This is a genomic window from Wenxinia marina DSM 24838 (assembly GCF_000379485.1).
GTDB classification, from domain to species: Bacteria; Pseudomonadota; Alphaproteobacteria; order Rhodobacterales; family Rhodobacteraceae; genus Wenxinia; species Wenxinia marina.
In genome coordinates this window covers 109,772-289,214 of sequence record NZ_KB902288.1, presented here as the reverse complement: position 1 = coordinate 289,214, position 179,443 = coordinate 109,772, and the positions used below count along the sequence as shown (strand labels likewise).

192 protein-coding genes, 2 tRNA genes and 2 pseudogenes (1 of these 196 only partly in view) are annotated in these 179,443 nt (G+C 69.0%); 79 read left to right on the top strand and 117 right to left on the bottom strand.

Annotation, left to right across the window (positions count from 1 at the left end):
- Positions 1–137 precede the first annotated feature (137 nt).
- Together A37W_RS21525 and A37W_RS21520 are read left to right on the top strand one after the other, a co-directional pair.
- The gene (locus A37W_RS21525) at positions 138–890 is read left to right on the top strand and encodes an ABC transporter ATP-binding protein (protein ID WP_018303013.1); all 753 of its coding nucleotides are present in this window, start codon (positions 138–140) and stop codon (positions 888–890) included.
- Complete coding sequence (locus A37W_RS21520; protein ID WP_081617084.1) at positions 887–1,858, top strand: Gfo/Idh/MocA family protein; 972 nt, start codon at positions 887–889, stop codon at positions 1,856–1,858. Before A37W_RS21525 ends, A37W_RS21520 begins: the two co-directional genes overlap by 4 nt.
- 78 nt (positions 1,859–1,936) lie before the next feature.
- Here A37W_RS21520 and A37W_RS0110580 read toward each other — a convergent pair whose 3' ends face one another.
- On the bottom strand, positions 1,937–3,436 hold the full coding sequence (locus A37W_RS0110580) for a CoA-acylating methylmalonate-semialdehyde dehydrogenase (RefSeq protein WP_018303011.1): 1,500 nt from the start codon (positions 3,434–3,436) through the stop codon (positions 1,937–1,939).
- Here A37W_RS0110580 and A37W_RS0110575 point away from each other — a divergent pair.
- On the top strand, positions 3,414–4,427 hold the full coding sequence (locus A37W_RS0110575) for a LysR family transcriptional regulator (RefSeq protein ID WP_229665969.1): 1,014 nt from the start codon (positions 3,414–3,416) through the stop codon (positions 4,425–4,427). The two genes, A37W_RS0110580 and A37W_RS0110575, sit on opposite strands and share 23 nt — an antisense overlap.
- Positions 4,428–4,430: 3 nt before the next feature.
- Here A37W_RS0110575 and iolB read toward each other — a convergent pair whose 3' ends face one another.
- The 11 genes from iolB to A37W_RS0110520 all read right to left on the bottom strand — a co-directional run bounded on the left by iolB (position 4,431) and on the right by A37W_RS0110520 (position 16,812).
- A complete protein-coding gene (gene iolB, locus A37W_RS0110570) occupies positions 4,431–5,237 on the bottom strand; it encodes a 5-deoxy-glucuronate isomerase (RefSeq protein WP_018303009.1) in 807 nt (268 codons plus the stop codon).
- Positions 5,238–5,248: 11 nt separating this feature from the next.
- Positions 5,249–6,148: a myo-inosose-2 dehydratase gene (gene iolE, locus A37W_RS0110565; protein WP_018303008.1), complete on the bottom strand. Its 900-nt coding sequence runs from the start codon at positions 6,146–6,148 to the stop codon at positions 5,249–5,251.
- 12 nt (positions 6,149–6,160) lie between these two features.
- Positions 6,161–7,981 (bottom strand): 3D-(3,5/4)-trihydroxycyclohexane-1,2-dione acylhydrolase (decyclizing), encoded by a 1,821-nt coding sequence (gene iolD / locus A37W_RS0110560; protein ID WP_018303007.1) that lies wholly within the window; start codon positions 7,979–7,981, stop codon positions 6,161–6,163.
- Positions 7,978–9,885: a bifunctional 5-dehydro-2-deoxygluconokinase/5-dehydro-2-deoxyphosphogluconate aldolase gene (locus A37W_RS0110555; protein WP_018303006.1), complete on the bottom strand. Its 1,908-nt coding sequence runs from the start codon at positions 9,883–9,885 to the stop codon at positions 7,978–7,980. Before A37W_RS0110555 ends, iolD begins: the two co-directional genes overlap by 4 nt.
- Positions 9,882–10,871, bottom strand: coding sequence for an inositol 2-dehydrogenase (gene iolG / locus A37W_RS0110550; protein ID WP_018303005.1), 990 nt, complete (start codon positions 10,869–10,871; stop codon positions 9,882–9,884). The genes A37W_RS0110555 and iolG overlap by 4 nt, the downstream gene beginning before the upstream one ends.
- A gap of 149 nt (positions 10,872–11,020) precedes the next feature.
- Complete coding sequence (locus tag A37W_RS0110545) at positions 11,021–12,049, bottom strand: LacI family DNA-binding transcriptional regulator (RefSeq protein WP_018303004.1); 1,029 nt, start codon at positions 12,047–12,049, stop codon at positions 11,021–11,023.
- Between the two features lie 65 nt (positions 12,050–12,114).
- A complete protein-coding gene (locus A37W_RS0110540) occupies positions 12,115–12,894 on the bottom strand; it encodes a metallophosphoesterase (protein ID WP_018303003.1) in 780 nt (259 codons plus the stop codon).
- Positions 12,895–12,901: 7 nt separating this feature from the next.
- Positions 12,902–13,699, bottom strand: coding sequence for an ABC transporter permease (locus tag A37W_RS0110535; RefSeq protein WP_018303002.1), 798 nt, complete (start codon positions 13,697–13,699; stop codon positions 12,902–12,904).
- Complete coding sequence (locus A37W_RS0110530) at positions 13,696–14,580, bottom strand: ABC transporter permease (RefSeq protein ID WP_018303001.1); 885 nt, start codon at positions 14,578–14,580, stop codon at positions 13,696–13,698. The genes A37W_RS0110535 and A37W_RS0110530 overlap by 4 nt, the downstream gene beginning before the upstream one ends.
- A 56-nt stretch (positions 14,581–14,636) precedes the next feature.
- On the bottom strand, positions 14,637–15,767 hold the full coding sequence (locus A37W_RS0110525) for an ABC transporter substrate-binding protein (RefSeq protein ID WP_018303000.1): 1,131 nt from the start codon (positions 15,765–15,767) through the stop codon (positions 14,637–14,639).
- A 28-nt stretch (positions 15,768–15,795) separates the two neighbouring features.
- The gene (locus tag A37W_RS0110520; RefSeq protein ID WP_018302999.1) at positions 15,796–16,812 is read right to left on the bottom strand and encodes an ABC transporter ATP-binding protein; all 1,017 of its coding nucleotides are present in this window, start codon (positions 16,810–16,812) and stop codon (positions 15,796–15,798) included.
- Between the two features lie 134 nt (positions 16,813–16,946).
- Between A37W_RS0110520 and A37W_RS0110515 the strand changes: the two genes are divergently transcribed.
- Complete coding sequence (locus tag A37W_RS0110515; RefSeq protein ID WP_047772212.1) at positions 16,947–17,927, top strand: LacI family DNA-binding transcriptional regulator; 981 nt, start codon at positions 16,947–16,949, stop codon at positions 17,925–17,927.
- A gap of 2 nt (positions 17,928–17,929) precedes the next feature.
- Here the strand turns inward: A37W_RS0110515 and A37W_RS0110510 are convergent, their stop codons facing one another.
- From A37W_RS0110510 to A37W_RS0110495, 4 genes are all read right to left on the bottom strand, one after another.
- Positions 17,930–18,982 (bottom strand): ABC transporter ATP-binding protein, encoded by a 1,053-nt coding sequence (locus tag A37W_RS0110510; RefSeq protein WP_018302997.1) that lies wholly within the window; start codon positions 18,980–18,982, stop codon positions 17,930–17,932.
- The gene (locus A37W_RS21515; protein ID WP_018302996.1) at positions 18,979–21,183 is read right to left on the bottom strand and encodes an ABC transporter permease; all 2,205 of its coding nucleotides are present in this window, start codon (positions 21,181–21,183) and stop codon (positions 18,979–18,981) included. The genes A37W_RS0110510 and A37W_RS21515 overlap by 4 nt, the downstream gene beginning before the upstream one ends.
- A gap of 52 nt (positions 21,184–21,235) precedes the next feature.
- The gene (locus tag A37W_RS0110500; RefSeq protein WP_018302995.1) at positions 21,236–22,258 is read right to left on the bottom strand and encodes an ABC transporter substrate-binding protein; all 1,023 of its coding nucleotides are present in this window, start codon (positions 22,256–22,258) and stop codon (positions 21,236–21,238) included.
- 198 nt (positions 22,259–22,456) lie between these two features.
- A complete protein-coding gene (locus A37W_RS0110495; protein WP_018302994.1) occupies positions 22,457–23,239 on the bottom strand; it encodes a DeoR/GlpR family DNA-binding transcription regulator in 783 nt (260 codons plus the stop codon).
- A 136-nt stretch (positions 23,240–23,375) separates the two neighbouring features.
- On the opposite strand from A37W_RS0110495, the gene phnD reads away from it, so the two are divergent.
- Genes phnD through A37W_RS0110470 form a run of 5 tightly spaced genes read left to right on the top strand, consistent with a single transcriptional unit; the run spans position 23,376 to position 27,726 of the window.
- Positions 23,376–24,362: a phosphate/phosphite/phosphonate ABC transporter substrate-binding protein gene (phnD, locus tag A37W_RS0110490; RefSeq protein WP_018302993.1), complete on the top strand. Its 987-nt coding sequence runs from the start codon at positions 23,376–23,378 to the stop codon at positions 24,360–24,362.
- Between the two features lie 55 nt (positions 24,363–24,417).
- Positions 24,418–25,197 (top strand): phosphonate ABC transporter ATP-binding protein, encoded by a 780-nt coding sequence (gene phnC, locus A37W_RS0110485; protein ID WP_018302992.1) that lies wholly within the window; start codon positions 24,418–24,420, stop codon positions 25,195–25,197.
- Positions 25,194–25,994 (top strand): phosphonate ABC transporter, permease protein PhnE, encoded by an 801-nt coding sequence (gene phnE, locus A37W_RS0110480; RefSeq protein ID WP_018302991.1) that lies wholly within the window; start codon positions 25,194–25,196, stop codon positions 25,992–25,994. The genes phnC and phnE (A37W_RS0110480) overlap by 4 nt, the downstream gene beginning before the upstream one ends.
- Before the next feature lie 44 nt (positions 25,995–26,038).
- Positions 26,039–26,833: a phosphonate ABC transporter, permease protein PhnE gene (gene phnE, locus A37W_RS0110475; RefSeq protein WP_026198423.1), complete on the top strand. Its 795-nt coding sequence runs from the start codon at positions 26,039–26,041 to the stop codon at positions 26,831–26,833.
- Positions 26,830–27,726: an HAD-IIA family hydrolase gene (locus tag A37W_RS0110470; protein WP_018302989.1), complete on the top strand. Its 897-nt coding sequence runs from the start codon at positions 26,830–26,832 to the stop codon at positions 27,724–27,726. Before phnE (A37W_RS0110475) ends, A37W_RS0110470 begins: the two co-directional genes overlap by 4 nt.
- 238 nt (positions 27,727–27,964) lie before the next feature.
- Here A37W_RS0110470 and A37W_RS0110465 read toward each other — a convergent pair whose 3' ends face one another.
- Positions 27,965–28,672, bottom strand: coding sequence for a phytase (locus A37W_RS0110465; protein ID WP_169337576.1), 708 nt, complete (start codon positions 28,670–28,672; stop codon positions 27,965–27,967).
- Between the two features lie 67 nt (positions 28,673–28,739).
- On the bottom strand, positions 28,740–30,410 hold the full coding sequence (locus A37W_RS0110455; protein ID WP_018302986.1) for a Na/Pi cotransporter family protein: 1,671 nt from the start codon (positions 30,408–30,410) through the stop codon (positions 28,740–28,742).
- Between the two features lie 113 nt (positions 30,411–30,523).
- Between A37W_RS0110455 and A37W_RS0110450 the strand changes: the two genes are divergently transcribed.
- Entirely contained in the window at positions 30,524–31,552 is a 1,029-nt protein-coding gene (locus A37W_RS0110450) for a LacI family DNA-binding transcriptional regulator (RefSeq protein ID WP_018302985.1), read from the top strand.
- On the opposite strand, the gene A37W_RS0110445 is transcribed toward A37W_RS0110450, so the two are convergent.
- The 11 genes and pseudogenes from A37W_RS0110445 to A37W_RS0110395 all read right to left on the bottom strand — a co-directional run bounded on the left by A37W_RS0110445 (position 31,549) and on the right by A37W_RS0110395 (position 43,435).
- Entirely contained in the window at positions 31,549–33,129 is a 1,581-nt protein-coding gene (locus tag A37W_RS0110445) for a metallophosphoesterase family protein (protein ID WP_018302984.1), read from the bottom strand. The two genes, A37W_RS0110450 and A37W_RS0110445, sit on opposite strands and share 4 nt — an antisense overlap.
- Entirely contained in the window at positions 33,126–33,758 is a 633-nt protein-coding gene (locus A37W_RS0110440; protein ID WP_018302983.1) for a dual specificity protein phosphatase family protein, read from the bottom strand. The genes A37W_RS0110445 and A37W_RS0110440 overlap by 4 nt, the downstream gene beginning before the upstream one ends.
- Positions 33,755–34,597, bottom strand: a complete 843-nt coding sequence (locus tag A37W_RS0110435) for an inositol monophosphatase family protein (protein ID WP_018302982.1) — start codon at positions 34,595–34,597, stop codon at positions 33,755–33,757. Before A37W_RS0110435 ends, A37W_RS0110440 begins: the two co-directional genes overlap by 4 nt.
- A gap of 41 nt (positions 34,598–34,638) precedes the next feature.
- A complete protein-coding gene (locus A37W_RS0110430) occupies positions 34,639–35,511 on the bottom strand; it encodes an inositol monophosphatase family protein (protein WP_018302981.1) in 873 nt (290 codons plus the stop codon).
- Between the two features lie 59 nt (positions 35,512–35,570).
- Complete coding sequence (locus tag A37W_RS0110425; protein ID WP_211206629.1) at positions 35,571–36,671, bottom strand: ABC transporter substrate-binding protein; 1,101 nt, start codon at positions 36,669–36,671, stop codon at positions 35,571–35,573.
- A 66-nt stretch (positions 36,672–36,737) separates the two neighbouring features.
- Positions 36,738–37,853 (bottom strand): ABC transporter substrate-binding protein, encoded by a 1,116-nt coding sequence (locus A37W_RS0110420; protein ID WP_018302979.1) that lies wholly within the window; start codon positions 37,851–37,853, stop codon positions 36,738–36,740.
- A 59-nt stretch (positions 37,854–37,912) separates the two neighbouring features.
- Positions 37,913–39,016, bottom strand: a complete 1,104-nt coding sequence (locus A37W_RS0110415) for an ABC transporter substrate-binding protein (RefSeq protein ID WP_018302978.1) — start codon at positions 39,014–39,016, stop codon at positions 37,913–37,915.
- Between the two features lie 25 nt (positions 39,017–39,041).
- Positions 39,042–40,160, bottom strand: a complete 1,119-nt coding sequence (locus A37W_RS0110410) for an ABC transporter ATP-binding protein (RefSeq protein WP_018302977.1) — start codon at positions 40,158–40,160, stop codon at positions 39,042–39,044.
- A 1-nt stretch (position 40,161) separates the two neighbouring features.
- Entirely contained in the window at positions 40,162–41,985 is a 1,824-nt protein-coding gene (locus tag A37W_RS0110405) for an ABC transporter permease (RefSeq protein WP_018302976.1), read from the bottom strand.
- 566 nt (positions 41,986–42,551) lie between these two features.
- Positions 42,552–42,691: pseudogene (locus A37W_RS23230) on the bottom strand (IS6 family transposase); the annotation flags it as partial.
- Between the two features lie 36 nt (positions 42,692–42,727).
- Positions 42,728–43,435 carry an IS6 family transposase gene (locus A37W_RS0110395; protein ID WP_018302974.1) on the bottom strand — a complete coding sequence of 236 codons (708 nt, stop codon included), beginning with the start codon at positions 43,433–43,435 and terminating at the stop codon, positions 42,728–42,730.
- 501 nt (positions 43,436–43,936) lie between these two features.
- Between A37W_RS0110395 and A37W_RS23225 the strand changes: the two genes are divergently transcribed.
- The gene (locus A37W_RS23225; RefSeq protein WP_229665970.1) at positions 43,937–44,335 is read left to right on the top strand and encodes a hypothetical protein; all 399 of its coding nucleotides are present in this window, start codon (positions 43,937–43,939) and stop codon (positions 44,333–44,335) included.
- 158 nt (positions 44,336–44,493) lie between these two features.
- On the opposite strand, the gene A37W_RS0110390 is transcribed toward A37W_RS23225, so the two are convergent.
- A complete protein-coding gene (locus A37W_RS0110390) occupies positions 44,494–45,696 on the bottom strand; it encodes an aminopeptidase P family protein (protein ID WP_018302973.1) in 1,203 nt (400 codons plus the stop codon).
- A 268-nt stretch (positions 45,697–45,964) separates the two neighbouring features.
- Between A37W_RS0110390 and A37W_RS0110380 the strand changes: the two genes are divergently transcribed.
- Positions 45,965–46,714 carry a sulfite exporter TauE/SafE family protein gene (locus A37W_RS0110380; RefSeq protein ID WP_018302971.1) on the top strand — a complete coding sequence of 250 codons (750 nt, stop codon included), beginning with the start codon at positions 45,965–45,967 and terminating at the stop codon, positions 46,712–46,714.
- Between the two features lie 101 nt (positions 46,715–46,815).
- Here A37W_RS0110380 and A37W_RS24545 read toward each other — a convergent pair whose 3' ends face one another.
- Positions 46,816–46,938, bottom strand: coding sequence for a cupredoxin domain-containing protein (locus tag A37W_RS24545; protein WP_018302970.1), 123 nt, complete (start codon positions 46,936–46,938; stop codon positions 46,816–46,818).
- A 117-nt stretch (positions 46,939–47,055) separates the two neighbouring features.
- Here A37W_RS24545 and A37W_RS0110365 point away from each other — a divergent pair, with 117 nt between their 5' ends.
- Positions 47,056–48,012, top strand: coding sequence for a pentapeptide repeat-containing protein (locus tag A37W_RS0110365; RefSeq protein ID WP_018302968.1), 957 nt, complete (start codon positions 47,056–47,058; stop codon positions 48,010–48,012).
- 97 nt (positions 48,013–48,109) lie between these two features.
- Here the strand turns inward: A37W_RS0110365 and A37W_RS0110360 are convergent, their stop codons facing one another.
- Positions 48,110–48,544, bottom strand: coding sequence for a pseudoazurin (locus tag A37W_RS0110360; protein WP_018302967.1), 435 nt, complete (start codon positions 48,542–48,544; stop codon positions 48,110–48,112).
- A gap of 204 nt (positions 48,545–48,748) precedes the next feature.
- On the opposite strand from A37W_RS0110360, the gene nirK reads away from it, so the two are divergent.
- The 8 genes from nirK (at position 48,749) to A37W_RS0110320 (ending at position 55,403) form a co-directional block, all read left to right on the top strand.
- Positions 48,749–49,876 carry a copper-containing nitrite reductase gene (gene nirK, locus A37W_RS0110355; protein WP_018302966.1) on the top strand — a complete coding sequence of 376 codons (1,128 nt, stop codon included), beginning with the start codon at positions 48,749–48,751 and terminating at the stop codon, positions 49,874–49,876.
- 57 nt (positions 49,877–49,933) lie between these two features.
- Positions 49,934–50,725, top strand: a complete 792-nt coding sequence (locus A37W_RS21500; protein WP_018302965.1) for a formylglycine-generating enzyme family protein — start codon at positions 49,934–49,936, stop codon at positions 50,723–50,725.
- A 66-nt stretch (positions 50,726–50,791) separates the two neighbouring features.
- Positions 50,792–50,977 (top strand): periplasmic nitrate reductase, NapE protein, encoded by a 186-nt coding sequence (gene napE, locus A37W_RS0110345; RefSeq protein ID WP_229665971.1) that lies wholly within the window; start codon positions 50,792–50,794, stop codon positions 50,975–50,977.
- A gap of 109 nt (positions 50,978–51,086) precedes the next feature.
- Positions 51,087–51,476 carry a ferredoxin-type protein NapF gene (locus A37W_RS0110340; protein WP_018302963.1) on the top strand — a complete coding sequence of 130 codons (390 nt, stop codon included), beginning with the start codon at positions 51,087–51,089 and terminating at the stop codon, positions 51,474–51,476.
- Complete coding sequence (locus A37W_RS0110335; protein WP_018302962.1) at positions 51,469–51,726, top strand: chaperone NapD; 258 nt, start codon at positions 51,469–51,471, stop codon at positions 51,724–51,726. Before A37W_RS0110340 ends, A37W_RS0110335 begins: the two co-directional genes overlap by 8 nt.
- Positions 51,723–54,224 carry a periplasmic nitrate reductase subunit alpha gene (gene napA, locus A37W_RS0110330; protein WP_018302961.1) on the top strand — a complete coding sequence of 834 codons (2,502 nt, stop codon included), beginning with the start codon at positions 51,723–51,725 and terminating at the stop codon, positions 54,222–54,224. The genes A37W_RS0110335 and napA overlap by 4 nt, the downstream gene beginning before the upstream one ends.
- The gene (locus A37W_RS0110325; protein WP_018302960.1) at positions 54,197–54,676 is read left to right on the top strand and encodes a nitrate reductase cytochrome c-type subunit; all 480 of its coding nucleotides are present in this window, start codon (positions 54,197–54,199) and stop codon (positions 54,674–54,676) included. The genes napA and A37W_RS0110325 overlap by 28 nt, the downstream gene beginning before the upstream one ends.
- A 4-nt stretch (positions 54,677–54,680) precedes the next feature.
- A complete protein-coding gene (locus A37W_RS0110320; RefSeq protein ID WP_018302959.1) occupies positions 54,681–55,403 on the top strand; it encodes a NapC/NirT family cytochrome c in 723 nt (240 codons plus the stop codon).
- Between the two features lie 9 nt (positions 55,404–55,412).
- Here A37W_RS0110320 and A37W_RS0110315 read toward each other — a convergent pair whose 3' ends face one another.
- On the bottom strand, positions 55,413–56,612 hold the full coding sequence (locus A37W_RS0110315) for an NnrS family protein (RefSeq protein ID WP_018302958.1): 1,200 nt from the start codon (positions 56,610–56,612) through the stop codon (positions 55,413–55,415).
- A 116-nt stretch (positions 56,613–56,728) separates the two neighbouring features.
- Between A37W_RS0110315 and A37W_RS0110310 the strand changes: the two genes are divergently transcribed.
- Positions 56,729–57,424, top strand: a complete 696-nt coding sequence (locus tag A37W_RS0110310; protein ID WP_018302957.1) for a Crp/Fnr family transcriptional regulator — start codon at positions 56,729–56,731, stop codon at positions 57,422–57,424.
- Between the two features lie 6 nt (positions 57,425–57,430).
- On the opposite strand, the gene A37W_RS21495 is transcribed toward A37W_RS0110310, so the two are convergent.
- On the bottom strand, positions 57,431–57,694 hold the full coding sequence (locus A37W_RS21495; protein ID WP_018302956.1) for a hypothetical protein: 264 nt from the start codon (positions 57,692–57,694) through the stop codon (positions 57,431–57,433).
- Positions 57,695–57,844: 150 nt separating this feature from the next.
- On the opposite strand from A37W_RS21495, the gene A37W_RS0110300 reads away from it, so the two are divergent.
- A complete protein-coding gene (locus A37W_RS0110300) occupies positions 57,845–58,534 on the top strand; it encodes an NnrU family protein (protein ID WP_018302955.1) in 690 nt (229 codons plus the stop codon).
- Between the two features lie 23 nt (positions 58,535–58,557).
- Here the strand turns inward: A37W_RS0110300 and A37W_RS21490 are convergent, their stop codons facing one another.
- Positions 58,558–58,956 carry a group III truncated hemoglobin gene (locus A37W_RS21490; protein WP_229665972.1) on the bottom strand — a complete coding sequence of 133 codons (399 nt, stop codon included), beginning with the start codon at positions 58,954–58,956 and terminating at the stop codon, positions 58,558–58,560.
- Between the two features lie 154 nt (positions 58,957–59,110).
- On the opposite strand from A37W_RS21490, the gene A37W_RS0110290 reads away from it, so the two are divergent.
- From A37W_RS0110290 to copM, 3 genes are read left to right on the top strand one after another with little or no spacing between them, the layout of a single operon-like run.
- Positions 59,111–59,530, top strand: a complete 420-nt coding sequence (locus A37W_RS0110290) for an RrF2 family transcriptional regulator (RefSeq protein WP_018302953.1) — start codon at positions 59,111–59,113, stop codon at positions 59,528–59,530.
- An 11-nt stretch (positions 59,531–59,541) separates the two neighbouring features.
- Complete coding sequence (locus tag A37W_RS0110285; protein ID WP_018302952.1) at positions 59,542–59,835, top strand: DUF6522 family protein; 294 nt, start codon at positions 59,542–59,544, stop codon at positions 59,833–59,835.
- Between the two features lie 28 nt (positions 59,836–59,863).
- Positions 59,864–61,309, top strand: a complete 1,446-nt coding sequence (copM, locus tag A37W_RS0110280) for a CopM family metallochaperone (protein ID WP_018302951.1) — start codon at positions 59,864–59,866, stop codon at positions 61,307–61,309.
- Between the two features lie 44 nt (positions 61,310–61,353).
- Here copM and A37W_RS0110275 read toward each other — a convergent pair whose 3' ends face one another.
- Both A37W_RS0110275 and A37W_RS0110270 read right to left on the bottom strand, forming a co-directional pair.
- Positions 61,354–61,884 carry a DUF488 domain-containing protein gene (locus A37W_RS0110275; protein WP_018302950.1) on the bottom strand — a complete coding sequence of 177 codons (531 nt, stop codon included), beginning with the start codon at positions 61,882–61,884 and terminating at the stop codon, positions 61,354–61,356.
- Complete coding sequence (locus A37W_RS0110270) at positions 61,884–62,096, bottom strand: hypervirulence associated TUDOR domain-containing protein (RefSeq protein WP_018302949.1); 213 nt, start codon at positions 62,094–62,096, stop codon at positions 61,884–61,886. Before A37W_RS0110270 ends, A37W_RS0110275 begins: the two co-directional genes overlap by 1 nt.
- Positions 62,097–62,347: 251 nt before the next feature.
- Between A37W_RS0110270 and A37W_RS23220 the strand changes: the two genes are divergently transcribed.
- The 3 genes from A37W_RS23220 to A37W_RS0110260 all read left to right on the top strand — a co-directional run bounded on the left by A37W_RS23220 (position 62,348) and on the right by A37W_RS0110260 (position 64,622).
- A complete protein-coding gene (locus tag A37W_RS23220; RefSeq protein WP_081617080.1) occupies positions 62,348–62,815 on the top strand; it encodes a hypothetical protein in 468 nt (155 codons plus the stop codon).
- 69 nt (positions 62,816–62,884) lie between these two features.
- Positions 62,885–63,340, top strand: a complete 456-nt coding sequence (gene rnk / locus A37W_RS0110265; RefSeq protein WP_367834144.1) for a nucleoside diphosphate kinase regulator — start codon at positions 62,885–62,887, stop codon at positions 63,338–63,340.
- Positions 63,341–63,623: 283 nt separating this feature from the next.
- On the top strand, positions 63,624–64,622 hold the full coding sequence (locus A37W_RS0110260) for a mechanosensitive ion channel family protein (protein ID WP_156169180.1): 999 nt from the start codon (positions 63,624–63,626) through the stop codon (positions 64,620–64,622).
- Between the two features lie 111 nt (positions 64,623–64,733).
- Here A37W_RS0110260 and A37W_RS23720 read toward each other — a convergent pair whose 3' ends face one another.
- Positions 64,734–65,024, bottom strand: coding sequence for a hypothetical protein (locus A37W_RS23720; protein WP_156169177.1), 291 nt, complete (start codon positions 65,022–65,024; stop codon positions 64,734–64,736).
- Positions 65,025–65,207: 183 nt separating this feature from the next.
- A complete protein-coding gene (locus tag A37W_RS0110255) occupies positions 65,208–65,858 on the bottom strand; it encodes a 5-formyltetrahydrofolate cyclo-ligase (protein WP_018302946.1) in 651 nt (216 codons plus the stop codon).
- Positions 65,859–65,999: 141 nt separating this feature from the next.
- Here A37W_RS0110255 and A37W_RS0110250 point away from each other — a divergent pair, with 141 nt between their 5' ends.
- From A37W_RS0110250 to gdhA, 3 genes and pseudogenes are all read left to right on the top strand, one after another.
- Positions 66,000–66,515, top strand: coding sequence for a MarR family winged helix-turn-helix transcriptional regulator (locus A37W_RS0110250; protein WP_018302945.1), 516 nt, complete (start codon positions 66,000–66,002; stop codon positions 66,513–66,515).
- Positions 66,516–66,580: 65 nt separating this feature from the next.
- Positions 66,581–68,286, top strand: a pseudogene (locus A37W_RS21485) (bifunctional sulfate adenylyltransferase/adenylylsulfate kinase).
- Positions 68,287–68,922: 636 nt separating this feature from the next.
- Complete coding sequence (gene gdhA, locus A37W_RS23215) at positions 68,923–70,278, top strand: NADP-specific glutamate dehydrogenase (RefSeq protein ID WP_081617079.1); 1,356 nt, start codon at positions 68,923–68,925, stop codon at positions 70,276–70,278.
- A gap of 708 nt (positions 70,279–70,986) precedes the next feature.
- Here the strand turns inward: gdhA and A37W_RS0110235 are convergent.
- Positions 70,987–71,319: a trimeric intracellular cation channel family protein gene (locus A37W_RS0110235; protein WP_018302943.1), complete on the bottom strand. Its 333-nt coding sequence runs from the start codon at positions 71,317–71,319 to the stop codon at positions 70,987–70,989.
- 262 nt (positions 71,320–71,581) lie between these two features.
- Here A37W_RS0110235 and A37W_RS21480 point away from each other — a divergent pair, with 262 nt between their 5' ends.
- Both A37W_RS21480 and A37W_RS23210 read left to right on the top strand, forming a co-directional pair.
- Positions 71,582–71,986, top strand: a complete 405-nt coding sequence (locus tag A37W_RS21480; RefSeq protein ID WP_081617078.1) for a DUF1127 domain-containing protein — start codon at positions 71,582–71,584, stop codon at positions 71,984–71,986.
- Between the two features lie 691 nt (positions 71,987–72,677).
- Positions 72,678–72,968, top strand: coding sequence for a GreA/GreB family elongation factor (locus tag A37W_RS23210; RefSeq protein ID WP_081617077.1), 291 nt, complete (start codon positions 72,678–72,680; stop codon positions 72,966–72,968).
- 63 nt (positions 72,969–73,031) lie between these two features.
- Here the strand turns inward: A37W_RS23210 and istB are convergent, their stop codons facing one another.
- On the bottom strand, positions 73,032–73,760 hold the full coding sequence (gene istB / locus A37W_RS0110220) for an IS21-like element helper ATPase IstB (protein ID WP_026198414.1): 729 nt from the start codon (positions 73,758–73,760) through the stop codon (positions 73,032–73,034).
- Entirely contained in the window at positions 73,693–75,252 is a 1,560-nt protein-coding gene (gene istA, locus A37W_RS21470) for an IS21 family transposase (protein WP_018302939.1), read from the bottom strand. Before istA ends, istB begins: the two co-directional genes overlap by 68 nt.
- A gap of 575 nt (positions 75,253–75,827) precedes the next feature.
- On the opposite strand from istA, the gene A37W_RS0110210 reads away from it, so the two are divergent.
- From A37W_RS0110210 to A37W_RS0110190, 6 genes are all read left to right on the top strand, one after another.
- Positions 75,828–76,283, top strand: a complete 456-nt coding sequence (locus A37W_RS0110210; protein ID WP_018302938.1) for a MerR family transcriptional regulator — start codon at positions 75,828–75,830, stop codon at positions 76,281–76,283.
- Positions 76,280–78,778, top strand: coding sequence for a DNA methyltransferase (locus A37W_RS23205; RefSeq protein ID WP_081617076.1), 2,499 nt, complete (start codon positions 76,280–76,282; stop codon positions 78,776–78,778). Before A37W_RS0110210 ends, A37W_RS23205 begins: the two co-directional genes overlap by 4 nt.
- Positions 78,778–79,275, top strand: a complete 498-nt coding sequence (locus tag A37W_RS23200; protein WP_081617075.1) for a PIN domain-containing protein — start codon at positions 78,778–78,780, stop codon at positions 79,273–79,275. Before A37W_RS23205 ends, A37W_RS23200 begins: the two co-directional genes overlap by 1 nt.
- 376 nt (positions 79,276–79,651) lie before the next feature.
- Complete coding sequence (locus tag A37W_RS23715; protein ID WP_018302936.1) at positions 79,652–79,816, top strand: hypothetical protein; 165 nt, start codon at positions 79,652–79,654, stop codon at positions 79,814–79,816.
- Positions 79,809–80,774, top strand: coding sequence for a tyrosine-type recombinase/integrase (locus A37W_RS0110195; protein WP_018302935.1), 966 nt, complete (start codon positions 79,809–79,811; stop codon positions 80,772–80,774). The genes A37W_RS23715 and A37W_RS0110195 overlap by 8 nt, the downstream gene beginning before the upstream one ends.
- Before the next feature lie 701 nt (positions 80,775–81,475).
- A complete protein-coding gene (locus A37W_RS0110190) occupies positions 81,476–81,940 on the top strand; it encodes a hypothetical protein (protein ID WP_018302934.1) in 465 nt (154 codons plus the stop codon).
- Positions 81,941–81,997: 57 nt separating this feature from the next.
- On the opposite strand, the gene A37W_RS0110185 is transcribed toward A37W_RS0110190, so the two are convergent.
- Positions 81,998–82,249, bottom strand: a complete 252-nt coding sequence (locus tag A37W_RS0110185) for a helix-turn-helix domain-containing protein (protein WP_018302933.1) — start codon at positions 82,247–82,249, stop codon at positions 81,998–82,000.
- A gap of 250 nt (positions 82,250–82,499) precedes the next feature.
- Between A37W_RS0110185 and A37W_RS21465 the strand changes: the two genes are divergently transcribed.
- Entirely contained in the window at positions 82,500–83,111 is a 612-nt protein-coding gene (locus A37W_RS21465) for a hypothetical protein (RefSeq protein ID WP_169776495.1), read from the top strand.
- A gap of 53 nt (positions 83,112–83,164) precedes the next feature.
- On the opposite strand, the gene terL is transcribed toward A37W_RS21465, so the two are convergent.
- Genes terL through A37W_RS0110165 form a run of 3 tightly spaced genes read right to left on the bottom strand, consistent with a single transcriptional unit; the run spans position 83,165 to position 86,427 of the window.
- A complete protein-coding gene (gene terL, locus A37W_RS21460) occupies positions 83,165–84,658 on the bottom strand; it encodes a phage terminase large subunit (protein WP_018302931.1) in 1,494 nt (497 codons plus the stop codon).
- Positions 84,651–85,100 carry a DUF5681 domain-containing protein gene (locus tag A37W_RS23710; protein ID WP_018302930.1) on the bottom strand — a complete coding sequence of 150 codons (450 nt, stop codon included), beginning with the start codon at positions 85,098–85,100 and terminating at the stop codon, positions 84,651–84,653. The genes terL and A37W_RS23710 overlap by 8 nt, the downstream gene beginning before the upstream one ends.
- Positions 85,087–86,427 (bottom strand): site-specific DNA-methyltransferase, encoded by a 1,341-nt coding sequence (locus A37W_RS0110165; RefSeq protein WP_018302929.1) that lies wholly within the window; start codon positions 86,425–86,427, stop codon positions 85,087–85,089. The genes A37W_RS23710 and A37W_RS0110165 overlap by 14 nt, the downstream gene beginning before the upstream one ends.
- A 480-nt stretch (positions 86,428–86,907) precedes the next feature.
- Here A37W_RS0110165 and A37W_RS21450 point away from each other — a divergent pair, with 480 nt between their 5' ends.
- Genes A37W_RS21450 through A37W_RS0110150 form a run of 3 tightly spaced genes read left to right on the top strand, consistent with a single transcriptional unit; the run spans position 86,908 to position 89,236 of the window.
- Positions 86,908–87,168, top strand: a complete 261-nt coding sequence (locus tag A37W_RS21450) for a DUF3489 domain-containing protein (RefSeq protein WP_047772148.1) — start codon at positions 86,908–86,910, stop codon at positions 87,166–87,168.
- The gene (locus tag A37W_RS0110155; protein ID WP_018302927.1) at positions 87,165–87,566 is read left to right on the top strand and encodes a DUF2924 domain-containing protein; all 402 of its coding nucleotides are present in this window, start codon (positions 87,165–87,167) and stop codon (positions 87,564–87,566) included. Before A37W_RS21450 ends, A37W_RS0110155 begins: the two co-directional genes overlap by 4 nt.
- Complete coding sequence (locus tag A37W_RS0110150) at positions 87,563–89,236, top strand: recombinase family protein (RefSeq protein WP_018302926.1); 1,674 nt, start codon at positions 87,563–87,565, stop codon at positions 89,234–89,236. The genes A37W_RS0110155 and A37W_RS0110150 overlap by 4 nt, the downstream gene beginning before the upstream one ends.
- Positions 89,237–89,621: 385 nt before the next feature.
- On the opposite strand, the gene A37W_RS0110145 is transcribed toward A37W_RS0110150, so the two are convergent.
- Positions 89,622–89,711 (bottom strand) — tRNA-Ser (locus A37W_RS0110145).
- A 219-nt stretch (positions 89,712–89,930) separates the two neighbouring features.
- On the opposite strand from A37W_RS0110145, the gene A37W_RS0110140 reads away from it, so the two are divergent.
- The 7 genes from A37W_RS0110140 to A37W_RS0110110 all read left to right on the top strand — a co-directional run bounded on the left by A37W_RS0110140 (position 89,931) and on the right by A37W_RS0110110 (position 96,720).
- Positions 89,931–90,824 (top strand): SPOR domain-containing protein, encoded by an 894-nt coding sequence (locus A37W_RS0110140; RefSeq protein WP_047772211.1) that lies wholly within the window; start codon positions 89,931–89,933, stop codon positions 90,822–90,824.
- Positions 90,825–90,865: 41 nt separating this feature from the next.
- Entirely contained in the window at positions 90,866–92,104 is a 1,239-nt protein-coding gene (locus A37W_RS0110135) for a D-alanyl-D-alanine carboxypeptidase family protein (RefSeq protein WP_018302924.1), read from the top strand.
- Complete coding sequence (gene tmk / locus A37W_RS0110130; RefSeq protein ID WP_018302923.1) at positions 92,101–92,754, top strand: dTMP kinase; 654 nt, start codon at positions 92,101–92,103, stop codon at positions 92,752–92,754. Before A37W_RS0110135 ends, tmk begins: the two co-directional genes overlap by 4 nt.
- Positions 92,747–93,877, top strand: coding sequence for a DNA polymerase III subunit delta' (locus A37W_RS0110125; RefSeq protein WP_026198411.1), 1,131 nt, complete (start codon positions 92,747–92,749; stop codon positions 93,875–93,877). Before tmk ends, A37W_RS0110125 begins: the two co-directional genes overlap by 8 nt.
- Positions 93,878–93,888: 11 nt before the next feature.
- A complete protein-coding gene (locus tag A37W_RS0110120) occupies positions 93,889–94,695 on the top strand; it encodes a TatD family hydrolase (protein WP_018302921.1) in 807 nt (268 codons plus the stop codon).
- A 284-nt stretch (positions 94,696–94,979) separates the two neighbouring features.
- Entirely contained in the window at positions 94,980–95,777 is a 798-nt protein-coding gene (locus A37W_RS0110115; RefSeq protein ID WP_018302920.1) for an MBL fold metallo-hydrolase, read from the top strand.
- 13 nt (positions 95,778–95,790) lie between these two features.
- Complete coding sequence (locus tag A37W_RS0110110) at positions 95,791–96,720, top strand: AEC family transporter (protein ID WP_018302919.1); 930 nt, start codon at positions 95,791–95,793, stop codon at positions 96,718–96,720.
- Here A37W_RS0110110 and A37W_RS22810 read toward each other — a convergent pair.
- The 14 genes from A37W_RS22810 to A37W_RS0110040 form a co-directional block, all read right to left on the bottom strand.
- Positions 96,717–97,730: a Hint domain-containing protein gene (locus tag A37W_RS22810; protein WP_018302918.1), complete on the bottom strand. Its 1,014-nt coding sequence runs from the start codon at positions 97,728–97,730 to the stop codon at positions 96,717–96,719. The genes A37W_RS0110110 and A37W_RS22810 overlap by 4 nt on opposite strands.
- A gap of 121 nt (positions 97,731–97,851) precedes the next feature.
- Entirely contained in the window at positions 97,852–99,048 is a 1,197-nt protein-coding gene (locus A37W_RS0110100; RefSeq protein ID WP_018302917.1) for an ABC transporter permease, read from the bottom strand.
- A 4-nt stretch (positions 99,049–99,052) separates the two neighbouring features.
- Positions 99,053–100,810: an ABC transporter permease gene (locus A37W_RS0110095; RefSeq protein WP_018302916.1), complete on the bottom strand. Its 1,758-nt coding sequence runs from the start codon at positions 100,808–100,810 to the stop codon at positions 99,053–99,055.
- Positions 100,807–101,094, bottom strand: a complete 288-nt coding sequence (locus tag A37W_RS0110090; RefSeq protein ID WP_018302915.1) for a DUF1330 domain-containing protein — start codon at positions 101,092–101,094, stop codon at positions 100,807–100,809. The genes A37W_RS0110095 and A37W_RS0110090 overlap by 4 nt, the downstream gene beginning before the upstream one ends.
- Positions 101,095–101,179: 85 nt before the next feature.
- Positions 101,180–102,325 carry an extracellular solute-binding protein gene (locus tag A37W_RS0110085; protein ID WP_018302914.1) on the bottom strand — a complete coding sequence of 382 codons (1,146 nt, stop codon included), beginning with the start codon at positions 102,323–102,325 and terminating at the stop codon, positions 101,180–101,182.
- A gap of 78 nt (positions 102,326–102,403) precedes the next feature.
- Entirely contained in the window at positions 102,404–103,498 is a 1,095-nt protein-coding gene (locus A37W_RS0110080) for an ABC transporter ATP-binding protein (RefSeq protein WP_018302913.1), read from the bottom strand.
- Between the two features lie 186 nt (positions 103,499–103,684).
- The gene (locus A37W_RS0110075) at positions 103,685–104,491 is read right to left on the bottom strand and encodes a DODA-type extradiol aromatic ring-opening family dioxygenase (protein ID WP_018302912.1); all 807 of its coding nucleotides are present in this window, start codon (positions 104,489–104,491) and stop codon (positions 103,685–103,687) included.
- Between the two features lie 322 nt (positions 104,492–104,813).
- Positions 104,814–105,296 carry a GNAT family N-acetyltransferase gene (locus tag A37W_RS0110070; protein WP_018302911.1) on the bottom strand — a complete coding sequence of 161 codons (483 nt, stop codon included), beginning with the start codon at positions 105,294–105,296 and terminating at the stop codon, positions 104,814–104,816.
- A gap of 38 nt (positions 105,297–105,334) precedes the next feature.
- Positions 105,335–106,276: an ABC transporter substrate-binding protein gene (locus tag A37W_RS0110065; protein ID WP_018302910.1), complete on the bottom strand. Its 942-nt coding sequence runs from the start codon at positions 106,274–106,276 to the stop codon at positions 105,335–105,337.
- Positions 106,277–106,309: 33 nt separating this feature from the next.
- On the bottom strand, positions 106,310–107,203 hold the full coding sequence (locus A37W_RS0110060) for an ABC transporter permease (RefSeq protein ID WP_081617085.1): 894 nt from the start codon (positions 107,201–107,203) through the stop codon (positions 106,310–106,312).
- A 110-nt stretch (positions 107,204–107,313) separates the two neighbouring features.
- Entirely contained in the window at positions 107,314–108,840 is a 1,527-nt protein-coding gene (locus tag A37W_RS0110055; RefSeq protein ID WP_018302908.1) for a sugar ABC transporter ATP-binding protein, read from the bottom strand.
- 96 nt (positions 108,841–108,936) lie between these two features.
- Complete coding sequence (locus tag A37W_RS0110050) at positions 108,937–109,221, bottom strand: SH3 domain-containing protein (RefSeq protein ID WP_018302907.1); 285 nt, start codon at positions 109,219–109,221, stop codon at positions 108,937–108,939.
- Positions 109,222–109,339: 118 nt separating this feature from the next.
- A tRNA-Leu gene (locus A37W_RS0110045) sits at positions 109,340–109,426 on the bottom strand.
- Positions 109,427–109,618: 192 nt separating this feature from the next.
- Positions 109,619–110,098, bottom strand: a complete 480-nt coding sequence (locus A37W_RS0110040) for a DUF2306 domain-containing protein (protein ID WP_018302906.1) — start codon at positions 110,096–110,098, stop codon at positions 109,619–109,621.
- A gap of 88 nt (positions 110,099–110,186) precedes the next feature.
- Between A37W_RS0110040 and A37W_RS0110035 the strand changes: the two genes are divergently transcribed.
- The 10 genes from A37W_RS0110035 (at position 110,187) to A37W_RS0109990 (ending at position 119,018) form a co-directional block, all read left to right on the top strand.
- Positions 110,187–110,969, top strand: coding sequence for a LytTR family DNA-binding domain-containing protein (locus A37W_RS0110035; protein ID WP_018302905.1), 783 nt, complete (start codon positions 110,187–110,189; stop codon positions 110,967–110,969).
- The gene (lipB, locus tag A37W_RS0110030; protein ID WP_018302904.1) at positions 110,969–111,634 is read left to right on the top strand and encodes a lipoyl(octanoyl) transferase LipB; all 666 of its coding nucleotides are present in this window, start codon (positions 110,969–110,971) and stop codon (positions 111,632–111,634) included. The genes A37W_RS0110035 and lipB overlap by 1 nt, the downstream gene beginning before the upstream one ends.
- A 420-nt stretch (positions 111,635–112,054) precedes the next feature.
- Positions 112,055–113,098 (top strand): TRAP transporter substrate-binding protein, encoded by a 1,044-nt coding sequence (locus tag A37W_RS0110025; protein WP_018302903.1) that lies wholly within the window; start codon positions 112,055–112,057, stop codon positions 113,096–113,098.
- 55 nt (positions 113,099–113,153) lie between these two features.
- Positions 113,154–113,546: a type II toxin-antitoxin system VapC family toxin gene (locus tag A37W_RS0110020; protein WP_018302902.1), complete on the top strand. Its 393-nt coding sequence runs from the start codon at positions 113,154–113,156 to the stop codon at positions 113,544–113,546.
- Entirely contained in the window at positions 113,543–114,136 is a 594-nt protein-coding gene (locus A37W_RS0110015) for a TRAP transporter small permease (RefSeq protein WP_018302901.1), read from the top strand. Before A37W_RS0110020 ends, A37W_RS0110015 begins: the two co-directional genes overlap by 4 nt.
- Positions 114,133–115,443, top strand: a complete 1,311-nt coding sequence (locus A37W_RS0110010; RefSeq protein ID WP_018302900.1) for a TRAP transporter large permease — start codon at positions 114,133–114,135, stop codon at positions 115,441–115,443. The genes A37W_RS0110015 and A37W_RS0110010 overlap by 4 nt, the downstream gene beginning before the upstream one ends.
- Before the next feature lie 64 nt (positions 115,444–115,507).
- Positions 115,508–116,269: an SDR family NAD(P)-dependent oxidoreductase gene (locus tag A37W_RS0110005; protein ID WP_018302899.1), complete on the top strand. Its 762-nt coding sequence runs from the start codon at positions 115,508–115,510 to the stop codon at positions 116,267–116,269.
- A gap of 156 nt (positions 116,270–116,425) precedes the next feature.
- Positions 116,426–118,099, top strand: a complete 1,674-nt coding sequence (gene ctaD / locus A37W_RS0110000; RefSeq protein WP_018302898.1) for a cytochrome c oxidase subunit I — start codon at positions 116,426–116,428, stop codon at positions 118,097–118,099.
- A gap of 2 nt (positions 118,100–118,101) precedes the next feature.
- Positions 118,102–118,461 (top strand): hypothetical protein, encoded by a 360-nt coding sequence (locus tag A37W_RS21440; protein WP_018302897.1) that lies wholly within the window; start codon positions 118,102–118,104, stop codon positions 118,459–118,461.
- 38 nt (positions 118,462–118,499) lie between these two features.
- Positions 118,500–119,018, top strand: coding sequence for a copper chaperone PCu(A)C (locus A37W_RS0109990; RefSeq protein WP_018302896.1), 519 nt, complete (start codon positions 118,500–118,502; stop codon positions 119,016–119,018).
- Between the two features lie 419 nt (positions 119,019–119,437).
- Here the strand turns inward: A37W_RS0109990 and A37W_RS0109985 are convergent, their stop codons facing one another.
- Together A37W_RS0109985 and A37W_RS0109980 are read right to left on the bottom strand one after the other, a co-directional pair.
- Positions 119,438–119,743 carry a hypothetical protein gene (locus A37W_RS0109985; protein ID WP_018302895.1) on the bottom strand — a complete coding sequence of 102 codons (306 nt, stop codon included), beginning with the start codon at positions 119,741–119,743 and terminating at the stop codon, positions 119,438–119,440.
- 130 nt (positions 119,744–119,873) lie between these two features.
- The gene (locus tag A37W_RS0109980) at positions 119,874–121,766 is read right to left on the bottom strand and encodes a propionyl-CoA synthetase (RefSeq protein WP_018302894.1); all 1,893 of its coding nucleotides are present in this window, start codon (positions 121,764–121,766) and stop codon (positions 119,874–119,876) included.
- Positions 121,767–121,905: 139 nt separating this feature from the next.
- On the opposite strand from A37W_RS0109980, the gene A37W_RS0109975 reads away from it, so the two are divergent.
- The gene (locus tag A37W_RS0109975; protein ID WP_018302893.1) at positions 121,906–122,664 is read left to right on the top strand and encodes a glycosyltransferase family 25 protein; all 759 of its coding nucleotides are present in this window, start codon (positions 121,906–121,908) and stop codon (positions 122,662–122,664) included.
- Positions 122,665–122,836: 172 nt separating this feature from the next.
- Here A37W_RS0109975 and A37W_RS21435 read toward each other — a convergent pair whose 3' ends face one another.
- Positions 122,837–123,097 carry a hypothetical protein gene (locus tag A37W_RS21435; RefSeq protein WP_047772146.1) on the bottom strand — a complete coding sequence of 87 codons (261 nt, stop codon included), beginning with the start codon at positions 123,095–123,097 and terminating at the stop codon, positions 122,837–122,839.
- A 304-nt stretch (positions 123,098–123,401) separates the two neighbouring features.
- Between A37W_RS21435 and A37W_RS0109960 the strand changes: the two genes are divergently transcribed.
- Both A37W_RS0109960 and A37W_RS0109955 read left to right on the top strand, forming a co-directional pair.
- A complete protein-coding gene (locus A37W_RS0109960; RefSeq protein ID WP_026198407.1) occupies positions 123,402–123,644 on the top strand; it encodes a DUF4160 domain-containing protein in 243 nt (80 codons plus the stop codon).
- Positions 123,625–123,882: a DUF2442 domain-containing protein gene (locus tag A37W_RS0109955; RefSeq protein ID WP_018302889.1), complete on the top strand. Its 258-nt coding sequence runs from the start codon at positions 123,625–123,627 to the stop codon at positions 123,880–123,882. The genes A37W_RS0109960 and A37W_RS0109955 overlap by 20 nt, the downstream gene beginning before the upstream one ends.
- A 19-nt stretch (positions 123,883–123,901) precedes the next feature.
- On the opposite strand, the gene A37W_RS23195 is transcribed toward A37W_RS0109955, so the two are convergent.
- Together A37W_RS23195 and lepA are read right to left on the bottom strand one after the other, a co-directional pair.
- Positions 123,902–125,074, bottom strand: coding sequence for a helix-turn-helix domain-containing protein (locus tag A37W_RS23195; RefSeq protein WP_040753775.1), 1,173 nt, complete (start codon positions 125,072–125,074; stop codon positions 123,902–123,904).
- Between the two features lie 9 nt (positions 125,075–125,083).
- On the bottom strand, positions 125,084–126,883 hold the full coding sequence (gene lepA / locus A37W_RS0109950) for a translation elongation factor 4 (protein ID WP_018302888.1): 1,800 nt from the start codon (positions 126,881–126,883) through the stop codon (positions 125,084–125,086).
- 131 nt (positions 126,884–127,014) lie between these two features.
- On the opposite strand from lepA, the gene A37W_RS0109945 reads away from it, so the two are divergent.
- The 8 genes from A37W_RS0109945 (at position 127,015) to A37W_RS0109910 (ending at position 133,051) form a co-directional block, all read left to right on the top strand.
- Complete coding sequence (locus A37W_RS0109945) at positions 127,015–127,263, top strand: type II toxin-antitoxin system Phd/YefM family antitoxin (protein ID WP_018302887.1); 249 nt, start codon at positions 127,015–127,017, stop codon at positions 127,261–127,263.
- A complete protein-coding gene (locus A37W_RS0109940; RefSeq protein ID WP_018302886.1) occupies positions 127,260–127,643 on the top strand; it encodes a type II toxin-antitoxin system death-on-curing family toxin in 384 nt (127 codons plus the stop codon). The genes A37W_RS0109945 and A37W_RS0109940 overlap by 4 nt, the downstream gene beginning before the upstream one ends.
- A 142-nt stretch (positions 127,644–127,785) precedes the next feature.
- Positions 127,786–129,621 carry a membrane protein insertase YidC gene (gene yidC, locus A37W_RS0109935; RefSeq protein ID WP_018302885.1) on the top strand — a complete coding sequence of 612 codons (1,836 nt, stop codon included), beginning with the start codon at positions 127,786–127,788 and terminating at the stop codon, positions 129,619–129,621.
- Positions 129,618–130,268, top strand: coding sequence for a ribosome biogenesis GTP-binding protein YihA/YsxC (yihA, locus tag A37W_RS0109930; protein WP_018302884.1), 651 nt, complete (start codon positions 129,618–129,620; stop codon positions 130,266–130,268). The genes yidC and yihA overlap by 4 nt, the downstream gene beginning before the upstream one ends.
- Positions 130,269–130,313: 45 nt before the next feature.
- Positions 130,314–131,207, top strand: coding sequence for an acetylglutamate kinase (gene argB, locus A37W_RS0109925; protein WP_026198406.1), 894 nt, complete (start codon positions 130,314–130,316; stop codon positions 131,205–131,207).
- Positions 131,204–131,851, top strand: a complete 648-nt coding sequence (locus A37W_RS0109920) for a hypothetical protein (RefSeq protein ID WP_026198405.1) — start codon at positions 131,204–131,206, stop codon at positions 131,849–131,851. The genes argB and A37W_RS0109920 overlap by 4 nt, the downstream gene beginning before the upstream one ends.
- On the top strand, positions 131,848–132,348 hold the full coding sequence (locus A37W_RS0109915; RefSeq protein ID WP_018302881.1) for a SixA phosphatase family protein: 501 nt from the start codon (positions 131,848–131,850) through the stop codon (positions 132,346–132,348). Before A37W_RS0109920 ends, A37W_RS0109915 begins: the two co-directional genes overlap by 4 nt.
- A 115-nt stretch (positions 132,349–132,463) precedes the next feature.
- Positions 132,464–133,051 (top strand): NAD(P)H-dependent oxidoreductase, encoded by a 588-nt coding sequence (locus A37W_RS0109910; RefSeq protein ID WP_018302880.1) that lies wholly within the window; start codon positions 132,464–132,466, stop codon positions 133,049–133,051.
- 70 nt (positions 133,052–133,121) lie between these two features.
- Here the strand turns inward: A37W_RS0109910 and A37W_RS0109905 are convergent, their stop codons facing one another.
- From A37W_RS0109905 to A37W_RS22805, 20 genes are all read right to left on the bottom strand, one after another.
- Entirely contained in the window at positions 133,122–133,916 is a 795-nt protein-coding gene (locus tag A37W_RS0109905) for an amino acid ABC transporter ATP-binding protein (RefSeq protein ID WP_018302879.1), read from the bottom strand.
- 14 nt (positions 133,917–133,930) lie between these two features.
- Complete coding sequence (locus A37W_RS0109900; RefSeq protein ID WP_018302878.1) at positions 133,931–135,247, bottom strand: amino acid ABC transporter permease; 1,317 nt, start codon at positions 135,245–135,247, stop codon at positions 133,931–133,933.
- A 3-nt stretch (positions 135,248–135,250) separates the two neighbouring features.
- The gene (locus A37W_RS0109895; protein WP_018302877.1) at positions 135,251–136,798 is read right to left on the bottom strand and encodes an amino acid ABC transporter permease; all 1,548 of its coding nucleotides are present in this window, start codon (positions 136,796–136,798) and stop codon (positions 135,251–135,253) included.
- 171 nt (positions 136,799–136,969) lie between these two features.
- Positions 136,970–137,986, bottom strand: a complete 1,017-nt coding sequence (locus tag A37W_RS0109890) for an amino acid ABC transporter substrate-binding protein (protein WP_018302876.1) — start codon at positions 137,984–137,986, stop codon at positions 136,970–136,972.
- Positions 137,987–138,203: 217 nt separating this feature from the next.
- The gene (locus A37W_RS0109885; protein WP_040753805.1) at positions 138,204–138,926 is read right to left on the bottom strand and encodes an ATP12 family chaperone protein; all 723 of its coding nucleotides are present in this window, start codon (positions 138,924–138,926) and stop codon (positions 138,204–138,206) included.
- Entirely contained in the window at positions 138,923–139,600 is a 678-nt protein-coding gene (locus tag A37W_RS0109880) for an HAD-IA family hydrolase (RefSeq protein ID WP_018302874.1), read from the bottom strand. Before A37W_RS0109880 ends, A37W_RS0109885 begins: the two co-directional genes overlap by 4 nt.
- Positions 139,597–140,634, bottom strand: coding sequence for an RluA family pseudouridine synthase (locus A37W_RS0109875; protein ID WP_018302873.1), 1,038 nt, complete (start codon positions 140,632–140,634; stop codon positions 139,597–139,599). Before A37W_RS0109875 ends, A37W_RS0109880 begins: the two co-directional genes overlap by 4 nt.
- Positions 140,631–141,011, bottom strand: coding sequence for a fluoride efflux transporter CrcB (gene crcB / locus A37W_RS0109870; RefSeq protein WP_018302872.1), 381 nt, complete (start codon positions 141,009–141,011; stop codon positions 140,631–140,633). The genes A37W_RS0109875 and crcB overlap by 4 nt, the downstream gene beginning before the upstream one ends.
- Positions 141,012–141,315: 304 nt before the next feature.
- A complete protein-coding gene (locus A37W_RS0109865; protein ID WP_018302871.1) occupies positions 141,316–141,831 on the bottom strand; it encodes a hypothetical protein in 516 nt (171 codons plus the stop codon).
- Positions 141,828–143,150 (bottom strand): replication-associated recombination protein A, encoded by a 1,323-nt coding sequence (locus tag A37W_RS0109860; RefSeq protein WP_018302870.1) that lies wholly within the window; start codon positions 143,148–143,150, stop codon positions 141,828–141,830. The genes A37W_RS0109865 and A37W_RS0109860 overlap by 4 nt, the downstream gene beginning before the upstream one ends.
- A gap of 59 nt (positions 143,151–143,209) precedes the next feature.
- Positions 143,210–143,800 carry an acyl-homoserine-lactone synthase gene (locus A37W_RS0109855; protein WP_018302869.1) on the bottom strand — a complete coding sequence of 197 codons (591 nt, stop codon included), beginning with the start codon at positions 143,798–143,800 and terminating at the stop codon, positions 143,210–143,212.
- 84 nt (positions 143,801–143,884) lie between these two features.
- A complete protein-coding gene (locus A37W_RS0109850) occupies positions 143,885–144,493 on the bottom strand; it encodes an autoinducer binding domain-containing protein (RefSeq protein WP_018302868.1) in 609 nt (202 codons plus the stop codon).
- Between the two features lie 170 nt (positions 144,494–144,663).
- Positions 144,664–145,092, bottom strand: coding sequence for a 50S ribosomal protein L17 (gene rplQ / locus A37W_RS0109845; protein WP_026198404.1), 429 nt, complete (start codon positions 145,090–145,092; stop codon positions 144,664–144,666).
- A 246-nt stretch (positions 145,093–145,338) separates the two neighbouring features.
- Entirely contained in the window at positions 145,339–146,355 is a 1,017-nt protein-coding gene (locus A37W_RS0109840; RefSeq protein ID WP_018302866.1) for a DNA-directed RNA polymerase subunit alpha, read from the bottom strand.
- 116 nt (positions 146,356–146,471) lie between these two features.
- Positions 146,472–146,867 carry a 30S ribosomal protein S11 gene (rpsK, locus tag A37W_RS0109835; protein ID WP_018302865.1) on the bottom strand — a complete coding sequence of 132 codons (396 nt, stop codon included), beginning with the start codon at positions 146,865–146,867 and terminating at the stop codon, positions 146,472–146,474.
- A gap of 15 nt (positions 146,868–146,882) precedes the next feature.
- On the bottom strand, positions 146,883–147,251 hold the full coding sequence (gene rpsM, locus A37W_RS0109830) for a 30S ribosomal protein S13 (RefSeq protein ID WP_018302864.1): 369 nt from the start codon (positions 147,249–147,251) through the stop codon (positions 146,883–146,885).
- 239 nt (positions 147,252–147,490) lie between these two features.
- Positions 147,491–148,141 (bottom strand): adenylate kinase, encoded by a 651-nt coding sequence (locus A37W_RS0109825; RefSeq protein WP_018302863.1) that lies wholly within the window; start codon positions 148,139–148,141, stop codon positions 147,491–147,493.
- On the bottom strand, positions 148,138–149,484 hold the full coding sequence (gene secY / locus A37W_RS0109820) for a preprotein translocase subunit SecY (RefSeq protein WP_018302862.1): 1,347 nt from the start codon (positions 149,482–149,484) through the stop codon (positions 148,138–148,140). The genes A37W_RS0109825 and secY overlap by 4 nt, the downstream gene beginning before the upstream one ends.
- 128 nt (positions 149,485–149,612) lie before the next feature.
- Entirely contained in the window at positions 149,613–150,086 is a 474-nt protein-coding gene (gene rplO / locus A37W_RS0109815; protein ID WP_018302861.1) for a 50S ribosomal protein L15, read from the bottom strand.
- A gap of 130 nt (positions 150,087–150,216) precedes the next feature.
- Complete coding sequence (locus A37W_RS22805) at positions 150,217–151,035, bottom strand: NYN domain-containing protein (RefSeq protein WP_018302860.1); 819 nt, start codon at positions 151,033–151,035, stop codon at positions 150,217–150,219.
- Positions 151,036–151,292: 257 nt separating this feature from the next.
- Between A37W_RS22805 and A37W_RS0109800 the strand changes: the two genes are divergently transcribed.
- The gene (locus A37W_RS0109800; protein ID WP_018302858.1) at positions 151,293–151,706 is read left to right on the top strand and encodes a pyridoxamine 5'-phosphate oxidase family protein; all 414 of its coding nucleotides are present in this window, start codon (positions 151,293–151,295) and stop codon (positions 151,704–151,706) included.
- 74 nt (positions 151,707–151,780) lie between these two features.
- Here the strand turns inward: A37W_RS0109800 and rpmD are convergent, their stop codons facing one another.
- From rpmD to rpmC, 11 genes are all read right to left on the bottom strand, one after another.
- The gene (rpmD, locus tag A37W_RS0109795) at positions 151,781–151,966 is read right to left on the bottom strand and encodes a 50S ribosomal protein L30 (protein ID WP_018302857.1); all 186 of its coding nucleotides are present in this window, start codon (positions 151,964–151,966) and stop codon (positions 151,781–151,783) included.
- 4 nt (positions 151,967–151,970) lie between these two features.
- On the bottom strand, positions 151,971–152,546 hold the full coding sequence (rpsE, locus tag A37W_RS0109790; protein WP_018302856.1) for a 30S ribosomal protein S5: 576 nt from the start codon (positions 152,544–152,546) through the stop codon (positions 151,971–151,973).
- Positions 152,547–152,680: 134 nt separating this feature from the next.
- Positions 152,681–153,040, bottom strand: a complete 360-nt coding sequence (rplR, locus tag A37W_RS0109785) for a 50S ribosomal protein L18 (RefSeq protein ID WP_018302855.1) — start codon at positions 153,038–153,040, stop codon at positions 152,681–152,683.
- An 11-nt stretch (positions 153,041–153,051) separates the two neighbouring features.
- On the bottom strand, positions 153,052–153,585 hold the full coding sequence (gene rplF, locus A37W_RS0109780) for a 50S ribosomal protein L6 (protein WP_018302854.1): 534 nt from the start codon (positions 153,583–153,585) through the stop codon (positions 153,052–153,054).
- A gap of 10 nt (positions 153,586–153,595) precedes the next feature.
- The gene (rpsH, locus tag A37W_RS0109775) at positions 153,596–153,988 is read right to left on the bottom strand and encodes a 30S ribosomal protein S8 (RefSeq protein WP_018302853.1); all 393 of its coding nucleotides are present in this window, start codon (positions 153,986–153,988) and stop codon (positions 153,596–153,598) included.
- Between the two features lie 12 nt (positions 153,989–154,000).
- Positions 154,001–154,306 carry a 30S ribosomal protein S14 gene (gene rpsN / locus A37W_RS0109770; RefSeq protein ID WP_018302852.1) on the bottom strand — a complete coding sequence of 102 codons (306 nt, stop codon included), beginning with the start codon at positions 154,304–154,306 and terminating at the stop codon, positions 154,001–154,003.
- Between the two features lie 21 nt (positions 154,307–154,327).
- Positions 154,328–154,891 (bottom strand): 50S ribosomal protein L5, encoded by a 564-nt coding sequence (rplE, locus tag A37W_RS0109765; RefSeq protein WP_018302851.1) that lies wholly within the window; start codon positions 154,889–154,891, stop codon positions 154,328–154,330.
- Positions 154,891–155,196 (bottom strand): 50S ribosomal protein L24, encoded by a 306-nt coding sequence (gene rplX, locus A37W_RS0109760; protein WP_018302850.1) that lies wholly within the window; start codon positions 155,194–155,196, stop codon positions 154,891–154,893. Before rplX ends, rplE begins: the two co-directional genes overlap by 1 nt.
- A complete protein-coding gene (gene rplN, locus A37W_RS0109755) occupies positions 155,196–155,564 on the bottom strand; it encodes a 50S ribosomal protein L14 (protein ID WP_018302849.1) in 369 nt (122 codons plus the stop codon). Before rplN ends, rplX begins: the two co-directional genes overlap by 1 nt.
- Positions 155,565–155,636: 72 nt before the next feature.
- Positions 155,637–155,867 carry a 30S ribosomal protein S17 gene (gene rpsQ, locus A37W_RS0109750; protein ID WP_018302848.1) on the bottom strand — a complete coding sequence of 77 codons (231 nt, stop codon included), beginning with the start codon at positions 155,865–155,867 and terminating at the stop codon, positions 155,637–155,639.
- A gap of 3 nt (positions 155,868–155,870) precedes the next feature.
- Positions 155,871–156,086, bottom strand: coding sequence for a 50S ribosomal protein L29 (gene rpmC / locus A37W_RS0109745; protein WP_018302847.1), 216 nt, complete (start codon positions 156,084–156,086; stop codon positions 155,871–155,873).
- 239 nt (positions 156,087–156,325) lie between these two features.
- On the opposite strand from rpmC, the gene A37W_RS0109740 reads away from it, so the two are divergent.
- A complete protein-coding gene (locus A37W_RS0109740; protein ID WP_018302846.1) occupies positions 156,326–156,994 on the top strand; it encodes a lysozyme family protein in 669 nt (222 codons plus the stop codon).
- A 326-nt stretch (positions 156,995–157,320) separates the two neighbouring features.
- On the opposite strand, the gene A37W_RS0109735 is transcribed toward A37W_RS0109740, so the two are convergent.
- The 8 genes from A37W_RS0109735 to A37W_RS0109700 all read right to left on the bottom strand — a co-directional run bounded on the left by A37W_RS0109735 (position 157,321) and on the right by A37W_RS0109700 (position 164,621).
- Positions 157,321–158,403, bottom strand: a complete 1,083-nt coding sequence (locus A37W_RS0109735) for a Zn-dependent alcohol dehydrogenase (protein ID WP_018302845.1) — start codon at positions 158,401–158,403, stop codon at positions 157,321–157,323.
- Positions 158,404–158,500: 97 nt separating this feature from the next.
- Positions 158,501–159,826, bottom strand: a complete 1,326-nt coding sequence (locus A37W_RS0109730; RefSeq protein WP_018302844.1) for a lyase family protein — start codon at positions 159,824–159,826, stop codon at positions 158,501–158,503.
- Positions 159,823–160,530, bottom strand: a complete 708-nt coding sequence (locus A37W_RS0109725; RefSeq protein WP_018302843.1) for an alpha/beta fold hydrolase — start codon at positions 160,528–160,530, stop codon at positions 159,823–159,825. The genes A37W_RS0109730 and A37W_RS0109725 overlap by 4 nt, the downstream gene beginning before the upstream one ends.
- Entirely contained in the window at positions 160,530–161,330 is an 801-nt protein-coding gene (gene pcaD / locus A37W_RS0109720; protein WP_018302842.1) for a 3-oxoadipate enol-lactonase, read from the bottom strand. The genes A37W_RS0109725 and pcaD overlap by 1 nt, the downstream gene beginning before the upstream one ends.
- A 68-nt stretch (positions 161,331–161,398) precedes the next feature.
- Positions 161,399–161,722 (bottom strand): hypothetical protein, encoded by a 324-nt coding sequence (locus tag A37W_RS0109715; RefSeq protein WP_018302841.1) that lies wholly within the window; start codon positions 161,720–161,722, stop codon positions 161,399–161,401.
- 423 nt (positions 161,723–162,145) lie between these two features.
- Positions 162,146–163,117 (bottom strand): threonine ammonia-lyase, encoded by a 972-nt coding sequence (locus tag A37W_RS0109710; RefSeq protein ID WP_018302840.1) that lies wholly within the window; start codon positions 163,115–163,117, stop codon positions 162,146–162,148.
- On the bottom strand, positions 163,114–163,944 hold the full coding sequence (locus A37W_RS0109705; RefSeq protein ID WP_018302839.1) for an alpha/beta fold hydrolase: 831 nt from the start codon (positions 163,942–163,944) through the stop codon (positions 163,114–163,116). Before A37W_RS0109705 ends, A37W_RS0109710 begins: the two co-directional genes overlap by 4 nt.
- A complete protein-coding gene (locus tag A37W_RS0109700; RefSeq protein ID WP_018302838.1) occupies positions 163,944–164,621 on the bottom strand; it encodes a haloacid dehalogenase type II in 678 nt (225 codons plus the stop codon). Before A37W_RS0109700 ends, A37W_RS0109705 begins: the two co-directional genes overlap by 1 nt.
- A gap of 162 nt (positions 164,622–164,783) precedes the next feature.
- Between A37W_RS0109700 and A37W_RS0109695 the strand changes: the two genes are divergently transcribed.
- A complete protein-coding gene (locus tag A37W_RS0109695; RefSeq protein WP_018302837.1) occupies positions 164,784–165,218 on the top strand; it encodes an FKBP-type peptidyl-prolyl cis-trans isomerase in 435 nt (144 codons plus the stop codon).
- A gap of 986 nt (positions 165,219–166,204) precedes the next feature.
- Here the strand turns inward: A37W_RS0109695 and A37W_RS0109685 are convergent.
- The 5 genes from A37W_RS0109685 to fabA all read right to left on the bottom strand — a co-directional run bounded on the left by A37W_RS0109685 (position 166,205) and on the right by fabA (position 170,491).
- The gene (locus A37W_RS0109685) at positions 166,205–166,960 is read right to left on the bottom strand and encodes an enoyl-ACP reductase FabI (protein ID WP_373286028.1); all 756 of its coding nucleotides are present in this window, start codon (positions 166,958–166,960) and stop codon (positions 166,205–166,207) included.
- A gap of 41 nt (positions 166,961–167,001) precedes the next feature.
- The gene (gene fabB, locus A37W_RS0109680) at positions 167,002–168,228 is read right to left on the bottom strand and encodes a beta-ketoacyl-ACP synthase I (protein WP_018302834.1); all 1,227 of its coding nucleotides are present in this window, start codon (positions 168,226–168,228) and stop codon (positions 167,002–167,004) included.
- A gap of 62 nt (positions 168,229–168,290) precedes the next feature.
- Entirely contained in the window at positions 168,291–169,250 is a 960-nt protein-coding gene (locus tag A37W_RS0109675) for an NAD-dependent epimerase/dehydratase family protein (RefSeq protein WP_018302833.1), read from the bottom strand.
- Positions 169,251–169,305: 55 nt separating this feature from the next.
- Positions 169,306–169,977, bottom strand: coding sequence for a M50 family metallopeptidase (locus tag A37W_RS0109670; protein ID WP_018302832.1), 672 nt, complete (start codon positions 169,975–169,977; stop codon positions 169,306–169,308).
- A 4-nt stretch (positions 169,978–169,981) separates the two neighbouring features.
- The gene (fabA, locus tag A37W_RS0109665) at positions 169,982–170,491 is read right to left on the bottom strand and encodes a bifunctional 3-hydroxydecanoyl-ACP dehydratase/trans-2-decenoyl-ACP isomerase (protein ID WP_018302831.1); all 510 of its coding nucleotides are present in this window, start codon (positions 170,489–170,491) and stop codon (positions 169,982–169,984) included.
- Positions 170,492–170,636: 145 nt separating this feature from the next.
- On the opposite strand from fabA, the gene irr reads away from it, so the two are divergent.
- Positions 170,637–171,068 carry a Fur family transcriptional regulator Irr gene (irr, locus tag A37W_RS0109660; protein WP_018302830.1) on the top strand — a complete coding sequence of 144 codons (432 nt, stop codon included), beginning with the start codon at positions 170,637–170,639 and terminating at the stop codon, positions 171,066–171,068.
- A gap of 89 nt (positions 171,069–171,157) precedes the next feature.
- Here irr and A37W_RS0109655 read toward each other — a convergent pair whose 3' ends face one another.
- The 4 genes from A37W_RS0109655 to A37W_RS0109640 all read right to left on the bottom strand — a co-directional run bounded on the left by A37W_RS0109655 (position 171,158) and on the right by A37W_RS0109640 (position 175,297).
- Positions 171,158–172,177, bottom strand: coding sequence for a nucleotidyltransferase family protein (locus A37W_RS0109655; protein WP_018302829.1), 1,020 nt, complete (start codon positions 172,175–172,177; stop codon positions 171,158–171,160).
- Between the two features lie 149 nt (positions 172,178–172,326).
- Positions 172,327–174,009 (bottom strand): 30S ribosomal protein S1, encoded by a 1,683-nt coding sequence (rpsA, locus tag A37W_RS0109650; RefSeq protein ID WP_081617072.1) that lies wholly within the window; start codon positions 174,007–174,009, stop codon positions 172,327–172,329.
- A gap of 213 nt (positions 174,010–174,222) precedes the next feature.
- On the bottom strand, positions 174,223–174,876 hold the full coding sequence (locus A37W_RS0109645; RefSeq protein WP_018302827.1) for a chloramphenicol acetyltransferase: 654 nt from the start codon (positions 174,874–174,876) through the stop codon (positions 174,223–174,225).
- A 37-nt stretch (positions 174,877–174,913) separates the two neighbouring features.
- Positions 174,914–175,297 carry a VOC family protein gene (locus tag A37W_RS0109640; protein WP_018302826.1) on the bottom strand — a complete coding sequence of 128 codons (384 nt, stop codon included), beginning with the start codon at positions 175,295–175,297 and terminating at the stop codon, positions 174,914–174,916.
- Between the two features lie 76 nt (positions 175,298–175,373).
- On the opposite strand from A37W_RS0109640, the gene A37W_RS0109635 reads away from it, so the two are divergent.
- Genes A37W_RS0109635 through A37W_RS0109625 form a run of 3 tightly spaced genes read left to right on the top strand, consistent with a single transcriptional unit; the run spans position 175,374 to position 177,174 of the window.
- On the top strand, positions 175,374–175,760 hold the full coding sequence (locus tag A37W_RS0109635; RefSeq protein ID WP_018302825.1) for a DoxX family protein: 387 nt from the start codon (positions 175,374–175,376) through the stop codon (positions 175,758–175,760).
- A 60-nt stretch (positions 175,761–175,820) separates the two neighbouring features.
- Positions 175,821–176,468: a histidine phosphatase family protein gene (locus tag A37W_RS0109630; protein WP_018302824.1), complete on the top strand. Its 648-nt coding sequence runs from the start codon at positions 175,821–175,823 to the stop codon at positions 176,466–176,468.
- A gap of 7 nt (positions 176,469–176,475) precedes the next feature.
- A complete protein-coding gene (locus A37W_RS0109625) occupies positions 176,476–177,174 on the top strand; it encodes a ZIP family metal transporter (RefSeq protein ID WP_018302823.1) in 699 nt (232 codons plus the stop codon).
- Here A37W_RS0109625 and A37W_RS0109620 read toward each other — a convergent pair.
- The 3 genes in view from A37W_RS0109620 to aroA are tightly spaced (each overlapping or abutting the next) and all read right to left on the bottom strand, a layout consistent with a single transcriptional unit that may run on beyond the window.
- Complete coding sequence (locus A37W_RS0109620; RefSeq protein WP_018302822.1) at positions 177,171–177,779, bottom strand: (d)CMP kinase; 609 nt, start codon at positions 177,777–177,779, stop codon at positions 177,171–177,173. The two genes, A37W_RS0109625 and A37W_RS0109620, sit on opposite strands and share 4 nt — an antisense overlap.
- Positions 177,776–178,264 (bottom strand): hypothetical protein, encoded by a 489-nt coding sequence (locus tag A37W_RS21420; RefSeq protein ID WP_018302821.1) that lies wholly within the window; start codon positions 178,262–178,264, stop codon positions 177,776–177,778. The genes A37W_RS0109620 and A37W_RS21420 overlap by 4 nt, the downstream gene beginning before the upstream one ends.
- Positions 178,264–179,443, bottom strand: the 3' portion of a protein-coding gene (gene aroA, locus A37W_RS0109610) for a 3-phosphoshikimate 1-carboxyvinyltransferase (RefSeq protein WP_018302820.1). The gene runs 179 nt beyond the window's last position; the window shows 1,180 of its 1,359 coding nt (coding positions 180–1,359); its start codon lies beyond the right edge, outside the window; its stop codon occupies positions 178,264–178,266. The genes A37W_RS21420 and aroA overlap by 1 nt, the downstream gene beginning before the upstream one ends.

Sequence of the window (179,443 nt, the reverse complement as noted above, 5' to 3'; positions counted from 1 at the left end):
CCCGCGCCCTTCTCGCCGCCCAGCCGCACGAGGCGGATCGAGGCAGACCGCTGGCCGTGCTGGACCGAACGACCGGAGACCTGCACCGGCCCACCCTGCCCCCCGCGCCGCCCCTGCGGNAGGATGTCCCCGTCCTCATGGCCGAGGCGGCATCGATCGTCTACCCCGGCGCCTCGGCGCCGGCGCTGCAGCCGGTCGATCTTGCGATCTCGCGTGGCTCCTCCCTCGGAATCGTGGGCGAAAGCGGGAGCGGCAAGTCGACCCTCGGCAAGCTGCTGGTGGGAGCAACGCTGCCCACGTCCGGTCGGGTGTCGGTCCTCGGCGCGGAATGGTCCGCGATCGGACGGCGGGACCCGCGCCGCCGGAAGGTGCAGATGATCTTCCAGGATCCCTACGGATCGCTCACGCCGTGGCGCACGCCGCGCAAGATCGTCGCCGAGGTCCTGCGCTGCTGGACGCCGATGCGCTGGTCCGACGCGCTGGATCAGGCAGGTCAGCTGCTGACAGAGGTGGGCCTGCCGGACGCCTGCAAGGATCAGATGCCCGCGACTCTCAGCGGCGGGCAGTGCCAGCGCGTCGGCATCGCCCGCGCGCTCGCAGCCGATCCCGAGATCCTCGTCGCCGACGAGCCGACCTCATCGCTCGACATCTCCACTCAGGCGCAGATCCTCAACCTCATGCTGCGACTGAGGCAGGAGCGCGGCCTGGCCCTCGTCCTGATCTCGCACGATCTGCAGATCGTGCGCCACATGACGGATACGGCGCTCGTGATCCAGAACGGCATCGTCGTCGAGCGCGGGGCGTGCGCCGACATCCTCACGTCGCCGCAACACCGCTACACGCGAGAGCTGATCGCCTCGACCCCCCGGATGCCCACGGTGGCGGCATGACCGTGCGGTTTGCCCTATTGGGAACATGGCACGTCCATGCTCTCGATCACCTGAACTGGGCCCTGCGACACGAGCAGGCCGAAGTCGCGGTGGTCTGGGATGGAGACGAGACCCGAGGCCGCGCCTTCGCCGCGGCGCACGGCCTGCCCTTCGAAGAGAGCCTTGCCGCCGCTCTGGCCTCCGACGCGATCGACGCCGTGATCGTCGATTGCGAGACCACCGACCATCCGCAGGTGATCAGCGCCGCGCTTGCCGCCGGCAAGCACGTGTTCACCGAAAAGGTGCTGGCCGTGGACCCGGGCGATGCCGCAACGCTGGCACGGCAGGCGCGGGACGCCGGTCTGGTCCTCTGGGTGTCGCTTCAGCGGCTGGGCGAGGCGCCGCATCGCACCATCCGCCAGATCGTCGCCGAAGGGTCGATCGGGCGGGTCGTGTCGTCGCGGATCCGCTATGCCCATGGGGGCGCCTTCGGGACGCCGCCGATCCCGAAGGAATTCTTCGAGGCAAGTGCAGCGGGCGGCGGCGTGATGATCGATCTCGGCGCCCACCCGGCCTATCTCGCCATGATGATCCATGGCGAATCGCCGGTGTCCGTGTCGGCGGAAACGAGTTCGATCGCGGGCCTCGGGATAGAGGACAACGCAGCCTACATCATGCGCTTCCCGTCGGGAGCGATCTCGGTCGCCGAAGTCAGCTTCGTCAACGACCGCTTCTCGTTCTCAACCGAAGTCACCGGGACGTCGGGAATGCTGGCCTGCGGACCGGTCGACACCATCGTCCGCCTGCGACGTGCGGGCGAGGACGCCTGGATCGCCCAACCGCCGGTGCCGGCATCCGACGACATGCTGAGCCAGTTCATCGATGAACTCCGCTCACCTGGGCGAGGAGATGCGCTCCTGACGCTTGCCACCGAGGTGTCGAGCGTCATCGGCTCCGCCTATCGGTCGGCGAAGGATGTTCGAGGCTGACCGCCGCCGCTCCACCGACCCCGCCGGCGCGGACGAGATCGAGAGAAGTTCCTCGCAGGGGGCCGCGCCGCCGGCGTTTCAGCCCATCGTCGGCATGACGAATTCGGGATCGCTGCGCACGCCGGAGGGCCAGCGCGTGGTGATGGTCTTGAGCCGGGTGTAGAACCGCACCCCTTCCATTCCGTGCATGTGGTGGTCGCCGAACAGCGACTGCTTCCAGCCGCCGAAGGAATGGAACGCCATCGGCACCGGGATCGGCACGTTGACGCCGACCATCCCGACCTCGATGTCCTGCGCGAAGGCGCGGGCGGCATCGCCGTCGCGGGTGAACATCGCGACCCCGTTGGCATAGGCATGCCGGTCGATCAGCGCGACGGCCTCGTCGTAGCCCCCGCTCCGCACCACTGACAGCACGGGGCCGAAGATCTCGTCCTGCCAGACCGACATCTCGGGCGTCACCCCGTCCAGCAGTGTCGGCCCGACGTAATAGCCGCCCTCGTAGCCCTGCGGCGCGCGAAACGTCCGACCGTCGACGACGACCCTGGCGCCCTCGGCTTCGCCCTTGTCGATGTAGCCGACGATGCGGTCCTTGGCCGCCTGCGTCACCACCGGCCCCATTTCCGACGACGGGTCCGAGGCCGGCCCGACCTTCAGCGCCTCGATCTTCGGCACCAGCTTCTCGATAAGCGCGTCAGCAACTTTGTCCGTCACCGGCACCGCAACGGAAATCGCCATGCAGCGTTCCCCGGCGGATCCATAGGCCGCGCCCATCAGCGCGTTGACGGCCATGTCAAGATCGGCGTCGGGCAGGATCACCATGTGATTCTTGGCCCCGCCGAGCGCCTGCACCCGCTTGCCGTTCCTCGTTCCGATCTCGTGGATGTAGCGCGCGATGGGGGTGGAACCGACAAAGCTGACCGCCTTGACGTCGGCATGCTCGAGCAGCGCGTCGACCGCTTCCTTGTCGCCCTGCACAACGTTGAACACGCCCCTGGGTAGCCCCGCCTCGAAAAGCCAGTCCGCGATCAGCAGAGAAGCGGAGGGGTCGCGCTCCGACGGCTTCAGCACGAAGCAGTTTCCGCAGGCCAGCGCGACCGGAAACATCCACATCGGTACCATCGCCGGAAAGTTGAACGGAGTAATGCCGGCCACCACGCCCAGCGGCTGGCGCAGCGAATGGCTGTCGACGCCGGTGCCGACGTTCTCGGTGATCTCGCCCTTCAGCAGGTGCGGCGCGCCCGTGGCGAACTCCACCACCTCCAGCCCGCGCATCACCTCGCCCCTGGCATCGTCGACGGTCTTGCCATGCTCGGCGGAGATCGCCTCGGCCAGCTGGTCCGCACGGTCCCACAGGATCGTCTTAAAGCGGTCGAGGATCCGGGCCCGGCGCAGGGCGGGCATGGTGGACCAGGCGGGCCAGGCCGCCTTGGCCGAGGCGACGGCGCGGTCGACCTCGTCGCGGGTGGCGAGCGCGACGGTGCTATCGCTCTGGCCGGTGGCCGGGTTCCAGACGGGCTGCATGCGGCCCGACGTGCCGGCGACGCGCGCATTGTCGATGAAATGGCCGATCTCGGTCATGGCTGTTCTCCTGTGCTCGTCCCCTGTATCTTTCAAACGAAACCGCATAAAAACGTCCCTTATCGGCAACCCGTTATGCAGGAACGGCGTAGTGGACTGGGACGACCTGCGGTATTTCCTCGCCGTCGCGCGCGAAGGGCAGATGCTCGGTGCGGCGCAGCGACTGGGTGTCAGCCAGGCGCGCCTCAGCCGCCATGTTGCCGCGCTGGAAGAGGTGATCGGCGCCCGCCTGTTCGACCGCACGACGCGCGGCTCGACGCTGACGCATGACGGCGCGGCGCTGTTCGCCACGGCAGAGCGGATGGAGACCGAGCTTATGGCCGGGGTCGCCAGTCTCGACAGCTCTTCGTCGGTGGCGGGGACGGTTCGCATCGGCGCGCCCGATGGCTTCGGCAGCGCGTTCCTGGCGCCGCGGCTCGGCCGTTTCCGCGCGGTTTACCCGGACCTACGTATCCAGCTGGTGCCGGTTCCGCGCAGCTTTTCCCTGTCCGAGCGCGAGGCGGACATCGCGATCATGATCGGCCGGCCGAAGAGGGGCCGGCTCAGACTGCGCAAGCTGGTCGACTATACGCTCGGCATCTTCGCATCGAGGCAGTATCTGGATCGGGTCGGCCGGCCGCAGGATCCGGCCGAGCTCCGCGCGCACGCCCTGATCGGCTATGTCGAGGATCTGGTCTACACGCCCGAGCTGAACTACGCCCGCGAGGTCCTTGGCGACTGGCGCTCGGACATCGAGGTCTCCACCGCGATCGGCCAGTTCGAGGCGGTGCGCGCGGGCGCCGGGATCGGGATCTGCCACGACTTCATGGCCGCGACGGCGCCCGATCTGGTGCGCCTCTTCCCCGGTCTGTCTCTGACGAGAAGTTACTGGATGGTCTGGCACGAGAACCTTCGCGCCACGCCGCGCGTCAAAGCCGTGGTCGATCTGCTCGACACCATCGTGCGGGAGGAACGGGATCACTTTACCCGGAACGGGGCTGACGCCGGATGACGGTCACGCGTCGCGCTGCATGATCCACTCGACCTCCGGCGCCGGCACGAAGCGCCACTTGCGCAGCGGTCCGGCCATGACGTTGAGGTAGTACATCTCGAACCCGTAGGGCGCGCCGCAGGGGTGGTGCCCGCGCGGCACGCAGACCACGTCGCCGTCCTGCACCGCCATGGTCTCGTCCAGGGTCCGGTCGTCGGTATAGACCCGCTGCACGCCGAAGCCAGTGGCAGGGTTCAGGCGGTGATAGTAGGTCTCCTCGAGATAGGTGATGCGGGGATAGTCGTCCTCGTCATGCCGGTGGGACGGGTAGGAGGACCAGTGCCCGGCCGGGGTGAAGACCTCGGTCACCAGCAGGGAGTCGCAATAGTCCTCGGCCTCCATCGCGATGTTGTTGATGTGTCGCGTGTTGGTGCCCTTGCCCCGCTCGGTCAGCGCGATGCCGTCGGGTCCGATCCGCCGGGCCGGATGGCCGCCGGTGCCCGGCGCAGTGCAGACGGCCAGCGTACAGTCGGTCTCGGCCACGGCCTCCCAGGTGCTGCCCGGCGGCAGGTACAGGCAATGCGGCGGGGTCTTCTCGAACACGTCCATCCGCTCGCCCAGCACGCCCCAGTCCTGCCCATCGCCGGTCATCGCGGCCTTGCCCTCGACCATGACCAGGATCGCCTCCCGGTCGCCGAGACTCTCGGCCACCCGGCCCCCGGCACGCAGCCGGTGCAGCGCGAAGCCCACGTAGCGCCATCCGGCCGAGGCGGGGGTGATGTCGTGGACCTTGCCATGACGGCCGAAGGGACGATTCAGAAGGTCGGGCATGGCAGGGCCTTTCAGGCGTCGATGGCGAGGCCGGAGCGGGCGCAGAGGGCCGCGATCTCCTCGTAGCCCTTGCGGGAGTATTCCTCGGGCGGGGCCTTGGCGGGGTCCTGTTCGGCCTCGAGCACGATCCAGCCCTCGTAGCCCATCGCGGCGAGCCTGTCCGTGACGGCGGCGAAGTCGATGGCCCCGTCGCCCGGCACGGTGAAGGCGCCCGCGATCACCGCATCGAGGAAGCTCGCGTCCCGGGCGCGGATGTCGGTGATGACGTCGGGCCGCACGTCCTTGAAGTGGACGTGGGAGATCCGGTCGCCCCAGCGGTCAAGCGTCACTAGGGGCTCGCCGCCGCCGAACACAAGATGGCCGGTGTCGTAGAGCAGCGTCACCTCGGGCGGCGCGGCCTCCATCATCCGGTCGATGTCCCCGGGCGCCTCGATCATCGAGCCCATGTGGTGGTGATAGGCCAGCGTCATCCCCTCCCCCGCCATCCACTTGGCAAGCTCGCCGAGCTTGCGCCCATAGGCTCCGATCTCGTCGGCCGACAGCTTCGGCCGCTGCGACAGCGGTGTGCCGATCTGCCCCTGCACGGTGTTGGCGCATTCGGCATAGACGATGCAGGGCGCACCCAGCGCCACGAACTGCTCGACCTGCCCGCGCACGGCCTCGATCTCCTCCTCCACCGAATTCACGGTGAGGTTGCCCGAGCACCAGCCGCCGCAGAGCGCCATGTCTTGGGCGGAGAGGAACGCCCGCAGCCCCTCGGTATCGGCCGGCATCCGGCGGCCGCGCTCGACGCCGGTATAGCCGATGGCCCGCGCCTCGCGGAGCGCCTGCTCCATCGTGTAGGCCGCCGTCAGGTCCGGCAGGTCGTCGTTCTGCCAGGCAATGGGAGAGATCCCGATCTTCACGCTCATGGATGGCGTCCTTCAGTCCGCGCGCTGGCGGGTTGCGTTCTTCTCGTACTCCGCTCGGGCGGCCCGGACCTCGGCCCGCTCCGACACCTCGGGCACCGCCACGTCCCACCAGTGGCCGCCGACGCCGGTGCCGGGATCCGGATCGGTGTCGATCACGATGACCGTGGGGATGTCGCGGGTGCGGGCCGCCCGGATCTCGGCCTCGAGCGCGGCGATGGTCTCGGCCTTCACCGCATGGGCGCCCATGGAGCCCGCATGGGCCACGAAGTCGATCTCGGGTTGCGCCTCCACGTCGGCGTTGACGTAGAGGTTGTTGAACGCGGCCCCTCCGGTCGCGGCCTGGAGCCGGTTGATGCAGCCGTATCCCCGGTTGTCGGTGAGGATCACCGTGAAGGAGACGCGGCGCATGACCGCCGTGGCGAGCTCCGAATTCGCCATCATGTAGCTGCCGTCGCCGACGAAGCAGATCACCTCGCGCTCGGGCGCGGCCATCCTGATGCCGATGGCGCCCGCGATCTCGTAGCCCATGGTCGAGTAGCCGTATTCCATGTGGTAGCCCGCATGGCTGGACCGCCAGAGCGTGTGCAGAGCACCGGGCATGGAGCCCGCGGCGCACATCACCAGCGTCTCGTCGGTCGCCTGGCGCTGGACGGCGCCCACGACTTGGGCGTCCGACGGCAGGCCCGGCCCGTTCGGCGCCGCCATGACCGCATCAGTGGCCGACAGCCACGCCTCCCGGCCGTGGTCCCGGGCGGTAAAGACCCTGTCGTCCAGCCCCTCCTCCAGCTTCGCGATGGCTGCCCGCGCATCGGCGAGGAGCGGCAGTGCGCCGTGCTTGGCCGCGTCCTGCCCCGAAAGGTTAACCGAGATCAGCCGCCGGTCGGGGTTGGCGAAGACCGTCCAGCTTCCGGTGGTGAAGTCGGCGAAGCGGGTGCCGATGCCGAGGACCACGTCGGCCTCGGCCAGCGCCCGGTTCGCCGGATCGCTCCCCGTCACGCCGGGGGCGCCGAGGTTGGTCTCCTCGCGCCAATCGACGCCACCCTTGCCGGCTTGGGTTTCGGCGAAGGGGATGTTGCGGCGTTTCGCGAAGTCGAGGAGCGCGGCCTCGGCGCCGGAATAGAGCACCCCGCCGCCCGCGACGATCACCGGACGCTCGGCGGCCTTCAGGATCTCCAGCGCCTGGGCGAGTTCCACCGGATCGGGCTCCGGCCGGCGGATGCGCCAGACCTTCGGGGTGAAGAAGCTCTCCGGCCAGTCGTAGGCCTCGGCCTGCACGTCCTGGCAGAAGGCCAGCGTCACCGGCCCGCATTCCGCCGGGTCCGTCATCACCCGCAGCGCGCGGGGCAGCGCGAGGAGGAGCTGCTCGGGCCGCATGATCCGGTCGAAATAGGCCGAGACGGGGCGGAGGCAGTCGTTGATCGTCGCCGTCGCGTCCGAGGCATCTTCGAGCTGCTGCAGCACCGGGTCGGGCCGGCGGCTCGCGAAGACGTCGCCGGGGATGAGGAGGAGCGGAATGCGGTTCACATGGGCGAGCGCGGCGGCGGTGACCATGTTGGTCGCCCCCGGCCCGATGGACGAGGTGACGGCCATCGCCCGCCGCCGCCGCATCTGCTTGGCATAGGCGATGGCGGTATGCGCCATGGTCTGTTCGTTCTGCCCGCGCCATGTCGGCAGCGCGTTGCGATGAGCGTGCAGCGCCTCGCCGATCCCCGCCACGTTCCCATGGCCGAAGATCGCCCACACGCCCGCCAGAAAGGTCTCGCCTTCCTCGGTCATCTGCACCGAGAGCCAGCGCACCATGGCCTGTGCGGCGGTCAGCCGGATCGTCGTCATGCCGCGTCCTCCTTCGCGTCCGCCCGCGCCGCGTCCCAGAGGGCGCAGAGCCGGGCGTATGTCTCGGCCATCCGCTCCACCGCGGCGGCGTCGTCGATCCGCCCGGCGAACCAGTCCCGCGCCGGCTGGCCGAAGATCGTCCGGCCCACGGCGAAACCCTTCACCAGCGGCTGCCGCGCGGCGAGCGCGAAGCTGGCCGCCAGCCGCTCTTCGGGCGCGTCGAGACCGAGGACAACGATGCCGCGGGTATGGCGGTCGTTCGCCTCGATGGCGGCGACCGCCTCGGCCCAGGCCCCCTCGGTCTCGAAGGGCTCGAGCTTCCACCAGTCGGGATAGATGCCGAGCCCGTAGATCCGACGGATGATCCGAGCGGCGGTGTCGTCGGCGATTGGCCCGACCTTAGAGGGGATCACCTCCAGCAGGAACTCCAGCCGGTTGCGCCGGGCGGCTTGGAACAGCCGCGTGAGGGTCGCTTCCTGATCGGCCCACATCGCGTCATCATCGTCCGGATGGCAGAAGCACAGGCACTTCACGACCTGATCCTTCGGCCATTCCGCGAGCCAGCCGAAATCCGCGCCGATCTGCGGCTCGGTCCGCAGGGGCCGCGAGCCCGGCAACTCCACCGGCCGCCCGATCCAGAGCCCCTGCCCCTCGGCCCGGTACAGCGCCTCGCGCCCCAGCCGTCCGTCGCAGAGCAGACCGTGGCCCGGCCGCCCGTTCGCCACCTTCAGCGCGGCGTCGAGGCAGAGCTGCTTGAACGCGCCAATCCTCTCGGGGCTTGCACCCTGCATCTCCTCGAGCTGGACGCGGTGGTCGAAGGCGAAGACCCGCATCTCGGACCAGTCGCCGGGGCGGTTGGTGGACCAGTGAATCTGCTCGAGCTCCGCGTCGTTGCGGAGATCGGGGCGGATCACCCCGCGGTCGAGGAAGAAGCGCAGCTCCTCGAGGCTCGGATAGGCCGGGGTGCAGCCGTGCCGGCTCACCGCGAAGGCGCCGCAGGCGTTGGCGTAGGTCAGCGCTGTGGGCCAGTCCGCATCGTCGAGCCAGCCGCGCAGCAGCCCGGCCATGAAGCCGTCGCCCGCGCCGAGGACATTGAAGACCTCGATCGGGAAGCCCGGGCCCGCCTCGCCGGCGTCGAGGCTGTCCGGGATGGCGCCGGTGAAGGCCACCGCGCCCATCGGCCCGCGCTTGCAAACCAGCGTGGCCGGAGTCACTGCGCGCACGGCACGGAGCGCCGCGAGCGTGTCGGTGGAGCCGCCGGCGATGTGGAACTCCTCCTCCGTCCCGACGATCAGGTCGAAGAGATGCAGCGTCGACTGCAGCTTCTCCGTGACCTTCGCGCTCTCCACGAACCGGCTCTCGCCCGCGCCGTGGCCCGCGAGGCCCCAGAGGTTCGGCCGGTAGTCGATGTCGAGCGCGGTGCGGGCGCCGTTCTCGCGCGCGAGGCGGAGCGCCTTCAGCACCGCGGCCTCGGTCCGCGGATGGCTCAGGTGGGTGCCGGTGGCGACGACGGCGCGGGCCTCGCCGAGGAAGCCCTCGTCGATGTCGGCCTCGGACAGCGCCATGTCGGCGCAGTTCTCACGATAGAAGATGAGCGGAAACTGTTGGCTGTCGCGGATGCCGAGGATGACCAGCGCGGTCAGCCGCTCCGGATCAGTCGCGACGCCGCGCACGTCCACCCCCTCGCGCGCGAGCTGTTCGCGGATGAACCGGCCCATGTGCTCGTCGCCGACGCGGGTGATTACTGCCGACTTCAGCCCCAGCCTGGCGGCGCCGGCGGCGATGTTGGTCGGGCTGCCCCCGATGTATTTCTCGAAGCTCCCCATGTCCTCGAGCCGGCCGCCGACCTGGCTGCCGTAGAGGTCGACCGAGGAGCGGCCGATGGTGATGACGTCGAGCGTCACAGCCGGACAGTCCCGCCCGAGCGCACCGACTCCGCCGCCGCCTCGGCCAGTTCCAGTGCGCGCAGCCCGTCGAGCCCGGTGGTGGGCGTCAGCGCGCCCTCCGCGACGGCCGCGACGAAGGCCGCGATCTCGGCGGCATAGGCAGCGGTGTAGCGGGTCATGAAGAAGTTAAGGAGCGGCGGGCGGGTGAAGCCCTCGCCGCTCGCCAGCTCGATGTTCGCCTCGCGCCGGTTCTCGGCCGAGACGAGGCCCTTGGAGCCCAGCACCTCGATCCTCTGGTCGTATCCATAGGTGGCGCGGCGCGAGTTGGTGATGGTGCAGAGCTTGCCGGAAGCGGTCCGCAGCAGCACGTTCGCGCTGTCCCAGTCGCCTGCCGCCCCGATCTCCGGGTCCACGAGGTTGGAGGCCTGCGCGGTGACCTCCGTCACCTCCTCGCCCAGGAGCCAGCGGGCCATGTCGAAGTCGTGGATCGTCATGTCGCGGAAGATCCCGCCCGAGACCTTGATATAGCTCACCGGCGGCGGCCCGGGGTCGCGGGAGGTGAGGGTCACCATCTCGACCTCGCCGATGCGGCCGCCGTCGATGGCGGCCTTGAGCGCCGCGAAGTCGGGGTCGAAGCGGCGGTTGAAGCCGACCATGAGGGTCGCGCCCTCGGCCTCGACAGTGGCGAGCGCCTCTTTCACCCGGGCGACGCTCAGGTCCACCGGCTTCTCGCAGAACACCGCCTTGTCGGCCTTCGCGAAGCGCTCGATCAGGTCGGCATGGGTGTCGGTGGGGGTGCAGATCACCACGGCGTCGATGTCGGAGGCGGCCTCGATGGCGTCGATGGTGCGAAGCTCGCAGCCGAACTCGGCCTGGGCGGCGTTCGCCGCGGCCTCCATCGGCTCGGCGATCGCCACCAGCGTGGCGCCGGGGACGCTGGCGATGGCCCCGGCATGGACGCGGCCGATACGGCCGGCGCCCAGAACTGCGAAACGGACGGTCATGTCTTCCTCCTCGAGCGCCGTGCTTCGCGGCAGACGGCGCAGTCGCGCCTGAGTAGCCGGGCGGATACGACGGCGTCCATTGGAGCGGCTTCGTTTGCATCAGGGATGATGGACTCTCCAGCTCCTGCGTGATGCTTTTTCATCATTGCTCACACCGACTCCGGGACGTGGAGCTGCGGCTCCACAAAGTGCTGGCCCATGGTCGGCTCCGGCCCCTCCAGCACCGCCCGGACCATCACCTCCAGCGTCGCGCGGCAGAGCTCGGCCAGCGGCGTGGCGATGGCGAGGGTGACGTAGCCGTCGGTCAGCGCCGCGCGGCTGACCGCCGTCGCTTCGTTCACCACCAGCGCGATGCGTCCCGGCGGCCGAGCCTCGCGCAGGGCCTGGATCGCCCCTTCCATCCCGCCGCCCGCGACGTAGATGCCGCGGAGGTCGGCGTGGCGGTCGATCAGGTCGAGCGTCGCCTCGTAGGTGAGCTTGCGGGTCTCGAGATTCACCAGCGTGTCGAGCACGGTGAACTGTGGCCCACGCTCGCGCAGATAGCTGCGAAAGCCGGTCTCGCGCAGGACATGCCCGTGCCAGCGGCTGCTGCCGACGAACAGCGCGAGCCGCCCGGGGTCGCGGACAGCGGTGGCCATCATCCAACCAGCGATCCGACCGACCTTGAGATTGTTCACGCCGAGGTAATTCTGCCGCACCCCCTGCGCGAAGTCATTCAGCAGCGCGAAGACCGGCAGGCCGCGTTCCTTCAGCGCCTGCACCTGCCCGGTCAGGGCGGGATGGCTGACGGCGGTGGCGGCGACGGCCTGGGCATGTTCGGCGGCGGCGGCGATCTCGCGCGCCAGATCGTCGGGCGCCTGGGAGGGACAGAAGCGGACATGAACCCGCACCCGGACATCGGCGCGGGCGGCGGCAGCCGCCTCGATCTCGCGGCGGAAGTTCTGGTAGAACTCCTGCTGCTCCTTGAGAAGGACGAAGCCGAGCCGCACCTCGGGCACCGTCGGCGGCGCGGCGGAGAGCGGGCCCAGCCGGGGGTAGCCGACCTGCCGCGCGGCCTCTGCCACCTTGCGCGCGGTCTCCTCCCGCACCGCGCCGCGTCCGTTCAGGACCCGGTCCACCGTCGCGGTGCCGAGGCACGCGGCGCGGGCCACGTCGCGGATGGTGGGGCGTCCGGGCATGGCATATCCTGATGCGAAACACTCAGGGGGTCAGCATGACGCCATTCGCCGCCGGTGCAATCCCGTCAGAGGTCGGGCCGCGGCGGAACCGGCACGGCGCGAGGATGCACGGCGACGCCGTCGGAATGGAGATGGTGCAGCGAGTAGATCACCGGGCCGTCGGTGAGCGGCGGCTCACCCTCCGGCTCGAAGTCGAGCGCGTACTGGAAGGCGGGGCTGCCGCCGACCGCCGCGTAACGCCCGGCCCAGACGGTGTGATAGCACTGGTGGACATGGCCGCAGAGCAGCCGCAACGGCCCCGGCGCGGCGCGCAGGATCGCCTCGAGCCGCCCCCTCCCCTCGATCAGCGCGGTGGCGTCCCAGTCCCGGTTCCCGCTCGGGAAGGGCGGGTGGTGGAGCAGCACCACGGCCGGGGTGGGGTCGGCCAGCCGCTCCTCCAGCCAGTCGAGCCGCTCCCGGCAGAGCGAGCCCTCGACCCGGCCGGGGAGCTGGCTGTCTAGGCCGATGAAGCGCGTGCGGCCGATGACGGTCTCGGAAAGCAGGAACTCCGGATGCGCCCAGCCCTGCGGAAAGGCCGCACGCATCGGGCGGCGGCGGTCGTGGTTGCCGGGCACCACGAGGACCGGCACCGGCAGGGGCGAAAGGACCTCGCGCACCAGCGCGTAATCGGCGTCGGAGCCGCCGTCGGCGACGTCTCCCGTCACCACCACCACGTCCGGCAGGCGCGGCAGGGAGAGGATGTCGGCCACGACCAGCGGCACGATCCAGGCCACGTCGGGGCGGACGGGCGCCGTCTCGGGCGGGCCCGCCGAGAGGTGGAGGTCGGAGAGATGAGCGATCAGCATGGGAGCTCTACCGGCCGATCCGCGACAGCACGTCGGCCTTCAGGAAGCGCTCGATCACCAGCATGAAGCCCACGGAGGGGATCAGCAGGATCAGCGCTGTGATCGCCGCGACCTGGTAGTTCCCGCCCATCGAGGCGTTGAACATCAGGATCGGCAGCGTGGTGACGTCGGGCGTGCCGACGAAGAAGGTGCCGGTGAACTCGTCGATCGAGTCGAGGAAGACGAAGATCGAGGCGGCGACGAGGCCTGGAAAGGCCTGCGGCAGGGTCACGTCCCGGAAGGTCGTGAGCGGCCCCGCGCCGAGGTTCCGCGCCGCCTCCTCCATCGCGCGGTCGACCGCGGCGAAGGAGGCGGTGGCGATCCAGACCGCGTAGACGAGGCCGGGCAGCGAGTGGACGAGCACGACGCCGAGGATCGTGCCGTTCAGCCCCATGCCGTAGAACATCCGGGCGATGTTCACGAAGATCGGCAGGCTGGGGAAGGCCTGCGGCAGCAGGAACAGGAGCATGATGAGCGACCGCGCCGGGAGCCTCAGCCGGGCCAGCGCGTAGCCCGCCGGGATAGCCAGCGCGATGGAGAGCGCGACGGTCGACACCGCGATGGCGACCGATTGGAACAGCGAGGTCCAGGCTCCGGCGCGCGGCCGGAACACCCTCGCCCAGAAGTCGAAGCCCCATTCGGTCGGGAGGCGGTTGGGGAAGAACCACTGTTCGGCGAAGGCCCACATGGCGAGGTTGGCGAGCGGCCCGAAGATCACGAAGGCGAAGGCGCCGATGAGGATCGCGGGCAGGATGTGGCGGATCACCGCGAGGCCTCATCGCGCAGGGTCATCCGCAGATAGAGCCAGGCGGCCACCGCGGTGAGCAGGTAGGAGAACAGGCCGAGCGCGTTGGCGACCGGATAGTCGCCGTAGTAGGTCACGCGATGGGCCATCATCGCGGTCATCATCGTCGGATTGCCGGCGATCACCATCATCGGCACCGACAGGACCGACATGATCTGGACGAGCGACAGGATCAGGCCGACGAGCAGCGTTCCCTTCACCTGCGGCAGCAGGATCTGGATCAGGCAGCGGAACCGCCCGGCGCCGAGGTTGCGCGCCGCCTCGACCGAGGAGCGGTCGATCGAGGCCATGGCCCCGGCGAGGAGCAGCGTCACGAAGGGGATCTGCTTCCAGGCAAAGGTCAGCACGAGTCCGCGCCAGTCGAGGAAGCTCTGCGCCGAGAGCGGGTCGAGCAGGCCGGATTCCATCAGGAGTCCGTTCATCAGCCCGTTCTTGGCGAGGAAGGTCCGCGCGGTCTGCCCGGCGACGATGAAGGGGATGAACAGCGGCCAGCGGTAGAGCCAGCGCAGCGCCGAGACCGCCCAGGGGGTCGCGCCGAGCGTCAAGTAGCCGCCGATGGCGATGGAGGAGATCGCGATCAGCGCCAGCGAGGCCAGCGCAACGAGGATCGAGAAGACCACGTCGCGGCCGTAGAGCTCGAAGGCCGTGCGGAGATGGTCGAGCGTGAAGCCGCCCTCCTCCGCCACGAAGGCGAAGACGACCGAGCGCACCAGCGGCAGGGCGTAGAGCAGCGCGATGGCTGCAAGCGCGGGGGCGACGAGCAGGAGGCCCATGCCGCTGCCGCGGAACAGGGGCGCGCGCGGCGCCGGGGGCGCAGCGGCCCGGTCGGGGATCGAGGTCATGGGGGCGGTCTCGCGAAGGATCGGCCCGCCCGGGACGGGGCGGGCCGGAGGGGGCGTCAGTTGCCGACGTTGCGCTCGTAGGCCTCGAGGATCGCGGCGAAGTAGTCCGCCTGCGGCATCGAGAGCCCGCGCTCGGACAGGGTCTCGGGCGTCACGTCGGTGAACAGGCGGCCCCATTCCTCGTCGGTCAGCTCGGCCTGCACCTCGGTCGCGTCGATACCCGGAAGCCAGTTGAACCGGCGCACGATGCCCTCGGCCTGAACCTCGGGGCTGGTGGCGAGCTCGATGAACTCCTGCGCCAGCTCTGCATTCTCGGCCTTGGCCGGGACCGCGTAGTACATCGGCTGGCCGGGCATCCCCGGGGCGGGGATCATCAGCTTGAGGTTCGGGTTCAGGCGGCCGTCGGCGACCCAGGTGTAGAACATGTCCATCCAGACCGGCCCCATGGCGATCTCGCCGCGGTTCATCGCGTCGAGCGTGCCGGCATTGCCGGGGGTGATCGTCACGTTCTCATTGAAGGCGTCGAGGCCCGACAGCGCGTCGGTCCAGCCTTCGGGCGCCGAGGCGTCCCAGGGCCCGTTGCGGATCGCGTCGGCATCGTCGGCGAAGGCGTACATCCAGCCGAAGACGAAGCCCACGCCGGCCATGCCGCCGGTGATCCCGTTGTAGCCGAACTGGCCCGGATGCTCCTCGACCCAGGAGGCGAGCTCCTCGTAGCTCTGCGGCGGTTCGGGGACGAGGTCGGGGTTGTAGGCGATGGCGATCTGGCTCTGGAACATCGGCATGACGTAGCCCGAGACATCGACGCCCAGTGCGGTGTCGGCATTCGCCGCGGTCACCAGCGACCCGGTCTCGATCTCGTCGCGATAGGGCGCGAGCATCCCCTCCTCGACCATCTGGCCGGCCATGCGCTGGTGCACCACGGCGACGTCGACGTCCCAGGTGTCCGACCCGCTCTGTGCCGCGAGCTTTTCGTAGAGCGCCTGGCTGCCGCCGTCGCCCGGCCCGGTGCCGAGCGCGCGGACGGTGACGCCCGGGTGGCTCTCCTCGAACAGCGGCCCGAGGTAGTCGTTGATGTAGTCGACCATGTTGGTGTCACCCGCGGTGACCACGTTCAAGGTCTGCGCCCCGGCCGGCAGCGCCATCGCCGCCGTCAGGATCGCGGCCAGTGCCGTCGAATGCTTCATCTCACGTCCTCCCAGTTGTGATCTTTGGTCAGTGCGGCAGCAGCGCCTCGTCGGCGCCGAAGGCCATGACGGCCGCCGCCGGCACCGCCGCCAGCGCCGCGGTTCCGGGCGCGAGCGCGGTGTCGGAGAGCGCGGAGACGCTCTCTCCCCCGGTGTCGAGCCGGATCTGGTAGCCGCCGCCGGCATAGGCGCAGTCCACGACGGTGCCATGACGGGCCAGCGCGCCCGCGGGCGGGGCCGCGGCGATCCGCGCTTCGGCGCTGCGGAAGCCGAGCGTCGCACCCTCGGCCCCCGGCAGCGGATCGCCGGCGCGGCCGCGGATCAGGTTGTCGATGCCGAGGAAGCGACCGGCTGAAAGGTCCGCGGGCCGGGTGAAGAGCTCTTCCGGCGTCGCGACCTGGACGATCTGCCCGGCGCGCATCAGGACGATGGTGTCGGCCATCGACAGCGCCTCTTCCTGGTCGTGGGTCACCATGATCGTGGTGATCCCTACTTTCTGCTGCAGGCTCCGGAGTTCCGACCGCAGGTTCCGACGGATCGCGGCGTCGAGGTTCGACAGCGGCTCGTCGAGCAGGAGGATCGGCGGGTCGATGATCAGCGCCCGGCCGAGCGCGACGCGCTGCCGCTGGCCGCCGGAGAGGCTGGCGAGCGGGCGGTCGGCGAAGCCCGGCAGGTCGAGCAGGTCGAGGATGCGGGCCACCTGCTCCTCCCGCTCGCGCTTCGGCACCCGGCGCAGCTTCAGCGGATAGGCGAGGTTGCCGCCGACCGACATGTGCGGCCAGAGCGCGTAGGACTGGAACACCATCGCCGTCTCGCGCTTCTCGGGCGGCAGAGCGGCGATGGAGCGGCCGCCGATACGGATGTCGCCTTCGGAAGGCGGCGCGAAGCCGGCGATGGCGCGCAGGAGCGTGGTCTTGCCGCAGCCGGAGGGGCCGAGGAGGCAGGTGAAGCTGCCGGCCGGCACGTCGAGCGTGATGTCCCTAAGGATCTGCACGCCGCCGAGCCGGATCGCCAACCGCTCCAGCGACAGCGCCTCTCCCCCCATGTCGCCCCCTCCCAAGGATTGCACACGCGTGCAATCACTGTTCCGACTCACCTGCCGCGGGTCAAGTCTTTCCTTCATTGCTGCGACAGAATCGTGACGCTAGGCTTGCACTCGCGTTCAGGTTGGAGGGCGAAATGCGGGTCACCGCGCATGACGTGGCGCTGGCGGCGGGGGTTTCCCGCTCGGCGGTCTCGCGGGCCTTCTCACCCGAGGCCAGCATCGAGAGCCGCAAGCGCGCGCATATCCTCGCCGTGGCCGAGAGCCTCGGCTACCGCCCGAACCTGATCGCGAGAGGCCTCACGGGGCGCGGCAGCGGGCTGATCGCGGTGGTCGTGGGCAACGTGTCGAGTCCCTACGAGGCCTGGTTCCTCGACGTGCTGGCCGAGGCGATCCGGGCGGAGGGGCTGCTGCCGCTCCTCCTGCCAGTCTCACCAGGGCAGGAGCTCGAGCCCGCGCTCGACCACGCGCTCGCCTATCAGGTGGACGGCGCGGTGATCGCCGCGGGTTCGGTCAGCCGCAAGCTCGCCGAACGCTGTTCCGCCATGGGCGCGCCGGTCGTCGTGGTCGGCCGGGTGATCGAGGACGGGGCCGATTCGGTCTGCTGCGACAACCGCGCCGGCATGGCGCTTGTGGTCGAGCGGCTGGTGGCGGCCGGGCGGCGCCGCGTCGCCTGGATCGGCGGCTATGCCGACACCTTCTCGAACATCGAACGGCTGGAGGGACTGACCACCGGCCTTTCCGCCGCCGGGCTGAAGCTGGTGGACAGCCGGCGCGGCAACTACTCGGTCGAGGGCGGGCTGGCGCAGGCGCTGACGCTCCTGACCGGGCCGGAGCCGGTGGACGCCATCGTCTGCGGCAACGACGCCATGGCGATCGGCGCGCTCTCGGCCGCGCAGCGGCTGGGGCGGCGGGTGCCCGGGGAACTCTCGGTGACCGGCTTCGACGACATCCCCGCGGCGTCCTGGGAGGCCTATTCGCTGACCACCGTCCGCAACCCGGTCGAGACCACGGTGCGCGAGGCGCTGGCGCTGCTCTCGGCCCGGATCGCCGGCGAGGACGGGCCGCCGCAGGTGGTTCGCCTCGCGCCCGAGCTGAAGCTGCGCCGAACCCTCTGACCTCACGCGATGAGCGCAAGGCCGCGGGCGCGGAAGCCGAGCGCAACGGACGCCCCTGTGGCCAGCGGCTCCACCGCCTCGGCGTCTAGGACGAAGAGCCGGCCGAGGTCGGTCTCCACCTCGTATTCCACGTGATCGCCGAGATAGGCGGCCGAGGCGATGCGGCCGGCAAAGGCCCCCGCCCCAGGGGTCAGCGTGATCGCGTTCGCCCGGACGGCGAGGCGCGCGGGACCCGGCGCCGCCTCCCGCGCCGGGACCGGCTGGCGGAGGCCGCCGACGGCGACGGTTGCGGTCCCGCCCGAGACGCTCTCGACCTCGCAGGGGAGAACGTTGGCTTCGCCGATGAAGTCGGCGATGAACTCCGAGGCCGGCGAGTCGTAGAGCTCGCGCGGCGTCCCCTGCTGCGCGATCCGCCCGTCCTTCATGACGACGATCCGGTCCGAGACGGCGAGCGCCTCCTCCTGGTCGTGGGTCACGTAGACCGCAGTGAAGCCGAGCCGCTGCTGCAACTCGCGGATCTCAGTCCGGACCCGGCGGCGGAGCCGGGCATCGAGGTTGGACAGCGGCTCGTCGAGCAGCAGCACCTGCGGCTCCAGCACCAGCGCGCGGGCCACTGCGACCCGCTGCTGCTGCCCGCCCGACAGCTCCGACGGCAGCCGGCCGCCCATCCCTGAAAGCCCCACGAGGTCGAGGCCCTTCTCCGCCGCCCCCCGTGCCTCGCGCCGCGCCATGCCGCCCGATTCGAGCCCGTAGGCCACGTTCTGCGCCACGCTCATGTGCGGGAAAAGCGCGTAGGACTGAAAAACCATCGACACGTCGCGCCGGTCGGCCGGCAGTCGGGTCACGTCCTGACCGCCGATCAGGATCCGCCCCGCCGTCGGCGTCTCGAGCCCCGCGAGCATCCGCAACGTCGTGGTCTTGCCGCAGCCCGAGGGGCCGAGGAGCGTCACCAGCTCACCCGGGGCGATGGCGAGATCCAGTTCGGGTATCGCGGTGAAGCTGCCGAATTCCTTGCGGACCCCCTCGAAGGTCACCGCGCCTCGTGTGCCGGTCATGCCGGGACCTCCTCCGTCCGCCGCGCCGCCGCCGCCCGCGCCTCGCGCCGCCTGAGCTGCCGGTCCCCGACCAGCAGCTGGAAGCCGCCGATGACGGCGATCATCACCAGGATCAGGACCGAGGAATAGGCGATGGCGATGCCGTATTCGCCGTTCTCGACGAGGCCCACGATATAGGCCGTCGCCATGTTGTACTTCGCCGAGACGAGGAAGATCACCGCCGAGATCGAGGTGATCGCCCGCACGAAGGAATAGACCAGCGCGGCGAGGATCGCGGGCCGCAGCAGCGGCAGGATCACCCGACGGAGGGTGCGGGGGGAGCTTGCGCCCAGCGTCAGCGAGGCCTCGTCGAGCGAGGGGTCGAGCTGCGACATCGCCGCCACTCCGCCGCGCACGCCGACCGGCATGTTCCGGAACACGAAGCAGAAGATCAGGATCGCCGCCGTCCCGGTCATCTGAATCGGGGGCAGGTTGAACGCCATGACGTAGCTGATGCCGATGACGGTCCCGGGGATCGCGAAGCTCATCATCAGCGCGAACTCGAAGATGCCGCGGCCAGGGAACCTCTGCCGCACGATCAGCCAGGCGGTCAGCAGGCCCACTGCCGCGGTCAGAGGCGCGGCGATCAGCGCGATCTCCATCGTGGTCCAGAAGCTCTTCCAGGCGACGCCGGTCCAGGCGATGCCGTCCGAGAGGTCGACCGAGAAGGCGCGGGCGTAGTGCTCGAGCGTGAAGGAATGGTCGAGGCCCCAGGTCTGCACGAAGCCGCCGAACAGGATCAGCCCGTAAACGAAGAGCGTGAAGGCGGCCCAGAGCGCGACGACCACGCCCACCGGCCAGGCAACTCGGCGGGGGAGAAGCGCGGGGCGGCCGCCGTCGCCCTTGCCCGAGACGGTGGCGAAGTTACGGCGGCCGAGCCAGAGGCGTTGGGCAAGGAAGGCCGAGAGGGTGAAGCCGAGGAGGACGGTGGCGAGCACCGCCGCCCGCGCGGGGTCGTGCTGGGCGCCCACCACGGCGAAGAAGATCTCGGTCGACAGCACCCCGCCCGAGCCGCCGAGCACCAGCGGATTGCCGAAATCGGCCATCGATTCGATGAAGCCGATGAGGAAGGCGTTGGCGAGACCCGGCGCCATCAGCGGCAGCGAGACCTTGCGGAAGGTGCGCCAGCGGCCCGCGCGCATGGTCTGGCTCGCCTCCTCCATCGAGGGGCTGACGCCCTCGACCACGCCGATCAGGACGAGGAAGGCGATGGGGGTGAAGCTGAGCATCTGGGCGATCCAGATGCCCGGCAGGCCGTAGAGCCAGCGGCCGAGGGTCCAGCCGGTGGTGTCCTCGATGAAGGTGGTGACGAAACCTGCCCGCCCCAGCATAAGCGTCAGCGCGAGGCCGATGACGAATGGGGGCGTGATGATCGGCAGCACGGTCAGCAGCCGCAGCCCCTTCTTGAACGGCACCCGGGTCCGCGTCGCGACGAGCGCAAAGGCGAGGCCGAGGAGCGTGGTGCCGGTCGCGGTGCAGATCGCGAGCGTGAAGGTCCGCCAGGCGACGCCGCAGCGGCCTCCGGTCAGGCAGCCGAGGCCCCAGATATTCGGGTCGCCGATGTTCTTGGCCACGCCCTCGGCGGTAAAGCTGCCGTCGTAATCCTGGAACGCGCCGGTGAACATCGACACGATGGGATAGAGCACGAAGGTCGCGACCAGCAGCACCAGTAGGCCGATGGCGCCGATGACGAAGGCGTCGCCCTTGAGCGCCCCGCGCTCGGCGAGGCCTGCCGCGATCAGCCCGGCGAAGGCGAGCGCGGTGACGATGGCACCGGCGCCGTAGGCCTGCTGGCCCTCGACCTCTCCGAAGGTCGCCTCGAGCAGACCCCAGTTCCAGCCGCGGAGGCCCACCGACAGCCCTTCGACCAGCATCCAGCCGAGACCGGCCGCGCCGATCAGCACCAGCCCCCGCCCCCGCCGCGACGGCGGCAGGGTCAGCCGCAGCGCCAGCGCGGCCAGCAGGAGGAGCGGGATCGGCCAGAGCCACCAGCGGTCCGGGAAGAGCTGGGCGAGACCGGGCCAGAGCCGGTCGTCGGACAGCCAGTCTCCGAGCCAGCCGAATCCGAAGAACCCGCCCCGGATCCGGTACCACGGCAGCACCACGAGCCCCGCCGCCCCCAGAAGGAGCATGAAGTCGAGCCGTCGGTCGTCACGGATCATCGGCAGGCCCTTCCGGGGGAGGAGGGCGGCGCGAACCGCCCTCCTCCGTCACTCATTCGACGCCCACGCCGCCGACTTCGTCGTCCCAGCGCGCGAGCAGTTCGGTCCGCCGCTCGGTGCTGCCGTACTGCGCGAAGTCGTAGTCGATCAGGGTGATCTCCGAGAGATCCGGCGCCGCCTCGGGCGGGGTCGCGTTGACGTTGGACGGGATCTGGAACGACCCGGCCTCGGGCATGATGGACTGCACGTCGGCACCCAGGACCCAGTCGTAGAAGACCTCCGCCTCGTCGGGGTTCTGCGCGCCCTCGATCAGCGACATGGAGCCGATTTCGTAGCCCGTCCCCTCGCAGGGGGCGACCACCTCGATCGGGAAGCCCTCCTCGGCCTGCGCCACGGCGTCGTGCATGAACACGATGCCGAGCCCAGTCTCGCCCCGCGCCGCGGCCTTGACCGGGGCCGAGCCCGACTTGGTGTATTGCGAGACGTTGGCGTCGAGCGCGCGGAGGTACTCGAAGGCCTCGTCCTCGCCCATGATCTGCACCAGCGTGGCGAGCGCGGTATAGGCGGTGCCCGAGGAGTTCGGATCGGCGATCTGGATCTCGCCCGCTAGCTCGGGGTTCAGCAGGTCTGCCCAGCACTGCGGCGGGGTCAGGCCCTTCTCCTCGAAGATCTCGGTGTTGTAGCCCCAGCCGAGCGCGCCGGAATAGACGCCGACGGTGCGGTAGTCCGAGATCTCGGCCTGGCGCACGGCCCAATCCTGCAGCTCTTCCAGCATCGGCGACTGGTATTCGGCGGTCAGCCCGTCGGCAGCGGCCTGCAGGTGGGGGTCGCCGGTGCCGCCCCACCAGAGGTCGGTCTGCGGGTTGCGCGCCTCGGCGCGAATCTTGGCATAGGTCTCGCCCGAAGACAGCCGGACCATGTTCACGGCAATGTCGTGGCTCGCCTCAAACTCGGTTACCAGCCGCTCGCAGACCACCACATCGGCCGAGCAGATCAGGTTGAGCTCCTGCGCTCCGGCCGCTCCGGCGGCGAGAGTCGCCACACCGCCCGCGAGGGCGATCGGAATATTTCTCATTGGGTATCCTCCCTGTCCGCCCTTTGGGGGGCAGATCGTTGCAAGCGTTTTCACAGCATCGGAGGTCGAATATGCCCTGTCAAGGCTTGCGAATCGCGGGTGCGGCGCGCGCCGTCGTGCCGCGATGCGGCGAAGAGATGAACCTATGTGCGGTCCGGATCAAAGCCTACGGGCGCGCCCTCGCGAGGGCGCGGGCCCTCAGCCCGGCTCCGCGACATGGACGGTGCAGCCGCCTTCCGAGAGCGCGCGGGACAGGTCGGGCGGCGGCGCCCGGTCGGCCACCAGCCCGCTGATGCCGCCGGGCGGCGCCACCGGCTCCAGCCGCCTCAGCCCGAACTTGGCCGCGTCGCAGAGCAACAGGCCCTGCCGCCCCCGCGCCAGCATCGCCCGCTTCACCGCAGCGAATCCCGGCACCGCCTCGCTCGCCCCCCGCGCGTCGAGCGCGGTCGCCCCGATCACCGCCACGTCCACCGCCCGTTCCGACAGGAAGGCCACCGTCTCGGCCCCCACCACCGCCTCCTCGCCCGGCAGGTAGTCCCCGGGGCAGAGCACGATCCGCGCGGCTCCGCCCCGCCCCAGCGCTAGCGCGACCGAGAGCGAGTTGGTGACCGCCGTCACCGCGATCCCGCGGAATGCGAGGTGCCGGGCGAACTGCAGCGTGGTCGAGCCCGCGTCGATCATCAGGGTCTGGCCCGGCACGACCAGCGCCGCCGCCGTCCGCCCGATCCGCTCCCGCTCGACCAGCCGCTCGCGGCTGCGCTCGGCGAGGTCCGGCCGCCCGCCGGGCAGCGCGGTCACGCCGCCATGGGCGCGGACCAGCCGCCCCTCGGCCTCCAGCGCCTCGACGTCGCGGCGGATGGTCTCGGCGCTGACCCCGAATCGCTCGGCGAGGTCGGCGGAGCGCAGGTGCGGCGAGAGCCGCAGCTCGGCCAGGATCCGGTCGCGCCGATCCGCCTTCCTCAATCTGATGCCGCTGTCCATCGTCGGTCCTCGCCGGTACTTGCGAGGCATATCCCACATCCGCGCGACAGTTTCATTGCAAATCCCCACAAGGAGTGCTCGTATCCCTGCAAAGACCACGATCCGGACCCACCGGATCACCCAAGGGAGGATCCACATGCTCGACCCCAACCGCCGCACGTCGGTGGCCGCCGCAGCCATTCTCGCCGCCGTCCTGCCGGCTTCCGTCTTCGCGCAGGACTGCGCCAACCAGGGCGATCTCGACGCGATGTACTGCGACGCCGACGGCGACCTCGTCGCCGACGCGCCGGCCGACGAGAGCCTGCTGCAGGATCCCGGCACGCTCGTCTTCGCCTACACGCCGGTCGAGGATCCGGCGATCTACGAGGACATCTGGGAGCCCTTCATCGCCCACCTCGAGGAGGTGACGGGCCGGGACGTCCAGTTCTTCGCCGTCCAGTCCAACTCGGCTGAGGTCGAGGCGATGCGCTCGGGCCGTCTGCACATCGCCGGCTTCTCCACCGGGCCGACGCCCTACGCCGTGAACCTCGCGGGGGCGGTGCCGTTCGCGATCATGGGGTCCGAGGACGGGCGCTTCGGCTACACGCTGCAAGTCTACACTCAGGCCGACAGCGAGATTCAGGAGATGGCGGACCTCGCGGGGATGCGCGTCGCCCACACCTCGCCCACCTCGAACTCGGGCAACCTGGCGCCCCGGGCGCTGTTCCCCGATCTCGGCGTGACGCCGGACGAGGATTACGAGGTGATCTATTCGGGCAGCCACGACCAGTCGATGCTGGGCGTCGTCGCGGGCGACTACGACGCCGCGCCCGTCGCCTCGGAAGTGGTGGAGCGGATGGCCGAGCGGGACCTCTACGATCCCGAGGACGTCCGCATCGTGTGGGAGAGCGACCGCTTCCCGACGACCTCCTACACCTACGCGCACGACCTCACGCCCGAGCTGAAGGCGCTGATCGAGGAGGCGTTCTTCTCGTTCGACTTCACCGGCACCGCGCTCGGCGAGGAATTCACGGGCGTCAGCCAGTTCGTGCCCATCACCTACCAGGACGACTGGAAGGTGATCCGCCAGATCCAGGAAGCGAACGGCGTCGAGTACACGCCCGAGGGCCTCGCCGCGGAGTGATCCGCGCGCCAACGCGGCCCGGGCGGCGACGCCCGGGCCGGAACGGGACATCCACATGCTGAAGATCACCGACCTGGTGAAGCGCTACGGCTCGGGCGAGCCGGTGCTGAAGAACCTCGACCTAACGGTGGAGGGCGAGACCGTCGTCTCGGTCATCGGCTCGTCCGGGGCCGGCAAGTCGACGCTGCTGCGCTGCATCAACCGGCTGGTGGAGCCGACCTCGGGCTCCATCGTGCTGAACGGGGCCGAGCTGACGAAACTGCGCGGCCGCGAGCTGCGGATGGCGCGGCGGCGGATCGGCATGGTGTTCCAGTCCTTCAACCTCGTCGACCGGCTGACGGTGATGGAGAACGTCATGTCCGGCCGGCTGGGCTACCTCTCCACCTGGGCCGCGGTCTCGCGCCGTTATCCGAAGGAGGACATCCGCCGCGCCTTCGAGCTGATGGAGCGGGTGGGCATCGCGCACTACGCCGACAACCGCGCCGACGGCCTGTCGGGCGGCGAGCGCCAGCGCGTGGGCGTGGTGCGCGCGCTGATGCAGCAGCCCGAGATCCTTCTCGCCGACGAGCCGACCGCCTCGCTCGACCCCAAGACGTCCGAACAGATCATGCAGCTCCTCCGGGACCTCGCGGGCGAGCTGAAGCTGCCGGTCCTCATCAACATCCACAACGTGACCGAGGCGAAGCAGTATACCGACCGGATCGTGGGAATGCGCTACGGGCGGATCATCTTCGACGACGCCCCTGCCGCGCTGACCGAGGACGCGATGGAAGCGATCTATTCCGGCAGCCCCGCCGCCGACCGCGCGGGCGCCGGCCTGAAGGAGGCGTCGTGAGCGACGCCGCCGCCCCCCGCGACCACTGGCGCAAGCCGCCCTTCATTGCGAACCCCGCGCTGCGCTGGGGCCTGCTTCTCGCCGTCGCCGCCTATTTCGCCTGGGTGATCGGCACCCTGCCGGTCGACTGGAACCGCGTCTCCGAGGGCCTGTCCCGCGCCGGCCGCATCTTCGGCGGCGCCTTCCCGCCCTCGTTCGAGCGGTCGGGCCTGCTGATCGACGGCTTTCTCGAGAGCCTCAAGATCGCGATCCTCGCCACCTTCGGCGGGGTCCTTCTGTCGATCCCCATCGCCTTCATGGCCGCGCGCAACATCGTGCCCCTGCCCGTCTTCTGGCTGGGCCGCGGGATCATCATCGTCGCGCGCAGCTTCCACCCCGTCATCGTCGCGATCATCTTCGTCAAGGCGGTGGGCTTCGGCCCGCTGGCCGGGGTGCTGACGCTGATCATCTATTCCATCGGCTTCGTCGCCAAGATGCTGGCCGAGCGGATCGAGGAGATCGACTGGGGCCAAGTGGAGGCGATGCGCGCCGCCGGGGCGCCCTACCTCTCCACCCTCGTCTACGCGATCTTCCCGCAGATCCTGCCGCGGCAGGTCGGGCTGACGATCTACCAGCTCGATTCCAACCTGCGCGCCTCGGCCGTGGTCGGGATTGTCGGCGCGGGCGGGATCGGATCGACCCTCGCCAACGCCTTCGGCCGCTACGACTACGACTTCGCGCTGGCTATCACGATGGTCATCGTCGGCGTCATCCTCGTCTCCGAGGCCGTCTCCGGTCAGATCAGGAAGCGGCTGTGAGCCTGCAGGACACCTTGCGCGATCCCGCGCCCGCGACGCCCGGCATGGCGCACCTGCGCGACGACTGGAGCCGCTTCTCCCCGCGGCAGAAGATGCAGCGCTGGGTGGTGATGCTGCTGTGCGCCCTCGCTATCGCCTGGTCGATCTCGTCGATCGAGGTGATCTGGGCCTGGGTCTGGGACGCGCCGCAGCAGATGGGCGACCTGTTCGGGCGAATGTATCCGCCGGACGCCTCGAACCTCGCGGCCATCCTGCGGGTCCTGCTTGACACCGTTAACATCGCGACCGTGGCGACGGCCATCGCCGTCGTCGTCTCGCTCCCCGTCGCGCTCCTGGCGGCGCAGAACACGACGCCGAACCGGGCGACGCTCTGGCTGGGGCGGTTCATCCTCGTCTCGTCGCGGTCGATCAACACGATCATCTGGGCGCTGCTCTTCGTCGCGATCTTCGGCCCCGGCGCCGTCGCGGGGATCGTCGCGATCATGTTCCGGTCCATCGGCTTCGTGGGTAAGCTCCTCGGCGAGGCGATCGAGGAGATCGACAAACGGCCGGTCGAGGCGCTGGAGGCGACGGGCGCCACGCGCTTCAAGGTCATCCTCTACGCCATCGTGCCGCAGGTGATGCCGACCTTCTGGGCTGTCGCGATCCTGCGTTGGGACATCAACCTGCGCGAATCCACCGTGCTCGGCCTCGTCGGCGCGGGCGGAATCGGGATCATCCTGCAGGGCGCCATCGACACCTTCCGCTGGCCCGAGGTCGCCACGATCCTGCTGGCCATCGTGGCGCTGGTCATCCTGGGCGAGATCGTCTCGGCCTGGCTCCGCCGCCGCATCCTGTGACCCCGGATCCCGACTGGGCCTTCGCCGCCTACGAGGCGGTGCGCGGGCGACTGCCCTCGGCCGATTTCGGCGGTGTGACGCCCCGTGCTGCCGCCGACCTGTCGGAGGCGGCGGAGGGGGCGGAGCTGGTGCTGCTCGACGCCTACGGCGTCTTGAACGTGGGCGAGGCGCCGGTGCCGGGCGCGGCGGAGCGGGTCGCGGCCTTGCGGGCCGAGGGCAGGCAGGTCCGCGTCGTCAGCAACTCCGCCGGCTACCCGAAGCGGGTGATGATGGCGCGCTGGCGCAGCCTAGGCTTCGACTTCGCGGCCCACGAGGTGGTCTCCAGCCGCGACGCCGCGCTCGCCCATCTGGCCACCCTGCCGCGCCAGCGCTGGGGCGTGATGCTCTCGCCCGTGCACGGGGCCGAGGAGCTAGAGGACCTCGACCACACGCTCCTCGGCGAGGACCCGGAGGGCTGGGAGGCCGGAGCCTTCCTCCTCCTCGGCGCCGACGGCTGGACCGAAGCGCGCCAGGAGCGGCTGGAGGCCGCGCTCCGCGACCGCCCCCGCCCCGTCCTCGTCGGCAACCCCGATATCGTCGCCCCGCGCGAGGGCGGCCTCAGCCTCGAGCCCGGGCACTGGGCGCACCGCCTCGCCCACCGGACGGGCGTCGCGCCGGATTTCTTCGGCAAGCCCTTCGCCCCGGTGTTCGAACGCGCCCTGGCGGGCACCGGAGTAACGCCGGACAGGGTGCTCATGGTGGGGGACACGCTGCAGACCGACATTCTCGGCGGCCGGGCCATGGGCTTCCGCTCCGCGCTCGTTACCCGATGGGGCGCGCTCGCCGGGGCGGATGTGGACGGCGCCATCACCCGCTCCGGCATCGTCCCGGACTGGACCCTCGAGACGATCTGACCCGGCCCCGCCCCTCGTCAACCTTTCGTTCAGCTTCCTCCGTCAGGCATCGGGACACGACCCGTCCCGAACCCGCAAGAGGAGCGGCCATGAGGTCCGACAGAACGGGATACGGCCCCCACGATCCGCCGGATCGCGATGGCCATTCACTGACCCACTCTCACGGGAAGTGATGTGTGCCGGCGCGTTATTGTTCTCTGCCGACACCGTATCATCCGCCCGATAGGTTATCGGATCGCTAACCGCTCGGGCGACCGTGCTCAGCCAGCGGGTCCCAGCTCGCGGGGGTGACCATGAGCGGCGGGTCGAAGCTCTCGGCGATGGCGGCCCAGTTGACGAACTTGAAGTTGGTCGCCGCGGTCTCTCCGTCGAGGTCGTTCAAGTCGCCGGCATAGCCGTCCTGAGTGATGAACACGCCGTTGGGGAAGCCCGGCAGCGCGACCGAGATCACGCCGTCGCCGTCGCTCTCCTGCACGCCGTCGATCTCGTCCGTCCCGACGATCCGGAACGCGCCGAGCGGCTCGATCCCCTCGTCGACCGAGAACACCACGAAGTTGTCGTCATAGGGCGCGTCGTCGTAGGTCGGTGCCTCGCCATGGGCGCCGCCCTGGCTCGACGGCGGGTCGATCCGGTAGGCCCGCACGTAGTCGCGCCCCCGGTCGGCCCCGATGGCGAGGTCGGCGGTCGTCCCGTCGGCCATCGGCACGTCGTACACCACGTCGATGTTGTTGATCCAGCTGTCCTCGATCGGCGGGATCGTCTGGATCAGCGACCCGTCGCGGCCGTAGACCCGGATCCCGCCGTTCTTCACTGCGGTGACGACGAGGCTTTGAGCCGGGTCGTCGGGCGAGACCCAGATCGCCGGATCGTAGGCATCGGCATCCAGTCCTCTTCGTCGGTCAGCAAGGGGGTCTGGAGCGTGGCCGTCACCTCGCCCACCGTCCACTCCTGCGCCTCTGCGTGACCCGGCAGGCAGAGCGCCGCCGCGCCGAGGCACCTGCAATTATGTGGAGTCAACCGGTCTGCGCCGTCTCCGCCTTCCGGATCGAGACCACGCGGCTCTCGGTCAGCTCTCCTGCCTCGGCGAGGATCGGGTAGGCCACCGAGGCGATATGCGCGTTCACCCGCTTGAGGTCGCGCAGGATGTCGAGGTGCAGGGTCGTCGAGGCCAGCGTCTCGGGCCGGCCGGCCTGAAGCCGCGCGAGATGCTGGCGCTGCGACGCCTCCTCGATCCGCCGCACGTGGACTTTCTCGGCCATCAGCCGCCGGGCCAGCGCCACGTCGTGCGAAAGGAATACCGACTGCGCCAGTTCGAGGTTCAGGATAGTCTTGCGGTAGAGCTCGGCGATCTCCTCCTCGCCCTGGACCGAGAACCGGACCTGCCGGGCCATCTTCTTCTCGGCCATTTCGGCGAGGTCGCGGTCGAGGATGTCGCCGACATGTTCGAGGTTGATTGCGTAAGACATGATCTCGTTCGCGCGGCGAGTGTCGGCATCGTTCAGCTCGCCCCGGGCGAGCCGGGCAAGGTAGAGCTTCACGTCCGACAGCATCGCATCGACCTGGTCGTCCAGATCCGACGTTGCCTCGCGCGCGCCGGGGTCGTCGACCTGCAGCGCCTTGAGGTTCCGCTCCATCATTGCGGCCACGGTGTCGCCGATCCGCAGCGTCTCGCGCGCGGCACCGGCGAGCGCGAGGCTGGGCGTGTCGAACGCACTCTTGTCGAGGTAGGAGACCCGGCGGGACGCGGCCTCCGGATCGGGCCAGACGCGCTGCGCCAGCCGGTCAAGCGGGCCGAGCAGCGGCATGAACACGGCGAGCAGGACCAGGTTGAAGGCCAGATGCGCGGCGATGGCAAAGCGCGTGCCGGGCGGCAGCAGCGCCGCGAACTCGGGACCCAGCGTTCCGGCGGTGACCAGCACGGCCAGCGCCCCCGCCGCGCGCACGGCGAGGTTGGTGCGGGTCAGCCGCTTCGCCGCGATCCCCTCGGCCGCGACGGCGAGGCAGGGCGGGATGGCGCCGCCGAGGTTCGCCCCGGCGACCAGCACCAGCGCCAGTGCGGGCGAGACGCTGCCGGTGGCTGCCAGCATCGACACGAACAGTACGACGGCGAGGCTGGAGGAGGACAGGAAGGCGAGCCCGGCCGAGAGGATCAGCCCGAACACCGGCCCGTCGGCCAGCGCGGCGAGGATTGCAGTCATCACCTGGCTTTCGCGCAGCGGTTCGGTCGCGCCGCCCAGCAGCTCCAGCCCGAAGAGCATCAGACCGAGCCCGATCAGCGCCTTGCCGACGCCCTTGCCGCGCGCCATCCGGCTGCGGCCGTCGGTAATGACGCCGGCGAGGACCAGCATCGGCGCGAGCCAGTGCAGGTCGTGCGCCAGCACAGCAGCGGTGATCGCGGTGCCAAGGTTGGCGCCCAGCAGCACCGCCTGCGCCATCCGCGGCCCGACGAGGTTGCGCGCGACGAAGCTGCCGGCGATCACCGCGGTGGCGGTCGAGGACTGCACTGCCAGCGTGGTGACCAGCCCGGTCAGCGTGGCGACGACCCGGTTGCCAGTCCATTTCGCGATCAGTTGCCGGAGTGAGGCGCCGAAGCCCGAGAGGATCCCGGACTTGATCATCCGGAGCCCCCAGAGGATCAGCGCACCGGCGCCGAGCAGGTTGATCAGACCTATTGTTGCGTCCAACTCCGGCCTCCTAGCCCCCGGTCGTGCCTGCGACGCGAGGCGTCTTGAGACCGGCCAATCCAGCCGTTATGCGTCTGGCAGCAAACGGCAGCAACGGGTTGCAGAGCGATTTCATGGATGATCCCGCCAACAGCCGCCCGGACCGTCCCGAACGCGGCTCGTTCGTCAGCGCGGGCGACGTGGCCGAGCGGGCGGGCGTGTCGCGCTCCGCGGTGTCGCGCACCTTCTCCGGGGCCGGCAGCGTCTCGGCCGCCACCCGCCGTAAGGTGATGAAGGCAGCGGAAGAGCTGGGCTATCACGCCAACCACCTCGCCCGCGGGCTGACCGGAGAGCCGTCGGACATCGTCTGCCTGATCGCCGCTGACATCGGCCAGCCGTTCCAGGCCCGGATGCTCGAGCAGGTGACGCGACACCTGCAGCTGCGCGGCAAGGTGGCGATGGTCATCAACACGGCGGGCGACGGCGACTCGGTGTCCCACGCCCTGCGTCAGAGCCTGCACTACCGAGCCGAGGCCTCGGTGGTGCTGACTGGTACGCCGTCGGAGAAGCTGGTGCAGACCTGCCTGTCGAACGGGCAGCGGGTGGTGCTGGTCAACCGCGACGACGAGGCGCCCGGGGTGGACCGGCTGCGGGTCGACAACGACCGCGCCTGCGTCGAGGCGCTGGCGCTGCTGCGCCGCGCGGGCTGCGAGCGGGTGGCCTGCGTCTCGTCCCGTGCACGGACCACGAGCCTCCTGTCGCGCGAGGCCGCCTTCTCCCGCGCCGCGGAGGCGGCGGGACTGACGCTGGACCTGACCCGAGCGGGTCCGACGAGTTACGAGACCGGGGCGGAGTCGGCCCGCCTGCTGCTGGGCCGTGCCGCGCCGCCCGACGGGGTGTTCTGCGTCACCGATCTGCTCGCGCTCGGGTTCATGGATGCCGCGCGTCACGTCTTCGGCCGGCGCATCCCCGAGGATCTCTGCGTCATCGGGTTCGACGACGTGCCGCAGGCGAGCTGGACCTCCTACGAGCTCACCACCTTCCGCCAGCCGATCGAGGAATTTGCCGAGAGGATCGCCGCGGTGCTGACCTCGGACGAGGTCGGCCACAGTGAGGTGCTCGAGGTGCTGCCCGTGTGGCGCAGTTCGGTGCGGATGGCCTAGCACGCCGCGACCCCGCCGGGTTCGGCAAGCTCCGCGCGCGCCCGCATCCCGGCCTCGCCCGCCGCCAGATGCGCGCCGAGCGTGCGGAAGAAGACGGCGAGCAGGGCGGCCTCCGAACCCGCGTCCCCGTCCGCGTCCACGGCGCCGAACCGGCGGGCGAGCGCGGCGCAGAGCCGCCACCGCTCCTCGCTCAGCCCCGCAGCGGGGCCGCCGCCGGCCTCGCGCAGGCGATACCAGTCGAGGAAGATCTCGCGCAGCGGCAGGTCGCCCGGCTCCTGCGCCGCGGTCTCGCCGAAGCGCTCCGGCAACGCCCCGAGCGGCAGGTCGAGCAGCGCGCGCATCCGCGGCGGCCAGTCCTCCTCGAGCCGGCGCTCGAGCACCATCGCCATGTAATGTGCCGACAGGAACCCCGTATAGTCCGGCGCCGCCAGCGCCGGGATGTCGCGGTCCGCGGCCTCGGCGTGATACCGGTCGTGCCAGCCGTTCCAGCCCGGCGCCTCCCCAAGCGGACGGTCCGTCAACCGCACCCCCTCGCCCAGCTCCACCAGCTTCCAGCCGGCCGGGAAGCCGACCGTCGAGGGGACGGAGACGTTGACCAGCCCGGCGCAGGCGGCGGTCGCATCGACGTGCCAGTGCCCGCTGAAATGCAGCCCGAGACCGGTCGCGGCGAGGGCCGCTGTCTCCCCCGGCTCCGGCATTCGTCGCCGCCCGGCGCGGCGCCTGCCAAGCCGGTCGAGCTGGGGGATCGTGCCGCCGAAGACGTCGACCATCGGATAATGCGACATCGCCACCAGCCGCTTGCCGAGCCGTCCGGCGCGGGCCGCCACGTCGGCGATCCAGGGCAGCAGGTGCGGCTTGAACCGCAGCGCGGCCGACCAGCCCTCGGGGCTGCGGTCGGTCATCCCGCCGCGGCCGTCGGGGAGGTAGCAGTTGGCATCGAGCGAGAGGATCCAGAGGCCGGCCACCGGCTCGACGAGATAGGAGGCGTCGAACACCAGCGCCCGGTCGCCGCGGGGCGAGGTCATCGCGACCTCGCGGTCCTCGATCCGGTCGGAGGGGCCGAACGGGCTTTCCCAGTGAAGGTCGCGCGGGTCGCGGAAGTAGCCGAGCGCGCGGGCATGGCCCATGGCCTCGGCATAACTCGACATCCGCATTCCGGGGCAGGGCACTGTCCCGGCCTCGGGCTCCACGCTCGGCCCGGTCAGGCGGTGGACCCGGCCGGCGGCGTCGACCACCTCCTTCACCAGGGGCTTCCCGGCGATGCCCCACTGGTCGTGGTTGCCGGGGCAGAGCAGGAACCGCGTCCGGTGCCGCTCCGCATGCTCCGCCAGTAGCGCCGCCGCCGCGGCCCAGTTCGCCGGCTGGCCGTCGTCGGTCAGGTCGCCCGCAATCAGGCAGAGGCCGATCCGCTCCGCCGCGATCTGCCGCAAGGCCTCGCGCAGGGCCGGCTCGCTCTCGTTGAAGATGCGGGTGGAATGCAGGCTCGCGGCGAGGCTGCGGACGACGAGACCCTCGGTCGCGGTGCCGAAGGAGGTGTCGTGCAGGTGCGGATCGGAGAGGACGGCGAGGCGGATCATCGGGGCGCGGCTGGGTCCTCGTGTCCGATCCGGTCGATCCATTCGGAAGCCTTCTTCGCGGCGTTCACCAGCATCGGCTTCGGGGCGGAGTTCCACTCGTCCGGCCGCAGCTCCCGCGCCTCGCGGACATGGGCGAGGGCGGCGTCGTAGCTCGGATACTTGTCCGGCATCGCGTGATGCAGCAGCAGCGCCACCAGCGCCACCGACCGGCTCCGCCCGCCGCGGCAGTTCACCAACACGTTCCCCCGTTCTCGCGTAGGATAGCTCGCCCGCTCCGGCAGCACCTGCGACAGCGCCCCGCGCAGGAGGTAGTAGCCGGCAAGCATCATCGTCTCGGCATTGCCCGGGCCGTCCACGAGGCCGAGCTTGTAGTAGCGGACCGCGCCATGGCCCCAGGGCAGGTTCGCCGGGTCCGAATCCGGGTCCGTCTCCTGCACTAGGTTGATGTCGAAGTTGACGGCGCAGTTCACCACCGTGGTGATGCCGTGCTTCCGCAGCAGATCGAGGTTCGACGCCCCCTCGCGCCCGCCGACGTAGAGCGCGACGCTATAGGGCTCCAGCCGCTCCTCGATCAGGGAGATGTCGGGGCGGTCGTAGTGCAGCGACTCCGGCGAGACGTTGGTGTTCATGCGGTCAGCCTCGTGCGTGTGGCGTCGGAAAGCGACTCGGGACAGAGTGCGATGCCTGTGGCCTCGCTCACCGCCTCGGCCAGCGCTGGAACGACGGCGAGCACCGCGCCCCCCTGCCCCAGCCCGTCCTCGGGGAGCGCGCTGACGCGGCCGCCCGCCTCCTCGACCATGAGAAGCCCGGCGAGGCAGTCCCAGGCGTTCATGTGCAGCTCGGCGTAGCCGTCCGAGCGCCCGTCGGCGACATAGGCGAGGCCGAGCGCCCCCGAGGCGGCGCGGCGGATGTTGGCGCCCCGGGCGAGCAGGCGGGACATCGCGTCCATGTAGCTCTGCAGCGGGCGCCGGTTGCTCCAGCCGAGCTCGAGGCAGGCGGCGGGGAAGTCGCGGGTGCCGGCGACGCGAAGGGACACGTCGTTGCAGGTGCCGCCCTGCCCGCGGCGGGCGAACCACAGCTCCCGCGTGGCAGGCGACAGGATCGCGCCGATCTCGGTCACCCCGTCGCGGACATAGGCGAGCGCGATGCAGAAATGCGCGATCCCTCGGGCAAAGTTCGCGGTGCCGTCGATCGGGTCCACGACCCAGAGCGAGCGGCCGGTGACGGCGCCGCCGGTCTCCTCTCCCAGGACGTCGTCCTCGGGGAAGGCCTCGGCCAGGCGCGCCTTCACATGGGCCTCCACCGCGGCGTCCGTCTCGGTCAGGAAGTCCTGCGCGCCCTTCATCGCGATCTCGGCCGGGTCGCGGCGACGGAACCCGTCGAGCGCGATGCGCCCGGCGCTCTCCACCAGATTGCGGGCGAAAGCGGCGCGGGCATCGAGGTCGGCGTCGGCGGAGGATGAGGTCATGCGGAGGTCTCCGTTCTGGTTGGCCGGGGGGGCGCTGCGGCTCATGCCGCGCGGGCCCGGCGGCGGGCGTCGATCCGGTCGGCCACGCGGTCGAGGGTGGGATAGGTGGCGCCGGGACCATGGGCCACGTAGCCGGGACAGAGCTGATCGGCCGAGCCGTCGGGCACCTTGCCGAGCGTCAGCGGGCGATAGTGCCCACCGGCCTGGCGCAGGACCAGGATGGCGGCGGTCACGTCCCAGGCGTTCACGCCGAAGCCCACCGCCGCGTCGGTCCAGCCGGCCGCGACATGGCAGAGCGTCAACGCCGCGCTGCCGGGGCGGCGGAGGGTCGAGAAGGCCGAGACCAACTCGCCGAAATCGGCCAGCGCCGTCTCGCGCCCGTCGAGGCGGAAGTCGCGCTGAACGGGGAAGCCAGTGATGAGCGCCGCCCTCGCCTCCTCGCGCGCGGGGCGGGGGACCAGTGGCTCTCCGTTCAGCCAGACGCCGTCGAGGTCGGCCGAGAACAGGTTGCCGGTCATCGGATCGTAGACCACCCCGGCGAGGATCCGGCCGTCCGCCACCGCGCCGATCGAGACGCACCAGAAGGCGAGGCCGGCCGCGAAGTTCGAGGTCCCGTCGATCGGGTCCACGAGCCATTTCACCGGGCCGGAGCCGATCTCTCCGCCCTCCTCGCCGAGGAAAGCGGAGTCCGGGACCTCGCCCAGCAGGCGGTCGCGGATCAGCGCCTCGGTGCGGCGGTCGTGGACGGTGACGGGGTCGTGGAGGTCCACCTTGTAGTCGACCTCCATCGCCGCCCGGAAGGCGCCCTTCAGGGGATCGCCCGCCTCGCGGGCGACCTCCTCCGCCACCCGGCGCAGCCGGGCCGCCAGAGCGTCCCCGTCCGCGGGAGAGTCCACTGCGGCGATGATCGTCATCGGGAATGGTCCTTTCGTGGTGGGCTCCGGGCCGGAAGACGGCCCGGAGCGGGAGCGGGTCAGCGGCTATAATGCATCCGCCAGAAGTCCTGCCAGGCCTGCCGGGTGTCCCAGTCGTCGAGGCCGGTGGAGCTGTCGTAGGGCAGGAGCCGGTCCCAGAGATCGACGATTCCCGAAGGCTCGTCCGCCGGCATCGCGATCTGGGTGTTGGTCGGCACCTTGCCGTCCACCATCTGCGGCGCGATCCCGTCCTCGGTCAGCACGTAGTGCACGAAGAGCCGTGCGGCGTTCGGGCTGTCGGTGCCGGTCGCGATGAGCGCAAGCTTGGAATAGGTCCAGCCGACGAAGGGCTCCATCGTGTCGCAGATCGCCATCCGGTGACCCATATCCTCCACGTCGCGGAACTTGGCCGAGCTCATCAGTCCGATGAACGGCTCCGCCTGCCCCGGCGCGCCGACCGCGGCCGAGACCGGGTCGTCGCCATCGGTCAGCAGCGGGCCGTTCTCCGCCAGCGCGGCGACCCAGGCCTCGGTCGCGCTGTCGTAATCGCCCGGCAGCGGATTGCCGGTATGGGCCTCGTAGGCCGCCGCGATCTCGGCGTCCGAATGCGCCTCCATCTGGCTGAACCAGTCGGTGTAGCTCGACTTCGACAGCGGGTCGGTCAAGGCGACGCGGCCCTGCCACTCGGGCTCCGTCAACTCCCAGATGTTGGACACCGGGCATTCGTCGTAGACCTCGGTGTTGTAGGCCCAGACGTTCGCGTTCGTCGTGGCGGTCAGCGGGTCCTGGTACTCGGCCGGGATGTTCGCGGTCATGTCGCCGGGGATCCAGCTTTCCACGAAGCCCTGCGGGATCAGCTGCGCCAGCGCCGCCGGCGCGTCGGTGATCATCAGCACGTCGCCGACGACGTTGCCGGCCTGCGCCTCGCGGATGATCATCTCGAGCTGCGAGTTGGCCGACACCTTCTCGCCGGTGGCCTGCAGCCCGTATTCGGCCGCGAAGGTCTCGGCCATGTCGACGATCTTGCCGGTGCTGTCGTAAACGGTCAGCGGCGGCTCGCCACGTGCCGCCTCGATCAGCGCCTCGAGGTCGAAGTCCTGCGCCAGCGCGGGCCCGGCGAGCGCGGCCAGCGCGATGACGGATGCGGCGAGTTTCGTCATGGTCGTCATGTTCCCTGTTTCCTCCCGGTCGTTCCCGGGGGGCGGCGGACCGCCCCCCGCCGTTCCTCAGCGCACGTAGTTGAGGCGCCAGAAATCCTGCCAGTCCTGCCGGCTGTCCCAGTCGTCGAGCGCGGTCGACATGTCGTAGGTGAGCAGCCGGTTCCAGGAGGCGCCGATGCCCGAGGGCTCGTCGTCCGGCAGGCCGACCTCGGTGTTGGACGACATCTTGCCGTCCTCGGCCTGCGGGGCGATCCCCTCGGGCGTCAGCACCCAGCGCATGAACAGCCGTGCCGCGTTCGGGCTGTCGGTCCCGCTCGCGATCAGGCCGACACCGGCATTGGTGAAGCCGATCCAGGGCTGCATGTCCGCGCACAGCCCGAGGCGGTAGTCGCTGTCGGCATTGTCGCGGTACTTGGCCGAGCTCATTAGTCCGATGAATCCCTCGGACTGGCCCGGCGCCCCCACCGCCTCGCCCGCGTTGCTGTCGGAACTGCCGAGCAGCGGCGCGTTGGCGGCGAGGGCGGCGACCCATTGCTCGGTCGCCGACATCTCGGACAGGTCGGGTGCGGTGCCGAAATGCGCCTCGAAGGCGGCGGCCATCTCGGCGTCGCCATGCGACTGCATCTGGTTGAACCAGTCGGTGTAGACCGATTTGCCGAGCGGGTCCTGCATCGCGACCCGGCCGCGCCATTCCGGCTCGGTCAGTTCCCAGACGTTCGACACCGGGCAGGCGTCGTAGATCTCGGTGTTGTAGGTCCATACGTTGGCCATTGTGACCACGACCAGTGGGTCCTGGTATTCCGGCAGGATGGAATCGGCGAGGTCGGGCGGCACCCAGCTTTCCGCGAAACCGTTCGGCAGGAGCTGCGCGATCGCCGCCGGCGCGTCCGAGATGATCGAGACGTCGCCCTGCACGTTCCCGGCTATCGCCTCGCGTGCCATCATCTCGAGCTGTTCCTCGGCCTTGACCTTCTGGCCGACCGCTTCGAGCCCGTATTCCGCCGCGAAGGCCTCGGCCATCTCGACGATCTTGCCAGTGCTGTCGAACACGGCGAGCGGGGGTTCCGCCCGCGCCGCCTCGATCAGCGCGTCGAGGTCGAAGTCCTGCGCCTGCGCCCCTCCGGCCGCGAGGGCAAGGCCGAGCGCGGGGACCCAGCCCCGGAACGTCGCATCTTTCGTCATCGTCTCTCTCCTCCTCCCGTTGAAAGGCCCCGCACCCTCCTCGGCGCCGGGCCCGATGCTTAGCGCGCGTAGTGGATGCGCCAGAAGTCCTGCCAGTCCTGCCGGCGGTCGAAGTCCTCCGCCGCCGTCGCGGTGTCGTAGGTCATGAGCTGGTCCATCACCTCCGCCACGCCCGAGACCTCCTCGGGGTTGGCCGGGACGGCGCTGTTGGACGACATCTTCCCGTCGACCGACATCGGGGCGATCCCTTCCTCGGTCAGCAGGTAGCGGGTAAAGAGCCGCGCGGCGTTCGGGCTGTCGGTCCCCTCCGCGATCATCGCGAGCCCGGGGTAGAGCCAGCCCGAGAACGGCTCCATCCCCTCGCAGATGCCGAGCGAAAGCTCGCCCGTCAGGTTGTCGCGGAACTTGGCGGTGGAGAGGATGCCGAAGAACGGCGCCTCCTGCCCGACCGCCCCGATCGCCTGCGCGACGGCGGTGGAATCGCCCAGGAGCGGCGCGTTCTCGGCGAAGGCGCGGACCCAGGCGGCGGTGGCGCTCGCTTCCTCGGTCTCGAGCGGATGGCCGAAATGCGCCTCGTAGGCCGCAGCCATGGCGTCGTCGTGATGGGTCTCGAGCTGGTTGAACCAGTCGGCGTAGAGCGCCTTAACCAGCGGGTCCATCATCGCGAGCCGGCCCTGCCACTCGGGCTCGGTCAGCTCCCAGACGTTCGAGACCGGGCACTCGTCCCAGACCTCGGTCGAATAGGCCCAGACATGCGGGTCCGAGACCACGACCAGCGGATCCTGCTCACCGGGCGCGATGCCCTCGGCCATGTCCGGCGGCAGCCAGCTCGCCGCGAGGCCCTGTGGCACCACCTGGCCCAACAGAGCAGCCACGTCGCCCGCCACGGCGAGGTCGCCCACGACGTTGCCCGACTGCGCTTCGCGGATGGTCAGCTCGATCTGGTCGGCCTCGTTGACCTTCCGCCCCTCGGCCTCGACACCGTATAGTTCGGAGAAGGCCTCCGCCGTCTCCACGATCTTGCCGGTGACGGCATAGACCACCAGCGGCGGCTCGGCCCGCGCCGCCTCGATCAGCGCGTCGAGGTCGAAGTCCTGCGCCGCGGCTCCTCCCGCGGTCAGGGCCAGCGCGAGCGCCGCCCGTCCCGTGTGCATCCGTGTCATGGGTTCCTCCGTTCCTGTTGAAATGTCAGGCCGCCGCGTGCGACAGCACCTCGTCCGCCGCGGCGACCCTCACGCCCCTGGCGTCGAACACATTCAGCGCCCGCGCCGGCACCTGGAGCCAGAGCCGGTCGCCCACGCTCACGCGCGGCGCAACATGGGTGTTCATGAACATCGCCCGCCCCCCGGTCTCGAGCTCCACGATCCAGCTTCCGCCGGTCGGCAGGATGCCCGACACCTTCGCGGGCGCGCTGAAGTCGGCCTCGCGTAGCGCCGCCTTGTCGGTCTCGATGCGGATCGATTCCGGCCGGATCCCGATGGAGCCCGCGCCCGAGATCTGCGGATGCCGCTGGCCGAGGTAGCGCCGCGCGCCCTGCACCAGCTCGTCCTCCATCCCGAACTCGAGGATGTTGATCGGCGGCGAGCCCACGAACTCGGCCACGAAACGGTTGGCGGGCCGCTCGTAGATGTCGTCCGGCGTGCCGAGCTGCTGCAGCGTGCCCTCGTTCATCACCGCGATGGTGTCGGCGAGCGTCATCGCCTCCCACTGGTCGTGGGTCACGAAGACGATGGTCGTCTTGAACGACTCGTGGATCCGCTTGAGCTCCGCCCGCATCTCCAGCCGCAGCCGCGCGTCGAGGTTGGAGAGCGGCTCGTCCAGCAGCAGCACCGAGGGGTTCACCGCCAGCATCCGCGCCAGCGCCACCCGCTGCTGCTGCCCGCCGGACAACTGGCTCGGGTAGCGGCCCGCGTATTTCGCGATCCCCAGCGCCTCCATCACCTCCTGGGTGCGCTTCTTCCGCTCGGCCCGGCCGACCTTCCGCAGCTTCAGCCCGAAGCCCACGTTGTCCTCGATCGTCAGGTGCGGCCAGAGCGCGTAGCTCTGGAACACCAGCCCCATCCCCCGCTTCTCGGGGGCGACGAAGGTGGCCCGGTCGGGGCAGTCGACCACCCGGTCGCCGACGGCGAGAGAGCCGCCGGTCAGGTTCTCCAGCCCCGCGATCATCCGGAGCGTGGTGGTCTTGCCGCAGCCCGAGGGGCCGAGGAGGCAGAGGAACTCTCCGTCCCGCACCTCGAGGTCGAGGCCGGTCACCGCGGTGTAGCCGCCATAGCTCTTCTGCACGTCTCTGAGCGTGATGCCCGGCATGTCAGCCTCCCAGTCCTTCGGCGAGATTGGTCTTGGTGAGTTTCTGGGCCGCGACCGTGCCGAAATAGGCGAGGCCGGCGACCATCAGGACCACGGCATTGGCGGCCTGGGTGTAGTGGTAGTCGACGAGGCGGAGCGAGTAGGTGGTCAGCACGTCGGTCGAGGGCACCGCGAGGATTACGAAAAGGCTCAGCCCCTTGATCCCCGAGATGAACGGCAGCAGCACGCCGGTGACGAGGCTGGACTTCTGGATCGGGATCACGATCCGGGTCATCCGGTGGAACCAGCCGCTGCCCGCGACCTGCGCCGCCTCTTCCGGCTCCTTGCCGAGCTGCATCATCGCCGACAGCCCGGCGCGCGAGGCATAGGGCATCTGATCGGCGATCAGCGCGAGGATCAGGATCCACATGGTCCCGTAGAGCGCCGGGACCGGGCCGCGGGCGACGGCAAAGAGCGACAGGTAGGCCGCGGCAAAGGCGATTCCCGGCACCAGGTAGGGGAAAAAGGTGACCTGCCGCAGGAAGCTGCCGAGCGGGCGGAACGGGGTCCGCACCACGGTGTAGCCCACCAGCAGCCCGAGCAGGCCCGACACGACCGAGGCTGAGCCGACGATCCACAGCGTGTTCCAGGCCGCGGCCCAGAAATCCGGGGTCAGCAGGATGCCCTGCCGCAGCGCCACGGTGTCGAGGTTGCGGCCGATCCAGAAGTCGAGGGTGAAGTTTTCCCAGGTGAAGCGCGCCGGAACCCGCATTACGGTAGACAGGAACAGGGTCAGCAGCGGCAGGCCCACGGCCACGAGGAAGAAGATCCCCGCATAGCCCGTCGCGGCGAGCCGCCAGGGGCCGAGCCGGCTCTGCCGGTTCATCGACCCCTTGGAGCCGACGGTGACGTAGCGCCGCGCCTCACGCACCAGATAGGCGTCCACCAGCAGCGTCAGGATGCCGAGGAGCATGATCGCGCCTGCCAGCACCCCCGCCACGCCGGTCTGACGCGAGCCGATGTTGCGGTAGAGCGAGGTGGCAAGCACGTCAAACTTCACCGGCAGGCCGAGCACGTAGGCCACGCCGAATTCGCCCAGGCATTTGGCGAAGATCAACACCACGGCCGAGATCAGCGCCGGCTTCATCAGCGGCAGGATGATCGACAGCGCGATCCGCCCCCGCCCGGCGCCGAGGATCCGGGCCGAGTCCTCGAGCTGGCTGTCGAAGCGCCGCAGCGCGGAGCCGAACAGCAGGATGATGAAGGGCGTGTAGTGCAGCGCCAGGATGATCGTGATCGGCACGCGCCCGTAGGCGAGCCAGTCCGGCGGCGAGACCCCGAGCGATTCCAGCCAGCCCTGCTGGCCGCCGACGGTGCGGTTCTTGAACAGCGTGGTCCACGCCAGCGCAAAGGTCCAGGCGGGCAGCATGTAGGGCACGATCAGCGCGGTCGCGAACCAGCGCCGGCCGAACATGTCGGTCCGGCTCACCAGCCAGGCGAGAGAGCCGCCGAGGACGATCGAGATCGCGATGGTCGAGAAGGCGACCGAGAGCGTGTTCCAGAGCGGCTCCCAGAACATGTCCCGGGCGATGGGCGAGGCAAAGGTCCGGTGCAGGTAGTAGCCGGTCCAGCCGCCCACCTCGGTCGCGGTGCGCCGCTCGTCCCCGAACTGGGTCTGCACCGCATCGAGCAGGATCGACACGATGGGAACGATGATGAGATAGGCGAAGAGCAGCGCCATCACGACGCCGATCAGCGTCGTCGGCTCGCGCATCGCGATCCGCAGGCGGTAGAGCAGGCGCGTCGCCCGGCCCCCCTGCCCCGCCAGTGCCGACGCGACCGTCACGCGAAGACCGATTGCAATATATTGCGGGTCATGATGATGTCCCTCCCTGTCGCGACAGCGCCCTGATTGCCGGTGCGATTTCCGCTAAACCAGCAAAAAAGTCGCCTGCACCTCCTCCGACGGGATTAGGGTTCCCACATCCTCTGCTTCCGGTCAAACGGAATCTGCAACTACTTGCATAGACCGTGCAACAGCTCGCCTCTGGCGGTCGCGCCGGGCCCGCCTTCTGCCCCAATTGCAGCGGCCAGACCCACGTGACCTTTCCGGCCAACCCGGAGACACCGCGATATGACCGACTCCGATCCCCGCTCATGCAGCAGGTCCTCGACGTTCCGCAGCGAAAGCGGGAATCGGACACCCACGCGCCTTGAGCGCCAGCATCGCCGACACCTCATCAGGCGTCCGCATCTCGATCCTCCGCGATACCTGTCCCCGCGAAGAACCCTGCAACACCGGTTCGTCCATGTGACCTCCCTCCGAGGAGGGGTCAGTTTTCCATGTCGCCCGACACGCGCCGACCCGGCGCCTGCGGATCTCGGCGGCGAACATCGGGCCGAACCTGTTCCACCAGTAGCGTACCGTCTCGTGGCTGACCTCGATCCCCCGCTCGTGCAGCAGGTCCTCGACGTTCCGGAGCGAGAGCGGGAAGCGGATGTAGAGCATCACCCAGGCGGATGATCTCCGGGGAGGGTGCTGTCAGACTAATGCGAACCAGTCTCAGTTTGCGGCGGACGAGCTTCTCCTACCCGGCGTAGAGGCCGCGCCACTCCTCGAGGGCGGCGGTGCGGTTCGTCCTGAAAATGGATCGGCTGGAGAGGCTGCGCTCGAGATTGAAGTGGTTGTAGACGGAGGAGTGGACGGCGGCGAACTTCTGCAGACTTCGCATCCGGCGGAAGCGGAGCATCGCCCTCTCCCGTCGTCGAAGCGGCAGGTGGGAGTTCTCCGCCCTGTTGTTGATCCAGCGGCCATCCGACTGCTGCCTGCCCTGCAGGTCCAGTTGCCGAAGGGCAGCGCCGTAGGTCCGCAGCCGGTCGGTGACCAGGACTTCTGGCCGGCCGTGGCGGCGCAGCAATTTCTTCAGGAAACGTAAGGCTGCCGCGCGATCCCGGGTCTTGGTGACGACCGCCTCCAGCACCTCGCCCTCGTGGTCGACGGCGCGCCAGAGGTAGTGCGTCTTACCGTTGATCTTCACGAAGACCTCGTCGAGATGCCACTGCCATCTGCTGGACCGCAGGCTCTGGATCCTACGCCGCCGGATTTCCGCCGCGAACATCGGCCCGAACCTGTTCCACCAGTAGCGCACAGTCTCATGGCTGACCTCGATGCCGCGCTCGTGCAGCAGGTCCTCGACATTCCTCAGCGAGAGGGGGAAGCGGACGTACAGCATCACCGCCAGGCGGATGATCTCGGGGCTGGTCTTGAAGTACCGGAACGGGTTCGGCTGGGTCATCCACTGACGCTAGGTGCGCGCCCTGCCCCGCTCAAGCAGTTCCTCTGACAGTCCCAGACGGAAGGCTCGCGGGCATCCTGACCCGTTCGGACGTCATCCGCCTTCTCCTGCGCGGCGCGGAGGAACGTGACAGACCGCTCGTGCAGCTCGGCAGATAAGATTGTATGGTAAGTCCGCCGACAATATCTGCATCTCGATCCCAGACAAGGGTTTGCGATCGGAGCGCTGCCTCGGCCGAAATCCCCGTCGTTGACAACACGAGCGGTATGCCTAATTTGAACAGCATGGTCAGGCACGAGAACCTTTTTCGGTATCTTCTTCTGAACCGCCCGATCCCCCGGGTGGTCAGGGCGTAGCTACGCAGACCGACCGCCCGGGGCTTTCTCAAAAACCTTCTTGAGAAAATGGGGCGATTTGTCCCCGGGAGTTAACATGACTGCGGCAAATACCACGCACCTGCCATTGAGCAGGGATATACGCTCGTTGTGGGAGGAGAGTGCGATGGAGGTCGGCTTCGCACTTACAGTCGAGGACAGAGTGGGCATCGAGCGCTTGCTTCGCCACAACCGAACCAAGCACTCGCCAAATCCTCCGCTATTAAATGGCCTTCTCCGCCATAAACTTAAAATCTCCCGTGGCGCTTTGGAGCCAGCGGCAGATGATCTCGTCATTTCCGGACGGATTGTAACCTACAGAATCGATCGCGAGGGCGATCGTTTCGGCACCCTGACCATGAGCCCGCTTCCTATTCCAGCCAACATTCTGGTCGCTTCCCTGTTGGGCGCCACGATGATTGGAATGCGGAAGCTTCAAAAGGTCCCGCTTCTTCGCGATGACGGTGAGATCGTCACGCTGACCATACTTGATGTGGAGGAGCCGCCGGCTTCTACCGTAGCTTAAAGCGACACCCAGAGCTGGAGTTTCTCATCAAGCTGCTCGGTAATTACCTCTTAATCCCGGCGGCTGCGGGCGCGGTGCGCTCGCAGCCGCACACAGCCCGCCGCGAAATCCGCCAACACAACGGACGTCGTGGCCCCACTGGGGGCCACGACGATGTCTCATCCGACCACGTTGTAGTCCGGGCCGTAGGGGTAGCCGGTGATGTCCTCGTTACCATCCTCCGAGATGACGAGGATGTCGTGCTCGCGGTAGCCGCCGGCACCGGGCTGACCTTCGGGGATCGTCAGCATCGGCTCCATCGAGATGACCATGCCGGGCTCCAGCACGGTGTCGATGTCCTCGCGCAGCTCCAGACCGGCCTCTCGGCCGTAATAGTGGGACAGCAACCCGAAGGAATGGCCGTAGCCGAAGGTGCGGTATTGCAGAAGTTCCCGCTCGGCGAAGAAGGCGTTGATCTTCTCCGTGACCTCGGCGCAGGTCGCGCCCGGCTTCAGGAGGCTCATCCCGTAGTCGTGGGCCGCTACGTTGGCCTGCCAGATCGCGAGGCTCGCCGCATCGACCTCGCCCACGAACATCGTCCGCTCCAGCGCGGTGTAGTAGCCGCTGATCATCGGGAAGGTGTTGAGGCTGAGGATGTCGCCGCGCTCCAGCCGACGGGCAGTGACCGGATTGTGAGCCCCGTCGGTGTTGAGGCCGGACTGGAACCAGACCCAGGTGTCGCGATACTCGGCGTTCGGGAATCGCTTGGCGATCTCCAGCTCCATCGCGTCGCGGCCGGCCATCGCCACGTCGATCTCGCGCGCGCCCTCCTTGACCGTCTCGTGGATCGCGTAGCCGCCAACGTCGGCGACCTGCGCGCCCTGCCGGATCAACGCGATCTCGGCCGGGGACTTGTGCATCCGCTGGCGCATCGTCGCCGGGGCGACGTCGACCGTGCGGGACGGGGCGAGGAACTCGTCCAGAAGGGCCTTCTGCGCCAGCGTCAGGTGGTCGCCCTCGTAGCCGAGTGCCCGGCCGGTCCCGGTCACCGACCGGATCGCCCGCCAGTAGTTGTTCCGCTGCCAGTCGGTGTAGGTGAGGCTGTCGCCGTGGCTGCGCCGCCAGGGCTGGGCGGCGTCGATGCCGGCGCTGATTGTCACGGCGTCCGTCGGCGTCACGACCAGCGCGTAGGGCCGCCCGAAGGCGCAGTAGAGGAAGCCGGAATAGTAGGCGATGTTGTGCATCGACGTGAGGACGCAGGCGTCGAGGTCGGCCTCGGCCATGATCCGGCGCAGGCCATTGAGGCGGGCGTCGTATTCGGCGCCCTCGAACGGCAGGACGCGGTCGCCCTGGTGGAAACGGTAGAAATCCGGACGGTTCATCGGGTCAGTCCCTCTCGAGCACCATCGCGGAAAGAGACCCCCCTTTCCCACGATGGTGGAACAGCAGGATCCCGGCGTTCAGGATGGGTGAGACGGGCGCGCCCGCGGCGCTGGCGACGCCATCGCCGGCCCTGCCCGCCCATAGCACGGAGCCGGTCCTTCGCTCAAGGGAGCCGAGCGCGTCCTGACGCCAGACGGGCGATGTCGTTTGCGGACCGACCCCGGGTTGGGGCAAGAGGGAGCGCCGATCTTGGGGGTGGTTCAGGACATGACAGCGACACTGGTCCTCGTCGTCGCCGGGGTGCTGGCCGGCATGCTGAACGCGGTGGCGGGTGGCGGGACGTTCCTGTCCTTTCCCGCCCTCGTCTGGCTGGGCGTGCCGCCGATCATGGCCAATGCGACAGCGACCCTGACGGCGATGCCGGGCTACATGGGCAGCGCCTGGGCCTACCGGGGAGACGTGTCGGCCGAGGGAACGCTGCGCCTCCGGCCCATCGTGGCGATCGCGGCGGCGGGCGGCCTCGTCGGAGCCGGCCTGCTCCTCGTCACGCCGGGAGACGCCTTCGTCGGGATCGTGCCGTGGCTGCTGCTTGCAGCGACCGTCCTCTTCGCCGCCGGTCCGCGCTTGCTGGAGGCGATCCGGCACCGGGGGTCCGGGGACATGGGGCCGGTCCCGTCCGGCTTGGCCATATTCCTCGTCTCCGTCTACGGCGGCTACTTCAACGGCGGCCTCGGGATCATGCTGCTGGCTGTGCTCGGGCTGATCGGCTTCACCAACCTGCACGGCATGAACGGCCTGAAGAACGCGCTGTCCGCGCTGCTGTCGGTGGTGTCCGTGGCGACCTACGCGGCGGCCGGCCTGATCGCGTGGAACTCGGCCCTCGTCCTCGCCGTGGCGACGACGGTCGGCGGCGTGGTGGGCGCCCGCTATGCGCGCCGCATCCGCCGGACGGACCTGCTGCGCGCGGGCATCGTGGCGGTGGGGATCACGATGACGATCATCTTCTTCGTCGCCTGAGTGAGCCGGCGGCGGCTGGTATCTCCGAAGGTCGCGCTGGATCGGACCGCCTGTGACCACCGCCTGAGAGCGGTGGTCACAGCCTTCCGTCCGGTCAGCGGCTATTCGGCCGCCTGCGCGAAGAGCTCCTCGAAGGTCGTGCCGGCCCGTCCGGGGTGCCTCACCTCGGCGGCGGCGTCCGCGTTCGCCGGCTCGCCCGCGACGATGAGCGCGACCATGCCCATGGCGTAGTGCGGCCGGCACCGGATGCCATAGACACAGTCCGTATCACTTAGCCCAGCTTCGCGACTTCGTCCGCGCCGCGCGCGAGGGACGGCTCGGCTTCGACATCCATCGAGCTTATGGGCGACGCCGCCGCGCTGCTCATCAGCGACTTCCACCTCGACCGCGTCGACGATCCCGTCACCGGCATCGACACCCGCATCCTGCGCAAGCGCGGCGGCCGCCGGGTCATTGCCCAAAACCACGTCTCCGCCGGACTTGACCGCCGCCGCGCCCGCGCCGCCGGTCTTGCGGGCGGTCCCGAGGGCTGCGAACGAGGGGCGCCCCCAGCCCCCGCGACAGGGGCCAAAAAAGGTTACCGCCAGATGAGCCACGAAACAGACCGCACCGACGGGCCGCCCGACACCCTGATCGAGAGCGCGACGCCGACCCGCGCGGACCTCGACCGTCTCGCCCGCACGGCGGGCCGCGTCACCTTCCGGGGCTGCGTCTTCGACGAGCTCGACCTCGGCCACCTCGACGTCACCGACTGGCGGTTCGAGACCTGCAGCCTGGCACGGGCGCGCCTCACCGGCGCGCGCTTCGGCGACTCGGCGTTCGTCAATTGCCGGGCGCCCGGCGCGACCTTCGCCGGCGCCGCGCTGGCGGACACGGTCGTCGAGGGCGGCAGCTACGCCAACGCCAGCTTTGTCGAGGCGCGGCTGTCCTCGGTGCGCTTCGCCCGGTGCAAGATGACGGGCGCCGACCTCGGCAGCGTCGCCGCGCTCGACGTCACCTTCGAGGAGGTCCTGCTGGTCCTGTCCGTGCTTCCGGGATTCTCCTTCCGCAAGGCGCACCTGTCCGGGCTGGATCTGAGCGAGGCCGACCTGCGGCGCTGCGACTTCCGCGAGGCCGTCCTCAACGACTGCTCGCTGCGGGACGCGAACATCGCCGACTGCCGGTTCCAGGGCGCCGACCTTCGGGGGGCGGATCTCGGCGGCCTGAGGCTGACCGAGGCGGATCGGTTCCGGGGCGCGATCATCTCCAAGCGGCAGGCCGGCGACCTGCTCGGGCAGCTCGGCCTCCACGTCCTCTGACGCGCGCGCAGCCCCCGCGCCGACCTGCGCGGCGCCGGGAGCGTGGGCCGTCGGCCACCTAAGGGAGGCGGTCGACGGTCTCCAATGTCCGGCGCGGCTATTCGGCCGCGCGCGTGAGGAGCTCCTCGAAGGCCGTGCCGGCCCGTCCGGGGTGGCTCACCCCGGCGGCGGCGTCCACGTTCGCCGGCTCGCCCGCCACGATCAGCGCGACCATGCCCATCGCGTAGTGCGGCCGGCACCGGATGCCGTAGACGCCGTCCGCGTCGACGGTCAGGACGACCTCCTCGTCCATTTCTCCCTCGACCATCGCGGCGCCCTCGGGGAGCATCCCCTCGATCGTCTCGGCATTGTGGCCCCGGTCGGTCGGCACGAAGCGGACGGTGTCGCCGACGGCCGCCCGGACGAGGGCCGGCTCGAACACCATCGCGCCGGCCTCGCCGCGGTTCAGCATCTGGACGACGTGCTCCTCGGCCAGCGCAGGAGCGCCGAGGACCAGCAGGAGCGGGAGGGCGAGAGCAGCAGCGGGTTTCATGACGTGTTCCTTTGTTCTTGGTGGTTGTCCGGCTGCACGTCTAGCGATGGACCCGCCACCCGACGTTGCTCCACCGCAAAGTCCGAAGGGACCGGCGCGCCCGTCGCCCACCGCCGGAAAGCTTGTCCTGGCGCAACGTTCCCGACGTCACCTGGCCGTAACCTTCCATTCATGATGAAGCGATCATCGAGAAGGAGACCCCGGATGATCACCCGCAGAGCCGCCCTGTTCGGCGCCGCCGGCCTTGCCGCCGCCGCCCCGATCCTCGTCCAGTCGGCCGCCGCCGAGGCCGCGCCCGACGTTGCCGCCGCCCCGCCGGCCGACCTGTCCCGCCTGACGCGCATCCGCCACGAGCTGGTCGCACCGCCCTTCGTGCACCCGCACGACCAGGTCGCCACCGGCGGGCCGCGGATCGTCGAGTTCACGATGGACATCGTCGAGAAGGAGATCGAGGTCGATCGCGGCGCCTATCTCCAGGCGATGACCTTCAACGGGTCGATCCCCGGCCCGCTGATGGTCGTCCACCAGGACGACTACGTCGAGCTGACGCTCCGCAATCCGCCCAGCAACACGATGGAGCACAACATCGACTTCCACTCGGCGACCGGCGCCCTCGGCGGCGGCGCGCTGACCCACGTCCTGCCGGGCGAGCAGACGGTGCTGCGCTTCCGCGCGACGCGGCCGGGCGTCTTCGTCTACCACTGCGCGCCGGGCGGCCCGGTGATCCCCTGGCACGTCGTCTCGGGCATGGCGGGCGCGATCATGGTCCTGCCGCGCGGCGGCCTCGTCGACCACGAGGGCCGTCCCGTCCGCTACGACCGGGTGGTCTACATCGGCGAGAACGAGTTCTACATCCCGCGGGACGAGAACGGCGACTTCCGCCGCTACGAGACGGTGGCCGAGAGCTATCCCGACACGCTCGACGTCATGAACGGCCTGATCCCGACGCATGTCGTCTTCAACGGCGCGGTGGGCGCCCTGACCGGAGACAACGCGCTGACCGCCAATGTCGGCGAGAAGGTCCTGATCATCCACAGCCAGGCCAACCGCGACACCCGTCCGCACCTGATCGGCGGCCACGGCGACCTCGTCTGGGAAGAGGGCAAGTTCGCCAACCCGCCCGCGCGCGATCTGGAGACGTGGTTCATCCGCGGCGGCTCGGCCGGTGCGGCGCTCTACGAGTTCCTGCAGCCCGGCGTCTACGCCTACGTGAACCACAACCTGATCGAGGCGGCGAACCTCGGCGCGACCGCCCACTTCGTGGTCGAGGGGACGTGGAACAACGACCTGATGGAGCAGGTGCAGGCGCCGACGCCCTACGCCAGCTTCTGATCCGGTCGCCACGCAGGGGGGCGGATGGCCGCCCCCCGCATTCCGGGAGCATCGGACATGAAAGTCACGGCCCTCGCCCTCGCTCTCGCCGCGGCGGCCCTCGGCGGTTCCGGCCTGTTCGGCCGGGCTCCGCGCCCCGTCGAGGGACCGCCCGTCGTCACGGTCCCGGCGGAGCCCTACCTCTGGCGCCCCTCGGGTGACTGGCGGAAGGAGGGCCGGCCGGCCAGTCCGCCGCTGATCGTCCGGCGACCGCAGGCGCCTCTCGACATAATGGAGCGGCAGGTCACCCGGGACGACTGGGCGGCCTGCGTCGCGGACGGGGCGTGCGACGATCTCGGCACCGGCGCCGGGCCGCTGCCGCAGACCGGGATGAACTGGCACGACGCGACCGCCTACGCCCGCTGGCTGTCGCGCCGCACCGGCGTGCTATGGCGCCTGCCCACCGACGAGGAATGGCAGCGCGCCGCGGCCGAGCGGTTCCGCGACGACGCTGTCCCGGCAGGCGACACCGGCGCGCGGATGCTGGCGGACTACGAGCGGAACACCGCGGGCAGAGAGACCGACCTGCCGCTCAGAGCGTCCGACGGGTTCGGCCGGAACAGCCACGGCCTCCTCGATCTGGCGGGCAACGTCTGGGAATGGACCGACACCTGCCGGATCACGGGACGGATCGAGGCGGGCGGATCGCTGACCATCGAGGGGGAGCATTGCGGTATCCGCCTCGCCGCCGGACAGCACCGGGCCCCGCTCCCCGATTTCGTCCGCGACGCGCGCGGGGGCGGCTGCGGGCTGGGCCTTCCGCCCGACCATCTCGGCCTGCGCCTCGTCCGCGACGCCACCCAAGGTTGACGCAACCGGTAACCCTTTGGTAACGTTCTCGTGAGACGACGGTAAGGTGACCACGGAGATGCGAGCGTGGCGAACGACCGTATGACGCCCCTTCCGGAGGCGCCTCGCTCTCGGCGGAGCGAGGTCGCACTCTTCCTGATCCTGGCCTTCGGCATCTGGCCGATCGTGGCCGTCGGGGTCGTCGGCGGCTACGGCTTTCTGGTCTGGATGTATCAGCTGGTGGCCGGCCCCCCCGGACCGATGGGACATTGAGGCTGCCATGGGCACGTCGACACGCCTCAGCCGACGCAGCTTCCTGACCGGCAGGCAGCCCGGCCGGGCAGTCCCACCCCGCCCTCCGGGCGTGACGGCGGCGAGCGTCATGGCCTGCACGGGATGCGGCGAATGCGTCGACGCCTGCCCGGAGCAGGTCCTGACCATCGCGGAGGGGCGGGTGGCGCTGGAGATGGCTGCTGGCGAATGCACCTTCTGCGGCACCTGTTCCGACGCCTGCCCCGAATCCGTCTTCACCGCCGGCGCCGGCATGGCGCACGAGATGATCCTCGGCGACGACTGCCTCGCCCGGAACGGCGTGTCCTGCATGACGTGCCGCGACGCCTGCCCCGAGGAGGCGATCACGGTGCGCCCCAGGATCGGCGGCCCGTTCCTGCCGGTCCTCGATCCGGCGCTCTGTTCCGGCTGCGGCGCCTGCGTGGGCCCCTGTCCGGCCGGCGCCATCACGCCGCAAATCAGGGAGCCTGCAGATGCCTGAGCGACGCTGGCATGTCTCGAGCGCGGTCATCGCCGTTCGGCCCGGCCGCGCGGACGAGGTCGCGGCGCGTCTGCCCGACCTGCCGGGGGTCGAGGTGCACGGATCCGGCGAGACCCGCATCGTCGTGACCATCGAGGGGTGGAGCACGGGCGATCTGGGGGACCGGCTGACGACGATCAGCCTGATGGACGGCGTGATCAGCGCCAACATGGTCTTCGAACATTCGGAAGAGGAGGGCGCGCTGTCATGAAGGACTTTCCCAGCAGGCGCGACGTGCTGAAGGCCCAGGCGGCCGCCGTCGCCGCGGCCACGGCCGGCCTGTCGACCCCGGCCGCCGCACAGCCCGTCCCGGGCGGGACCGAGGCGCTCGAGATCAAGTGGTCCAAGGCGCCCTGCCGCTTCTGCGGGACCGGCTGCGGCGTCATGGTGGGCGTCAAGGAAGGGCGCGTCGTCGCGACCCACGGCGACCAGCAGCACGAGGTCAATCGCGGCCTGAACTGCGTCAAGGGCTACTTCCTGTCCAAGATCATGTATGGCCGCGACCGCCTGACGACCCCGCTCATGCGCAAGCGCGGCGGCGTCTTCGCCAAGGACGGCGAGTTCGAGCCGGTGAGCTGGGACGAGGCCTTCGACGTCATGGCCGACAAGGTGAAGGCCGTGCTGGCCGACAAGGGGCCGACCGGCATCGGCATGTTCGGATCGGGCCAGTGGACGGTGATGGAAGGCTACGCCGCCTCCAAGCTGATGCGCGGCGGCTTCCGCTCCAACAACCTCGATCCGAACGCGCGGCACTGCATGGCCTCGGCCGCCACCGCCTTCATGCGGACCTTCGGCATCGACGAGCCGATGGGCTGCTACGACGACTTCGAGGCCGCGGACGCGTTCGTGCTCTGGGGCTCGAACATGGCAGAGATGCACCCGATCCTCTGGACCCGGCTCGCCGACCGGCGGCTGGGGACGCCGGGGGTGACGTGCGCCGTGCTGTCGACCTTCACCCATCGCTCGATGGATCTGGCCGACATCCCGATCGTGTTCCGGCCCGGCACCGACCTCGCGATCCTCAATTACATCGCCAACCACATCATCCAGTCGGGCGCCGTGAACGAGGAGTTCGTGTCGAAGCACACGACCTTCATGCGCGGCGCCACCGACATCGGTTACGGCCTGCGCCCCGAGCACGAGCTGGAGATGGCCGCCACCGGCGCCGGCAATCCGGGGCTGATGGAGCCGTCGGACTTCGAGAGCTTCGCCGAGCTCGTCTCGACCTACACCCTCGACTACGTGAGCGAGCTGTCCGGCGTCGACCCGGCCTTCCTGCAGGAGCTGGCGGAAATCTACGCCGACCCGGACCGCAAGGTGATGTCGCTCTGGACCATGGGCTTCAACCAGCACGTCCGCGGCGTCTGGGCGAACCAGATGATCTACAACATCCACCTGCTGACCGGGAAGATCAGCGAGCCGGGCAACTCTCCCTTCTCGCTCACCGGCCAGCCCTCGGCCTGCGGCACCGCGCGCGAGGTCGGCACCTTCGCGCACCGGCTTCCGGCCGACATGGTGGTGACCAACCCCGAGCATGTCGCCCACACCGAGGAACTCTGGAAGCTGCCGCACGGGCTGCTCAATCCCGTTCCCGGCTTTCACGCCGTGCAGCAGGACCGGATGCTGAAGGACGGTGTGCTCAACTTCTACTGGATCCAGGTGAACAACAACCTGCAGGCCGCGCCGAACACCTCGAACGAGACCTATCCGGGCTACCGCAACCCGGAGAACCTGATCGTCGTCTCCGACGCCTACCCGACGGTCACCGCGATGGCGGCGGACATCATCCTGCCGGCCGCGATGTGGGTCGAGAAGGAGGGGGTCTACGGCAACGCCGAGCGGCGCACCCATTCCTGGCACCAGCTGGTGGACGCGCCGGGTGAGGCGCGCTCGGACCTGTGGCAGCTCATGGAGTTCTCGAAACGCTTCACCACCGACGAGACCTGGCCGGCCGAGATACTGGACGCGCATCCGGAGTATCGGGGCAAGACCCTGTTCGACGTGCTCTTCGCCAACGGGCAGGTGAACGCCTTCCCGCTGGCCGACGTCGATCCCGACTATGCCAACGACGAGGCGGCGCATTTCGGCTTCTACGTCCAGAAGGGCCTGTTCGAGGAATATGCCGCCTTCGGCCGCGGCCACGGTCACGATCTGGCGCCCTACGAGGTGTATCACGAGGTTCGGGGACTGCGCTGGCCGGTCGTGAACGGAGAGGAGACTCGCTGGCGATTCCGCGAAGGCCTAGATCCCTACGTCGCGCCGGGGGCGGGTGTGGAATTCTACGGCCGCCCAGACGGCCGCGCGGTGATCCTCGGCGTGCCCTACGAGCCGCCGGCAGAGAGCCCGGACGAGGAGTATGACTTCTGGCTCGTCACCGGCCGGGTGCTGGAGCACTGGCATTCCGGCTCGATGACGATGCGCGTCCCCGAGCTCTACAAGGCGTTTCCCGGCGCGGTGCTGTTCATGAACGCCGCCGACGCACGGAGGCTCGGCTTCAACCAGGGCTCCGAGGTGCGGGTGGTGTCGCGCCGCGGCGAGGTGCGGATGCGCGTCGAGACGCGGGGGCGCAACCGGATGCCCTCGGGCGTGGTCTTCGTGCCGTGGTTCGACGCCAGCAAGCTGATCAACCGCGTCACGCTCGATGCCACCGATCCGATTTCCAAGCAGACGGACTTCAAGAAATGCGCAGTCAAGATCCTTCGCGTCTGACCGGCCTCCGCCTGCTGGTCGTCCTGTCGGCACTGTGCCTGGCCGGCGTCGTCGTCGCCCAGGAGCCGGCGGAGCTCTACGGGCCGGACCAGCCGATGGAGCCGGTCCCGGCCGAGCCGATCCCGCACTGGGTGACGGACGATTTCCGCGTGATGCGCGAATACCCCGAGCAGCCGCCGATCATCCCCCACTCGATCGAAGGGTACCAGCTGTCGGTCAACACCAACCGCTGCCTGTCCTGCCATCGCCGCGAGGCGACGGAAGGCTCCGGCGCGCCGATGATCTCGGTGACGCACTACATGACACGGGAGGGGCAGATGCTGGCCGACGTGTCGCCCCGCCGGTATTTCTGCACCGCCTGTCACGTGCCCCAGGCGGACACCCAGCCGCTGATCCCGAACGACTTCGTCGACATGAGCGAGCTCGGCGTCGCGCCGGCGGGGAGCGAGTAGAAAGATGCGCTGGATCGCCCGACTCTTCCGGGGCGCGTGGAACATCCTCGCGAGACCCGCCCATACGCTCGGCCTCGGCTTCCTCACGCTCGGCGGCTTCATCGGCGGCGTGATCTTCTGGGGCGGCTTCAACACCGCGCTGGAGGCGACCAACAACGAGGCGTTCTGCATCTCCTGTCACGAGATGGAGGCGAACGTCTACGAGGAGCTGTCGCGCACGGTGCACTTCTCGAACCGGTCCGGGGTGCGGGCGTCCTGTCCGGATTGCCATGTGCCGCACGACTGGACCGACAAGATAGCCCGCAAGATGCAGGCGTCGAAGGAGGTCTGGGGCCACATCTTCGGGGTGATCGACACCCGGTCCGAGTTCCTCGACCACCGGCTCGAGATGGCGATGCGCGAGTGGACGCGGCTTCGGGCGAACGACAGCCTGGAATGCCGCAACTGCCATTCCGAGATCGCGATGGACCTCAGCCGGCAGGCGCCGCGCGCCGCCGAGATCCACACCGAATACCTGATCGAGGGCGAGGCCACCTGTATCGACTGCCACATGGGGATCGCGCACGAGCTGCCGGACATGACGGGCGTCGATCCGGGCTGGCTCGTGCCCGCCGGCCTGCACGGCGAGATCCAGCCCGGGCTGACCGGCGAGGAGAATGCCGAGATCGAGGGCTACCTCGAAAGCGTCGAACCTGTCGAACCCGAAGAGGCTTTCCCCGAGAACTGACCCTGCACCTCACGCCGCCGCTGCCGGGTTCGGCCGCCGGGGCGCGACGGCGGGGCGCGCCAGCCAGGGGGCAAGGCGCACCGAGAGGAGGGCGAAGCCCGCCGTCCAGGCCAGCGCGGCGAGCGTGATGCCATCGACGCCGCCGAGGCCGAGGGCCGCACCGCCGGCCCGCAGCAGCGCCGCGCCGGCGATCAGCCCGAAGGCCGCGGTGAGAGCGGGTCCGGCGTCGAGGCTGCGCCCCGTATGGCCCCGCGTCGCCCGGATCATGACCGCGACGGTCATGCCGCCGACGCCACCGATCCCCAGAAGGTGCAGCCCCGCCGCCGCCGGCACCAGTCCCAGCCCAGCGGCGGACAGCGCGAGAAGTCCGGCCGGCAGGAAGGCATAGGCCAGGTGCAGCATGAGAAGCAGCGGCGCCCGCCACGTCGCCGGCCCTCGCCAGCGGGCCAGGCGGACGGCATGGAGCGCGGCGGCGAGGAGCAGCAGGACGGCGCCCGCCGCGGTCTCGCCCCACAGGCTCCAGCCCAGCAACGCGATCCCGCCGACGCCGAGGCAGACGCCGTCGAAGCGGCCGAAAGGGACCGGCATCCGGGACGCGCCAGCCTTGGCGAGCCAGTTGCGGGTGAAGCTGGGGATGATGCGGCCGCCGACCAGCATGACGAGGAACAGGATCACCGAGAGCCCGAGCCGCCTGCCGATCGCCGCGCCGCCCAGCAGCGTCGCCTCGGCGTGGAAGGTCACGTTCGCCGCGAACAGCAGTCCGACCGGCACCACGACCATCAGGTTGCGCCAGTTCCGCCCGGCGACGATCTCGACGACAGTCATGACCCCGATGGCGAGGAGGAAGGCGCAGTCCACCGCCGCCACGGCGAGCACGGACAGAGGGAGCAGCCCCGCCACTGCCAGCCGGCCGGCCACCCACGTCGCGACCAGCGTCATCAGCGGCCAGCCGCGGGTCGGCAGCCGGCCGGTCCAGTTCGGCACCGCGGTGAACAGGAAGCCGGCCATGACGGCGGCCGCATAGCCGAAGATCATCTCGTGCACGTGCCAGTCGACCGGCTGGAACGGCCCCGGGATCGCCAGCCGGCCTTGCCAGACCAGCAGCCAGAGCGGCACGACCCCCAGCCCGAACAGGGCGGCGGCGAGGAAGAACGGCCGGAAGCCGTAGCTGAACAGGGCGGGACCGGGGTAGGCAGGGCGGGGCGTCATGATCGTGACCTCTTCCGAAGACGTGGCGCGGCCCGGACAGGCCGCTTCCGTGTGACGGCAGACTGCCCTAGGCTCGGCCCCCGAATGTTGTTCCGACGCAAGGTTCCGGTCCCCGCGTGCCCAAGCTCGACGAAAGTCTCCTGACCGGCCTGCCGCCCTTCTCGCGGCTGTCCCGGGCCCAGATCCGCGAGATCCTGGATGCCGCCCTGTCCCGCCGCTACGACGAGGGCAGTTCGGTCTTTCTCCAGGGGCATGAGGCGGACCGCTTCCACCTGCTGCTCGACGGCTACATCCGCGTCGTGCGCACCAACCCCGACGGCGAGCAAGTGATCGCCCTGCACATCCCGCCGGGGCAGCTGTTCGGGATCGCGCCGGCGATCGGGCGCACCACCTATCCCGCGACGGCGGTCTGCGCGTCGGAGTCGCTCGCTTTGTCCTGGCCGGTCGGGTTGTGGGACGGGTTCGCCCGGACCTACGACGGCTTCGCCAGCGAAAGCTACCGCACCCTCGGCGCCCGGCTGGGCGAGTTCCAGGCGCGGGTCGAGGATCTGGCGACGCGTGCGGTGGAGCAGCGGGTGGCGGCGGCGATCCTGCGGATGGTCAACCAGTCCGGCCGCAAGGTCGAGGACGGGATCGAGATCGCCTTCCCGATCACGCGCGCCAACATCGCCGAGATGACCGGCACCACGCTGCACACCGTCAGCCGGCTCCTCTCGGCCTGGGAGAAGGACGGCGTCGTCGCCAGCACCCGGCGGCATGTCACCGTGACCGCGCCGCACCGCCTGGTCCTGCTGAGCGGCGCGGCGGGCTAGACGCCCTCACGCCCGCAGCCGCGGCCGCCTGCTTCGTTCCGTCGGCCGCTCCTCCGCGTGCGCCTCGTCCACCGTCTCTGCCACCTGTGCCCGGAAGGTCGCCTCGTCGAGGTGGTATTCCGCGCAGGTGTCGATCACCGTGTGGAACGGCGCGATCGGGCAGCCGTAGCACAGGGTGCCGTTGCGGATGAACGCGTCGGCCGTCTCGGGCCAGGCGTCGAACATCTCGGCCAGCGACAGGTCGGGATCGTCGATCTTCCTGCTCCGCATGTGCTGACCCTCCTTTCGCTGGATCCGAGCATGAGGGGGCGAGCGGGCGCGGTCTTTGCGCTGGCACAACAACGGGCTCGGTCGGGGGCGGTAGAGCCGTCGGAGACGGGCCGCGCCGCCCGTCGCGCGCGGGAGGAAGGAGACCGAGAATTGACCTGGCTGCCCTTCGCGCTCACCCTCGCCGCCTTCACCGCGAGCCACTACCTGCCCGCCCGCACCGGCCTGCGCGCGGCGGCCATCGGGCGGATCGGACGGCGCGCCTACTTCACCCTCTACGGCCTGACCTCGATCGTGCTTCTGCTCTGGGTCGTCGTCGCGGCGGCGCGGGCGCCGGTGGTGGTGCTGTGGTGGCAGACGTCGTGGATGCGCTGGGGGCCGAACCTGGCGATGCCGCTGGCGATGGTGCTCCTCGCCTGCGGACTGGGCATCCGGCAGCCCTTCACGCTGGGCGCCCGTCGGGGCGCGCGGTTCGATCCGGCCGACCCGGGCCTCGCCGCGGTCACCCGGCATCCGCTCCTCTGGGCGCTGTCCCTCTGGGCCGGCGCGCACCTGCTGGCGAACGGCGATCTGGCGCACGCGATCCTGTTCGGGCTGTTCCTCGCGATGGGGGCCGGTTTCATCCCCGTCTTCGACGCCCGCGCCCGCGCCGCCCTGCCGGAGCGGGAGGCCCGCGCCTTCTTCGCCGCTACGTCGCTCCTGTCCCTTGCGCCGCTGGCGGACCCCGACTGGCGGCGACGGAATGGCGGCCCCCTGCTGCGCCGCGCCGTCGCGGGGCTGGCGCTGTGGCTGGTCGCCCTGGCGCTGCACGGGGTCGTGATCGGCGTCTCGCCGCTTCCGTAGGCGCGAGGCGCTATGGCCAATCGCTACCCTCTACCGCAGGACCGGCACCGCGTCCGCGCCCCTATGGCCTCCTGGCTGGCCATGTGGAGGGAGCGGGCGATCCGTTCGGCCCGCTCGATCACATGCTTCGCCCCCTCCGGGGTGCAGACCTCTTCGGCGGTGGCCTGGAACAGGGTCAGCCAGCGGTCGAAGTGCGCCCAGGTCACCGGCAGGCCGGCATGCTTCGGCACCGGCGCGCCGTGGTAGCGGCCGGTCATCAGCGCGACCGAGGACCAGAAGTCCACCATCCTCTCCAGGTGCCACCCCCAGTCGCCGATGCGTTCGGCGAAGATCGGGCCCAGCACCGGATCGGTCCGGACCCTGGCGTAGAAGGCGTGAACCAGGTCGGTCAGCACGGCCTCGTCCAGACCGGTGCGGGCCATCGCCTCGGCGGTCATGGCCGGCCGGGCGGAGCGGATCGGGGGAAGGGAGGATTGCGGTGAGGACATGGCTGGGATCGCCCGACTGTCTGTTGCCAAGCCGGGGTAGTCGCGGTAATAGGCATTGTAAATACTTATTCAGGGCGGAGCCGCCGCGATGCGCCTCACCAGCTTCACCGACTACGGATTGCGCGCCCTGATGCGCCTCGCGAGCGCGCCTGACCGGGCCTTCTCCACCGCCGAGATCGCGGACGAGTTCGGCGTCTCGCGCAACCACCTGAACAAGATCGTCCAGCGGCTCGCCCGGCACGGCATCGTGGCGACGCGTCGCGGCGCCGGCGGCGGCGCGATGCTGGCTCGGCCGGCGTCGGAGATCGTTCTGGGCGACGTGGTGCGCCTGCTGGAGCAGGACCAGGCGCTGGTGGAGTGCTTCGCGCCGGACGGCGCCTGCTGCGTCACCCCGGTCTGCCGTCTGAAGGGCCGGCTGAGGGGCGCCGAGGCCGCGTTCCTGGCGGAGCTGGACCGGTCCACGCTCGCCGACATCGCGCTGCCGGCGCCGCTGCTGGCCGCGAGCTGAGAGGACAGGACATGGGCGACGTCACCTTCACCACCGATGGCTTCGTCGTCGACGCCGCCATCGTCGGTGCCGCCTTCGGCCTGCCGGCCGATGAGGTGCCCGCCCGGCTGCGGGCCGGCGCGATCACCAGCCGCTGCGAGACCGGCATCGACGCCGATGCCGGGCGCTGGCGGCTGACCTTCTTCTGCGGTGGCCGCGCCCTGCGGCTGACCGTGGACCAGACCGGCGCGATCCTCTCCCGCGCCACCTTCGCGGCACATGCGCCGGCGGCGGGGCCGATCGACCTCGCCTCGCTCGGGCGCTGACCGCCGGACCCACGAAAGAGGCCCTGCCATGTCCCCTGTCCCCCGCAACCTCGGCGCCGTCGCCCTGCTGACGGGCGCCCTCGCGCCCGCCGCCGCCACGGCCCACGTAAAGTGGTTCGCGCCCTACATCGTCGGCGCGGCCCCCGCCCCAATCGAGCGGACCCTCACCGACACCTGGTTCTGGACCGGCATCGCGCTGGTCCTCGTCTTCTTCCTCGCCACGCGCCTGTTCGAGCGGAGCCGCGCCGGGGCCGCGACCCTCGACGCGATGGACCGGATCACGAACCCGCTCTGGCTGCGGCTGGACGACTTCGTCCGCATCGTCATCGCCGGCTTCTTCGTCGCCATCTTCTCGGTCGGCGGCGTCTACCTCACGCCGGATCTGAAGACCCCGGCGGAATGGGTCAGCTGGCTGCAGCTTCTGATCGCGGCGGGCATCGTCTCGCGGCGGACGATGCCGCTGTCGGCGGCGGGCATCATCTTCCTCTGGGTGCTGGCGCTGCGGGACTACGACCCGTTCCACCTGCTCGACTACCTGGCGCTCGGCGTGGCCGTGGCGGCCTACCTGGTGCTCGAAGCGTCGGACCGCGAGGAGTGGCGCAGGCACCGGTTCGAGGTGCTGCGCTGGGGCGTCGCCATCGCCCTGATGTGGTCGAGCCTCGAGAAGTTCGCCTATCCCGAATGGTTCTATCCGCTGGTCGAAGAGAAGCCGTTCCTGACCTTCGGCCTGCCGCGCGACATCTTTATCCCGATGGCCGGCGTGGCGGAGTTCACGATGGGCTTCGGCCTGCTGGCGACGCCGCTGGTGCGGCGCCTGTCGGCGATCGCGCTGTTCGTCATCTTCAATGCCGCCGTCTGGCCGTTCGGCCGGGTCGACCTGATCGGGCACGCGCTCATCATGGCGATCATCGTAGTCATCGCGGCCGACCACACGCGCGAGCTGCACTTCTGGGGCTGGATCCGGCGGGCGCTGATCGGCGTGCCGGTCGGACTCGCCGGGGCGCTGGCGATCTTCGTCACCGCCTACTGGGGGCTGCACGGCGTCTTCTACGGCAGCGACGCCCGGACCATGGCCGAGCTGCAGGCCGACGGACGGGCGACGCACTCCTACTCGGTGGAGCATCCGCACGGGCCGCAGGTCCTGGAGACCTTGTTGAGCGACGCGGACCCGCCGCCGGTCCTGCCCATCGACTTCGACGCGGAGGCCGTCGCCGACGCCTATGCGCGGTCGATGGCGGGCATGCATGACGAGATGATGGAGGGGCTGCAGCACGACGATCCGGACGTCGCCTTCGTCCTCGGCATGATCCCGCACCATCAGGGGGCCATCGACATGGCCCGCATCCAGCTCGCCGCGGGCACCGACCCGGAGACGCGGGAGCTGTCGCGGCACATCATCGCCGAGCAGCAGCTGGAGATCGACGCGATGCGCGCCTGGCTGGCCGCGCGCGGGATCGAGGTGCCCGAAAGCTGACCGCCGCATCGTCCCGGTGCCGCATGCTGGCGCGGCGCCGGGGATCACTCCGCGGGATAGACCACCGTTCCGTCCTCGCGCAGGTGCGCGCCCTCCGACGGGCGGGCCGGATCGATCCGGCCCGGCGCCATCAGATGCCGCACCTCGTGGCCGTGGAACAGCAGGTAATCCGTGATGATGCGACGGTGGCACCGCCACCAGACGGCCTCGGAGCACATCGTCGCGACGACCTGCGCCGACCCGAGCCGTTCCAGTTCGGCCAGCGCCTGCTGGAAATCCTCGCCGAGGGCGTAGTCGGCATAGTTGTGAAAGCTCCGCACGCGCCAGAAGCGGTTCAGGTCGTCATCGACGCCGGGCTGCTTCGGGCGCCGCCCGCCGAGAGCCGGCATGTGCCGGTAGCCAAGCTGGTGATCGGCCAGCAGCCGCGAAAAGCTGTCGAGGTTGAAGTCGGGATTGGTCCGGGACTTCGGGAAAGAGCGCACGTCGACCAGTAGCCGGACCCCGGCCTCCCGCAGCATGTCGATGACCGTCTGCGGCGACCGGATCGAATGGCCGATAGTCGCGAAGCCAGACATCAAGGATCAGTTTTCGTCAGCGCATCCTCTTTGTGCGCCGCGATATGTTCGGTTTTGTCGCTCTCGATCTCATACTGCGGCTCGTCATTGGAGGCGCGGCGGCGATGCCCTTTGTAATCGAAATCCGACTCATGGATCTTGACGATCCGCCCGCTCACGTGACCTGCCTCAGAATTCCACCTGACGTGGTCGCCTATCGAAAATTTCGCCATGGGGTCACCTCCTGTTTTTTCCCAACGCACCTGAATTCATAGGCGTTCCAGTCCGTCAGACTACGACGATTGACATCCTACCCCGGATGGCTAGGATCCCCCCCATGGTCATGCACGAGAACCTTTTCCGGTTTTTGCTTCTGAACCGCCCGGGTCCCCGGGCGGTCTGCGCATAAGCGCGTTTCCGACCACCCGGGGCCTTCCTGAAATCTCTTCCTGAGAACTTAGGCTATCGCACTGGGAGTGTCGAAATGACCTTCGCCAACATTACCCGTTTGCCGTTCGGAATTAACGTTCGAACGCTTCTCGAACGAGAGTTGCCGGCCAGCGGCTTCGCCCTGACCCGTGAGGACCGGGCCGGAATCGAACGCCTGCTTCGTCAGCATGACACCAAGCACGCACCGAATCCGCCGCTACTGAACGGCCTCCTTCGTCACAAGCTTCGTATTTCTGCCCCTGCCCCTCGACCGACTCCGCTGGAGCTGGTGGTGGGTGGTTCTCATGTCACTTACAAGATCACCGGCGAGGGAGCGCGATCTGGCGTCCTTTCCATGAGTCCCATCCCTCTTCCGGGTCAGGTTCTCGTCGCCTCCCTTCTTGGAGCGACCCTTCTCGGCATGCGCAAGCTCCAAAAGGCGCCTCTGCTCCGGAGCGACGGTGAGATTTCAGCTGTCGTCATATTGGATGTAGACCCGCCCCGCGCAGACGATGCCGCCTGAACCCACCCTCTTAGATCCGAAGGTAGAACTTCCCCAACCGTCAGTGTTCGCAGCGCCTCGTGCTTGCGAATGGAGTCTGTCATGCCACAAAACCAGAATGCTTCCCGAAGCGCAGGACGGCCTCCTCGGGTCATACTCGCGGCTGAGGCTGTGGATAGGCTTGAGGCCTTGGCTCAGGCCGCGATCATGCGCAATCCGGATCTGGCTGACCTCCTGCTGGAGAAGCTGGGGCGTGCACAGATCGTGATTGCGGCAAAGCTGCCTTCCGATGTGGTTTCGATCGGACGGGCGGTCACCTACCGGGACGAAGCGACAGGAACGGAAAAGACGGTGACACCGGTCTTTCCGGAGGACGCCGACATTTCGCGGGGCCGCATCTCGATCCTGACGCCGATCGGCGCGGCGATCCTCGGCCTCGCAACGGGTGCGTCTCCGCCATGGAACACGCGGACCGGAATAAGGCGGACCCTGACCATCCTGCGGGTCGTTGCGGACGAGGCGGCAGAAGTGGGGCAAGCCCAATAAGCCTGGCAAAATCTAGCCCTGCTGGAAAGACTTGTCGCGCCCTGCTGGCGCGGCACTGGCAAAAATCGTGCCCACCGCTGCTTCAGATTGTTTCCCTGAAAGCCAAGAATATGAAACGAGCTCTGCCTCTTGTGTGTCCATCATGCGCAAAACCGCTTCCGCGCTCAGCATCTCATCGCTGCGCCAGTTGTCGTCATCGCATCGGGACCGCCGCACCATCCTTCAAGATCACCTGTCGGCGATGCGGGGCCAGCATTGAGCGCAGCGCAAGCGGCGAAGCGCCATGCTGCACGAAGTGCCTGTGGCACCGCACATCAACGATGTTGGCAGGGCGACCGACGTGACCGCTGCTCAAAGTATACGTCGACTGCTCTGGCCTTCGTCGATGCTAATCATCTCCGCGTGTCTTGTCCTGTTCGACGATGAACTGGCCCGCCGTTTCGGCATTTCGTCCAGATTGACCGGTGGCGTTCTTGGATATCTCGCAGCAGCGTGGTTCGGCGCTCGGCTGTTTGGCGTCGTTTCTGATCGTCGCAGGCGACACAAGCGGCCCTACCCTCGCCTGTTCCGTGACCTGGTCACCGCGCTGCTGTTCTTTATGGCTGTCTTTGCGTCGATCGCTCTCTTGTTCGACCAGGGTTTGGTCGGAATACTGACCGGTTCCAGCCTCATCCTGGCCATGCTCGGATTTGCAATCCGCAACGTCGTGGCCGATACGCTTTCCGGAGTCGCTCTGGGCATCGAAGCTCCATACCGGATCGGGGATTGGGTGGAGATCGAGCAGATTGCGAAGGGCCGGGTGATCGAAATTGGATGGCGCACGACCCGAGTGCTGACGCAGGATTCGACTTACATGATCCTCCCGAACAGTCAGATCGCCCGTGGGCGCATCACCAACTATTCCGCTCCAAAGCCACAGTATCGCGCGCAATTGTCACTCAAGCTCCCGAATGAGCTGTCCGTTGAGGCAGCAAAGGGCCTGATACTGCAGGCCTTGCGCGACGCTCGTCTCATTCAGGCCGACCCACCCGCCGACGTGAGGGTGCAGGAACTCGGATTTGATGGCAACTCCTATGCTGTCCGCTACTGGCTGTCGAAATTCGAGAGGGACGCTGACTGTCGAGACGAGATACTATACCTGGTCGACCAGCAAATGCGAACGGCGAAAATACCAGCCCCACGCGTGAAAATCGAACTGAACCAGCCTCGAAGCGTCGAGTCAGATCCACTCTCGCATCATTCGGAGCTTGCAAGAGTGTTTGGAACTTCGTCCGAACAATAATTAACTTGAGAATTATCAAGAAGTGCTAGCGCAGCAATCTCATCTACCGCGCCGGCACCCTTCTCATTGCTTGAAAGGCTCCCCATGCAGTAATCTTCCGTCGCCCCGTCACTATTGGGGAGCGAAGCAGACTTCGCGACCGATCGGCTGTGCAAATCGGCCAACGAATTGAATGCAGCGGCGGACTTCACCCGTGGACCTGTTGGCCCAGAAGACGATAATCGTAATGGTATCGCTGTCGTCAGATTGCGGGAGGACTACCGACGATATCGGCAGAAAGCCGTTATTGGCAAGTTCCGCAGAACCGGTCGGAATCGACAGCCACTCGGCCCCATGCGCTGTGCTGTAACCATCGACTATAAAGGCAAAGCACAGGATTGATACCGACTTGAGCTTAATCATGGATCTTCTCACAGTTGATTGATCGCATTCAGATGATGCCCCCGAGATTTCAGCAGGGTCTCATGCGGACCACAGCGCTAATTCTTCACCGGAAGTTGAAGCCGGAAGGTTTTCACGTTCGGATACCGCTACGCTTTGTCCCAACGCAATCAGCCCGCTTGAACGCTTCTAAACTGAGATAGCTCAAGTGCGTTGCCGTATCGTGCCGTCGGCGAGCACGACGTAGTCCATCGGTATGTCCCACGGCATGGGAAAGATGGTCGGTATATCGCAGTTGGGCCAACCCACACCAATGGTCAAGGGCTTCGGGGTAATCCGCGCCAACGTGCGGTCGTAATAACCCCCGCCGTTGCCCAGCCGGAAGCATTGTTTATCGACTCCGACCAGTGGCGCGACCACCACATCCGGGCGTAGTTCCTGCCCTTCCCGCGGTACTGGTATGCTCCAGATGCCGCGCTCCATCGCGCAGCTCGGCGTCCAGGTGCGGAACACCAGTGGCGCTGACTTCTCGAGCACAACCGGCAGGAGGACCGTCGCACCGGCAACGTGAGCCTGAGCCATCCACTCGCGCAGATCCGGCTCACCCCGGATCGGCCAGTAGGCGGCGATCGTGATCCCGGGTCGGGCCATCACACAGGTCGTCAAAGCCTCGGTAAGGTTCTGCGTCATGGTGGCGCGATCCGCAGACGAAATCCGCTTGCGCTCCTCCATGAGCCGGGCCCGTTCCGCCTTGCGAAACCTGGCCACATCGCGTGCTGCGTCGGGATCGACGACATGCCCATCGATCAGCTTATGCGCGAAGCAGGCCGGCGACCCACCACGGTCATCTTCCATACTCGCCTCCCTCCAGCTTCGGCGTCCGCTTCTTCCCGTCAGAGCATCGACTGGTAAGTTGCCGGGTGCCGGTCAGCTCCCGGTCGACTGTTCCAGTGGTGGACAAGGCGAACAACGCCGAATAGGGATGCATCGGTTCCCATGCATCTCTTCGATTACTCGCGCTCGATGACGACCAACGACCAGATCATCATGGATTCCGTTCGGCGGATTGTGCAGGCGCTGCGTCGCTCTTCGGTCCGCACGGAACAAGTTTCGTCGATCACCGGAGCGCAGGCGCTCGCGCTCCGACATGTCGGCCGGCAGGCGGGCTTGTCCATCAACGAACTCGCCGGCCTGACCTGCACCCATCAGAGCACTGTTTCCGAGGTCGTCGGGCGCTTGGAGGCACTCGGCCTTCTCAGCCGGACGAGGGCGCAGGACGACGGGCGACGGGTTGAGCTGCACCTGACCGAAGCCGGCCGGGATCTGGCGACCGCGCTCGAGCCGACGATCCAGGAGGACCTGATGAGCGCGCTGATGCGGCTGCCGTCACAGACTCGCGAAGAGCTTGGAAGGGGTTTGACCGCGTGGATCGTCGAGGCCGGGCTGAACGAGGCTCCGGTCGTGATGTTCTTCGAGCCGGAGACGCAACAGCCGAAGACGCCTGTAGCCTGACCGACAGGCACGACCTCTCCCTCGGTCCCCGCCCATCTACCCATTGCTACGGAGTCCTGCCCGAAATGATCCAGTCGAACTTCGCCCCGATCCCGGAGCTCTACGTGCCTCGAGACTCAGTCCGCGACTACCGGGAGAGATCGGGGAGTCTTGTCAGCTGGGACCTCACGCGGCGGCAGCTTTGCGACCTCGAACTGCTGATGAACGGCGGCTTCTATCCTTTAAAGGGCTTCCTCGGGCGGAACGACTACGACGGCGTCGTCGAGAACATGCGGCTCGCAGACGGCAGCCTATGGCCGATGCCCATCACCCTCGATGTCTCCGAAAGCTTCGCGGCGGCTCTCGATGAAGGACAGGAGATCGTCCTCCGCGATCCGGAGGGCGTGATCCTCGCGACGATGACGGTCACCGACCGATGGACCCCCGACAAGGCGCGAGAGGCGGAACTAGTTTTCGGGGCGGACGAAATCGCGCATGCCGGGGTGAACTACCTCCACAATCACGCTGGGAAGGTCTACCTCGGCGGCCCGGTGACGGGTTTCGAGCTGCCGGTGCATTACGATTTCCGGGGCCATCGCTACACCCCGAACGAGCTGCGCGCCAAGTTCCAGAAGCTTGGCTGGGAGCGGGTCGTCGCCTTCCAGACCCGCAATCCGCTGCACCGCGCTCACCAGGAGCTGACCTTCCGGGCTGCCAAGGAGGTGCAGGCAAATCTCCTGATCCATCCCACGGTCGGCATGACGAAGCCCGGTGACGTCGATCACTTCACCCGCGTGCGCTGCTACGAGGCGGTGCTCGACAAGTATCCGGCCGCCACCACGGCGATGAGCCTGCTGAATGTGGCGATGCGCATGGGGGGGCCGCGCGAGGCGCTCTGGCATGGCCTGATCCGCCGTAACCACGGCTGCACCCATTTCATCGTCGGCCGCGACCATGCCAGCCCCGGCAAGAACAGCCAGGGAGTGGACTTCTACGGTCCCTACGATGCGCAGAAGCTCTTCAGGAAACACCAGGCCGAGATGGGCATCGAGATGGTCCCCTTCAAACAGATGGTCTACGTCCAGGAGCGGGCGCAGTATGAGCCGGCCGACGAGATCGAAGAGGGGGTGACGGTCCTCAACATCTCCGGCACGGAGCTGCGGCGGCGGCTGCGCGAAGGGATCGACCTCCCGGAGTGGTTCTCCTTCCCGGAAGTGGTGAGGGAACTGCGCCGCACCAGCCCGCCGCGCGCCCGGCAAGGCTTCACGGTGTTCCTCACCGGGCTATCGGGTGCAGGCAAGTCGACGATCGCCAATGCGCTGCGGGTAAAGCTCATGGAATTGGGTGGCCGGCCGGTGACACTGCTCGACGGGGACATCGTCCGGAAGAACCTCTCCTCGGAGCTCGGCTTCTCCAGGGAGCACCGGGACCTGAACATCCGCCGGATCGGCTTCGTCGCCGCGGAGATCACCAAGAACGGCGGCATCGCGATCTGCGCGCCGATCGCTCCTTACGCGGCGACGCGCCGCGCCGTGCGGGAGGAGGTCGAAACCACGGCGCCTTCATCGAGGTCCACGTGGCCACCAGCCTTGAGGAATGCGAGCGGCGTGACCGGAAGGGCCTCTACGGGTTGGCCCGGGAGGGCAAGATCGAGGAGTTCACCGGCATCTCGGCCCCTTACGAGGTCCCGGAGGAGCCGGAACTTCGCGTGCAGACTGAAGGCGCCGAAGTCGACAACTGCGCCCAACAGGTGATCCTGAAGCTCGAAAGTCTCGGATTGATTGCAGGCTAAGCTGCCGCGGTCAGAATTTTACGCCAAGTTAACTCTTGTCGCTCCAGCCTGTCAGATTCGTTCAAGCCGCCGAGGAGAGTATCGCTGCATGAAATTGAAGTTATCAGGGGCCATTTCCTGCTCAGGACGGTTTGGTCGGGTAGGTTGCCTGCGGATAACAGGGGCACCCTTAGGTCGCCTCATATCAGCGAAAGGATACAGCAAAGAGTACTTGTCCTAAGTGATTCACGGCGCCCGGCGGACGCCGCCATAACGCAACGCCATCCCACCCTCACGGAGCTACGGGAAAGCTTCCCCGCGACAATACAAGGACGAAGCGCGCGATCGGCACGATAAGAGACATCTTCGTCAACCGACGCATTGTCTGAGCGGCTGCTGACGCATCCTGACCTGCTCTTCCAAAATCTTGAGGGCTCGTGCGGTGGCGGTTCCCGACACCTTAATCCGCAGTCCGTTTTGGATCTCGTTTGGGGACTCATCGACCGACCGGCGCCGATAACCCTTTCGGCGTCATCCAGCGCCAGAAAGTCTTGCGCAATGGTCGAAGATATAATAGCAATTAGTCAATGGCGCTGACAATTCGGTACACACATTTCCCGCCCTCAACCAACACTCCACCATAATCCGATGAGACACATGAACAATATCGACGAAAAGCTACAACCGATCCTTGCCGAAGTGACGCGGCGCAATGCCGGCGAGCCGGAATTCCACCAGGCGGTGCACGAGGTGATGGAAAGCCTCGGGCGCGTCGTGGCAAAGCACCCTGACTATCTCGAACAAGCGCTCATCGAACGGATCTGCGAACCTGAACGCCAGATCATCTTTCGCATCCCTTGGGTTGACGACCACGGCAATGTCCAAATCAATCGAGGATTTCGCGTCCAGTTCAACTCCTCCCTCGGCCCCTACAAGGGAGGAATGCGGTTCCACCCGTCCGTCAATCTGGGGATCATCAAGTTCCTGGGCTTCGAGCAGACCTTCAAGAATGCCCTAACCGGCCTACCGATCGGTGGCGGAAAAGGCGGAACGGATTTCGACCCGAAAAACAAGTCCGATGGCGAGATCATGCGCTTTTGTCAATCCCTCATGATAGAGCTGCACCGCCACTTGGGCGAGCAGACGGATGTGCCGGCCGGCGATATTGGTGTTGGCGGGCGTGAGATAGGATACATGTTCGGGCAATACAAGCGGCTTACGAATCGATATGAGTCTGGCGTGTTTACAGGCAAAGCCATCGCCTACGGCGGATCCCGCGCCCGCACAGAGGCAACTGGTTTCGGCAACACATATTTCACCAAGGCCATGCTTGAGACGCGCCAGACCGATTTCGACGGCAAGCGCGTTGTGGTGTCGGGTGCGGGTAATGTCGCCATTTATACTATCGAGAAAGTGCAGTCATTTGGCGGCACCGTCATCGCCTGTTCGGACTCTAGCGGCTACATCATAGATGAAGCCGGGATTGATCTGGACCTGCTTCAGGAGGTCAAGTCCGTCCGCCGCGAGCGAATTTCGGAATATGCCCGGTTGCGTGGGGATGGGGTTCATTTTATTCCAGTCGGAAAAGGATCTGTCTGGGATTTACCCTGTGACGTGGCAATGCCCTCGGCCACCCAGAACGAACTGACGGGAAAGGACGCGAAATCACTGGTCAAGAACGGCGTGCTTGCAGTCGGCGAAGGCGCTAATATGCCCTGCACACCCGAAGCGATCCGCATCCTGCGCGGGGCCGACATCCTATTCGGGCCCGGCAAGGCTGCAAACGCGGGAGGCGTTGCAACTTCGGCACTCGAAATGCAGCAGAATGCTAGTCGTGACCGTTGGAGCTTTGAGCAGACCGAACGACGATTGGCGCAGATCATGAAAAGTATTCACGACAGGTGTGCCGAAACTGCCGATGAATATGGTGCTCCTGGTGATTACGTCCTGGGCGCGAACATTGCCGGATTCGAGCGGGTTGCAAAAGCCATGCGAATGCTTGGAGTCATCTGACCCGATCCTTGGTTATACAACTAGCGGTGGAATCGGACCACGATTTACGCGATCGCGCCGTCAGCGGCGAAACAAGCGGGCCAGCCGCCTCACCGTGACTCCCTGTGTGACGCTTCATCTGCTTCTCGACAACGCGAAGAGGCATGGAATGCGGCGACTTGCGAGGCCGAGGAGGTTGTAGGAAAGCAATTTGGCGATCGCATCGCAGGTGTCATACGCGAGCTGAGAACTAGAACCCGACATCCAGAGGTTCAATCGCCGAAGCTGAGGTGCGTTGGTGCTCCAGCGGTTCTCCACCGGCTACATTGCCGCTTCCACTGCCGAACATTGGGCCTTCCGTATTGACGGTAGCTTACCGTTCGTGACAGATGGATGAGCAACCGATTCACGTTCCCCGTGAATTCGTCTTCGGAGGGATTGCGGTTTAAGACTCGCGACCCTCCGTTTTTTTGATCAGGTTGCATCATTCGTGCGGGTGGTCGATGTTTCCGTCCTTCTTCATATCAGGACCTGTTGAACCCTTGATCCTCGAGAAGGTCACAGCCGCTACCCGCGCCGATTAGACCGTCGCGCCTCTTCTCGACGTGATGATGGATGCTTTTGGGGTGGACGCCGGGCCGCTCCTCCCGTGCTCTAATGGTGACCCCCCTCGGCGCCCTCGCAATCCAGAAGAACTGCTGGAGACAACCAAGCTGAACGACTCGATCCTCACGTCCGGCTCGCGACACCCTCACCCGCATCCCGGACTACAAGATCACCAAGGTCGACGATTTGCCGCCCTGGCACTGGAACCGATAGCGGCCAGACCGGACGCTTACCACCGAGCGCTGTCAGAAGGTAGCGGGGGTCCTCCAGGGCGGTCGGTGGCGTCGCGCCGAGAAGCATGTCCCGGATCATGCCTCCCGCGAGTCCGGAAGCGACCGCTAGGACCGCGATCCCGAATATGTCGAGGCCTCTTCGCACCGCGACCAGCGCGCCACTGAAGGCGAAGACGAAGGTCCCGAGCAGATCGAGCCAGATTGCGAGGGGAAGAATTTCCATTCGGCTACCGACCTTTCTCGACCTCTCGGCATCATCGTCGGGAGAGGGCTGATCGTCCACATTCCGACGGCAGAATGGCGAGACGACAGCTCTTGATAACCACGGGCCGAATGGCGATATGAGGCCCATGACCATGTTCAGTCTTCATACGAGGTTCCTGCTCTTCGCAGGGAATACACTGAACCGCCGTTAGCCCCGGGCGGGTTCGGGCCTGTGTCCGTCCACGCCTCGGGGTTTGTCGATCTCCCTCGGATCAATCGGAATGACGAACGCGTCCACCGCGGCGATGGTTCTGGCTGGTGATCGGCCGGGTCGGGGCGGTGGTGCGTGCGTCTGGTTCAACCTCCTCGTCATGGAGCACGCCATGCTTCCCCACGTCTTCAAGTCCCCGCTTCCCTCCACACCGTCCTTCGATCCGGCCGCTCGGCGCGGCGACCGGACGAGCCCCCTCGGCACCTGGCTCCGGATCGCTTTCCGCAATTGGGAGCGCCGCAAGATGATCGAATCTCTTCGCGCGCTGGACGACCGTCTCCTGCGCGACATCGGAATCGAACGGAGCGATATCCCGCGCGTCGTCGATGGATTCACGAACCGCGAACGCGCCATGCAACCGGTCTCTCCGCGGGTCGCACATGAATACCGCGTGCGGCGAGACAAGCTGGCGTAACTACCAGCGCCGTCTTTCTCCACTAGAAAGTGACGCGCCATCGCATTGCGGTGGCGCGTTTTCCGCAATGTTTTCCCACCGACCGAGAAGGACTCAATGGCTCCTTTTCTACTACGGTTGCGCTTATGCAACCTCAGAGGCTCGACACTGTCCTTCGCGAGACGTGGGCATGATTTTCGTGAGACAAACCGATGACCTTCGACAACATCACCCGTCTGCCGTTCGGCAGAGACGTTCGAACCCTGCTCGAACGGGAACTTCCCGCCAGCGGCTTTGCCCTCACTCGCGACGACCGTGCCGGGATCGAACGCCTGCTGCAGCAGCGCGGAACCCGACATGCGCCGAACCCGCCGCTGCTTAACGGGCTACTGCGTCACAAGCTGCGGATCTCGAGCCCTGCCCCGAGACCGACGCCGCCTAATCTCGTCGTGAGCGGCTCTCACGTCACCTACATGATCAGTGGCGAGGGGTCGCGGGCCGGTTTCGATGAACCCCATCCCGCTTCCGGGACAGGTGCTTGTCGCCTCTCTGTTGGGTGCGACACTGATCGGCATGAGAAAGCTCCAGAAGGTGCCGCTCCTTCGCAACGACGGCGAGATCTCGGTCGTGGTGGTCCTCGATGTGAAGCCGCCGCCCGACCACGCCGCTTGAACACGTTCGCCGCGCCCCGCCGCCGCGAAAGGATTTCGACATGACATCAAGAAAGTCCCCGATGCGGACCGCCGGACGGCGGCCCCGTGTCACACTCGGAGCAGACACCCTCGATCGTCTTGAGGCGCTCGCCCAAGGCGCCCTTCGACGCAATCCTGGCCTCGCCGACCGGCTGCTGGAGGAGCTGGGGCGTGCGCGAATCGTGCCCGCCGAAAAGCTGCCATCCGACGTGGTCGCGATAGGGCGGTCCGTCACATACCGGGATGTCAATCGGCCTGCAATCGGGACCCCTTATAGGCGCGCAATCGGGACCCCTCTGTTGCGCGGGTAGCCGGCCCGAGGCGGCGTAGCTTTCAGGTGGCGCAGGCGGCTCGGGCCGGCGGGTTTTTCGGGCTCAGGCGCGGGTCTTGAAGCGCCAGCTCTCGTTGCCGGTCTCGACGATGTCACAGTGGTGGGTGAGCCGGTCGAGCAGAGCGGTCGTCATCTTGGCATCGCCGAACACGCTCGGCCATTCTCCGAAGGCGAGGTTGGTGGTGACGATGATCGAGGTGCGCTCGTAGAGGCGACTGACGAGGTGGAAGAGGAGCTGACCGCCTGTTTGGGCGAACGGCAGGTAGCCGAGCTCGTCCAGGATCAGGAAGTCGAGGCGACAGAGGAGATCGGCCGTTCGCCCCTGCCGGTCGGCGCGAGCTTCGGCGTCAAGCTTGTTCACCAGGTCCACCACGTTGAAGAACCGACCGCGGGCGCCGCTGCGGATGCAGGCTCGCGCAATGGCGACCGCGAGGTGGGACTTTCCGGTTCCGGTGCCGCCGATCAGCACGACGTTGCGCTGGTGCTCAAGGAAGCCTCCGCCAGCGAGATCACGCACCAGGGTCTCGTTGACCGGCGTGTCGGCGAACTCGAACTCATCGATCTCCTTGGCCAGCGGCAGCCTGGCGATCGTCATCTGGTATTTGATCGAGCGGGCCTGCTTCTCGCTGATCTCTGCGTGCAGCAGGTCGCCCACGACCTTCTGAGGTTCGTGCTGGCGTTTCACCGCGGTGGCGATGATCTCGTCATAGGCGGCCTTCATGCCGTAGAGCTTGAGCTGGCCCATCGCGTCCAGCACCTGCGATCTTTCCATGGTCGGGTCTCCTGAGGCTGTCGTATCTGGCGCAATCGGCGGTAGGCTCACAGCTCAGGCGCAGCGCCTCGGGTGTTGCGATGTGCAGAGGCGGTGGCGGTTCGCGCCGCCGAGCCAGGATGTTCAGAATGACGCCAGCGGAATGCACGCCCTCGCTCAGCGCCTCGGCACAGGCGGCCTCGACCGCGTTCAGTCCGTCGGTCAGCACGGCACCGAGAATGTCGACCATCTGACGATCGCCGTTCGGCATGCGGCCGAGCCTGCGCTGCACGCGCCGGATCGCTGGCGGCAACTCCCACTCCTTGAAGGGTGCGCCGTTGCGCAGGGCCCCAGGCTTGCGGGCAAGCACCGGGATGTAGTGCAGCGGATCATAGATGTCGCGGCCAAAGACGCGAGCATGCTCCCCGACGATCTTTCCGCTCTGCCAGAACTCCACGCGTTCGGCATAGGCGCGGATCTCGACCGGCTTGCCGACGGCACGGGCCTCCACCGAGTAGCGGTTCTTGTCGAACCGGACGAGGCAGGTCTTCGAGACCGCGGCCGGCACGGCATGGAAGCCGTCGAATGGCCCGACATAGGGCACCAGACTGGGTCGTTCGGCTTCGAAGACCTCCCAGGTGGTTTTGTCGCGCAGCTCCGGATGCGGATGCGCCTTCGCCCAAGCGATGCAGCGGTCCAGGAGCCAAGCGTTGAGCTCGGCGTAGCTCTTGAATCGCGGGCGCGGCACGAAGAACCGGCGGCGGATCACGCCGACCTGGTTCTCCACTTGGCCCTTCTCCCAGCCTGATGCGGGGGTGCAGGCGACTGGATCGACCAGATAGTGCCCGCACATCTGCTGGAAGCGACGATTGTAGGCGCGGTCTCGGCCGACGAAGATCGTGTCCACCGCCGTCTTCATGTTGTCATAGATCCCGCGCGCGCAGGCGCCCCCGAAGAAGGCGAACGCCCGGTCGTGGGCATCGAACACCATCTCCTGCGTCTCGCGGGGATAGGCACGGACGAAGAGCATCCGGCTGTGGCAGAGCCGGACATGGGCGACCTTCACGGTCGTCGTGGCGCCATCGATCACGACAATCTCGTGGCTCCAGTCGAACTGGTAGGCTTCGCCCGGGTCGAAGCTGAGCGGCACGTAGGCCGCAGCCGACGCCTCGATCGCCTCCTTCGACCAGGCAGCCGCATAGCGGCGCACGGCATCGTAGCCGCCATCATAGCCGAGGGTGCGCAGCTCCTCGAAGATCCGGATGCGGGTCAGGCGCTCACGCTTCGGCCGGCGGGCATTTTCGGCCAGCATCCTGTCGAGCTCACGGCGCCACGGCCCGATCTTCGGCTGGGGCTGGATGCTCCGCTCGTAAGTGAACTCCGTCGCGCCCGACCGGATGACCTTCCGCACCGTCTTCCGCGACACCCGCAGCTCACGGCAGATCTGCTTGATCGGCTTCTTGTCTTGAAAATACGCTCGACGGATCTTCGCAATCGCTTCCACCAACAGCATCCCAAACTCGGCTCCCGACTTCCTCGGGAGCACGATGGACCACCCGCATCAGGGGGTCCCTTTTGGGAGCCGATCACCCCAATACGGGGTCCTTTTTCCACGCCGGTTCACACGCAAGAGGGCAATTGTCACCCGCCGGCTCCGGTTCAGCTGGATGAAAGTCGGGGGTCAGAGCACTCCGACCGTAGGCACTCCCGGCCCTTACCAGACCTTCGTGCTAGTAGCGGCAGATGGCCGGCCCCAGCCGGTTTCCGACATTCATGATCTGCTTGGTCGGATACGCTTCGAGTTGAACATCACTGCAGAACTCCCCCGAGGATGCGATAGGCGCCGCCATCAAGACGCTCGGGGACGAAGTGCCTCGCATCGCGGGCCTCAACTCTGACGGCTGCCTGACAAACAGTGTCGTCTCCTGCCCATGCCATGCCGCTGGCTCGCGGCGGCATGATGGCGCCGCGGCGGAATTACGTCTTCCCACCTTGAAGTGGTCATCGCGACCGCTTATCGTCACCAAGTGGGTGCGGTGACCGCTTGGCGTAAACACAAAAGGCGCACTGCCTGAAGGTAGGTGGTCGATGATTACAGCAGGTCAGGTCCAGAAACTGACGTCACTGACGGCCAATCAGTTGCGCGAGTGGTCGCACAGGCGCGATCTGATCCCGCCCGATGTCGAGGCAGGTGGGCCGGGTCGTCCGGCGCTCTACACGTGGCAGACAGTCTTATTGCTGAGACTGGCGGTCGTCCTGCGTGAGCGTTTTAGGATCGAACTGCAGGGCCATAAGGAGCTTCTTCACGCTCTACGGGACCTTTTCGCCGGAGTACCATTCCCGACGCTGCGCGGATGCGTGCTTGCTCTGCGCGCCATGGAGCTTGGTGAAATCCTGCCGGAGGGTATGGTTCGCGTCGATTCTGGCGACCAGGACACGTTGTTTTTGCGCCTTGATCCGCATCTCGACGTATTGGAGGCGGAGTTCTCGCCAACAGATCAGAGCGATCAATTCCCCTTGTTTCGTGCGGTGCAGGTCCGATGAGCACCCTTGCATCAATCGAGCGCGGGCTTCTCGATATCGGCTATGAGGCCGGGGCGATGCATCGCGCCTACACGTTCGCGGATGTTCTGGAAACCGACGCTGCCACCCGCACGGTGGCGCTTGCCGCATTCACGCAGACCCCTGAGTCCTTCCGGTCCGCGGCATTCGGAGTTGTCGAGAATGTGCAAGATAGTGCGGCGGCCATCATGGGCAGTCGTGCTCTCGGCGCCCCAATCTTCCTTTCCATCGATGGTGACAGCGTCGGAGTGTGGGCGGTGGGTGCGCGCGGGGCGCCGCGCCTGATTGAACGGGTGCCGGTCAAGCGACTACCAGAACTCTTCGCGCGCAATCGAGACGCATGGACGCCGCAGGCGCTGCACCGCGTCAAAGCGGCGGGACATGCTCGCGATGTTGTGCAGATCGATTTCGTTGATCTCGGGTTGTTGCCGGCCATTGAACACGAGGTGCAGAATAAACTGCACCAGACCATGGCCGATGTCCTCGACCTGCTGCTTCCGAAGACTGCAAGTTCCGACGCCGAGAAGGCTGCCTTCCGGCTCACTTTCCGGTTGCTCGCCGCTAAAATCCTCATTGATAGGGGGCATCCTGCGGCATCGGAATGGAAGCCCGATGACGTCATGGCTGTGTTGGAAGGAATCCAAAGCTACTATGGCCTCGGTTTTCTTGGAGCCGATGTCGCTGCTGTGGCCCACGAGAGCATAGACGCAGCTTGGGCGCGGTTAAGGACCGCAATTACGCTTCGTAATATCTCTTCAGACAGCCTCGCATTTGTCTACGAGAACACGCTGGTTACTGCAGACACTCGAAAACTTTTCGGCACACACAGCACTCCACGGCCGGTGGCAGAGTATGTGCTTCGTCAACTCGATCTTTCACGCTACGACCCCGAAACCGTACGGATCGCCGAGCCGTTTGCGGGTGCCGGCATTTTTTTGGTCGCGGCTCTGCGTGAACTGCGAGACCTCCTACCTTCGGATTGGCCTGCCGAACGGCGACACCAATTCTTGATCAGCCGTCTGGCCGGGGCCGAACTCGACGTGTTCGCTTGTGAGGTGGCAACACTGTCATTGATTTTGGCGGACTATCCCAATGCCAATGGCTGGCATCTGAGTTCGATTGACCTCTTTGCGAAAGGTGCGCTCGACGAATTTCTCAGGGGGGCCACCGTCGTACTTTGCAACCCACCGTTCGAGGATTTTACCAAAGAGGAAAGGGGCGAATATGCCGATGCATTCGCCATCTCCCCCTCCAAGGCAATGGTCGCACTCAGTTCGGCCATCGATGCAGGACCCGACGCGATAGGATTCGTTTTGCCACGCGGGGTTCTTCAGCAGAGGAAATACCGCAAGCTTCGAGAGCGTCTTGCATCACACTATCACCGGGTCGAGCTAGTCTCGTTGCCCGACCGAATCTTCGAAAAGGCAACGTTTCCCTGTGCTCTCGTCCTCGCAGTTGAACGTCGAGCACAGGTGGAGAGCGGTAGGCCGGTTCGGCTCACCGCGAGGACGGTTGCGGATGCGGGACGAGCGCAGTTTCTTGAGAGTGGTGACGTAACCTCCAGCCGCCAAGCTGTTCGGGAGGTTGCAGACGGAAACCTTTGGATTGGTGAGCTTGATGCGCTCTGGTCATACCTTGAAGATTCGCCAACTCTTGGAAGCTTTGCCGACATCTTCCGAGGCCTCCAGTGGCGCTCCCAGCGCGAGGGAGTGTCCCATCAACCAGGGCCGCTGAAGGAACGTGGGGTATATAGGCCTGTTGATAGTCTCGCTCCGTTCCAATTGGCCAAGCCTGTTTGGCTTATTGCGGACCCAGACCGCAACCTTTATCCAGGACCGTTGAGCCGACCTTGGGAAAAACCCAAGGTTCTCATCAATAATCAGCGTTCCTCGCGTGGCCCGTGGAGGCTTGTCGCTGCCCCTGACGAGGGCGGGCTTTGGGCATCCCAACAGTTCAGCGGAATCTGGCCAACCGCCAGCTATGACATTTATGTCCTTGCGGCTATCTTGAATGGTCCCTTGGCTAACGCATTCGTCACAGAGCACTCGACTGACCATGATTTCACAAATGCGATGCTCGCAAAACTGCCGCTCCCACGCAGTCTCGATACGGCACAGATCAGAAACGCGGTAATTGAATATATAGCTGCGCTGGAAAATAAGCATCAGTCGTTGCTGGTGCTTGATGAAAGCGACGAGGAACTCATTCGCCTTTTGCTATGGATTGATGCGCTAGTGCTTAAGGGATACGATTTGCCTCCACGGCTGGAGCACCAGCTGCTCGCGTATTTTGATGGTTGTAGGCGCCCGACGGAGCACGATTTCCAGGGTTGGTTGCCCAAAGACTTGAGAGGTTTTGTGCCTCTACACGAATGGCTGACAAAGGATGATGCGATAAACCGCGGACCTTGGGTTCTCGACGTGTTTAGGCCAATGTCCGACGAGGAGAATGATGCGATTTCAAGGTTCATTGCTTGATGGATCATATTCTCCTCGACACCAACTTCGTGTCTGTTCTATTTGATCCACGACGTCCGAATTTCAGTTCCGTGAGGGCGCGCGCTCAACGGTTTTCCCAAACGGATGTCGTATATCTCTCCGCGGTAGTTTTGGCTGAGCTTCGCTACGGGATGGAGGCGGCACAGCGGGTGGGCCAAGATGTTTCCAATATCCGCAAAGCTCTCACTCAAGCTGGAGCATATCCATTGGCGGAAGTGGGTCGCCATACAGCAGAAGCCTACGGAGAGGTCAAAGCACGTTTGGCGGATCACTATCTCGACATGTCGCGCCGCATACCGCGTTGGCTAGAAGATTGGACAGATCGGGCGTCCGGTAAGGTGCTGCAGGTCGACGAGAACGACCTATGGATTGTAGCTCAGGCCATTGAGCGTGACTACCTGCTAGTCACGAGCGACCAGCGGCTCGCGGATCGTTTTTGCCCGGCCATAGCTGAATTAAGAATTTCTGTTGTCTAGCTAGCCACCGTTTCAAGCGCGAGTAGCCCATGGCCCACGGCTATATGCTCATTTTAGATTTATCCTCAACCTTTTCGATAAGTCATGAGCTAGACTCTGCAACGACCGCTTGCTGCGCATCGCTTCCATTCGTCAAAGACGCAGCGAAAGGCAGCTCTCCGCCCTTCTGCGACGTTGGAGCTAGCCACAGGCAATGTCAGTCGCTTCATCGCGGCGTTCCCCACGCTTATCCCGGCGATCAGCGAGTTGGCCGCGGCCAAGCCGAATGTGCGATCGGGGCGTTGACGCCCGCTGCACGGGGCGGCCGTGTGCCGTTCTGCTCATCAGACCGCCGCCGATCTGGTATGTTCCGAACTGGCGCAGCGGGGGAAGCATCATGGCGGCCATAACGGCAGAGAAGCGGATCATCGAGCTCGAAGCGGCTCTGGCCGACTACGCGCATCGCTACGGCATGACCGACGAAGCGCGCCGTCTGTTGGTCAAGGACCCTTTCCATCGAGTCCAGCTCGAGACGAAGAGGCCGGACGACGAGCATGTATGATCGACTGTCGGACCGAGATGCCACGACGCGCCGCTTGTCGACGACCTCGGGGCCGCGCCGGGAGAGCCTGATCGCCGAGTACGCCCGCAGGTCCGAAGCCGCCTACGCTCCCGACACACTTAGGAACTACCGCATGATCATCCGCCTGTTCAGCGCCTGGTGCGCGGAACACGGCCACGATCCTCGGCCGCCCATCGCGCCGGCCGTGGTCGCCGAGTGGGTGGACGGGATGGGCGGGCGCCTGGCGGCGACGACGATCGAGACGCGGCTTTGGGGTCTTGCGGAGCTGCATCGATCGCACTTCCTTCCCTCGCCATGCCGGCATCAGCTGGTCGAGCTCGCCCTGAAGAGCGTGAAGCGGAAGTTCGGGGCCGCGTCGCGCCAGGCGCACCCCCTCGGCAAGGTCGAGGTGCTGGATGCGATCGGGCAACTGGGATCGAGCCGCAGGGACGCTCGAGACAGAGCGCTACTCTGGATGGCCACCGACACCTGGTGCCGCTCCTCGGAGCTTACGGGTTTCCGGGTCCGCGACATCCATCGGCAGGCTGGCGGGACCGCCCTGCTCTACGTCGCCCGATCAAAGACCGACCAATTCGGCGTCGGCGCCTATGCCTTCCTCTCCGCCCGAGGGACGGAGGCTGTACTGGCCTGGATCCAGCTCGCGAAGCTGAAGGACGGCGACCCGATCCTGACAAAGTCGCAGCGCGGCGGAGCGCGGACCCCGCTGAACGGAGCGACGGTGTCGCGCATCATCAAGCGGTGTACCGGTCGCGCCGACGTATCCGCCCACAGCACCCGCATCGGCGGCGTTCAGGACGCGTTCCGGATCGGATGCGACCTGTCGTCGATCATGGTCGCAGGCCGGTGGACGTCGCCGGAGATGCCGGCGCACTACGGAAGGATGATCCTGGCAAGCCAGTCGGCGGCGGCGCGGGTGTCGGCAGCGTTCGCCGATTGAAGGCTTTCCGCAGAGCAAACCGGCGAGGATGCTCGGAGTTCATCCCCGCCGTGCCGTTGCCAATACTGAGCCTTCCAATGGCCGAATCCTGTAGCGCCCCGCCCCGCTGTCGTCGTTTGCAAATGACATAGCGTCGCTCGAAATCATCAGACGATCGCCCAATCGAGGCGGCAGCTGTTGGGGCCAAGGGGCAGGACAATGGGATGACCGGAGCCGAGATGGCACCGGTCATCCGGAGGTTGAAGCGCTAAAGGCCATAACTTGGGGACCCATGGGCGCCTCGGCAACATGCGGCGGGGGAACCGCCGAACTGGCAGCAATTTATCCGGTCGAATTGACTTGCCAGTACCACGGTAAGCGACAGTCGCACGCGCTTGGATTCGACGTCGTGAGGTCGCAACTAGCCCGCGCCGGCGGCAGCGTCGCGCTGTGCCCGCAGGACCAGCAGGAGACGGTGTGAGCATTTGGGGTAGGACGCCGTCGTCCCACGGTTCAAGTTGACCCTACCGCGAAGCCCGATGGCCACCGCCAGCTACACCACTTAGCGTAATCGCCACGCCCGACCTACCGCCTATGGTGGTGCAAGATGGAGGTGTTGCTGCGGCAAACTCCGAGGCCCAGAGCATGGAGGATATGATGGGAGTGTTCTCCTCTCGACACGGCCTATGTGCACTCCCATACCGGGAGTGCAGGAGGCAACCATGTACATCGACACCATCATCGGACCGGTCCGACGGAGGACGCCCCCGCTCGTCGTTCTTTATGGAGGTTTTGCGGAAGCGATGCGCCGCGGCGAGCGGTTTCGGGCGGAAGCGACACACCGAGCGGCCTACGTCTACGTCACCGGGGCGTTTCCGACGCACCTACGCCGGGAAAAAACCGAATTCCTGCGGCATATCACGCGGCTCTCCGAGAGGCCTTCGAGCCTCGACGGCCGCATCGGCGGCGTGATCCTGAAGGACGGCGTGGCGAAGAACCTTGAGCTCGAAGAGCACACGATGGTCCAGGCCGTTCGTCAGAAGATGCAGGAGGGGTATCGGATGTCGTTGGGGCGGCCTTATAGCCGCCGGCGGTATGACCTGATCCGGATGGTCCGGGACGATCCGGATCAAGGAGTTGAACGGCTGACCATCAACCGCCACGGCTTCGAGCGCGAGGGCTGGTAGGCTTCTAACCCCGGTCTTTGCCGCCCGCATGCCAGCGCAGTCCGAACCGACCAGGAGCTAAAGCGTCTCGGGCAGGTCCGGCAGAAGCTCGCCAACGATGGCCGAGATATCGGCACCAAGAACCGTCAGTACGACGAGCGTCTCGATCATGTCGAGGCGTCGTTCGCCGAGCTCGTACTTGGCCACATAGGACGGCGGCTTGCCCAGACGCTCGGCGAGCCGCGCCTGCGACAGCCCGGAGCGCCGCCGCTCCTGCACCAGGATGGCGCGGAGGGACTTGTAGGCTTCCGATGAGACAGCTCCGGCCACGGCGTCGTCCTTGCGACTGGACGACGCCTCGTACTCCGACTATCGGATTGCCCCCAAATCAGGAGCAATCGCGGGATGGCCGCCCTGCTCCGCCAGCTGAATGGGTGGATATGCGCAAGGCGCTGATCGGTACGGGCCTCTTCCTGACACTTTGTTTCTTCATCCCCGCGGCGCTGCTGGAGCAGCGCAGCGGATGGCAACGTATGGTGGCTGCCTGCTCGCCCTGCTGCTGCTCGCGCTGCTGCGGCCGATGCCGCTGATCGGCCTCGGCAGACGCCCGTTCGTTGTCGCGCTGATCCTCTGCGGCGCCCTGCCCGCTCTGGTGACCGGCCGGGAGAAGATGACGGAAGCGACCGAGGCGGAGCTGGCAGCGCTACGGGTAACGGACACGGCCGCGTATCTCGAGCGGCTGGCGGAATACGACCCGGCTCGATGGCTGACCGAGCTCGAGCAGCTCGATCCGGCAGGGTTCGCGGCCGAGATGGCCCGTCAGGCGGAGGCGGCAGAGGTGGAGCGGCGCGAGGCGGAGGCACGGCGGGCGGCCGAGGCACGGGAGGCGCGCGAGCGGGCTGAGGCGCGGCGCCGCAGCGAGTGCAGCCAGACCTTTGAGACGCAGGCCTATATCGCGGCGCAGACCTTCGTGACGCGAGAACTGCGCTCGCCGGGGTCTGCCGAGTTCCCGAGCATCCACCGGGGCGAGGTTTCATCGCGGACGCTTGGCGGATGCGGGTTTCGGTTGGCGGCTTATGTCGATGCGCAGAACGCCTTCGGCGCGGTGATCCGAACGCGCTTCGTCGTGGAGCTGCGACGGGTGCCGGACCACGACGCCTGGGACCTGGTGTCGATCGCATTCGGCACGTGAGGGGTGCCTGCGGCGGGGCCGGGCCGTATTGCCGGCCTCGCCGCTGTCGCCACTCAGAAGGGAGGGAGGGGGTACCCCTTCCGTCGGACCGGATTGCGCCGCACCGACTCTCCGCGCTGCCCGCTGGCGCGGGAGAGCGCGCGCCGAAGGCCGACGGTCTTCGTCCAGTTCAGGAACTGACTCACGGTATCCACCTGGTCGTCGTTCCGTCCGCGCGGGAAGCTCTGCAGCTCGCGCTTGAAGTCCGCAAGCCACGGCGCTTCCCGCGGCAGGAGGACAAGTCCGGCCTCGATCGGCGCACAGGCCGCAGCGAACCGCATCTCCTTGTCCAGATCAGGCGTGACGCCATAGAAGAGCCTGCGGTGCGAGAGCCTGAACTCCTGCAGCAAGGGTCGCCCGCTCGCCGCATCCTCAATGAGCACCTTGTCCGGGCGCCACTTCTCGATCTGCCTGAGCACGGCATACTTCAGATCCGGAAAGTCCAGACGATCCCGCCAGAGGTCGAGAAGATACCAGCGCGCGTCGCGGTGGCCCCACGTCGTGCAGACCGAGAAGTCCGACCTGGGATCGGCCGACGTGCCGGTGTCCCAGCTTTGCACGAGGAGCTGGAACGTTTCGCGAGGTCCGGGCTCGTCGTAGGGGACGAACCATTCCCAGCGCAGGACCGAGCCGTCGGGGGCGATCGGGTTCTGCTGGTACTGGCAGTTGAACACCGCCGTCCCCATGTCCCGGCGCATCTCGTCGAGCGTCTCCCGGGGCAGGTGCTCGGGCGAGAGCAGATCGCCTGGCTTGCGCACGTGCACCCGGCCGTCGTCGAGCTCGATCACCTGCTCTTCTTCCGCGATCGCAGGCAGGCAGAGGTGCCGGTAGGTGCCCTTGTCGAGGAGATATCCGGCCGGGTCGCGCTCGTGCAGACGCTGCGCGATCATCACCACCCGACCTTGCGCAGGCCTGTCGAATCTCGAGAAGAGTGTGCCTTCCATAAAGTCCTGCGCCCGGAGAAGCTCGGCTTCGGACCTCGCATCGGCCGCCTTCATGAGATCGTCGATGATGATGTAGTCCGCGCCGTGGCCGGTGACGGACGAGCCGATGGAGACCGCTTTGCGGCCGCCTCCCTTTGTAGTCTTGAACTCGTCTGCCGTATTGCCCCGGGCCGCGAGACGCGTGCCCGGGAAGGTGGCCTCGTACCAGCGCGACATCATCACCTTGCGACAATCTTCGGAATGCTTCCGGGCGAGGTCGAAGCCGTAGCTTGCGACGATGATCTTCAGGTGCGGGTCGTGCCCCAGGAGGAACGCGACGTAGGCGACGGCGACGGTGATCGACTTCAGGCACCGGGGCGGGACGTTGATGACCAGACGCCGGTTCTTGGCGAACCGAACGAGGTCAAGCTCATGACACATCGCATCGATGTGCCATGAGGCCACGTACGGGGTCGACGAGCCCTGGTGCAGCGTGTGGAACACCTGTTGGACGAAGAGTGCGAAGTCATTGCGCCATTGCGCCTGCAGGAATTGACGCGCAAGGCGGGGATCGAGGTCACTCATCGGCTTGCTCCTCATCGTCCGCCGTCGCCCCGGAGCCAGCGGCGACGTTCTCCTGCGCCCGCCGCTTCGCAAACACCTCCTCCAGCATTGCGATCTCGTGGGCTTCGAGCGGAATGTCGTAATCCTGCGCAATCTCTGCGGCAACTGCCTGCACCTCGTCGGCATCGATGGCTTGAAGCATGGCAAGCGCCTTCAGATCTCCCCCGAGCGCCTTGTTCATCAGCACCTTGCCAGCGGCCTCCCTCTTGGAGATTGTCAGATCGCGGCCGCCCTCCCGGATCGTGATGCGGCTCTCAAGCTCGCGGCGAACACTCGCGGCGAAGCCCTTGGCACCAGGCGGCCGACCGCGCGGATTGCCCGATTGCCCCTTCTTGAACCGGTGCTGTACCGGGGGCTTGCCGTACCCGACCTCGTAGTCTCCGTCGTCGTCACGCGGGGGCATGGCTCGCCTCCATCGGCGCGAGGGCGGCCGCAGCCCGAATGTCGAAGGTCTCGCCGGACGGCGCGTGAATGGCGCTTTGGCCGGTCAGCGTCTGCCAGCGCCGGATCGCGACGTCGACGTACGCCGGATCGAGTTCGATCAGCCGCGCCCGCCGGCCGGTCTTCTCCGCCGCGAGCAGCGTCGCGCCCGACCCGCCGAAGCCGTCGATGACGATGTCGCCCGGGTTGCTCACATCCATCAGGGCGTCTGCGACCAGCGCCGTCGGCTTGACGGTCGGATGATCCGCGAGGTCGGCGTCCCGGCCGGCGCCGAAGCTGTTCACCCCGGCATAGTCCCAGACGTTGGTCCGGTTGCGACCGTGACGGCCGAGCTCGACGTTGTTGAGGTGGGACGCACCGTGCTTGCGGAATATGCAGATGAGCTCGTGCTTGGAGCGGTAGAGACTGCCCATCCCGCCATTGGTCTTGTTCCAGACGCAGAGGTTGATGAGGTCGAAGCCAACCTGTCGCCCGGCGGCGATCAGTTCTGCCACGTGCCGCCAGTCGATGCAGACCATCGCAACCCCGCCCGCGACCAGGCGGGCGTGGAGCTGCCCGAGGGATTTCACCAGGAACTCCGCGAACTCTGTCTCGCTCATTTCGCCCGAGGCCATCGCGAACTCGCGGTGGCCGCCGCTCCGCCCGCTCCGGACGTGCCCGTTCACGGGCACGTTGTAGGGCGGGTCGGTGAAGGCCATGCGCGGGGTCTCCTCGCCCATCAGCGTCGTCCAGGACGCCTCGTCGAGCGAACTGCCGCAGAAGAGACGGTGATGCCCCAGCTTCCAGAGATCCCCCGGGCGGGTGACGATCGGAGCGGCGGGATCGGGCTCCTCGACCGTCTCGGTCGGCGCCTCGCTCTCGATGCCACTGCTCCGGATCATCAGATCGATGACCGGCATCTCGAACCCGGTGATGGTGACATCGAGGTCGAGGGACCCATCGAGGTTCAGCTCGATGAGGTCAGCGAACTCGAGGCGAAGGTTGTCCTCGTCCCAGCTCGAGAGCTCGGCGAGCCGGTTGTCTGCGATCCGGAGGGCGCGGATCTGGGCTCCGGACAGGTGCTCGATCGTGACGGTTGGCACCGAGGTCAGACCGAGCAGACGTGCCGCCTCGACGCGGCCATGACCGGCGATGATCACGCCCTCGCCGTCGACCAGGATCGGCGAGACAAAGCCGAAGCTCTTGATCCCGTCCATCAGCTTTCTGACACTGACAGAAGAATGCCTGCGGTTGTTGCGCGCGTATGGCGCAAGATCGGCGATCCGGCGCGCGACGACCTTGTCCGCCATCCAGACCGTGGATGTTTCTACAGGTGCAGCGTCGCTGCGACGAGACGTCTCTTTGGTATTCCTCATGGCACACCTCCATCATTCGGCGACCTCTGCGAGGCCGCACGGGGCTACAAGAGAACCTTTGCGCGGGCGCGTTTCGCCGGCCCGCAGTCAGGGGTTCGGATGATGCCCGTCGAATGCGCCGTCACCGGAAAGCCGGTGGGTGTGCTGCCGTAGGGCGGCGCCTTCGGTGAGAAGGCAGCATAACAACTAAGCGAGGCCGCAAAAGCGTTCAAGGATTTTTTTAAATAAAGACAAACGGTTAGGTTAAAGAAGGTTAAAGCCCTATCTCCTTGGTCAACAATAGTCCGCCATTAAGGCCAAACCGACTGGACTACCCGCGCGAACCACGCATCAGTCATCCCACGCCCGACCGAGTTCGGGCGCTCCTCGGTACCGGCGGCAGACCCGCGCCGGCATCCTCAGAGGAGACCTCCAATGCCGAAGACTCCCCAAAAGACCCCAGCCTCTCCGCCAGCGGCAACGCCACCGACCAAGGCGGCGCAGGTGCGGGATCTACTGACCCGCCCCGAAGGCGCGACCCTCGCGGATCTCTGTGCCGCCACCGGCTGGCAGCCGCACTCCGCCCGGGCAGCGCTCAGCCGCCTGCGGAAGGACGGCACCGCCATCGAACGTACCGCCGGCGAGAGCGGCGCGGCCTCGATCTACCGGATCGCTGCCGCGGGAGCCGCCGGATGACGCTCGCCGATCTCGAACAGATGGACCGCGCCGCGCTCGTCGCGGCGTGGTCCAGCCTCCTCGGCCGGCCAGCGCCGAAGTCGATGAGCCAGCTGCTCCTGCGGCGGGTCCTCGCATTCGAGCTTCAGTCCCGCAGCCGGGGCGGCCTCTCCAGGGCCGTCGAGCGCGCTCTTGCGGCCCCAGACCCGACGAGAAGCCGCGCGACGCTGAAGCTGAAGCCGGGCGCGCGCCTGATGCGCGAATGGAACGGCGTCACGCACGTCGTCGACGTCACCGACACCGGCTATGTGTGGGGCGGCCGAACCTGGCGTTCGCTTTCGGTCATCGCCCGCGAGATTACCGGCGCACACTGGTCGGGACCGCGGTTCTTCGGGACGAGCGTGAAGGGGGCCCGATGACCCGCCCTACAGTCCGCTGTGCGGTCTATACCCGCAAGTCTTCGGACGAAGGGCTGGAGCAGGACTTCAACTCGCTCGACGCTCAGGCGGAGGCGTGCGCTGCTTACATCGCGAGTCAGCGCCACGAGGGCTGGAGGCCCCTGCCCGGCCGCTACGACGACGGCGGCATTTCGGGCGGCACGCTCGACCGGCCGGGGCTGCAGCGTCTGCTCGCGGAGGTCGATGCCGGCCGGGTCGACATGATCGTCGTCTACAAGATCGACCGTCTCACCCGCTCGCTCGCCGACTTCGCCCGGCTGGTCGAGCGGCTGGAGGCGAAGGGCTGCTCCTTCGTCTCCGTCACCCAGGCGTTCAACACCTCCTCCTCGATGGGTCGGCTGACCTTGAACGTCCTTCTGTCCTTCGCGCAGTTCGAGCGCGAGGTCACCGGCGAGCGCATCCGCGACAAGATCGCCGCCTCGAAGAAGAAGGGTCTCTGGATGGGCGCGCTTCCGCCTCTCGGCTACGATCCCCATCTCGACCGGACCCGGCGCGAGCTTGTCGTAAACGAGGCTGAGGCCGAGACTGTCCGCCGCATCTTCGCGCTCTACGACGCTCATGGCTCTCTCGCCGCCGTCGAGGCCGAGGCGGACCGCGAAAGTCTGCGCTCGAAGTCGCGGCTCTTCGCGTCGGGCCGTCGCCAGGGCGGCGGACGGCTGAGCCGCGGGCATCTGCACCGCATCCTGACCAACCCGATCTATCGCGGGCTCATCGTGCACAAGGACAAGACCTGGCCAGGAACGCATCCTGCGATCATCGATCAGGCGACGTGGGATCGCGTCCAGGCGAGGCTGCAGGAGACCAGCGGACGGCGGCGTGGCGGAGCGACGAAGAATGCGGCCGATGGGACCGCGCCTCTCGTTGGCCGATTGTTCGATCCGACCGGAGATCGCCTGACCCCGACCCAGACGACCCGCGGAGGCGTGCGCCATCGCTACTATGTCTCGAACCGTCTGATCGCTAATGGCGCCGATCCGACAGGCTGGCGCCTGCCGGCGAAGAGGCTCGAGACGATCCTTGCCCGCATCGTCGCGGAGCGGATCGAGGAACTCGCGGCCGGGCACCGGCTCGTTCAGAAGCCCGATGTTGCGCTGGAGCCGGCCTTGCAAGAGCGCGCGCGCGACCTTGCCGAGGACACCCGGCAGCGCGGCGGGGAGAGCGTTGCCCCGATTGTTCGTCAGGCGACCCTCTCCGGGCGCGGGACAGTCCGGATCGATCTCGATGCTGCGGTCCTGGCTCACCGATTGTTCGCCAACGAGGCCGATCTCGCTCCGGATCTCCTGAGCTTCGATGCCCCGTTCGAGGTCCGGCGCCGGGGCGTGGAGGCGCGCATCCTCGCGGGCGACCGGCAGCCGGCGCCGGACCGGGTCCTTCTGACCGCTCTGCGGCATGCCCATCGCTGGGCCGCCGCCGTGCGGCAGGGAGCGACTGTCCGCGAGGTCGCGACCAGTGTTGGACGCGCTGAAGGCTACGTTGCCCGCCTTCTTCCCCTCGCCCTGCTCTCACCGCGCATCCAGGAGGCCATCGTTCAGGGGACCCAGCCAGTCGATCTGACGCTGGAGCGTCTGTCCCGCACGCCTCTCCCGCTCGAATGGGAGCGCCAGGAGGCGATGATCGGGCTGAGGGGCTGACGCAAAGCTAGCCCCGAGGATGTGGGCACCTCTTTCTGCGTCGATTCCCTTCCCTGATCAGGACGAAGGATTCCCTGTTCGAGGTGCAAATTTCCCTGTTCGATCGCTCAGGGAAATTTCCGACAAGTCCTGATTACGCTCGGTGAAGCGGTCGCCTGTCGGCCCCAAGATCGCCCATGCAGTCAATATTCCCTGTTAATTGGGGGTGATCAGGGAAAACAGCGAAAAGTCGAACCGGCACTTTGGCGGCGCTGAGACCGGCGCGCAAAACCGGCACGGCATGGCCCTCGCGGTGCGTCTCAGGTAAATTGGGACCGTGACAAGCGGCCGAGAACGCGCGGCAATTCGGAGTGAAGTCCGGCGCTACGACGGAGACCGGGGTCGGTGGCGGAGGAGGTGGGATTCGAACCCACGGTGGACTTGCGCCCACGCCGGTTTTCAAGACCGGAGCAATCGACCACTCTGCCACTCCTCCGGCGCGGTCCGGGCGGGGCATAGGCGCAGCTTCACGATTCGGAAAGGCCCCGGCGAAATCCGCCGGACAGCGGCGTCGGAAGCCTTTCGCCCCCGGCGGGCAGGCGCTATGGTCGCGGTCAAAGTCCGGCGGGGAACGCCGACCGGACGGAGCAGCATGTCGAGGGAGGCGGAGTCCGCGAGGGACCGACCGGCCTTCCGGCGGATCAGGGGGCAGGCGATGAGGGGGATCCCGATCTTGGGGCGGAGCGGTCTGGCATCGGGCGTGGCGCTGGCCGCGCTGCTGGCGCTGTCGGCCTGCGACGAGGGCTTCACGCTGGGCGGGGGCGACGGGGCGGACGGCGCGGCGCCGGTGACCACGTCCGCGACCGAGCTGGTCGAACGGGACGTCGAGGCGCCCGAGGTCTTCCAGGTCACCGAGGACGGGCTGTGGGACGGCCGGCCGTCGCTGGGCGGCGTCTGGGTCGCCCACCCCGACGTGGACGAACCCGAGCGCGTCATCATCCGCAACGAGGAGAACGGCGCCTTCGTCATCGGCGCCCTGTTCCGACGCGAGCGCGAGAATATCGGGCCCGCGCTCCAGGTCTCCTCCGACGCCGCCGACGCACTGCAGATGCTGGCCGGCGACCCGACCCGGCTGAACGTCACCGCGCTCCGCCGCGAGGAGCAGGCGGCACCGACGCCGACCGATGCGACCGCGCCCGAGGCCGTCGCCGCGATCGACGCCCCGTCCGAGATCGAGGCGACGCCGCTCGACCCGATCGCCGGCGCCGCCGCCGCGATCGACGCCGCCGAGGCCGACGCCGCGCCCCTGCCCGCCGCGCAGCCGGCCCCGGCGCCGCAGCCGGCCGCCGCCCCGGCGCCCGCCGCCGCGTCGCCGCTGGACCGGCCGTACATCCAGATCGGCATCTTCTCGGTCGAGGCGAACGCGCAGAACACCCGCAGCATGATGGAAGCCGACGGCATCCCGGCCCGCGTGATCAGCCAGGAAAGCCAGGGCCGCGCCTTCTGGCGCGTCATCGTCGGCCCGGCCTCCAGCGAGGGCGAGCGGGCGACCCTGCTCGACCGGGTCAAGGCGGCGGGCTTCGCCGACGCCTACTTCGTCCGCAACTGACGGCGGGGCCGGACGCCCGCCGCCCGACAGGAGGCCCGCCGATGAGACGGATCGCGACCGCCCTTCTCGCCCTGACCGGGGCGCTGTGGTTCGCCACCCTCGCCGCCGCGCAGGGGCTCGAGACCGAGGCCCGCGCCGCCTACGTCTTCGACCAGACGACCGGCACGGTCCTGTTCGAACACAACGCGGACGAGCCGCTGCCGCCGGCCTCGATGTCCAAGCTGATGACGCTCTACATGACGTTCGAGGCGATCTCCCAGGGCCGCCTCGACGTGAACGAGGAACTGCTGGTGAGCGAGCACGCGGCCTCGTTCGGCGGATCGTCGATGTTCCTGCGCGCGGGAGAGAGGGTCCGCGTCGAGGACCTGCTCCGCGGCGTGATCGTCCTCAGCGGCAACGACGCGAGCGTCGTGCTGGCCGAGGCCCTCGGCGGGACAGAGGCGTCGTTCGCGCAGATGATGACCGAGAAGGCCCGCGCGATGGGCATGAACAACTCCACCTTCGCTAACGCCTCCGGCTGGCCCGCCGCCGGCCACGCGATGAGCGTGCGCGACCTCGGTATCCTCGCCGATCACATCATCCGCGACTTTCCGACCTTCTACCCGCTCTTCGCCGAACAGGAATTCGCCTTCGACAACCGCGTGCCGGCCAACAGCCAGAACCGCAACCCGATCCTCGGCCTCGGCATCGGCGCCGACGGCCTCAAGACCGGCCACACGACCGAGGCGGGCTACGGCCTCGTGGGGTCGGCCAAGCAGGGCGACCGGCGGATCGTCTTCGTCGTGACCGGCCTCGACACGACCGAGTCGCGCAGGGAAGAGGCGGAACGGATCGTCAACTGGGCCTTCCGCCAGTTCGCCGAGCGCGAGCTGGGCGCGGCGGGCACCCAGCTGGCCGAGGCCGGCGTCTGGATGGGCGCCGAGACGTCGGTCGGCCTGACCCTGGCCGACGATCTGCGGGTGCTCCTCCCGGCGAGCGGCACCGACGGCTACTCGGCCGAGGTGGCCTATACCGCGCCGATCACCGCCCCCATCGCGGCGGGGCAGGAGCTGGGCGAGCTGAGGATCAGCCGCGACGGCCTGCCCGACATCCGCGTCCCGCTCGTCGCGGACCGCGATGTCGCGCCGGGCGGCGTCGGCGTGCGGCTGCGGACGGCGGCGCAGATCCTGGTGGCCAAGGTGGCGCCGGGCGCGACCCTGCCCGGCATGACGGGCGCCGCACCGGCCGGAGACGAGCCGGCGGCCGCCCCCGAGGCGGAGCCCGCCACCGAGGACTCGTGATCCGACGCGCCTCGGCCCGGCCCGCCCGCTTCGTCACCTTCGAGGGGATCGACGGGTCCGGCAAGTCCACCCAGGCCCGCCGCCTGGCCGAGGCGCTGCGCGCCGACGGCGCCCACGTGGTCCTGACGCGCGAGCCCGGCGGATCGCCGGGAGCCGAGGAGATCCGCACGCTCCTGCTCACCGGCGATCCCGCCCGCTGGTCGGCCGAGACCGAGATCCTGCTCTTCACCGCCGCCCGCCGGGACCACATGGAAAAGACCATCCGTCCCGCGCTGGCCGCCGGCCGCACCGTGATCTCCGACCGCTTCGCCGACTCCACCCGCGTCTACCAGGGCGCCACCCGGGGCGACCTGCGGGCGGTCGTGGACCGCCTGCACGAGACGATGATCGGGCAGGAGCCGGACCTGACCTTCGTGATCGACATGGATCCCGCCGACGCCCTCTCCCGCGGCCTCGCTCGCCGCTCGGGCGAGGACCGGTTCGAGGAGTTCGGCCTCGGCTTCCAGGAGACGCTGCGCCACGGCTTCCTCGCCCTCGCCCGCGCCCACGCGGACCGCTGCGTCGTGATCGACGGCGGCCGCCCCGAGGCCGAGGTCGCGGCAGAGGTCGCGGCGATCGCCCGCGGCCGCCGTGTGGCGAACGATGGCTGAGGCCGACCTGCCAGAGCCCGACCGGCAGGAGGGCATGCCGCACCCGCGCGAGGCCACGCGCCTCGTCGGGCAGGAGGCGGCCGAGGCGGCGTTCCTGTCTGCCTTCGCGTCCGGCCGGCTCCATTCCGGCTGGCTGATCACCGGCCCCCGCGGCGTCGGCAAGGCGACGCTGGCCTACCGCATCGCCGCATTCCTGCTGTCGCAGCCCGCCCCCGGCGCCGAGGCGGGTCTGTTCGGCGCTCCGCCCCCGCCCGCGACGCTCGACCTGCCGCCGGACGACCCCGACCTCCGGCTCCTCCGCGCGGGCGCGCATCCGCGGCTCAAGATCCTCCGCCGCGGGACGACCGAGAAGGGCGACCGCCTCGCCCAGGTCATCACCGCCGGCGTGGTGCGCAGCCTGAAGGACTTCTTCCACATGTCCTCGGCCGATGGCGGGCGGCGCGTCGTCATCGTCGATTCCGCCGACGAGATGAACGTCCAGGCCGCGAACGCCCTGCTGAAGGAGCTGGAGGAGCCGCCCGCAGGCGCCACCCTCCTGCTCATCTCCCACCAACCCTCCGCGCTCCTGCCCACCATCCGCTCGCGCTGCCGGACCCTGCGCCTCGCCCCCCTGCCCGCTCCCGCGCTCGCCGAGGCGCTGACAGGCCTCGGCGTCGAGACCCGGGCGCCCGAAGCGCTCGCCGTGCTGGCGGCGGGGTCGGTGGGAGAGGCGGCGCGGATGCACGCCGCCGGAGGGCTCGACCTCTACGCCGACCTGGTCGCCCTCCTCGACCGGCTGCCCCGCCTCGACCGCCCCGCCGCGATCCGCCTCGCCGAAAGCGCCGCGGGACGGGCGGGCGAGACCCGGCTCGGCCTGCTCCTCGACCTGATCGACGTGTTCCTCTCCCGCGCCGCCCGCGCCGGCCTGGCGGGCGAGCCGGACACGCAAGGAGCGCCGGGCGAGGCGCGCCTCCTCGCCCGCCTCGCGCCGGACGCCCGCGCCGCCCGCGACTGGGCCACGCTGCAGCAAGGCCTCTCCGCCCGCGCCCGCCACGCCCGCGCGGTCAACATCGACCCCGCGGCGCTGATCCTTGACATGCTGTTCGCCATCGAGGACACGGCCCGCCGCACCGTCCCCGCCTGAGGAGGCACCCCATGCCGCCCGAGCCCATGCCGCCCGAGATCGTCGACAGCCACTGCCACCTCGACTTCCCCGACTTCGAGGACGAGCTGCCGGACGTGATCGCCCGCGCCCGCGCCGCCGGCGTCACGCGGATGGTGACGATCTGCACCCGCCCCCGCTCGGTCCCCGCCGTCCGCGCCATCGCCGAGGCCCATGACGGCGTGTACTGGGCCGCCGGCATCCACCCGATGTCGGCGCACGAGCAGCCGGTCGTGGCGGTGGAGGACATCCTCGCCTGGGCCGAGCACCCGAAGATGGTCGGGATCGGCGAAACCGGCCTCGACTACCACTACACGGCCGAGACGAGGGAGGTGCAGCAGCGCTCCCTCCGCGTCCACATCGAGGCCGCGCGCCGCACCGGCCTGCCGCTCATCATCCACGCCCGTGACGCCGACGAGGACATGGCCCGCATCCTGTCGGAGGAGCACGCCGCCGGCGCCTACCCCTGCGTGATGCACTGCTTCTCCTCCGGCCGGGCGCTGGCCGAGACGGCGCTGTCCCTCGGCTTCTACCTCTCGATGTCCGGCATCGCCGCCTTCCCGAAGAGCGCCGAGCTACGCGAGATCCTCGCCGCCGCCCCCCTCGACCGGATCCTGGTGGAGACCGACAGCCCCTACCTCGCCCCGCCGCCCCACCGCGGCAAGCGCAACGAGCCGGCCTACACGGCCCAAACGGCAAGGGTCGGCGCCGAGACCTTCGGCCTCTCCCTCGAGGACTTCGCCGCCGCCACCTCCGCTAACTTCGACCGCCTCTTCACCCGCGCCGCCCGCCCCGCCTGAGCGCCCCTGCCGCGATTCGGCGGAGGGTCAAGGACGCCGCAGGCGCCGGCGAAGCCGGGTATCCTTGACGCTGCGCCGAATCGTGAGGAGCATCGAACAGGCGCGTTCAGGGCACGCCTGCCCCTGAACCGCCTCCCCAGCAGACTCCCCGCCCTCTCCCCTCACGCCACGCCCGCGGCGGACTCGCCCACCGCCGGGGACGGCGGGCGGGCGATGGCCGGCAGGCCGAGGCCGCACGCCGTCCCGCCCTTGCACCCGCCCGGCAACCGCTTCAAGACGGGCCCATGGCCATGCGCACCTTCACCATCCTCGGCTGCGGCTCGTCCGGCGGCGTGCCGCGGCTCGGCGGGCACTGGGGCGCGTGCGACCCGGGGAATCCGAAGAACCGCCGCCGCCGCTGCTCGATGCTGGTGGAGCAGGAGGGGCCGGACGGCACCACGGCGGTTCTGATCGACACCTCCCCGGACCTCCGGGCCCAGCTCCTCGATACCGGAACCGGGCGGCTGGACGGGGTGATCTACACCCACGCCCACGCTGACCACGTCCACGGGATCGACGACCTGCGGATGATCGTCTTCAACACCCGAGAGCGGCTGAGGGTCTGGGCCGACGGCCCGACCTCGGACTCGCTCCTCTCCCGCTTCGGCTACGCCTTCGTCCAGCCCGAGGGCTCGCCCTACCCGCCGATCCTCGACCTTCATTCCATCGACGGTCCGGTCACCGTGGACGGCGCCGGCGGGCCGGTCACCTTCGAGCCGTTCGAGGTGGACCACGGCGCGATCGACGCGCTCGGCTTCCGGATCGGCGGGCTCGCCTACCTGCCGGACGTGGCGACCATCCCCGACGCCGCCTGGCCGATGCTGGAAGGCCTCGACGTCTTCATCGTCGACGCGCTGCGCCGCGAGCCGCACCCGACCCACGCCCACCTCGCCCGGGCGCTGGAGTGGATCGAGAGGGCGCGGCCGAAGCGCGCCATCCTGACCAACATGCACATCGACCTCGACTACGAGACGCTCCTCGCAGAGACGCCGGACCACGTGACGCCCGCCCACGACGGCCTGCGCATCGTCCTGCCGGCCTGAGCGACGGCCCGCGATGACCGACGTCCTCGCGATCATCCTCCCGGTCTTCCTGGTCCTCGGCTTCGGCTACGTCGCCGTCTGGCGCGGCCTGATGAGCGACGAGCATGTCGACGGCCTGATGCGGTTCGCCCAGGGGTTCGCGCTGCCGTGCCTTCTGTTCCGGGCGATGTCGACGCTCGACCTCGGCCAGACCTTCCACCCCGCGCTGCTGGTCTCGTTCTACGCCGGCGCGGTCGCGGGCTTCGTGGTGGCGCTGTTCGGCGCGCGGCTGCTGTTCGGGCGGCCGTGGGAGGATTCCATCGCCATCGGCTTCGTCGGGCTGTTCTCGAACTCCCTCCTCCTCGGCGTGCCGATCACCGAACGCGCCTACGGCACCGAGGCGCTCGAGGCGAACTTCGCCATTGTCGCCATGCACGCCCCCTTCTGCTACGCCCTCGGCATCACGGTGATGGAGGTGGTGCGCGCCCGAGGCGAGAACCTGGCGCGTTTGCCGGCGCGGGTCTTCGGCGCGGTGTTCCGCAACGCGCTGGTCATCGGCATCGCCCTCGGCCTCGCGGTGAACCTCACCGGCGTGACCGTGCCCGAGGTGGTGGCCGAGGCAGTGGATCTGATGGTCCGGGCGGCGCTGCCGGCGGCACTGTTCGGCCTCGGCGGCATCCTCTACCGCTACCGCCCCGAAGGCGACCTGCGGGTGATCCTGTTCGTCATTGCGGTGTCGCTGGTGCTGCATCCGGCAATCACCTGGACGCTCGGCCGGGCCTTCGGGCTGGAGGTGCCGGCGCTGCGCTCGGCCGTCGTGACGGCGGCGATGGCGCCGGGGGTCAACGCCTACCTCTTCGCCAACATCTACGGCGTGGCCAAGCGGGTGGCGGCCTCCTCGGTCCTGATCGCGACGGCCCTGTCGGTGCTGACGGCGTCGGTCTGGCTGTCGATCCTGCCCTAGTCGGCGGGGACCAGCAGCCGCGCCGCCGCGCCGCCAACCTGCGGCCGCGCCAGGGGCGGCGCTCCGCGGCCCGCGAGTTCGGGAAAGATCGCGTCGATCTCGGCCCGCGCCTCGTCCGACAGGCTGCCGCGGGCGCGGTCGCCGAGATAGAGGCTCTCGGCCGGCGTGCCCTCCGCCAGCAGCAGATGGTGATCGTCCAGCAGCAGGTGGTGGTACTCCACGCTGTCGCACGGGGCGAGCGCGATGCGGTCGCCGTCCACCAGCCGCACGGCGGGGACGAGGACGCCCGGCAGGCCGAAGAACAGCTCCGCCCGCCAGCCGGTCAGGTAGAGGCGATGCTGGCGCGAGACATAGAGGTCGCGCCGGTTGCCGAGCGTAGCGGCCGCGATCCGCACCGGCGCGAAGGCGCCCTGCCCCGTCCAGCGCCGCCCGCCGCGCCAGCGCACCGGCCGCGCCCCGCCGTCCAGCGTCATGACCAGGTCGCCGACGGCGATCTCCTCCACCGGCCGCTCGCCGCCCGGCACGGCGATCCTTGTGCCCGCGGCAAAGCAGACGGGCGAGACGTAGGTGGAGGCGTCGTACTTGGGATAGTCCGCGCTCGACACCACGGTCAGCGGCTTGTCCACCGGTGGCCACGACCCCGGCGGGCCGAGGAAGGCCAGCCCCTCGACCGTGGCGTAGGCCGGGCTGGAATCGTTCACGTTGAACCCGACCATCTGCCAGGTGGTCGTCCCATCCGAGACGGTGATCGTGTACTCGGCCTCCACGACCTTGCCGGCGGCGTAGGTCACGCCGTCGATCGTGGTGGGGGCGGCCAGGGTCTGGCCGCTGTCGTTGTCCTCGAATGCGGCATCGTTGTCGTTGAGCGCGACGCCCTGCCAGTTCGTGCTGTTCAGCGTGAGCGTGCGGCCGATCAGGTGCGAGCCGTCGCCCTGCGTCATGCCGTCGAGCTTGCCGCCACCGCTGATGGTCATCTGCGACTCGGGCAGGAAGTAGATCGTGTAGGACAAGGCCGGCTCCTCGATACGAAGCCGGTCTTAACCGTGAATTGTCGCCTATTTGCGGCGCCGACGGGCCGTCCGGATGACGCGGGCCGGATGACGCGGGCCGAAGGGCCTTCCCCCGGCCGGATCAGCCGGGCGACATTCCCCGCAGCCTCTCGGACCGCCGACGCAGGATTTCCAGCGTGGCCAGCAGCAGGATCGAGATCGTCACCAGGATCGTCGCCACGGCGAGGATCGTGGGGCTGATCTGCTCGCGCAGGCCGATGAACATCTGCCACGGCAGCGTCTTCTGCCCCGCGCTGCCGACGAACAGCACGACGACCACCTCGTCGAACGAGGTGATGAAGGCGAACAGCCCGCCCGAGATCACGCCCGGCAGGATCAGCGGCATCTGCACCCGGAAGAACGTCGTCACCGGGTCGGCGCCGAGGTTCGCGCTCGCCCGGGTGAGCGAGCGGTCGAAGCCGACGAGGGTCGCCGTCACCGTGATGATGACGAACGGGATGCCGAGGGCGGCGTGGGCCAGCACGATGCCCCAGTAGGTGCCCTGCAGCCCGACGCGCGAATAGAAGAAGTACATCCCTGCGGCCGAGATGATCAGCGGCACGATCATCGGCGAGATCAGGATCGCCATGATCGCGCGCCGGAACGGCACGTGGCTCTGGCTGAGGCCGATTGCGGCGAGCGTGCCGAGCGCGACCGACAGGATCGTCGCCACGGGCGCGATCTTCAGCGAGTTCCACATCGCCTGCTGCCAGTCCGAGCTGGTGAAGAAGTCGCGGTAGTGCTTGAGGCTGTAGCCCTCGGGATCGAGGGCCAGCATCTCGGGCGTGAAGGTGAAGAAGTCCTCGGCGTTGAAGCTGAGGGGGATGACGACCACGATGGGCGCGATCAGGAAGAAGAAGATGAAGCCGCAGATGAACAGGAACGTGTTGTGCCACAGGACCTGGCCCGGCGTGGCGTAGGCCGGCACGCCCTTGCGGTACGCCCCCGAGGCCAGCCAGTAGGCGATCCAGCTGAGCACCGCGCCGATCAGCAGTCCGGCGACGAGGCCGCCGACGCCGCCCAGCAGCAACAGGAACACCCCGATCAGCGCGATCGCCGCCCAGCGTCCGGCGGTGCGGTTGTCCGCCAGCGGCCCCGCCGCCGCCCAGGCGAAGGCAGCGCCGATCGCCGCCCCCACCAACGCGCCCAGCCAGCCGTTGCCCAGCGCGTTGCCGGCGATGTACCCGAGGACCAGCCCCGCCAGCGCGGTCAGCGCGATCGGGAAGCCGGGACCGCGCAGCGGCTTCATCGGTGCGGTGTCGGTGGATGCCACGGCCATCGGCTCAGCCCCCCAGCTTGACGTTGTCGATGCCGACGATCCGGTCGTACAGCCAGTACAGCGCCAGCACGAGCACCAGCAGGATCGAGCCGAGCGCGGCCGCGAGGCCCCAGTTCAGCGACGTCGAGATGTGATAGGCGATCCGGTTCGAGATGAAGACGCCCTTGGTGCCGCCGACGATCTCGGGCGTGATGTAGTAGCCGATCGCGAGGATGAAGACGAGGATCGAGCCGGCGCCGATGCCCGGCACCGACTGCGGGAAGTAGACCCGCCAGAACGCCGTCCAGTCGGTGGCGCCGAGGCTCTTGGCCGCGCGCAGGTAGCTGGGCGGAATCGTCTTCATCACCGAATAGAGCGGCAGGATCATGAACGGCAGCAGGATGTGCGTCATCGCGATGATCGTGCCGGTCGCGTTGTTGATGAGGATCAGCCGCCCGCCGTCGCTGACGATGCCCAGCCAGACGAGGATGTCGTTGATCACCCCCTGCTGCTGCAGCAGCACCTTCCAGGCGCTGGTCCGGACGAGGAGCGAGGTCCAGAACGGCAGCAGGACGAGGATCATCAGCACGTTCGCGGTGCGCAGCGGCAGGTTCGCCAGCAGCCACGCGACCGGGTAGCCCAGCAGGATGCAGGACAGCGTGATCGTCAGCGACATCACCAGCGTCCGGACGAACAGCGTGCGGTAGATCTGTTCGTCCTCGGGCATCGCCGAGACGCCCTCCGGGTTCAGGCTGTAGTCCGCGGCCGACAGGAAGTAGCCGGACGTGTAGGGACCGCCGAAGGCCTTGATCGTGCCCCACACGTCGAGGCTGCCCCAGTCCTCGTCCATCTCGAGGAAGGCGTCGCGGAACGAGAAGTCGGCGGTGCCGGGCGGCAGCGCGGCCTGCGCGGCGCTCAGCGCCTCGGCCTGCGCGCCCGAGAAGGCGGACGGCGCGTCGGGATTGGCGGCGAGGTCGAGCGCGAGGGACAGCCAGACGGCCTCCCACGGGTCCTCCTCGGCCGGCGGGTCCTCGTCCACGCTCCAGGTGTAGAGGGCGAATTCGGTGTAGGCGACGGCGGTGCGCGGCAGCGCCGCGGCGGCGGCGGCGGAGGGCCAGGTCTCGTCCGGCATCGCCAGCGGCTCGCCCGAGATGATGCGGGCGCGGGCGCGCGCGTCGGCCAGCAGGTCGGTGTCGGCCGCGGCCTCGTCGCCGGTCAGCATCAGGCCGGCCCAGAACGCGCTGTCGTCCCATGCCTCCGAGCTGTCCTCGATCGCCTCGATCTGCGCCTCGCCGATGTCCGCGACGCCGCGGCCGGCCTGGCGGAACAGCGACGAGATGCCCGTCGTCTCGTAGTTCAGACGCCCGCCGAGCCGGGTGTGGGTCTTGGCCTCGGCCGCGAGGAACATGTCGGAATAGAGCGCGTCGTACGCCGCCTCGTCCGGCGGCTCGCCGTCGGCGAAGGTCCAGTCGTCCAGCGCCGCGACGGTGCGCGGCAGCGTCTCGCCCACGATCTGGTTCTCGACCGAGCGGAACAGCATGTCCGCGATCGGCGCGACGAAGGTGATGAGGATGAACAGCAGCAGCGGCGCGACGAGGGCGAGCGCCCGCAGCTTCTGCCGGCGCAGGGCGCGGTTCAGCGAGCGCCTCAGCGGCGTCCCGTCGGCGGCGAGCATCGGGCCGTCGTGAGGCCCGTCCTTGGCCGCGGCCCGGTCGGCGTTGCGGAGCGCGTTGTCCGGCGTGGCGCCGGAAATCTGGTCGGGGCCCAGCGGCGTGTCGGTCATGTGCCCTCCACCACGAGGATGACGCTGTCGGCGGTGCGACGGCGGATGTCGGCGACCTCCTGGTAGCCGGGGTCGTTGTAGGCGTCGAGCGCCTGCTGGTAGCTGTCGAACTCGATCACCACGTGGCGCTGGAAGGTCTCGCCTTCCATCACCTGCGCCTGCCCGCCGCGGACGACGAACCGTCCGCCGAGCGCCTGCAGGATCGGCGTGTCGCGTTCGATGTATTCGCGGTAGGCCTCGGGGTCCCGCACCGTGATGTGGCCGATGATGTAGCCCTTGGGCATGGTCCCTCCGCGGTCGTGGGGGGCGGGCCCGCGGGCCCGCCCGGTGGCGCGGCGGAACGGGTCCGCCGCACCAGTCAGTCGTCGATTACTGCGCGAGCCAGGCCTGGAACTTGGCGTCCAGGTCGTCCCGGTAGTCCGCCCACCATTCGTAGTTCTGCACGAAGGCGTTGTTGGCGTTGTCGGGGTTGGTCGGCATGTGCGGCGCCATGTCGACGCCGAGCTCGGCATGCTGGCCGACGAGCGGCGCCGAGGACTGACGCGCCGGGCCGTACGAGATGTACTTGGCCTGGTCGGCGAGGCGCTGCGTGTCGGTCGCGAACCACAGGAAGTCCTTGACGCGGTTCAGGGTCGGCTCGTCCAGGCCCGCCGGGATGATCCAGCCGTCGAGGTCGTAGGACTGGGTGTCCCACATCATCTCGATCGGCTGGTCCTGCTCGACGATGGCCGAGAACAGGCGGCCGTTGTAGGTCGACCCGAACACCACCTCGCCATCGGCGAGAAGCTGCGGCGTGTCGGCGCCGGCGGTCCACCAGACGGTCTGGTCCTTGATCCGGTCGAGCACGGCGAAGGCGCGCTCCTGGCCCTCTTCGGTCTCGAGCACGTCGTAGACGTCCTCCATCGCGACGCCGTCGCAGATCAGCGCCCACTCCATGTTGTTGTGCGGGCGCTGCTCCAGCGCGCGCTGGCCCGGGAACGTCTCCAGGTCGAACACGTCGCAGATGTCGTCCGGCGTGTTGCCGTTCCACTCGGCCACGTCGTTGCGGTAGCCGAAGGTGTAGGAATAGGCGATCTGCGGGATGAAGCAGTCGCTGACCAGCATCTCCTCGGTGAAGTCGTCGGCGGCCGAGGTGCCGTCCGGCGCGGGCGCCGCGATCTCGTCGATGTCGATCTCCATCGCGAGGCCCTCGTCGCAGAGGCGCATCGCGTCGGCGGCGGTCACGTCGACCAGATCCCAGGTGAGGTTGTTCGCCTCGTTCTGGGCGCGCAGGCCGGCGACGGCCTCGCCCGAGCTTTCGTCCCAGGTGACCGAGACGTCGGGGTTCATCGCGAGGTAGGGCTCGACGTAGGCTTTCAGCTGCGACTCCTGGTAGGCGCCGCCCCAGCTGACGATCGTGATCTCGTTGGCCATCTCCTCGCCGGCGACCGGGCTTTCGGTCGCCTCCTGCGCGACCGCGAGGCCGGCCGTCAGGGTGAGGGCCGAAGAGGCCATCAGGAACTTGGTGAGTTTCATTCGTTTCTCCCTAGTTGCTCCCGGAGTATGTCTGTCTTGCCCGTCGGGTCACCGGGAGGGACCCGCGGGAAAATCGCCTCACGCGTCGAGCGCGCGGCAATCCTGCGGCAGCCAGCCGATGGTGACGGACTGGCCGGGCGTCAGGCGCACCTGGTCGGCGCGGTTGCGGGTCTTGACGATGAAATCGTCGTTGCCCGCGACCGACAGCCGGGTGCGGAACGTGTCGCCCATGTAGATGAATTCGCGGACCTCGGCCTTGAGCGTGTGCGCGTCGGGGCCGAGCTCCGGGTCGAACTCCACCCGCTCGGGCCGGATCGACACCTTGGTCCGCTCGCCGGCCTTGCCGACGTTGACCGGCTTGGCGTCGATCACCTCGCCCGAGTCGAGACGGACGGTGCAGCGCTCGCCCTCCACCCGCTCGAGGGTGCCCTCGAGGGTGTTGTTCTCGCCGATGAACTGCGCGACGAAGCTGTTGCGCGGCGCCTCGTACAGCTCGTCCGGCGGGGCGAGCTGCTGGATCCGGCCGTCGTCGAACACCGCGACGCGGTCCGACATCGTCAGCGCCTCGGTCTGGTCGTGCGTCACGTAGACCACCGTGATGCCGAGGTCGTGGGCCAGGCGCGTGATCTCGAACTGCAGGGTCTCGCGCAGCTGCTTGTCGAGCGCGCCGAGGGGTTCGTCCATCAGCACCAGCTCGGGCTCGAACACCAGCGCGCGGGCGAGCGCGATCCGCTGTTGCTGGCCGCCGGACAGCTGCGCCGGGCGGCGGCCGCCGAAATGACCCATCTGCACCATGTCGAGGGCGCGCTTGATCTTCTCCTCGCGCTCGGACTTGCCGATCTTGCGCACTTCCAGCGGGAAGGCGAGGTTCTCGGCCACCGTCATGTGCGGGAACAGGGCGTAGTTCTGGAAGACCATCCCGATGCCGCGCTTGTGGGGCGGGATGTTGTTGATCGGCTTGCCTTCGAGCTTGATCTCGCCGTGGGTGGCGGTCTCGAAGCCGGCCAGCATCATCAGGCAGGTCGTCTTGCCGGACCCCGATGGGCCGAGCATCGTCAGGAACTCGCCCTTCGGCATGGCGAGGTTCAGGTCCTTCACCACGAGGGTCTCCCCGTCGTAGCTCTTCTGGACACGCTCGAAGGCGACGAATGCGTCGCTGGCCGCTTCGGTCAAACCGATCTCCCCGTCTGCGCCTCGCAGGTTGATCCTGCCTTTTCGCGGCCCCGAATAAAACGGAGCCTGCGACGCATTGCAACCGGATAGCGACGAGACGCCGCAATGCGGCGTGACGCAGGGTCGTTTTCCATGCAGCCGGGCGCCCCTGCATGCTGCGTCGCAGAATGCAGGGGCAGGAGCGGATCAGGCTGCCGCAGCGTCGCCGAAACGCCAGCTCGACGCGGTGACGCCGCCGAAGAGATCCTCGTCGTGGTAGATCCGCGTCGCCCGCTCTCCCTCGGCCGCGCCGAGCGCGGGGAAGAGCGGCATCAGGTGATCCTCTTCCTTGTGGCTGATCCGGGCGTAGGGCGCGCTCTCCCAGTCGAGGAGCGCGGCGGTCCGGGCCGCGGGCGCGTCGTCCAGCACCCGGTTCAGCCAGGCGTCGAAACCGGCGGACGGCTCCTTCGCCCCCGGCCCGAAGAGGCGCAGGTTGTGGTAGGACAGGCCCGAGCCGACGATCATCACGCCCTCGTCGCGCAGCGGCGCCAGGGCGCGGCCGACCTTCAGGTGCTCCTCGGGGTCGTAGCCGTGGCGCAGGCTCACCTGGTAGACCGGCACGTCGGCGTCCGGGAACATGATCGCCAGCGGCGCGAAGGTGCCGTGATCGAACCCCTGCGCGTCGTCGAGGCGCGTCGGCAGGCCGGCTCCGGCCAGCAGGTCCGCCGTCCGCCGGGCGAGATCGGGCGCGCCGGGGGCGGGATAGACGACGCGGTAGGTCTCCTCCGGGAAGCCGTGGTAGTCGTAGACCATCGGCGGCCTCGGCGAGGCCATGACGGCGTAGCCGTCCGTCTCCCAGTGGCCCGAGATGACGAGGACGGCCTTCGGCCGCTCCGGCAGCTCCGCCACCATCGCCGTCAGCGACGCTTCGAGGTTCGCGAACTGCGCCCGCATCTGCGGCAGCCAGGGCCACGGCCCGCCGCCGTGTGAGATGAAGTAGGTCGGGTAGCGCATGGTCGCCTCCGCGGAAATGTGTGAGCCGAAGATATGCCGCGCGAGGTGGCGCGCGAAGACGGCTCGCAGTGCGGCAGCGCACATGTGCGGCGCGACGGCGGAGGCAAGGGGGGGCCGTCATGAGCGTCGTCTCGGAACGGGCGGCGAACTACCACCCGAATGCCCGCCCCGGCCTCGAGCCGGGGCCCCGATCAACGGAGCGCCCCGCCGCGGTGGCCGTTCATCGGCCTTGCGCCCCGGCCCGGCGAGGCCCCGGCTCAGGGCCGGGGCGGGACATCCCGGGGCCGACCGGCCGCGCCGCCCAGCCCGTCACCGCCCGGCGTCACGCGCCGCGCCGCGCCACCATCGGCTGCACCAGCCCCCACGGCGCCACCAGCGGCGCGCCGTAGGCGACGAAACCGACCTTGCGGTAGACGGCGATGGCGCGGGCGTTGTCCGGGTGGGGGTCGGTCCCGATCGCCGGAGCGCCCTCGGCGAACAGTTCAGCCACGCGCTGCCGCAGGAAGGCGGTGCCGTGACCCCGCCCCGTCATCGCAGCCTCGCCGATGAACTGGTCGATGCCCCGCGCCCCGCGCGGCAGGTCCGCAAAATGGTGCCCGGGCTCGGCGTGGGGGTCGTAATCCTGGGCGTAGGCGAAGGGCGCTCCGCCCGGCTCGACGATCCAGCGCCGGACCGACGGGTCGGCGAGGTCGCTCTCGTCGCAGGGATCTTCTGCGTCCCACCATTCGGCGACGTGCGGCGCGGCGATCCAGCGCCGCAGCAGCGGCAGGTCGGCGGGCGTCGCGGGGCGGAAGCGATAGCTCATGGATGGGCGCGCCGCGATGCGCGGCGCGCCCGGCCCGATCAGAACGGGCTGTCGGGGAAGTAGTAGTTCTCGGCGTTCTCGGGCGTCACGAGGACCGAGCCGATGGTGAACGTGCCGGAGACCGGCGCCGACGAGGTCACGCCGACGGCCGTCAGCTCGATCGCGGTGGCGATCATCGACGGCGGATAGGTCACGTCGGCCGGGATCATCGTGTCGCCGTCCATGACGCGCTGGATCATCTCCTTCATGCCGGCGCCGCCGAGCACGAACTGGATGTCGTCGCGGCCCGCCGCCTCGATCGCGGCGAGGACGCCGACCGCCATGTCGTCGTCCGACGCCCAGACGGCGTCGATCTCGGGATAGCGGCTGAGGAAGTCCTGCATCACGGTGAAGCTGTCGTCACGGTTCCAGTTGCCGTGCTCCATCCCCAGGATGTTGATCCCCGAGCCCTCGATCGCGGCCTGGAAGCCCTCGACACGCTCGTTGTCGATGGTGGTCGGGATGCCGCGCAGCACGACGATGTCGCCGCCGTCGGGCATGGCCGAGACCATGTACTCGCCCGACACCCGGCCGAAGCCCGGGTTGTCACCGGCCACGTACAGGTCCTGGATGTTCGGCTCGGACAGGCCGCGGTCGACGACCGTGACCCAGACGCCCTGGTCGGCGATGGCCTTCACCGGGCCGGTCAGCGGCTCGGACTCGAACGGCAGCACGACGAGGGCCGAGATGCCGCGCGCGGCGACCATGTCCTCGATGTCCGAGACCTGCTTCGCCGGGTCGGACGCCGTGGCGAGCACGAAGTCGAGCTCGGGGTAGACCTCTTCCAGGCGGTCGATGGCTTCCTGCGCGTGGAAGTTCATGCCGCCGGCCCAGCCGTGCGTCGCGGCCGGGATCGAGACGCCGATCACGGTCGTCTCCTGCGCCAGGACCGGCGCGGCCAGCAGCGAGAAGGCGGCGCCCATCATGAGATGCTTCGTCATAAGTCTCCTCCCTTGGAGTTCTTGCGGCGGGGTTCAGTCCCCGGCCTTGGATTCACGCTGCAGGATCACAGCGAGAACGATGATGACCCCCTGGATCGCGCCGTTCAGGTAGGGCGAGACCGCGTCGGTCAGGTTCAGGATGTTTCCGATCAGCGACAGGATCAGGACGCCGATCACGGTGCCCCAGACCCGGCCGAAGCCGCCCTTCAGCACGGTGCCGCCGATGATCACGGCCGCGATCGCCTCCAGCTCCCACAGGACGCCCGTCGCGGACGAGGCGGAGCCGAGGCGGGGCACGTACATGATCGTCGCGATCCCGACGAGCAGGCCGAGGCCGACATAGGTGTAGAGGCGCATCCGGTTGACGTTGACCGAAGAGTACCGCGCGACCTGGTCGTTGGAGCCGATGGCGGCGCAGTAGCGCCCGAAGGCGGTCATCCGCATCACCACCTCGCCGATGATGGCGACGATGGCGAAGACGATGATCGGCCACGAGATGCCGAGGATGCCGGAATAGTAGAGCGGCTGCAGCGCGGTGCGCAGACCGAAATCCAGCGACAGCGTGCCGCCGTCCGCGAGCCAGGTGACGAGGGAGCGGTAGATGCCCATCGTGCCCAGCGTCACGATGAACGCCTCGATCCGCATCGTCGTGATGAGGATGCCGTTGATCCATCCCGCCACCAGGCCTGCGACCAGCGCGGTCGCGATCCCGAGCAGCATGACCGGCAGGCCCACGCCCATCGACGGCAGCGCCAGGTTCATCACCAGGATCATCAGCCCCGCGATGAACGCGGCCATCGAGCCCACCGACAGGTCGAGACCGCCCGCGGTGATGACGAAGGTCATCCCCACCGCGATGATCCCGATGAAGGCCGAACGCGCGAGGACGTTCGTCACGTTCCCCGCGCTGAGGAAGTTGGAGTTCATCAGCGCGCCGACGATCACCAGCGCGATCAGCGCCAGGATCGGCCCCAGTACGTGCAGGTTTACGCCGTGCCGCGCCTTGGCAGGCGCCGCTCCTCCCTCGGTCGTCGTGGTCACGCCGGCTCCTCCTCCCGCGAGGCGGCGCCGAGGCCCATGGCCAGGCGCACGATCGCGTCCTCTGTCTTGTCCGCGCCCGCCACTTCTCCTGCCATCCGGCCGCGGCGCATCACCAGGACGCGGTCGGACAGACCGATCACCTCGGGCAGTTCCGAGGAGATGACGATGACGGACGTTCCCTCCGCGGCGAGGCGGTGGATGAAATCGTAGATCTGCTGCTTGGTGCCGATGTCGATGCCGCGCGTCGGCTCGTCGATGATGACGATCTTCGGCTCGGCCAGCATGGTCTTGGCGATCAGCAGCTTCTGCTGGTTGCCGCCGGAGAGGTTCTTGGCGAGCGTATCCCGCGCCGGCGTGCGGATGTCGAAGTCGCGGATCGCCTTGGTCAGCGCCTCCTCCTCGGCCCTGCGGTCGAGAAGCGGCTTCGCGAACTGGCGCAGCGACGTCAGCGTCAGGTTCTCGCGCAGGCCCATGTTGAGGACGAGGCCGCGGCTCTTGCGGTCCTCGGTGAGGTAGACGAGGCCAAGCTCCTGCGCCTCCTTGGGCGTGCGGATCGTCGCGTCCTGCCCGCCGATCCGAACCCGGCCGGTATGGCGGCGCAGGCCCACGAGTCCCTCCATCGCCTCGGTCCGGCCCGAGCCGATCAGGCCGGCGATCCCCAGGATCTCGCCCTGGCGCAGGGTGAAGGAGACGTCCTCGGCGTGGCCGGGCACCGTCAGCCCCTCGACCTGCAGCGCCGGCGTCTCGGACAGGGCGCCGCGGCGGACGGGGTACAGATCCTTCAGCTCGCGCCCGACCATCGCCTCGGCCATCTGGTCCTCGCTCATCTCCGAGGTCGGCTTCGTCGTCACCACGACGCCGTCCCGCATGACCGTGATCCGGTCCGAGATGCGCTTGACCTCGTCCAGCTTGTGGCTGGTGAAGAGGATCGCGGCACCTTCGGACCGCAGACGGTCGATCTGCTCGAACAGCGCCTCGGCCTCGGAATTCGTCAGCACCGCCGTCGGCTCGTCCATGACGATGACCTTCGCGTCGCGGCCCAGCGCCTTGGCGATCTCGACCAGCTGCTTGTCGGGGTTCGAGATGTCGCTCACCCGGTCGGTGGGCGCCACGCGGCACCGCAGCTCGGACAGCCAGCCCGCCGTCTTCCGGCGCATGGCCGCCTTGTCGAGAAAGAGGCCGCGCCGCAGCTCGCGCCCGAGGAAGACGTTCTCCTCCACGGTCAGCTGCTCGGCGAGGTTGAACTCCTGGTGGATCAGGACGACGCCCTGCGCCTCGGCCGTCTCGGACGAGCCGAAGCGAACCGGCTTGCCGTCCAGCTCCACCGTGCCGCCGGTGGGGGCGAGGTAGCCGGTCATGATCTTCATCGCGGTCGACTTGCCGGCGCCGTTCTCGCCGATCAGCGCGTGCACCTCGCCCGGCCGCAGGTCGATGTCGATGCCGTGCAGGACCTGCACGGGACCGAAGCTGCGGTCGACCGACCGCAGCGCGAGGCGTGGTTGCGAAATCGTTTGCGATGCCATGGCGCGGGGGACAATGGCAGCTTTGCGCCGGACGTCAATTCCCACCGGGACCCCGAATGAACTATGTTTCGGACCGCGCCGACGGCGGGCCCGACGTCACTCCCGCAGGAAGTCGGCGGCGACGTAGCCGCTGATCGCCGGCGCCGCCGCGAGAGCCACCCGGCACCAGAGCTGCCCGAGCTCGGTCACGCAGTCCTGCCGAGTCAACGCCGTCCCCTCGGGCAGCCCCAGGACCACGACGTAGCCGAGGCCCGGCCCCGTGCGCAGGTTCAGGAACTCCACGTCGCCGGTGTCGCCCACCGTCACGCGGCTCCCGCCCGGCGCGCCGCAGGCGGCGAGGACGGTCAGGGCGAGGCACAGGGCGGCGGGGCGAAGGGGCATCGGACTCTCCGGGCGGATTGGGGTCTGTCCCCGGTGCAGACCACAGGCCGGCGCCCCCGGACAAGACCCAAAAGCCGCCCCTCGGGGCGGCCACTCGATCGTGTCGTCAGGAGGAGAATGGTGCGGTTGAGAAGACTCGAACTTCCACGGGAGTTACCCCACAGCGACCTCAACGCTGCGCGTCTACCAATTCCGCCACAACCGCACTCGAACTGGTGGCGGCTCTCTAGCGGAGGGTCCCGCGGGCCTCAAGCGATTTCTTCAGGCCCTCGGGCGCGCCCCTCGACGGCCCCCGGACGAGGCCCGACGTCGCCTCCCCGGTCCAGCCCTCGGGCGTCGGACCGCCTTCGCAGGGGAGCGGTCGCCCGGCGGGAGCCGGGCGATGCTATGCCCCGGCTCACGCGCCGACGCGCCCCGGGCGCAGCAGCAGAAGGGCGAGCGCCAGCGCCAGCGCGGCCAGCAGGAACGCCCCCATCCCCGCATCGCCGAACAGCGCCGCATGCATCCGGCGCCCGGGCAGCAGCGTGAACAGGCCCGCGATGCCCATCGCGCCGACATAGAGGCTCCGCATCCCGGCGCGGTGACGGGCGATGTCGCGGGCACGGGCGGCGCGCACCGCCTCCCAGAGGCCCCACAGCGTCCAGGCCGACAGCAGGTGGATCGGCGACAGCGGCCCGATCAGCCGGATCTCGAGGATGAGGAACGACGTCAGCGCGGTGCCCGCCATCGCGCCGACCCAGACCCGGCCCAGCGCGCGATGCAGCCCGTCGCGGTGGCGTCGCAGAAGGACGACCGGCCCCAGCGCCATCGCGGCCAGGGCGAAGGCGACGTGGACCTGCACGGCGGCGGGGGCGGTCAGGATCGGATCGAGTGACATCGGGGCTCTCCCTTTTCATCGGACGTGGCGCGTGCCACCGTCCTTCGCGCCCCGCCCTGCCGCTCTCCAGCCGGGATACGCGAACGACGTGACCCACGACGCCGACGACACGCCGCCGCAACTCGCGCTTCGCCGATGGCGGGCGGAGATGACCGATCCTCGCAGCTTGGCCGCGATGGCGGGAATCGGCGTGATCCTCGGCCTCGCCGGTCCCTTCGGCACGCAGGAGGACATGGGCCTGGTGTCCCGCCTCGCCTACTGGGTCACCGTGACTGTCCTCGGCTACGGCACCGGATCGGCCGTCGCCCAATTCGTCGCCCCGCATCTGCCGGCCCGTTGGCCGCGGCCGCTGCGCCTCACGCTCGCGGGTGTCGCGGTCGGTCTCGCCGTTTCTGTCTTCGTTCTGGCGCTCAACATCGCGATCTTCGGCAGGCACGTCGCCGACCCGGTCGCCATGGCGCGGCTCGCCGCCACGATCGTCCCCGTCGCGGTCGTGGTCACGCTCCTGCTGTCCCTGCTGCCGCAGGAGACGGCCGCCCCGCCCTCCGCGGGCCCGCCACCGATCCTGCAGCGCCTGCCCGTGGCGAAGCGCGGGGCCCTTCTGGCGCTGTCGGTCGAGGATCACTATGTCCGCGTCCGCACGACCAGGGGCGAGGAGATGGTGCTGATGCGCCTCGGCGACGCGATGAACGAGACCGGCGACCTGCCCGGCGCGCAGGTGCACCGCTCGCACTGGGTGGCCTGGGGCGCGGTCACCGCCGCCCGGCGCGAGGGCGACCGCGCGATCCTGACGCTGCGCGGCGGCAGCGAAATCCCGGTGAGCCGGGCAAACGTCCCGGCCGTCCGCGCCGCCGGCCTGCTGCCGCGGTGATGGTGGAGTGGATCGCCAGCCCGGGCCTGACGCCCTACGAGGACGCCGTCGCGGTCATGGAGGACCGCGCGACCGCCATCGCCGAGGGCCGCGCCGGCGAGTGCGTCTGGCTGGTGGAGCATCCGCCGCTCTACACCGCCGGCACCTCGGCCAGGGACGCGGATCTCACCGACCCCGGCCGCTTCCCCGTCCACAGGACGAAGCGCGGCGGGCAGTTCACCTATCACGGTCCCGGCCAGCGCGTCGTCTACACGATGCTGAACGTGGCCGAGCGGGGGCACGACGTGCGCTGCTTCGTCCGCGACCTCGAGGCATGGGTGATCGCGGCGCTGGCCGAGTTCAACGTGACCGGCGAGATCCGCGAGGGCCGGGTCGGCGTCTGGGTCGCCCGGCCGGAGAAGCCGCCGCTGCCGGACGGCTCGGCGCGGGAGGACAAGATCGCCGCCATCGGCATCCGCCTGCGGCGTTGGGTGTCGTTCCACGGGCTCGCGATCAACGTGGAGCCGGATCTGTCGCACTACGACGGCATCGTGCCCTGCGGCATCTCGGGCCACGGCGTGACCAGCCTCGTCGATCTCGGCCTGCCGGTGACGATGGCGGACCTCGACGTGGCGCTGAAGCGGACGTTCGATCCGGCGATGAACCGCGAGCGCGCCTGCGGGTAACGAGGGCCGCGAAGGGGCAACTTCTCCCGCCCGGGCGGCGGCGCCAGCCGCCCGGGCAGCGGATGGCCGCCCCCGGCCAGCCGCTTCGCCGGCGGCACGCGCGACACCGGCGTCGTGCGGTGCTGATGGATGAAACGCACCTACGATCACGAGCGCACGGCTGGCCGCGGCCATCCGCTGCCCTCGGACCAGGGCTTTCAGATCGGGGCGGCTTCAACGTAGTGCGGTGGAGACGGCCGAAATGCTCCAGCGACAGCGAGCGCTCGGCCGTCCGCGGCCATTCGCTGCCCTCGGATCTGCTCTGGGGGGTCGGACGCGTGCCCCCCTCCAGCCCGCAAGTGATGGACAGCCCGGCGCACGGTCTTTATCCATCCGTGCGGAGAGCGGGCCGAAGCCCGCCGGACATCCGGGAGGACGATCATGACACTCACCCGCAAGGCCTTTCTCGGCCTCATGGGCACCGCGGCCGCCGCGGCCCTGACGACGACCGCCGCCAGCGCGCAGGAATACACCCTGCGCCTGCACCAGTTCCTGCCGGCGCAGGCCAACGTCCCCGTCCAGGTCCTCGACGTCTGGGCCGACACGATCGAGGAGGAGTCGGGCGGCCGGATCGAGATCCAGCGCTACCCGGCGATGCAGCTCGGCGGCACCCCGCCCGAGCTCTACGACCAGGCCGTCGACGGCGTGGCCGACATCGTCTGGACGCTGCCCGGCTACACCCCCGGCCGCTTCCCGCAGACCGAGGTGTTCGAGCTGCCGTTCATGATGACGGACGCCGAGGCGACGTCGCGCGCCTACTGGCAGCTCGCCGAGGAGCAGGACTGGTTCTCGTCGATCTTCTCGGACGTCCACGTCCTCGGCCTGTGGGTCCACGGCCCCGGCGTGATCCACTCGGGCGAGCCGGTGACGACGCCCGAGGACCTCGCGGGCGTCAAGCTGCGGGCGCCGACGCGGGTGACCAACCAGCTCTTCACCAACCTCGGCGCGACCACGGTGGGCATGCCCGTCCCGGCGATTCCGGAATCGCTGTCCAAGGGCGTGATCGACGCGACCGTCATCCCGTGGGAGGTGACCCCCTCGATCCGGCTGACCGAGCTCGTCACCAACCACACCGAGTTCGAGGCCGACCCGCTCTACACCGCGACCTTCGTGCTGGCGATGAACCAGGCGGCGTACGACAACCTGCCCGAGGACCTGCAGCAGGTCATTGACGACAATTCGGGGCTGGAATTCTCGGCCATGGCCGGGGCGACGATGCAGGAATACGACGCGCCGGGCCGCGAGATCGCGGTCGAGGCGGGCAACAACATCATCACGCTGACCGAGGAGCAGATCGAGCCGTGGCGCGCCGCCGCCGACCAGACGATCGAGAACTGGGTCGCCGAGATGGACGGCCAGGGGCTCGACGGCACGGCCCTGCTCGACCGGGCGCGCGCCCTGATCGAGGAAAACACCTCCGAGTGACGCTATCGGCGGGCGCCTGACCGGCGCCCGCCCTCCTGCCCGAAGGCCCCTCCCCATGCCCCGCTACGTCCTCTCCCCCGACGCCGCGCTCCATGTCGTCGGACAGGCCGCCGCGCCCTCGGCCGACGCCCTGCTGGCGCCGACGCTGCTGCGGCCCGAAGTGCTGGACCGGCTGTACCGCGCCGCGCGGGCGGGCGAGCTGACTGCGTCGGAGGCCGAGGCCCGGCGCCGGCGGTTCGACGGCCTCAAGGTCCGCTATCTCGGCGACAGGGTCCTGCGGCGCACGGCGTGGAAGATCGCGGAGGAGGCGGGCGAGGACGGAACGGGGCGCGCCGAGTACGTCGCGCTGACCCAGCTGCAGGCAGACGCGCTGGTGACGGAGGACGCCGCCCTGACCGCGCTCGCCCAGGGCCGCGCCCCCGTCCGCCCGCTGTCGGTGCTGTCGTGACCGCGCTGCGCCCCCTCGTCACCCTGATCGCCCGCGTCATGGCGCTGCTCGGCGGCCTCGTCCTCGTCGCGCTGGTGATCCTCACCTGCCTCAGCGTGATCGGCCGCGGCCTCGTCACGCTCGGCCACAGCGACGTCCTCACCGGCGCCGCCCCCGGCCTCGCCGGCTGGCTGAACGGCACCGGCGTCGGCCCGATCCCCGGCGACTTCGAGCTGGTCGAGGCCGGCGTCGCCTTCGCCATCTTCGCCTTCCTGCCGATCTGCCAGCTGCGGTCGGGCCACGCGACCGTGGACATCTTCACCAACCTGATGCCGGGCGGCATCGCCCGGACGCTGGTCGTGTTCTGGGAGATCGTGCTGGCCCTTACCCTCGTCCTCATCGCCTGGCGCCTGTACGAGGGCTTCTCGGACAAGCTGCGCAACGGGCAGACGACGTTCCTGCTGCAGTTCCCGGTCTGGTGGGCCTACGGCGCCAGCCTGATCGCCGCCAGCGCCGCCGCCCTCGTCGGGGTCTGGTGCGCCGCCGCCCGCGCGGCCGAGACGGTCACCGGCCGGCCGATCATGCCGCCCCCGGGCGAGGCGGACCATTGAGCAATCTCGAGATCGGTTTCTGGTCGTTCCCCGTCCTTCTGGGGATGATCTTCCTGCGGGCGCCCATCGGCCTCGCCATGTTCCTGTGCGGCATCGGCGGCCTGTGGCTGGCGACCGGCAGCGACTCCATGTTCCTCGCCAAGCTGAAGTCCGAGAGCTACTCGACCTTCTCCAGCTACTCGCTGTCGATCATCCCGATGTTCCTGCTGATGGGCCAGTTCGCGACCCTGTCAGGCATGTCGCAGGCGCTGTTCAGGGCGGCGGAGTCCTTCCTCGGCCACCGCCGCGGCGGCGTCGCGATGGCGGCCGTGGGCGCCTGCGCCGGCTTCGGCGCGATCTGCGGCTCGTCGTTGGCCACCGCCGCCACGATGAGCCGGGTCGCCCTGCCCGAGATGCGCCGCTACGGCTATTCGGGGGGCTTCTCGACCGCGACGCTGGCCGCCGGCGGCACGCTCGGCATCCTGATCCCGCCGTCGGTGATCCTGGTGATCTACGCGATCCTGACCGAGCAGAACATCGCCAAGCTGTTCCTCGCCGCCTTCATCCCCGGCCTCCTCGCCGCGCTCGGCTACATGATCACGATCTCGCTCTACGTGCGCCGCCACCCCGACGCCGCCGGGACCCGCCCGCCGGTGCCGATGGCCGAGAGGATGCGGGCGCTGGCCGACGTCTGGCCGGTCCTGCTGGTCTTCGGCCTCGTGGTGGGGGGCATCTACCTCGGCTGGTTCACACCGACCGAGGGCGCGGCGGTCGGCGCGGCGGGCACCGGACTGCTGGCACTGGCGAGCGGCAACCTCACCTGGGCGCTGTTCAAGCAGAGCGTGATCTCGACCGCGATCGCCACCGCGATGATCTTCTTCATCATCCTCGGCGCGGCCCTCTACAATTCGTTCCTCGCCCTCTCCCAGGTCCCGCAGGAGCTGTCGGCCTGGGTCGTCGGCCAGGGCTTCAGCCCATGGCTGGTGCTGACGCTGATCCTCGCTTTCTACCTCGTCTTCGGCTGCCTGATGGACAGCCTGTCGATGATCCTGCTGACGATCCCGATCTTCTTTCCGGTCGTGACCCAGCTGGACTTCGGCCTATCGGCCGAAGGCTTCGCGATCTGGTTCGGCATCCTCGTCCTGATCGTGGTGGAGGTCGGGCTCATCACCCCGCCGGTGGGGATGAACCTCTTCATCATCAACGCGATGGACCGCGACACGCCCATGCTGGCGACCTACCGCGCGGTGATGTGGTTCGTCGGCTCGGACATCGCGCGCGTCGTGCTGCTGGTCCTGTTTCCGTCGATCACGCTGTTCCTGCTGTAGGGCGGGGCGGCGTTGCCCGCCCGTCGCCTGCGCCGTAGCATCCGCGAAAAGGCGGAGGATCATCATGCGGATCGAAGGCGAAGCGGCGATCGTGACGGGCGGCGGCAGCGGCCTCGGGGCCGCGACGGCGCGGCTGCTGGCGGAGCGGGGGGCGCGGGTGGCGATCCTCGACTTCGACGCGGCGGCTGGGGCGGCGGTCGCGGGCGAGATCGGCGGGCACGCGGTGGCGGTGGACGTGTCGGACGCCGCGGCGGTGGGCGAGGCGGTCCGGGCCGCCGCGGACGCGCTCGGGCCGGCCCGCATCTGCGTCAGCTGCGCCGGCATCGGCCCGGCCGCGCGGATCGTCGGGCGGGACGGCGCGCTGTCGACGGAGCTGTTCGAGAAGGTGCTGAAGGTGAACCTCTTCGGCACCTACAACGTGATGAGCCACGCCGCCGCCGCGATGATGGCGCTGGAGCCGACGGACACCGGCGAGCGGGGCGTCGTCGTCAACACGGCCTCGGTCGCGTGGCAGGACGGCCAGCTGGGCCAGGCCGCCTACGCCGCCTCCAAGGGCGGGGTCGCGGCGATGTGCCTGCCGGCGGCGCGCGAGTTCGCCCGCGCCGGCATCCGCGTCATGGCGATCGCGCCCGGCCTGTTCCACACGCCGATGATGGAAGGGCTGCCCGAGGAGACGACCCGCTCCATCGCCGCCAACATCCCCTTCCCCGCCCGCCTGGGCGAGCCGCGGGAATATGCGCTGATGGCGGCGCAGATCGTCGAGAATCCCTATCTGAACGGCACCACCATCCGCCTCGACGGCGCGGTGCGGATGCCGCCACGCTGAGGCCGGAGCGTCCGGTCCGGCGGCCGGATGCGCCAAATTGACCTATACCAGGACGGCGGCGGAATATTGCCCCTCCCCGGCCTTGCCTCTAGAAGCGGGACAACGCCCCCCGTGCGCGCCGCGGGGGGCGATCAGCTAGCGATCCGGGAGAGCCACATGGCTGACGCCGCCATTCACGGCCACGAGCACGAGGACAACCGCGGGTTCTTCACCCGCTGGTTCATGTCGACCAACCACAAGGATATCGGGATCCTCTACCTCTTCGTCGCCGGGGCGGTCGGGTTCATCTCGGTGCTGTTCACCGTCTACATGCGGCTCGAGCTGATGCATCCGGGCGTGCAGTTCATGTGCGCCGAGGGCGCGCGTCTGTGGCCCGCGGCCGAGGCGGACTGCACCCCGAACGGCCACCTGTGGAACGTGCTGATCACGTATCACGGCGTCCTGATGATGTTCTTCGTCGTGATTCCGGCGCTGTTCGGCGGCTTCGGCAACTACTTCATGCCGCTGCAGATCGGCGCGCCGGACATGGCGTTCCCGCGGATGAACAACCTGTCCTTCTGGCTGTACGTCACCGGCACAGCGCTCGGCGTGGCGTCGATGTTCGCGCCGGGCGGCAACGGCCAGCTCGGCTCGGGCGTGGGCTGGGTGCTGTACCCGCCGCTCTCGACGTCCGAGGCCGGCATGTCGATGGATCTCGCCATCTTTGCCGTCCACGTCTCGGGCGCCTCGTCGATCCTCGGCGCGATCAACATGATCACCACGTTCCTGAACATGCGCGCCCCCGGCATGACCCTCCACAAGGTGCCGCTGTTCTCGTGGTCGATCTTCGTCACCGCCTGGCTGATCCTGCTGGCCCTCCCGGTTCTGGCCGGTGCGATCACCATGCTGCTGACCGACCGCAACTTCGGCACCACGTTCTTCCAGCCGGCCGGCGGCGGCGACCCGATCCTCTACCAGCACATCCTGTGGTTCTTCGGCCACCCCGAGGTCTACATCATCATCGTGCCGGCCTTCGGGATCATCTCCCACGTCGTCGCGACCTTCTCGAAGAAGCCGATCTTCGGCTACCTGCCGATGGTCTACGCGATGGTCGCGATCGGCGTGCTCGGCTTCGTCGTCTGGGCGCACCACATGTACACCGTGGGCATGTCCCTGACCCAGCAGAGCTACTTCATGCTGGCGACGATGGTCATCGCGGTCCCCACCGGCGTGAAGGTGTTCAGCTGGATCGCCACGATGTGGGGCGGCTCGCTGGAGTTCCGGCCGCCGATGCTGTGGGCCTTCGGGTTCCTGTTCCTGTTCACCGTCGGCGGCGTGACCGGCATCGTCCTGTCACAGGCCGGCATCGACCGGGCCTACCACGACACCTACTACGTGGTCGCGCACTTCCACTACGTGATGAGCCTCGGCGCCGTGTTCGGCATCTTCGCCGGCATCTACTTCTACATGCCCAAGATGTCGGGCCGGATGTTCCCGGACTGGGTCGGCCAGGTGCACTTCTGGGCGATGTTCATCGGCGCGAACCTGACCTTCTTCCCGCAGCATTTCCTGGGCCGTCAGGGCATGCCGCGCCGCTACATCGACTACCCCGAGGCGTTCGCGACCTGGAACCTCGTCTCGTCGATCGGCGCCTTCATCGCCTTCGCCAGCTTCGTGTTCTTCATCGTGATGTTCTTCAAGCTGCTGCTGTCGCCGAAGAACGCCACCCAGCCGAACCCCTGGAACGAGTGGGCGGACACGCTGGAATGGACCCTGCCGTCGCCGCCGCCGGAGCACACGTTCGAGACGCTCCCCAAGCAGAGCGACTGGGACCGCGAACACGCCCACTGACCATGGCGCGCGCGGCCACGCCCCGGCGGACGCGCGCGCTCTGGCTGAGCTTCCTTCTCGCCTGCCAGCTGATGCTGGCAGGCGAGTTCGTTTCGGTGGCCCGCGGTCTCGCCGCCGGGCAGCCGGGGCTTCCCTTCTGCCTGGGCGGCGTCACGCTGACGCTGCCGGACGGCGGCGGCGCGACCGTCATGGCCTGCCCGGACGGCATCCTCGCCCTCTCGGCCCTGCCCCCGCCGCCGGCGCCGCCGCTGCGCCCGCCGGGCGCCAGCCCTGTTGCCGCCGTGGCCCTGCCCGCTGCGCCCCCTGCCCCACCACATGCCGTCGCCGGCTTTGCCGCGCGCGCCCCTCCTGTCCCGGTCTGAGACCCGTTCCAGACACCCTTCCACGACAGGAGACCCTCATGGTCCGTACGTTCTCTCTCGCCGCCCTTGCCGCGGCCGCTTTCGCCCTGCCCGCCGCCGCCGAGATCGAGATCCACGATCCGATCGCCGTCGTCGCCTATCCCGGCGCCCCGACCGGCGCCGCCTACCTGACGATCCACAATCACGGCGGTCCCGACGACCGCCTCCTCTCCGCTCGTGCCGACATCGCCCAGAGGACCGAACTGCATGCGACCGAGACGGCCGCCGACGGCACGATGGCGATGGTCGAACAGTCGGATGGCCTGCCCCTGCCCACGGACGGCGAGGTGGTATTCCGGCCCGGCGGCCTGCACGTGATGATGCTGGGTCTTTCGGCGGGCGAGGAGGTCGCGCTCACGCTGGTGTTCGAAACCGCAGGCGAGGTCGCCGTGACGGTGCCGTTCGGAACCCGCAAAGAGGCGATGGACCTGCATGGGACGCCGATGGAAGGCATGGACCACGGCGCTATGGATCACGGCGCGGCCGACGGCGCCGCGGACGCGGCCGACGGCGACTGACGCGGCCGGGGCGCTCCGGGTCGGCGGGAGCGCCCCCGCCTCCGCCCAGAGCAACCGCCCCGGCCCTGAGCCGGGGCCGCGCCCGAGGATGCGCGAGGTCCCGGGTCGGGCCCGGGACGGGTGGTCGTGGGTCTCAACGGCGACGAACCGAGCGCACAGACCGACCCGCCCCGGCCATGAGCCGGGGCCGCGCCCGAGGATGCGCGAGGGCCCGGGTCGGGCCCGGGACGGGTGGTCGTGGGTCTCAACGTCGACGAACCGAGCGCACAGGCCGACCCGCCCCGGCCCTGAGCCGGGGCCGCGCCCGAGAATGCGCGAGGTCCCGGGTCGGGCCCGGGACGGGGTGTCCGTGGTCAAAGGTTCTTCGCCGAGCGAGCGCTGCCCTCGCGCCCGCGCAGATCGCTCCTCGCCGACCGCCCTTACGAGCAGGCCGACTCCGCCCGATTGGCGAAATCGCGGTAGCGGCGCCAGAACGCCTCGGTCGCGCTGTCGTCGCGGGTCCGCGTCTCCTGCGCCTCGTCGGGGTCGTCGAAGAACCGCGCCGCGCGGCGCTGGTCGGCCCGGCTGAGCGTCTGGTTCGCGACGCTCTGGATGCAGCCGCACAGCCGCGGGTTCGCCGCCGACCGGCCGCCGGCCATGCAGGCCTGCCCGATCTCGCCCGAGGCGGTCCCGCCGCCGCAGGATCCGAGGACCGCGAACGCGACCACCGCAAACATCCATCGCATGGGACTGCTCCCGCCTGACCTGCGGCCCGTCCGGCTGTGCCGCCGGTTCGGTCCGCCCTTCTCCTCGCCCGGCACTATGCGGGAGACGGGCGTTCCGCGCAATCGTGGATCCGGTCGCAGTCCGCCTGCGTCAGGCGCGCGCATAGCCGAGGGGCCGGATCGCCGCGGCGATCTCGTCGAGGATGGCGGGGTCGTCGATCGTCGCCGGCACCTTGTACGCCTGCCCGTCGGCGACCTTGGCCATCGCCGCCCGCAGGATCTTGCCCGACCGCGTCTTGGGCAGGCGATCCACCACGACAGCCAGCCTGAACGCCGCCACCGGGCCGATCTCGTCCCGCACGCGCGCAACCTCCTCGCGCACGATGTCCTCGTGCGGCCGGTCGCAGCCCTTGTTGAGGCAGAGGAATCCCATGGGCAGCTGACCTTTCAGCTCGTCCGCGACGCCGATCACCGCGCACTCGGCGACGTCCGGGTGACCCGCCAGCACCTCTTCCATGAGGCCGGTGGACAGGCGGTGGCCCGCGACGTTGATGACGTCGTCGGTGCGGGCCATGATCCACAGGTATCCGTCCGCGTCCTTCATCCCCGCATCCCCGGTCTCGTACCATCCGGGAAAGCGGTCGAGGTAGCTCTTGCGGTAGCGCTCTTCCGCGTTCCACAGCGTCGGCAGCGTGCCGGGCGGCAGCGGCAACTTCACCGCGATGGCCCCGAGCGTGCCGGGCGGCACCTCCGTCCCGTCCTCGCCGAGAATACGCACGTCCCAGCCCGGCATCGCGACGGTGGGCGAGCCGATCTTCACCGGCAGCGCCTCGATCCCGACGGGATTGCCGGCGATGGGCCAGCCGGTCTCGGTCTGCCACCAGTGGTCGTAGACCGGCGTGCCGGTGATCCGCTGCAGCCACTCGACCGTGTCGGGGTCCGCCCGCTCCCCGGCGAGAAAGATCGACCGCAGGCGCGACAGGTCGTGGCCGGCGAGCATCTCGCCCCTGGGGTCCTCGCGCTTCACCGCGCGGAAGGCGGTGGGCGCGGTGAAGAAGGCGGCCACCTTGTGCTCCTCGATCACGCGCCAGAAGGTGCCGGCGTCGGGCGTGCCGACGGGCTTGCCCTCGAACAGGACGGTCGTGTTGCCGGCGATCAGCGGCGCGTAGCAGATGTAGCTGTGGCCGACGACCCAGCCGACGTCCGAGGCGGCCCAGAACACCTCCCCCGGCTCCACCCCGTAGAAGTTCCTCATCGTCCAGTTCAGCGCGACGAGGTGACCGCCCGTCGGCCGCACCACGCCCTTGGGCTGGCCCGTCGTGCCCGAGGTGTAGAGGATGTAGGCCGGGTGGTCGCCCGGCACGGGCACGCAGTCCGCCGGCGCCGCGCCCTCCTGGAACGCCTCCCACTCGTGGTCGCGGCCGGGCGTCAGCGTCCCCGGCTCCTCCGGGCGCTGGAAGATCACGCAGACCTCCGGCTGGTGCCGGGCCTGGGCGAGCGCGGCGTCGAGCAGCGGCTTGTAGTGCACCACGCGCCCCGGCTCGATCCCGCAGGAGCCGGCGAGGATCGCCTTCGGCGTCGCGTCGTCGATCCGCACCGCCAGCTCGTGCGCGGCGAAGCCGCCGAAGACGACGGAGTGGATGGCGCCGATCCGGGCGCAGGCGAGCATCGCGACCACCGCCTCGGGCACCATCGGCATGTAGATCACGACCCGATCGCCGACGCCGACGCCCGCCCGCTGCAGCGCCCCGCCGAGGCGGGCGGTGCGGGCCTGCAGGTCGGCGAAGGTGATCGTCTGCTTCGTCCCCGTGACCGGGCTGTCGTACAGGATCGCCGCCTGCCCGCCCCGCCCCGCCGCGACGTGGCGGTCGACGGCGTTGTAGCAGCCGTTCACCAGCCCGTCGGTGAACCACTCGTAGAACGGCGCGCGGTCGTCCTTGAGCCCGCGCGTGGGAAAGCGGTCCCAGTCGATGGCGCGGGCGGCCTCCATCCAGAACCCCTCGGGGTCGGCCTGCCAGCCCTCGTAGACCTCGCGGTAGCCCATCCGTCCCTCCCTCTCTCCCGTCGCCTGTATGCCGCCCCGCCGGGCCGCCTCGCAAGCCCGGCGGTGTCGCAGGAGGCCCCGCGTCTTGCCAGCCCGCACCGCGGATGCGACGCACAGGGCGCCAGCCGCGGAGACCCCGATGACGCCGACCTTCTGCATCAACCTCGCCCGCCGGCCCGACCGCTGGGCGCGGATCGAGGACCACGCCGCCGCGGCGGGGCTGGCGGTCCGCCGGGTCGAGGCGGTGGACGCCGCCGACCCCGCGGCGCCGGTGCACCCGATCGCCCCCGGCGGCCCGCTCGGCCCGGTGCCGCGCCCGGCGCTGGCCTGCACCGCCTCCCACGCCGCTGCCTGGGCGCGGGTGGTGGAGAGCGGCGCGCCCTGGGCGCTGATCCTGGAGGACGATGCCGAGCTGGCGCCCGACACCGGCGCGGTGGTCGAGGCGCTGGCAGAAGCGGACCCCGCCCTGCCGCTGGTGAAGCTGGAGGCGGGCGGCACCCTGCCCCTCGGCATGCTCTGCGGCCCGGCGCTGATGGAGTGCGGCGACGGCCGGGTGCTGCGCCGGGCGCACCAGCTGGCGACCGACGCGGCGGCCTACATGATCTCGGCCGCGGGGGCGCGGGCGGCGCTGGCGGGGCTGGCGGCGTGCGACGTGCCGGTGGACCACTACCTCTTCTACCCGCGCCGCCGCCGCGGCAGCCTCGGCCTGCCCTTCGGCCTGGTCGACCCCGCACCCGCCCGCCAGCCGCGCACCGACGCCTCGGACATCGCCCCGTCCCGGCGCAAGGGGACGCCGCGGACGAAGCTGACGCGCGGCTGGTACGAGGCGGCGCAAGCGCCGGGCATGCTGCGCGCGCTGGCGGGCGGGGCGCGGGTGCGGAAGGTGGGGTTCCGCTAGGGCAGCGCGAGCGCACAGGCCGAAACGACATCCGCGAAGCTGGCGGAGGTCAGGAACACGGCGAGGGACAGGCCCCCGGCGACGGCGAGGAACAGGGCGGAAAGGGTGCGCATCGGACGGCTCCGGTCGGGGACGGAGCTGATACGGACGAGCGCGCGCCCTCCGTCGGACGTCAGGCGTCGGGCATCCCGTTCGGCGGCGCGCGGACGACGCCGCGGCGGGGGCGGTTCCGCTCCTCGTTCCAGAACGGATCGTCGCGCTTGATCCAGCGGGCGGTGACGAGGCTCGCGGGGATCGTCAGCACCAGCCCGACGGCGACGGCGAGCGCGATCGCCTGCCAGGAATACCAGCCGAGCACGAGCACGACGATCAGCGCCGTCCCGGTCAGCGCGGCGCCCCAGATCATGTGCAGGAAGACGGACATACGGAACATGGACGGACCTCCTTTTCTGACGGAGGAACGGCCGCCCGGCCCGGCCGGTTCCGGCAGACGGGGTACGGAAGGTGGGGTTCCGCTAGGGCTGCAGCGCGAGGGCGCAGACCGGAGCGACGTCCGCGAATCTGGCGGAGGTCAGGAATACGGCGAGGGACAGGCCCCCGGCGACGGCGAGGAAGAGGGCGGAAAGGGTGCGGATGGGGCGGCTCCGGTTGGGGACGGAGCTGATACGGACGGCGGTGCGGGTTCCGTCGCGGCGGAAGGACGTGGAAATCGACAGCCATTCTCGCTATCTTTGCGCATGCCGACAATTTTCCGTCATGCCGGCTTCCGGTTCTTCTTCTACTCGAACGAGGGCCATCCGAGGGAGCCGGTGCATGTTCATGTGGCGCGGGGCGGCGGCGAGGCGAAGCTCTGGGTGCGGCCGGTGCAGGTCGCGCGGAGCGCTGGACTGGATGCCCGGTCGCTGCGCGAGATTGCAGGGATCGTGGCGGAGCGGGCGGACGAGATCGAAAGGGCGTGGCATGAGCATTTCGGCGGATAGCGTGCGGTTCGACGCCGACTCGATGTGGGTGGCCCTGTCGGACGGCCGGACGCTGGGCGTGCCGCTGGCCTGGTTCCCCCGGTTGCTCGCCGCCTCTCCGGATCAGCGGGAGGCGGTGGAGATCAGCCCGTTCGGCCTGCACTGGGAGGTGCTGGACGAGGACATCTCGGTGCCGGGGCTGCTGGCGGGGGAACTGAAACGGTCAACAGTTCCCACTAGCCAATCTATTGATCACTGAACTCATAGATCCAACAAGCTTAGATCGGTGGAATTGGAGGCAAATCGGGAACTACGGCCCGGAGTAATTCGTAGGCTGCTCGAACCGTTCCCGGATGGGCAATTTCAATAACACCAATAATTGAAGCGACAGACCCCACATGAGATAGCGCTGCCCCCCCGACCCTGTAGATAAGCCTGCCAAGCAAGATCGCTCCGTGGAAGACTGTAGTCTTGAGCCTCGCCATCCGCAGCTGTCGCGTACTCGGATCGTTTGAACTCCTAACCCCAGCAGCCAATTCGTCAGCCTCAAGCGCAATGTCGCTCACGAGATCGACTATCTGCGGGTCGATACCGGCTGAGTAAGCGCCGTTCACTTCTTCGCGACTGGCGATGCCGTCAAGTTGCTGCGCCGCTGATTTAAACCTCCCGGGGGTGTCGAAAATCTCCCTCTCGGAAACTTTGTCCGCCTTGATCTCACGGGTTTCGTGGAGAATCTGACCGAACAAGCCCCGCATCAGTTCGTCATGTATGGTGAGAAACTGACTTATTTCCTTCATCAAATACGAGTTGAGGGCTTGATCAATGTTTTCATTCGAAAAGACGTACCGAATCAAACTACCTTTTCTTTCTAGAATCCTCGGATTTGGCTCGCGTCGCTTACACTGAGAATGATAACTAATAAAAGCTTTTCTAAAGTACCGTTGCTCTAAATTCGACCCCTCCAGTCTTTCCGAAATTTCCTCTGCCGAATCGGCGGCATCTTCTAGGATTTCCCTCACCCTAGCCTTGTTAGCTGAGTCGAAAAGCTCGAGGTCCGACAAAAAGGGTATCGGCCGCAAAATGCCGGTATCGGGTTCAAATCGAAAGTCGGTCTGCGCAGCCTTTAGGACTGTGCTCGACAGCGTTCTCTCTATTCGCAGGAGTTTAGTATGAACGCTTTCGACCGGCGAAAGGTCCATAGATCGCGCGTAGTCCTCAATAATGCGACGCAGAGGCTCTAGCTCCACTCGACGAAACGAAACACGCTGGCGTGGACCTGACAACCGATCAAGAACAGCCCAAAGCGTGCTGCTTTGGGGATTGGATTTACCGTTTTCCCAGGAGCGGACCGTGTAATCGCTCACGCCCAGTATGCTCGCAAGGTCTTTTCGAGTTAGCCCTGCGCCCTGCCGGAAGTCCCTTAGCTCGACGGAGAATGAGTCGCGATTCATTCTAAACCCTCACCCATCCATCTTCAGCGCCGAAATAAACGCCTCCTGCGGGATCTCCACCTTCCCGAACTGGCGCATCTTCTTCTTGCCCGCTTTCTGCTTGTCGAGCAACTTGCGCTTCCGCGTGGCGTCGCCGCCGTAGCACTTCGCCGTCACGTCCTTGCGCAGCGCCGACAAAGTCTCGCGCGCGATGACCTTGCCGCCGATGGCCGCCTGGATCGGGATCTTGAACATGTGGCGGGGGATCAGGTCCTTGAGCTTCTCGACCATGGCGCGGCCGCGCATCTCGGCCCGGTCGCGGTGGACCATCATGGACAGGGCGTCGACCGGCTCGTCGTTCACCAGGATCTGCATCTTCACGAGGTTGTCCTCGCGATAGCCCGTCAGCTGGTAGTCGAAGCTCGCGTAACCCTTCGTTACCGATTTCAGCCTATCGTAGAAGTCGAACACCACTTCGTTGAGGGGGAGGTCGTAGACGACGAGGGGCCGGGTGCCGGCGTAGGTCAGGTCGGCCTGGATGCCGCGGCGGTCCTGGCAGAGCTTCAGCACGTCCCCGAGGTAGTCGTCGGGGACCATGATCGTCGCCTTGATCCGCGGCTCCTCGATATGGCTGACGAGGGTCAGGTCGGGCATGTCGGCGGGGTTGTGCAGCTCCTTCACCTCGCCGGACTTGAGGTGCAGGCGATAGACCACCGACGGCGCGGTGGTGATGAGGTCGATGTCGTACTCGCGCTCCAGCCGGTCGCGGACGACTTCCAGGTGGAGGAGGCCGAGAAAACCGCAGCGGAAGCCGAAGCCCAGGGCGGCCGAGGTCTCCATCTCATAGGTGAAGGAGGCGTCGTTGAGGGCGAGCTTCTCGATCGCGTCGCGCAGGTCCTCGAAGTCGTTGGCGTCGACGGGGAAGAGGCCGCAGAAGACGACCGGCACCGACGGCTTGAAGCCGGGCAGCGCGGTGGCGGTCTGCTTCTTCTCATGGGTGATCGTGTCGCCGACGCGGGTGTCGCGGACCTGCTTGATCGACGCGGTGAAGACGCCGATCTCGCCGGGGCCCAGTTCGTCGATCTGGGTCATGGCGGGCTTGAGGACGGCAAGCGTGTCCAGCTTGTAGGTCGCCTGCGTCTTCATCATGCGGATCGTGTCGCCCTTGCGGATGACGCCGTCCATGACGCGGATCAGCACGACGACGCCGAGGTAGCTGTCGTACCAGCTGTCCACCAGCATCGCCTTGAGCGGCGCGTCGCGGTCGCCCTTGGGCGCCGGCAGGCGCTGCACGATCGCCTCCAGCACGTCGGGGATGCCGAGGCCCGTCTTGGCGCTGATCTCGATGGCGTCGTGCGCCTCGATGCCGATCACGTCCTCGATCTGCTCGCGGATGCGGGCCGGCTCAGCCGCGGGGAGGTCGATCTTGTTGAGGACGGGCACGATCTCGTGGCCCGCGTCGATCGCCTGGTAGACGTTGGCGAGGGTCTGCGCCTCGACCCCCTGCGTGGCGTCCACCACGAGGAGCGACCCCTCGACCGCGCGCATGGAGCGCGAGACCTCGTAGGCGAAGTCGACGTGGCCGGGCGTGTCGATGAGATTGAGGACGTAGGTCTGCCCGTCCTGCGCGGGGTAGTCGATGCGGACGGAGTTCGCCTTGATGGTGATCCCCCGCTCGCGCTCGATGTCCATCGCGTCGAGAAGCTGCGCCTTCATGTCCCGCTCGGCCACGGTGCCGGTCAGCTGGATCAGCCGGTCGGCGAGCGTCGACTTGCCGTGGTCGATGTGCGCCACGATCGAGAAGTTGCGGATGCGCGAGAGGTCGGTCATGCGAGGGGCCCCTTTGGATCGGCGTCAGATACCGCAAGCGAGGCGGGGCGGAAAGGGGCCGGGCGCGGGTGCGGCGGATTGCTCGTGCGCAGTGGAGTGACTATTGTAATGCGCAGCACAGGAGGCATCCGATGACCCGTCTGCTCACCAACCAGATCGCCAGCATGACCGAGATGCGGGATCCGCAGAAGGTCCTCGACCGCGCCGGCGGCAAGCCGGTGGCGGTGCTGAAGAACTCGCGCCTGGTCGGGTACTTCGTCCCGGCGGAGGCGGTGCCGGAGGAGGAGATGCGGTACGCGACGAGGGAGGAGGTCTCGGACGTCCTCGCACGGAGGCGCGAGATCGATCAGCCGGTGCTTGACTGGCTCAAGGACAAATGACCTGGCGACTGCTATCGGCCGAGGTGGTGGAGGCGATTCACGACGCGGTCCTGAACGAGAGCGAGCTTCCGGGTCGTGCGCGCGACGAGTCGCTCGAGAGCGCCCTCGCGCGCGTCGATAACCGGCTCGCCTACGGCATGATCGGCGACGTGTTCGACCTTGCGGCCGCCTATGCGGATGCGATCGCCCGCGGGCATTTCTTCAACGACGCGAACAAGCGGGCGGCCTACGAGGCGGCGGTCGTCGTCCTCGAACTGAACGGCACGGCGCTGCAGCTCGACACCGCCGACATCGGCCCGCGGATCGTGGCGCTGGCACAGGGAGCACTGGATCCGGACGACCTGGCGGCAAGGCTCCGGCGGAAAGCGGGCGGGGGCTGACGTCGGCGCTCCGGAACCGCGGCACCCCTCGCGCGCGTAGCGCGGGCGTGATCGGCGGCGCCCTGCCCCCTTGACCTTTCGCCCCTTGGCCTGTTGAAGCGGCGCCATCCCGCCCCTCCCCGACAGACGGTATCCACGCGCGATGGACGATCAGAACAAGAACCTCATCCTCGCCACGGCGCTGAGCTTCCTGGTCATCCTGACCTGGTTCCTGCTGTTCCCGCCCGAGGAACAGGCGCCCGGCACCACCGGCCCCGAGGGCGAGCTGGTCGAGGACCTCGCGCCGAACGACGGCACGATCGGACCCGACGGGACGATGACGCCGGGGGCAGAGGTCGCCGGAGGAGCCGAGGGGCAGGACTCGCCGCAGACCGAGGTCGCGGTGGCCGAGGCGCCCCGGATCGACATCGAAAGCGGCGCGCTTACCGGCTCGATCTCGCTGGAGGGCGGGCGGATCGACGACCTGTCGCTCGCCGACTACCGCCAGACGCTGGACCCCGAGAGCGACCTCGTGCGCCTGCTGTCGCCGGTGGGCGGCGAGCTGCCGTACTATGCCCTCCACGGCTGGATCGGCGGCGAGGGGACGGGCGAGGTGCCCGGTCCGAACACCGTCTGGGAGGTCGAGAGCGGCGAGACGCTGGGGCCGGACAGCCCCGTCACGCTGGTCTGGGAAAACGGCGCCGGCCTGACCTTCCGCAAGACCTTCGCCGTGGACGAGCGGTACATGTTCACCGTCACCCAGTCGGTCGAGAACGCCACCGACGCCGAGCTGTCGCTGCGGCCCTACGGCCTCGTCGCGCGGCACGGCCTGCCCGACAGCAACGCCTTCTTCATCCTGCATGAGGGCGTCGTGCGGATGTCGGACGGCGAACTGGAGGAGATCGACTACGACGATCTCGAGGATTTCGCCGTCGAGGAGGGCCGGACCGAGGTCGCCGCCGACGGCTGGATCGGCTTTACCGACAAGTACTGGATGACGACCCTGATCCCAGAGCCGGGCACGCCCTTCCGCTCGGTCGCCCGCTACGGCAACGGCGTCTACCAGACCGAGGCGATCCAGCCGGCGCTGACCGTGGCGCCGGGTGCGACCGCCGAGGCGTCCTCGATGCTGTTCGCCGGCGCCAAGGAGTGGGAGGCGATCCACGCCTACGAGGAAGGCGGCGTCCAGGGCTTCGTCGACTCGATCGACTGGGGCTTGTTCTTCTTCCTGACCAAGCCGATCTTCCGCGTCCTGCACTTCCTCAACGGCCTCATCGGCAACATGGGCTGGTCGATCATCGTCCTGACCCTGCTGATCAAGACCGTCCTCTTCCCGCTCGCCCGCAAGTCCTACATCTCGATGGCGCGGATGAAGGAACTCCAGCCCGAGATGGAGAAGCTGAAGGAGCAGGCGGGCGACGACCGCCAGAAGCTCCAGCAGGGGATGATGGAGCTGTACCGCAAGAACAAGGTGAACCCGGCCTCGGGTTGCCTGCCGATCCTGCTGCAGATTCCGATCTTCTTCTCGCTCTACAAGGTGATCTTCGTCACGATCGAGCTGCGGCATGCGCCCTGGATCGGCTGGATCCGCGACCTCAGCGCGCCCGACCCGTCCTCGATCCTGAACCTGTTCGGCCTGCTCCCCTACGGCACGCCGGATCCGTCCTCGTTCTTCTTCATCTTCTCGCTGGGCGTGCTGCCGATCCTCCTCGGGATCTCGATGTGGCTGCAGCAGAAGCTGAACCCGGCGCCGCCGGATCCGACGCAGCGGATGATCTTCGCGTGGATGCCGTGGGTCTTCATGTTCATGCTGGGCAGCTTTGCCAGCGGCCTCGTCATCTACTGGATCGCGAACAACACGATCACGTTCCTGCAGCAGTACACGATCATGCGGCTGCACGGGCACAAGCCCGATGTGTTCGGCAACATCCGGTCCGGCTTCCGCCGGAGCGAGCCGGCGACGGCGAACGCCGACAAGGCGCCGAAGAAGGGCAAGTGAGCACGCTGCCCTTCCCTCTGTCGCCGCCGCCCGAGGCCGAGGCCGAGGAGGCGGGCCGCCGGCTGTTCGCCGGCGAGGTGACGTTCCTCAAGGGCGTCGTCGCGATGGACGGCCTGCCGCCGGCGGACCGGCCCGAGGTGTGTTTCGCCGGACGGTCGAATGTCGGGAAATCGTCGCTCATCAACGCGCTGACGGGCCGCAAGGGGCTGGCGCGCGCGTCGAACACGCCGGGGCGCACGCAGGAGATCAACTTCTTTGAGCTGGGGACCAGCCACTACCTCGTCGATCTGCCCGGCTACGGCTTCGCCGAGGCGCCGAAGCCGGTGGTGGAGAAGTGGCAGCGCCTGCTCAAGGCCTACCTCGCCGGACGGCCGTCGCTGCGGCGGGCGTTCGTACTGATCGACGCGCGGCACGGGGCCAAGGCGGTGGACGAGGAGATCATGAAGCTCCTCGACGGGGCGGCGGTGCCGTTCCAGGCGGTGCTGACCAAGGCCGACAAGACGCGGGGGCGCGAGCTGGAGGCGTCGCTGGACAAGACCCGCAAGGTGCTCGCCACGCACCCGGCGGCGTTTCCCGAGATCGCGCTGACCTCGTCCGAGAAGGGCGAGGGGCTGGCGACGCTGCGCGCGGCCATCGCCGCCCTCTGAGGCTTGCCCGCGGGCGACAGGGTGCTATCCCTGGCAGGCCACAGCATGAGACAGCAGAACATGGACCGTGACTGGACCCTGACCGCCCGTACCCTGTCCGAGGCGCTCCCATACCTGCAGCGCTATTCCGGCGCGATCGTCGTGGTGAAGTTCGGCGGCAACGCGATGGGCGGCGTCGAGGAGATGGCGGACTTCGCCCGCGACGTGGTGCTGATGCGGCAGGTGGGCCTCAACCCGGTCGTCGTCCATGGCGGCGGGCCGATGATCAACGACCTGCTGAAGCGGCTGGGGATCGAGAGCACCTTCGTCCGCGGCAAGCGCGTCACCGACAAGGCCACCGTCGAGGTGGTCGAGATGGTGCTGACCGGCCTCGTCAACAAGCGGATCGTGCAGGCCATCATGGACGAGGGCGGCCGGGCGGTGGGCCTGTCGGGCAAGGACGACGATCTGATCGTTTGCGAGGCGGACGATCCCGAGCTGGGCTTCGTCGGCCGGCCGATCGAGATGAACGTGCAGGTGCTGCGCGACCTCTTCGCCGCCGGCATCATCCCGGTCATCGCGCCGGTGGCGACGGGGATGGACCCCAACGAGACGTTCAACGTGAACGGCGACACGGCGGCGGGCGCCATCGCGGGGGCGCTGAAGGCGGACCGCCTGCTGTTGCTGACCGACGTGCCGGGCGTGAAGAACGCCGAAGGCCAGGTGATGACGCAACTGACGCCCGAGAACGTGCGCGACATGATCGCGGACGGGACCATCGCGGGCGGCATGATCCCCAAGGTGGAGACGGCGCTGAAGGCGATCGAGGAGGGGGTGCGTGCGGTCGTCATCCTCGACGGGCGGCTGCCGAACGCGACCCTGCTGGAGCTGTTCACCGACCACGGCGCGGGCTCGATCATCCGGTCGAGCGCGCCGCGGGTGACGCCGCGCGGTCCGTGACGCCGGCGGACGCGGACCGCGCCGCCCGACGGGTGGGACTGGCGGTCCTCGGCGGGCTGAACACGCCGGAGGGGCATCCCCTGCGGCCCGGTACGGCCGAGGCGGTACTGCTGCTGGGGCCGGACGAGCCGGCCTTCTGGGACATCCTGCGGGCCAGCGCGGAATGGCGCGACGGGGCGCCCGATCCGGTGGACCGCTGGTCGGTCCGGGTCGGCTCCGCGCTGGCGGCGGAGCTCGGCGCCGAGGCGCTGTTCCCGTTCGGCGGGCCGCCCTGGCAGCCGTTCATTGGCTGGGCGACCGCCTCCGGCTGTGCGGTGCCCTCGCCGGTCACGCTGCTCGTGCATGCCGCAAGGGGCCTGTTCGTCTCCTTCCGCTGCGCGCTCGCCTTCCCCGTCGCGATGGACATCCCCCCTGCCCCGCCCCGTCCCTGCGAGACCTGCGCGCGCCCGTGCGAAACCGCGTGCCCGCCGCGGGCGCTCACCACCGCCGGCTACGACGTGGCGGCCTGCCACGCCTGGCTCGACCGGCCCGAGGGGCGGGAGTGCCGGGAGGGCGGGTGCCTGGTGCGGCGGGCCTGTCCGGTGGGCGCGGAGTTGCGGCTGCCGGCGCAGTCGGCGCACCACATGGCCGCGTTCCATCCATGAGCCTGCGGCTGGTCCTGATCCGCCACGCGAAGTCAGCCTGGGGCCAGCGAGGCCTCGCCGACCGCGACCGGCCGCTGGACGACCGCGGACGGCGGGCCGCGCCCCGGATCGGAGGGTGGATCGCCGGGCGGGCCGCGCCGGACGAGGCGCTGGTGTCGGACGCGCTGCGCACCCGGCAGACGTGGGAGCTGATCGCGGCGAAGATGCCCGCGCCGGCGAAAGCCTGGCTGCTGCCCGACCTCTACCTCGCGGAGGCGGACGAGATGCTGCGGGTGCTGCACGGGGCGTCGGGCCGGGTGGTGGCGATGGTGGGCCACAATGACGGGATCGCCCAATTCGCCGCGGCGCTGGCGGCGGCGCCGCCCGATCACCGCCGCTTCGCCGACTATCCGACCGGCGCGACCACGATCCTCGACTTCGACGCGAGCCGTTGGGGCGACGTCGGCTATGGTGCGGGCACCGTCACCGACTTCGTCGTGCCGCGCGATCTTGAATAGATTGCCGCCGTCTGCGCATCTCCGCACATGGCAGGCGCGGGGGCAGAGGGAGGCGGAGGCGCCGTCGCGCGCTATATTGCCCGCCGTCAGTTCCGCAACTTCCAGGGAGTCTCCGATGACGAAGGTCCTCGTCCTGTTCTACTCGACCTACGGCACCAACCACGGCATGGCGCAGGCGGCCTTAGAGGCGGCCGAGGCGGCCGGCGTCGAGGCGCGGCTGCGCCGTATTCCCGAGACCGCCCCGCAGTCGGTCATCGACGGCCAGGAGGCCTGGAAGGCCGAGGCCGAGCGTCAGAAGGACATCCCCGAAGTCACGCCCGACGACCTGGAATGGGCCGACGCGCAGTTCTGGTCGGTGCCGACCCGCTATGGCGGCATGGCCAGCCAGGCCCGCGCCTTCATCGACACGCTCGGCCCGCTCTGGCAGCGGGGCGGCATGGTGAACGCCACCGTCACCGGGGTGACGTCCGCGATGAACGTCCATGGCGGGCAGGAGACGACGCTGATGAACCTCTACATCAGCGCGATGCACTGGGGCGCAGTGATCGTCGCGCCGGGCTATGCCGACCCTCTCAAGTTCGAGGACGGCGGCAACCCCTACGGCTATTCGAAGCAGCCGGGCGAGCTGGACGAGACCGGGCGCAAGTCCATCACGTTCCAGATGAACCGACTGATCGAGATCACCAGGAAGATCCGCGGCTGACGCCAGCGGGACGGAAATGCGAGGGGCGGCGCCGGGCGCCGCCTCTTCGCGTGTCCGGCCATCCGTCGGCTCAGTGGCCGAGGATCTGGCTCAGGAACAGCTTGGTCCGGTCCGACTGCGGATTGTTGAAGAACTCCCGCGGCTCGTTCTGTTCGATGATCTGGCCCTGGTCCATGAAGATCACCCGGTTCGCGACCGCCTGGGCGAAACCCATCTCATGGGTGACGCAGATCATCGTCATCCCCTCCTCGGCGAGCTCGATCATCGTGTCGAGCACCTCCTTGATCATCTCGGGATCGAGGGCCGAGGTCGGCTCGTCGAACAGCATGATCCGCGGCCGCATGCACAGCGACCGCGCGATGGCGACCCGCTGCTGCTGGCCGCCGGACAGCTGGCCGGGATACTTGTTCGCCTGGTCGGGGATCTTCACCTTGGTCAGGAAGTGCATCGCCGTCTCTTCGGCTTCGCGCTTGGGCACCTTGCGGACCCAGATCGGCGCCAGCGTGCAGTTCTCGAGGATGGTCAGGTGCGGGAACAGGTTGAAGTGCTGGAAGCACATCCCGACCTCGGACCGGATCTTGTCGATGTTCTTGAGATCCGACGACAGCTCGGTCCCGTCGACGATGATCCGCCCGGACTGGTGCTCCTCCAGCCGGTTGATGCAGCGGATCAGCGTCGACTTGCCCGACCCCGACGGCCCGCAGATCACGATCCGCTCGCCGCGATAGACGCTGAGGTTGATGTCCCGCAGCACGTGGAACGTGCCGTACCACTTGTTCATGTCGGTGATCTCGATCGCGAGCTCGTCCGAGACCCTCATCTGGCTCCGGTCGATCTCGCGCGCTTCGATGGACGTGTCGGTCATTGCCAAAGGCTCCCTTAGCGGTGCTCGCGCGCGAGCTTCTTCTCGAGGTAGAGCGAGTAGCGGCCCATCGAGTAGCAGAAGATGAAGAACAGGACCCCGATGAACACGAACAGCTCCCAGTAGATGCCGTTCCAGTCGGTCGAGGCGCGGATGGCATTCGAGAAGCCGATCGGGTCGAGCAGGCCGATGAACACCACCAGCGTCGTGTCCTTGAACAGGCCGATGAAGGTGTTGACGATGCCGGGGATCGAGATCTTGAGCGCCTGCGGCAGGATGATGAGCCGCATCGACTTCCAGTAGTCGAGGCCGAGCGCGTCGGCCGCCTCGTACTGGCCCTTGGGCAGCGCAGCAAGGCCGCCGCGGACCACCTCGGCGATGTAGGCCGACGAGAACAGCGTCACCATGATGATGACGCGCAGCGTGATGTCGAACGTCGTGCCCGGCGGCAGGAAGTAGCCCAGGATCAGCTGCGCGGTGAACAGCCAGACGATCAGCGGCACGCCGCGGATCGTCTCGATGAACCCGACCGACACCTTGTTGATGAGGAACAGGTCCGACTGCCGCCCCAGCGCCAGGAGGATGCCCAGCGGCATCGACAGGATGATGCCGGAGAGGCCGATGATGATCGACAGGAGGAACCCGCCGAGGTCGCGGCTCTCCACCCGCTCCAGCCCGATGGGGATCAGGCCGCCCGCCTCGGTCGCGGCGAGGCCGGCGACGAAGTACCAGTACAGGATCGGGACGATGATCGCGGCGATCAGGGCGAGGATCGGCCCGGCCACGGGTGCAAGAAAACGCCAGACGAGCCAGCCGATGACGAAGCCGAGGGCGATGAAGATCGGCCCCCAGATCGAGCCGCCCCAGATCAGGAAGAACATCACGAACGGCGACGCGGCGGTGAACCACAGCATCCGCTTCGGCAGGCCGGGGAACAGCACCGGCGCGAGCGCGACGAAGAACGCGACCAGCGCCAGCACGGGCCGCCAGTACTGGTCCTGCGGGTAGAAGCCGAAGAGGAGCTGCTGCCAACGGTCGGCGATGACGGCGAAGCAGGCCGCCTCGGCGTCGGGGCCGAGCGTGGCGTCGCGGATCTCGCGGCACTCGCTCAGGCTGCTCGCGTCCCAGATGCCGTTGAGGAACCACGGCGCGACGTGGCTGACGACGTACCAGATGAAGTAGATCGACAGTATCGTCAGGATCGCGTTCAGCCAGGACGAGACCAGGTTCTCCCGGACCCACTTGACCGCCCCCCGCTCCTTCGTGGGCGGTTCGGCAGGCGGCAGCATGCTTTCGCGGACGAAGCGGACGGTTTGCGCGTGCGTGTCGCTCATGTCTCAGCGCTCCCTCAGCTTCACGCGGTTGTTGTAGACGTTCAGCACGCCCGAGATCAGCAGCGACAGCGCCAGGTAGAAGCTGCCGAGGAGGAGCATGCCCTCCAGCTCTCGTCCCGTCTGGTTGATCGTGATGCCGCCCAAGGTCGCGCGGACGTCCATGTAACCGACCGCGATGGCGAGCGAGCTGTTCTTGGTCAGGTTCAGGTACTGCGAGATCAGCGGCGGGATGATGACGCGCAGGGCCTGCGGCAGGATGACGAGGCGCATCGTGCGGTTCGGCCGCAGGCCGAGGGCGAACGACGCCTCGCTCTGTCCCCGCGAGATGGCGAGGATGCCGCCGCGCACGATCTCGGCGATGAAGGCGCCGGTATAGAGCGACAGCGCCAGCCACAGCGCGATCAGCGAGTTGCGGACCTGCAGGCCGCCCTCGAAGTTGAAGCCGCCGAGGACGGGGACGTCGAACTCCACGGGGTTGCCGGCGCGGGGCGAATCCGTCAGGGCGAAGCCGCCGGCCGGGACCGTCGCCGGATCGGTGCCGGGGGGCAGCGAGACGAGGTTGCACTCGCCCGCCTCGGCGCGGGCGATCGCGTCCTCGGGGCCGGAGACGGGCACGAGGTCGAACGCGGCGGGGCCGCCGCGCAGCAGGCGGCGGGTCAGCAGCGCCTCGGTCGTGCCGGGCACCACGCAGGCGGAGACGCGGCCGTCGGGGCCGAGGGTTTCGGCGAAGGTGGCGAAGTCCTGGTCGGCCGCGCCGCCGTAGGCGATCAGCGTCTGCCGGTCGGACACGAACGCCATGACGAGGAAGACGAGGATCGTCGGCACGAAGAACAGCGCGAGCGACACGGTGAAGGTCGGCGCGATCTGGCCCGTCCTCTCCTGCCGGGCGGCGGCCCAGCGGCGGTAGCCGAAGATCGCGACCAGCGAGGCGAGGAACACGATCAGCAGCGCCAGTGCGCCGGAGCCCCAGACCGGGGCCGGGATGAACACGCCGCGGTTCGTGATGGCGATCGTGTCGCCGAGCAGCATCGACGCGCCCGAGGTCCCGTCGTCCAGCACGCGGAAGTCGCGGGGCTGCGGCGTCGCCTCGGTCATCACCGCGAAGATCAGGACGATCCACAGCAGCAGCGGCACGTTGCGGAAGCCCTCGACGTAGACCGCCATCAGCCTGGCGACGATCCAGTTCTTGGACAGGCGCAGGACGCCCGCGATGACGCCGAGGACGGTCGCGGTGATGCAGCCCAGGAAGGCGACGAGAAGGGTGTTGAGGATGCCGACGATGGCGGCGCGGCCGTGACTCATCGAGTTGTCGTACTCGATGAGCATCTGGTTGATATCATAGCCGGCGCGGGCACCGAGGAACCCGAAGTCGAAGTCCTTGCCGAGCAGCGCGAGGTTCTGGACCGTGTTGCTGATGAGCCACCAGAAGGCGGCGACCAGAAGGATCAGCGCGATGACCTGGATCGTGATCGATCGGTACCGCGTGTCGTAGATGAGCTGGCTGAGCCGGAATCCCGAGCGATGCGGGTCGGTCGACGTGGTCGTCGCCATGGTGTCTCCCCGGTGGGCCGCCTCGGCGGATACCGCGCCGGTTGCTCCGGCTGCGTCCCGCGTCGCGGCATTCTTCCTTCCCCTGGCGGGCCGTTGTCCCCCGGCCCGGCGCTCTTTGCGGCGCCCTGAAAGAACCGGGGCGCGGCCTGTGCCGCGCCCCGGGTCGTGGTCTTAGCGGAACGGCGGCGCGTAGAGCAGGCCGCCTTCGGTCCACTGCGCGTTCAGGCCGCGCGCCAGGCCGATCGGGGTCGACTCGCCGATGTTCTGTTCGAACAGCTCACCGTAGTTGCCGACGGCCATGATCGCGTTCTGGGCCCAGTCGTTCTCGAGCCGGAACATCGCGCCCAGCTCGCCCTCGGTGCCGAGCAGGCGGTTGATCTCGGGGTTGTTGGTCCCCGCCGCCAGTTCCTCGACGTTGGCCGAGGTGACGCCGTACTCTTCGGCCGCGATCAGCGCGTTCAGCGTCCAGCGGGCGATGTCGCCCCACTCGTTGTCGCCGTGACGGACCAGCGGGCCCAGCGGCTCCTTCGAGATGATCTCGGGCAGGATCACGTGATCGCCCGGATTCTCGAACGTGGCGCGGGTCGCGGCGAGGCCGGACGCGTCGGTCGTGTAGACGTCGCAGGCACCGGCGAGGTACTGCTGCTGCGCCTCGGCGTTGGTCTCGATCGGCACCGGCTCGTAGCTGATGTTGTTCACGCGGAAGAAGTCCGCGAGGTTCAGCTCGGTCGTGGTGCCGGTCTGGATGCAGACCGTCGCGCCGTCGAGGTCCTTGGCCGACGTCACGCCGAGGGCGCGCGGCACCATGAAGCCCTGGCCGTCGTAGTAGTTCACGCCGACGAATTCGAACTTGAGGTCGACGTCGCGGCTGAAGGTCCAGGTGGTGTTGCGCGCAAGCAGGTCGATCTCGCCCGAGGCCAGTGCGGTGAAGCGGGTCTGACCGGTCGTCGGGACGAAGTTGACGGCTTGCGGGTCGCCCAGCACGGCGGCGGCCACGGCGCGGCAGATGCCGACGTCGAAGCCCTCCCACTCGCCGTTCGCGTTCGGCGCGGCGAAGCCGACGAGGCCCGTGGTGACGCCGCAGTTCAGGGTGCCGCGCTCGCGCACGTCATCCAGAGTGGCTGCCGACGCAACCCCGGCCGCGAGACCGGCGACGGTCAGCGCACCGAAGAAAACGGATCTGGTCATTGTTTACCTCTTCCTGATTTCCGGCCCGCAATGTTCCCGGCGGGTCGGCTTTTTGTTGTCCCGACGCTCCCTGTACGCCGGATGCGGGGGCCGGGCGCCCCACGACGCTCACAGGTTGGGCGGATCGCCGTTGGAGGTCAATACCGAGTTGCCCCCAGATTGACGCCGCGTCCCCCCATGTTTGAAGGGTTTCGGGCGCTGTGCGCCCCGCGCGCGGTCAGTCCTGATCGGAAACGAGGCGAAGGAAGCGGGCGGCGTCCAGGAAAGCGGCACGTTTCAGACGGGCATGTTCCGCCGCCTCCTCGTCCTCGCCCCACTGCTCGGCCTGCCAGTCCTCGTCGATGCGGCTGAGGGTCCACGCCTCCTCGGGCGGCAGGGCGCCCTTCAGCACCGCGAGCCCCAGGACGAGGGAGCCGGACAGCGTGACGAACTCGTGCGCCGCCGACAGGCGGTAGGGGTCCAGCGCGTGCAGCTCGGCCGCGAGTGCGGCGAGGGCGCCGGGATCCTGCGTGACCGGGATCACGCCCGTCGCGACCTCGAGCCGGGCGCCGAATGTGGCCGCGGCCCAGTCGAGCCAGGGCTGCCAGCCGGCGCCCTGCCGCGCGACCAGCTCGGCCGGGGTGTCGGCGCGGTAGCAGAGGAGGTCGGTGGCGCCGTACTCGGCCAGCATGTCGGCGACCGCCGCCGTCTCGGGCGCGACCTTGTCGATGGCGGAGTTCGCGGTGCGGGTCAGCGGCATGGTGCCGGGATCGACGTGGCCCTCCTGCGCGTCCCACTCGGCCGCGATGCCGTCCGCCAGGGCCCGGGTCGGCACCGCGAGCGGCGCCTTCGACGGCGTGCGCACGGGGCGCCCGTCGAGGAGGATGGCCCAGCCGGCCTCCGTCTCCGCGACCGTGGCCGCGTCCCAGAACCGCTTCAGCGCCCAGCCCGAGCCGCTCATGCCGGCGCCCTCCACAGGTCGTCCAGCGCCGCGTGCAGCTCGTCGAAGCGGTCGATCACGCGGGTCGCGCGCAGGCTGTCCGCCGGGTGGTAGCCCCAGGCGACGCCGACGCTGCGCACGCCGGCATTCCGGGCCATGTCCATGTCGATGGTCGTGTCGCCGACCATCACCGCATCCTCCGCCGCCACGCCGGTCTCGGCCAGGCAGGCGAGCAGCATCGACGGGTCGGGCTTGGACGGGTGCAGGTCGGCGGTCTGCAGCGTCGTGAAGTGCGGCAGCAGGCCGTGCTCCTTCAGCACCGCGTCGAGGCCCCGCCGCGCCTTGCCGGTCGCGATTCCAAGCAGGGTCCAGGGGTCCGCCGCAAGCCGCACCACCGCCTCGGCCGCGCCGGGATACAGAGGGCTGCCGACCGCGGCGCCGTCCCGCTCTCGCGCGCCGAGATAGGCGGCGCGGTAGCCGTCCACCAGCGCGTCGCGGTGCCGCGCGTAGATGGCCGGCGACAGGCGCGCAAACGCGACGTCGAGCGAGAAGCCTATGATGGAGCGGATCGCCGCCTCGGTCGGGGGCGCCTCGCCGACGCCCGCATAGGCCGCCTCCATCGCCGCGACGATGCCGCCGGCGCTGTCGACGAGGGTTCCGTCGACGTCGAACACGACGAGCCGCAGGCGGCTCATGCCTCCTCCTCGAACGGATCGTCGGGGGCCTCGGCGGGCTGCCAGCCGAAGAAGTCCCAGGTCTTGACCATATGGTCCGGCAGGGGCGCGGTCAGGGTCAGGATCTCTCCCGTCACCGGATGCTCGACGGTGAGGGAGCGGGCGTGCAGGTGCAGCCGCCGCCCGACCTCGGGCCCGAGGCCGGCGCCCCAGCCGTCGCCGAGATTCTCCTGCCCCTGCCCGCCGTACTTGCCGTCGCCGACGATGGGATGGCCGATCTCGGCCATGTGGGCGCGCAGCTGGTGGGTGCGGCCTGTCACCGGCTCCAGCGCGACCCAGGCGACGCGGGTCGCCAGTCCCTCGATCACCGCGTAGTCGGTGACGGCGCGCTTGGCGCCCTCGGTGCGCGCGACCTCGTCGGGCAGGATGCAGCGCATCTTCTCGCCCTCGCCGCGGGCGCCGGCCTTCACCAAGCCATACTTGATGGTGCCCTTGCGCGGGGTCGGCACGCCCGCGACGGCGGCCCAGTAGACCTTGCGGACGTTGCGGTGGCGCAGCGCCTCGGACAGGCGGCGGGCGACGCGGTCGGTACGCGCGAGCAGCAGCAGGCCGGACGTGTCCTTGTCCAGCCGGTGCACCAGCTTGGGCCGCTCCTTGTAGCCGAACATCAGCGCCTCGGAGAGGCCGTCGACGTGGCGATCGCCGAGGCCGGAGCCGCCCTGCGTCGGCAGGCCGGCAGGCTTGTTGAGGGCGATGACGTGCTGGTCCTTCCAGATCACCGCGTCCTGGATCATCCGCGCATCTGCGTCCGTCACCCTCGGCTTCGCGGTCGGGGGCGGCGGGGCGGTGTCGGGCAGCGGCGGCACGCGGACCTGGCTGCCCGCCGCGACGCGCGTGCTGGACTTGACCCGGCCGCCGTCGATCCGCAGCTCGCCCTTGCGGCACATCTTCTCGATCAGGCCCTGGGTCAGCTGCGGGAACCGCTTCTTGAGCCAGCGGTCGAGGCGCTGGTCGGCGTCGTCCTCGCCGACGGTGATCGTCTGCACGCCGCTCACGCCGCCACCCCGCGGCCGAGCCACAGGCCGGCGAGCAGCGCCGCGATGGAGACGCCGACGCTGAGGGTCACGTAGGCGGCCGCGGCGGCGGGCTGCCCGCGTTCCCACAGGGTAACCGCCTCCAGCGAGAAGGACGAGAAGGTGGTGAAGCCGCCGAGGAGGCCGGTGAGGAGAAAGGGGTTCAGGTGGGCGAGACCCGCGCGACCGAGGGACGACACGAGAAGGCCCATCAGGAAGGAGCCGAGGACGTTTGCCGTCAGTACGCCCAGCGGGAAGCCCGCGACCCCGTGCAGGCGCGCGATCCCGACACCGGTGAGGTACCGGGCCGAGGCGCCGATCGCGCCGCCGAGAGCGACCTGGAGAGTGGTGGCGAGCATGGGCGCGGTCTGTTGGGACGAGGGGCGAAAGTCAAGGAGGACGGGGCGGCGGGTGTGTCGGACTTCCAATCGACCGACGCGCCCCGGCCTTGCGCCTGGGCCTCGCGCAGATCAGGCGCCCGGCCCCGCAGGGCGAGGTCCCGGGTCAGGCCCGGGACGTGTGCCCTGCCTCCGGACGCCCGCCCCAGCCGGGTCAGGCCCGGGACGGGTGCCCTGTCTCCGGACGCCCGCCCCGGCCCCGAGCCGGGGCCCGGCGCGGATAAAGGTGCAGCGCGCCGCCGGGCGAAGTTCCGGGTCAGGCCCGCTACCTGCCGGCTCCGCCCCTTGCGACCTCCCCCGCCAGCGAGCGGAGGAAGCGGTGGGCCTCGGGGGCGCGCGTGGCGAGGGCGGCGAGGGCGGCTTCGTCGGCAGGGTCGGCGGAGAGGGACGAGAGGAGGCGGCGGCGGTCGGCCTCGGCGGGGGCGGACAACGGCAGGCGCCCGGCGAGGACGAGGAGGTCGAGGGCGGCGTGGACGGCGCGCACGTCGCGGAAGGCGCTGGCGATGCGCTCGGCCACCTGCGGCCCGTCGCGCCAGCTCTGCCCCGCGAACAGCCCCTGCATCAGCCGCTGCCCCGCGCCCTGGCAGTCGAAGCGGACGCAGCCATGCATCCCCTCCTCCGCCAGCCGGTCATGGACGGTGCAGCGGGTCCCGCAGAGGTGCCGGCACCCCTGCCCCGCCGGCTTGTCGAAGGCGAACATCTCCCCTTCGTCGAACGCCAGAAGGGAACAGCAGAGCGCGTCGCAGCGCGTGCAGTCCGGCGTCAGATCCGGCAGCGTCACCTGCCGCGCTTCTCGCGCAGGCCGGCGAACCAGTCGACCCGCTTCTTGAGGTCCCGCTCGAACCCGCGGTCGACCGGCAGGTAGTAGACGCCCCGTTTCATCCCGTCGGGGAAGTAGTTCTGCCCCGAGAACGCGTCCTCGGCCTCGTGGTCGTATTCGTAGCCCGCCCCGTAGCCCTGCTCCTTCATCAGCTTCGTCGGTGCGTTGCGGATGATCTTGGGCGGCGGCTCGGACCCGCTCTGCTTCGCCGCGGCCATCGCGGCCTTGTAGGCGCCGTAGGCGGCGTTCGATTTCGGCGCGAGGGCGAGGTAGATCACCGCCTCGGCGAGCGCCAGCTCTCCCTCCGGGCTGCCGAGCCTCTCGTAGGTCTCCCACGCGTCGAGGCACAGGCGCTGCGCCTGCATGTCGGCGAGGCCGATATCCTCCACCGCCATGCGGGTGATGCGGCGGGCGAGGTAGCGGGGCTCCTCGCCCCCGGCCAGCATCCGGGCCAGCCAGTAGAGGGCGGCGTCGGGGTCGCTGCCGCGGACGGATTTGTGCAGGGCGGAGATGAGGTTGTAATGCTCCTCCCCCGACTTGTCGTAGAGCGTGGCGCGGCGGGTCAGCCGCTTCTGCAGGTCGGCGGTGGTGAGCTTGCCCTCGCCCGTCCAGCCGGTCACCTGCTCGATCAGGTTCAGCAGCGCCCGCCCGTCGCCGTCCGACATCTCCAGCAGCGCCTCGCGGGCGCGGGCGTCGAGCGGCAGGGCGCGCCCCAGCTCCTTCTCCGCCCGCTGGGCGAGCAGCTCCAGATGGGCAAGGTCCAGCCGCTCCAGCACCAGCACCTGCGCACGGGAGAGGAGCGCGGCGTTCAGCTCGAACGAGGGGTTCTCGGTCGTGGCGCCGACGAGGAGGATCGTGCCGTCCTCCATGTGCGGCAGGAAGCCGTCCTGCTGCGCCTTGTTGAAGCGGTGGATCTCGTCGACGAACAGCAGCGTCCCCTGCCCGTTCCGATGCCGGATCTTCGCCGCCTCGAACACCTTCCGCAGCTCGGGCACGCCGGTGAAGATCGCGCTGATCTGGACGAAGTGCAGGTCGGTCTCGCGCGCCAGCAGGCGGGCGATGGTCGTCTTGCCGACGCCGGGCGGACCCCAGAAGATCAGCGACGACAGGTTGCCGGAGGCGAGCATCGCGCCGAGCGGCGCGTCGGGGCCGAGGACATGCTCCTGCCCGATCACCTCGGCCAGGGATTGCGGGCGCAGACGGTCGGCCAGCGGGCGCGGGCCCGCCGCGGCCGCGGGGGCCGGGCCGTCGTCGTCGCCTCTGTCGAACAGATCCGCCATGGCGCGACCTTAGGCGGACGGCCCGGCACCGCAAGGCGCCGGGCCGGTTTGCTACGTCGTCAGTGCAGGGCGCTGGAGAAGTTCATCGAGACGACCTGGTTCTCGACGCCCTCGATCATCATCACCGGACCCATCGCCGTCATGTCGACCCCGACGCGCGCGGCCCAGCGGGGCCAGTTCGCGGCCAGCAGGGTCAGGCAGTGGGTCGCCCCCAGCTCCCGCGCGGCCTTGCCGAGCTCGAGCACGAGCTGGGCGTGGACGCGCCGGCGCTGGCCGGCCGGGACGCGATGTGAGACGAAAAGTCGCGAGCTTTCCCACACGGTCGGCGACACCGGCGCCTCCTCGTAGAGCAGGTTCGCCGGGATCGAGGACAGCAGACCGCGCTGCGCGTCGCGAATCATGTAGCTGTAGATGCCGCAATGCGTGGTGGTCGGGGTCAGCCGGTTGCCCGCCAGCACCTGGCCGAGCTCGTCATGGACGACAACCCAGCGGCTGGCCGGGGTGTCGTACTGGTCGTACTCCATCCCCATGGCGTGAGGGAGATCCCAGCGGTTGTGCTGGATGAAGAGCTCGTGCCTAGCGCGAAGCATGTTCGCAAAAAGCTCGCCATGGTTGTGGAGGTTGGCGAAAGACAGGGTCGTGGCCTGCATGTTTTTCTCCGAGACAAGAGGTGATGCCTCTGTTGTAGTGAGATTTTCCCGGCCGCAGGAAGATCGACGTTCGGCGCCCGCGCCCTAGAGCAGATTGAAATCCTTCGCGCGCTGGATCGCCTCTGCGGTAGTCCTTGCCATCAGCCTCTCTCGTGCGGCAGCCAGCCGGACCTTGAGCGCTGATTCGGAAATGCCGAGCATGTTGGCCGCCGCGGCGTGACGGTAGCCGTCGGCGATGAGCTTGAGCGCTTCGGCCTGCGCCTTGGTCAGGCGGTGGGTCGGTTCGACCATCTGGTGCAGCCGTTTGACGATGACCTCGATCGTGAGGATCTCGTGATCCTCGAACTCGCGGTCGGAGCGGGCGACGGAGCAGACGGTCCGGGACAGGATCGGACCGGTCGAGACCGTGGCGCCGAACTTCAGGCCGTGGGCCTTCGCCTCTTCGAATATACCGAACGGATCGGGAATGCGCGGGTTGCTCCACCGGGTCCAGCCGGCGCGCGAGAAGGCGAACGCGGTCATCGGGTCGCGCAGCACGTACCCCTTTTCGGAATAGGTATCGATCCAGGCCTGGTCGTAGGTCTGGAAGAACATCAGCGGGGAGGTGAACCGGATATGCAGCGCGAGGAAATAGCCCGCTTCTGCAAAATTATCTAGCTTTTTCAGCTCCCTGTCGAACGCCAGCTTGTCCATCGCACCCCGAACGAGGTTTCCCCCCCCCGCCCTGATGGACAACAAATCTCCTGCAATCAACGGTTTAAATGAGCGCCCCCACAATCTCTTGCGAGGGAGCACGCGGACCGCTGCGCCGCGTCGATGGCGAGGGGTCGGACCGGCGTGTCCGGCCCGACCCCAGAACCGGGTCAGTCCTCGTCCGCGTCGGCCATCTCTTCGGCCTCGAGGCGGGCGCGGTCGGCCGAGCCCTTGGCGGCCGGGTCGCGGTCGACCAGCTCGATGATCGCCATCGGGGCCATGTCGCCATAACGGAAGCCGGCCTTCAGGACGCGGCAGTAGCCGCCCGAGCGCTCGGCATAGCGGGGGCCCAGGACTTCGAACAGCTTGGCGACGTGGATGTCCTGCTTGAGCTGCGCGGCGGCCTGGCGGCGGGCGTGCAGATCGCCGCGCTTGCCGAGGGTGATGAGCTTGTCGATCACCCGCTTGAGGTCTTTCGCCTTCGGCAGGGTGGTCTTGATCTGCTCATGCTCGATCAGCGAGCCCGCCATATTCGCAAACAGGGCTTTGCGATGTTCGTGCGTGCGGTTGAAACGGCGGTATCCGGAGCCGTGACGCATTGTGTGTTCTCCATTCCGTTTTGTGATGGGTCGCCGATGCGATGGCGGCGACTCCGTTAGTGGGGCGGGATTGCCCGGGGTCTCTCGATGCGCGCTCCGGCCATGAGCCGGGGCCGCGCGGGTCTTGGCGGTCCGCCCGTGGGGCGGGGGCCCCGGATCAGGTCCGGGGCGGGGTCGGCTCCCGGTCGGCGCGGGGCCCCGGATCAGGTCCGGGGCTGACCGGTCGCTGCCGGGAGCCGGAACCGATCAGAACTGGTCCTCGAACTTCTTGGCCAGGTCCTCGATGTTGTCCGGCGGCCAGTCCTCGACGTCCATGCCGAGGTGCAGGCCCATGCCGGACAGCACTTCCTTGATCTCGTTCAGCGACTTGCGGCCGAAGTTCGGGGTGCGAAGCATCTCGGCTTCGGTCTTCTGGATCAGATCGCCGATATAGACGATGTTGTCGTTCTTCAGGCAGTTCGCCGACCGGACCGACAGTTCCAGCTCGTCGACCTTCTTCAGGAGCAGCGGGTTGAATTCAAGCCCGTCGTCCATCGTGTCGGCGCGCGCCGATTCCGGCTCGTCGAAGTTGACGAAGATCGACAGCTGGTCCTGCAGGATGCGGGCGGCGTAGGCCACCGCGTCGTCCGGCGTGAGCGAGCCGTCGGTCTCGATCTTCATGGTCAGCTTGTCGTAGTCCAGCACTTGGCCCTCGCGGGTGGGCTGCACGTCGTAGCTGACCTTCTTGACCGGCGAATAGATCGCGTCGATCGCAATCATGCCGATCGGGGCGTCCTCGGGCTTGTTGCGGTCGGCCGCGACGTAGCCTTTGCCCTGGTTGACCGTCAGCTCCATGTAGAGGTCCGCGCCCTCGTCGAGGTGGCAGATCACGTGGTCCTTGTTCAGGACCTCGATCCCCGCGCTCTCGGAGATGTCGGCGGCGGTGACGGCGCCCGGGCCCTTGGCCTGGACCGTGAGGCGCTTGGGCCCCTCGACATCCATGCGGATCGCCACGCCCTTGAGGTTCAGGACGATGTCGGTCACGTCCTCGCGGACGCCCGCGACGGACGAGAATTCGTGCAGCACGTTGTCGATCTGCACGGCGGTGATGGCGGCGCCCTGAAGCGACGACAGCAGCACGCGGCGCAGCGCGTTGCCGAGCGTCAGGCCGAAGCCACGCTCGAGCGGCTCGGCGACGACGGTCGCGGTGCGCGACGGATCGTCCCCGGGCTTCACCTCGAGCTGGGTCGGCTTGATCAGCTCGGACCAGTTCCTGTGGATCATGTATGGGCCTCCATTCTCGCCCGGCCACCCATGACCGTGGGACCGGACACTCGAGGTTGTCGTAACGGCTGAAGGGGCCGCGCATCGAACGCGGCCCCGTCAGTCAGATCGTGTCGTCAGACGCGGCGGCGCTTGGGCGGGCGGCAGCCGTTGTGCGCGATCGGCGTCACGTCACGGATCGACGTGATGTTGAAGCCGACGGCGGCCAGCGCGCGCAGCGCGCTCTCGCGGCCCGAGCCGGGGCCCTGCACCTCGACCTCGAGGGTCTTGACGCCGTGCTCCTGCGCCTTCTTGCCGGCATCCTCGGCGGCAAGCTGGGCCGCGTAGGGCGTCGACTTGCGCGAGCCCTTGAAGCCCATCGTGCCGGCCGACGACCAGGCGATGGCGTTGCCCTGAACGTCGGAGATCAGGATCTTGGTGTTGTTGAAGGACGAGTTCACATGCGCCACGCCGGCGGCGATGTTCTTCGAGACCTTCTTCTTGCCGCCGGTGCGGCGCGTATCGCGAGCCATTTGTCCTGCCCTCCCTTATTTCTTCTTGCCGGCGATCGGCCGGGCCGGGCCCTTGCGGGTGCGGGCGTTGGTGTGGGTGCGCTGGCCGCGCACGGGCAGGTTGCGGCGGTGCCGCAGGCCGCGGTAGCAGCCGAGGTCCATCAGACGCTTGACGTTCATCTGCGTCTCGCGGCGCAGGTCGCCCTCGACGGTGTAGTTCGCGTCGATGTGCTCGCGGATGGCGAGGACTTCGGAATCCGACAGCTCGTTGACGCGGCGGGTCTGGTCGACGCCGACGGCGTCGCAGATCGCGCGGGCGGCGGACTGGCCGATTCCGGTGATGTAGGTGAGGGCGATCGGAACCCGCTTGGCGGTCGGGATGTTCACGCCGGCAATACGTGCCACTTGTCTGGTGTCCTTTCGTTGCGGGTCCGTGGTCCCGGACCCTTTTTTCACAACGCCGGCGCCGGGGGCGCCGCATGCGGTGGAGGTGATCCACGCCCCGCGGGGGAGGCGCAAATGGCGAGTCTCCCTTGCGGGATGGGGCTACTTATGGGGCGCGTGGCGGACCGTCAACCCCCTGTCAAGGGGTTTGTGCCGGTGCGCGACGGCCCGCCGGAGTCCCTCCGGTCGGCCCCCCGGACTCAGGCCTCGAGAACCGCGGCCACGTCGCGGGCGACTGCGTCGATCTCGCCCAGCCCGTCGATCGTGCGCAGGTCGTCCTTGGCGTAGTAATAGCCGATCAGCGGCGACGTCTGCTTGTAGTAGGCCAGCAGTCGCGTCTTCAGCGCCTCCTCGGTGTCGTCGGCCCGGCGCTTGAACTCCGCCTTCTCGCCGCAGTTGGTGCAGACGCCGTCGGTCGGGATCGGCTTGGTCTCGTCGTTGTAGACCTCGCCGCAATTGCCGCAGGTGGAGCGGGCGACGATCCGGCGCACCAGCACCGCGTCGTCGACGCGCATCTCGATCACCGCGTCGAGGGTCTGGCCCAGCTCGGCGAGCAGGTCGCCCAGGGCGTCGGCCTGCGCCAGCGTCCGGGGAAAGCCGTCGAAGATGTAGCCGCCGGGGGCGTCGCCGCTGGTCAGCTTCTCGCGGATCAGGCCGATGACGATCTCGTCGGTGACGAGCTCGCCGCGGTCCATCACGTCGGCGACGCGCTGGCCCATCTCGGTGCCCGAGGTGCGCGCTTCGCGCAGCATGTCGCCGGTGGACAGCTGCACCATGTTCCGATCGTCGACGAGGCGCCGCGCCTGGGTTCCCTTCCCCGCCCCCGGGGGTCCGAGCAGTATGATATTCATCGACGCGCCGGTCCCCTCTTCGGCTTGGCGGTGCCGCTGCGGCGCCCGCGCAGCTGCGACTTCTCGATCAGGCCCTCGTACTGGTGCGCGAGGAGGTGCGACTGGACCTGCTGGATCGTGTCCATGCCGACGGAGACCACGATCAGGACCGATGTGCCGCCGAAGTAGAACGGGATGGCCAGCTGGCTGCGCAGGATTTCCGGCAGCAGCGCGACGAGCGCGAGGTAGGCCGAGCCGAGGACGAGGATCCGCGTCACCACGTAGTCCAGGTACTCCGCCGTCCGCTTGCCCGGCCGGATGCCGGGGATGAAGCCGTTCTGCCGCTTGAGGTTGTCGGCCACGTCGTCCGTCTTGAACGCCACTTCGCGGGTGTAGAAGTAGGTGAAGAAGACGATCATCACGGTGAAGAACAGCAGGTACAGCGGCTGTCCGGGGCCGAAGTAGGCCAGGATCGTCGACATGACGGGGCCGGTGTCGCCGCCCGAGAAGGTCGAGATCGTGGTCGGCAGCAGCAAGAGGGCCGAGGCGAAGATCGCCGGGATCACGCCCGCGGGGTTCACCTTGATCGGCAGGTGCGACGAGCCGCCGTCATAAACCTTCATCCCCACCTGCCGGCGCGGATACTGGATGTGCACCTTGCGCAGGCTTCGCTCCATGAAGACGACGAAGGTCAGGATCACCGCGACCATCAGGATCACGCCGATGATGACGGCGGGGCTGATCGCCCCCGACCGGCCGGAGGCGAAGAACTGCGCCAGCGCGGCCGGAATTTCGGCGATGATGCCGACGAAGATGATGAGGCTGATGCCGTTGCCGATGCCGCGGCTGGTGATCTGCTCGCCCAGCCACATCAGGAACATGGTGCCGCCGACCAGCGTGATGACGCAGGAGGCGCGGAAGAACAGGCCTGGGTCCGAGACGAGGTCGCCCGCCTCGAGCGAGGCGGCGAGGCCGTAGGCCTGGAACGCGGACAGGATGACCGTGAAGTAGCGCGTGTACTGGTTGATCTTGCGCCGGCCCTGCTCGCCCTCCTTCTTCAGCTGCTTGAGCGGCTCCCACGTGGAGGCCAGCAGCTGGATGATGATCGAGGCCGAGATGTAGGGCATGATGCCGAGGGCGAAGATGCCCATCCGGCCGAGCGCGCCGCCGGTGAACATCGACAGGATGCCGCCGAGACCGGCCGCCGCGCCTTCCATGAAGTCGCGCAGCGCCGTGCCGTCGATGCCGGGCACCGGGATGAAGGTGCCGAGGCGATAGACGCACAAGAGGCCGATGGTGAAGAGGATGCGCTGCCTCAGCTCGGTGGCCTTGCCGAAGGCCCCCCAGCTCATGTTGGCGGCCATCTGTTCTGCGGCTGATGCCATGCGGGATACTCTTCCTGTCAGGACAACGCCGCCGGACCGGGGAGCCGGTCGGCGGCGTGCAGAAGTCGTGAGCCGATGTAAGGGGCGCGGCGCCCCTTGCCAACCGGTTACTCGGTCGCGGCCGCCGCCGGCGCGCTCAGCGTGACGCTGCCGCCGGCCTTCTCGACCGCCTCGATCGCGCCCTTGGACGCGCCGGTGACGGTGATCGCGGCCTTCGTGGTCAGCTCGCCCTTGGCGAGCAGGCGGACCCCGTCGCGCTTGCGGCGGATCAGGCCGCTGTCGACCAGCTCGGTCTCGGTGATCTCGGAGCCGAGCTTGCCGGCGTCGATGAACTTCTGGATCAGGCCCAGGTTCACGACGGCGTATTCCTTGCGGTTCGGCTTGTTGAAGCCGCGCTTCGGCAGGCGCTGGTACAGCGGCATCTGGCCGCCCTCGTACCCCTTGATCGCCACGCCCGAGCGGGACTTCTGGCCCTTGATGCCGCGTCCGCCGGTCTTGCCCTTGCCGGAGCCGGGGCCGCGGCCGATCCGCTTGGGACGGTGGGACGCGCCTTCGTTGTCGGACAGCTCGTTGAGTTTCATGTCGCTTCTTCTCCCATGATCTGGGGCCGGAAGACCGTCCCGAAGCGATCTGGACGGCACACGGCATTGATGGTCGAGACTCGGGCCCCGCGGGGCCACCGGCGGCGTATAGAAAATGCGCCCGGGGAGATCAAGCGCCGAGCGGTGCGTGCGGATGGAGGATGACCCGGCCGTCCTCGATCCGGCCGGACAGGATGGCGACGCCGTCGGTCAGGCCGGAATGGTCGCGGTAGCGGTCCTGCGTCACCACGGTCGCGCCGGTGGCGCGGGCGCGCTGCAGGATCGGCACGTCGGCGACGACACCCTGGTCGACCACGGTCACCTCTCCGGATCTGAGGCCGAGCGCGCGGGCGAAATCGCGGCCGCCGCGATAGCCGGCGACGAGGCGGTGCCCGGCGCTGGCGTCGAAGAAGACGTGGACGCGCGCGCCCCGCGCCCTGAGGATCTCGATCACGGCGAGGACGTCGCGCAGCTCGGGCTCATCCCGGGACCAGTGCATGACGTTCGAGCCGTCGATCACGAACCGGTCGCCGCGGCGGACATCTGGGAGGATCGCGTCGCTGATCTCGTGCGGCCGGGCCAGCGTGACGGCGGTGCCGGTCCAGACCCGCGTGACCCGGGACTTCCAGTAGGCGTTGCCCTTGGGGCCGGTGCCAGCGCGGTACTTCTGCTTCTTCTCGTCGTACCGCAGGCCGACGACGGCGTTCGCGCCCATCGCCTCGGCCTTCTGGCGCATATGCGCGCGCGCGGACGACTCGCTCGGCGTCGTGACGCTGATCTCATGTCCGTCACCGCGCGGCAGATACCCCGGAATCGTGGCCGAACGAACGACATTGAGGAAGCCCTCGGGCGCGGCCGGCGGCGCAGGGCGCCTGCGCCGCCGGCGCAGCAGAAGCAGAAGAACGAGCAGGGCGATGGCAAGGAGGGCGAGGGCGATGGCGGGAGTCACGACGTAGCCGGGGTGGTGGTCTCAGGTGGACCTTGGCCCGGCCCGCGGCGCGATGGAACGGGGCCATGATCGCGCACCCCGACAGCTGGGTCCCGAAGGCCCCACCCGGAACCGCCCTGCCCGCCGGCGGGCCGCTCCGCGACGTCCGCGAGCGCCGCGCCGGCTGACCGGCGGAGCGGCGCCGCCAGGTCGCCGCGGGTGGAACCGTTGCCCCGCGCGCGGGCTTGCCGCAACGGTCTTGTACAGGAGCGACGAACATGGCGGCCCCCACGAAAGAGACGATCGCCGAGGCGATGCGGGAGCTCGACATCTGCATGATGACGACGACGGGCGACGGGGGCTGGATGGTCAGCCGGCCGATGAGCAACAACGCCCAGGTCGACTGGGACGGGGACAACTGGTTCTTCTCGCGCCCCGACACCCGTAAGATGCGCGACATCCAGCGCGACCCGCGGGTGACGCTGGACTTCGAAGGCGACGGCACCTGGATCACGATCCGCGGCGAGGCGAAGGTCCACACCGACGCCGAGCTGATGCGCGAGCACTGGACGCCCGACATCGAGACATGGTTCGGCGGCGACCTCGACCCCGACAAGGTGCGGCTGATCCAGGTCGAGGCCGTGGAGGCCGAGATCTACGGCCGCGACGAGGGCATCGTGAAGATGTCGTGACCCGGGGGCGGGCCGAGACGAGAAAGGGCGCCCCGGAGGGCGCCCTTCTTCGTTCAACCACGTGCTCGGGAGGCTTACGCCTTCTCCTCGACGATGGTGACGAGGTGCGGGATGCTCTCGACCATGCCGCGGACCGAGGGCGTGTCCTCCAGCTCGCGGGTGCGGTGCATCTTGTTCAGGCCGAGACCCTTGAGGGTGTCGCGCTGGATCTTGGGGCGGCGGATCGGCGAGCCGATCTGCTTCACGACGATGGTTGCCATGGTCTCAGGCCTCCTCGGCGACGAGCGACGATTCCTGCGGCGCGTCGTCGCGCTTGGGCAGGATGTCGGCCACTTTCTTGCCGCGACGCTGGGCGACCGACCGGGGCGACTGCTCCAGCGTCAGCGCGTTCATCGTGGCGCGGATCATGTTGTAGGGGTTCTGCGACCCCAGCGACTTGGCGACGACGTCCTGCAGGCCGAGCATCTCGAACACGGCGCGCATCGGGCCGCCGGCGATGATGCCGGTGCCGGGGACGGCGGAGCGCAGGACGACCCGGCCGGCGCCCCAGCGCCCTTCCTGGTCGTGGTGCAGGGTCCGGCCCTCGCGGAGCGGGACGCGGATCATGCCACGCTTGGCGGCCTCGGTGGCCTTGCGGATCGCTTCCGGCACTTCCTTTGCCTTGCCCTTGCCGAAGCCGACGCGGCCCTTCTGGTCGCCCACGACGACGAGCGCGGCGAAGCCGAAGTTCTTGCCGCCCTTCGTGGTCTTGGACACGCGGTTGATCGCGACGAGGCGATCGGCGAATTCCGGGTTCTCGTCCCGGTCGCGGCGGTTGCCGCCTCTGGACTCACGAGCCATCGGGCTCTCCTTCTCGGGGCCGCGTGCCGCGGCCGGTCAGACTCCAATCCAGGTGAGCGCCAGGGCTCCCGGATCATCGAGGCGCGGACGCGCCTCCACCAGATGAGGCCGGCCGGGTCGCCCCGGCCGATCGCTCAGATCTTGAGGCCACCCTCGCGGGCGGCGTCGGCGAGGGCCTTGACCTTGCCGTGGAACAGGAACCCGCCCCGGTCGAAGTAGGCCTCGGTCACGCCGGCCGCCTTGGCCCGCTCGGCGATCGCCGCGCCGACCTTGGTGGCCGCCTCGACGTTGTTCTTGCCGACCACGCCCAGGTCCTTCTCGAGAGAGGAGGCCGAGGCGAGGGTGACGCCGTTCAGGTCGTCGATCAGCTGGACGCTGATGTTCTTGTTCGAGCGGTGCACGGACAGGCGCGGACGCCCGGCATTCACCTTGCGAAGCTTGGCCCGGACACGCATCCGGCGCTTCAGAAACAGATCTCGTTTCGTGCTGGCCATGTGTCTGGTCCTTACTTCTTCTTGCCTTCCTTGCGGAAGATGTACTCGCCCTTGTAGCGGATGCCCTTGCCCTTGTAGGGCTCCGGCGGCCGCCACTCGCGGATGTTGGCCGCGACCTGGCCGACCTGCTGCTGGTCGATGCCCTCGACCACGATCTCGGTCTGCTTGGGCGCGGTCACGGTCACGCCCTGCGGCACCGCGAACTCGACGTCGTGGCTGTAGCCGAGCGCCAGCTTGAGCGTGTTGCCCTGCATCTGCGCGCGGTAGCCGACGCCCGTGATCTCCAGCTCCTTCTTGAAGCCGGTGGTCACGCCGGTGACGAGGTTCTCGACCATGGAGCGGGACATGCCCCACTGCTGGCGCGCCCGCTTGGACGTGCCGCGCGGGGTGACGCTGACGGCGCCGTCCTCGACCTTGAGCGTGACGTCGTCGGTCGCTGTGAAGGCGCGGGTGCCTTTCGGCCCCTTCACCTCGACGGTCTGGCCCTTCACCTCGGCGCTGACGCCGGAGGGGAGAGGAACCGGTTTCTTTCCGATACGGGACATCTACCCCTCCTTAGAATACGGTGCAGAGCACTTCGCCGCCCACCTGCGCCGCACGGGCGTTGGCGTCCGACATCACCCCCTTGGAGGTGGACACGATCGACACGCCGAGGCCCTGGCGCACCTGCGGCAGGTCACTCTTCGACATGTAGACGCGGCGGCCCGGCTTCGACACCCGCTTGAGTTCGCGGATGACGGGCGTGCCTTCGTAGTACTTGAGCGAAATCTCGAGCGTCGGGTGGCCCTTCGCGTCGGTCCCGCTCTCGTAGCCGCGGATGTAGCCCTCGTCCGCCAGCACGTCGAGGACCCAGGCGCGCAGCTTGGAGGCCGGCGTCGAGACCACGGACTTGCCGCGCATCTGGGCGTTGCGGATGCGGGTCAGCATATCGCCGATAGGATCGTTCATCTGAGAATCTCCTTACCAGCTCGACTTGACCATGCCCGGGATTTCCCCGTTCTGGCCGAGGTTGCGGAGCATGATCCGGCTGAGCTTGAGCTTGCGGTAGTACGCATGCGGGCGGCCGGTGAGCTGGCAACGGTTGTGGAGGCGGGTGGGCGACGAGTTGCGGGGCAGCTCGGCGAGTTTCAGGGACGCCTTGAAGCGCTCCTCCACCGGCTTTTCCTTGTCCTCGATGATCGCCTTCAGGGCGGCGCGCTTGTCGGCGTACTGCTTGACGAGGCGCTCGCGCTTCTTCTCGCGCTCGATCATGGATTTCTTGGCCATATCTCTATCCTCTCCCGCGCGTCACGAGTTGAAGGGCATGTTGAACAGCTTCAACAGCGCCTTGGCTTCCGCGTCGGTCTGCGCGGTGGTGCAGATGATGACGTCGAGGCCCCAGACCTCGTCGACCTGGTCGAAGTTGATCTCGGGGAACACGATGTGCTCCTTGATCCCCATCGCGTAGTTGCCGCGGCCGTCGAACGACTTGCCGGACACGCCGCGGAAGTCGCGGACGCGCGGCAGCGCGACGGTGACGAGGCGATCGAGGAACTCGTACATCCGGTCGCCCCGCAGGGTGACCTTGGCGCCGAGCGGCATCTCCTCGCGGACGCGGAAGCCGGCGATCGACTTCTTGGCCCGGGTGGTCACGGCCTTCTGGCCGGCGATGCGGGACAGGTCGTCGGCCGCGGACTTGGCCTTCTTGCTGTCGCGGACCGCCTCGGCGCCGCAGCCGATGTTGAGGACGATCTTGTCGAGCTTGGGGATCTGCATCTCGTTCTTGTAGCCGAACTCTTCCTTTAGCGCGGCGCGGATGCTGTCCTTGTACTGTGCCTTGAGGCGCGGGGTGTAGGTCGCGGTGTCGAGCATCAGATCACGTCTCCCGTGGTCTTGGCGAAGCGGACCTTCTTGTCGCCGTCCATGCGGAAGCCGACGCGGGTCGCCTTGCCGTTGGCGTCGACCATGGCGAGGTTCGACAGGTGGATCGGCATTGCCTTGGGCTTGCGCCCGCCCTGGTCGGTCTGGGACTGGCGGGTGTGGCGGATCGCCATGTTGAGCCCGCCCACCACGGCCTTGCCGGCCTTGGGATCGACGCTCTCGATCTCGCCCGTCTTGCCGCGGTCCTTGCCCGTCAGCACGACGACCTTGTCGCCCTTCTTGAGTTTCGCGGCCATCAGAGCACCTCCGGAGCGAGCGAGATGATCTTCATGAAGTTCTTCGCACGCAGCTCGCGCACCACCGGTCCGAAGATCCGGGTGCCGACGGGCTCGCCCGCGTTGTTGAGGATCACCGCAGCGTTGCGGTCGAAGCGGATCGCGGTCCCGTCCTCGCGGCGGACTTCCTTGGCGGTGCGCACGACGACGGCCTTGCGGACGTCGCCCTTCTTCACGCGGCCGCGCGGGATCGCTTCCTTGACGCTGACGACGATGATGTCGCCGACCGATGCGTAGCGGCGGTGCGACCCGCCGAGCACCTTGATGCACTGAACCTTCCGGGCTCCGGAATTGTCAGCGACATCCAGATTGGTCTGCATCTGGATCATTGGTTTCTCCCGACCTTTGAGGGGTGTTCTGTTGTCCCCCCCAGGGTTTCGATCAAACCGGGTGTGGCGGCCTTACTCGGCGACCACCTCCCAGCGTTTCGTCTTGGACTTCGGCGCGCATTCCTGGATGCGCACCGTGTCGCCCGTCTTGAACGTGTTGTTCTCGTCGTGGGCGCGATACTTCTTGGACGACCGGACGGTCTTCTTCAGGAGCGGGTGCTTGAAGCGCCGCTCGACGATGACGGTGACGGTCTGGGCGTTCTTGTCCGAGGTGACGACGCCCTGCAGGATGCGTTTGGGCATGGATCAGGCCTCCGACTGGGCGGCCGCGGCCGCCTTTTCGTTCAGGATCGTCTTGACCCGGGCGACGTCGCGCTTGACGGTCCGCATCCGGGCGGTGGATTCCATCTGGCCGGTGGCCTGCTGGAAGCGGAGGTTGAAGGCCTCCTTCTTGAGCTGGACGAGCTGGTCCCGGAGCTGGTCCGGGGTCTTGTCGCGCAGCTCCTTGGCGTGAAGCGCCATGGTCAGCGTCCTTTTCAACATCGCCGGAAGGCCCCTTGCCCGACTGGCGGGGTCACCCTGATTCCCGGCGGAGGTGGGATGAAGCGGCCGTATAGGCGCAAGGGATGGCGCTGGCAACCCCGTTGAGCGGGCCGATGGCGCCTTCGGCTCCCGCGGCTGGCGAAAAGGGGGTTCGGCCGCCCTACACCCGATCTTCATGCCTGACGGCGCAAGGAGACGGGCATGAGCCGGAGAATCCGATGCTGCGCCTCCTGGCAGTCCTGACCCTGTGCGCGGCGCCGGCCGTGGCCGACGGGCCGTCCCTGTTCGCCGGGGCCGGAGGTCTGCTGCCGGCGGCGCGGGGCGGGCTGTTCGCACAGGCGCGCGCCGCGGGCGGCCTCTTCGCCCGGGACGCCTCCCCCCGGTTCGCCCCATCGGGCGGCGGCGACGTGGCCCGCCTTCTCGACCTCGTGGCGTCGGCCGAGGCGGGGTCTGCGGGCTACGACGCGGTCCAGTACGGCGCGCGCGTCCTGCCGCCCCGGCGCCCGACCGACCTGACGGTCGGCGAGATCCTCGACTGGATCGCCGCCACTCCCGGCCAGCCCCACGCGATCGGCCGCTACCAGGTTATCCCGCCCACGCTGCGGGGCCTGATCGGACGGCTGGGCATCCCGCGGGACGCCCGCTTCTCCCCTGCCCTGCAGGACGCGCTGGGAGAGCGGCTGTTGCTCGACGCCGGCCTCGCGGAGTTCCGCGCGGGCCGGCTGTCGCGCGGCGCCTTCATGGACAGCCTGGCACGGGTCTGGGCGGGGCTGCCGACGGCTTCGGGCCTGTCGCACTACCACGGTCACGCGGGCAACCGCGCCGTCATCACCCGCGCCAGGTTCGAGGCAGAGATGGCGGCGATCTACGGCGGCGCGGGGGCGTAGATGTCCGGCCGGGTCGGAGGAGCGACCGATGATCAGCTGAATACCTGTTCTGCCAAGGCGCGACAGAGGGCAGTGGATGGCCGGTCAGCCGCTCCCGACGCTCGGAAGTCTGGCTGTGTTCCGCCGGCCGCAAGTCCTGACACCTTGCGCGCGACCCTCACCGCCGCGGCTGTTCCGGGCGGAGCCCGGGCGACCCTCGGCCCCGCCCCGAGGTCGTGCGGAGCGGCACGATGAACCGCCTCTACCGCAGCGTGGGGGCGTCTGTCCGCCAGCGGCCCGCCGCCCTTGCGCCGCTGGCAGCCGCTCAAGTGGCCGATCCCCCCGCGTCAGAACACGATCACGTTCCGCCGTGCGCCGCCGCCGCTCGTATCCGCGATCGCCTCGTTGATCTCGTCCAGCGACCACCGGCGCGAGATCAGCTCGTCCAGCTTCAGCCGGCCCTGCAGGTAGAGATCCGCCAGCCACGGGATGTCCCGGCGGATGACCGTGTCCCCCATCTTGGACCCGACGAGCGACTGGCTCGCCGCCGCCACGTCCGTCGCCTCGTAGTGCGAGACGGCGCCGACGGCCGGCATCCCGACCATCACCACCCGGCCGCCCTGGGCGAGGTAGCGGGGCGCCTCGTCATAGGCCCGGGCCGCGCCGACGGTGACGAATACCGCGTCCGCGCCGCGTCCCATCGCCGCCTTTGCGGCGTCCCAGGGCGCGCCGTCCGTGGCGAGCACGCCGTCGGTCGCGCCGAACTCCTTCGCCGCCGCCAGCTTGGCCTCGCTCATGTCCACCGCGACGATCCGCCGGGCGCCGGCGAGGCGGGCACCCTGGATGGCGTTGAGGCCGACGCCGCCGGCGCCGATCACCACCGCGTCCTGCCCGGGCCGCAGCCCGATGGAGTTCACCACCGCGCCGACGCCGGTGATGACGCCGCAGGCCAGCAGCGCCGCCTGCTCGGCCTCGACGCCGTCCGGCACGCCGACCACCTGGCTGGAATGGACGACGACCTTCTCGGCGAAGGCCCCGCAGTTCAGCGCCGCCAGCACCGCGCCGCCGTCCGACGAGGTCAGCGGCGGCGGCGCGTCGTGCGACGGATGCTCGCAGCGCGTCGGATGGCCCGAGGCGCAGCCGGCGCACTGTCCGCAATGGCGGATCAGGGTGACGACGACACGCTCGCCCTCCGTCAGCCCCTTCACGCCGGGCCCGATCGCCGTCACCCGCCCCGCCGCCTCGTGGCCGTAGACCGCAGGCAGAGTCCCGCCCCAGTCGCCCTTGGCGTAGGTGATGTCGGAATGGCAGATCGCCACCGCCTCGAGCGTCACCTCCACCTCGCCCTCGACGGGCGCGCGGATCTGCACCTCCTCGATGGTCAGGGGGGCGCCGAACTCACGGCAGACGGCGGCGCGGATCGTGGTCATCAGGTCTACTCCGAGAGGCGTGGCGGGGGCGAAGGTGGGGCGGCGGGATCGGCGGCTCTGCGCCGGATGCGACACCCTTGGGCGCGAACGGGACGGATCAGCCGGCGGCGCGGGCGGCGAAGGCGCGCGCCTCGGCGGGCGCGGTGCCGAGCTGGGCGGCGGGGTCGAACGCGGACGACAGGTCGAGATCAGGCCAGCGGGCGCGGGCAAGGTCCGGCAGCGATCCCGCTCCGGCGGCGACGTCCTTGCACATCGCCTTCACCGCCGCCTGCGCGTCGGGCCGAGGCATGGCCTTTGCCAGCGCGAAGGACAGCGCCTCGGCGAAGATGAGGCCGGTGCCGTCGTCGATCCGCGCCGCCATGGCGTCCGCGTCCGGCGCCACGCCCTCGGCAAGGTCCTGCGCCACCTGCAGCGCCCGCCCGAAGCCGAGGCACAGCTGCGGCAGCACGAACCACTCGGCGATCCACGCCGCGCCGTCGCGCTGCTGGCGATGCAGGACGGCACCCTGCACCACGCCCTCCAGCGCCGCGCCGACGCGGGCGAGGGTCACCAGCAGCGACGGCATCACCGGGTTCTGCTTCTGCGGCATCGTGGAGGAGCCGCCCGCCGCCGGAAGCCGCACCTCGCCGAAGCCGGACTGCGTGAGCAGGATCAGATCCTCGCCCATCTTGCCCATCGCCCCGGTCCCCCTCGTCATCCACCCGGCCAGCCGGGCGATCCCGCCCCGGTCGGTGTGCCACGACCGGCCCGGATCGCTCAGCCCCAGCCCCTCGGCGAGCCGCGCCCGGACCTCCGGTCCCGTGTCGCCCATCGCCGACAGGGTTCCGGCCGCGCCCGAGAGGCTCACCCGCGTCACCCCGTCCCGCACCGCAGGCAACTCGTCCAGCAGGTCCAGGAGCGGCGCGCCCCAGCCGGCGACGACCGCGCCGAAGGAGGTGACCGTCGCGACCTGCCCGTAGGTGCGGGCGGCCATCGGCGTCTCCGCGTGCGCCTCCGCCAGCCGGCCCAGAGCGGCGGCGAGCGCCCGCAGCCGCCCCTCCCAGATCGCCAGCGCCTGCCGCAGGCGCAGGGCCAGCGCGGTGTCCACGATGTCCTGCGAGGTCGCGCCGTAGTGGATCCACGCGCCGTGCTCGGGCGCCTGCATCGCCTCGCGGAAGGCCGCGACCAGCGCCGGCACCGGCACCGCGCTCCGACCCGTCTCGGCGGACAGGCCGCCCGGGTCCAGTTGCAGCTCCAGCGACGCCCGGTGGATCGCCCTGGCGCTCACTTCGGGGATCAGGCCCACCGCCCCCTGCGCCTTCGCCAGCGCGCCCTCGACGATCATCATCGCCCGGACCTCGGCGCTGTCGGTGAACAGGGCCGCCGTCTCGCGGTCCAGCACGAGGTCGCGGTAGATGCCGCTGTCGTAGATCGAGCCTGTCATGCCGCCTCCGCGATCCGGTCCAGCAGCGCCGCCAGACCCTCCGGGTCCGACAGGAACGGCGAATGCGACGTCTGCATCTCGAAGACGGTCCCCTCGGCCCAGTCCCCGGTCATGGTCACCTGGAACTCGTAGGGCACCGCGCCGTCCTCGGTGCAGCGGATGTAGCTGCGCGGCACCCCGAGCGCCCGGTCGGGCGTGACCGGCACCTCCTGCGGCGCCACCGGTTGCTTGCCGAGTCGGGCGACGGCGCGGGCGGCGCGGCCCGGTTCGACGTCATGGAAGAACTTCGCGACCGCCATCTCCGGATCGATGGTGAAGACCGGCCCGTCGCGGCGGATCGCCTCCACCAGCGGCTGCCGGGGCGCGAGGCGGCGCATCTCGGCGAGGCTGTGGCCCGCCGCCGAGGGCACGTAGGCGCAGAGGTAGACGAGCCGCGCGATCCGCTCCGGCGCAAGTTCCGCCGCAGCGGTGATCGGGAAGCCGCCCATCGAGTGACCGACGAGGATGTCGCCATCGCGCAGCGCCGCCACAATGGCCCGGGCGTAGTCGTCCAGCGTCACGCCCTCGGGAGGCGTCGGGTCGGCCCCGTGCCCTGGCAGGTCGATCGCCCGCGCCGCGTGGCCAAGCGCCGCCAGCGCCGGGACGGTCTCTTCCCAGCACCACGCGCCGTGGCACGAGCCGTGGACCAGCAGGAACGACGCCATCAGACCTCGCCGATCCCGCGCAGGAAGTCGGTGAGGATGCGGGCGTACTCCTCGGGCGCTTCGACGCAGGGCAGGTGGCCGGCGCCGCGGATCAGCTCGAACCGGCTGCCGGGGATCAGATCGACCGTCTCGCGCACCAGGTCGGGCGGAGTGGCGCCGTCCTCGCTGCCGGCGATGCCGAGCGCGGGGAGGCGCAGGCTCGCGGTCGTCGACCAGAAATCGGTCCCCGAGATCGCGGCGCAGCAGCCGAGGTAGCCCTCCACCGGGGTGGAGACGAGAAGGTCGCGCCACGGCCGCACCTGCGGGCTCTCCCGGAACGGCCGGGAGAACCACCGCTCCATCACCCCGTCCGCCATCGCCTCCAGCCCGCCCTTGCGGATCGCGGCGATCCGGTCGTCCCACAGCTGCGGCGTGCCGATCTTGGCGCCGGTGTTCGACAGGACCACGGCGCGCATCACGTCCGGCCGCTTCACCGCAAGGCCCTGCGCGATCAGTCCTCCGATCGAAAGCCCGACGAACACCCCGTCCCGCACGTCCCAGGCGTCGCAGACCGCCGCGGCGTCGGTGACGAGCGTGCCCATGTGGTAGGGCGCGGGCGGCACGTCCGACTGCCCGTGGCCGCGCTTGTCCCAGCGGATGAAGCGCAGGCCGCGCGGCAGCAGCGGCAGCAGCTGATCCCACAGCGTCAGGTCGGTGCCGAGGGAGTTGGCGAAGACCAGCGTCGGCGCGGCCGGGTCCTCCGCCCCGTCGGCGCGGCTGTAGAGGGTGACCCCCTCGCGGTCGATCCGCTTCTCGTCCATCGCCCCCTCCCAGTCGCCGGTGCGGCGCCAGAAGGCCCTCCCCGGCCGGGGGTGTCAACGCCCGGCGGTCAGCGCAGGACCAGCGTCAGGCCGAGAACCAGAACGGCGGCGCCGCCCAGCTGGCGCGGGGTCAGCCCCTCGCCCAGCCACCAGGCGACGCAGAGGACGATCAGCGTCTCGACGACGAGGATGACGAGGTAGACGACGCCGAGGTCGGCTTGCCGCAGGATCCGCACCTCGGTCAGCGCGGCGGCGATTAGTCCGCCCGCGATCAGCACGACGGCGAGTGCGGTCATCGCGCCGGAGCCGAGCTTCATGCCGATGGTGGCGAGGGCGTAACCGCACGCGGCCAGCAGCGCCAGACCGAGGGTCTGGAGAGAGAATGCAGTCATCACAATACCTTTTCGCCGGAATCGTCTCCGGCATGAACGGTCGCAGAAATAATATGTCCCGAAGGATGCGCGTTGGAGGACGTTCGGGCAAGGCCGGAATGCCTGACCCGACGGCGAGCCAGGCTGACTGGCACCCGCCCCGGCCCCGAGCCGGGGCCCCGAGCGGATCGGGGTCCCGGGCCAGGCCCGGGACGCGTTGCGCTCGTCCGCGCAGCGCTACTCAGCCATCAGCGCGCGTGCTGCCCGCCCCGGCCCCGAGACGGGGCCCCGAGCGGATCGGGGTCCCGGGTCAGGCCCGGGACGCGTTGCGCTCGTCCGCGCAGCGCTGCTCAGCCATCGGCGCGCGTGTTGCCCGCCCCGGCCCCGAGCCGGGGCCCCGAGCGGATCGGGGCCCCGGGCCAGGCTCGGGACGGTGTCACACTGCTACTCCGCCGCCAGCGCCCGCGCCATCATCGCAGGGTCGGCGTTGCCGCCGGAGGCGACGACGATCACCGCCTCGCCGGCGATCTCGCCGCCGTGGAACAGGGCCGCCGCCAGCGACACCGCGCCGCCCGGCTCCAGCACCACGTGCAGGTGCCGCATGGCCAGCGCTATCGCGCGGAGCGCCTCGTCCTCGGTGACGGCGAGGCCGGGGCCGCAGAGGCGGGACATGATGGGAAACGTCAGCTCGCCCGGCGACGGCGTCACGATCGCGTCGCAGATCGAGGCGGACGGGTCCGCGCTGTTGGTCTCGCGCCGCCCCGACGCCAGTGAGCGGCGGACGTCGTCATAATTCGCCGGCTCCACCGGACGCACCCGCAGGCCCGGCGCCTCGGCCTCCAGCGCCAGCGCGACGCCCGAGGTGAGGCCGCCGCCGCCGCAGCAGACCAGCACCTCGCCCTCGGTGACACCCTCGGCCGACGCCTGCCGCGCGATCTCCAGCCCGCAGGTGCCCTGGCCGGCGATCACCTCGGGCTCGTCGTAGGGACGCACCAGCGTCATCCCCCGCTCGGCCACCAGCGCCTCGCCCAGCGCCTCGCGGCTCTCGCCCGCGCGGTCGTAGAACACGATCTCGGCGCCGTAGCGGCGGGTGCCCTCGACCTTGGCCTGCGGCGCGTCCTTCGGCATCACGATCACCGCCGGCGCGCCCATCGCCGCCGCGGCCCGCGCGACGCCCTGCGCGTGGTTGCCGGAGGAGTAGGCTAGGATGCCGCGGCGCCGCACCTCCTCGGGCAGGGCCGACACCGCGGCCCAGCCGCCGCGCGCCTTGAAGCTGCCGGTGTGCTGCAGGCACTCGGCCTTCACCAGCACCCGCCGCCCGGCGATCGCGTCGAGCGCGGGCGAGGACAGAAGCGGCGTCTCGCGGATGTGCCCGCGCCCCCGCTCGGCCGCGGCGCGGATCATCTGGATGTTCATTGCGGGACTCCCATAAGGCCGAGCCAGTCGTGCAGCGCCGCCAGCGACTCCGCTTCGTCGAGGAACGGGATATGCCCGCGCCCCGGCACCTCGGCAAAGATCATGTCCGGCCGCCGCCGGCGCATCTCGTCCGCCGTGGCGCGGGACAGGATGTCCGACGTCTCGCCGCGGATCAGGCAGAGCGGCAGGCCCGCCAGCGCGTCGAACAGCGGCCAGAGGTCCGCCGCCGGCGCCGCGCCGGAGGCCAGCACGGCGTCGCGCAGCTTCGGGTCGTAGCGGATGACGAGGCCGCCCTCGGCGGCGTCGTAGTGCCGTGCCACCTCCTCGCGCCAGCGCGCTTCGGGGACGCCGGAGAAGCCGGTCATCGCCTTGGCGCGAGCCTTCGCAGCTTCGTCGCGCGTCTTGGACACCGGGTTCCGGCCGAGATACGTCCTGATGAAGTCGAGCCCGGTCTCCTCGATTACCGGCCCGATGTCGTTCAGCGCCACGCCGGCCAGCCGGTCCTTCGCCGTCGCCGCCAGCGCCATCGAGATCAGCCCGCCCCGCGACGTGCCGAGCAGCGCCACCTTCTCCAGCCGCAGGTGGTCCAGCAGCGCCAGCACGTCCTGCGCCTCGTGCGGCACCGTGTAGGTCGCCGGGTCCGCCCGGTCCGACCGGCCGCGGCCGCGATAGTCCGGCCGGATCAGCCGCACGCCCGTCAGGTGCATTGCCACGAAATCGAAATCCGTCCCCTCCCGCGTCAGGCCGGGGAGGCAGACCAGCGGCAGCCCCTCGCCCTCGTCGGTATAGTGCAGGCGGACGCCGTCGGCGGCGCGGTAGTCCGGCATCAGACCAGCTCCGGCACGGTGGACAGGTCGCGCAGCTCGTGCGCCGGCTCGGCCCACAACCTCTCCCGCGGCAGGCCCGCCCGGTTCACCCAGGCAGTGGCGAAGCCGTACCCCGCCGCGGCCGCCGCGTCCCAGCCGTTGGACGAGACGAACAACACTTCCGACGGGGCGCAGCCGAATCGGGCGCACACGAGGGCGTAGACCGACCCGTGCGGCTTGAAGACGCCCACCTCCTCGACCGACAGGACGGCGTCCAGCAACTCGCCGATGCCCGCGGACGTCACCGCCCCCTCCAGCATCGCGGGCGAGCCGTTGGACAGGATCGCCGTGGTCAGCCCCCGGCCCTTCAGCGCCGCCAGCATGTCCGGCACCTCGGGATACGCCTCCAGCTCCCAGTAGAGCGCCAGCAGCCGCTCCCGCAGCACCGGCTCGGCCATCCGGTGCGCCGCCAGCGCCCAGTCGAGCGCGTCCTGCGTGACCTGCCAGAAGTCGCAGTGCCGCCCCGCCGTCGCCCGCAGCCACGAGTAGTCCAGCTGACGGTCCCGCCAGTCCCGCGCCAGCGCCTCCCAGCGGTCGCGCAACAGCTCTCCGCCGGGTTCGCCCGCGGCGGCGCGGGCGGCCGCGGTGACGTCGAACAGCGTCCCGTAGGCGTCGAAAATGACGGTCGTGATCGGCATGGCGGCTCCCTCCGCCCGCGACCCTCGCACCGGCGCGGGGGAAGGAAAAGGGCCGCTTCGGTTTGCATCCCGGGCCGGGCGCCCCTACCTTGGGGAAGAGCCACGGAGAACCCGCCTGCGGGCGGCCTCCCCAATCTGCCCGAAAATTCGAAAGGAGACGCCATGACCACCGTCAAGGAAGGCGACACCGTACGCATGCACTACACCGGCACCCTCGCCGACGGCAGCACCTTCGACAGCTCGCAGGGCCGCGACCCGCTCGAGTTCACCGTCGGCGCCGGCCAGATCATCCCCGGCCTCGACGCCGCGCTTCCCGGCATGGAGACGGGCCAGGAGAAGACGGTCGAGGTTCCCGCCGCCGACGCCTACGGCGACGTCGTCCCCGAGGCCAAGCAGACCGTGCCGCGCGACGCGATCCCGGCCGACATCCCGGTCGAGGTCGGCACCCGCCTGCAGATGCAGACCCAGACCGGCCAGACGATGCCGGTGACCGTCACCGCGCTGGACGAGAGCCAGGTGGAGCTGGACGCGAACCACCCGCTTGCCGGTCAGGATCTGACCTTCAAGATCGAGGTTGTCGAGGTGAAGGCGGCCTGAGGCCGCCTCCCGCACGAGATCGCGGGCGGGGCGCCTGTGCGCCCCCTCGCAGACCCATCCCTTCGCCCGCGCCGCCACCTCGGCCTGTGCGGCAAAGGTCCGCCGGAACGCCGGCCGCGCCTCGCCCCGTGAGACGTAGGCGGCGGGCGTCGGGAACGGCGCCAGCAGGTCCGAAGCCTGCAGCCGCCGCAGCACGCCCAGCATCGGCAACCGCTGCTCCCCGGCGGCGTCGGAGTCGAAGAAGACGGCGTCCTCCGCTCAACGACCGGCAGCTCCACCGCCGAGACGACGGCGAACATCCACGTGACCGCCCGCGCCCGCGCCCGCGCGTCCGGCTCGTCCGGCAGGAGGCCGGGGCATGTCCCGCGCCTGTCCGTGGCCGCCGTCCGTCGACGCGGCGACGGGGCGAGGGCCGTTAGGGTGATGGTCATCGATCGGCGTCATCATGGAGGCGCAAAAAAGAATCGACTGTCTGCAACTCTGCCCGTCGGCACCACGTAGCTCCAGGTGTCCGGGCGCATGGTGGTCGTCCGGCGCCCCCGCCCCGGGGGTGCCCGTGCCGGCCCACCCAACATGCGTCTCCCGGGGCGGTCGGCTCAGCCGTCCGACCTTCGGGGGTAACGGGTAACGAGTGACCCTGTTCGCCTCCGCCCTCCCGAGAGGGCGGAGGCATCTCCTCCCGGCTCCCCAGCCACCCTTCAGGACTGGTTAACCATCCCACGTCTAGCCTCGCCCCGCCGCGACCCTTCGCGGCGAGAGGAGGTGAGGCAACTGGAAGAGCACACCTTCCGGAAGTGGATGGTCGTGCTGGCGGCGCTCAGCCTGCTGGTCGCGATCATCCGGCTCTGGATCGGCTAGCCCGAAACGGAGTGGCCCCGCAGAGTCACCGCTCTGCGGGGCCTTTTTCCGAAGGTGAGGCACCTGGAAGACTTCCGTATGCCCAAGATGATGGGCATCCGTTGACAAAAAGTAAAGCCGGCCGCCCCTCAGCCGAGATTCTCGCTCTGCGGCATGCCGAGGACGTGGAAGCCGCCGTCCACGATGATGATCTCGCCCGACGTGCAGCTGCCCGCCTCGCTGGCGAGGTACACCGCCGTCCCGCCGATGGCGTCCAAAGTGGGGTTGCGGCGCAGCGGCGCATTCGCCTCGGTGTGCTTGAAGGTCCGCCGCGCGCCGCCGATGGCCGCCCCGGCGAGCGTCTTCATGGGCCCGGGCGAGATCGCGTTCACCCGCACGCCCTGCGGGCCGAGGTCGTTGGCGAGGTAGCGCACCGACGCCTCCAGCGCCGCCTTGGCGACGCCCATGACGTTGTAGAACGGGGTCACGCGGTTCGACCCCTGGTAGGTCAGCGTGATCATCGACCCGCCGTCCGGCATCAGCTCCGCCGCGCGGCGCGCGACGTCGATGAACGAGTAGCACGAGATCGTCAGCGAGTTCTTGAAGTTGTCGCGGCTGGTATTGATGAACCGCCCCGTCAGCTCGGCCTTGTCCGAGAAGGCGATGGCGTGGACGAGGAAGTCGATCGATCCCCACCGCTCCTTCAGCGTCGCGAAGCAGCGCTCGAGGCTGTCGTCGCTCAGCACGTCGGCATCCACGAGGAAGTCCGACCCGACGGACGCCGCCAGCGGACGCACCCGCCGCTCGAGCGACTCGCCCTGGTACGAGAACGCCAGCTCCGCCCCCGCGCCCGCCATCGCGCGGGCGATGCCCCAGGCGATGGAGTGGTCGTTGGCGACGCCCATGATCAGGCCGCGTTTGCCCTGCAGATCGATCCCCACGACACTCACTCCCTGAACCTGGACAGGAGCATCGAGCCGTTCGTGCCCCCGAAACCGAACGAGTTGGTCATCACCGTGTCGAGACCGGCATCCTCGACGGTCGTCGTCGCGATCTCTCCCTCGCGCAGCGCCGGATCCAGCGTCTCGACGTTGATCGAGGGCGCGATGAAGTCGTCCCGCAGCATCAGCAGGCAGTAGATCGCCTCCTGCGCGCCGGTCGCGCCCTGGCTGTGGCCCGTCATCGACTTGGTGGAGCTGATCGGCGCATGGGTCTCGCCGAACACCCGCCGCACCGCCTCCACCTCGCTGACGTCGCCGACCGGGGTCGAGGTGCCGTGGGCGTTGATGTAGCTGACCGACCGCCCCTGCGGCAGCGTCTGCAGCGCTAGACGCATGGCCCGCTCGCCGCCCTCGCCCGAGGGCGCCACCATGTCCGCGCCGTCCGAGGTCGCGGCGAAACCCGTCACCTCGGCGTAGATCGTGGCGCCGCGGGCCTTTGCATGCTCCAGCTCTTCCAGCACGACGATGCCGCCGCCGCCGGCGATGACGAAGCCGTCGCGGTCCTTGTCGAAGGCGCGGCTCGCCCGCTCGGGCGTGTCGTTGAACTTCGAGGACATCGCGCCCATCGCGTCGAACAGGCAGGACAACGTCCAGTCCAGCTCTTCCGCGCCGCCGGCGAACATGACGTCCTGCTTGCCCATCATGATCTGCTCCGCCGCGACGCCGATGCAGTGCAGCGAGGTCGAGCAGGCCGAGGTGATCGAATAGTTGATTCCCTTGATCCGGAACGCGGTCGAAAGGTTCGCGCTGATCGTCGAGGACATCGCCTTGGGCACGGCGAAGGGGCCGATCCGCTTGGGGCTCCCGCTCTTCAGCACCGTCTGGTGCGCGGCGAAGATCGCGGATGTGGACGGCCCTCCCGAGCCGGCGATGAGGCCGGTGCGCGGGTTCACCACGTCCGCCTCCTCGAGCCCCGCGTCCGCGATCGCCTGCGTCATCGCGATATGGGCGTAGGCGGCGCCCGGCCCCATGAAGCGCAGGGCGCGCTTGTCGACATGCTCGCTCACGTCGATCTTGAGCGTGCCCGCGATACGGCTGCGGAAGCCGTGCTCTTCCATCTCGGGCACCGCCTCGATGCCTGACCGGCCGGCCTTCAGGCTGGCGGCGACCTCCTCGGCGGAGTTTCCGATGGGCGAGACGATTCCGAGCCCGGTGACGACGACACGACGCATGGGGGTCCTCCCTTCAGGGGCGCAGCCTGTCTAAGGCCGCGGGGCGGGGCGGGGCAAGGCGATCAGGCCGGCGCGGAGACTTTTCCCGCGTCGACGAGCGCCCGCACCGCCTCTTCCACCGCGGACAGGCTGGAATGGCGCGGCACGTAGCCGATGCGCTCGCGCCCCTTCGCGACCGAGTGGCAGGGGCTGCGGGCGATGTGCTCCCACGTGGCGGTCGCGTCCCCGTCGGACCAGCCGGCCTTCCAGTCGTCGAACGGCCGGAAGGCCAACCGGGGCTCGTGACCGAAGAAGCGGTACATCGCCTCGGCGTAGCCGCGCAGGTTCAGCGCCTGCGGCGAGACGGCGTTGAACGCCTCGCCGAGGGCGGCGGAACGGTTGGACATGGCGCAGAGGATCACCTGCGCCACGTCCTCGGCATGGACATGGTGCACCGTCTCCAGCCCGAAGTTCGGCAGCGTCAGCTCCTCGCCGCGGGCGATCCGGGCGAAGACCTCGGTGTTGAAGTTGGCCGCCGGGTTCAGCGGCGCCCAGCCGGGGCCGACGATGTGGCCGGGGCGGAAGACCGGCGCGGGGAAGCCGGTGCGCCGCGCGTCGGGCAGCAGCCACGCCTCGATCTCGGCCTTGTCCGTCCCGTACTCGCCGAACGGGTTCATCGGGTCGTCCTCGGTCGCGGGCTGGGCCGCGTTGTGGCCGTAGACCCAGATCGTCGAGCAGTGGAGGAAGTGCTGTACCCTGCCCCGCAGCGCCTCGACTAGCGGGCGGGTCTGCGACAGGCGGAAGGCGATCATGTCGATCACCACGTCGGGGGACAGCGCGGCGATGCGGTCCGCGAAGTCCGCGTCGGACATCGCGTCGCGGTCCAGCGTCACCGTCTCCACTCTCTCCCATGCCGGGTGGGGACGGTAGGGCGCGGCGCGGCCGCGGCTGACGTTGACCACCTCGTGGCCGCGCGCGACGAGCGCGGGCACCAGGTAGGTGCCGACGTGTCCGCTGCCGCCGATGACGACGATCCGTGCCATGGCTGTCCTCCTCTTCGCCCCTGTCTAGGCGCGGGCGCCGGCGGGGCGCAACCGCTCAGCCCCGGCCGCGGCCGAGGCCGGCCCGCAGGGTCAACGCGATGACGACGAGGCTGACCGCCAGCCAGAGCGCGCCCCAGACCACGGTAGCGCCCCCGATTTCGGTGGCCAGCAGGCGGGCGTCCGAGATCTCGCCCGACCGGCGGAGCGTATCGTCGAAGATGTCGAGCGGCACGTAGATCAGGCTGGTCAGGCCGATGAGCCGCAGGATCAGGTCGGCCGCCGCCACGGGAAGGAACCGCGCGGCCGCGAGCATGGCCAGCGCCGCCGCCGCGCAAAGCGCGAAGCCGATCATGTCCCGCACTGCCCACAGCGCGACCCCGCCGAGGAGAACGCCCAGCCCCGCCAGCACCGCCCTGTCCGACCGGCCCCGGTGAGCGGCGAGGAAGATCGCAGCGCCGATGAGAAGCGAGCCGAGGTAGCCCGCCGACAGGATGAGAAATCGGCTGCCGCCCGCCGTGATCGCGTGCCCGCCCTGGCGGAGGTCGACCGTCAGGCGCACCACCTCGCCCCCGGTGAGGGTCGCCGCGGCGGCGTGGGCGATCTCGTGAAAGAGGACCGTCAGGATCTTGAGCGGCACCACGACCGGCGTGGACCACAGCAGGACGACGAGCGCCGTCAGCGCGAGGAGAAGGGCGTTGTCGCGCAGGAACCGGCCGGCCCGGCGCACCCCGTCAGCTCTCGCTGAGGGCGACCTTCATGTCCTTGACCTGATAGATCACCTCGCCGTCCGCCTCGACCCGGCCGTCGGCGACGCCCATCGTCAGGCGACGCGTCTGCACGGCCTTGGTGAAGTCGACGAAGTACCGGATCATCTTGCGGTCCGGGCGCACCATCCCGGTCAGCTTCACCTCGCCCACGCCGAGGGCGTAGCCCCGCCCCTGCCAGCCGCGCCAGCCGAGGTTGAAGCCGGTGAGCTGCCACAGCCCGTCGAGGCCGAGGCAGCCGGGCATGATCGGGTTGCCGGGGAAGTGGCAGGCGAAGAACCACAGCTCGGGGTGGATGTCGAACTCGGCCACGACGTGGCCCTTGCCGTGTTCGCCGCCATCTTCGGAGATGTCGGTGATCCGGTCCATCATCAGCATCGGCGGCTCGGGCAGCTGCGCGTTGCCGGGGCCGAACAGTTCGCCCCGCGCGCATTTCAGCAGGTCGTCCTTGTCGAAGCTGCGCGGAAAGTCGGCCATGTCGGTCCTTCCGTGAGGGTCTCGTGTGGCGGGTCGCGCCCCTCTATCACCGGCGGCGCGCGCGGGGCAAGGCCGCAGCGGCGGCACCTGGCCGGGCGAGAAAGCCGTTGAATCCGGTGGGTCAGGGGCCATATTGTCCGCAGCGATGAGCGAGATCTCCGTAACCTCCGACCGGTGCGACCGGGGCCGCGACTGGCTCGCGGCGGCCGACCTGCGCCCGACGCGGCAGCGGGTGGCGCTGGCCGCACTGCTGGTCGGCGACGGCCGCGACCGCCACGTGACGGCCGAGAGCCTGTTCGAGGCGGCGGAGCGGGCGGGCGACCCGGTGTCGCTCGCCACGGTCTACAACACGTTGCGCGCCTTCTGCGACGCGGGGCTCATGCGCGAGATCACGGTCGACGGGTCGAAGAGCTACTTCGACACGAACGCGACGAACCACCCCCACTTCTTCTGGGAGGACAGCGGCACGCTCACCGACGCGCCCCTGTCCGAGCTGGAGATCCGCCGTCTGCCCCGCCCGCCCGAAGGGGCCGAGGTGACCGCGGTCGATGTGGTGATCCGGCTGCGGCGGGGCTAGCCCCCGCGCTAAGGCCGCTCGCGGACGACGGCCGACCGCCTGACGGTCGACGAACGCACAGGGGCCGTCGCGTCTCGCCGGCCTGCACCTCACCCCGCCACCGCCTCCAGCCGCGCCCGCGTTTCCGGCATCCGCGCCAGCGTCCGGTCGATCCGCTCGCGCCACCGCGGCCCCCGCCCCCGCGCATCCTCCCACGCCTCCGCCAGCTCGTCCGGCCGCTCCTCCGCCAGCACCTCCACCAGCAGAGCCGCCTGCGCGCGGTCCTTGCGGGCCTTGACGCTGTCGGTGCCGTCGCGCCGGCGATCCGCCACGATCAACTTGTGGATCGCAAACCGTTCCGGCCGCGGGATCTGGACGAGGATACCAGAGCGATACAACGCCGCCGCCGCGATCGGCTCCGCGATCAGGTAGTTGAGGTAGTTGAGCGCCTGAGCGCTGACGCCGAGGGCCGGCAGCTCCTTCAGCCCCTCGTCACCGAAGGCCGGCGTGAGGAACTCGACCAGCGTTCCGGACCGGCTCTGCTTCCATCGCCAGACGCGTCCCGCGTCGAGGGTCGGGACCGGCGCGAAGTCGAGGTCGGTCAGCAGCGTGTCCGTGGCCTCTTCCACCCGGTCGCCCAGTGCGACCGACAGCCGCTCGAAGCTCGCGATGTCGAGGTCGTCGGTCTGCGCAATCCGGTCCTGGCCGATCCGCACGCCGAGCTCGTTTTCGTAGAGGCCGAAGGCCACCGTTCCGACCAGCGTTCCACCCAGACGGAAGACACCCGCCTTCTCGAACGCGGACAGGAGCGAGCCGGTCCCGCGGTCGACGCTCCGGTAGCCTTCGGCGCGCAGCAAGCGGATCAGGCGGGACCGGGCCGATTGCCGCGCCCCTGCGTCATCCTTGAGAGCGTCCGCGCGTGCGAGGCGGGCGCGGAGATCCTCCGTCGCCTCGCCGAGATAGCGGCTGCGCATCTGGGTGCCGACACGATACTTGTCGTAGAGATACACGCGTCCGTTGCGGACCCGCTCCTCCACCGTGCCGCGCACCTCGGCCGCCCGCTCGTCCAGCAGGAGACGCAGGAGGTCGACGTAGGCTGAGGTGCCGACGTGGCTGTGAAAGTCGATCATGTGCAGCGCGATATCATTTTGCTGCACACTGGCCTAGACGAAGATGTGCATCATTAAGAAAAAATGCTGCACACGCGCCGGACATGAAAAACCCCGCCGCCCGTCTCCGGGCGGCGGGGCTGGACGGTCCCGCAGGGGACCGCCCCGGATCAGTCGTCGTTGCCGCGCAGGGCCGCGCCGAGGATGTCGCCCAGCGACGCGCCGGAGTCGGACGAGCCGTACTGTTCGACCGCTTCCTTCTCTTCGGCGATCTCGCGGGCCTTGATCGACAGGCCCAGCTTGCGGGTCTTGCTGTCCACGTTGGTCACGCGGACGTCGACCTTGTCCCCCGGCTGGAAGCGCTCGGGGCGCTGCTCGGAGCGGTCACGGCTGAGGTCGGAGCGGCGGATGAAGGACTTCATGCCCTCGTACTCCACCTCGATCCCGCCATCCTCGATCTTGGTCACGTTCACCGTGATGATCGAGCCGCGCTTCACGCCACCGATCGCCTCGGCGAAGGGGTCGCCGTCGAGCGTCTTGATGGAGAGCGAGATGCGCTCCTTCTCGATGTCAGTCTCGAGGACCTTCGCCTTGACGATGTCGCCCTTGCGGTAGTCCTGGATCGCGTCCTCGCCCCGCTGGTCCCAGCTGAGGTCGGAGAGGTGCACCATGCCGTCGATGTCGCCGGACAGGCCGATGAACAGACCGAACTCGGTGATGTTCTTGACCTCGCCCTCGACGACCGTGCCCTCGGGGTGGGACTCGGCGAAGACCTCCCACGGGTTGCGCATGGTCTGCTTCAGACCCAGCGACACCCGGCGCTTGGCCTGGTCGATCTCGAGCACCATCACCTCGACCTCCTGGGAGGTGGAGACGATCTTGCCGGGGTGGACGTTCTTCTTGGTCCAGCTCATCTCGGACACGTGGACGAGGCCCTCGACCCCCGGCTCCAGCTCCACGAAGGCGCCGTAGTCGGTGATGTTGGTGACCCGGCCGGTGTGCACCGACTCGATCGGGAACTTGGCTTCGACCGAATCCCACGGATCGTCCTGCAGCTGCTTCATGCCGAGGCTGATGCGGTGGGTCTCCTTGTTGATCTTGATGACCTGGACCTTGATGGTCTCGCCGATCGACAGGATCTCGGAGGGGTGGTTGACCCGGCGCCACGCCATGTCGGTGACGTGCAGCAGGCCGTCGACGCCGCCGAGGTCGACGAAGGCGCCGTACTCGGTGATGTTCTTGACCACGCCGTCGACCGTCTGGCCCTCGGTGAGGTTGGCGATGACCTCGGCACGCTGCTCGGCCCGGCTCTCTTCCAGGATCGCCCGGCGGGAGACGACGATGTTGCCCCGGCGGCGGTCCATCTTGAGGATCTGGAACGGCTGCTTGAGGCCCATCAGCGGGCCGGCGTCGCGCACGGGGCGCACGTCGACCTGGGAGCCGGGCAGGAACGCCACGGCGCCGCCGAGATCGACGGTGAAGCCGCCCTTGACGCGGCCGAAGATCGCGCCCTCGACCCGCTGCTCGTCGGCATACGCCTTCTCGAGCCGGTCCCAGGCCTCTTCACGGCGCGCCATCTCGCGCGAGATGACGGCCTCGCCACGGGCGTTCTCGGCGGAGCGGAGGTAGACCTCCACCTCGTCGCCGACGCCGAGGTCGGGCGTCTCGCCGGGATTCGCGAATTCCTTGAGATCGACGCGGCCTTCCATCTTGTAGCCGACGTCGATGATGGCCTGTCCCGCCTCGATGGCGATGACCTTGCCCTTGACGACACTGCCCTCGGTCGGGGTGTCGATGTCGAAGCTGTCGTTGAGGAGGGCTTCGAATTCCTCCATGGAAGCGTTTTGCGCCATGTGGCTATGGGGTTCCTTTTGTCTCAGCTATTCGGGCCGGGCGGTTGTCTCCGCCGGTCTTTCGTCGGATTGCGGTCAGGGCCTCCCCGGAAAACGAAAAGGGCCGGCATTCGTCCCGACCCTGCTTGCCTCGTCGTCCGCGGCGTTGTCGCCTTGTCCTGACGCGCGCATATACGCACCCGCCCCCGGCTTGGCAAGTCGTGGGGGCCGCGGTCAGACGGCGAGCGGCGGCGCGGGGATGCCGTCGAGCGCGGACTGCACGGCGTCGAAGAACCGGCCGGCGTCGCGGCCGTCGACGAGGGCGTGGTGTACCTCGAGCGCCATCGCCATCGTCAGCCGCCCGCCGCCGGCCGTGATCCTGCCCCAGGCGATGCGCGGGATGCAGTCGTCCGGCCCCGGCAGCGCGTTGGTGACCGAGGTGAAATCGATCCACGGCAGGCACGAGGCATAGGCGACGTCGTCCCGGGCGGCGCCGTCGTTGGCGCCGAGGGCGGTCGCCTTCTCGGCCTCGGCGATCCGGGATGCGGCCTCCGCGTCGAAGGTGCCGAAGTCCGGATCGAAGGGGACGTAGCCGTAGCCGAAGGTGCCGTCCGGGCGCGGCACCGACATCGACAGGTCGATCCGGTCGTGGCGCACCACCCGGTCGCCGCGGAAGCGGGTGCGCAGGGCGGGCGTCGCGGCGATCCCCGCCCCCACGGCGAAGAGCGTGGCGCGATAGAGCGAGACGCCGCGCAGGCGCCGTGCCTCGCGGAATCGCGTGACCTCGACGCGCGAGGTGACGGAGAAGTGCGGCCGCTCGTACGAGCGGAACAGGCGGAAGTGCTCCGCCCGGTCCCAGGTCGCCAGATCGATCTCGGTCTCCGTCATGCGCCCGTTGTCACGCCTGGGGACGCGGGACGCAACCTCACCGTGCGAGTTCCCAGACATGGCCGGACGGGTCCTGCACGCTGGCGGTCCGGATGCTCCAGGGCCGGTCCATCGGCCCGTTGAGCAGGGCGATCCCCTGCCCCTCCAGCCGCGCGCAGGCCGCGTCCACGTCCTCGACGCCGATCGTGTAGACGGCGCGGACGCCCGGCGCCGCCATCGGCGCGGGGTCGATCAGTTCGGGTACGGCCTGCACGTGCAGCAGGTTGATCATGGTCTCGCCGATCCGGAAGACGCAGGAACTGTCGTCCTCGAAGATCGGGGCCTGGCCGAGGAAGCGGCGGTAGAAGTCGACCGTCGCCGGCAGGTCCTCGCAGAACAGGGTCGTCGCCGTCGGGGTGCCGGCCCAGGTCTCGTCGCTCATGTGGAGAAATCCTCTTGTCACAGGCGTCGGATAAAGGTTGATATCAATAGATCTGTCAACCACCGTGGAGCTCCCCATGTCCGACCGCCCCCTCATCCTCACCGGCTGGATCCTGTCCGCGCTGTTCGCGCTGTTCCTGATCGGCGCCTCGGCGGTGCCCAAGCTGGCGCTGGACGTCGGCGCGCAGACGATGGCGGACCTCGGCTGGCCCGAGGCGCCGACGGTCTGGATCGGAGTGCTGGAGCTGGTGCTGGCGGTTCTGTTCCTGATCCCGCGCACCGGCCTCCTCGCCGCGACGCTGACGATGGCGCTGCTCGGCGGGGCGATCATCACGCAGATGCGGGCGGGCAGCCCGCTCTACTCGCACACGCTGTTCAGCGTGTATCTGGGCATCTGGATGTGGGCGGGCCTCTGGCTGCGCGATCCGGCGATCAGAGCCGTCTGGCCGATCCGCCGCGCCTGAGCCGCGGTTGCCCCCCGGTGCGCCGCGTGCGACCACCGGCCGGACAGGCAGGAGGGGCGCATGGGCGAGATCGTGATGGTGCGGCACGGGCAGGCCAACACCGGCGCCGCGACCGAGGAGGAGTACGACCGCCTCTCGCCCCTCGGCCACCGGCAGGCCGGCTGGCTGGGCGAATGGCTGCGCGCCAACGAGGCGCCGTTCGACGCGGTTCTGTCGGGCACCATGCGCCGCCACCGCGAGACGGCCGAGGCGATGCGATTTCCGCCGCAGCAGGCGGACGAACGCCTGAACGAGCTGGACTACTTCGCCCTCGCCCGCGACCTGCAGGTGCACCGGCAGGTGCCGCCGCCCGGCACGCCGGAGGATTTCGCCGACCACGTGCCCCAGACCTTCGCCGCCTGGCACGCGGCCGAGATCGCGGGGGCCGAGCCCTTCGCCTCGTTCGAGGCGCGGGTGCGCGACGTGCTGGACGAGGCGGCGACGCCGGGGCGGCGGGTCCTGTGCGTCACCTCGGGCGGGGTGATCGCGATGGCGATGCGGCTGGCGCTGGGACTGGACCCCGAACGGCTCGCGCACGTTCTGCTGCCGATCCACAACTCGTCCCTGCACCGGTTCCGGGTGCGCGAAGGCGGGACGTACCTGTCCGCCTTCAACGCGATCCCGCACCTCGACCCGCCCGACCGGGCATCCGCCAGAACCTTCCTGTGAGGCCCGCATGACGATCTTTCTCGTCATCGCCGTCACCACCGCCGCGCTTCTCGCAGGGGCCGCGTGGGGGGCGCTGGCGGGGATGGGCAAGCGTGTCGAAGGGTTCCTCGTGGCGCTGGCGGGCGGCGCGCTCATCGCCTCCTTGATGAGCGAGCTGATCGAGCCCGCGGCCGACGTGATCGCGGTGCCGATAGTGGGCCTGTGGGTGCTCGTGGGGGCGGTGGGGTTCACCGGCCTCGACTGGGGGCTGGAAAAATTGACGTCGGGCGGCGGCGGCATCGGCCTCGCCCTCGCCGTGACGTTCGACGGCATCCCCGAGAACCTCGCCCTCGGCACCGCGCTGATCGGCGCCGGGCCGCTGGAGGTCGCGGCGCTCGCGGGGTCGATCTTCCTGTCGAACCTGCCCGAGGCAGCGGGCGCCGGCCGCGACATGGTGCAGGACGGCTGGAAGAAGGGCCGGGTGATGGCGCTGTGGGGCGGCGTCGCGGCGATCCTCGTCGCGGCGGCGCTGGCCGGAAACCTGCTGCTGCGGGGCGCGCCCGACGACACGCTGTCGGCGATCCGCTGCGTGGCGGCGGGCGCCGTCGTCGCCTCTCTCGCGACCGAGGTGTTTCCGGGCGCCTTCCGCGAGGACAGCTACTGGACCGGCGTCGCGGTTGCGATCGGCCTGGTGCTGTCGCTGCTGCTGAGCGCGCTCGGCGGCTAGCGCAGCTTGGCCTCGACCGCCGCGATAGCCTGCGCCACCGCCTGCTCGACATCGAGCGTGGTCGTGTCGAGGACGAGGGCGTCGTTGGCCGCGACGAGGGGCGCGTCGTTGCGACCGGTATCGCGGGCGTCGCGGGCCTTCACGTCCTCCAGGACCGTCTCGAAGCCGATGTCGTGCCCCGCGGCCACCAGCTCGGCCAGCCGCCGCTCGGCTCGGCACTCGGCGCTGGCGGTGACGAAGAGCTTCACCTCGGCGCCGGGGCAGATCACCGTGCCGATGTCGCGCCCGTCGAGGACGGCGCCGCCCTCGGCCCTGGCGAAGTCGCGCTGGAAGTCGACGAGGGCGGCGCGCACCTGCGGCACCGCCGCCACCCGGCTGGCCGCCTGCGCGACCTCCGGCGTGCGCAGGCCGGGACCTGACAGGTCCTCGGGCGTCAGCGCCCGCGCCGCCGCCTCGGGCTCGGCCCCCGCCAGCACCTTGGCGCCGACGGCGCGGTACAGCAGCCCGGTGTCGAGATGGGCGAAGCCGAACCGCTGCGCCACGCGCCGGCCGATCGTGCCCTTGCCCGCGGCGGCGGGGCCGTCGATGGCCACGGTGAACCTCATCGCCGCGGCCCCCGCAGGCGGGCGAGCAGGTAGAACAGGCAGGCCAGCAGCAGCGCCGCATACTTCGCCATGGTCAGCGTGCTGGCGCCGGTGACGGTCAGCGGGTCCGGCGGCACCGACCCGTCGATCAGCCGAAGGATCGCCGCGTTCTCGGCCAGGTCCGCCGCACCGTAGGCGAGGGCCGCGAGGACTCCCAGCCAGCCCAGCTTGCCGCGCTGGCCGAGGCAGAGCAGCGCCAGGAACACCGTCAGCGCGACCGGCAGCACGGTGTCCCACAGGGCCATCGTGGTCCGGATCGCCTCGCGCCCCGCGTCATTCAGCGCGGTCAGGTAGGCCGTCGCCTCGGGCACGGTGTAGCCGGTGACGCGCAGGTCGAACGGCCACTGGCCGCCGGCGGCGGGCATCAGGATCGTGACCATCGTGAACACGAGGATCGTGCAGGCGATGAGGACGGCGAGGCCGGCGAGGGAGACGAGGACGCGCATCACGCCTCCGCCATCTCGCGGCCGATCGCGGCGCCGAGGCCGGTCATCAGAGGCTCGAACACCGGGAACGAGGTGGCGATGGGGCCGCCGTCGTCGACCCGCATCGGCCGCTGCGTGGCGAGGCCCATGACCAGGAACGACATCGCGATCCGGTGGTCGAGGCGGCTGGCGACTGCGGCCCCGCCCCGGACGCCGCCCATACCGCGACCGTGGACGATCCACCAGTCCGGCCCTTCCTCCACCTCGACGCCCGCCGCACGCAGCCCGGCGGCCATCGCGTCGATCCGGTCGCTCTCCTTCACGCGCAGCTCCTTGACGCCGCGCATCACGGTCGGCCCGGTCGCGAAGGCCGCGACGACCGAGAGGACGGGATACTCGTCGATCATGCTGGCGGCCCGCTCGGGCGGCACCTCCACGCCGGTCATCGCCGGCGAGAAGCGGGCGCGCAGGTCGGCGACGGGCTCGCCGCCCTCCTCGCGTTCGTTCTCGAAGGTCAGGTCGGCGCCCATCTCGCGCAGCGTGGCGTAGAGGCCGGCGCGGGTGGGGTTGAGCCCGATGTTGGGGACGAGGACGTCCGAGCCCTCGGCGATCAGCGCGGCGCAGACCGGGAACGCGGCGGAGGACGGGTCGCGCGGCACGACGATGGTCTGCGGCCGCAGCTCGGGCTGGCCTTTCAGCGTGATGACGCGGCCCTCGGGGCCGGCCTCGGAGGTCACCGTCGCGCCAAAGCCGGCGAGCATCCGCTCGGTATGGTCGCGCGTCGGCTCGGGCTCGATCACCACGGTCTCGCCCGGGGCGTTCAGGCCGGCGAGGAGGATCGCCGACTTCACCTGAGCGGACGGCACCGGAAGCGTGTAGCGCACCGGCACCGGGTCGGCCGCGCCGACCAGCGTCATCGGCAGGCGACCGCCGGTCCGGCCGACGGCGCGGGTGCCGAACAGCGACAGCGGATCGGTCACGCGGCCCATCGGGCGGCTGCACAGGGACGCGTCGCCGGTGAAGGTCGCGGCGATGGGCGAGGTCGCCATCGCGCCCATGATGAGCCGGACGCCGGTGCCGGAATTGCCGCAGTCGATGACCTTGTCCGGCTCGCCGAAGCCGCCGGTGCCGACGCCGTGGATCGACCAGGTGCCGTCCCCCTCACGCGTGACGTCCGCGCCGAAGGCGCGCATCGCCGCG

Bases quoted from the DNA above. Each gene is read 5' to 3' on its own strand.
- A37W_RS0110165 (WP_018302929.1), bottom strand. From the start codon at position 86,427: ATGGCGGACAAGGTCGTCGCGCGCCGGATCGCCGATCTTGCGCCATAC.
- A37W_RS0109945 (WP_018302887.1), top strand. From the start codon at position 127,015: ATGACCCGTCTGCTCACCAACCAGATCGCCAGCATGACCGAGATGCGG.
- A37W_RS0109735 (WP_018302845.1), bottom strand. From the start codon at position 158,403: ATGACCACGATCCGCGCCGCCGTCTGCCGTGAGTTCGGCGCCCCCCTG.
- A37W_RS21515 (WP_018302996.1), bottom strand. From the start codon at position 21,183: ATGATCCGTGACGACCGACGGCTCGACTTCATGCTCCTTCTGGGGGCG.
- A37W_RS0110540 (WP_018303003.1), bottom strand. From the start codon at position 12,894: ATGCTGATCGCTCATCTCTCCGACCTCCACCTCTCGGCGGGCCCGCCC.
- A37W_RS23205 (WP_081617076.1), top strand. From the start codon at position 76,280: ATGAGCACCCTTGCATCAATCGAGCGCGGGCTTCTCGATATCGGCTAT.
- A37W_RS0110110 (WP_018302919.1), top strand. From the start codon at position 95,791: ATGACCGACGTCCTCGCGATCATCCTCCCGGTCTTCCTGGTCCTCGGC.
- A37W_RS24545 (WP_018302970.1), bottom strand. From the start codon at position 46,938: ATGGGCATGGTCGCGCTCATCGTCGCGGGCGAGCCGGCGAACGCGGAC.
- istA (WP_018302939.1), bottom strand. From the start codon at position 75,252: ATGCTGTTGGTGGAAGCGATTGCGAAGATCCGTCGAGCGTATTTTCAA.
- A37W_RS0110055 (WP_018302908.1), bottom strand. From the start codon at position 108,840: ATGGCATCGCAAACGATTTCGCAACCACGCCTCGCGCTGCGGTCGGTC.
- A37W_RS0109960 (WP_026198407.1), top strand. From the start codon at position 123,402: ATGCCGACAATTTTCCGTCATGCCGGCTTCCGGTTCTTCTTCTACTCG.
- A37W_RS0110410 (WP_018302977.1), bottom strand. From the start codon at position 40,160: ATGCCGGGCATCACGCTCAGAGACGTGCAGAAGAGCTATGGCGGCTAC.
- A37W_RS0109860 (WP_018302870.1), bottom strand. From the start codon at position 143,150: ATGGCGGATCTGTTCGACAGAGGCGACGACGACGGCCCGGCCCCCGCG.
- A37W_RS0109915 (WP_018302881.1), top strand. From the start codon at position 131,848: ATGAGCCTGCGGCTGGTCCTGATCCGCCACGCGAAGTCAGCCTGGGGC.
- A37W_RS0110025 (WP_018302903.1), top strand. From the start codon at position 112,055: ATGACACTCACCCGCAAGGCCTTTCTCGGCCTCATGGGCACCGCGGCC.
- A37W_RS0109905 (WP_018302879.1), bottom strand. From the start codon at position 133,916: ATGACCGACACGTCCATCGAAGCGCGCGAGATCGACCGGAGCCAGATG.
- A37W_RS21495 (WP_018302956.1), bottom strand. From the start codon at position 57,694: ATGCGGAGCAGGAAGATCGACGATCCCGACCTGTCGCTGGCCGAGATG.
- rnk (WP_367834144.1), top strand. From the start codon at position 62,885: ATGGAGTCTGTCATGCCACAAAACCAGAATGCTTCCCGAAGCGCAGGA.
- A37W_RS0110195 (WP_018302935.1), top strand. From the start codon at position 79,809: ATGTATGATCGACTGTCGGACCGAGATGCCACGACGCGCCGCTTGTCG.
- A37W_RS0110515 (WP_047772212.1), top strand. From the start codon at position 16,947: ATGCGGGTCACCGCGCATGACGTGGCGCTGGCGGCGGGGGTTTCCCGC.
- fabB (WP_018302834.1), bottom strand. From the start codon at position 168,228: ATGCGTCGTGTCGTCGTCACCGGGCTCGGAATCGTCTCGCCCATCGGA.
- rpsH (WP_018302853.1), bottom strand. From the start codon at position 153,988: ATGAACGATCCTATCGGCGATATGCTGACCCGCATCCGCAACGCCCAG.
- A37W_RS0110415 (WP_018302978.1), bottom strand. From the start codon at position 39,016: ATGACACGGATGCACACGGGACGGGCGGCGCTCGCGCTGGCCCTGACC.
- A37W_RS21450 (WP_047772148.1), top strand. From the start codon at position 86,908: ATGCCGAAGACTCCCCAAAAGACCCCAGCCTCTCCGCCAGCGGCAACG.
- A37W_RS0110575 (WP_229665969.1), top strand. From the start codon at position 3,414: ATGAAATGGCCGATCTCGGTCATGGCTGTTCTCCTGTGCTCGTCCCCT.
- iolB (WP_018303009.1), bottom strand. From the start codon at position 5,237: ATGCCCGACCTTCTGAATCGTCCCTTCGGCCGTCATGGCAAGGTCCAC.
- A37W_RS0110285 (WP_018302952.1), top strand. From the start codon at position 59,542: ATGGGCGACGTCACCTTCACCACCGATGGCTTCGTCGTCGACGCCGCC.
- A37W_RS0109730 (WP_018302844.1), bottom strand. From the start codon at position 159,826: ATGACAGGCTCGATCTACGACAGCGGCATCTACCGCGACCTCGTGCTG.
- rpmD (WP_018302857.1), bottom strand. From the start codon at position 151,966: ATGGCAACCATCGTCGTGAAGCAGATCGGCTCGCCGATCCGCCGCCCC.
- A37W_RS0110500 (WP_018302995.1), bottom strand. From the start codon at position 22,258: ATGAGAAATATTCCGATCGCCCTCGCGGGCGGTGTGGCGACTCTCGCC.
- A37W_RS0110155 (WP_018302927.1), top strand. From the start codon at position 87,165: ATGACGCTCGCCGATCTCGAACAGATGGACCGCGCCGCGCTCGTCGCG.
- A37W_RS21440 (WP_018302897.1), top strand. From the start codon at position 118,102: ATGGCGCGCGCGGCCACGCCCCGGCGGACGCGCGCGCTCTGGCTGAGC.
- argB (WP_026198406.1), top strand. From the start codon at position 130,314: ATGAGACAGCAGAACATGGACCGTGACTGGACCCTGACCGCCCGTACC.
- A37W_RS0110315 (WP_018302958.1), bottom strand. From the start codon at position 56,612: ATGACGCCCCGCCCTGCCTACCCCGGTCCCGCCCTGTTCAGCTACGGC.
- A37W_RS0110275 (WP_018302950.1), bottom strand. From the start codon at position 61,884: ATGTCTGGCTTCGCGACTATCGGCCATTCGATCCGGTCGCCGCAGACG.
- A37W_RS0109705 (WP_018302839.1), bottom strand. From the start codon at position 163,944: ATGCCGGACTACCGCGCCGCCGACGGCGTCCGCCTGCACTATACCGAC.
- A37W_RS21420 (WP_018302821.1), bottom strand. From the start codon at position 178,264: ATGCGCGTCCTCGTCTCCCTCGCCGGCCTCGCCGTCCTCATCGCCTGC.
- A37W_RS0110065 (WP_018302910.1), bottom strand. From the start codon at position 106,276: ATGACGAAGCATCTCATGATGGGCGCCGCCTTCTCGCTGCTGGCCGCG.
- A37W_RS0110135 (WP_018302924.1), top strand. From the start codon at position 90,866: ATGAGACGGATCGCGACCGCCCTTCTCGCCCTGACCGGGGCGCTGTGG.
- A37W_RS0109890 (WP_018302876.1), bottom strand. From the start codon at position 137,986: ATGACCAGATCCGTTTTCTTCGGTGCGCTGACCGTCGCCGGTCTCGCG.
- A37W_RS0109885 (WP_040753805.1), bottom strand. From the start codon at position 138,926: ATGAGCGGCTCGGGCTGGGCGCTGAAGCGGTTCTGGGACGCGGCCACG.
- A37W_RS0110525 (WP_018303000.1), bottom strand. From the start codon at position 15,767: ATGAAGCATTCGACGGCACTGGCCGCGATCCTGACGGCGGCGATGGCG.
- A37W_RS0110250 (WP_018302945.1), top strand. From the start codon at position 66,000: ATGCATCTCTTCGATTACTCGCGCTCGATGACGACCAACGACCAGATC.
- A37W_RS0110545 (WP_018303004.1), bottom strand. From the start codon at position 12,049: ATGCCCGGACGCCCCACCATCCGCGACGTGGCCCGCGCCGCGTGCCTC.
- pcaD (WP_018302842.1), bottom strand. From the start codon at position 161,330: ATGGACGAGAAGCGGATCGACCGCGAGGGGGTCACCCTCTACAGCCGC.
- A37W_RS23715 (WP_018302936.1), top strand. From the start codon at position 79,652: ATGGCGGCCATAACGGCAGAGAAGCGGATCATCGAGCTCGAAGCGGCT.
- A37W_RS0110040 (WP_018302906.1), bottom strand. From the start codon at position 110,098: ATGTCACTCGATCCGATCCTGACCGCCCCCGCCGCCGTGCAGGTCCAC.
- rplO (WP_018302861.1), bottom strand. From the start codon at position 150,086: ATGAAACTCAACGAGCTGTCCGACAACGAAGGCGCGTCCCACCGTCCC.
- A37W_RS0109685 (WP_373286028.1), bottom strand. From the start codon at position 166,960: ATGGGCGTCGCCAACGACCACTCCATCGCCTGGGGCATCGCCCGCGCG.
- A37W_RS0110210 (WP_018302938.1), top strand. From the start codon at position 75,828: ATGATTACAGCAGGTCAGGTCCAGAAACTGACGTCACTGACGGCCAAT.
- phnC (WP_018302992.1), top strand. From the start codon at position 24,418: ATGCTGAAGATCACCGACCTGGTGAAGCGCTACGGCTCGGGCGAGCCG.
- A37W_RS0110190 (WP_018302934.1), top strand. From the start codon at position 81,476: ATGTACATCGACACCATCATCGGACCGGTCCGACGGAGGACGCCCCCG.
- A37W_RS23220 (WP_081617080.1), top strand. From the start codon at position 62,348: ATGACCTTCGCCAACATTACCCGTTTGCCGTTCGGAATTAACGTTCGA.
- A37W_RS21520 (WP_081617084.1), top strand. From the start codon at position 887: ATGACCGTGCGGTTTGCCCTATTGGGAACATGGCACGTCCATGCTCTC.
- A37W_RS23210 (WP_081617077.1), top strand. From the start codon at position 72,678: ATGACATCAAGAAAGTCCCCGATGCGGACCGCCGGACGGCGGCCCCGT.
- A37W_RS0110360 (WP_018302967.1), bottom strand. From the start codon at position 48,544: ATGAAACCCGCTGCTGCTCTCGCCCTCCCGCTCCTGCTGGTCCTCGGC.
- A37W_RS0110580 (WP_018303011.1), bottom strand. From the start codon at position 3,436: ATGACCGAGATCGGCCATTTCATCGACAATGCGCGCGTCGCCGGCACG.
- A37W_RS0109695 (WP_018302837.1), top strand. From the start codon at position 164,784: ATGACCACCGTCAAGGAAGGCGACACCGTACGCATGCACTACACCGGC.
- rplQ (WP_026198404.1), bottom strand. From the start codon at position 145,092: ATGCGTCACGGCTCCGGATACCGCCGTTTCAACCGCACGCACGAACAT.
- A37W_RS23200 (WP_081617075.1), top strand. From the start codon at position 78,778: ATGGATCATATTCTCCTCGACACCAACTTCGTGTCTGTTCTATTTGAT.
- A37W_RS0109700 (WP_018302838.1), bottom strand. From the start codon at position 164,621: ATGCCGATCACGACCGTCATTTTCGACGCCTACGGGACGCTGTTCGAC.
- A37W_RS0109850 (WP_018302868.1), bottom strand. From the start codon at position 144,493: ATGGACAAGCTGGCGTTCGACAGGGAGCTGAAAAAGCTAGATAATTTT.
- A37W_RS0110020 (WP_018302902.1), top strand. From the start codon at position 113,154: ATGCCCCGCTACGTCCTCTCCCCCGACGCCGCGCTCCATGTCGTCGGA.
- A37W_RS0110390 (WP_018302973.1), bottom strand. From the start codon at position 45,696: ATGAACCGTCCGGATTTCTACCGTTTCCACCAGGGCGACCGCGTCCTG.
- A37W_RS0110380 (WP_018302971.1), top strand. From the start codon at position 45,965: ATGACAGCGACACTGGTCCTCGTCGTCGCCGGGGTGCTGGCCGGCATG.
- A37W_RS0110425 (WP_211206629.1), bottom strand. From the start codon at position 36,671: ATGACGAAACTCGCCGCATCCGTCATCGCGCTGGCCGCGCTCGCCGGG.
- iolE (WP_018303008.1), bottom strand. From the start codon at position 6,148: ATGAGCGTGAAGATCGGGATCTCTCCCATTGCCTGGCAGAACGACGAC.
- A37W_RS0109740 (WP_018302846.1), top strand. From the start codon at position 156,326: ATGCTGCGCCTCCTGGCAGTCCTGACCCTGTGCGCGGCGCCGGCCGTG.
- copM (WP_018302951.1), top strand. From the start codon at position 59,864: ATGTCCCCTGTCCCCCGCAACCTCGGCGCCGTCGCCCTGCTGACGGGC.
- A37W_RS21465 (WP_169776495.1), top strand. From the start codon at position 82,500: ATGCCGCTGATCGGCCTCGGCAGACGCCCGTTCGTTGTCGCGCTGATC.
- A37W_RS0109800 (WP_018302858.1), top strand. From the start codon at position 151,293: ATGGCGGCCCCCACGAAAGAGACGATCGCCGAGGCGATGCGGGAGCTC.
- A37W_RS0110140 (WP_047772211.1), top strand. From the start codon at position 89,931: ATGAGGGGGATCCCGATCTTGGGGCGGAGCGGTCTGGCATCGGGCGTG.
- A37W_RS0109940 (WP_018302886.1), top strand. From the start codon at position 127,260: ATGACCTGGCGACTGCTATCGGCCGAGGTGGTGGAGGCGATTCACGAC.
- A37W_RS0110420 (WP_018302979.1), bottom strand. From the start codon at position 37,853: ATGACGAAAGATGCGACGTTCCGGGGCTGGGTCCCCGCGCTCGGCCTT.
- rplX (WP_018302850.1), bottom strand. From the start codon at position 155,196: ATGGCCGCGAAACTCAAGAAGGGCGACAAGGTCGTCGTGCTGACGGGC.
- A37W_RS0110395 (WP_018302974.1), bottom strand. From the start codon at position 43,435: ATGACCCAGCCGAACCCGTTCCGGTACTTCAAGACCAGCCCCGAGATC.
- A37W_RS0110260 (WP_156169180.1), top strand. From the start codon at position 63,624: ATGCTGCACGAAGTGCCTGTGGCACCGCACATCAACGATGTTGGCAGG.
- A37W_RS0110435 (WP_018302982.1), bottom strand. From the start codon at position 34,597: ATGACCTCATCCTCCGCCGACGCCGACCTCGATGCCCGCGCCGCTTTC.
- A37W_RS0110530 (WP_018303001.1), bottom strand. From the start codon at position 14,580: ATGACCTCGATCCCCGACCGGGCCGCTGCGCCCCCGGCGCCGCGCGCG.
- rpsN (WP_018302852.1), bottom strand. From the start codon at position 154,306: ATGGCCAAGAAATCCATGATCGAGCGCGAGAAGAAGCGCGAGCGCCTC.
- A37W_RS0110335 (WP_018302962.1), top strand. From the start codon at position 51,469: ATGCCTGAGCGACGCTGGCATGTCTCGAGCGCGGTCATCGCCGTTCGG.
- A37W_RS21490 (WP_229665972.1), bottom strand. From the start codon at position 58,956: ATGGCCCGCACCGGTCTGGACGAGGCCGTGCTGACCGACCTGGTTCAC.
- A37W_RS21525 (WP_018303013.1), top strand. From the start codon at position 138: ATGGCCGAGGCGGCATCGATCGTCTACCCCGGCGCCTCGGCGCCGGCG.
- A37W_RS0110090 (WP_018302915.1), bottom strand. From the start codon at position 101,094: ATGCCCAAGGGCTACATCATCGGCCACATCACGGTGCGGGACCCCGAG.
- A37W_RS0109725 (WP_018302843.1), bottom strand. From the start codon at position 160,530: ATGGCGTCGTTCCTGCTGGTCCACGGCTCGTGCCACGGCGCGTGGTGC.
- A37W_RS0109825 (WP_018302863.1), bottom strand. From the start codon at position 148,141: ATGAATATCATACTGCTCGGACCCCCGGGGGCGGGGAAGGGAACCCAG.
- A37W_RS0110070 (WP_018302911.1), bottom strand. From the start codon at position 105,296: ATGAGCTATCGCTTCCGCCCCGCGACGCCCGCCGACCTGCCGCTGCTG.
- A37W_RS0110060 (WP_081617085.1), bottom strand. From the start codon at position 107,203: ATGAACTCCAACTTCCTCAGCGCGGGGAACGTGACGAACGTCCTCGCG.
- A37W_RS0109710 (WP_018302840.1), bottom strand. From the start codon at position 163,117: ATGAACATCCAGATGATCCGCGCCGCGGCCGAGCGGGGGCGCGGGCAC.
- A37W_RS0109980 (WP_018302894.1), bottom strand. From the start codon at position 121,766: ATGGGCTACCGCGAGGTCTACGAGGGCTGGCAGGCCGACCCCGAGGGG.
- A37W_RS0110450 (WP_018302985.1), top strand. From the start codon at position 30,524: ATGGATGATCCCGCCAACAGCCGCCCGGACCGTCCCGAACGCGGCTCG.
- A37W_RS0109985 (WP_018302895.1), bottom strand. From the start codon at position 119,743: ATGCGATGGATGTTTGCGGTGGTCGCGTTCGCGGTCCTCGGATCCTGC.
- A37W_RS0110290 (WP_018302953.1), top strand. From the start codon at position 59,111: ATGCGCCTCACCAGCTTCACCGACTACGGATTGCGCGCCCTGATGCGC.
- rplN (WP_018302849.1), bottom strand. From the start codon at position 155,564: ATGATCCAGATGCAGACCAATCTGGATGTCGCTGACAATTCCGGAGCC.
- ctaD (WP_018302898.1), top strand. From the start codon at position 116,426: ATGGCTGACGCCGCCATTCACGGCCACGAGCACGAGGACAACCGCGGG.
- A37W_RS23710 (WP_018302930.1), bottom strand. From the start codon at position 85,100: ATGCCCCCGCGTGACGACGACGGAGACTACGAGGTCGGGTACGGCAAG.
- rplF (WP_018302854.1), bottom strand. From the start codon at position 153,585: ATGTCCCGTATCGGAAAGAAACCGGTTCCTCTCCCCTCCGGCGTCAGC.
- iolG (WP_018303005.1), bottom strand. From the start codon at position 10,871: ATGACCGTCCGTTTCGCAGTTCTGGGCGCCGGCCGTATCGGCCGCGTC.
- istB (WP_026198414.1), bottom strand. From the start codon at position 73,760: ATGGAAAGATCGCAGGTGCTGGACGCGATGGGCCAGCTCAAGCTCTAC.
- nirK (WP_018302966.1), top strand. From the start codon at position 48,749: ATGATCACCCGCAGAGCCGCCCTGTTCGGCGCCGCCGGCCTTGCCGCC.
- lipB (WP_018302904.1), top strand. From the start codon at position 110,969: ATGGTGGAGTGGATCGCCAGCCCGGGCCTGACGCCCTACGAGGACGCC.
- rpsQ (WP_018302848.1), bottom strand. From the start codon at position 155,867: ATGCCCAAACGCATCCTGCAGGGCGTCGTCACCTCGGACAAGAACGCC.
- A37W_RS0109655 (WP_018302829.1), bottom strand. From the start codon at position 172,177: ATGATCGACTTTCACAGCCACGTCGGCACCTCAGCCTACGTCGACCTC.
- A37W_RS0109910 (WP_018302880.1), top strand. From the start codon at position 132,464: ATGACGAAGGTCCTCGTCCTGTTCTACTCGACCTACGGCACCAACCAC.
- gdhA (WP_081617079.1), top strand. From the start codon at position 68,923: ATGAACAATATCGACGAAAAGCTACAACCGATCCTTGCCGAAGTGACG.
- A37W_RS0109625 (WP_018302823.1), top strand. From the start codon at position 176,476: ATGACGATCTTTCTCGTCATCGCCGTCACCACCGCCGCGCTTCTCGCA.
- A37W_RS0110120 (WP_018302921.1), top strand. From the start codon at position 93,889: ATGCCGCCCGAGCCCATGCCGCCCGAGATCGTCGACAGCCACTGCCAC.
- rpsE (WP_018302856.1), bottom strand. From the start codon at position 152,546: ATGGCTCGTGAGTCCAGAGGCGGCAACCGCCGCGACCGGGACGAGAAC.
- A37W_RS0110365 (WP_018302968.1), top strand. From the start codon at position 47,056: ATGGGCGACGCCGCCGCGCTGCTCATCAGCGACTTCCACCTCGACCGC.
- rplE (WP_018302851.1), bottom strand. From the start codon at position 154,891: ATGCTCGACACCGCGACCTACACCCCGCGCCTCAAGGCACAGTACAAG.
- A37W_RS0110235 (WP_018302943.1), bottom strand. From the start codon at position 71,319: ATGGAAATTCTTCCCCTCGCAATCTGGCTCGATCTGCTCGGGACCTTC.
- fabA (WP_018302831.1), bottom strand. From the start codon at position 170,491: ATGGCCGACTTTCCGCGCAGCTTCGACAAGGACGACCTGCTGAAATGC.
- A37W_RS23225 (WP_229665970.1), top strand. From the start codon at position 43,937: ATGGAGGTCGGCTTCGCACTTACAGTCGAGGACAGAGTGGGCATCGAG.
- lepA (WP_018302888.1), bottom strand. From the start codon at position 126,883: ATGACCGACCTCTCGCGCATCCGCAACTTCTCGATCGTGGCGCACATC.
- A37W_RS0110125 (WP_026198411.1), top strand. From the start codon at position 92,747: ATGGCTGAGGCCGACCTGCCAGAGCCCGACCGGCAGGAGGGCATGCCG.
- A37W_RS0109880 (WP_018302874.1), bottom strand. From the start codon at position 139,600: ATGAGCCGCCTGCGGCTCGTCGTGTTCGACGTCGACGGAACCCTCGTC.
- rpsA (WP_081617072.1), bottom strand. From the start codon at position 174,009: ATGGCGCAAAACGCTTCCATGGAGGAATTCGAAGCCCTCCTCAACGAC.
- A37W_RS0110445 (WP_018302984.1), bottom strand. From the start codon at position 33,129: ATGATCCGCCTCGCCGTCCTCTCCGATCCGCACCTGCACGACACCTCC.
- A37W_RS0110100 (WP_018302917.1), bottom strand. From the start codon at position 99,048: ATGGCCGTGGCATCCACCGACACCGCACCGATGAAGCCGCTGCGCGGT.
- A37W_RS0110075 (WP_018302912.1), bottom strand. From the start codon at position 104,491: ATGCGCTACCCGACCTACTTCATCTCACACGGCGGCGGGCCGTGGCCC.
- A37W_RS0110085 (WP_018302914.1), bottom strand. From the start codon at position 102,325: ATGAAACTCACCAAGTTCCTGATGGCCTCTTCGGCCCTCACCCTGACG.
- A37W_RS0109635 (WP_018302825.1), top strand. From the start codon at position 175,374: ATGTCCGACCGCCCCCTCATCCTCACCGGCTGGATCCTGTCCGCGCTG.
- A37W_RS0110440 (WP_018302983.1), bottom strand. From the start codon at position 33,758: ATGAACACCAACGTCTCGCCGGAGTCGCTGCACTACGACCGCCCCGAC.
- A37W_RS0109675 (WP_018302833.1), bottom strand. From the start codon at position 169,250: ATGGCACGGATCGTCGTCATCGGCGGCAGCGGACACGTCGGCACCTAC.
- A37W_RS0110430 (WP_018302981.1), bottom strand. From the start codon at position 35,511: ATGACGATCATCGCCGCAGTGGACTCTCCCGCGGACGGGGACGCTCTG.
- A37W_RS0110320 (WP_018302959.1), top strand. From the start codon at position 54,681: ATGCGCTGGATCGCCCGACTCTTCCGGGGCGCGTGGAACATCCTCGCG.
- A37W_RS0110115 (WP_018302920.1), top strand. From the start codon at position 94,980: ATGGCCATGCGCACCTTCACCATCCTCGGCTGCGGCTCGTCCGGCGGC.
- phnE (WP_026198423.1), top strand. From the start codon at position 26,039: ATGGCGCACCTGCGCGACGACTGGAGCCGCTTCTCCCCGCGGCAGAAG.
- A37W_RS0109975 (WP_018302893.1), top strand. From the start codon at position 121,906: ATGACGCCGACCTTCTGCATCAACCTCGCCCGCCGGCCCGACCGCTGG.
- napA (WP_018302961.1), top strand. From the start codon at position 51,723: ATGAAGGACTTTCCCAGCAGGCGCGACGTGCTGAAGGCCCAGGCGGCC.
- A37W_RS0109900 (WP_018302878.1), bottom strand. From the start codon at position 135,247: ATGAGCGACACGCACGCGCAAACCGTCCGCTTCGTCCGCGAAAGCATG.
- yidC (WP_018302885.1), top strand. From the start codon at position 127,786: ATGGACGATCAGAACAAGAACCTCATCCTCGCCACGGCGCTGAGCTTC.
- A37W_RS0109840 (WP_018302866.1), bottom strand. From the start codon at position 146,355: ATGATCCACAGGAACTGGTCCGAGCTGATCAAGCCGACCCAGCTCGAG.
- A37W_RS0110495 (WP_018302994.1), bottom strand. From the start codon at position 23,239: ATGGACAGCGGCATCAGATTGAGGAAGGCGGATCGGCGCGACCGGATC.
- phnD (WP_018302993.1), top strand. From the start codon at position 23,376: ATGCTCGACCCCAACCGCCGCACGTCGGTGGCCGCCGCAGCCATTCTC.
- A37W_RS21500 (WP_018302965.1), top strand. From the start codon at position 49,934: ATGAAAGTCACGGCCCTCGCCCTCGCTCTCGCCGCGGCGGCCCTCGGC.
- A37W_RS0109620 (WP_018302822.1), bottom strand. From the start codon at position 177,779: ATGAGGTTCACCGTGGCCATCGACGGCCCCGCCGCCGCGGGCAAGGGC.
- A37W_RS21480 (WP_081617078.1), top strand. From the start codon at position 71,582: ATGACGAACGCGTCCACCGCGGCGATGGTTCTGGCTGGTGATCGGCCG.
- A37W_RS0109630 (WP_018302824.1), top strand. From the start codon at position 175,821: ATGGGCGAGATCGTGATGGTGCGGCACGGGCAGGCCAACACCGGCGCC.
- A37W_RS0110095 (WP_018302916.1), bottom strand. From the start codon at position 100,810: ATGACCGACACGCCGCTGGGCCCCGACCAGATTTCCGGCGCCACGCCG.
- A37W_RS23195 (WP_040753775.1), bottom strand. From the start codon at position 125,074: ATGAATCGCGACTCATTCTCCGTCGAGCTAAGGGACTTCCGGCAGGGC.
- rplR (WP_018302855.1), bottom strand. From the start codon at position 153,040: ATGGCCAGCACGAAACGAGATCTGTTTCTGAAGCGCCGGATGCGTGTC.
- A37W_RS0109640 (WP_018302826.1), bottom strand. From the start codon at position 175,297: ATGAGCGACGAGACCTGGGCCGGCACCCCGACGGCGACGACCCTGTTC.
- A37W_RS0110520 (WP_018302999.1), bottom strand. From the start codon at position 16,812: ATGGGGGGAGAGGCGCTGTCGCTGGAGCGGTTGGCGATCCGGCTCGGC.
- A37W_RS0110270 (WP_018302949.1), bottom strand. From the start codon at position 62,096: ATGGCGAAATTTTCGATAGGCGACCACGTCAGGTGGAATTCTGAGGCA.
- A37W_RS0110050 (WP_018302907.1), bottom strand. From the start codon at position 109,221: ATGCCCCTTCGCCCCGCCGCCCTGTGCCTCGCCCTGACCGTCCTCGCC.
- A37W_RS0109990 (WP_018302896.1), top strand. From the start codon at position 118,500: ATGGTCCGTACGTTCTCTCTCGCCGCCCTTGCCGCGGCCGCTTTCGCC.
- A37W_RS0109955 (WP_018302889.1), top strand. From the start codon at position 123,625: ATGAGCATTTCGGCGGATAGCGTGCGGTTCGACGCCGACTCGATGTGG.
- A37W_RS0110510 (WP_018302997.1), bottom strand. From the start codon at position 18,982: ATGACCGGCACACGAGGCGCGGTGACCTTCGAGGGGGTCCGCAAGGAA.
- A37W_RS0109855 (WP_018302869.1), bottom strand. From the start codon at position 143,800: ATGCAGGCCACGACCCTGTCTTTCGCCAACCTCCACAACCATGGCGAG.
- rpsK (WP_018302865.1), bottom strand. From the start codon at position 146,867: ATGGCTCGCGATACGCGCCGCACCGGCGGCAAGAAGAAGGTCTCGAAG.
- A37W_RS0110005 (WP_018302899.1), top strand. From the start codon at position 115,508: ATGCGGATCGAAGGCGAAGCGGCGATCGTGACGGGCGGCGGCAGCGGC.
- terL (WP_018302931.1), bottom strand. From the start codon at position 84,658: ATGAGTGACCTCGATCCCCGCCTTGCGCGTCAATTCCTGCAGGCGCAA.
- crcB (WP_018302872.1), bottom strand. From the start codon at position 141,011: ATGCTCGCCACCACTCTCCAGGTCGCTCTCGGCGGCGCGATCGGCGCC.
- iolD (WP_018303007.1), bottom strand. From the start codon at position 7,981: ATGACGACGATCCGGCTGACCGCCGCACAGGCCATGGTGCGCTGGCTC.
- A37W_RS0110340 (WP_018302963.1), top strand. From the start codon at position 51,087: ATGGCCTGCACGGGATGCGGCGAATGCGTCGACGCCTGCCCGGAGCAG.
- A37W_RS0110325 (WP_018302960.1), top strand. From the start codon at position 54,197: ATGCGCAGTCAAGATCCTTCGCGTCTGACCGGCCTCCGCCTGCTGGTC.
- A37W_RS0110255 (WP_018302946.1), bottom strand. From the start codon at position 65,858: ATGGAAGATGACCGTGGTGGGTCGCCGGCCTGCTTCGCGCATAAGCTG.
- A37W_RS23720 (WP_156169177.1), bottom strand. From the start codon at position 65,024: ATGATTAAGCTCAAGTCGGTATCAATCCTGTGCTTTGCCTTTATAGTC.
- irr (WP_018302830.1), top strand. From the start codon at position 170,637: ATGAGCGAGATCTCCGTAACCTCCGACCGGTGCGACCGGGGCCGCGAC.
- A37W_RS0109645 (WP_018302827.1), bottom strand. From the start codon at position 174,876: ATGACGGAGACCGAGATCGATCTGGCGACCTGGGACCGGGCGGAGCAC.
- secY (WP_018302862.1), bottom strand. From the start codon at position 149,484: ATGGCCGCCAACATGAGCTGGGGGGCCTTCGGCAAGGCCACCGAGCTG.
- rpmC (WP_018302847.1), bottom strand. From the start codon at position 156,086: ATGGCGCTTCACGCCAAGGAGCTGCGCGACAAGACCCCGGACCAGCTC.
- A37W_RS21435 (WP_047772146.1), bottom strand. From the start codon at position 123,097: ATGTTCCGTATGTCCGTCTTCCTGCACATGATCTGGGGCGCCGCGCTG.
- A37W_RS0109715 (WP_018302841.1), bottom strand. From the start codon at position 161,722: ATGACTGCATTCTCTCTCCAGACCCTCGGTCTGGCGCTGCTGGCCGCG.
- A37W_RS0109895 (WP_018302877.1), bottom strand. From the start codon at position 136,798: ATGGCGACGACCACGTCGACCGACCCGCATCGCTCGGGATTCCGGCTC.
- A37W_RS0110150 (WP_018302926.1), top strand. From the start codon at position 87,563: ATGACCCGCCCTACAGTCCGCTGTGCGGTCTATACCCGCAAGTCTTCG.